General features: G+C 58.1%; 222 protein-coding genes, 15 tRNA genes and 2 riboswitches (2 of these 239 only partly in view). Of the genes, 143 read left to right on the top strand and 94 right to left on the bottom strand.

Annotation, left to right across the window (positions count from 1 at the left end):
- From lapB to GBK02_RS12415, 10 genes are all read left to right on the top strand, one after another.
- Positions 1–564 carry the end of a lipopolysaccharide assembly protein LapB gene (gene lapB, locus GBK02_RS12460; protein WP_203466969.1) on the top strand. It extends 609 nt beyond the left edge of the window, so only the last 564 of its 1,173 coding nucleotides appear in the window; its start codon lies off the left edge, out of view; it ends in the stop codon at positions 562–564.
- A gap of 9 nt (positions 565–573) precedes the next feature.
- Entirely contained in the window at positions 574–1,896 is a 1,323-nt protein-coding gene (locus tag GBK02_RS12455) for a UDP-glucose/GDP-mannose dehydrogenase family protein (RefSeq protein ID WP_203466968.1), read from the top strand.
- A gap of 5 nt (positions 1,897–1,901) precedes the next feature.
- Positions 1,902–2,828: a D-glycero-beta-D-manno-heptose-7-phosphate kinase gene (gene rfaE1, locus GBK02_RS12450; RefSeq protein WP_203466967.1), complete on the top strand. Its 927-nt coding sequence runs from the start codon at positions 1,902–1,904 to the stop codon at positions 2,826–2,828.
- Positions 2,829–2,837: 9 nt separating this feature from the next.
- Positions 2,838–3,836, top strand: a complete 999-nt coding sequence (gene rfaD, locus GBK02_RS12445; RefSeq protein WP_203466966.1) for an ADP-glyceromanno-heptose 6-epimerase — start codon at positions 2,838–2,840, stop codon at positions 3,834–3,836.
- On the top strand, positions 3,829–4,728 hold the full coding sequence (cysM, locus tag GBK02_RS12440) for a cysteine synthase CysM (RefSeq protein WP_203466965.1): 900 nt from the start codon (positions 3,829–3,831) through the stop codon (positions 4,726–4,728). The genes rfaD and cysM overlap by 8 nt, the downstream gene beginning before the upstream one ends.
- Positions 4,725–5,510 carry a 3'-5' exonuclease gene (locus GBK02_RS12435; protein ID WP_203466964.1) on the top strand — a complete coding sequence of 262 codons (786 nt, stop codon included), beginning with the start codon at positions 4,725–4,727 and terminating at the stop codon, positions 5,508–5,510. The genes cysM and GBK02_RS12435 overlap by 4 nt, the downstream gene beginning before the upstream one ends.
- A gap of 61 nt (positions 5,511–5,571) precedes the next feature.
- Positions 5,572–6,108 (top strand): inorganic diphosphatase, encoded by a 537-nt coding sequence (gene ppa / locus GBK02_RS12430; RefSeq protein WP_203466963.1) that lies wholly within the window; start codon positions 5,572–5,574, stop codon positions 6,106–6,108.
- A 15-nt stretch (positions 6,109–6,123) separates the two neighbouring features.
- Positions 6,124–7,740 carry an NAD+ synthase gene (locus tag GBK02_RS12425; protein WP_203466962.1) on the top strand — a complete coding sequence of 539 codons (1,617 nt, stop codon included), beginning with the start codon at positions 6,124–6,126 and terminating at the stop codon, positions 7,738–7,740.
- Positions 7,741–7,766: 26 nt separating this feature from the next.
- Complete coding sequence (locus GBK02_RS12420) at positions 7,767–8,105, top strand: P-II family nitrogen regulator (protein WP_203466961.1); 339 nt, start codon at positions 7,767–7,769, stop codon at positions 8,103–8,105.
- Between the two features lie 6 nt (positions 8,106–8,111).
- The gene (locus GBK02_RS12415) at positions 8,112–8,441 is read left to right on the top strand and encodes a hypothetical protein (RefSeq protein WP_203466960.1); all 330 of its coding nucleotides are present in this window, start codon (positions 8,112–8,114) and stop codon (positions 8,439–8,441) included.
- Between the two features lie 23 nt (positions 8,442–8,464).
- Here the strand turns inward: GBK02_RS12415 and GBK02_RS12410 are convergent, their stop codons facing one another.
- Complete coding sequence (locus GBK02_RS12410; RefSeq protein ID WP_203466959.1) at positions 8,465–9,022, bottom strand: Smr/MutS family protein; 558 nt, start codon at positions 9,020–9,022, stop codon at positions 8,465–8,467.
- Positions 9,023–9,037: 15 nt separating this feature from the next.
- Positions 9,038–9,994 (bottom strand): thioredoxin-disulfide reductase, encoded by a 957-nt coding sequence (gene trxB / locus GBK02_RS12405; protein WP_203466958.1) that lies wholly within the window; start codon positions 9,992–9,994, stop codon positions 9,038–9,040.
- Positions 9,995–10,374: 380 nt separating this feature from the next.
- On the opposite strand from trxB, the gene GBK02_RS12400 reads away from it, so the two are divergent.
- Together GBK02_RS12400 and lolA are read left to right on the top strand one after the other, a co-directional pair.
- Positions 10,375–12,687, top strand: coding sequence for a DNA translocase FtsK (locus tag GBK02_RS12400; protein WP_203466957.1), 2,313 nt, complete (start codon positions 10,375–10,377; stop codon positions 12,685–12,687).
- Positions 12,684–13,304, top strand: coding sequence for an outer membrane lipoprotein chaperone LolA (gene lolA, locus GBK02_RS12395; protein WP_203466956.1), 621 nt, complete (start codon positions 12,684–12,686; stop codon positions 13,302–13,304). Before GBK02_RS12400 ends, lolA begins: the two co-directional genes overlap by 4 nt.
- Positions 13,305–13,349: 45 nt before the next feature.
- On the opposite strand, the gene GBK02_RS12390 is transcribed toward lolA, so the two are convergent.
- Together GBK02_RS12390 and GBK02_RS12385 are read right to left on the bottom strand one after the other, a co-directional pair.
- Entirely contained in the window at positions 13,350–13,862 is a 513-nt protein-coding gene (locus GBK02_RS12390) for a GNAT family N-acetyltransferase (RefSeq protein ID WP_203466955.1), read from the bottom strand.
- A gap of 12 nt (positions 13,863–13,874) precedes the next feature.
- Positions 13,875–14,270 (bottom strand): VOC family protein, encoded by a 396-nt coding sequence (locus tag GBK02_RS12385; protein ID WP_203466954.1) that lies wholly within the window; start codon positions 14,268–14,270, stop codon positions 13,875–13,877.
- A gap of 138 nt (positions 14,271–14,408) precedes the next feature.
- Between GBK02_RS12385 and GBK02_RS12380 the strand changes: the two genes are divergently transcribed.
- Complete coding sequence (locus GBK02_RS12380; RefSeq protein WP_203466953.1) at positions 14,409–15,623, top strand: NAD(P)/FAD-dependent oxidoreductase; 1,215 nt, start codon at positions 14,409–14,411, stop codon at positions 15,621–15,623.
- Here GBK02_RS12380 and GBK02_RS12375 read toward each other — a convergent pair.
- The 3 genes from GBK02_RS12375 to GBK02_RS12365 form a co-directional block, all read right to left on the bottom strand.
- Complete coding sequence (locus tag GBK02_RS12375; RefSeq protein ID WP_203466952.1) at positions 15,578–15,937, bottom strand: hypothetical protein; 360 nt, start codon at positions 15,935–15,937, stop codon at positions 15,578–15,580. The genes GBK02_RS12380 and GBK02_RS12375 overlap by 46 nt on opposite strands.
- A 953-nt stretch (positions 15,938–16,890) precedes the next feature.
- Positions 16,891–17,463: a hypothetical protein gene (locus GBK02_RS12370; RefSeq protein ID WP_203466951.1), complete on the bottom strand. Its 573-nt coding sequence runs from the start codon at positions 17,461–17,463 to the stop codon at positions 16,891–16,893.
- Positions 17,464–17,584: 121 nt separating this feature from the next.
- Positions 17,585–17,893 carry a hypothetical protein gene (locus GBK02_RS12365; RefSeq protein WP_203466947.1) on the bottom strand — a complete coding sequence of 103 codons (309 nt, stop codon included), beginning with the start codon at positions 17,891–17,893 and terminating at the stop codon, positions 17,585–17,587.
- Between the two features lie 521 nt (positions 17,894–18,414).
- Between GBK02_RS12365 and GBK02_RS12360 the strand changes: the two genes are divergently transcribed.
- On the top strand, positions 18,415–18,612 hold the full coding sequence (locus GBK02_RS12360) for a hypothetical protein (protein WP_203466950.1): 198 nt from the start codon (positions 18,415–18,417) through the stop codon (positions 18,610–18,612).
- A 17-nt stretch (positions 18,613–18,629) separates the two neighbouring features.
- Here GBK02_RS12360 and GBK02_RS12355 read toward each other — a convergent pair whose 3' ends face one another.
- The 4 genes from GBK02_RS12355 to GBK02_RS12340 form a co-directional block, all read right to left on the bottom strand.
- Positions 18,630–19,001, bottom strand: coding sequence for a hypothetical protein (locus GBK02_RS12355; protein WP_203466949.1), 372 nt, complete (start codon positions 18,999–19,001; stop codon positions 18,630–18,632).
- Positions 19,002–19,079: 78 nt separating this feature from the next.
- Complete coding sequence (locus GBK02_RS12350; RefSeq protein WP_088887009.1) at positions 19,080–19,409, bottom strand: TfoX/Sxy family protein; 330 nt, start codon at positions 19,407–19,409, stop codon at positions 19,080–19,082.
- An 88-nt stretch (positions 19,410–19,497) separates the two neighbouring features.
- Positions 19,498–19,983, bottom strand: a complete 486-nt coding sequence (locus GBK02_RS12345) for a GNAT family N-acetyltransferase (RefSeq protein WP_203466948.1) — start codon at positions 19,981–19,983, stop codon at positions 19,498–19,500.
- A gap of 428 nt (positions 19,984–20,411) precedes the next feature.
- On the bottom strand, positions 20,412–20,720 hold the full coding sequence (locus tag GBK02_RS12340; protein ID WP_203466947.1) for a hypothetical protein: 309 nt from the start codon (positions 20,718–20,720) through the stop codon (positions 20,412–20,414).
- Between the two features lie 119 nt (positions 20,721–20,839).
- Here GBK02_RS12340 and GBK02_RS12335 point away from each other — a divergent pair, with 119 nt between their 5' ends.
- The gene (locus GBK02_RS12335) at positions 20,840–21,826 is read left to right on the top strand and encodes an integron integrase (protein ID WP_203466946.1); all 987 of its coding nucleotides are present in this window, start codon (positions 20,840–20,842) and stop codon (positions 21,824–21,826) included.
- 6 nt (positions 21,827–21,832) lie between these two features.
- A complete protein-coding gene (locus GBK02_RS12330) occupies positions 21,833–23,152 on the top strand; it encodes a replication-associated recombination protein A (protein WP_203466945.1) in 1,320 nt (439 codons plus the stop codon).
- Between the two features lie 35 nt (positions 23,153–23,187).
- On the opposite strand, the gene GBK02_RS12325 is transcribed toward GBK02_RS12330, so the two are convergent.
- Complete coding sequence (locus GBK02_RS12325) at positions 23,188–24,069, bottom strand: M14 family zinc carboxypeptidase (RefSeq protein WP_203466944.1); 882 nt, start codon at positions 24,067–24,069, stop codon at positions 23,188–23,190.
- A 183-nt stretch (positions 24,070–24,252) separates the two neighbouring features.
- Between GBK02_RS12325 and serS the strand changes: the two genes are divergently transcribed.
- Positions 24,253–25,539 (top strand): serine--tRNA ligase, encoded by a 1,287-nt coding sequence (serS, locus tag GBK02_RS12320; protein ID WP_203466943.1) that lies wholly within the window; start codon positions 24,253–24,255, stop codon positions 25,537–25,539.
- A gap of 45 nt (positions 25,540–25,584) precedes the next feature.
- On the opposite strand, the gene mltF is transcribed toward serS, so the two are convergent.
- Positions 25,585–26,982, bottom strand: coding sequence for a membrane-bound lytic murein transglycosylase MltF (mltF, locus tag GBK02_RS12315; protein WP_203466942.1), 1,398 nt, complete (start codon positions 26,980–26,982; stop codon positions 25,585–25,587).
- A 54-nt stretch (positions 26,983–27,036) separates the two neighbouring features.
- On the opposite strand from mltF, the gene GBK02_RS12310 reads away from it, so the two are divergent.
- The 5 genes from GBK02_RS12310 (at position 27,037) to GBK02_RS12290 (ending at position 33,165) form a co-directional block, all read left to right on the top strand.
- Positions 27,037–27,124, top strand: a tRNA-Ser gene (locus tag GBK02_RS12310).
- 122 nt (positions 27,125–27,246) lie between these two features.
- Complete coding sequence (locus GBK02_RS12305; RefSeq protein ID WP_203466941.1) at positions 27,247–28,785, top strand: hypothetical protein; 1,539 nt, start codon at positions 27,247–27,249, stop codon at positions 28,783–28,785.
- Between the two features lie 7 nt (positions 28,786–28,792).
- Entirely contained in the window at positions 28,793–29,770 is a 978-nt protein-coding gene (locus GBK02_RS12300) for an ABC transporter permease (protein ID WP_203466940.1), read from the top strand.
- Positions 29,770–31,185 (top strand): ABC transporter permease, encoded by a 1,416-nt coding sequence (locus GBK02_RS12295; RefSeq protein WP_203469390.1) that lies wholly within the window; start codon positions 29,770–29,772, stop codon positions 31,183–31,185. Before GBK02_RS12300 ends, GBK02_RS12295 begins: the two co-directional genes overlap by 1 nt.
- On the top strand, positions 31,186–33,165 hold the full coding sequence (locus GBK02_RS12290) for an ABC transporter ATP-binding protein (protein WP_203466939.1): 1,980 nt from the start codon (positions 31,186–31,188) through the stop codon (positions 33,163–33,165). It begins immediately after the preceding gene.
- Between the two features lies 1 nt (position 33,166).
- Here GBK02_RS12290 and GBK02_RS12285 read toward each other — a convergent pair whose 3' ends face one another.
- From GBK02_RS12285 to gltX, 8 genes are all read right to left on the bottom strand, one after another.
- Entirely contained in the window at positions 33,167–34,684 is a 1,518-nt protein-coding gene (locus tag GBK02_RS12285; RefSeq protein ID WP_203466938.1) for a transglycosylase SLT domain-containing protein, read from the bottom strand.
- A gap of 120 nt (positions 34,685–34,804) precedes the next feature.
- Positions 34,805–34,881: transfer RNA gene (locus GBK02_RS12280), tRNA-Asp, on the bottom strand.
- 30 nt (positions 34,882–34,911) lie between these two features.
- Positions 34,912–34,987: transfer RNA gene (locus GBK02_RS12275), tRNA-Glu, on the bottom strand.
- Positions 34,988–35,021: 34 nt separating this feature from the next.
- Positions 35,022–35,097, bottom strand: a tRNA-Ala gene (locus tag GBK02_RS12270).
- Between the two features lie 74 nt (positions 35,098–35,171).
- Positions 35,172–35,248, bottom strand: a tRNA-Asp gene (locus GBK02_RS12265).
- 30 nt (positions 35,249–35,278) lie between these two features.
- A tRNA-Glu gene (locus GBK02_RS12260) sits at positions 35,279–35,354 on the bottom strand.
- A gap of 26 nt (positions 35,355–35,380) precedes the next feature.
- A tRNA-Ala gene (locus GBK02_RS12255) sits at positions 35,381–35,456 on the bottom strand.
- A 63-nt stretch (positions 35,457–35,519) separates the two neighbouring features.
- Complete coding sequence (gene gltX / locus GBK02_RS12250; protein WP_203466937.1) at positions 35,520–36,914, bottom strand: glutamate--tRNA ligase; 1,395 nt, start codon at positions 36,912–36,914, stop codon at positions 35,520–35,522.
- 174 nt (positions 36,915–37,088) lie between these two features.
- On the opposite strand from gltX, the gene GBK02_RS12245 reads away from it, so the two are divergent.
- The 6 genes from GBK02_RS12245 (at position 37,089) to GBK02_RS12220 (ending at position 43,014) form a co-directional block, all read left to right on the top strand.
- Positions 37,089–37,163: transfer RNA gene (locus GBK02_RS12245), tRNA-Val, on the top strand.
- 161 nt (positions 37,164–37,324) lie between these two features.
- Positions 37,325–37,918: an RNA polymerase sigma factor gene (locus GBK02_RS12240; protein WP_203466936.1), complete on the top strand. Its 594-nt coding sequence runs from the start codon at positions 37,325–37,327 to the stop codon at positions 37,916–37,918.
- A gap of 13 nt (positions 37,919–37,931) precedes the next feature.
- Positions 37,932–38,315, top strand: coding sequence for a hypothetical protein (locus GBK02_RS12235; RefSeq protein ID WP_203466935.1), 384 nt, complete (start codon positions 37,932–37,934; stop codon positions 38,313–38,315).
- Positions 38,316–38,380: 65 nt separating this feature from the next.
- Positions 38,381–39,550 (top strand): metallophosphoesterase, encoded by a 1,170-nt coding sequence (locus tag GBK02_RS12230; RefSeq protein ID WP_203466934.1) that lies wholly within the window; start codon positions 38,381–38,383, stop codon positions 39,548–39,550.
- A 204-nt stretch (positions 39,551–39,754) separates the two neighbouring features.
- Positions 39,755–41,428 (top strand): cytochrome D1 domain-containing protein, encoded by a 1,674-nt coding sequence (locus GBK02_RS12225; protein WP_203466933.1) that lies wholly within the window; start codon positions 39,755–39,757, stop codon positions 41,426–41,428.
- 173 nt (positions 41,429–41,601) lie between these two features.
- Positions 41,602–43,014: a PLP-dependent aminotransferase family protein gene (locus GBK02_RS12220; RefSeq protein WP_203466932.1), complete on the top strand. Its 1,413-nt coding sequence runs from the start codon at positions 41,602–41,604 to the stop codon at positions 43,012–43,014.
- A 44-nt stretch (positions 43,015–43,058) separates the two neighbouring features.
- Here GBK02_RS12220 and GBK02_RS12215 read toward each other — a convergent pair whose 3' ends face one another.
- On the bottom strand, positions 43,059–43,364 hold the full coding sequence (locus GBK02_RS12215) for a hypothetical protein (protein ID WP_203466931.1): 306 nt from the start codon (positions 43,362–43,364) through the stop codon (positions 43,059–43,061).
- A gap of 2 nt (positions 43,365–43,366) precedes the next feature.
- The gene (locus tag GBK02_RS12210; protein WP_203466930.1) at positions 43,367–43,972 is read right to left on the bottom strand and encodes a cytochrome c oxidase subunit 3 family protein; all 606 of its coding nucleotides are present in this window, start codon (positions 43,970–43,972) and stop codon (positions 43,367–43,369) included.
- A 202-nt stretch (positions 43,973–44,174) separates the two neighbouring features.
- On the opposite strand from GBK02_RS12210, the gene GBK02_RS12205 reads away from it, so the two are divergent.
- The 20 genes from GBK02_RS12205 to GBK02_RS12110 all read left to right on the top strand — a co-directional run bounded on the left by GBK02_RS12205 (position 44,175) and on the right by GBK02_RS12110 (position 67,946).
- Entirely contained in the window at positions 44,175–44,690 is a 516-nt protein-coding gene (locus GBK02_RS12205) for a phasin family protein (protein ID WP_203466929.1), read from the top strand.
- 85 nt (positions 44,691–44,775) lie between these two features.
- Positions 44,776–45,000 carry a hypothetical protein gene (locus tag GBK02_RS12200; protein WP_203466928.1) on the top strand — a complete coding sequence of 75 codons (225 nt, stop codon included), beginning with the start codon at positions 44,776–44,778 and terminating at the stop codon, positions 44,998–45,000.
- A 115-nt stretch (positions 45,001–45,115) separates the two neighbouring features.
- Positions 45,116–45,307, top strand: coding sequence for a hypothetical protein (locus GBK02_RS12195; protein ID WP_203466927.1), 192 nt, complete (start codon positions 45,116–45,118; stop codon positions 45,305–45,307).
- A gap of 32 nt (positions 45,308–45,339) precedes the next feature.
- On the top strand, positions 45,340–45,738 hold the full coding sequence (locus GBK02_RS12190; protein WP_203466926.1) for a hypothetical protein: 399 nt from the start codon (positions 45,340–45,342) through the stop codon (positions 45,736–45,738).
- Positions 45,739–45,856: 118 nt separating this feature from the next.
- The gene (locus tag GBK02_RS12185) at positions 45,857–46,240 is read left to right on the top strand and encodes a dihydroneopterin aldolase (protein ID WP_203466925.1); all 384 of its coding nucleotides are present in this window, start codon (positions 45,857–45,859) and stop codon (positions 46,238–46,240) included.
- A 32-nt stretch (positions 46,241–46,272) separates the two neighbouring features.
- On the top strand, positions 46,273–46,791 hold the full coding sequence (locus tag GBK02_RS12180; protein WP_203466924.1) for a dihydrofolate reductase: 519 nt from the start codon (positions 46,273–46,275) through the stop codon (positions 46,789–46,791).
- A gap of 65 nt (positions 46,792–46,856) precedes the next feature.
- Positions 46,857–49,844 (top strand): EAL domain-containing protein, encoded by a 2,988-nt coding sequence (locus tag GBK02_RS17020; protein WP_203466923.1) that lies wholly within the window; start codon positions 46,857–46,859, stop codon positions 49,842–49,844.
- 76 nt (positions 49,845–49,920) lie between these two features.
- On the top strand, positions 49,921–50,607 hold the full coding sequence (locus GBK02_RS12170; protein ID WP_203466922.1) for a TetR/AcrR family transcriptional regulator: 687 nt from the start codon (positions 49,921–49,923) through the stop codon (positions 50,605–50,607).
- Positions 50,608–50,644: 37 nt separating this feature from the next.
- Positions 50,645–52,999 (top strand): acyl-CoA dehydrogenase, encoded by a 2,355-nt coding sequence (locus tag GBK02_RS12165; RefSeq protein ID WP_203466921.1) that lies wholly within the window; start codon positions 50,645–50,647, stop codon positions 52,997–52,999.
- Between the two features lie 2 nt (positions 53,000–53,001).
- A complete protein-coding gene (locus GBK02_RS12160) occupies positions 53,002–54,288 on the top strand; it encodes an acetyl-CoA C-acetyltransferase (protein ID WP_203466920.1) in 1,287 nt (428 codons plus the stop codon).
- A 2-nt stretch (positions 54,289–54,290) separates the two neighbouring features.
- Complete coding sequence (locus tag GBK02_RS12155; protein ID WP_203466919.1) at positions 54,291–55,235, top strand: DegV family protein; 945 nt, start codon at positions 54,291–54,293, stop codon at positions 55,233–55,235.
- Positions 55,236–55,247: 12 nt separating this feature from the next.
- On the top strand, positions 55,248–57,158 hold the full coding sequence (locus GBK02_RS12150) for a 3-hydroxyacyl-CoA dehydrogenase NAD-binding domain-containing protein (RefSeq protein ID WP_203469389.1): 1,911 nt from the start codon (positions 55,248–55,250) through the stop codon (positions 57,156–57,158).
- A 136-nt stretch (positions 57,159–57,294) separates the two neighbouring features.
- Positions 57,295–58,602: an OmpP1/FadL family transporter gene (locus GBK02_RS12145; RefSeq protein WP_203466918.1), complete on the top strand. Its 1,308-nt coding sequence runs from the start codon at positions 57,295–57,297 to the stop codon at positions 58,600–58,602.
- Positions 58,603–58,761: 159 nt separating this feature from the next.
- Positions 58,762–61,161 carry a 3-hydroxyacyl-CoA dehydrogenase/enoyl-CoA hydratase family protein gene (locus GBK02_RS12140; RefSeq protein ID WP_203466917.1) on the top strand — a complete coding sequence of 800 codons (2,400 nt, stop codon included), beginning with the start codon at positions 58,762–58,764 and terminating at the stop codon, positions 61,159–61,161.
- Between the two features lie 20 nt (positions 61,162–61,181).
- Positions 61,182–62,381 (top strand): acetyl-CoA C-acyltransferase, encoded by a 1,200-nt coding sequence (locus GBK02_RS12135; RefSeq protein ID WP_203466916.1) that lies wholly within the window; start codon positions 61,182–61,184, stop codon positions 62,379–62,381.
- A 29-nt stretch (positions 62,382–62,410) separates the two neighbouring features.
- A complete protein-coding gene (locus GBK02_RS12130) occupies positions 62,411–62,926 on the top strand; it encodes a DUF4442 domain-containing protein (protein ID WP_203466915.1) in 516 nt (171 codons plus the stop codon).
- On the top strand, positions 62,923–63,495 hold the full coding sequence (locus tag GBK02_RS12125; RefSeq protein WP_239003012.1) for a chalcone isomerase family protein: 573 nt from the start codon (positions 62,923–62,925) through the stop codon (positions 63,493–63,495). Before GBK02_RS12130 ends, GBK02_RS12125 begins: the two co-directional genes overlap by 4 nt.
- Before the next feature lie 24 nt (positions 63,496–63,519).
- Positions 63,520–65,181 (top strand): long-chain-fatty-acid--CoA ligase, encoded by a 1,662-nt coding sequence (locus GBK02_RS12120; protein WP_203466914.1) that lies wholly within the window; start codon positions 63,520–63,522, stop codon positions 65,179–65,181.
- Positions 65,181–66,128, top strand: a complete 948-nt coding sequence (locus GBK02_RS12115; RefSeq protein WP_203466913.1) for a nitronate monooxygenase family protein — start codon at positions 65,181–65,183, stop codon at positions 66,126–66,128. Before GBK02_RS12120 ends, GBK02_RS12115 begins: the two co-directional genes overlap by 1 nt.
- Positions 66,129–66,152: 24 nt before the next feature.
- Positions 66,153–67,946 carry an acyl-CoA dehydrogenase C-terminal domain-containing protein gene (locus GBK02_RS12110; protein ID WP_203466912.1) on the top strand — a complete coding sequence of 598 codons (1,794 nt, stop codon included), beginning with the start codon at positions 66,153–66,155 and terminating at the stop codon, positions 67,944–67,946.
- A gap of 132 nt (positions 67,947–68,078) precedes the next feature.
- Here the strand turns inward: GBK02_RS12110 and GBK02_RS12105 are convergent, their stop codons facing one another.
- From GBK02_RS12105 to nosZ, 17 genes are all read right to left on the bottom strand, one after another.
- Positions 68,079–69,440, bottom strand: coding sequence for a sigma-54 dependent transcriptional regulator (locus tag GBK02_RS12105; RefSeq protein WP_239003011.1), 1,362 nt, complete (start codon positions 69,438–69,440; stop codon positions 68,079–68,081).
- Positions 69,430–71,271, bottom strand: a complete 1,842-nt coding sequence (locus GBK02_RS12100; protein WP_239003010.1) for an ATP-binding protein — start codon at positions 71,269–71,271, stop codon at positions 69,430–69,432. Before GBK02_RS12100 ends, GBK02_RS12105 begins: the two co-directional genes overlap by 11 nt.
- A 31-nt stretch (positions 71,272–71,302) precedes the next feature.
- Positions 71,303–72,094, bottom strand: a complete 792-nt coding sequence (locus GBK02_RS12095) for an ABC transporter ATP-binding protein (protein WP_203466911.1) — start codon at positions 72,092–72,094, stop codon at positions 71,303–71,305.
- 2 nt (positions 72,095–72,096) lie between these two features.
- Positions 72,097–72,909 carry an ABC transporter permease gene (locus GBK02_RS12090; protein WP_203466910.1) on the bottom strand — a complete coding sequence of 271 codons (813 nt, stop codon included), beginning with the start codon at positions 72,907–72,909 and terminating at the stop codon, positions 72,097–72,099.
- A gap of 10 nt (positions 72,910–72,919) precedes the next feature.
- The gene (locus tag GBK02_RS12085; protein ID WP_203466909.1) at positions 72,920–73,891 is read right to left on the bottom strand and encodes an ABC transporter substrate-binding protein; all 972 of its coding nucleotides are present in this window, start codon (positions 73,889–73,891) and stop codon (positions 72,920–72,922) included.
- A gap of 254 nt (positions 73,892–74,145) precedes the next feature.
- Positions 74,146–74,700, bottom strand: coding sequence for a hypothetical protein (locus GBK02_RS12080; protein ID WP_203466908.1), 555 nt, complete (start codon positions 74,698–74,700; stop codon positions 74,146–74,148).
- 156 nt (positions 74,701–74,856) lie between these two features.
- On the bottom strand, positions 74,857–75,351 hold the full coding sequence (locus tag GBK02_RS12075) for a TlpA disulfide reductase family protein (protein ID WP_239003009.1): 495 nt from the start codon (positions 75,349–75,351) through the stop codon (positions 74,857–74,859).
- The gene (locus GBK02_RS12070; RefSeq protein ID WP_203466907.1) at positions 75,348–76,175 is read right to left on the bottom strand and encodes an ABC transporter permease; all 828 of its coding nucleotides are present in this window, start codon (positions 76,173–76,175) and stop codon (positions 75,348–75,350) included. Before GBK02_RS12070 ends, GBK02_RS12075 begins: the two co-directional genes overlap by 4 nt.
- Positions 76,175–76,651 carry a nitrous oxide reductase accessory protein NosL gene (locus GBK02_RS12065; RefSeq protein WP_239003007.1) on the bottom strand — a complete coding sequence of 159 codons (477 nt, stop codon included), beginning with the start codon at positions 76,649–76,651 and terminating at the stop codon, positions 76,175–76,177. Before GBK02_RS12065 ends, GBK02_RS12070 begins: the two co-directional genes overlap by 1 nt.
- A gap of 3 nt (positions 76,652–76,654) precedes the next feature.
- Positions 76,655–77,512, bottom strand: a complete 858-nt coding sequence (locus GBK02_RS12060; RefSeq protein ID WP_203466906.1) for an ABC transporter ATP-binding protein — start codon at positions 77,510–77,512, stop codon at positions 76,655–76,657.
- Between the two features lie 274 nt (positions 77,513–77,786).
- Entirely contained in the window at positions 77,787–78,752 is a 966-nt protein-coding gene (locus GBK02_RS12055) for a NapH/MauN family ferredoxin-type protein (RefSeq protein WP_203466905.1), read from the bottom strand.
- 1 nt (position 78,753) lies between these two features.
- Positions 78,754–79,605 carry a 4Fe-4S dicluster domain-containing protein gene (locus GBK02_RS12050; RefSeq protein WP_203466904.1) on the bottom strand — a complete coding sequence of 284 codons (852 nt, stop codon included), beginning with the start codon at positions 79,603–79,605 and terminating at the stop codon, positions 78,754–78,756.
- Positions 79,602–80,948 carry a nitrous oxide reductase family maturation protein NosD gene (nosD, locus tag GBK02_RS12045; protein WP_203466903.1) on the bottom strand — a complete coding sequence of 449 codons (1,347 nt, stop codon included), beginning with the start codon at positions 80,946–80,948 and terminating at the stop codon, positions 79,602–79,604. Before nosD ends, GBK02_RS12050 begins: the two co-directional genes overlap by 4 nt.
- Positions 80,949–80,955: 7 nt before the next feature.
- A complete protein-coding gene (locus GBK02_RS12040; protein ID WP_203466902.1) occupies positions 80,956–81,930 on the bottom strand; it encodes a hypothetical protein in 975 nt (324 codons plus the stop codon).
- A 98-nt stretch (positions 81,931–82,028) separates the two neighbouring features.
- Positions 82,029–82,796 carry a c-type cytochrome gene (locus tag GBK02_RS12035; protein ID WP_203466901.1) on the bottom strand — a complete coding sequence of 256 codons (768 nt, stop codon included), beginning with the start codon at positions 82,794–82,796 and terminating at the stop codon, positions 82,029–82,031.
- Between the two features lie 110 nt (positions 82,797–82,906).
- Positions 82,907–83,215 carry a cytochrome c gene (locus tag GBK02_RS12030; protein ID WP_203466900.1) on the bottom strand — a complete coding sequence of 103 codons (309 nt, stop codon included), beginning with the start codon at positions 83,213–83,215 and terminating at the stop codon, positions 82,907–82,909.
- Between the two features lie 80 nt (positions 83,216–83,295).
- Positions 83,296–85,587 (bottom strand): Sec-dependent nitrous-oxide reductase, encoded by a 2,292-nt coding sequence (nosZ, locus tag GBK02_RS12025; protein WP_203466899.1) that lies wholly within the window; start codon positions 85,585–85,587, stop codon positions 83,296–83,298.
- Positions 85,588–85,783: 196 nt separating this feature from the next.
- Here nosZ and GBK02_RS12020 point away from each other — a divergent pair, with 196 nt between their 5' ends.
- The 8 genes from GBK02_RS12020 to GBK02_RS11985 all read left to right on the top strand — a co-directional run bounded on the left by GBK02_RS12020 (position 85,784) and on the right by GBK02_RS11985 (position 93,352).
- On the top strand, positions 85,784–86,254 hold the full coding sequence (locus GBK02_RS12020) for a hypothetical protein (RefSeq protein WP_203466898.1): 471 nt from the start codon (positions 85,784–85,786) through the stop codon (positions 86,252–86,254).
- Positions 86,254–86,859 (top strand): SCO family protein, encoded by a 606-nt coding sequence (locus GBK02_RS12015; protein WP_203466897.1) that lies wholly within the window; start codon positions 86,254–86,256, stop codon positions 86,857–86,859. The genes GBK02_RS12020 and GBK02_RS12015 overlap by 1 nt, the downstream gene beginning before the upstream one ends.
- 14 nt (positions 86,860–86,873) lie before the next feature.
- The gene (locus GBK02_RS12010; RefSeq protein WP_203466896.1) at positions 86,874–87,344 is read left to right on the top strand and encodes a copper chaperone PCu(A)C; all 471 of its coding nucleotides are present in this window, start codon (positions 86,874–86,876) and stop codon (positions 87,342–87,344) included.
- A gap of 212 nt (positions 87,345–87,556) precedes the next feature.
- Positions 87,557–88,993 carry an outer membrane beta-barrel protein gene (locus GBK02_RS12005; protein WP_203466895.1) on the top strand — a complete coding sequence of 479 codons (1,437 nt, stop codon included), beginning with the start codon at positions 87,557–87,559 and terminating at the stop codon, positions 88,991–88,993.
- 24 nt (positions 88,994–89,017) lie between these two features.
- On the top strand, positions 89,018–89,593 hold the full coding sequence (locus GBK02_RS12000; RefSeq protein ID WP_239003005.1) for a polysaccharide biosynthesis/export family protein: 576 nt from the start codon (positions 89,018–89,020) through the stop codon (positions 89,591–89,593).
- Between the two features lie 66 nt (positions 89,594–89,659).
- Positions 89,660–91,921, top strand: a complete 2,262-nt coding sequence (locus GBK02_RS11995) for a polysaccharide biosynthesis tyrosine autokinase (protein ID WP_203466894.1) — start codon at positions 89,660–89,662, stop codon at positions 91,919–91,921.
- A gap of 55 nt (positions 91,922–91,976) precedes the next feature.
- On the top strand, positions 91,977–92,696 hold the full coding sequence (locus GBK02_RS11990) for a tyrosine-protein phosphatase (RefSeq protein ID WP_203466893.1): 720 nt from the start codon (positions 91,977–91,979) through the stop codon (positions 92,694–92,696).
- Positions 92,693–93,352 carry a hypothetical protein gene (locus tag GBK02_RS11985; protein WP_203466892.1) on the top strand — a complete coding sequence of 220 codons (660 nt, stop codon included), beginning with the start codon at positions 92,693–92,695 and terminating at the stop codon, positions 93,350–93,352. Before GBK02_RS11990 ends, GBK02_RS11985 begins: the two co-directional genes overlap by 4 nt.
- 41 nt (positions 93,353–93,393) lie before the next feature.
- Here the strand turns inward: GBK02_RS11985 and GBK02_RS11980 are convergent, their stop codons facing one another.
- Positions 93,394–94,080, bottom strand: a complete 687-nt coding sequence (locus GBK02_RS11980; RefSeq protein ID WP_203466891.1) for a transglutaminase-like cysteine peptidase — start codon at positions 94,078–94,080, stop codon at positions 93,394–93,396.
- Positions 94,081–94,235: 155 nt separating this feature from the next.
- Between GBK02_RS11980 and GBK02_RS11975 the strand changes: the two genes are divergently transcribed.
- The 16 genes from GBK02_RS11975 to rpoS all read left to right on the top strand — a co-directional run bounded on the left by GBK02_RS11975 (position 94,236) and on the right by rpoS (position 114,052).
- Positions 94,236–95,552 (top strand): transglycosylase SLT domain-containing protein, encoded by a 1,317-nt coding sequence (locus tag GBK02_RS11975; RefSeq protein ID WP_203466890.1) that lies wholly within the window; start codon positions 94,236–94,238, stop codon positions 95,550–95,552.
- A 73-nt stretch (positions 95,553–95,625) separates the two neighbouring features.
- Entirely contained in the window at positions 95,626–96,729 is a 1,104-nt protein-coding gene (locus GBK02_RS11970; RefSeq protein ID WP_203466889.1) for a sugar phosphate nucleotidyltransferase, read from the top strand.
- A 59-nt stretch (positions 96,730–96,788) separates the two neighbouring features.
- Positions 96,789–98,891, top strand: a complete 2,103-nt coding sequence (locus GBK02_RS11965; RefSeq protein ID WP_203466888.1) for an EAL domain-containing protein — start codon at positions 96,789–96,791, stop codon at positions 98,889–98,891.
- A gap of 51 nt (positions 98,892–98,942) precedes the next feature.
- Complete coding sequence (locus GBK02_RS11960; protein WP_203466887.1) at positions 98,943–99,602, top strand: VanZ family protein; 660 nt, start codon at positions 98,943–98,945, stop codon at positions 99,600–99,602.
- A 159-nt stretch (positions 99,603–99,761) separates the two neighbouring features.
- Positions 99,762–101,168: an undecaprenyl-phosphate glucose phosphotransferase gene (locus tag GBK02_RS11955; protein ID WP_203466886.1), complete on the top strand. Its 1,407-nt coding sequence runs from the start codon at positions 99,762–99,764 to the stop codon at positions 101,166–101,168.
- 123 nt (positions 101,169–101,291) lie between these two features.
- Positions 101,292–102,737 carry a mannose-1-phosphate guanylyltransferase/mannose-6-phosphate isomerase gene (locus GBK02_RS11950; protein WP_203466885.1) on the top strand — a complete coding sequence of 482 codons (1,446 nt, stop codon included), beginning with the start codon at positions 101,292–101,294 and terminating at the stop codon, positions 102,735–102,737.
- Positions 102,738–102,826: 89 nt separating this feature from the next.
- A complete protein-coding gene (gene galE / locus GBK02_RS11945) occupies positions 102,827–103,834 on the top strand; it encodes a UDP-glucose 4-epimerase GalE (RefSeq protein WP_203466884.1) in 1,008 nt (335 codons plus the stop codon).
- A gap of 185 nt (positions 103,835–104,019) precedes the next feature.
- A complete protein-coding gene (locus GBK02_RS11940; RefSeq protein ID WP_203466883.1) occupies positions 104,020–104,541 on the top strand; it encodes a hypothetical protein in 522 nt (173 codons plus the stop codon).
- Positions 104,542–104,604: 63 nt separating this feature from the next.
- Positions 104,605–106,119: an O-antigen ligase gene (locus GBK02_RS11935; RefSeq protein WP_203466882.1), complete on the top strand. Its 1,515-nt coding sequence runs from the start codon at positions 104,605–104,607 to the stop codon at positions 106,117–106,119.
- On the top strand, positions 106,119–108,074 hold the full coding sequence (locus GBK02_RS11930; RefSeq protein ID WP_203466881.1) for an EAL domain-containing protein: 1,956 nt from the start codon (positions 106,119–106,121) through the stop codon (positions 108,072–108,074). Before GBK02_RS11935 ends, GBK02_RS11930 begins: the two co-directional genes overlap by 1 nt.
- 233 nt (positions 108,075–108,307) lie before the next feature.
- Positions 108,308–110,251, top strand: a complete 1,944-nt coding sequence (locus GBK02_RS11925) for an ATP-binding protein (RefSeq protein ID WP_203466880.1) — start codon at positions 108,308–108,310, stop codon at positions 110,249–110,251.
- Between the two features lie 204 nt (positions 110,252–110,455).
- Entirely contained in the window at positions 110,456–110,773 is a 318-nt protein-coding gene (locus tag GBK02_RS11920) for an H-NS family nucleoid-associated regulatory protein (protein WP_203466879.1), read from the top strand.
- A 3-nt stretch (positions 110,774–110,776) separates the two neighbouring features.
- Positions 110,777–111,517 carry a 5'/3'-nucleotidase SurE gene (surE, locus tag GBK02_RS11915; protein WP_203466878.1) on the top strand — a complete coding sequence of 247 codons (741 nt, stop codon included), beginning with the start codon at positions 110,777–110,779 and terminating at the stop codon, positions 111,515–111,517.
- A gap of 26 nt (positions 111,518–111,543) precedes the next feature.
- On the top strand, positions 111,544–112,176 hold the full coding sequence (locus tag GBK02_RS11910; protein WP_203466877.1) for a protein-L-isoaspartate(D-aspartate) O-methyltransferase: 633 nt from the start codon (positions 111,544–111,546) through the stop codon (positions 112,174–112,176).
- Positions 112,173–113,123, top strand: a complete 951-nt coding sequence (locus tag GBK02_RS11905; RefSeq protein ID WP_203466876.1) for a peptidoglycan DD-metalloendopeptidase family protein — start codon at positions 112,173–112,175, stop codon at positions 113,121–113,123. Before GBK02_RS11910 ends, GBK02_RS11905 begins: the two co-directional genes overlap by 4 nt.
- The gene (rpoS, locus tag GBK02_RS11900) at positions 113,120–114,052 is read left to right on the top strand and encodes an RNA polymerase sigma factor RpoS (protein WP_203466875.1); all 933 of its coding nucleotides are present in this window, start codon (positions 113,120–113,122) and stop codon (positions 114,050–114,052) included. The genes GBK02_RS11905 and rpoS overlap by 4 nt, the downstream gene beginning before the upstream one ends.
- A gap of 48 nt (positions 114,053–114,100) precedes the next feature.
- Here the strand turns inward: rpoS and mltB are convergent, their stop codons facing one another.
- The 4 genes from mltB to GBK02_RS11880 are packed head-to-tail and all read right to left on the bottom strand — an operon-like array spanning position 114,101 to position 118,913.
- Entirely contained in the window at positions 114,101–115,087 is a 987-nt protein-coding gene (gene mltB, locus GBK02_RS11895; protein WP_239003004.1) for a lytic murein transglycosylase B, read from the bottom strand.
- A gap of 11 nt (positions 115,088–115,098) precedes the next feature.
- Entirely contained in the window at positions 115,099–117,036 is a 1,938-nt protein-coding gene (locus GBK02_RS11890) for a DUF3488 and transglutaminase-like domain-containing protein (protein ID WP_203466874.1), read from the bottom strand.
- Positions 117,033–117,986 (bottom strand): DUF58 domain-containing protein, encoded by a 954-nt coding sequence (locus GBK02_RS11885; protein ID WP_203466873.1) that lies wholly within the window; start codon positions 117,984–117,986, stop codon positions 117,033–117,035. The genes GBK02_RS11890 and GBK02_RS11885 overlap by 4 nt, the downstream gene beginning before the upstream one ends.
- A 6-nt stretch (positions 117,987–117,992) precedes the next feature.
- Positions 117,993–118,913, bottom strand: a complete 921-nt coding sequence (locus tag GBK02_RS11880; protein ID WP_203469381.1) for a MoxR family ATPase — start codon at positions 118,911–118,913, stop codon at positions 117,993–117,995.
- A 148-nt stretch (positions 118,914–119,061) separates the two neighbouring features.
- Here GBK02_RS11880 and GBK02_RS11875 point away from each other — a divergent pair, with 148 nt between their 5' ends.
- The 6 genes from GBK02_RS11875 to GBK02_RS11855 all read left to right on the top strand — a co-directional run bounded on the left by GBK02_RS11875 (position 119,062) and on the right by GBK02_RS11855 (position 123,659).
- Positions 119,062–119,988, top strand: coding sequence for a histone deacetylase family protein (locus GBK02_RS11875; protein ID WP_203466872.1), 927 nt, complete (start codon positions 119,062–119,064; stop codon positions 119,986–119,988).
- Between the two features lie 85 nt (positions 119,989–120,073).
- Entirely contained in the window at positions 120,074–121,294 is a 1,221-nt protein-coding gene (locus tag GBK02_RS11870) for an aspartate kinase (RefSeq protein WP_203466871.1), read from the top strand.
- A gap of 48 nt (positions 121,295–121,342) precedes the next feature.
- Positions 121,343–121,435: transfer RNA gene (locus GBK02_RS11865), tRNA-Ser, on the top strand.
- A 399-nt stretch (positions 121,436–121,834) separates the two neighbouring features.
- Positions 121,835–122,137, top strand: coding sequence for a DUF5710 domain-containing protein (locus tag GBK02_RS16875; protein WP_239003002.1), 303 nt, complete (start codon positions 121,835–121,837; stop codon positions 122,135–122,137).
- A gap of 23 nt (positions 122,138–122,160) precedes the next feature.
- The gene (locus GBK02_RS11860; RefSeq protein ID WP_203466870.1) at positions 122,161–122,997 is read left to right on the top strand and encodes a hypothetical protein; all 837 of its coding nucleotides are present in this window, start codon (positions 122,161–122,163) and stop codon (positions 122,995–122,997) included.
- The gene (locus GBK02_RS11855) at positions 122,994–123,659 is read left to right on the top strand and encodes an HD domain-containing protein (RefSeq protein WP_203466869.1); all 666 of its coding nucleotides are present in this window, start codon (positions 122,994–122,996) and stop codon (positions 123,657–123,659) included. Before GBK02_RS11860 ends, GBK02_RS11855 begins: the two co-directional genes overlap by 4 nt.
- Before the next feature lie 7 nt (positions 123,660–123,666).
- On the opposite strand, the gene GBK02_RS11850 is transcribed toward GBK02_RS11855, so the two are convergent.
- A complete protein-coding gene (locus tag GBK02_RS11850) occupies positions 123,667–124,431 on the bottom strand; it encodes a hypothetical protein (RefSeq protein WP_203466868.1) in 765 nt (254 codons plus the stop codon).
- A 145-nt stretch (positions 124,432–124,576) separates the two neighbouring features.
- Here GBK02_RS11850 and GBK02_RS11845 point away from each other — a divergent pair, with 145 nt between their 5' ends.
- Positions 124,577–125,095 (top strand): low molecular weight protein-tyrosine-phosphatase, encoded by a 519-nt coding sequence (locus GBK02_RS11845; protein WP_203466867.1) that lies wholly within the window; start codon positions 124,577–124,579, stop codon positions 125,093–125,095.
- Positions 125,096–125,123: 28 nt separating this feature from the next.
- On the opposite strand, the gene GBK02_RS11840 is transcribed toward GBK02_RS11845, so the two are convergent.
- On the bottom strand, positions 125,124–125,651 hold the full coding sequence (locus GBK02_RS11840) for a YkgJ family cysteine cluster protein (protein ID WP_203466866.1): 528 nt from the start codon (positions 125,649–125,651) through the stop codon (positions 125,124–125,126).
- 157 nt (positions 125,652–125,808) lie between these two features.
- Here GBK02_RS11840 and GBK02_RS11835 point away from each other — a divergent pair, with 157 nt between their 5' ends.
- A complete protein-coding gene (locus tag GBK02_RS11835; RefSeq protein WP_203466865.1) occupies positions 125,809–126,882 on the top strand; it encodes an alkene reductase in 1,074 nt (357 codons plus the stop codon).
- A gap of 64 nt (positions 126,883–126,946) precedes the next feature.
- Here GBK02_RS11835 and GBK02_RS11830 read toward each other — a convergent pair whose 3' ends face one another.
- Complete coding sequence (locus tag GBK02_RS11830; RefSeq protein ID WP_203466864.1) at positions 126,947–127,303, bottom strand: hypothetical protein; 357 nt, start codon at positions 127,301–127,303, stop codon at positions 126,947–126,949.
- A 325-nt stretch (positions 127,304–127,628) separates the two neighbouring features.
- On the opposite strand from GBK02_RS11830, the gene GBK02_RS11825 reads away from it, so the two are divergent.
- The 3 genes from GBK02_RS11825 (at position 127,629) to GBK02_RS11815 (ending at position 129,022) form a co-directional block, all read left to right on the top strand.
- Entirely contained in the window at positions 127,629–128,192 is a 564-nt protein-coding gene (locus GBK02_RS11825; RefSeq protein ID WP_203466863.1) for a hypothetical protein, read from the top strand.
- Between the two features lie 5 nt (positions 128,193–128,197).
- Positions 128,198–128,491, top strand: a complete 294-nt coding sequence (locus GBK02_RS11820; RefSeq protein ID WP_203466862.1) for a hypothetical protein — start codon at positions 128,198–128,200, stop codon at positions 128,489–128,491.
- A 333-nt stretch (positions 128,492–128,824) separates the two neighbouring features.
- Complete coding sequence (locus tag GBK02_RS11815; RefSeq protein WP_203466861.1) at positions 128,825–129,022, top strand: hypothetical protein; 198 nt, start codon at positions 128,825–128,827, stop codon at positions 129,020–129,022.
- A gap of 4 nt (positions 129,023–129,026) precedes the next feature.
- On the opposite strand, the gene GBK02_RS11810 is transcribed toward GBK02_RS11815, so the two are convergent.
- On the bottom strand, positions 129,027–129,272 hold the full coding sequence (locus tag GBK02_RS11810) for a hypothetical protein (RefSeq protein WP_203466860.1): 246 nt from the start codon (positions 129,270–129,272) through the stop codon (positions 129,027–129,029).
- A gap of 23 nt (positions 129,273–129,295) precedes the next feature.
- Positions 129,296–131,158, bottom strand: a complete 1,863-nt coding sequence (locus GBK02_RS11805) for a diguanylate cyclase (protein ID WP_203466859.1) — start codon at positions 131,156–131,158, stop codon at positions 129,296–129,298.
- A gap of 195 nt (positions 131,159–131,353) precedes the next feature.
- Here GBK02_RS11805 and def point away from each other — a divergent pair, with 195 nt between their 5' ends.
- From def to GBK02_RS11775, 6 genes are all read left to right on the top strand, one after another.
- Positions 131,354–131,884 (top strand): peptide deformylase, encoded by a 531-nt coding sequence (gene def / locus GBK02_RS11800; protein WP_203466858.1) that lies wholly within the window; start codon positions 131,354–131,356, stop codon positions 131,882–131,884.
- The gene (locus tag GBK02_RS11795) at positions 131,885–132,559 is read left to right on the top strand and encodes an alpha/beta hydrolase (protein WP_239003000.1); all 675 of its coding nucleotides are present in this window, start codon (positions 131,885–131,887) and stop codon (positions 132,557–132,559) included.
- The gene (locus tag GBK02_RS11790) at positions 132,556–133,173 is read left to right on the top strand and encodes a 3'-5' exonuclease (protein WP_203466857.1); all 618 of its coding nucleotides are present in this window, start codon (positions 132,556–132,558) and stop codon (positions 133,171–133,173) included. Before GBK02_RS11795 ends, GBK02_RS11790 begins: the two co-directional genes overlap by 4 nt.
- 23 nt (positions 133,174–133,196) lie before the next feature.
- Positions 133,197–133,850 (top strand): YceH family protein, encoded by a 654-nt coding sequence (locus GBK02_RS11785; RefSeq protein ID WP_239002999.1) that lies wholly within the window; start codon positions 133,197–133,199, stop codon positions 133,848–133,850.
- Between the two features lie 43 nt (positions 133,851–133,893).
- Positions 133,894–134,475 carry a DNA-3-methyladenine glycosylase I gene (locus GBK02_RS11780; protein WP_371810488.1) on the top strand — a complete coding sequence of 194 codons (582 nt, stop codon included), beginning with the start codon at positions 133,894–133,896 and terminating at the stop codon, positions 134,473–134,475.
- A gap of 65 nt (positions 134,476–134,540) precedes the next feature.
- Entirely contained in the window at positions 134,541–135,689 is a 1,149-nt protein-coding gene (locus GBK02_RS11775) for a DNA polymerase IV (protein ID WP_203466855.1), read from the top strand.
- Positions 135,690–135,722: 33 nt separating this feature from the next.
- Here the strand turns inward: GBK02_RS11775 and GBK02_RS11770 are convergent, their stop codons facing one another.
- Both GBK02_RS11770 and GBK02_RS11765 read right to left on the bottom strand, forming a co-directional pair.
- Positions 135,723–136,565 (bottom strand): HDOD domain-containing protein, encoded by an 843-nt coding sequence (locus tag GBK02_RS11770; RefSeq protein WP_203466854.1) that lies wholly within the window; start codon positions 136,563–136,565, stop codon positions 135,723–135,725.
- Entirely contained in the window at positions 136,562–136,888 is a 327-nt protein-coding gene (locus GBK02_RS11765; protein WP_203466853.1) for a hypothetical protein, read from the bottom strand. Before GBK02_RS11765 ends, GBK02_RS11770 begins: the two co-directional genes overlap by 4 nt.
- Positions 136,889–137,105: 217 nt before the next feature.
- Here GBK02_RS11765 and GBK02_RS11760 point away from each other — a divergent pair, with 217 nt between their 5' ends.
- A complete protein-coding gene (locus GBK02_RS11760) occupies positions 137,106–138,140 on the top strand; it encodes a DnaJ C-terminal domain-containing protein (protein ID WP_203466852.1) in 1,035 nt (344 codons plus the stop codon).
- A 3-nt stretch (positions 138,141–138,143) separates the two neighbouring features.
- Positions 138,144–138,545, top strand: coding sequence for an alternative ribosome rescue aminoacyl-tRNA hydrolase ArfB (gene arfB / locus GBK02_RS11755; protein ID WP_203466851.1), 402 nt, complete (start codon positions 138,144–138,146; stop codon positions 138,543–138,545).
- Between the two features lie 93 nt (positions 138,546–138,638).
- Here the strand turns inward: arfB and GBK02_RS11750 are convergent, their stop codons facing one another.
- The 4 genes from GBK02_RS11750 to GBK02_RS11735 all read right to left on the bottom strand — a co-directional run bounded on the left by GBK02_RS11750 (position 138,639) and on the right by GBK02_RS11735 (position 144,394).
- Complete coding sequence (locus GBK02_RS11750) at positions 138,639–141,404, bottom strand: FAD-binding and (Fe-S)-binding domain-containing protein (protein WP_203466850.1); 2,766 nt, start codon at positions 141,402–141,404, stop codon at positions 138,639–138,641.
- 91 nt (positions 141,405–141,495) lie between these two features.
- The gene (locus GBK02_RS11745) at positions 141,496–142,938 is read right to left on the bottom strand and encodes a LutB/LldF family L-lactate oxidation iron-sulfur protein (RefSeq protein WP_203466849.1); all 1,443 of its coding nucleotides are present in this window, start codon (positions 142,936–142,938) and stop codon (positions 141,496–141,498) included.
- Positions 142,938–143,603, bottom strand: coding sequence for an LUD domain-containing protein (locus tag GBK02_RS11740; RefSeq protein ID WP_203466848.1), 666 nt, complete (start codon positions 143,601–143,603; stop codon positions 142,938–142,940). Before GBK02_RS11740 ends, GBK02_RS11745 begins: the two co-directional genes overlap by 1 nt.
- Positions 143,603–144,394, bottom strand: a complete 792-nt coding sequence (locus GBK02_RS11735; protein ID WP_203466847.1) for a (Fe-S)-binding protein — start codon at positions 144,392–144,394, stop codon at positions 143,603–143,605. Before GBK02_RS11735 ends, GBK02_RS11740 begins: the two co-directional genes overlap by 1 nt.
- 164 nt (positions 144,395–144,558) lie before the next feature.
- Here GBK02_RS11735 and GBK02_RS11730 point away from each other — a divergent pair, with 164 nt between their 5' ends.
- The 5 genes from GBK02_RS11730 (at position 144,559) to fliD (ending at position 150,287) form a co-directional block, all read left to right on the top strand.
- The gene (locus tag GBK02_RS11730) at positions 144,559–145,338 is read left to right on the top strand and encodes an FCD domain-containing protein (RefSeq protein WP_203466846.1); all 780 of its coding nucleotides are present in this window, start codon (positions 144,559–144,561) and stop codon (positions 145,336–145,338) included.
- Between the two features lie 25 nt (positions 145,339–145,363).
- Entirely contained in the window at positions 145,364–147,739 is a 2,376-nt protein-coding gene (gene ppsA / locus GBK02_RS11725; RefSeq protein ID WP_203466845.1) for a phosphoenolpyruvate synthase, read from the top strand.
- Positions 147,740–147,815: 76 nt separating this feature from the next.
- Positions 147,816–148,385, top strand: coding sequence for a helix-turn-helix domain-containing protein (locus GBK02_RS11720; protein WP_203466844.1), 570 nt, complete (start codon positions 147,816–147,818; stop codon positions 148,383–148,385).
- Positions 148,375–149,097, top strand: a complete 723-nt coding sequence (locus tag GBK02_RS11715; RefSeq protein WP_203466843.1) for a nucleotidyl transferase AbiEii/AbiGii toxin family protein — start codon at positions 148,375–148,377, stop codon at positions 149,095–149,097. Before GBK02_RS11720 ends, GBK02_RS11715 begins: the two co-directional genes overlap by 11 nt.
- A 191-nt stretch (positions 149,098–149,288) precedes the next feature.
- The gene (gene fliD / locus GBK02_RS11710; protein ID WP_203466842.1) at positions 149,289–150,287 is read left to right on the top strand and encodes a flagellar filament capping protein FliD; all 999 of its coding nucleotides are present in this window, start codon (positions 149,289–149,291) and stop codon (positions 150,285–150,287) included.
- Between the two features lie 16 nt (positions 150,288–150,303).
- Here the strand turns inward: fliD and GBK02_RS11705 are convergent, their stop codons facing one another.
- Positions 150,304–150,696, bottom strand: coding sequence for a glutathione S-transferase N-terminal domain-containing protein (locus GBK02_RS11705; RefSeq protein ID WP_203466841.1), 393 nt, complete (start codon positions 150,694–150,696; stop codon positions 150,304–150,306).
- Between the two features lie 244 nt (positions 150,697–150,940).
- On the opposite strand from GBK02_RS11705, the gene GBK02_RS11700 reads away from it, so the two are divergent.
- The 5 genes from GBK02_RS11700 to nudC all read left to right on the top strand — a co-directional run bounded on the left by GBK02_RS11700 (position 150,941) and on the right by nudC (position 154,248).
- Positions 150,941–151,138: a hypothetical protein gene (locus GBK02_RS11700; RefSeq protein ID WP_203466840.1), complete on the top strand. Its 198-nt coding sequence runs from the start codon at positions 150,941–150,943 to the stop codon at positions 151,136–151,138.
- A complete protein-coding gene (locus tag GBK02_RS11695) occupies positions 151,135–151,695 on the top strand; it encodes an HPP family protein (RefSeq protein ID WP_203466839.1) in 561 nt (186 codons plus the stop codon). The genes GBK02_RS11700 and GBK02_RS11695 overlap by 4 nt, the downstream gene beginning before the upstream one ends.
- A gap of 76 nt (positions 151,696–151,771) precedes the next feature.
- Positions 151,772–152,143 carry a hypothetical protein gene (locus tag GBK02_RS11690; protein WP_203466838.1) on the top strand — a complete coding sequence of 124 codons (372 nt, stop codon included), beginning with the start codon at positions 151,772–151,774 and terminating at the stop codon, positions 152,141–152,143.
- 86 nt (positions 152,144–152,229) lie between these two features.
- On the top strand, positions 152,230–153,441 hold the full coding sequence (locus GBK02_RS11685; RefSeq protein ID WP_203466837.1) for an MFS transporter: 1,212 nt from the start codon (positions 152,230–152,232) through the stop codon (positions 153,439–153,441).
- Between the two features lie 42 nt (positions 153,442–153,483).
- Entirely contained in the window at positions 153,484–154,248 is a 765-nt protein-coding gene (nudC, locus tag GBK02_RS11680) for an NAD(+) diphosphatase (RefSeq protein WP_203466836.1), read from the top strand.
- Positions 154,249–154,308: 60 nt separating this feature from the next.
- Here nudC and GBK02_RS11675 read toward each other — a convergent pair whose 3' ends face one another.
- The 3 genes from GBK02_RS11675 to arsC form a co-directional block, all read right to left on the bottom strand.
- Positions 154,309–155,193 (bottom strand): DMT family transporter, encoded by an 885-nt coding sequence (locus GBK02_RS11675; protein ID WP_203466835.1) that lies wholly within the window; start codon positions 155,191–155,193, stop codon positions 154,309–154,311.
- Positions 155,194–155,395: 202 nt separating this feature from the next.
- Positions 155,396–155,533: a hypothetical protein gene (locus GBK02_RS11670; RefSeq protein WP_203466834.1), complete on the bottom strand. Its 138-nt coding sequence runs from the start codon at positions 155,531–155,533 to the stop codon at positions 155,396–155,398.
- Positions 155,530–155,898, bottom strand: coding sequence for an arsenate reductase (glutaredoxin) (gene arsC, locus GBK02_RS11665; RefSeq protein ID WP_203466833.1), 369 nt, complete (start codon positions 155,896–155,898; stop codon positions 155,530–155,532). Before arsC ends, GBK02_RS11670 begins: the two co-directional genes overlap by 4 nt.
- Before the next feature lie 203 nt (positions 155,899–156,101).
- On the opposite strand from arsC, the gene GBK02_RS11660 reads away from it, so the two are divergent.
- From GBK02_RS11660 to GBK02_RS11625, 8 genes are all read left to right on the top strand, one after another.
- Entirely contained in the window at positions 156,102–158,039 is a 1,938-nt protein-coding gene (locus tag GBK02_RS11660) for an ATP-dependent DNA helicase (RefSeq protein WP_239002997.1), read from the top strand.
- Positions 158,032–159,207: a hypothetical protein gene (locus GBK02_RS11655; protein ID WP_239002995.1), complete on the top strand. Its 1,176-nt coding sequence runs from the start codon at positions 158,032–158,034 to the stop codon at positions 159,205–159,207. The genes GBK02_RS11660 and GBK02_RS11655 overlap by 8 nt, the downstream gene beginning before the upstream one ends.
- A gap of 13 nt (positions 159,208–159,220) precedes the next feature.
- Complete coding sequence (gene mobB, locus GBK02_RS11650; RefSeq protein WP_203466832.1) at positions 159,221–159,727, top strand: molybdopterin-guanine dinucleotide biosynthesis protein B; 507 nt, start codon at positions 159,221–159,223, stop codon at positions 159,725–159,727.
- Complete coding sequence (gene glp, locus GBK02_RS11645) at positions 159,721–160,932, top strand: gephyrin-like molybdotransferase Glp (protein ID WP_203466831.1); 1,212 nt, start codon at positions 159,721–159,723, stop codon at positions 160,930–160,932. Before mobB ends, glp begins: the two co-directional genes overlap by 7 nt.
- Positions 160,929–161,177 carry a molybdopterin converting factor subunit 1 gene (gene moaD, locus GBK02_RS11640; protein ID WP_203466830.1) on the top strand — a complete coding sequence of 83 codons (249 nt, stop codon included), beginning with the start codon at positions 160,929–160,931 and terminating at the stop codon, positions 161,175–161,177. Before glp ends, moaD begins: the two co-directional genes overlap by 4 nt.
- Positions 161,178–161,191: 14 nt before the next feature.
- Positions 161,192–162,103 carry a ribosome biogenesis GTPase YlqF gene (gene ylqF, locus GBK02_RS11635; protein ID WP_203466829.1) on the top strand — a complete coding sequence of 304 codons (912 nt, stop codon included), beginning with the start codon at positions 161,192–161,194 and terminating at the stop codon, positions 162,101–162,103.
- A gap of 115 nt (positions 162,104–162,218) precedes the next feature.
- A tRNA-Asn gene (locus GBK02_RS11630) sits at positions 162,219–162,294 on the top strand.
- A 50-nt stretch (positions 162,295–162,344) separates the two neighbouring features.
- Positions 162,345–162,419: transfer RNA gene (locus GBK02_RS11625), tRNA-Thr, on the top strand.
- Between the two features lie 19 nt (positions 162,420–162,438).
- On the opposite strand, the gene GBK02_RS11620 is transcribed toward GBK02_RS11625, so the two are convergent.
- The 7 genes from GBK02_RS11620 to GBK02_RS11590 all read right to left on the bottom strand — a co-directional run bounded on the left by GBK02_RS11620 (position 162,439) and on the right by GBK02_RS11590 (position 170,241).
- Positions 162,439–164,532, bottom strand: a complete 2,094-nt coding sequence (locus tag GBK02_RS11620) for a TonB-dependent siderophore receptor (RefSeq protein ID WP_239002993.1) — start codon at positions 164,530–164,532, stop codon at positions 162,439–162,441.
- A 159-nt stretch (positions 164,533–164,691) separates the two neighbouring features.
- Positions 164,692–165,711, bottom strand: coding sequence for a class I SAM-dependent rRNA methyltransferase (locus GBK02_RS11615; RefSeq protein ID WP_203466827.1), 1,020 nt, complete (start codon positions 165,709–165,711; stop codon positions 164,692–164,694).
- A gap of 108 nt (positions 165,712–165,819) precedes the next feature.
- Positions 165,820–167,457 carry a methyl-accepting chemotaxis protein gene (locus GBK02_RS11610; protein ID WP_203466826.1) on the bottom strand — a complete coding sequence of 546 codons (1,638 nt, stop codon included), beginning with the start codon at positions 167,455–167,457 and terminating at the stop codon, positions 165,820–165,822.
- Between the two features lie 165 nt (positions 167,458–167,622).
- Positions 167,623–168,861 carry a uracil-xanthine permease family protein gene (locus GBK02_RS11605; RefSeq protein WP_203466825.1) on the bottom strand — a complete coding sequence of 413 codons (1,239 nt, stop codon included), beginning with the start codon at positions 168,859–168,861 and terminating at the stop codon, positions 167,623–167,625.
- Positions 168,862–168,864: 3 nt separating this feature from the next.
- Positions 168,865–169,491, bottom strand: a complete 627-nt coding sequence (gene upp / locus GBK02_RS11600) for a uracil phosphoribosyltransferase (protein ID WP_203466824.1) — start codon at positions 169,489–169,491, stop codon at positions 168,865–168,867.
- An 82-nt stretch (positions 169,492–169,573) separates the two neighbouring features.
- The gene (locus tag GBK02_RS11595; protein ID WP_203466823.1) at positions 169,574–169,804 is read right to left on the bottom strand and encodes a hypothetical protein; all 231 of its coding nucleotides are present in this window, start codon (positions 169,802–169,804) and stop codon (positions 169,574–169,576) included.
- Positions 169,798–170,241, bottom strand: coding sequence for a rhodanese-like domain-containing protein (locus tag GBK02_RS11590; RefSeq protein WP_203466822.1), 444 nt, complete (start codon positions 170,239–170,241; stop codon positions 169,798–169,800). The genes GBK02_RS11595 and GBK02_RS11590 overlap by 7 nt, the downstream gene beginning before the upstream one ends.
- A gap of 105 nt (positions 170,242–170,346) precedes the next feature.
- Between GBK02_RS11590 and GBK02_RS11585 the strand changes: the two genes are divergently transcribed.
- Entirely contained in the window at positions 170,347–170,898 is a 552-nt protein-coding gene (locus GBK02_RS11585) for a YaeQ family protein (protein WP_203466821.1), read from the top strand.
- A 37-nt stretch (positions 170,899–170,935) separates the two neighbouring features.
- Here the strand turns inward: GBK02_RS11585 and GBK02_RS11580 are convergent, their stop codons facing one another.
- The 4 genes from GBK02_RS11580 to GBK02_RS11565 form a co-directional block, all read right to left on the bottom strand.
- The gene (locus GBK02_RS11580; protein ID WP_203466820.1) at positions 170,936–171,892 is read right to left on the bottom strand and encodes a TerC family protein; all 957 of its coding nucleotides are present in this window, start codon (positions 171,890–171,892) and stop codon (positions 170,936–170,938) included.
- A gap of 241 nt (positions 171,893–172,133) precedes the next feature.
- A complete protein-coding gene (locus GBK02_RS11575; RefSeq protein WP_239002990.1) occupies positions 172,134–172,841 on the bottom strand; it encodes a zf-TFIIB domain-containing protein in 708 nt (235 codons plus the stop codon).
- Positions 172,838–174,715, bottom strand: coding sequence for a U32 family peptidase (locus GBK02_RS11570; protein ID WP_203466819.1), 1,878 nt, complete (start codon positions 174,713–174,715; stop codon positions 172,838–172,840). The genes GBK02_RS11575 and GBK02_RS11570 overlap by 4 nt, the downstream gene beginning before the upstream one ends.
- Positions 174,716–174,721: 6 nt before the next feature.
- The gene (locus tag GBK02_RS11565; protein WP_203466818.1) at positions 174,722–175,567 is read right to left on the bottom strand and encodes an SAM-dependent methyltransferase; all 846 of its coding nucleotides are present in this window, start codon (positions 175,565–175,567) and stop codon (positions 174,722–174,724) included.
- A gap of 111 nt (positions 175,568–175,678) precedes the next feature.
- Here GBK02_RS11565 and GBK02_RS11560 point away from each other — a divergent pair, with 111 nt between their 5' ends.
- The gene (locus GBK02_RS11560; RefSeq protein WP_203466817.1) at positions 175,679–175,957 is read left to right on the top strand and encodes a hypothetical protein; all 279 of its coding nucleotides are present in this window, start codon (positions 175,679–175,681) and stop codon (positions 175,955–175,957) included.
- Between the two features lie 112 nt (positions 175,958–176,069).
- Here the strand turns inward: GBK02_RS11560 and ettA are convergent, their stop codons facing one another.
- The 3 genes from ettA to GBK02_RS11545 all read right to left on the bottom strand — a co-directional run bounded on the left by ettA (position 176,070) and on the right by GBK02_RS11545 (position 178,074).
- Positions 176,070–177,737 (bottom strand): energy-dependent translational throttle protein EttA, encoded by a 1,668-nt coding sequence (gene ettA / locus GBK02_RS11555; protein WP_203466816.1) that lies wholly within the window; start codon positions 177,735–177,737, stop codon positions 176,070–176,072.
- Between the two features lie 122 nt (positions 177,738–177,859).
- Positions 177,860–177,936 (bottom strand) — tRNA-Arg (locus GBK02_RS11550).
- Positions 177,937–177,997: 61 nt separating this feature from the next.
- Positions 177,998–178,074 (bottom strand) — tRNA-Arg (locus GBK02_RS11545).
- A gap of 66 nt (positions 178,075–178,140) precedes the next feature.
- Between GBK02_RS11545 and GBK02_RS11540 the strand changes: the two genes are divergently transcribed.
- Positions 178,141–178,407: a biotin/lipoyl-containing protein gene (locus tag GBK02_RS11540; protein ID WP_203466815.1), complete on the top strand. Its 267-nt coding sequence runs from the start codon at positions 178,141–178,143 to the stop codon at positions 178,405–178,407.
- 2 nt (positions 178,408–178,409) lie between these two features.
- On the opposite strand, the gene GBK02_RS11535 is transcribed toward GBK02_RS11540, so the two are convergent.
- From GBK02_RS11535 to aspA, 8 genes are all read right to left on the bottom strand, one after another.
- Positions 178,410–179,381: a hypothetical protein gene (locus GBK02_RS11535; RefSeq protein ID WP_203466814.1), complete on the bottom strand. Its 972-nt coding sequence runs from the start codon at positions 179,379–179,381 to the stop codon at positions 178,410–178,412.
- Positions 179,382–179,523: 142 nt separating this feature from the next.
- Positions 179,524–180,603, bottom strand: a complete 1,080-nt coding sequence (modC, locus tag GBK02_RS11530; protein ID WP_203466813.1) for a molybdenum ABC transporter ATP-binding protein — start codon at positions 180,601–180,603, stop codon at positions 179,524–179,526.
- Positions 180,600–181,286 (bottom strand): molybdate ABC transporter permease subunit, encoded by a 687-nt coding sequence (gene modB, locus GBK02_RS11525; RefSeq protein ID WP_203466812.1) that lies wholly within the window; start codon positions 181,284–181,286, stop codon positions 180,600–180,602. Before modB ends, modC begins: the two co-directional genes overlap by 4 nt.
- A gap of 175 nt (positions 181,287–181,461) precedes the next feature.
- The gene (locus GBK02_RS11520) at positions 181,462–182,802 is read right to left on the bottom strand and encodes a sigma-54 dependent transcriptional regulator (RefSeq protein WP_203466811.1); all 1,341 of its coding nucleotides are present in this window, start codon (positions 182,800–182,802) and stop codon (positions 181,462–181,464) included.
- The gene (locus GBK02_RS11515) at positions 182,799–184,667 is read right to left on the bottom strand and encodes an ATP-binding protein (protein ID WP_203466810.1); all 1,869 of its coding nucleotides are present in this window, start codon (positions 184,665–184,667) and stop codon (positions 182,799–182,801) included. The genes GBK02_RS11520 and GBK02_RS11515 overlap by 4 nt, the downstream gene beginning before the upstream one ends.
- Positions 184,668–184,704: 37 nt before the next feature.
- A complete protein-coding gene (locus tag GBK02_RS11510) occupies positions 184,705–185,460 on the bottom strand; it encodes a TSUP family transporter (protein WP_203466809.1) in 756 nt (251 codons plus the stop codon).
- Positions 185,461–185,550: 90 nt separating this feature from the next.
- Complete coding sequence (locus tag GBK02_RS11505; RefSeq protein WP_203466808.1) at positions 185,551–186,855, bottom strand: dicarboxylate/amino acid:cation symporter; 1,305 nt, start codon at positions 186,853–186,855, stop codon at positions 185,551–185,553.
- Positions 186,856–186,896: 41 nt separating this feature from the next.
- Positions 186,897–188,321 (bottom strand): aspartate ammonia-lyase, encoded by a 1,425-nt coding sequence (gene aspA, locus GBK02_RS11500; protein ID WP_203466807.1) that lies wholly within the window; start codon positions 188,319–188,321, stop codon positions 186,897–186,899.
- A 221-nt stretch (positions 188,322–188,542) separates the two neighbouring features.
- On the opposite strand from aspA, the gene GBK02_RS11495 reads away from it, so the two are divergent.
- From GBK02_RS11495 to GBK02_RS11485, 3 genes are all read left to right on the top strand, one after another.
- Positions 188,543–188,725 (top strand): hypothetical protein, encoded by a 183-nt coding sequence (locus GBK02_RS11495; RefSeq protein WP_203466806.1) that lies wholly within the window; start codon positions 188,543–188,545, stop codon positions 188,723–188,725.
- 25 nt (positions 188,726–188,750) lie between these two features.
- Positions 188,751–189,128, top strand: coding sequence for a flagellar basal body-associated protein FliL (gene fliL, locus GBK02_RS11490; RefSeq protein ID WP_203466805.1), 378 nt, complete (start codon positions 188,751–188,753; stop codon positions 189,126–189,128).
- A 156-nt stretch (positions 189,129–189,284) separates the two neighbouring features.
- Positions 189,285–189,809, top strand: coding sequence for a phasin family protein (locus GBK02_RS11485; protein ID WP_203466804.1), 525 nt, complete (start codon positions 189,285–189,287; stop codon positions 189,807–189,809).
- Positions 189,810–189,889: 80 nt separating this feature from the next.
- On the opposite strand, the gene GBK02_RS11480 is transcribed toward GBK02_RS11485, so the two are convergent.
- Positions 189,890–190,099 carry a hypothetical protein gene (locus tag GBK02_RS11480; RefSeq protein ID WP_203466803.1) on the bottom strand — a complete coding sequence of 70 codons (210 nt, stop codon included), beginning with the start codon at positions 190,097–190,099 and terminating at the stop codon, positions 189,890–189,892.
- Between the two features lie 12 nt (positions 190,100–190,111).
- On the bottom strand, positions 190,112–192,493 hold the full coding sequence (parC, locus tag GBK02_RS11475) for a DNA topoisomerase IV subunit A (RefSeq protein ID WP_203466802.1): 2,382 nt from the start codon (positions 192,491–192,493) through the stop codon (positions 190,112–190,114).
- A gap of 246 nt (positions 192,494–192,739) precedes the next feature.
- On the opposite strand from parC, the gene GBK02_RS11470 reads away from it, so the two are divergent.
- The 3 genes from GBK02_RS11470 (at position 192,740) to ccoG (ending at position 196,007) form a co-directional block, all read left to right on the top strand.
- Positions 192,740–193,120: a DUF3597 domain-containing protein gene (locus tag GBK02_RS11470; RefSeq protein ID WP_203466801.1), complete on the top strand. Its 381-nt coding sequence runs from the start codon at positions 192,740–192,742 to the stop codon at positions 193,118–193,120.
- 60 nt (positions 193,121–193,180) lie between these two features.
- Positions 193,181–194,497 carry a leucine-rich repeat-containing protein kinase family protein gene (locus GBK02_RS11465; protein ID WP_239002987.1) on the top strand — a complete coding sequence of 439 codons (1,317 nt, stop codon included), beginning with the start codon at positions 193,181–193,183 and terminating at the stop codon, positions 194,495–194,497.
- A 118-nt stretch (positions 194,498–194,615) separates the two neighbouring features.
- Complete coding sequence (gene ccoG, locus GBK02_RS11460) at positions 194,616–196,007, top strand: cytochrome c oxidase accessory protein CcoG (protein ID WP_203466800.1); 1,392 nt, start codon at positions 194,616–194,618, stop codon at positions 196,005–196,007.
- On the opposite strand, the gene GBK02_RS11455 is transcribed toward ccoG, so the two are convergent.
- From GBK02_RS11455 to gcvT, 5 genes are all read right to left on the bottom strand, one after another.
- Positions 196,004–197,911: a radical SAM protein gene (locus GBK02_RS11455; RefSeq protein ID WP_203466799.1), complete on the bottom strand. Its 1,908-nt coding sequence runs from the start codon at positions 197,909–197,911 to the stop codon at positions 196,004–196,006. The genes ccoG and GBK02_RS11455 overlap by 4 nt on opposite strands.
- Before the next feature lie 69 nt (positions 197,912–197,980).
- Entirely contained in the window at positions 197,981–198,535 is a 555-nt protein-coding gene (locus GBK02_RS11450) for a DUF2946 family protein (protein ID WP_203466798.1), read from the bottom strand.
- On the bottom strand, positions 198,535–201,426 hold the full coding sequence (gene gcvP, locus GBK02_RS11445) for an aminomethyl-transferring glycine dehydrogenase (RefSeq protein WP_203466797.1): 2,892 nt from the start codon (positions 201,424–201,426) through the stop codon (positions 198,535–198,537). The genes GBK02_RS11450 and gcvP overlap by 1 nt, the downstream gene beginning before the upstream one ends.
- Before the next feature lie 13 nt (positions 201,427–201,439).
- Positions 201,440–201,826 (bottom strand): glycine cleavage system protein GcvH, encoded by a 387-nt coding sequence (gene gcvH / locus GBK02_RS11440; protein WP_203466796.1) that lies wholly within the window; start codon positions 201,824–201,826, stop codon positions 201,440–201,442.
- A 23-nt stretch (positions 201,827–201,849) separates the two neighbouring features.
- On the bottom strand, positions 201,850–202,941 hold the full coding sequence (gene gcvT / locus GBK02_RS11435) for a glycine cleavage system aminomethyltransferase GcvT (protein WP_203466795.1): 1,092 nt from the start codon (positions 202,939–202,941) through the stop codon (positions 201,850–201,852).
- 76 nt (positions 202,942–203,017) lie between these two features.
- A riboswitch (glycine riboswitch) is annotated at positions 203,018–203,097 on the bottom strand.
- 11 nt (positions 203,098–203,108) lie between these two features.
- Positions 203,109–203,198, bottom strand: a riboswitch (glycine riboswitch).
- Positions 203,199–203,285: 87 nt separating this feature from the next.
- On the opposite strand from gcvT, the gene GBK02_RS11430 reads away from it, so the two are divergent.
- From GBK02_RS11430 to pnp, 15 genes are all read left to right on the top strand, one after another.
- Positions 203,286–204,140 (top strand): 3',5'-nucleoside bisphosphate phosphatase, encoded by an 855-nt coding sequence (locus tag GBK02_RS11430; protein WP_203466794.1) that lies wholly within the window; start codon positions 203,286–203,288, stop codon positions 204,138–204,140.
- Positions 204,141–204,143: 3 nt separating this feature from the next.
- Positions 204,144–204,770: an L-threonylcarbamoyladenylate synthase gene (locus tag GBK02_RS11425; protein ID WP_203466793.1), complete on the top strand. Its 627-nt coding sequence runs from the start codon at positions 204,144–204,146 to the stop codon at positions 204,768–204,770.
- 10 nt (positions 204,771–204,780) lie between these two features.
- The gene (locus tag GBK02_RS11420; RefSeq protein ID WP_203466792.1) at positions 204,781–205,428 is read left to right on the top strand and encodes a site-2 protease family protein; all 648 of its coding nucleotides are present in this window, start codon (positions 204,781–204,783) and stop codon (positions 205,426–205,428) included.
- A gap of 9 nt (positions 205,429–205,437) precedes the next feature.
- Complete coding sequence (locus GBK02_RS11415) at positions 205,438–206,640, top strand: tryptophan--tRNA ligase (RefSeq protein ID WP_203466791.1); 1,203 nt, start codon at positions 205,438–205,440, stop codon at positions 206,638–206,640.
- On the top strand, positions 206,640–206,933 hold the full coding sequence (locus GBK02_RS11410; protein WP_203466790.1) for a lipid-A-disaccharide synthase N-terminal domain-containing protein: 294 nt from the start codon (positions 206,640–206,642) through the stop codon (positions 206,931–206,933). Before GBK02_RS11415 ends, GBK02_RS11410 begins: the two co-directional genes overlap by 1 nt.
- A gap of 2 nt (positions 206,934–206,935) precedes the next feature.
- Complete coding sequence (locus GBK02_RS11405) at positions 206,936–207,775, top strand: ScpA family protein (RefSeq protein WP_203469374.1); 840 nt, start codon at positions 206,936–206,938, stop codon at positions 207,773–207,775.
- Positions 207,776–207,803: 28 nt separating this feature from the next.
- A complete protein-coding gene (scpB, locus tag GBK02_RS11400; RefSeq protein WP_239003283.1) occupies positions 207,804–208,286 on the top strand; it encodes an SMC-Scp complex subunit ScpB in 483 nt (160 codons plus the stop codon).
- Entirely contained in the window at positions 208,276–209,313 is a 1,038-nt protein-coding gene (rluB, locus tag GBK02_RS11395) for a 23S rRNA pseudouridine(2605) synthase RluB (protein WP_203466788.1), read from the top strand. The genes scpB and rluB overlap by 11 nt, the downstream gene beginning before the upstream one ends.
- A 128-nt stretch (positions 209,314–209,441) precedes the next feature.
- Positions 209,442–209,882, top strand: a complete 441-nt coding sequence (gene rimP, locus GBK02_RS11390) for a ribosome maturation factor RimP (RefSeq protein ID WP_203466787.1) — start codon at positions 209,442–209,444, stop codon at positions 209,880–209,882.
- 21 nt (positions 209,883–209,903) lie between these two features.
- Positions 209,904–211,376 (top strand): transcription termination factor NusA, encoded by a 1,473-nt coding sequence (gene nusA, locus GBK02_RS11385; RefSeq protein WP_203466786.1) that lies wholly within the window; start codon positions 209,904–209,906, stop codon positions 211,374–211,376.
- A 16-nt stretch (positions 211,377–211,392) separates the two neighbouring features.
- Positions 211,393–214,152: a translation initiation factor IF-2 gene (gene infB, locus GBK02_RS11380; protein ID WP_203466785.1), complete on the top strand. Its 2,760-nt coding sequence runs from the start codon at positions 211,393–211,395 to the stop codon at positions 214,150–214,152.
- Positions 214,149–214,517, top strand: coding sequence for a 30S ribosome-binding factor RbfA (gene rbfA / locus GBK02_RS11375; protein WP_203466784.1), 369 nt, complete (start codon positions 214,149–214,151; stop codon positions 214,515–214,517). The genes infB and rbfA overlap by 4 nt, the downstream gene beginning before the upstream one ends.
- Before the next feature lie 6 nt (positions 214,518–214,523).
- Positions 214,524–215,432, top strand: coding sequence for a tRNA pseudouridine(55) synthase TruB (truB, locus tag GBK02_RS11370; protein WP_203466783.1), 909 nt, complete (start codon positions 214,524–214,526; stop codon positions 215,430–215,432).
- 93 nt (positions 215,433–215,525) lie between these two features.
- A complete protein-coding gene (rpsO, locus tag GBK02_RS11365) occupies positions 215,526–215,795 on the top strand; it encodes a 30S ribosomal protein S15 (protein ID WP_203466782.1) in 270 nt (89 codons plus the stop codon).
- Positions 215,796–215,930: 135 nt separating this feature from the next.
- Positions 215,931–218,066 (top strand): polyribonucleotide nucleotidyltransferase, encoded by a 2,136-nt coding sequence (gene pnp, locus GBK02_RS11360; RefSeq protein ID WP_203466781.1) that lies wholly within the window; start codon positions 215,931–215,933, stop codon positions 218,064–218,066.
- A gap of 113 nt (positions 218,067–218,179) precedes the next feature.
- Here the strand turns inward: pnp and dksA are convergent, their stop codons facing one another.
- Positions 218,180–218,605 (bottom strand): RNA polymerase-binding protein DksA, encoded by a 426-nt coding sequence (gene dksA / locus GBK02_RS11355; protein ID WP_203466780.1) that lies wholly within the window; start codon positions 218,603–218,605, stop codon positions 218,180–218,182.
- Between the two features lie 139 nt (positions 218,606–218,744).
- Between dksA and GBK02_RS11350 the strand changes: the two genes are divergently transcribed.
- The 5 genes from GBK02_RS11350 to GBK02_RS11330 all read left to right on the top strand — a co-directional run bounded on the left by GBK02_RS11350 (position 218,745) and on the right by GBK02_RS11330 (position 220,949).
- Positions 218,745–218,821 (top strand) — tRNA-Pro (locus tag GBK02_RS11350).
- 24 nt (positions 218,822–218,845) lie between these two features.
- Positions 218,846–218,922, top strand: a tRNA-Arg gene (locus GBK02_RS11345).
- 373 nt (positions 218,923–219,295) lie between these two features.
- Positions 219,296–219,583: a hypothetical protein gene (locus GBK02_RS11340; RefSeq protein WP_203466779.1), complete on the top strand. Its 288-nt coding sequence runs from the start codon at positions 219,296–219,298 to the stop codon at positions 219,581–219,583.
- A gap of 96 nt (positions 219,584–219,679) precedes the next feature.
- Positions 219,680–220,009, top strand: a complete 330-nt coding sequence (locus GBK02_RS11335; RefSeq protein ID WP_203466778.1) for a hypothetical protein — start codon at positions 219,680–219,682, stop codon at positions 220,007–220,009.
- A gap of 1 nt (position 220,010) precedes the next feature.
- Positions 220,011–220,949, top strand: coding sequence for a hypothetical protein (locus GBK02_RS11330; protein WP_203466777.1), 939 nt, complete (start codon positions 220,011–220,013; stop codon positions 220,947–220,949).
- A 113-nt stretch (positions 220,950–221,062) separates the two neighbouring features.
- On the opposite strand, the gene GBK02_RS11325 is transcribed toward GBK02_RS11330, so the two are convergent.
- The 4 genes from GBK02_RS11325 to GBK02_RS11310 form a co-directional block, all read right to left on the bottom strand.
- Positions 221,063–222,565: an IS66 family transposase gene (locus GBK02_RS11325; RefSeq protein WP_203469373.1), complete on the bottom strand. Its 1,503-nt coding sequence runs from the start codon at positions 222,563–222,565 to the stop codon at positions 221,063–221,065.
- A gap of 61 nt (positions 222,566–222,626) precedes the next feature.
- Entirely contained in the window at positions 222,627–222,986 is a 360-nt protein-coding gene (tnpB, locus tag GBK02_RS11320; RefSeq protein ID WP_203466776.1) for an IS66 family insertion sequence element accessory protein TnpB, read from the bottom strand.
- Positions 222,953–223,330, bottom strand: a complete 378-nt coding sequence (locus GBK02_RS11315; RefSeq protein WP_203466775.1) for a transposase — start codon at positions 223,328–223,330, stop codon at positions 222,953–222,955. Before GBK02_RS11315 ends, tnpB begins: the two co-directional genes overlap by 34 nt.
- A gap of 405 nt (positions 223,331–223,735) precedes the next feature.
- Positions 223,736–224,764 (bottom strand): IS110 family transposase, encoded by a 1,029-nt coding sequence (locus GBK02_RS11310; RefSeq protein ID WP_203466774.1) that lies wholly within the window; start codon positions 224,762–224,764, stop codon positions 223,736–223,738.
- Between the two features lie 161 nt (positions 224,765–224,925).
- On the opposite strand from GBK02_RS11310, the gene GBK02_RS11305 reads away from it, so the two are divergent.
- From GBK02_RS11305 to GBK02_RS11285, 5 genes are all read left to right on the top strand, one after another.
- Positions 224,926–225,198, top strand: a complete 273-nt coding sequence (locus tag GBK02_RS11305) for a CopG family ribbon-helix-helix protein (RefSeq protein ID WP_203466773.1) — start codon at positions 224,926–224,928, stop codon at positions 225,196–225,198.
- A complete protein-coding gene (locus GBK02_RS11300) occupies positions 225,198–225,461 on the top strand; it encodes a type II toxin-antitoxin system RelE/ParE family toxin (RefSeq protein WP_203466772.1) in 264 nt (87 codons plus the stop codon). Before GBK02_RS11305 ends, GBK02_RS11300 begins: the two co-directional genes overlap by 1 nt.
- A gap of 147 nt (positions 225,462–225,608) precedes the next feature.
- Positions 225,609–226,414 (top strand): IS5 family transposase gene (locus GBK02_RS11295; RefSeq protein ID WP_203466771.1). Its coding sequence is split into 2 segments (ribosomal slippage): positions 225,609–225,957 and positions 225,957–226,414, totalling 807 coding nucleotides; the frame shifts between segments, so codons are not numbered across the junction.
- Between the two features lie 419 nt (positions 226,415–226,833).
- Positions 226,834–227,301, top strand: a complete 468-nt coding sequence (locus tag GBK02_RS11290) for a hypothetical protein (RefSeq protein ID WP_203466770.1) — start codon at positions 226,834–226,836, stop codon at positions 227,299–227,301.
- On the top strand, positions 227,301–227,350 hold the 5' end (the start) of the coding sequence (locus tag GBK02_RS11285) for a type IV secretion system DNA-binding domain-containing protein (protein ID WP_203466769.1). Its footprint extends 1,693 nt past the window's final position; 50 of the gene's 1,743 nt are visible here — the first part of the coding sequence; it begins with the start codon at positions 227,301–227,303; its stop codon lies beyond the right edge, outside the window. The genes GBK02_RS11290 and GBK02_RS11285 overlap by 1 nt, the downstream gene beginning before the upstream one ends.

The following is a 227,350-nucleotide window of genomic DNA, read 5'->3' as shown; positions in this document are numbered from 1 at the left end:
ACGGCGATGCAGCAAAACCGTAAATGCGTTCGTGCCAGTCTGTTGCAGGGCGACCTGTTGTTGCAGGAAGGCAAGCCGGAAGAGGCGATCGATGCCTGGCAGCGTATCGAGCAGCAGGATCCAGCCTATCTCGCCCTTGTTTCGCAGCGTTTGCTCGATACTTACCGCAAGCTTGAGCGTCGCGAAGAGGGTATCGCCCTGCTCAGCGGTTATCTCGAACGCTATCCCTCGCTCGATTTGATGGAAGTTGTCTATCAGCTGATCCTGGAGGGCGAGGGTAGCGAGGCGGCTTATCGCATGGTGCGCGCCGAACTGCAGCGCAATCCAACACTGCTGGGCCTGGAGAAACTGATGGGGGCACGTTTGCCGCTCGTTTCACCAGAAGTACGCCCTGATGTCGAGTTGGCGCGGACCATCATTCAAGGCTATACCAAGCGCCTGTCGCGTTATCGGTGCGATAATTGCGGCTTTAAAGCCCGCCAGTTCTACTGGCGTTGCCCGGCCTGCGGTGGTTGGGAAACCTACCCGCCACGGCGCAGTGAAGAATTCGATCAAACATTGTAGGAAGCATTCATGAAAATTACCGTCGTCGGTACAGGCTATGTTGGCCTGGTCAGTGGTACCTGCCTGGCAGAAGTAGGCAATGATGTTCTTTGTCTCGATCTTGATCCGGAAAAGATCCGCATTCTCGAAGAGGGCGGTATCCCGATTTATGAACCGGGCTTGCAGGAAATGGTTCGCCGCAATGTAGCCGCGGGTCGCCTGCACTTCACGACCGATGTTGAGAAGGCTGTCCAGCATGGCACCATCCAGTTCATTGCCGTGGGCACGCCGCCTGATGAAGATGGTTCGGCCGATCTGAAATATGTGCTGGCTGCAGCGCGCAGCATCGGTCGCACGATGACCGATTACAAAGTGATCGTCGATAAGAGCACCGTGCCGGTCGGTACTGGCGAAAAGGTCAAGGCGGCAATTGCCGATGAATTGGCCAAGCGTGCGGTCAACATCCCCTACAGCGTCGTTTCCAATCCGGAATTCCTCAAGGAAGGCGCGGCCGTCGAAGACTTCATGCGGCCGGACCGCATTGTCGTCGGCGCCGAGGAAGAACAGGCCATTCATCTGATGCGCGCACTCTATGCGCCGTTCCAGCGTAACCATGAGCGCCTGATCATTACCGACGTGAAGAGCGCCGAGCTGATCAAATACGCCGCCAACGCCATGCTGGCCACGCGCATCAGCTTCATGAACGAACTGGCCAATCTGGCTGAAGTGCTCGGCGCCGACATTGAAATGGTCCGCCAGGGCATTGGTTCTGACCCGCGCATCGGCTACCACTTCCTGTATCCCGGTTGTGGCTACGGCGGCTCCTGCTTCCCGAAGGATGTCAAGGCGCTGATCAAGACCGCTGCCGACGATGCCAATATCGAACTCAAGGTGCTGACTGCCGTCGAAGAAGCCAACGATCTGCAGAAGCATGTGCTGAGCAAGAAAATCACGGCCCGTTTCGGTACCGATCTCAAGGGCAAGCATTTCGCCTTGTGGGGTCTGTCCTTCAAGCCCAATACCGACGATATGCGCGATGCGCCGAGCCGTGAGTTGATCGCCGACCTGTTTGCCGCCGGTGCGACGGTGACGGCTTACGATCCGGTCGCCATGCATGAAACGCAGCGTATTTTCGGTGACGAGGCTCGCCTGAAATATGCTGAAAATCCGATGGGCGCACTGGATAAAGCCGACGCGCTGGTCATCGTGACCGAATGGAAGGAATTCCGTAGCCCGGATTTCGACGCCATCAAGCAGAGCCTGAAGAATCCGGTGATTTTCGACGGCCGTAATCTTTACGATCCGAAGTTCGTCCGGGATTCCGGGATCGAGTACTTCGCCATCGGACGGTAAGCCGCATGCTGGATAAAGTTGCCCAGGTTCGCCTGCTCGTGGTCGGTGATGTGATGCTCGACCGTTACTGGTTTGGCGACGTCAGCCGCATTTCGCCGGAAGCGCCGGTGCCGGTGGTCAAGGTCGAGCGCATCGAAGAGCGCCTTGGCGGTGCCGCCAACGTGGCGCGCAATGCCGCCGCTGTCGGCGCCCGGACGGCCTTGCTGTCGGTTGTCGGCGACGATGATGCAGGTCGCACCTTGTCGCGTCTGCTGGCCGACGGTCAAATCGATGCCGGTTTGCATGTCGACCGCGAAATCGATACCACCGTCAAGTTGCGCGTCATCGGCCGTCAGCAGCAGTTGCTGCGAATCGATTTCGAAACCGCGCCATCGCACGAAATTCTCCAGGCCAAGCTGGCCGAGTTCGGAAAGCGCGTCGCCGAATCCGACGTCGTCATCCTGTCGGATTACGGCAAGGGCGGCCTGACGCACATTACGGAAATGATCCGGCTGGCGCGTGCCGCCGGCAAGCCGGTGCTGGTCGATCCGAAGGGCGATGATTACGCCAAGTACGCCGGTGCCACGGTGATTACGCCGAATCGCTCGGAACTGCGCGAAGTCGTCGGGCGCTGGGGTTCGGAAAAAGAACTGGTTGCCAAATCGCAGAAACTTCGCACCGATCTCGGCCTCGAAGCCTTGCTGGTGACGCGCAGCGAAGAGGGGATGACCCTGTTTGCGGCCGATGAAATTCACCACCAGCCGGCTCAGGCCCGTGAAGTGTTCGATGTTTCCGGTGCTGGCGATACTGTCATCGCCACGCTGGCTGTCATGCTCGCTGCTGGTGCCGGTTGGGCCGAAGCCATTCGTACGGCCAATGTGGCTGCCGGTATTGTGGTCGGCAAGCTGGGTACGGCTGTTGTGACTCGCGAAGAACTCGCTGCCGCTCTGTAAGGAATAAACATGTATATCGTCGTTACCGGCGCTGCCGGCTTTATCGGTTCCAATATCGTCAAGGCGCTCAATGAGCGCGGCGTGACCAAGATCATCGCGGTCGACAACCTGACCAAGGCCGACAAGTTCAAGAACCTGATCGATTGTGAAATTGCCGATTACCTCGACAAGCACGATTTCATCGAGCGCATCCAGGCCGGCCACTACGACGGCGAAATCGAAGCCATTTTCCACGAGGGTGCTTGCTCGGACACGATGGAAACCGACGGGCGCTACATGATGGAGAACAACTACCGTTACTCCCTCATTCTGCTCGACTGGTGCCAGGATCAGGACGTCCAGTTCCTCTACGCCTCAAGCGCAGCAACTTACGGCGGCAGCAATGTCTTCAAGGAAGAGCGCCAGTACGAAGGCCCGCTCAACGTTTATGGTTATTCCAAGTTCCTCTTCGACCAGGTCGTGCGCCAACGTCTGGCCAAGGAGCCTTCATCGCAGATCGTCGGTTTCCGTTATTTCAACGTTTACGGTCCGCGTGAAACGCACAAGGGACGCATGGCTTCGGTCGCCTTCCACAACTACAACCAGTTCAAGGCCGACGGCAAGGTGAAATTGTTCGAAGGTTCGCACGGCTATGAGAATGGTGGCCAGATGCGTGACTTCGTCTTTGTCGGCGATGTCGCCAAGGTCAATCTGTTCTTCCTCGATAACCCGGATAAATCGGGCATTTTCAATCTCGGCTCCGGTCGGGCGCAAAGCTTCAACGATGTTGCGGTTGCTGCGGTCAACGGCTGCCGCAAGGCCAAAAACGAAGAGGCGCTGACGCTTGACCAGCTGCGTACGCAAGGCCTGCTCGAATACACCGCTTTCCCGGAAGCATTGAAAGGCAAGTATCAGGCTTTTACCCAGGGCGATCTGACCCGTTTGCGCGCTGCCGGTTACGAAGCACCGATGGCGACGGTCGAAGAAGGCGTCGGCCAGTACATCGAATGGCTCCATAAAAATGTATAAGACGCTGCAGGATTTCGTCGGCAATACGCCGCTGGTTCGTCTGGTACGTATTCCCGGTGCCGAGAATGATCGGCGCGGCAATGTCATCCTGGCCAAGCTGGAAGGCAATAATCCGGCGGGTTCGGTCAAGGACCGGCCGGCGCTGTCGATGATCGTGCGTGCCGAAGCACGTGGCGACATCAAGCCGGGCGATACGCTGATCGAGGCAACCTCCGGCAACACCGGCATTGCGCTGGCCATGGCAGCGGCGATGAAGGGTTACAAGATGATCCTCGTCATGCCGGAAAACCAGAGCGTCGAACGTCGCCAGAGCATGCGCGCCTTCGGTGCCGATCTGGTCCTGACGCCGAAAGATGGCGGTATGGAGCTGGCGCGCGACGTGGCCGAGAAAATGCGCGATGAAGGCAAGGGCATCATCCTCGACCAGTTCGGCAATCCGGATAACCCGCTCGCCCACTTCGAAGGCACCGGCCCGGAAATCTGGCGCGATACGGCTGGCAAGGTGACGCACTTTGTTTCCAGCATGGGAACGACCGGCACGATCATGGGCACCTCGGCTTACCTGAAGGCGCAGAACAAGGCGATCCAGATTGTTGGCTGCCAGCCGGAAGAGGGCAGCCAGATTCCCGGTATCCGCAAATGGCCGGAAGCTTACCTGCCCAAGATTTACGATAAAACCAACGTCGACCGCATCGAATACGTTAGCCAGGCTGATGCCGAGGCGATGACGCGCCGTCTGGCCATGGAAGAGGGTATCTTTGCCGGGATTTCCTCCGGCGGTGCGCTGGCCGTAGCCTTGCGTCTGTCGCAAACGCTCGAAAACGCCGTCATCGTCAGCATCATTTGCGACCGGGGCGATCGTTACCTGTCGACGGGTGTTTTCCCGGCATGAAGCCGGTTCTCGTTTTTGACATCGAGACGATTCCCGATGTCGCCGGTTTTCGTCGGCTCAATGACCTGCCGGGCGAGCTTTCCGATGACGAGGTTGCCGAACTTGCCTACCAGCAGCGCCGAGCCAAGACCGGCAATGATTTCCTGCAGTTGCACCTGCAACGCATCGTTACCATTTCCTGCGCGCTGCGCACCAGTGAAGGGCTGAAAGTCTGGTCGCTGTCAGAGCCGGCGCATGGCGAAGGCGAGATCATCCAGCGTTTCTTCGACGGCATCGAGAAATTCACGCCCCAGATCGTTTCCTGGAACGGCAGCGGTTTCGACCTGCCGGTGCTGCACTACCGCGGCATGCTGCATGGCGTTTCAGCGCCGCGCTACTGGGACATGGGTGACGGCGATTACGCCGACAGCCGCGACTTCAAGTGGAACAACTACATCAGCCGCTACCACACGCGCCATCTTGACTTGATGGACCTGCTTGCCCTTTACAATGCCCGCGCCAACGCGCCGCTCGACGATCTGGCCAAGCTCTTCGGTTTTCCCGGCAAGCTCGGGATGGATGGTGGCAAGGTCTGGGAAGCCTGGCAAGGCGGCAAGGCTGCGGATATTCGCGATTACTGCGAAACCGATGTGATCAATACCTATCTGGTCTATAACCGTTTTCGCCGTTTGCGCGGTGAACTGACAGCGGAAGAGGAAATCGCCGAAGGCGAATTCGTCAAGGCGCACCTGGCCAAAATCGGCGCGCCCCACTGGCAGGAGTTTCTCGCCGCCTGGCGCTGATCCGGCGTAGCACGGCGTTATAATTGCAAGTTCTCAAAACCTAAACGCAGAGAGATAAAAGATGGCCCTTAATAACGTTTCTTCCGGCAAGTCCCTTCCCGATGATTTCAACGTGATTATCGAAATCACGGCCCATTCCGACCCCGTTAAGTACGAAGTCGACAAGGAATCCGGCGCGATCTTCGTTGACCGTTTTATGGGTACCGCCATGCACTATCCGTGCAACTACGGCTACATCAACAACACCATCGCCGGCGACGGTGATCCGGTTGACGTGCTGGTTGTCACCCCGTTCGGCCTGCCGCCGGGCGTTGTTGTCCGCTGCCGTCCGCTCGGCATGCTGGCCATGGAAGACGAAGGTGGCCAGGACGCCAAGCTGCTGGCCGTGCCGGTCGACAAGCTGACCCCGCTGTACAAGGATGCCAAGTCCTTCGAGGACATTCCGCAGATCCTGCGCGACCAGATTTCCCATTTCTTCGAGCACTACAAGGATCTCGAAAAAGGCAAGTGGGTCAAGGTCAAGGGCTGGGAAGGCATCGAAGCTGCCCGCAAGGAAGTCATGGACGGCGTTGCCCGTTACCAGGCTGAAGCCAAGTAATACTGACGGAAACTTATGCTGCGTATCGCCGTTGCCCAGTTCAACGCCACCGTCGGTGACCTGACGGGCAACGTCGAACGTATCGTAAAGTGCGCCACCGAGGCAAAGGCCCGGGGCGCCCAGGTGCTGCTCACGCCGGAACTGGCGTTGTGCGGCTACCCGCCGGAAGACCTGTTGCTGCGCCCGGATTTCTACCGGGCCTGCAATCAGGCACTGGATGACCTAGCTAGCCGTGTCGAGGGTATTGCCCTGGTCATCGGCCACCCGGAAGAGAGCGAAGGTCGCCGCTACAATGCGGCCACGGTCATTGAAAATGGCCTGAAAAAGGCGGTCTACCGCAAGGTTCGCCTGCCCAATTACGAAGTGTTCGACGAGAAGCGCTATTTCGATGCCGGCACCGATGCCTGCGTCGTCAGCATTGCCGGCGTACGTTGCGGCATCAACATCTGTGCCGACATCTGGGAATCCGGCGCGGCCGAAATGGCTCACGCTGCCGGTGCCGAACTGCTCCTCGTCCTCAATGCCTCACCATGCCATCTCGACAAACACAGCCAGCGCGCCCAGGTACTCGGCGATCGCGTTGCAGCGACCGGTATCCCGGCGATTTACTGCAACCTGGTCGGCGGTCAGGATGAGTTGGTTTTCGACGGCGCTTCCTTTGCGCTTGACGCAGCCGGCCAGTGCCGGATGCGTCTCGGCCAGTTTGTCGAAGCGCTGGGTATCGTCGATTACGCTGCCGGCAAGTTGCATTCCACCGATCAGGCGACAGAGTTGTCGCTCGAAGCCGAGGCTTATCAAGCCTTGGTGCTCGGCGTGCGCGACTACATCGGCAAGAGCGGTTTCAAGGGTGCGATCATCGGTCTTTCGGGCGGTATCGACTCAGCCCTGACCTTGTGTGTCGCGGTCGACGCGCTGGGGGCCGACAAGGTGCACGCGGTGATGATGCCGTCGCCCTACACGGCGCAGATGAGTCTTGACGATTCGCGCGAGATGATCCGCCAACTAGGTTGCAGCTATAACGAAATTGCCATCGAGCCGGCGATGCAGACTTACGCCGCGATGCTCGATCCTTTGTTCGCCGGCCTGCCGGCCGATACGACCGAAGAGAATATCCAGGCACGGATTCGCGGCAATATCCTGATGGCGCTTTCCAACAAGACCGGAAAACTGGTCCTGACGACCGGCAACAAGTCGGAAATGGCCGTTGGCTACTGCACGCTCTATGGCGACATGGCCGGTGGCTTCGCGGTCATCAAGGATGTTTACAAGACCCTGGTCTACCGCCTGTCGGTCTATCGCAACACCTTGTGCCAGGGCGAGCCGGTCATCCCGGAAAACATCATCGTCCGGCCGCCGTCGGCCGAGTTGAAGCCGGATCAGACCGATCAGGATTCGCTGCCGCCGTACGAAGTGCTCGATGCCATCGTTCGCGCCTACATGGAAGAAGATCGCAGCCCGCGCGAGATCATCGCGGCCGGCCTGCCTGAGGCCGATGTACGGCGCGTTGTTCGCCTGTTGCGCATCGCCGAATACAAGCGGCGCCAGTCGCCGGTCGGCATTCGAATAACGCCGCGCGGTTTCGGCAAGGATTGGCGGTATCCTATAACCAACCGCTACCAAGACGAATTTTAAGAAACTGAATCCTGAGGACACGAACCATGAAAAAAATTGAAGCCATCATCAAGCCGTTCAAGCTCGACGAAGTGCGCGAAGCGCTGTCCGAAGTCGGTATCACCGGCCTGACCGTGACCGAAGTCAAGGGGTTCGGCCGCCAGAAGGGCCATACCGAGCTGTATCGCGGTGCCGAGTATGTCGTCGATTTCCTGCCCAAGATCAAGATCGAAATCGTCGTTGCCACCGAAACGACCGAAGCCGCCATCGATGCAATCATCAAGGCTGCCCGCACCGGCAAGATCGGTGACGGCAAGATTTTCGTCACGCCGGTTGAGCAGATCGTCCGCATTCGCACCGGTGAAATGAACGAATCAGCGATTTAATCGCGGATGGCCAATCAGGACGAATACGATATTCTCGATCTCAGGGATCGTTTGCTCGATTTTCTGGGAACTGATTACAAGGCCTATCCCGTCCAGCTGGAAAAGCAGTTTCCACGGATTCTGTCGAATCTCGTCAAATTATGGGGAACGCCAGCATTCGACGCGTATCTTTCCGGCCTGATCGTTTCTGATCGGCCGGATCGCAAGGGTTTTCCTCCGGAAATTGCCGTCGAGCTTTTTCACCTGTCGTCTGTTTATGACAGTCACTCCGGCAAGAAAGCCGCCTCCGGAACCGGCTGGGCAACGCTGGATGAAGGTGATTTGTACAAGAAGTAGCCGGCATGCCTGCCGTGCTGCGGTCAACCCCTCAGGTTGGCCATTTTTCTTTGGGTCTTGAGCAGAACGATGACGGCACCTTCGCCGCCATCCTGCGGTTTGGCCTGACAGTAGGCCAGAACTTCGATTTTCTGCATCAGCCAGCCACGCACCAGGCGACGCAACACCGCATCGCGCCCGGGCGAGCCGTAGCCTTTGCCGTGGATGACGCGCACGCACCGGGTGCCGTGCCGGTTGCATTCAGCCAGAAAGACGCCCAAGGCTGAGCGGGCTTCGTCGCGATTCAATCCATGCAGGTCAATTTCAGCCTGCAAGACCCAGCGCCCGCGGCGCAAATCCTTCAAGACGCTGTGGGCAATGCCGTTGCGCAGGTAAATCGGTTCGTCTCCACCTTCGAGGCGGTCCTGCAAGCCAATCTGGCCATGCAGGCTTTCATGCAGTGCGGCTTGTTCGTCCGCCAGGTGTTGCAAGGGGCGGGGAGGCGGCAGGGGTGTGCGATGTTGCACGCGGTCCGTCCGGGGCAGTGGCCGGGCATCGGCAACTGCGGCCCGAAAGGCCGCGAGGTCGTCGGGGTCGATCAAGTCTCCCCCGAAAAATCAGTTCAGCTGGTCCAGGTAACGCTCGGCATCGAGTGCCGCCATGCAGCCGGTACCGGCCGAGGTGCAAGCCTGACGATAGACGTGGTCCTGAACATCGCCAGCGGCAAAAACGCCCTTGATGCTGGTCTGCGTCGCATTGCCCTTGCGGCCCATTTCGGTCACCAGGTAGCCACCTTCCATTTCAAGCTGGCCCTCGAAAATGTCGGTGTTCGGCTTGTGACCGATGGCGATGAAAACGCCATGCACATCGATATCCTGCGCTGCGCCATTCTGCACATTCTTGACGCGCAGGCCGGTCACGCCTGAGTCATCGCCCAGTACTTCATCAAGGGTGCTGTTCCACAGGATCGTGACCTTGCCGGCCTTTTCCTTTTCGAACAGCTTGTCCTGCATGATTTTTTCAGCTTTGAACTTTTCGCGGCGGTGAATAACCGTGACATGGCTGGCGATATTGGCCAGGTAAAGTGCTTCCTCGACGGCCGTATTGCCGCCGCCGACGACGGCAACCGGCTTGTTGCGATAGAAGAAGCCATCGCAGGTGGCGCAGGCCGAAACACCCTTGCCGGAGAATTTTTCTTCGGACGGCAGGCCAAGGTATTGAGCCGAGGCGCCGGTTGCGATGATCAGTGCGTCGCAGGTATAGGTGCCGCTGTCGCCGATCAGCGTGAACGGCTTTTCAGTCAGCTTGGCGGTGTGGATGTGGTCGAAGATCATTTCGGTTTCGAAGCGGCGGGCGTGGGCTTCGAAGCGGGCCATCAGTTCAGGGCCTTGCACACCATCGGCATCGGCCGGCCAGTTGTCGACCTCGGTCGTCGTCATCAGTTGGCCGCCTTGGGCCATGCCGGTGATCAGGACAGGTTTGAGATTGGCGCGGGCGGCGTAGACCGCAGCGGTATAACCGGCAGGGCCGGAACCGAGAATGATAAGGGGGCAGTGGCGGCTGGGCTGGGACATGATGATCCTCTTGGGTGATTGATCGGAAAATTATAGCCTCCTCAGAGGCCTTGAATTTCCCCGAGTTCCCGTTGAGTATGGGAAAGAGGTTTATAATCATCGCGTAACTCCATGAACGGAAACTGATTTGTGTCGATGATAAATTTCAGAATGAGTTGCGAGGTTGAGGGCAAAGCGTTCATGTTTTCCGGTGTGTCGATGCCGGAAGTTTCATTTTTCCCGGATTTGTCATGCCATTCCCGGCCAGGGAGAGCGGTGTGGCAATCCTTCAGACAGGTAGCGAAGCAGGATATGGTTGGAATGACAGGTGAACTTGGCGTCGGATACGACGGAATCGGGCGGTTTGGCGTGCCTTGTTCGACTTACGAGGAGGCTTGAGCATGGGTGTCCGCAGTTCTGACCGCAATCGCAATGCACCGAGCCCCTTGCCGGACAAGATCGGTGGCCTGCTACAAGAGTCCCGCTGGCTGGGCCTGGGCGCCATTGCCCTGTTTCTTGGCATGGCCCTGTGGGGATTCAGCAAGGAAGATCCGGGCTGGTCGCATACGGTCATGGCGAACACCATTCACAATCCGGCCGGTCGTGCAGGGGCGTGGATTTCGGACCTGATGCTCTACATTTTCGGATTTTCCGCCTGGTGGTGGATTGTCCTGCTCGGCATGTTTGTCTGGTGGGGCGTTCGCCACATCAACGCGCAGGATGGCGAGGAGCGCCATCCGCTGTACATCGCGCTGCTCGGCTTTGTCTTCCTGCTGCTGGCCAGTTCGTCACTGGAAGCCTTGCGCTTCTATTCGGCCCGACTGGAATTGCCGTTGAGCCCGGGCGGCATGCTCGGGCTTGAGATGAGCCGTGTGCTTGAGTCGCAAATGGGTTTTACCGGATCAACCCTGCTTTTGCTGGCTTGCCTTGCGGTCGGCTGGAGTGCTTTTTCCGGCATGTCGTGGTTATGGGCTTTTGAACGGCTGGGTGCCGGGCTGGAAACTTTCATCGGTTTCTTCTATGGCCGGGTCGATACCTGGCGCGATCGCCAGATCGGCAAGGAAGTCGCCCAGCAGCGCGAAGTGGTCGTCGAGGAAGAAAAGCGCCGCGTCGAGCTGCACGATCCGATCATCATCGAAACACCGGCCCCGGTCGAAGTCCCGGTCTCGAAAAAGGCGGAAGCCCGCCTTGAGCGCGAAAAACAGGTGGCACTCTTCCCCGAGGCGATCATTGGCGGCCAATTGCCACCGCTGCACTTGCTTGATCCGGCACCGCCGCCGACCGAAACGGTCAGCCCGGAAACGCTGGAATACACCTCACGCCTGATCGAGCGCAAGCTGGCCGATTTTGGCGTCCAGGTCAAAGTGCTGGCGGCGATGCCCGGCCCGGTCATCACCCGCTACGAAATCGAACCGGCGGTCGGCGTCAAGGGCGCGCAGATTGTTAATCTGGCGCGCGATCTGGCCCGTGCGTTGGCCATGGTGTCGATCCGCGTCGTTGAAACGGTGCCCGGCAAGTCGTGCATGGCGCTCGAACTGCCCAACCCCAAGCGGCAGACGGTCAAGTTGTCCGAGATCATCTCCAGTAAGCCGTACAACGACATGAGCAGTCCGCTGACCGTCTGCCTCGGCAAGGATATCGGCGGTTTGCCGGTGGTCGCCGATCTGGCCAAGACGCCCCACCTGCTGGTCGCCGGTACGACCGGTTCCGGCAAGTCGGTCGGCGTCAATGCGATGATTTTGTCCATGCTCTACAAGGCCGAGCCGGATCAGGTGCGCCTGATCATGGTCGACCCCAAGATGCTCGAACTGTCGATCTACGAGGGCATTCCGCACCTCTTGGCGCCGGTCGTCACCGACATGAAGCAGGCGGCCAACGCGCTGCACTGGTGCGTGACCGAAATGGAGAAGCGCTACAAGCTGATGTCGGCCATGGGCGTGCGCAACATCGCTGGCCTGAATACCAAGATCAAGGATGCCGAGAAGCGTGGCGAGCACATCCCGAACCCGCTGACGCTGACCCCGGAAACCCCGGAGCCACTGCAGACCATGCCGTTCATCGTCGTCATCATCGACGAACTGGCCGACCTGATGATGGTCGTCGGCAAGAAGGTCGAAGAGCAGATTGCCCGTCTCGCCCAGAAGGCACGCGCTTCCGGCATTCACCTCGTGCTGGCGACGCAGCGTCCGTCAGTCGATGTCATTACCGGCCTGATCAAGGCCAACATCCCGACCCGTTTGTCCTTCCAGGTTTCCAGCAAGATCGACTCACGCACCATCCTCGACCAGATGGGCGCTGAGGCGCTGCTTGGTCAGGGCGACATGTTGTATCTCGCACCCGGCACCGGTTATCCGACACGCGTGCATGGCGCCTTCGTTTCCGATGACGAAGTGCATCGCGTCGTCGAACACCTCAAGGCAACCGGTGCGCCGGAATACATCGAGGACATCCTCAACGGTTCCGGCGGTGATGACGAAGGTGGCGGCGAAGGTGGAGAAGGCAGTAACGATGCCGAGGCCGACCCGCTTTACGACCAGGCGGTCGATATCGTGCTCAAGAACAAACGTGCCTCGATTTCCCTCGTCCAGCGCCATCTGCGTATTGGTTACAACCGCTCGGCACGCCTGATCGAGGCGATGGAAAAAGCCGGGCTGGTCTCGTCGATGGATGGTCGTGGCGGCCGTGAAGTGCTGGCCCGCAAGGAAACCGAATGAAATTTGTCCAAAAAACGCTGTTGACCGCAGCAATTGCCATTTTCCCGCTGCTGGCCGAAGCTGGTGCGCTGGATCAGTTGCACCAGTTCCTGCAGAACACACGTACGCTGAAAGCTGAGTTTGCCCAGACGGTGATCGGCAAGAATGGCCGCAAGCCGCAGCAGTCGTCGGGTCTGGTCGCCATTTCCCGGCCCGGCAAGCTGCGCTGGGAAATCGTCAAACCCTACCCGCAACTGGTGGTCGGCGATGGCGACAAAATCTGGATTTACGATCCCGAATTGCAGCAAGTCACCGTGCGCAAGGCCGGCCAGGCGATTAGCGGTTCGCCGGCAGCATTGCTCTCCGGCAACAACGATCTGGAAAAGAATTTCACGCTGAAGGAAGCCGGCGAAGCCGAAGGCATGCTTTGGCTGGAAGCGACACCGAAAAACGGCGACAGCGGCTTTGACAAGGTTCGGCTGGGCTTTGCCAGCAGCGACCTGAAAGCCATGGAATTGCAGGACAGCTTCGGCCAGACGACGCTGATTCGCTTCAGCAAGGTCGAGCGCAATCCGGCTCTGTCCGCTGGCACCTTCAAATTCACCCCGCCCGCCGGGGTTGATGTCGTCGGCGAGTAATCCGGCGGTTGCCGCCACGCAGCATCGCGGTGGCCGGCAACCCGGTCATGCCGCGAGTGGCTGGCTCATGTAGCTGGCGGGCGGTGGATAGCTGCTCAGATTTTTGGCCTGTTTCGGGTCGTCGACCGCAGCAGGCCTGAAACCGTGCTTTGCCCAGAACGGCTGTGCGCCCTGGACCGAAACCAGCGCGGCGTGGCGAAGTTTCATTGACTGACCCGCCGCCAGTGCCTGCTTGATCAACTGCCCGGCCACGCCGCTTCCTCGCGCCTGCCGGGCAATCGCCAGATCGTGCAGGTACAGGCAATCACCTGTCTCTGATGGCGTAAACCCGGCACCAAGCGCCGTGATTTTGCCGTGCTGCGAGCGATAGCAGAACAGGTAGCCGGCCAGCCCTTTCCGGTCTTCGGCCACCCAGCAATAATCGGGTGAAACTTGCAGGCGCTGCGAAAAAACGCTTTCAGCCTCATTCATCGCCGGCGGATAGGCTTGCGCCTGTATCGCCATGACGGCTGGCAGATCGGCAGCGCGCATCTGGCGAATATCAGTATTGACCGACATCCGGCACCCGACTCAGGCCGGAGCTATGGGGGAACAGAGTTCGACCAGCGTGCCATCCGGGCAGCGCACGTAAGACACCGTTTGTCCCCACGGTTTTTCCTGGGGCGCCGACAGTTCAAGTGCACCCGCGGCAACGGCCCGACGATGGGCGGCGGCCACATCGTCGCTGACGAAGGCCAACTCCATGCCGAGCGGCTTTGCCGAGGTATCAGCCCGGACATGCCCACCGGGAAAGTTCATGTCGCCGAGCTCATGCGCGGCAAACGAAAGCGTCGTTTCGCCGCTCTGCAGTTCGCCGTAGCTGCCTGATTCGTGCAGAAAGCGGCGACTGAACCCGAAAGCCGTCTCGAAAAAAGCGAGTGAAGCGGCAACATCCGGGACATAAACAATGGTGTAGGCAAATTTCATGGCGGCAGCACGTTTGGCGACAGGGAGAAGCCCGGAGAATCGCAGCTTTCGCTACTGCCGGTCAAATCCGGCACCGGCCCGAATGTTAAAATCATCGCCTCTTTGGCCCTGTGCGCCTGTTTCTGATCGGATTTCCCCATGCATTTCGACGTCATCATCATCGGTTCCGGCGCGGCCGGCATGATGTGCGCGGCCCAGGCCGGGGCGCGGGGAAGGCGGGTCTTGCTGGTCGATCACGCGGCCAAAATCGGCGAGCGCATCCGCATTTCCGGCGGCGGACGTTGCAACTTTACCAACCGCACGGTCAGCGCCGACAACTACCTGTCGCAAAACCCACATTTCTGCCGCTCGGCGCTGGCTCGCTTCAGCCAGTACGACTTCATTGCGATGATCGAAAAGCGGCGAATCCCGTATCACGAACGCGAACACGGCCAGTTGTTCTGCGACGATTCGGCGGTCGAGATCATCGACATGCTGCGCGATGCCTGCGATGCCGTACAAGTGCGCTGGGTGCTTGACTGCGCGGTGCACGGCGTCGAGCACCACCCGGATGTCGAACACAAGCGTTACACCCTGCGCACGGCAAGCGGGACTTTCTCCTGCCAGTCGCTGGTCGTCGCCACGGGCGGACTGGCTATCCCGCAGATCGGCGCCAGTCCCTTTGGCTACAAGCTGGCCGAGCAATTCGGCATTCCGGTCGTTGCTCCCAAACCGGCGCTTGTCCCGTTGGCGCTCGGGCCGGAACTGCTGGCTCCGCTCAAACCGATGGCCGGCGCGACGCTCGATGCCACTGCCTGCTTCGAAGATGCCGCCTTCCGCGAGAACGTGCTGATCACCCATCGCGGCCTTTCCGGCCCAGCCATCCTGCAGGTGTCGAGCTACTGGCAAATGCAGGAGTACGGCGGGGGCAAGAAGCTGCCGGTCGAAATCAACCTGCTGCCCGGCCTCGATGCCGCTGCATGGCTGGCCGAGCACCGTCAGGGACGCATTCATCTGCCCAATCTGCTGGCCGAACACCTGCCGCGCCGCTTCGCGCAGGAATGGTGTCTGCTGCAGGGGGGAGAAAAATTCCAGACCCGGCCGATCAGTGAACTATCGAAGCGCGATCTCGATGCCGTCGCCAGAACCCTCAACGCCTGGCCGTTGATGCCGTCCGGCACGCTCGGTTTCGCCAAGGCTGAAGTGACCCTTGGCGGTGTGTCGACCGCAGCACTCTCGTCAAAAACCATGGAAGCCAAGGCCGCCCCCGGCCTCTACTTCATCGGCGAAGTGGTCGACGTTACCGGCTGGCTGGGTGGCTACAACTTTCAGTGGGCCTGGTCATCCGGCTGGGTCGCCGGGCAGTTCGCCTGATCTGATTCACCTGCAGGCCGGCTCAGGCTGGATAAGCCCCAGGCCAGCAACCACGTTATCAAAAGCCAGAAAGTCACGAGAAACATCCAGCCGAAACCAGTCGGCGCACACCATCCCCAACCGCAGGCCCCGTTATTCTGGAGTAAACCGGGTATCCCGATCTGGTGAAACAGGTAAATCGATAGATACGGAATCGCCAGCGCCAGACCGAGCGGTGAATCGAGATAGCCGGGCCAGATCAGCCCCGGTGAGGCCAGCAGTAGAAACAGCCCGATCAGTGATGCAAAAAACTTGAAGGTTCGTTGCTGGAACATGGTGAGTGGCTCAGGTGGGGTTGTGCGGATAAGGGGCGGCCCGCTTGCGGGACGTCCCAGTGGCCGAAGGCTGCGCCTTGACTGTGATGTTAGGCTGCCGAATCATATGCAAACCGGTCCGGACGCACAGCCAACCAAAAACCAGAGCGGAATACCAATAACGGCAAGCAGCACCAAACCACCAACGAACGTAGCCAGCCCGATGGTGATTTTTGGGCGCACCTTGTACCCGTAAACCGAATACACCATGATGAATGAGGCAAGGGCCACGAAGGCGGGGATGCTTTTTAGACGCAACGCAGTAGCCGCTGGAACTGTATTGATTAGGTATTCGGTGAGTAGCAATAGGGTGATGGCAATCCCGATTCCGATTAGCGACCATCTAAGGTGAAGCATTGTCGAGGCCTAACGTGGAAATAACCGGACTGCGCGGCTTCTCGCGCAGGTCCGGTTGATTGAAGGGTTGGGCGTCATTGCTATGACCTGCGGTACTGTAGGTAAATGAAATGGAGAGCGCAGATGGCTGGTGCAATATAAGCAGCTGAAAACAGTGGGCCATCTGCCCAACTAGAAACCTCAGAGAGCGCAAAACCCGCACCTACTACCCCAAGCCAAAATACGAAGCTAAACGCGAATTTCCGATTCGTTATGGTTGAAAGAGCCAAACGCCAGAACGCGAGGAGCGCAAGCAGGCAACCAACGAGCCATAGTGCTGACTTTGTAGCCGCAAGGGGAGACTGGCTGAACATCATAAGCGGCCCCAGCACCAGCCAAGGCAGAGCATATAGAGCCGCCGCAGTAATGGGGCCACCGCATAGAAGTGCCTCAAGCGTGAAGACGATAGAGATTCGCTTCATGACGCCCAACGTTGTAGGTAAGGGGCACTGCGCGGCGCTTTATCGCGCAGCGTCCAGCGACCGAAGGGAGCGGCCTTGACCGGATTGTTAGCCGTTTTAGAACTCACTGTCGTCAGCAATAGCTACCTTGTTATCTTTTAGGCATTGCTTTAGCTCTACGACTAATGCCTCGTAATCTGCCCGGTTTGTCACTAAAGCTAGCCGAGAGTCGATAGATAAACGCTGCTCCGGACTGAGATAGGGGGCACTGGCGCGAACCAAATAGTCGAAATGCCCTCGGGTTTTGGCGACATATGCATGCCTTCCTGCACCGACTACTATGAACGCTCCAAATAGAGCGAAAACTAGAGAGCCAATCAGATAGCGGCTTACTGTTGCTTGGTTGGTATTCGGCGCCGTATTAGCTCTTACTGAACGCATGGCGGTCATGACATAAAACATAACGCCAAGAATTAAGAGTGCAGTGGATTTAATCCAGGTGGATGGTAGGTTTGCTCGCCCAACTCTGCTGTAAATGTCGTTTACGACACTGTCAAAACCAAGTGATATGACTGTAAGTGCTGTCGAACCCAGGAATGAAAACCCTGGCTTGATTAGCTCCCATAAGCCAGAACCTAGCGCCCCTAGAACTAAGGTTCCAAGAATCCCGAGTAGTGTTTGTTTTTTCATGCCGGTAGAAGAGATGTAAAGAGGCTAACGTTGTAGGTAAGGGGCGCTGCGCGGCGCTTTTTCGCGCAGCGTCCAGCGACCGGAGGGAGCGGCCTTGACCGCAGTGTTAGGCATGGTTTTTTCAGTCGCCATATGTTTCACCTACAACGCCAGATGCACCATGCTCAGATTTGTCTAGCTCGACGAGTACCATTTTTTCGGAATCCTCTGGAAATGCACGGGTATCGTATTTGGCCCAGTTGTACTGACTACGAACGAAAGCCCAAATACCAACAACCCCAAGCAACGGAACGAGCCAGACGATTAAACACTGCGCAACCTTCTGGAATGACGAAAACATTGGGCATTTGATTACCAGCGCAGAAACACGAATGTTTGCGATGGCAATAACGCCAATTGCCGCAAGCGAGATGATGGAAAGAGGGCTCAACCTTGCTGCCTAACGTGGAGCTAACCCGACGCCCGTCAGGGCGGTCGGGTTGAGCGCAGGGTTAGAAGGATTTGCCGGGAAAGCGGCGGCGCAAGCGAACTGCTGGCAGCCGAGACCGCTGGTGGCAAACGGAAAGTACTGGGCAGTCGGAAATAACCCAAAACCCAGGGCTTTTGAATTTCGTTGAAATTTCCGGTTGACCGTAGCAGCGCCCAAAACGCTGAGCCGACAAGCCAAAACAAGCACGACGCCAAGAGCAAGCGACGGGACACCGAGCCGGATTGGCAAACCCTGTACGCTGCTAAAAAGAGGCGAGAGAAGCTTGATCACCATAAAAGACGGAGCGTTCTAACGTGAAGCTAACCGGCGCTGCGCGGCTTTATCGCGCAGCGTCCAGCGACCGCAGGGAGCGGGGTTGAGCGTAGTGTTAGGTTTGATGAGTGTCGGAGCCATTTTTATTGTTGATGGCCTTAACGATGTCGTTAATGCCGACACCAAACGCTACGAACGCAATGCCGTAGTTGGCAAAGCTGACCAATGGTTTGGATGACGAGAAAAACCACCCCCAAAGCATTGCGAAGCAGCCAAGCACAAGAAATTTGATTCCCGATCTGACCAAGCTCTTTGGCGGCATCATCATGACGAAACCTAACGTAGAGCTAACCGGCGCTGCGCGGCTTTATCGCGCAGCGTCCAGCGACCGAAGGGAGCGGGGTTGAGCGCCATGTTAGAGCGGTCACAGCCAAACGCCTGTAACAGCCATGCCGCCAAGAAGAAAGGCAAAAGCAAGCCAAAGCAGATTGATACTTTGAAGAAGATGAACTGCCCTTCTGCCATGAAAATGCCAGAAGGAATAGGCGATGAGTGCAACAGGCGCAACCAGAAGAAGACGGAATATCTCTCCAAATTCCGGGCGAGGAGAACCGATCATGCCAACCAAAATGGCGCCGACGCAGAGGACGGAAACGGCTGCACCATGCAGTGAAACGGCAATGCGTTGGGCGAGCGACTCAGTAGCCGGCGAAGCGCGGAAATAGACAAGACTTGTAACCAGCGGCACCGATGCGACCATCAGCCAGAACACCATTGCAGTCTTGAAAGTGAACATAGGACTAGATAGCTCTAACGTGAAAGTTCAGGGGCGCGGAGCCGGCTTGCCGGCGTAGCGTCCCTCTGGAACGGGATGTTAGGCATTTTTCTTTTTTGGCTTCAGTAGCGGAAGTTCATTGCCTGTAGCCTGAATTAATTGATTGAGCCAGTCTCGATCTTCCCAGAGGTCGGCGGTGATGAGCAGATGAGGTTTTGCACCAGGATATGGGGCACCTTCGATTACTTGTTCCACCATGCCTCGGCCTGCACTCGTTGGTTTGAGATACAACTGGTCATCGCAGACCAAAGCAACGGGTTTGCCAGCTAAGTAAAGGCAATACTCGCCAAACATTTTCTTCGTGCTCACATTGGCTAAACCTGCAAGCTGGTCTAGCAGAAAATCCATCGTGGCTTGAGATGTCGCCATATGCAATGCCTAACGTAGAGCTAACCGGCGCTGCGCGGCTTTATCGCGCAGCGTCCAGCGACCAAAGGGAGCGAGGTTGAGCGCCATGTTAGGTTGCGTTTCGCGGCAAACGCATATGAATAAGCGCAACTCGATTTGCTCTCTTGTCTTGCCGTTCCTCAATGCCATAAGGCTGAAACCCAAGCTTCGGATATAGCAGCAGGCCGGCAACGTTTTTATTGAAACACGACACAGTTACCTCGGTGGCCTGATGCTTCGAGAAAGCGATGCAAATCATACTTTCGATGAGATAGCGGGCCACACCGCGCCCACGGGCTGCCGGGGAAACGATGACGTTTCCAATGGAGCAACACCCACCAGCTTCCCAGCGGTAGAAGTTGGCGAAGGCGACAACTTCACCACCAAGTTCCACGACCGTTGAATCTGAACGCTGCGCGATTGCCTCCTGCAACTGCGATGCAGCCAGTGGGAATATTGCCTTTGGGAACAAGAAGAACAGCTCGTCTTCGCTTTGCGGAAAGCCGCAAATGAGTTGAATGTCTTCCTCGGCGACAGGGCGATGAGTCAGCGACATGCTTCAAGCAACCTAACGTTGGAGGTAAGGGGCGCTGCGCGGCGCTTTATCGCGCAGCGTCCAGCGACCGGAGGGAGCGGCCTTGACCGCAGTGTTAGAAGGGTTTGCCGGGAAAGCGGTGACGCAAGCGAACGGCTGGCAGCCGCGACCGCCGGTGGCAAACGGAAAATGCCGAGCAGTCGGGAAAGCCCCCAAACCGGAGGATTTTGAATTTGGCTGAAATTTCCGGTTGACCGTAGCAACGCCGAAAACGCTGAGCCGACAGGCCAAAACCGGCACGGAGCCAAGAGCAAGCGACGGGAAGCGAAGTGACATGAGAAACCGGAACCTTCTAACGTTGTAGGTAAGGGGCGCTGCGCGGCGCTTTTTCGCGCAGCGTCCAGCGACCGGAGGGAGCGGCCTTGACCGCAGTGTTAGGCATGGTTTTTTCAGTCGCCATATGTTTCACCTACAACGCCAGATGCACCATGCTCAGATTTGTCTAGCTCGACGAGTACCATTTTTTCGGAATCCTCTGGAAATGCACGGGTATCGTATTTGGCCCAGTTGTACTGACTACGAACGAAAGCCCAAATACCAACAACCCCAAGCAACGGAACGAGCCAGACGATTAAACACTGCGCAACCTTCTGGAATGACGAAAACATTGGGCATTTGATTACCAGCGCAGAAACACGAATGTTTGCGATGGCAATAACGCCAATTGCCGCAAGCGAGATGATGGAAAGAGGGCTCAACCTTGCTGCCTAACGTTCAGTAGGCACCTTGGCAGGTGCCTACTTCATGCCATGGTGGTGTATATGAAGAAATTTTTGATGCTAACATCATGATTTGTTTGGTTCGTTGAGTGAGTGTTATGACTGGAGAAAAGGTTTCTACACCACAGGCGCCCAAGTTGTTGGATTTGGTGCGTGAACGATTGCGCGTGAAGCATTACAGCATTCGAACCGAAACGCAATATGTTCAATGGATACGCCGTTTCATCCTTTTTCATCACAAACGGCATCCCCGTGAGATGGGCGTTAAGGAGGTCGAGGCCTTTCTGACGCATCTTGCTGTGGAGGGGCGGGTGGCAGCGTCGACGCAGAATCAGGCCTTGTCCGCCTTACTTTTTCTTTACCGTGAGGTGCTCGCGGTTAATCTGCCGTGGCTGGATGGTGTGGTGCGGGCCAAGCAGCCGCAGCGCCTGCCGGTGGTGCTGACGCGTCAGGAAGTCGGCCTGTTGCTTGATCGCATGAGTGGTCTGCCCGGATTGATGGTGCGCCTGCTTTACGGCACCGGCATGCGTTTGATGGAGTGTGTCCGTCTGCGGGTCAAGGATATTGATTTCGAACGGGCCGAGGTTGTGGTGCGCGATGGCAAGGGGGCGAAGGACAGGGTAACGATGCTGCCGCAATCGTTAATTCCGCCGCTACAGGATCATTTGCGTTGGCGCCGGCAGCTATATCTTGACGACTACGCGCGGGGGCGTGCGGCGGTTTATATGCCGGATGCGCTTGACAGAAAATATCCGCATGCGGCCAGTGAATGGTCATGGCAATACGTCTTCCCGGCTCTGGGTTATTCGCTTGATCCGCGCAGCGGCGAGGAGCGCCGCCATCATCTTGATGAGAAAGCGTTGCAGCGGGCGGTGAAGAAGGCGGTGCAGGCCAGCGGCCTGGTCAAATTGGCGACGCCGCACACCTTGCGCCATTCTTTCGCGACGCATCTGCTGCAGTCCGGTTACGATATCCGCACCGTGCAGGAATTGCTCGGGCATGCGGACGTGGCAACCACAATGATTTATACGCATGTGCTGAACAAGGGAGGGCGCGGCGTGACTTCACCGCTCGATACCATTTAAAGAACAATGTCTGAAGACCTTTTTTCCCCCGCCGTCGATCCAACGCTCAACCAGCCGCTCGCCGAGCAGCTTCGGCCGCAAACACCGGATGATGTGATCGGCCAGCAGCACTTGCTCGGGCCGGGCAAGCCCTTGCGTCTGGCGTTTGAGTCGGGTTTGCCGCATTCGATGATTCTCTGGGGGCCGCCGGGGGTGGGCAAGACGACGCTGGCGCGGATGATGGCAACGCAGTTCCAGTGCGAATTCATTGCGCTTTCGGCGGTTTTTTCCGGCATCAAGGAAGTGCGCGAGGCGGTTGCACAGGCTGAAATATGGCGCGGGCAGGGCAAGCGGACCATTCTGTTTGTCGATGAAATTCACCGCTTCAACAAGGCGCAGCAGGATGGCTTTTTGCCCTTTGTTGAATCCGGTTTGCTGACTTTTATTGGCGCAACGACGGAAAACCCCTCGTTTGAAGTCAATTCCGCTTTGCTGTCACGGGCTTCGGTCTATGTGCTGAAATCCTTGAGTGAAGCCGAGATGGGCTTGCTGTTCGACCGCGCTTGCACCAAGGCTCTGGCCGATCTGAGCTTCGATGGCGAAGCACGCGAACGCATGGTCGGGCTGGCCGATGGCGATGCCCGGCGTTTGCTCAACCTGCTTGAGCAAGTACGCACGGCGGCGCGTACCGCCGGCCTTGCTGCGGTCGACGGCCAATTTATCGAAGAAACCATGGCGCAAAACCTGCGCCGTTTCGATAAGGGCGGCGACGCTTTCTATGACCAGATTTCCGCCCTGCACAAGTCAGTGCGCGGTTCCAGCCCGGACGGTGCGCTGTACTGGCTGACCCGTATGCTCGATGGCGGGGCCGACCCGCGTTATCTTGCCCGGCGCATCGTGCGCATGGCCTGGGAAGATATCGGGCTGGCCGACCCGCGGGCGATGCAGATCGCCAACGATGCGGCGGCAACCTATGAGCGTCTCGGTTCGCCGGAGGGCGAACTGGCGCTGGGGCAGGCGGTGATTTACCTCGCCGTGGCGGCCAAGTCGAATGCTGGCTACAACGCCTACAACGCCGCGCGGGCCTTTGTCGGTAAGGATGGTTCGCGGCCGGTGCCGGTGCATTTGCGCAATGCGCCGACCAAGCTGATGAAGGAGCTCGGCTACGGCCACGCCTATCGCTACGCCCACGACGAACCGGAGGCTTACGCTGCCGGAGAAAGCTATCTGCCGGAAGGCATGCCGGAACCCGGCTGGTACGAACCGACGCCGCGTGGCCTGGAAGGCAAGATCGGCGAGAAGCTGGCGCATCTGCGCGATCTGGATCGCAAAGCCGGGAAAAAATAGCGCCGCCTGAAAACTGCGCCGCCCGGCGATTTGTTTCAGGAAAGCTGTTTGCTGGCCAGGTTGCGTCGTATCCAGGTCAGCATGTCTTCCCAGATTTCGCGCTGCTCGCGCAACGGCGGCATGCTGGTAGCGTTGGGCAGTTCGATGGTGATGACCGGCATGTTTTTATGCACGCCACCGTAATTGCCCAGCGAGCCGGGGTAAATGCCCAGGCGGTTGAGGTTGAGATTGCCGAAGCGGCGCGGCTGGCGCGCCGGGCCGTCGTAATCGAGAATGCCGAAGGGCGCGTGGATGCTGACGATCAGGTCGGGCTTGAAGCTCTCGATCTGGCTGTTCATCCAGCGGGTTTCCGGTTCGGAATTGGCTTCCTTGCCGGGGAAGCGGCGCGGGTCGCGCCGGGTTTTCTTGTCCCAGTACGCGTGCGCGTCCTTCACCCAGTCCGGGGTCGGGAAATTACGGTTGAGGTCCACGCCGTGTCCGTTGGTGCGCTGCGGCGGGCTGCTCAGCAGGCCGTCCGGGTTGGCGACGGGAATGACGCGCCAGTGATACTGGGCCGGTTCGCTTTCGTCCAGCCATTGCATCCAGCGGAAGGCAATCGAGGCCGAGGTCAGTTCATCGCCATGAATACCGCCGACCAGCAAAATGCGCAGCGGGCGGCCGGTTTTGCTGCCGGCCTGTGCCAGCTTGCGCGGTGCGGGCGGCACATCGCGAAACATTAGTGCGTGGCGGTTGGCGGAAACAACCGGTGCCGGGCTGAGTTGCAGTTTCTGGCACAGTGCCGGCGGGACGCTGCCCAGCCGCCCGCCGATAGCCGCACACCATTCCTTGGTTGTGCCGGCGGCCGGTGCCGCAAGGCTTTCGGTCAGGCTCAGCGCTGCGGCAAGGGTGAGGAGGGCGAGGCGTCGAATCTTTGGCATGGCAGCAAATTGAAGGCGTAGCCCGGCATGATATCGCCCAGCCTGCCTCCTTGTCCCTTTCCGTCTCGGTGGCAGGCTTCGGTGGCTGGCGGGCATCGCGTATAATCGCCGTTTTGCCGTCTTTGCCACGGTCGACCGCGCCTTTTGGCTGTTTTCGCCACGGGCCAGCATTCAGGACAAACCATGCTCGACATCCAACTTCTCCGTTCCAATCTCGATGCCGTTATCGCTGGCCTGGCCAAGCGTGGCAAGCCGATCGACTTCACCGAATTCCAGACGCTCGAAGCCGAGCGCAAGACGCTGCAGACCCGCACGCAGGATCTGCAGGCGCAGCGCAATTCGCTGTCCAAGCAGATCGGCATGCTCAAGGGCAAGGGTGAAGATGCTTCTGAAGTGATGGCCCAGGTCGGTGCGTTGGGTGACGAACTGAAGGCTTCCGAAGCGCGTCTTGGCGAGCTGCTCGAAAAATTCAACGCCATTCTGGCTGCGCTGCCGAATATTCCCGATGAGTCTGTGCCGGTCGGCAGCGATGAATCCGGCAATGTCGAGGTCAAGCGCTGGGGTACGCCGCGCGTGTTCGACTTTGAAGTCAAGGATCACACCGATGTCGGCGAAACGCTGGGTCAGCTTGATTTTGCAACGGCCGCCAAGATTTCCGGCGCACGCTTTTCGCTGCTCAAGGGCGGCCTGGCTCGTCTGCATCGTGCGCTTGCCCAGTTCATGCTCGACACGCATAGCGAGCAGCATGGCTATACCGAGCTGTACGCGCCGTACCTGGTCAATGCAGCCAGCCTGAACGGCACCGGCCAGTTGCCCAAGTTCGAGGAAGACCTGTTCAAGGTGCTGCGCGGCGACCAGGACCCGCTGTACCTGATTCCGACCGCCGAAGTGCCGGTGACCAACATCGTGCGCGACGAAATTCTTGCCGCCGAAGCGCTGCCGCTCAAGTTCGTCTGTCACACGCCGTGCTTCCGTTCCGAAGCCGGTTCGGGCGGTCGCGACGTGCGCGGCATGATTCGCCAGCATCAGTTCGACAAGGTCGAGTTGGTGCAAATCGTGCATCCGGAGCAGTCGACCGCGGCACACGAAGAACTAACCCGTCAGGCCGAAATCATTCTCGAAAAGCTCGAATTGCCATATCGCCGCATGGCGCTGTGTACCGGCGACATGGGTTTCTCCGCCGCCAAGACCTACGATCTGGAAGTCTGGCTGCCGGCCCAGAATACCTATCGCGAAATTTCGTCCTGCTCCAATTTCGGTGCCTTCCAGGCCCGTCGCATGCAGGCGCGTTTCCGCAACGAGAAGAACAAGCCCGAGCTGTGCCATACGCTGAATGGCTCCGGTCTGGCTGTCGGCCGTACGCTGGTGGCGATTCTCGAAAACAACCAGCAGGCCGATGGCAGCGTCACCATTCCGACGGTGCTGCACCCTTACATGGGCGGTCTGGAAGTGCTCAAGGCTTCTGCTTGAGTTTGAGAGGGGCGAAGGCCGGTTCGCCCCTGTTGTGATTGTCCCTTACTGACGTTTCAGCTTGAGGCCCGGTCCGCTTTCCTGCATGCCGATCAGTTTGTCCATGCGGGCGGTTGCCGACTGGTAAGGCGCTTCGTGGCGAACGAGAATGTCGTAATAGCTGCGAATGTTTTCGACCAGGATGACCGCCTCGCCACCCCGCGCCCGGCCTGATTTCAGCCGCTCGTAGTATTTCGGCTTGGCCAGCAGGGGGAGCACCCGCTTCATCTCATACCAGGCCAGAGGGTCGGCACCGATCTGCTTGGCAATGGTCCGGGCTGCATTGAAATGGCCGGGCCCGATGTTGTAGGCCGCCAGCGCCAGCCAGGTGCGGTCTGGCTCAAGGGCTTCCGGCGGTAAATTGTCTTTCAGGATGTTGATGTATTTGGCGCCGGCCGGAATGCTTTCCTTGGGATCAAGCCGGTTGCTGACATTCAACCGGTCGGCCGTTTCTTCGGTCAGCATCATGATGCCGCGTACGCCGGTCGGGCTGGTTGCGTTGCTGTCCCAGTGCGATTCCTGGTAGGCCACAGCAGCAATCAGCCGCCAGTCAAGGCCGGAAAGACTCTGCGCTCCCTGGAAAATCTTGCGTAGCTTGGGCAGGGTCGTTTCGATCTGGCCGAGAAATTTGACGATGTCGGCCTGGTCGAGGCGACGGGCATGACCGAAGTAGCGGTCTTCCAGTCGGGCCATGGTGCCATCGCGCTGGACGCGTTCGATGAACTCGCCGGTCCGGGCTTGAAGCTCGCTGTTCGGGGCTTCGCCGAGGAGCCAGACAATCGGTTGTTCGTCGCTCAGAGTCAGCGTGGCGCGCATCGAGGGAACGAACTGGTTGGCAATGTCTTCCATGTCGGAATCAATCACGGCCAGTTCGATCTGGCGATTGCCGACCGCTTCGAGCATGGTGATGATGTCGTCCGATTGCTCTTCGACAACTTTCAGGTCGCTGATCTCGCGGGCAAGTTTTTGCATTGTTGCGGCTTGTCGCGAGCCGGCCATGACATGAACGGTCTTGCCGGCCAGTTCAGCTTTCTCGGAAAGCGGTAGCGACGCCTCGTGCTGGACCAGCAGATCGTGTGTCGTGCCCAGCGGCGGCGTGCTTTTGATGCGCGGGTCAGTCGTCGGCGAGAGCCAGGCGGCAGCCAGGTGCGCTTTGCCGGCGGCGAGTTGCGGCGCGATCTGGCTGGGTGGCACCACAATGTATTTGACCCCAACGCCGAGTTCCAGGGCAAAAGCCTCGACCAGATCGTGCTCCAGGCCGCTGGCACTGCCTTCTTCGTCGCTGTTGTAGGTCAACGGACCAACGCTGGTCAGGACAACCAGGTCGTGCTGGGCCGGCGTCGGGAAGGGGAGAGGCGTTCTCAGCCAGTCCCCGCAGCCGGCGACAAAAATGATCAGGCTCAACAGGAGGTATCTTCTTGTAATCTGCATCGATTGTGTTATTATGCCGGCCGCTGCGGAGAGGTGGCAGAGTGGTCGAATGTACCTGATTCGAAATCAGGCGTACTGCAAGGTACCGTGGGTTCGAATCCCACCCTCTCCGCCACAGTGTGACAGATAAGCCCGTGATTAAACGGGCTTTTTTGTTTCTGCGGCCATTGTAACCCACTCCTGCACGCTGGTGCTATTCGAGGCTTTCGGAGTGCTGTGATCAGGCAGGATGCACGGATGCCAGCTTACGGATTGTTTCCCGCCGATCAATTTATCGTGACTGGCGATGCCGGCAATGAAGATTCCATCCTGCCGCAGGCAAAGTGGTTCTTTCGCGGCCAGACGCTGGCCTTGCCGAAAGCCGGCCTGCCTCTTCCCGGTTTTGAACGCTCCTTGTCGGTCTGGGACGATCTGGCCAGTTGGGTTCTGCGCACCTTGCCCGAGGCCGGGCCTGTCTATCCGCCGCTGGTCTGGCTGGGGGCCCCGGACGAAATCCGGGGGGCGAAACTCGACGCCGCTGGGCTTTCTTTTGTCTCACCGCAAGGCACGATGCCGCTGACCCTGACCGAGCGTCTGCCGCTCAACCAGTCCTGGTTCGATGCCTCCAGTGCGGCCTTTTTCCACGGTCGACCGATCAAAATGCGCGGAAATCACCGTTCGGGTGCTTTTGTCGCGCACAGTTTCTGGCCGGAAGACTTTTCACTGCCGGCCAGGCCTGAGGCGTGCTCGATGGCGGCTCGGCCCGTGGCCTTTCGTGACTGGGTTCGGGCCTTGCCGCAGGGTGGGGCGCGCAGCCCGTTTTCCGTCGCTTCGATCTGGCGTCGTCAAGCTAGTGTGGGTTTGCAGCCGGGGCAGCCGGTCATTGGATTCATGCTCAATGGGGCCCAGGGGGATGACGATGAAGCGCATGGCGGACATTTTGCGCTGATCACCGGGCGTGTCGGCTCCGATGGGCACATCGATGAATGGCTGGTCTACAACTTCTACACGCTGGATTCAGTGAGTGAAAAAGGGATCATTGCTGCCCCGGTCACGCTCGATGTCTATCTGGCGGATTTGAACAGCGGGCAGGCCTGGTATCGCCCTTCATGCATGCTGCTTGCCGGTTTGCGCGATGTTCGCCTGGTGCAGCACCTTGATGCGGCGCTCGGGCGTGTTTTCAATCAGTTCTACCGGCATCAGTTTGCCTATCAGCACGCCCGGGCGAACTGTGCCGGGACCAGTATCAGCGTTTTACGAACGCTGGGGTGGAATATTCCCCGGCGTGGTGCCGAAAGCTGGCTTAAAGCCTTCTTCGGCTTGCCGCTGGTTGCCTTCCGGGAAAGGTCGCTGACGCGTGGCAAGGCAGTTTTCGATTATTTGACGGAAGACCGGACGCGGCTGTATCCGGCGGCGGCCTTCGAGGAAATTGCGGCTGACTTGCTGCGCCTGGCGCAACGCCAGGAAGGGCTGCCAGAGGGGCGTGCGCCGAGTGCTTTTGAGCAGCGTCTGGCGGACGATCTCGATGAACTGCTGCTGGTGCGTATTCCTCAGTTGCCATCCAGCCGGGCCTGGGGCGACTGGCCGGTTCAGTCGAGCCGTGAATATACCGCCCGGGTACCGGCCGATCCGGCCCGACGCAAGATCATACCGGTGCCGCCCCGGCCCTTTCCTGCTGCGCTGCGCGATCCGCTGACACCGAAAGAGCCGCCGTTGCGTTCCGACTATGCGGTTCTGGCCTGGGGGCTGATATTCCTTGCCCTGATTTTGTTCATCTTGCGCCGGCTCTTGGCATAATCCGCCTGTGCTTGCCTACATCATCCGCCGCCTGCTTTACGCCATCCCGATTCTGATCGGGGTGAATCTGCTCACCTTCGCCCTGTTTTTCGTCGTCAATACGCCGGATGATATGGCGCGCATGCAGTTGGGCGTCAAGCGTGTGACGCCGGAAGCGATCCAGAAGTGGAAAGCCGAACGCGGCTACGACAAGCCGCTGCTGGTCAATTCTGCCGCCGCCGGCTTGTCGACCGTGACGGAGACCATTTTTTTCGAGAAATCAGCCCGTATGTTCGCCGGTGATTTCGGCCGGGCGGAAGACGGTCGCGACATTGCCCGCGAAATCGCCAGCCGGATGGGGCCGTCGCTGGCCATCGCGCTGCCGACATTCATTCTCGGCTTGCTGGTCAGCATTTCATTCGCGTTGTTGCTGGCCTTCTTCCGGGCCACGGCCTTCGATTTCTGGGGCGTTGTGCTGTGCGTGGCAATGATGTCGATTTCCGGCTTGTTCTACATCATCGGTGGTCAATACCTGATCAGCAAACTCTGGCGGCTGGTGCCGATTTCGGGTTTTGGCGAAGGGCTTGAAGCCTGGCGTTTCCTGATCCTGCCGGTATTGATCGGTGTCGTCTCAGGTATCGGTTCATCGGCCCGCTGGTATCGCACCATCTTTCTCGAAGAGGTCGGCAAGGATTATGTGCGCACCGCACGTGCCAAGGGTTTGCCTGAAACCGTGGTGTTTTTCCGCCATATTTTGCGCAATGCGCTGATTCCGATCCTGACCGGCGTCGTTGTCGTCATTCCGCTGCTTTTCATGGGCTCGCTGCTGACCGAATCCTTCTTCGGCATTCCCGGCCTGGGCAGTTACACCATTGACGCGATCAATGCGCAGGATTTTGCCGTCGTCCGCTCGATGGTGTTCATCGGCTCGGTGCTCTATATCGTCGGGCTGATCCTGACCGATATTTCATACACCGTGGTCGATCCGCGGATTCGCTTCGAATGATGGGCTTCCAGTTTGTCCTGCTGTGGTCCGATCTGCTGATCTGGCTGTTGGTTGCGGCAGCGCTGGGCGCGGGCTGGCTGATTGCCGGCAACCCGCCGATGCGCGCCGCCTGGCAACGCGTTGGAGCGAACCGTGCGGGCATGGCCTCGGCAACCGTGCTGATGGTTTTTATCGCCATCGGTCTGCTCGATTCGGTCCATTACCGTCTCAAGAATGAGAGCCGGGCCGGGCAGAAGGCAACATACGCGGTTGAAGTGCTGTCGGTGCTTGATGCGCTGGTCACGCCGCTGCGCTCACGCAATGAAAAAACCTACTCGGCCCCTTTCGCGACCCGGCTTTATGCCAAGGAAAACATCGATTTGCCGGGCCAGGAGACGGTGCGCGATTATCCCCGTCTCAAATACGGTGGCCAGCACCTGGGCGAGCGTGAGGATGATCTGCTGGCCGACGTCGGGATCACAGGTTTCCGTGCGGCGATCCTGGCGCTGCTTGGCTGGCTGGGCGTATTTGCGGTGGTCGGCTTTTTTCAGCGTCGCCGCGAGATGTTTGCCGGTGATGTTGCGGTCGACCGCGGCAAAGTGCTCAAAATCACTGACGATGCCGGTTTCGCCTGGTCGGCCGTGCTCGCCACGCTGGCCCTGATTCTGTTGGCGACGGTTCCGCTGTTCTGGCTTTCCAGCCAGTATCACGTGTTCGGAACCGACAAGGTCGGGCAGGATGTGCTCTACCAGATCCTGAAAAGTGTCCGTACCGGCCTGGTCATCGGGCTGCTGACAACGTTGGTGACCTTGCCGATGGCCGTCCTGCTCGGCATTGTGGCTGGTTATTTCCGGGGTTGGGTCGATGATCTGATCCAGTACATCTATACCGTGCTCAACTCGATCCCCGGCGTGCTGCTGATCGCGGCGGCCGTGCTGATGATGCAGGTGGTGATTGATACCCATCCGCAATGGTTTTCGACCGCGGCCGAGCGTGCCGACCTGCGCTTGCTGGCCTTGTGCTTCATTCTCGGCATGACCAGCTGGACCGGCTTGTGCCGCCTGCTGCGCGGTGAAACCCTGAAATTGCGCGAACTGGAATATATCCAGGCGGCGCAGGCTTTTGGCGTCTCCAACTGGCGGATTATCGTGCGCCACATCCTGCCCAATCTGATGCACATCATCATCATTGCGCTGGTCATGGATTTTTCCGGGCTGGTGCTGGCCGAGGCGGTACTGTCCTATGTGGGCATCGGCGTCGATCCGAGCATGACCAGCTTCGGCACGATGATCAACAATGCGCGCCTGGAGCTGGGGCGTGAGCCGGTGGTCTGGTGGTCGCTGGCCGCTGCGTTTTGCACGATGTTCATGCTCGTGCTGGCCGCCAATTTATTCGCCGATGCGGTGCGCGATGCTTTTGACCCGAGGGCTCGATAAATGTTGAAGGTCGATCAGCTTCGCCTGGGGTTTACGGCCGGTCGCCGGATGCTGCTTGCGGTCGACGGTATTTCTCTGACCATTTCGCGCGGCGAGACGTTTGCCTTGCTCGGTGAGTCGGGCTGTGGCAAGTCAGCCACGGCACAAGCCATCATGCGCCTGCTGCCGCCGGCCGGACGCATGCTGGGTGGCAGCGTTTCGCTGCATGACGAAGCATTGCTCGCCTTGCCTGAAGCGGAGATGCGAACCGTGCGCGGCGCACGCATGGCGATGATTTTCCAGGAACCGGCGACCAGCCTGAACCCGGTGATGACGGTTGGTGCGCAAATTGGCGAGGTGCTGTCGCGTCACCTTGGTTTGCGTGGCCCGGCAGCGCACGAACGGATGCTGGCATTGCTCCGCCAGGTGGGTATTGCGGACCCTGAGCGGCGCCTGGATGAATATCCGTTCCAGCTTTCCGGCGGCATGAAGCAGCGGGTGATGATCGCCATTGCACTGGCCGGCGAGCCGGATCTGTTGATCGCCGACGAACCGACAACCGCACTTGATGTCACCGTGCAGGCGCAGATTCTCGATCTGCTGGCCCGCTTGCAGGTCGAGCGCGGCATGGGCATCTTGTTGATCACGCATGATCTCGGGGTGGTTGCCCGGATGGCGCATCGCATCGGTGTGATGTACGCCGGCGAGTTGGTCGAAGTGGCCAGTCGCGAGGCGTTTTTCAGCAGCCCGCAGCATCCTTACACGCAGGCCTTGTTTGCCGCATTGCCGGATATTGCCCGGCGTGGTTCGCGGCTGAAAACGATTCCCGGACAAGTGCCTGCGCTCGACGCGATGCCGGGCGGTTGTCGTTTTGCCGAGCGGTGTACGCATTGCATGCCGCTTTGTCGCGAAGACTCGCCGATCTGGCGCAGCGTTGCGCTAACACATCAATTACGTTGCCACTGGTCGGGCGATGTGCTGTCGTCTGAAACGAATTTGTCCGGTCCGCCGGATGATCCTGCCGGAAACACTGAAACCCCGTTTCTTGCGGTCGACGCACTGAAAGTCCATTTTCCGATCCGCCGCGGTCTGCTGCAGCGCACCGTCGGGCATGTTCGTGCGGTCGACGGTGTTTCACTGGCCATTTCTGCCGGGCGTACCCTGGCGCTGGTCGGTGAGTCCGGTTGCGGCAAGACCACGGTCGGCAAAGCGCTGCTGCAATTGATCAGGCCGACGGCGGGCAGCGTTCGTCTCGGCGGCAGCGAACTGGTCGGCATGCCGAGCGGACCGTTGCGCAGCGCTCGCCGCCAGATGCAGATGGTGTTTCAGGATCCCTTTGCTTCGCTCAATCCGCGTTTGCGTGTTGGAGAGATCATTGCCGAAGGGATGGCAGCCCTTGGCCTGGCCGGAGAGGCAATCGAGCAGGCGAGGGCGGTTGCCGCCTTGCTCCGCCAGGTTGGCTTGCCTGACGATGCAGCCGGGCGCTACCCGCACGAATTCTCAGGTGGCCAGCGTCAGCGCATTGCCATAGCCCGGGCGCTGGCCGTTCAGCCGGCGCTGCTTATTTGCGATGAGCCTACGTCGGCGCTGGATGTGTCCGTTCAGGCACAAATCCTCAATCTGCTGAAAACATTGCAGGCCGAGCTGGGTGTGGCTTTCCTTTTTATCACGCACAATTTTGCCGTCGTCGAATACCTGGCCCACGATGTGGCCGTGATGTACCTTGGCCGGATTGTCGAGCGGGGGCGGGCCGAGGAGGTGTTGCGGGCGCCGCGTCATCCCTATACGCAGGCCTTGCTTTCGGCGGTCCCGGCGCCGCGGCTGGATGCGCAGTCGGCAATCATCCGCCTGCCGGGAGAAACGCCGTCGCCGGCCAATCCGCCCTCCGGTTGCCACTTCCATCCACGTTGCCAGCAGGCGACCGATCTGTGTCGCCAGCAGTACCCTGAAAGTCGCGTGATTTCAGCGACTCACACGGTCAACTGCCATTTTGCGGCTTAAATCAACCGCGCTTTTTTGCCGCGACGGCGGGTTTGCCGGTTTTGGCGGGCGTTGCAGCGGGTTTGCTGCTGGCCTTGGGCTTGGCGCTGCTTGATCCGGTTTTTCCGGCGGCTGTTTTTCCGGTTGCTTTGCCATGTTCGGGCTTGCCGTGTTTGGCTGCTGTCTTGCTGCTTGCGTGTTTGTGATCAGCCTTGCCGGTCGGCTTTGCCGCCTCTTTTTTCGTCGATTTTTCTGCCGCTCGGCTGGGGGCGGGTTCCGGCTCGATGATCTGCGGCAGGGAGGCATGATTTCCGAGCAGGGAAAGGTCGCTGGCTCCCTGGCCGGAAGGTACCAGGATGGTCGAGCCGCTGCCCAGGCGAACCTTGCCGCTCAGGCCGTTGATCCGCAGCAGCTCGGCCAGCGGAATGCCGAAGCGGGGGGCTAATTTGTTGAGTTTTTCGCCAGACTTCAGCGTGTAGGCTTGCCACTCGGTGAGCGGCGTGTTGGTCCGTTCCAGATTGCTTTGGAAGGTGGCCAGCTTGTCTTCCGGGATGACCAGTGGCGTCGATGCCTTGATGACCGGGCGATTGTGCGAGGGGTTCAGTGCCACAAAGGCATCCATCGGCATATTGGCCAGGCGTGCTGCCGTTTTGACATCCATCGCACGCGCCGTTTCAACGGTGGTGAAATAAGGTCGGTTGCTGATGCTTGGAATGTTCAGCTGGGCCATCAGGCGAGGATTGTTGAAGATGTTCTTCAGAGCCTGGAGTTTGGGAACGTAATGCCGTGTTTCGTTCGGCATGGTCAGGCTGGCGTAGTCCGTCGGCAGGTCGCGCGCAATGTTCTTTTCAACCGCACGTTTGACGGCGCCTTCTCCCCAGTTGTACGAGGCCAGCGCGAGGTGCCAGTCGCCATGCATTTCATAAATGCTCTGCAGGTAGTCGAGCGCGGCGCTGGTCGAGGCGACGATGTCGCGGCGCTGGTCCTGCCACCAGTTCTGTTCCAGATTGAATCGCTTGCCGGTAGCCGGAATGAACTGCCACAGGCCGGCTGCATGGGCGCGTGAATAAGCCATCGGATTGAACGAGCTTTCTACCATCGGCAGCAGTGCCAGTTCGGTCGGCATGCCGCGCGCCTCCAGTTCCTCGACGATGTGATGCATGATCGGCCGGCTACGCTCAACCATGCGGCGCAGCGCGTCAGGGCGGTTCTGGTAATACTGCTGGTAATGCAGGGTCAGGTCGTCGTTCAGATCGGCCATGGCGAAGCCATTGCGGATCCGTATCCACAAATCGTTGGGTTGGCTGGTCAGGTCGATGTTTTGCGGGAATGGGTAGGCAGCAGGCAGTTCGTGAACGGTTAGAGCGGCTTCCGGCGTGGGGGCTTCCGGTTCGCTGTTCAAGCCGGGCATGATCAGCGATATCAGGGGGAGTCTGAAGGCGGATTCAGCCTGGGCTGGCTGTGCTGAAACAAGTATCGCCAAGCCAAGCGAGGCGCCGGTCAAGCGGCGGAGAAGCGACAGAAAAGTACGGTCCTGCATAGACTGAGGCTCCTGGCACAACGGGGCAACCAAACCGGTGATTATACCGGGCTAAGGCTGAACACCCCTGATCGTGAGCGGGAAATAAAAAAACCAGCCGTAGCTGGTTTATTTATTTGTTGGCGGAGTGGACGGGACTCGAACCCGCGACCCCCGGCGTGACAGGCCGGTATTCTAACCAACTGAACTACCACTCCACACTACTAAACTGCACACTGCCAAATTCTTGGCGTCCCCACGGGGATTCGAACCCCGGTTACCGCCGTGAAAGGGCGGTGTCCTAGGCCTCTAGACGATGGGGACCCGGACTAACTACAACAACTGCTCGTTCAGCATCTGGTGGAGGTACGCGGGATCGAACCGCGGACCTCTTGCATGCCATGCAAGCGCTCTCCCAGCTGAGCTATACCCCCATTTGGAGAGATAACCGAACGACTTCGGGTTTTCACCCAAGACTCTGAAAACTAATTCAGAACCTCTAAAACGTTGGCGGAGTGGACGGGACTCGAACCCGCGACCCCCGGCGTGACAGGCCGGTATTCTAACCAACTGAACTACCACTCCACACTACTAAACTGCACACTGCCAAATTCTTGGCGTCCCCACGGGGATTCGAACCCCGGTTACCGCCGTGAAAGGGCGGTGTCCTAGGCCTCTAGACGATGGGGACCCGGACTAGCTTTCTTTCGCGCTTTTTGGTGGAGGTACGCGGGATCGAACCGCGGACCTCTTGCATGCCATGCAAGCGCTCTCCCAGCTGAGCTATACCCCCGCCGCGAAAGAAGGCCGCATTATAGGGAGCGTTTTACGCCTTGTAAAGGGCTTTTTGCGTTTTTTAGAGATTGCCCCCAAGAAGGCTGATAACTTTATCGCGCCCGATCAGCACAATGACTGCATCAACCGAAGGCGTTTGAGCCTGACCCGTTAGCAAAACGCGCAAGGGCATCGCCAGCTTTGGCATTTTCAGGCCATGTTTGGCGACAGTTTCCTTGATCAGCGCATTGATCGCCGGAGCCTCCCAGGCAACGTTGGCAATGCCGGCTGCGAAATCGACCAGTGCTGGGCGAGCCTCGTCGCTCAGGTGTTGTGCGAGCAGCTCAGGGTTCGGCGTGACTGTCGTGTAGAAGACTTCGACCGCATCGGCCAGCACATTCAGCGTATTGCTGCGGTCGACATACAAAGCAACGGCATTTTCAAGGCTGGGGCCGGCGTCGGTATTGATACCGCGCGCTGCCAGGCGAGGTTTGACCTTGGCGGCCAGTTCGGCAGCCGGCAGCTGCTTCATGTAATGCTGGTTCAGCCACAGCAGTTTTTCGGTATTGAACTGGGCGGCCGAGGCGGTGATGTGGTCAAGATCGAACCATTCGACGAACTGCTGGCGCGAGAAGACCTCATCGTCGCCGTGCGACCAGCCGAGGCGGGCCAGGTAATTGATGACTGCTTCGGTCAGGAAACCGTCTTCGTCGTACTGCATGACCGAGACGGCGCCATGACGCTTCGACAGCTTGGCGCCGTCGTCACCGAGGATCATCGAGAGATGGGCGTATTGCGGCACTTCGGCACCCAGCGCGGCGAGGATGTTGATCTGGCGCGGCGTGTTGTTGACGTGGTCGTCGCCGCGGATGACGTGGGTGATGCCCATGTCCCAGTCGTCGACGCAGACGCAGAAGTTATAGGTCGGCGTGCCATCGGCACGGGCAATGATCAGGTCGTCGAGCTCGCCGTTGGCGATCTCGATGCGGCCCTTGACCTGGTCGTCCCAGGCGACGACGCCGTCCTTCGGATTCTTGAAGCGGATCACCGGCGGGATGTTGGCCGGCGGCGTCGGCAGGATTTTGCCGGCTTCCGGACGCCAGCGGCCGTCGTAGCGCGGCTTTTCCTTCTTCGCTTCCTGCTCGGCACGCAGCGCGTCGAGTTCTTCGCGCGTCGTGTAGCAATAATAAGCGGTGCCGTTGGCCAACATTTGCTGGATGGCTTCCTTGTAACGCTCCATGCGCTGCATCTGGTAGAACGGACCTTCGTCATGTTCCAGGCCCAGCCAGTTCATGCCGTCGATGATTGCTTGTACGGCTTCCGGCGTCGAGCGTGCAACGTCGGTGTCCTCGATGCGCAATACGAAAGTGCCGCCGTGGCGACGGGCAAAGGCCCAGGAGAAGAGGGCGGTACGGGCGCCGCCGATGTGCAGGTAACCGGTGGGGCTGGGGGCAAAACGGGTGCGGACAGGCTTCATGAGGGGCGTGATCTATACGGATGCAAAGACCGTTATTCTAGCCGAGCGTGGTTTGACGCGCTGACTGACTTATGTTTAAATGCGCGGCTCTTGAATTGCTGTATCAGCTTGTTTGATCATGTTTGCCATGAATCAACAAGCAGAAGAGTTTCAGGTACCCGCTTTTAACGCTTTGCGAGCGTAGCTCAGGGGTAGAGCATCGCCTTCACACGGCGGGGGTCGGGGGTTCGAAACCCTCCGCTCGCACCAGTTAAAACCAACTTCAAACCCGCATGGCTCAGGCTCTGCGGGTTTTTTGTTGTTCTCGATTCGGCGAGACCTGATGCTTGTCTGATCTGCGGCATGCGTCGTAATGCCAATTATTTTTCAGTTTCCCGCAATATTTGTATTTCTCGTTCGTCTACCCAGGCATGGACACATTGCTTTCCCTGCCACCGCTTTACGAAAAGAACCGCCTGATGGCTGAGCAAAACCGCCGCCTGACTGAAACCGTTGCCCGCGAAAGCGGGCGGCTGGGCAGTTTTATTCGTCAGCGGGTGCCTGATCCGGGTGAGGCTGAGGACATCCTGCAGGATGTCTTTTTCGAACTGGTTGAGGCCTGGCGTTTGCCTGAGCCGATCGAGCAAGTCGGTGCATGGCTGTTCCGGGTGGCGCGCAATCGCATCGTCGACCGCTTTCGCAAGCGGCGCGAGGAGCCTTTGCCGATTGCCTGGGCTGAGGATGACGATGCTGCTGATTGGCTGGATAAGGCCTTGCCGGCCGATGACGGCGGCCCGGAAGCGGCATATTTGCGCGGTTTGTGGCTGGATGCGATTGCGGCTGCACTCGACGAATTGCCTGTCGGGCCGCGCGATGTGTTCATTGCCCACGAACTCGATGGGCGGAGCTTCAAGGAAATGGCAGCAGAAAGCGGTACTTCCATGAACACCCTGCTGGGCTGGAAGCGACAGGCCGTTCTGCACTTGCGCGAACGCCTCCGCCCCCTTTACGACGAACAACCCTGAACGAGGAATCACCATGATGCAATGCTCTACTGAAAAATCCGACTGTGTTTCGCGCTGTCTCAAGATCGGCCTGATGGCCGTCGCCGGGATCGCTGCCGTTACCTGGATTGTCATGCAACTGTGGAACTGCCTGTTGCCCGATATTTTTCTTGGCGTCTCGCCGATCGGCTACTGGCAAGCGCTTGGCGTGCTGGTGTTGAGCCGGATTTTGTTTGGCGGTCTGCGCGGTGGCTGCCATGGCCATTGGCGTGAACGTCGGGAACGCTGGGAAAAGATGACGCCAGAAGAGCGTCAGCAACTGAAGAGTCGCTTCGGTGGCCGCTGGAGTAGCTGCTGCGCGACAGGCAAGCCCGATGTTTCCGGCAATGTTGCGGACAAGCCGGCAGACCCCACCTGATCGCATGTGCCGCCTGGCTTGGGCCGGGCGGTTTCCCCCGAAGTATGCACACGCAGCGAAACGCCATGCCCCATAGCCAAGCACTACCTCGTTCGGAAAAGCCTGACTCCGTACTGACCGTCCGGTTGAAACGGACGCTCTGGCGTCTTTTACCGCTGGTCGCGGGTCTGCATGCCTATATCGGCTGGCGATTGCTGCCACCGCTTGAACTGAGCCGCCCAGGCTTGATATTGGCGATTGCCGGACTGGTGATTTCGACCTGCCTCGTTCCTCTTGGTTTACTGGCCCGTTTCATCGTCGACCGTCAGGCCTTGGCTGATCGGCTCAGTGGCTTGGGTGGTCTGGCAATGGGACTTTTTTCCTCGGTGCTGGTGTTGACCGTGCTGCGCGATATCGCAGCTTTATGGGTTGATGTGCCGGTGGCTCCGAGTGCGCTTGGCGTGCTTGTACTGGCCGGCCTGTTTTCCTTGCTCGGCTACATCAATGCGCGTCGCGTCGCCCGTGTGGTACGGGTTGATATCCCGTTGGCCGGGCTTCCCGAGGCGCTGGTCGGGGTGACCATTGTGCAGCTCAGCGATATTCATGTCGGTCCGACAATCAAGCAAAATTATGTTCAGGCGATCGTCGACCGCGTCAATCAGCTCGATGCCGACCTGGTCGCAATTACGGGTGACGTGGTTGATGGCAGTGTCGAGGAACTGCATGCCGATACCGCACCGCTTGGCGATCTGCGCAGTCGCTACGGTACTTATGTGGTGAGCGGCAACCATGAGTATTACGCGGGGGCCACGGCGTGGATGCGTGAGTTTGAACGTATTGGACTGCACAACCTGGATAACCGTCACCTTGTTATCGAACGTGATGGCGCACGCTTCATTCTGGCTGGGGTCAGCGATTATTCCGCGGCTGCTTTTGATGCCAGCCAGGCCAGCGATCCGGTGGCTGCGCTTGCCGGTAGTCCTCCCGGCTTGCTGCGTGTCTTGCTCGCCCATCAGCCCCGTTCGGCTCGTGCAGCCGCTGCAGCCGGTTTCGACTTGCAACTTTCCGGCCATACGCATGGTGGCCAGTTCTGGCCCTGGAATCATTTCGTGCCCTTGCAGCAGCCTTTTACGGCGGGCTTGCATCGACTGGGTCGCTTGGCGGTCTATACCAGTCGGGGAACCGGCTACTGGGGGCCACCAAAGCGTTTTGGTGCGCCTTCGGAGATTGCCGTGTTGCGCTTGATTCCCGGGTGAGATGCTGCGGGGCAAAGGAGGGCAGATGCTTTTCTTTGCTTGCGACACGGCGGATGGCAGCAAACTGCTTCTATCGGAAATCGGTTGATCTGTGTTGATTGAGCTGTTGCGCTGCATGGTCCAATTGCCGCAACAAAAAAACGTCCGAAGCAGGCGCCGAATTGATTCCCAACAGTCCTGTTTTTCATCACAGAGGGACTGAAAATGCATAAATTACTTTCATCAACCTGGGGGCTGTTAAGTCTCCCACTCATGGTTTCATCGGCTTTTGCCGCCGATGTTTCCGGATTGTCCGACGAGGCAAAGGCAGCCAGCGCCAAAATCTACTTTGAGCGTTGCGCGGGTTGCCACGGTATGTTGCGCAAAGGCGCTACCGGTAAAAATCTTGAACCCAGCTGGGCCAAGAAAGAGGCCGATGGGCGCCAGATCGAAGGCGGGACGATCAAGCTGGGTCAATCTCGTCTTGAGAAGATCATTGGCTATGGCACCGAAGGCGGCATGCCGAATTTTGACGACATCCTGAGCAAGGATGAAATCAGGAATATGGCCGCTTACATCCAGACCGCACCCGATTCTCCGCCGGAGTGGGGACTGAAGGATATGCGCGCCTCATGGAAGTTGCATGTGCCGGTTGACCAGCGTCCGACCCGCAAGATGAACAAGGTCAATCTGAACAACATTTTCTCGGTGACCTTGCGTGATGCCGGGGAAGTGGCTTTGATCGACGGGGATACCAAGAAGATCTGGGGCATCGTCAAGACAGGTTATGCCGTGCATATTTCGCGGATGTCGCTGTCCGGTCGTTACATCCACGTCGTCGGCCGTGATGGCCGTCTGGACATGATTGACCTGTGGTACGAAAAACCGACTGTGGTCGCCACCATCAAGGCCGGCCTGGAGTCGCGCTCGGTTGAAACGTCAAAAGCCAAGGGGTACGAGGACAAGTACGCCATCGTCGGATCTTATTGGCCGCCGCAGTACACCATTCTTGATGGCCTGACGCTGGAGCCCTTGAAGAATATTTCGACCCGGGGCGTCACTGTCGATGGTGATTATCATCAGGAGCCTCGTGTTGCTTCCATCGTTGCTTCAACGACCAAGCCCGAATTCCTGGTCAGCGTGAAGGAAACCGGCATGGTCAAGATGGTCGATTATTCCGATCTGACCAACCTCAAGGAGGTGACGATCAATACCGCCAAATTCCTGCACGATGGTGGTTACGATTCGACGCAGCGATATTTCATGGTAGCGGCCAATGCTTCGAACAAGATTGCCGTGGTCGACGTCAAGGAAGGCAAGTTTACTGCGTTGGTCGACACCGCAAAAATTCCTCATCCGGGGCGTGGCGCCAATATCGTGCACCCAAAATTTGGTCCGGTCTGGGCGACTTCTCACCTTGGGGCTGATGTCATCACGTTGATCGGCACCGACCCCGAGAAGAATCCGCAGCATGCCTGGAAGGTCGTGCAGGAGTTGAAAAACCACGGGGCCAATTCGTTGTTTGTCAAAACGCATCCGAAGTCGGACAACCTGTGGGCTGACTCACCGCTCAATCCTGATTCAAAGCTGGCCGGATCGGTCACTGTCTACAAGATTTCTGAACTGGGTCAGCCTGATCCAAAGCCGGAAATCATCGATGTGGCCGCTGCTGCGAATCTCGGTAAAACCAAGGGCATCCAGCGGGTTGTTCAGGGCGAGTACAACCAGAATGGCGATGAAATCTGGTATTCGGTCTGGACCGGCAACAAGGTTGAACCCTCGGCCATCGTTGTGATCGATGACAAAACACGCAAGGTCAAGGCGGTCATCAAGGATAAACGACTGGTGACGCCAACTGGCAAGTTCAACGTCTATAACACGCAACACGACGTTTATTGATCATTTGCTGTCTTCGACCGGAAGGTGTGCCTATCTCCTGGCAGTCCCCCGCCTTCCGGTCTCTTTTTTCCCTCAGCAGAGGGAAAGATATGTGGGCGTGTGTCACTATGCTCGCCTGATTCACCGCATATCCTGCAGAGAGCCGCTGCACCTTGTTTTCCTTGAGTGAGCCGATGGGTCTTTATCAAAGCCTCGCATTTGAAACAGAAAAATTGATCAGCGATGGCGTATTGATGGCCGGTGATCGCCTGCCTTCGGTTCGCCAGGTCTGTAAATCGCGCAATGTCAGCCCTGTCACAGTCACGCAGGCTTATTATTTGCTGGAAAGTCGTGGCCTGATTGAGGCGCGACCGAAGTCCGGTTATTTCGTGCGCGCCCGTCTTGGGCAGCGCCTGCACGAACCCGAAATGAGTCATCCCGTAAGCAACTCGACTGAGTTGCAGGTGAGCGATTTCATTTTCCAGATACTGAACAGCGTCAAGAACCCTTCCGTGGTTCCGCTTGGCTCCAGTTTTCCGAGTCCCTATTTGTTTCCGCTGGATAAATTAGGTCGCTTCCTGGGCCAGGCTGCACGCAAATTTGATCCGATTTCCACGGTGACCGACTTGCCGCCCGGAAATGAGGAATTACGTCGCCAGATCGTGCTGCGTTATTTGTCGCGCGGTGCTGTTGTACCGACGGATGAAATTGTCATCACGTCCGGTGCTATGGAAGGGCTGAATCTCTGCCTGCAGGCAGCGACGTCGCCGGGCGACCTGATTGCCATCGAGTCACCTACTTTTTATGCCGGCTTGCAGGCCAGCGAGCGCCTGGGCCTGAAAGTGATCGAAATTCCCTCGCACCCGCGTGAAGGCATCAGTTTGGAGGCTTTGGAGGATGCCTTGCGTCGCTATCCGATCAAGGCCTGTTTGTTGATGCTTAATTTCGCAAATCCAACCGGCAGTCTGGTTTCCGATGCGCGAAAGAAATACCTGATCGATCTGCTCGGCCGGTACGATGTGCCGCTCATCGAGGATGATGTTTACGGTGAGTTGTACTTTGGCTCACAAGCTCCTTTATGCAGCAAATCGGAAGCCAGGACCGACCATGTCATGCATGTTTCGTCTTTTTCAAAATGCCTGGCACCCGGTTACCGGATCGGCTGGGTGGCTGCCGGGCGTTATACGGAAAAAATCGTTCGCTTGAAGCTGTCGACCACATTGGCCACGACGATTCCTGTGCAGATTGCCATGGCCGATTTCCTGAAAAATGGTGGCTATGATCACCATTTACGTCGCTTGCGGCAGCAGTTGGCAGTTCAGGAGTCGGTTTTGATCGATGCCGTTGAGCGTTATTTTCCACCTGAAAGCAAACTGGCTCGGCCTGTTGGTGGCTATTTCATGTGGATCGGCTTGCCTGATCAAGTCGATGCATTGAAATTGCACAAGATGGCTCTGGATCAAGGGATCAGCATCGCGCCCGGCCCGATTTTTTCTGCCAAGCGCGAGTTTGCCAACTGCATTCGCCTCAATTACGGCTACCCCGACTCCGTGCAGCAGCAGGCTGCAATTGCTACATTGGGGCGACTGATTTCAGCTCAACTCTGAGCTTTGCCGGGGAAGGGCGGGCAACTCTTGCCTGATTTCAAGCGTCAAAGTGTTGCCCAGCTTGCAAACTGGCGCCCCCAAAATATCGTCAGCAGAAGTGCGATAGGGGTGAAGGCGATGAATGCGCCCATGACTCGCCGGATGAACGGGTGAGCCAGTTCGGTTTCAATGAAGTGATGTGCAATTAACCAGCCTTTCACGCCAATGATGGCAGCGACCAGAAGTTGCAGCCAGGCGGCACCATGCAGCCATTGCCCGAGAAAAGGACTGAGCAATGTCAGTCCAACCAGGGTGGACCAGGCATAAAACAGGGGCGTGATGGACGAAGAAGGGGTTTGCTTGGTAGTCATTTTCAGGCGAGTACGTAGAAGAATGGAAAGATGACAAGCCAGATGATGTCGGTGGCGTGCCAATAACAGGCGAGTGCCTCAAGACCCGCGTAATCGTCTGTTGAGTATCCTCCCGCCAAATGACGGGCGAGCACCCACAAGATGCCAAGAATGCCCCAGGTGGCGTGAACCAGATGATTGAACGTCAGGTAGTAGTAGACCGTAAAGAAAATGCCGGATTCGCCATTGATGCCATGGGCGAGATTCCATTGGATTTCGAAGTATTTTGCGATTGGATAGCCGAGCGCCATGACGAGCCCAGCGACTAACCAGTAAAGAGACCGGCGTTGATGACCGGCCCGCATGCTGGCTACCGAGCAGGCGATGAAGAAACTGCTGGTTACCATCAATAGCGTGATGACTGTCCCGGAAAGCCGCGAGAGCTTTTCGGCACCTTGTTCGAACGATTCAGGAAAGTGAGCGCGTGCGACGAAATAGACGACAAACAACACGACGAATTCGACGAATTCACAGGTAATGCCAACCCAGATTCCCTTGTTGCCGGGAATGCGTTCTTTGTATTCTGCTCCGGAAGGAGCGTCACTTGCTGCCATTGCCATGGTTGTCATATTGCTTTGCCTCAGTTGATTCGCTGATTTTCGTTCCTGGGCAAAACAAGGAACAGATACAGAGAGGATTGTTTGCAATAGGCACAGCTTTTATCGCGCTTCACCTGGTATTTCCAGATTAATTGCTGCGGTGCACAATTTGTTCGGAATGTGGTTTATACTTACACCCGAACTAAACCAATCCTCTTTCTGGAGACTATTCATGTCGATCAATACCGAGCAATTCGCTGCTGCCAACAAGGCTACCGTTGATTCCCTGCTGTCTGTTGCCAATACCGCCCTGGCTTCTGCCGAGCGTATTGCTGCCCTGAATCTGAACGCCGCTCGCGCTACGCTGGAAGATGCTGCATCCGGCGTGAAGTCGGTTCTCAGCGCCAAGGATCCGAAAGAAGCCCTGGCAGTCCAGTCTTCGCTGGCTCAACCGGCTGTTGAAAAGGCTGTTGCCTATTCGCGTTCGGTTTATGAAATTACGCAACAAACCCAGCAGGAACTGGCCAAGATGGTTGAAGCTCAGTTCGGTGACTTCCAGAAGTCCGTAGCTGGCATGGTTGAGCTGGCTTCCAAGTCTGCTCCGGCTGGTTCGGAAAGCGCCGTTGCTGCCATCCAGAACGCCATTGCTGCTGCCAACTCTGCTTTTGGCAACATGAATTCGATGGCCAAGCAGTTTGCCGATGCTGCCCAGGCAAACATCGCTGCCGTGACCAAGAAATCCAAGTAAGAAATTCTCGGGTTCCCCGAATAGCAGGGCCCCGCGAAACTTGCGGGGCTTTTTTCATGGTGCAAGCAATAAAAAGATTAAATAGATGAATCATCCGACAGAAACCGGATCAGTTTTGCCTGAAGAAGATCTTGATGCACAGGTCGACCGCATGCTTGAGGCTGCAATGGGTGGATTGACTCCGCATCAACTGCTGGTGCAGGCATCGCTGGCTGAAAGTGCCAGTGTTGAAGAAAAGGCTGCCGCGATTGCAAAAAATCGGGAGCGGGCGCTCAAGCTTCTGGCCGTGCTTGAGAAGACGCAGGGCTAACTGATGCGGTGTTTGTATTCGTACATGCCTGATTGCTTCCGACCCGAGAAATTCTGCTGGAAGATCTGAACGGATGGTGTAAAGTCAGATTAGAAGTGTTTGCTCAGGAGGATTTATGGACATCAAATCGGTAACTTCCAATATCAGTGCTTATACGGGTGCCGCCAGTCAGTCTCAGCAGGTACAACAGGCTGAGCGTCGTGAGCCACGGCAAGAGGAGCAGGTCGAGCGCAAGGAAGAAGCACCCAAAGCGGTCACCAATGCCGAAGGGCAGAAAACGGGTAGTGTCATCAACGTCACTGCCTGATTCGGAGGGGGCTAACTCAAGCCTTTAAGGACATGTCAGTTACGGCTACTTCCGGTATGCAGTCGCTTGGCAGTGTTGTCTGGGCCCAGCTTCAGCAACAGCAGGCCCAGCGCAATGCAGACCAGGCCGAGCAGAAAGCCCGCTCGCTGCAGGAGAAGGCCCGTGATGCCCAGTCTGTGGCCGATCTGGCGGAAGACAAGGCGCGCAACATCAAGGTCGAGTCCGACCAGGCCCAAGGGCAGGCCAGCGATGCACGGCAGGGGTTGGCATCGCTGAAGTCCCTTGGCGAAGTACAGGGTGATTTGAGTGCATTGCGCAACCAGCTTGCTTCTACGCCGACGGATACCGCCGAAGCCGGGGGGCAAAGTCCGGCCCCTGTCGTCAATTCATCGGGCCAGACGACTGGAACATTGCTCAATGTGACGGCATAGACAGATTCTCCCTGCATTTGAAATGGCGCCTGGTGCGCCATTTTGTTTTTACCGAAAACGATGCCTCTGGTATCTTCGGCCAGCTCTCGATGATCGGGCGAATTAAAGGAGTTTGTACGTGTTAGCCAATCACTGGTGTGCATCTGTCGATGCCACAATTCAATTGCGGACGGGCTGCAATCCGCTTGAAAAGCACGGCCCGCAGGCGGTTGTCGTTCACGCCGATGCCTGGGCTCCGATTGATGCCGTTGCGAATCCGCACGATATCCGGCAGGTTGTCGATTATGAGGTCATTTTTCTGGCCATTCGCCGGCTTGAAGAAAATGCGCATTGCGAATGCCTTGAATCGAGCATCCTTGAGGTGATGGATGCGATTTTCTCGATTGCGATTGTTACGTCGGCCTTCATTTCAATACACAAACCGCATGTTTACAACGGTCAGGGGACGCCGGCCATTTCTCTCTCAATGACACGGGAGCAATGGGCGAAGATGCGGTCATGATTTCTGCCATTGCCGCCGTGGCCAGCAACGGCATGCTGGGTCTGGATGGATGGTTGCCCTGGGATATTCCGGAGGAGCTCGCTTTTTTCGAGCGGACGGTAGCCGGGGCCGCGCTGGTTATTGGTCGTTTGACCTATGAATCGATGGATGTTGTCCCGGAGGACTCGTTCATCGTGACACGACAAACCAATCTCCGTTTGCGGCCTGGTTGTACGCGTGTCAATTCCGTCGAGGAAGGTTTGTTGACCGCGGCAGCCACAGGGAAGCCGGTTTTCGTGATTGGTGGTGCCTCGGTTTACGCTGCGGCCTGGCCTTACTGCCAGCGTTTCTATCTGACGCGTATCGACCGCCCGTTTGATGGCGATACGCTTTTCCCGGCGAGTATTCCTCTTGAAGATTGGGCACTTGTCAGCAATCTTGCTCAAACTTATCGGGAAAGAAAGAGCAATACCGATGTTCTTTGTCGTTTTCTCCAGTATGAGCAGCAAAAGCCTCGCATTCCGGTGATTCAAGATTGCAATTCGGCAGAGGCTAAATCAGAATCTGCTTAACAAAACTATAAAGATATCGGGCGATGCGAGACGTGCCGCAAAAAAAATCCCGGCCTGGACATCAGTTGTGGCTTGCACTTGCCGCACTTGCACTGAGCGGCTTCGTTCTGTTGGGTTATGTTCTCTGGTCGGCATACCATGAGATCTGGAGTGAGGCCCGGGGCATGGCGCAGGGGCATGCGGAATTACTTGAGTCGCGCTTTGACGCAACCTTGCGTCGGGTCGATGCCAATCTCGACTCCCTCGTTGCCAAAATCCCACGAGAGGCGCTTGATATCAAGGCTGCACCACGTTTCAGGCAAATTCTTGAAGCGGACATGGCGCGTCACAAGCAATCGTTTGACGAACTGGCCGGTTTTCGTGTGCTCGATGCGGATGGCAATGTTCTATATATCACCGGGGGCGGAGAGTACACAAACCTGAAGGACCGTTCTTATTTTCGTACTCTGCGGAATACCCCGGGAGCCGGTATCGTTTTTTCCGAGGTGCTCAAGTCACGGATCACTGGGCGGGATGTCCTGATTGCTGCCCGACCGATCACTGCGCCGGACGGTCGTTTTCTGGGGGTAGTCAGCGCAGCGGTCGAACTAGACTTCTTTGGCCGTTTATTCCGCTCGGTACATCTTGGCGTATCAGGCGCTTTGGCGATACGTCGGCTTGAAGACCATAGCCTGATTGTTCGCCAGCCACCGGCGCCAGCTGAAATCAACCGCTCGCTGGGGGAGAAGCACCCGGTTTATCTGGCCTTGGTCAATGGCGAGCGCCAGGGGGTGCTTGAATTCAACTCGCAGGCTGATGGCGTGAAGCGTATCTACGCTTATCGTGCGCTCGATAAATATCCGTTTTATGTACTCGCCGGGCTGGCTGAAAGCGATGTCATGGCTGCATGGCAGCAGCGTGCTTATCTGGTGGGTGGGCTCGGAGGCATTTTGTTCGGCTGCCTGGGGCTTGTTCTTGTCTGGCTGTTTCGCGCCCAGGCGCGCGAGGTGCTGGCAGCCGAGGCCTTGCGGCAAAACCGCGATCAGCTCAGTGCGGCGCAACGAATCGCCCGGGTTGGCAGTTGGGAAGTCGAATTGCCCACGGGTCTGGTGACCTGCTCCGACGAACTTTTCCAGATTTATGAAATTCAACCGCCGACAACGGGGGCGAGGTATGAGGCTTTCCTGGCCCAAGTTCATCCTGAAGAGCGGAGCGTGGTCGATAAGGCGCTGAATGATGCGATTGCTCGTCGTGAGCCGCTGGAGCTGAAATACCGTCTGCTGATGCCGGATGGGCGGATCAAATACATTTTGGGACACAGTGAGGCAATCTATGACGCCGATGGCAAGCCATTGCGTGTCATGGGAACCTCGCAGGACATTACCAGCCAGCACCAGATGGAAGCACAGATGCAGCTACTGGCAACGGCTTTTCAGTTCAGCGGCGAGGCAATCCTGATCACCGACCGGGATAATCGGATTGTCACGGTCAACCCCGCGTTTACGCGGTTAACCGGATATTTGCCCGAGGATGCGATGGGCCGGAATCCCAGTTTTCTCTCAGCCGGTCGGACAACGAGTGCGCAGTATCGGGAAATGTGGGATACGGTGCTGGCAACCGGCTTCTGGCAGGGCGATATCTGGGATAGGCGCAAGGATGGCGGTATTTATCCCAAATGGATGTCTCTTTCGCTGATTCGTGACGATGCAGGCGAGGTGCGTTACCACGTTGCTCACTTTACTGATGTATCGAGCGAGCGGGCGGCAGAAGCCAAGCTGCACCACATTGCCCATCATGACGTACTGACCGGCTTGCTCAACCGTTTCAGCCTCAAGGGCCGGCTCGATCAGGCGCTGGCCGCTGCTCGCCGGGAGGGCGGAAGAGTGGCTTTGCTGTTCATCGACCTCGATCGCTTCAAGCTGATCAACGATACTCTGGGGCATCACGTTGGCGATTTGTTGCTGATTGAAGTCGCGGCCCGCTTGAGTCGTGGCGTCCGGGACAGCGATGTCGTGGCTCGGCTGGGAGGGGACGAATTCGTCATCATGCTTTCCGGTATCGAACATACGACCTCCGTGGCCGGTGTGGCCGAGAAACTGGTGCGTAGCGTCGGTGATCCTTATTTGATCGAGGGCCATGATCTCTACACGACGCCGAGTGTCGGCATCGCCATCTTTCCGACGGATGGTGACGATGGCGAAGTGTTGATGAAGAATGCCGATGCGGCGATGTATCACGCCAAAACTGCGGGGCGTAACAACTTCCAGTTTTTTGATGCAAAGATGAACGATGCGGCGGTCGAAAGGCTGAAAACCGAACACAGCTTGCGACTGGCGCTGACGCGCAACGAATTCTGCTTGCACTTCCAGCCATTGATCGATGTGCGCAGCGGCCGCGTTGCCGGTGTCGAAGCGCTTGTCCGCTGGCAGCATCCGGAACACGGTCTGACTGCGCCCGGAAAATTCATCGGCATTGCCGAGGAAACCGGTTTGATCCAGCCATTGGGCGAATGGGTGTTCTGGGAAGCCTGTCGCCAACTGGCTGCGTTCACGCAGGCCGGTATCCGCAATGTCAAAATGGGGGTCAATATTTCCGCCATCCAGATGCGCAACGGCAATCTGCCCATTCTGGCCAAGGGGGCCATCGAAGCGCTGGAAATCAATCCGGCCGACCTGGTCTTTGAGATTACCGAATCCGTTGCCATGCAACATCCGGCAGAAACGGTTCGTATCCTGGATTTGCTGCACGACATGGGTATTTCCCTGGCGATCGACGATTTCGGGACGGGCTATTCCTCGCTCAGCTATTTGCGCATGTTCCCGATTGACCATATCAAGCTGGATCGCTCCTTTGTCGAGGAGATCGGGCAGGATGGTGACGGGGCGGCAATCTGCAATGCCACGATCGGGCTGACGCACAGCCTCGGCTTGAAGCTGGTGGCCGAGGGCGTTGAAACGCAAGCCCAGTTTGATTACCTGCGCAGCCAGGATTGCGATCTGGTACAGGGCTTCCTGTTCAGCCGGCCGGTTCCGGCCGAGGATGTAATCGCGTTCATCAAGCAACGAAATAGCTGATTGTTAAAAAATAACTTGCGTTAGCCATGGGGGTCACCTATGATTCAAACGAACGTATGAATCATAGGTGACCCCCATGGCTGAAGCCCGAACTGTCGATACCCGCGAACGCATCCTCGATGCGGCAGAGCATCTTTTCATGGCACATGGCTACGAAGGAACGTCGATGCGCCAGATTACCGGCGGTGCCGGCGTTAACCTTGCTGCGGTCAACTATCATTTTGGCTCCAAAGAGTCGTTGATGCAGGAAGTTTTTCATCGGCGACTGGACTGGTTGAACGAAGAGCGCATGCGCGTTCTGAATGCACTCGAAAAAGAAGCGGCCGGCAAACCGCTCAAGCCCTCGCAAATTGTCGATGGGTTTTTTGGCACCCTGTTGCGCATGGCCGATGACGAAGAGCGGGGCGGTATTACCTTCCTGCGCCTGCTGGGCCGCACGCTGACCGATCCGTCCGAGTTCATTCGCACTTTTCTGGCCCATGAATATGCCGAAGTGGTTGATCGCTACAAGGAAGCCCTGTTCATCGCCTTGCCGGATGTGCCCAAGGCCGAGATTGTCTGGCGCTTTCACTTCATGCTCGGTGCGACTTCGTACGCCATTGCCGGGACCGATGCGCTGCGCCTGGTGACCGACTGGCAGATCGAGGATGAAGACTCGACCGATCGCCTTGACCGTCTTGTTCCGCGCCTGATGTCCTTCCTGCTTGGTGGCTTGCGCGCTGCCTTGCCTCAATTCTCTGATGCTGCGGTCGACAGCAAATAATCGACCAAAACCAAAAAGACCTTAAAGGAGACAGCACATGTTCAACAACCTCATCCCTCTGCTGGGTTTAGTCGCCCTGGCGGCTTTGGCCGGGCTGATCATCGTTCGGCCATTGCGCCGGGCGCTGATCAGCCGGCCCCTTTTTTCCACCTATCGCAAGGTGCTGCCGCAGATGTCGGATACCGAGCGCGACGCGCTGGAAGCCGGTACGGTCTGGTGGGAAGGGGAGTTGTTCCGTGGCAAGCCGGACTGGAAAAAACTGCATGCCTATCCGCAGCCCAAGCTGACGGCCGAAGAACAGTCCTTCATGGACAACGAAGTTGAAGAAGCCTGCCGTCTGGTTGATGACTGGAAGGTGACGCACGAACTCTACGACCTGTCGAACGAGACCTGGCGCTATATCAAGGACAAGGGTTTCCTTGGCATGATCATCCCGAAGAAATACGGCGGCCTCGAATTCTCGGCCTATGCCCATTCGCAGGTTGTCACCAAGCTGTCGACCCGCTCTTCGGCGTTGTCGGTTTCGGTCATGGTGCCGAACTCGCTCGGCCCGGCCGAACTGTTGCTGCACTACGGTACCGAAGAACAAAAGAATCACTATCTGCCGCGTCTGGCCAGGGGCATCGAGGTGCCGGCCTTTGCGCTGACCAGCCCGTGGGCCGGTTCCGATGCCGCTTCGATTCCCGATGCCGGTGTCGTCTGCAAGGGCATGTATCAGGGCAAGGAAGTGCTCGGCATGCGGGTCAACTGGGACAAGCGTTACATCACGCTGGCACCGGTTTGTACGGTCTTCGGTCTGGCTTTCCATCTTTATGATCCGGACGGCCTGCTCGGCGACAAGAAGCACATCGGCATCACCTGTGCGCTGGTGCCCTACGATCATCCGGGCGTCGATACCGGGCGTCGTCACTTCCCGCTCAACGCCATGTTCATGAATGGTCCGACGCGCGGCAAGGAAGTCTTCATGCCGCTCGAATTCATCATCGGCGGGCCGAAGATGGCCGGGCAGGGCTGGCGCATGCTGATGGAGTGCCTGGCTGCCGGGCGTTCGATTTCGCTGCCGTCCTCCAATACTGGCATGGCGCAAATGACGGCGCGTGCCGTCGGTGCCTATGCCCGCGTCCGCAGCCAGTTCAAGATGGCGGTCGGCAAGTTCGAAGGCGTCGAGGAAGGTTTGACGCGGATCGGTGCCTACACCTACATGATGGATGCCGTGCGCAAGATGACGGCTGGTGCGGTCGACCTCGGCGAAAAGCCGTCGGTCGTTTCGGCCATTGCCAAGTACCACGTTACCGAGCGCGCTCGTCAGGTGGTCAACGACGGTATGGATATCGTCGGCGGCAAGGGCATCTGTCTTGGCCCGTCGAATTTCCTCGGCCGCGCCTACCAGCAGGTGCCGATCGGCATCACCGTCGAAGGCGCCAACATCCTGACCCGTTCGCTGATCATCTTCGGACAGGGGGCGATTCGCTGCCATCCGTATTTGCTGGCTGAAATGCAGGCCGCCCAGAATCCTGATCTGAAAAAGGGTCTGGTCGATTTCGACAAGGCACTGTGGTCGCACGTCGGTTTCACTATTCGCAATGGCCTGCGGACTTTGTGGCTGGGCATGACCGGTTCGCACTTTGTCTCGGTCAACGTCGATACAGCCCCTGAAATGAAGCGTTACTACCAGCAGATGACCCGTTTCTCGACGGCCTTTGCCTTCATGTCGGACATCTCCTTGCTGGTGCTCGGCGGTAGCGTCAAGCGTCGTGAAAAACTGTCGGCCCGTCTCGGCGACATCCTGTCGCAGATGTACCTGATTTCCTGCACGCTCAAGCGTTACGAGGAAGAAGGTCGCAAGGCCGAAGATGCGCCGCTCGCCCATTGGGCGATCTGGGATGCGATGTACAAAGCGCAACAGGCATTCGATGGCGTCATCGCCAATTTCCCGATCCGCTTCATTGCTGCCTTCCTGCATCGTTCGATTTTCCCGTGGGGCCACCCGTACGTTGTGCCATCCGACGATGTCGGTCACCAGGTTGCCAAGGCCCTGATTTCGCCGTCTGCCACCCGTGACCGCCTGACCGCCGAATGTTTCGTGCCGATGGTAGAAAGCGAGCCGGTTGGCGCCATCGAACTGGCCCTGAACGCGACGCTCGAAGCCGAGGCGATTGAAGCCAAGATCCGTACTGCTGAAAAAGACGGCAAGTTCGCCAATAATCCGCTGGCCAATGTGCGCGATATCGCCATCGTTGCCTTTGAATATGGCGTGATCAACGCTGCCGAATTTGAGGTGATGAGGCGTCGCAACCACCTGCGCGACATCGTGGTGCATGTCGATGATTTCCCCTTCGATTACAACGTCGCGACCGCCAACAAACCGGCTCAAGACCGGATGGCAGCCTGATCATGGGCAAGACGATTTACGTGGTCGACGGCGCACGGACGCCGTTTTTGAAGGCGCAGAAAGGGCCGGGGGCGTTTGCCGCCTCCGACCTGGCGACCCAGGCCGGACGTGCCTTGTTGCTGCGTCAGCCTTTCCTGCCGAGCGATCTCGACGAAGTCATTCTCGGCTGTGCCGCACCGTCGCCAGATGAAACCAATATCGGCCGGATGGTTGCGCTGCGTCTCGGTTGCGGTAAAAAAATGCCGGGCTGGACGGTGATGCGCAACTGCGCTTCCGGCATGCAGGCCATTGATTCGGCCATTGCCAACATTCAGTGCGGCCGGGCCGAGCTGGTGCTGGCCGGCGGCGTCGATGCGCTGTCCCGCGCGCCGCTGTTGTACTCCGATACGATGGTCCGCTGGTTTGCCGGCATGATGGGCATGCGCACGATGGGCCAGAAAATCGGCCATTTCATGAAGCTCAAGCCGGGGGCGCTGCTTTCACCGGTGATCGGCCTGATGAAGGGCCTGACCGATCCGGTGGTCGGCCTGCTGATGGGCCAGACGGCTGAAAACGTCGCCTGGCGCTTTGGCATCAATCGTCAGCAGATGGATGAATTTGCCTTGCGTAGCCACCAGCGCGCGCTGGCCAGCCGGCAAGCCGGCCATCTTGGCGAAATCGTGCCGGTGGTCGACGGTGCCGGCAAGGTTTATGCCGAGGATGACGGCGTGCGGGCCGATGCCAGCATGGCCGGTCTGGCCAAGCTGAAACCTTTCTTCGACAAGAAGTACGGCAACATCACCGCAGCCAACAGCTCGCAGATTACCGATGGTGCCGCCTGGCTGATCCTGGCTTCGGAAGAGGCGGTCAAGAAGTGGAACCTGAAACCGCTCGGGCGCATCGTTGATAGCCAGTGGTCCGGTCTTGAGCCAGAACAAATGGGCCTCGGCCCGGTGCATGCCTCGACGCCGCTGCTGCAGCGTCATGGCTTGAGCCTGAACGATATCGATGCCTGGGAACTGAACGAAGCCTTCGCGGCGCAAGTGCTTGGCTGTCAGGCGGCGTGGGCCTCCGATGATTACTGCCGTGAGCAACTGGATTTGCCGGCGGCGCTGGGCAAGGTGGATGACGCCAAGCTTAATGTCGATGGCGGTGCCGTTTCGATCGGTCATCCGGTCGGTGCCTCCGGTGCGCGTATCGTCCTGCATTTGCTGCATGTCCTGCGTCGCCAGAAGGCGAAGCGCGGCATTGCAACCATCTGCATCGGTGGCGGCCTGGGCGGCGCCATGCTGGTCGAAGCGGACGCCTGATCGTGCGCATCGGCATCGTTGTCGATTCGGCCTGCGATTTGCCGAAGGACTTCCTGACCGAGAACGGCATCATCGTGATGCCGATCACGCTGCGTTTTGGCGAACTGACCATTGAGGACAGGCGCGATCCGCTCGAAACCCAGACTTTCTACGCCAGCCACCTGGACCGGAAAAGCGAGGATTTCGCCGAGTCGATTCCCTACTCGGTCGAGCAGATCGAAAAGCTCTTTCTCGAACGGCTGGTGCTCGATTTCGATTACGTTTTCTGCCTGACCATCACCAGCACGCGCAGCCCGATTTTCGATCACGCGATGCAGGCTTCACGCGCCATCTTGACCAAGTACAAGGAAATTCGCCGCCAGGCCGGGGTGCCGGAACGTTTCGGGCTGGCCGTCATTTCGACGCGCAACCTGTTCACCGGGCAGGCTGTGCCGGTAGCCGAGGCTGTCCGGCTGATCCGCCAGGGCGGTACGCCGAGTGAAATCGGCGCGCGCCTGAAGCACTGCGTTGAACACACGCACACCTATCTGGTCCCGGCCGATCTGTTCCACATTTACAAGCGTGCCTCGAAGAAGGGCGATACCAGCCTGAGTTGGGGTAGTTACACGCTGGGCTCCTGGCTGGACGTCAAACCGGTGCTGCACTGCCATCGCGATCTGACTTCCACGGTCGACAAGGTCCGCGGCTTCGAAACCGGTGTTGGTCAGCTTTTTGCCAAGGCCGCACAGCGCATCGAGGCGGGCCTGGATGCGCCGTGGATTTGTATCAGTTATGGCGGTTCGCCCGCTGCTGTCAGCCGTCTGCCGGGTTATGCCGCACTGGCCGCCCGTGCGGCTGAAAACGGGGTCGAGATCCTGGTTTCGCCGATGAGCAAGACGGCGGCGGTCAATGTCGGTCCGGGCGCCTTGTCGCTGGCCTTTGCTGCCTCCGGGCACACCACGCATTAAAGAAAGCACATGATGAATCTGAATCTTCAACACTGGCGTGTCGAGCTTGATGCCGAGGGCGTCGCCAGCGCCATTCTCGACAAGGCCGGTGAAACGGCCAACTCCCTGTCGGTCGCCGTGATGGGCGAACTCGGCAAGATACTCGATGCCTTCGAAAAGCAGCCGCCCAAGGCGCTGATCTTCCGCTCCGGCAAAGAGGCAGGCTTCATCGCCGGGGCCGACATCCAGGAATTCACGCAGCTCGATACTGCCGAAAAGGGCAGGGCGCTGGTCGAGCGCGGCTGGACCTTGTTCAATCGTCTTGCTGCGGTCAACTACCCGACACTAGCCATTATTCGTGGCCATTGTCTGGGTGGCGGTCTGGAACTGGCACTGGCTTGCCGTTATCTGCTGGCGGTTGATGAGCCGGCGACCAAAATGGGCCTGCCCGAAGTCATGCTCGGTATTTTCCCCGGTTGGGGTGGCATGCTGCGTTTGCCACAACGGGTTGGCCCGACGGCGGCGATGGACATGATGCTGACCGGCAAGACGATTGATGCCAAGCGGGCCAAGCGCATGGGGCTGGCCGACGAGTGCGTGCCGCCGCGCGTCATGGATGCCGCCGCCCGCCAACTGGTGTTGTCCGGCCAGCCACGCCGTGCCTTGCCGGTCATGCAGCGCTTGCTCAATGGTCCGCTCAAGGGCGTCGTGGCCAGCGGAGCGCGCAAACAGGTGGCGAAGAAAGCTCGTCCCGAACACTATCCGGCGCCTTATGCCATCATCGACATCTGGGCCAAGCACAATGGCAATGCACTGGCCTCGCCGGCCATCATCGACCGCATCATCAGTTCGCCGACGGCGCGCAATCTGGTTCGGGTTTTCTTCCTGCAGGAACGGCTGAAGGGATTTGGCAAGGCGTCCGATTTCAAGGCGCAGCGCGTCCATGTCATCGGTGCTGGTGTGATGGGCGGCGATATCGCTGCCTGGTGCGCCCTGCGCGGAATGACCGTGACCTTGCAGGATCAGAGCCTGGAGCGAATGGGGCCGGCATTGCAGCGGGCCAGCAAGCTGTTCGCGCGTCGTCTGCGTGACCCGCTCAAGGCGCGTGCCGCCTTCGACCGCCTGATTCCCGATGTCAACGGTGACGGTGTGGCGCATGCCGATGTGGTGATCGAGGCCATTTTCGAAAATGTGGCCGCCAAGCATGCCTTGTTCAAGGTGATCGAGCCGCGCATGAAGCCCGGCGCCATTCTGGCCAGCAATACGTCCAGTCTCAAGCTGGAAGACTTGCGCATCGCACTGAAGCGGCCGGAACGGCTGGTCGGCATCCATTTCTTCAATCCTGTCGCGATGATGCCGCTGGTTGAGGTCGTTGTTGCGCAAGGGGCCGATGATTCTGTTGTCCAGGCAGCCTGCGCCTTCGTTCGCCAGATCGACAAGCTGCCCTTGCCGGTGCGCAGCGAACCCGGTTTCCTGGTCAATGCGGTGCTGGCGCCCTACATGCTGGCAGCGATGCGCGCGGTCGACGAAGGAATTTCGCCCGAAACGGTTGATGAAGCCATGTTGGCTTTTGGTATGCCGATGGGCCCGATTGAGTTGATTGACACGGTTGGGCTGGACATCGCCATGGCCGCCGGCCAGCAATTGGCGGGTGGGGCCGAGGCGCCACGTTGCTTGTTGGCGCGTGTTCAGCAGGGGCAACTTGGCAAGAAATCGGGGCAGGGTTTCTATCGTTGGGCGGAAGGCAAGGCACAGAAGGCGGCGCCCGGAGGCGTGCCACCCGGTCTGGCGGCCCGCCTGGCCAAGCCGCTGATTGACCGAACCGAGCAATTGGTTGCCGATGGCGTGGTTGCCGATGCCGAACTGGCGGATGCCGGGGTGATTTTTGGCACAGGCTTTGCACCATTTACCGGTGGTCCGCTCAATTTCCGTCAAGCCAGGTAAAAATTTGTTGTTTTTACCCAACATACGTTTGAAATAGATGCAGATAAAACAGCATTTCAAACGCTTGTTTGAGATTTAATCACCACAGTAGTTCCGGGATGCATTCCCAAACATAAACAAAACAGGAGACAAATCAATGCACAACAAATTCGCCCCACGCCTGATTCCAGCGCTCATGGCTCTCGCTTTTGCCGGTTCTGCAAGTGCAGCCGGTTTCCAGTTGCTTGGCGAGCAAGGCGCCAGTGGTATCGGTAATGCCGGCGCCGGTTCGGCTGCCGTTGCTGAAAATGCCAGCACTGTTTTCTACAACCCGGCAGGCATGACGCAATTGCAGGATCGTGAAATTTCGGTCGGTGGCACTTTCGTCAAGACCAATTTCAATTTTAGCGATGGCGGCTCCAGCGTCGGTGTGTTGAATGGTACGGGTGACGGCGGTAATGGTGGCGGCCTTGGTTTTGTGCCGAACATGTACGGCTCCTGGGCGCTGACCAAGGACATTTATCTCGGCCTCGGTATCGGTGCACCGTTCGGTCTTCGCACCGAGTACGACAATCCGTGGATTGGCGCGGCTCAGTCGGTGAGCTTCGATATCAAGACACTCAATATCAATCCTTCGATCGCCTGGCGTGCCAACGACCGCGTTTCTCTGGGTTTCGGTCTCAACTGGCAAAAAATTGAAGCCGAGTACATCCGCGCAGCAGCAGTCAGCTCTGCTGGTGCTGCCGGCTCGACCGTCAAGCTCAACCTGAGCGACGATGCCTGGGGCTGGAATGCCGGTGCTTTGTTTACCCTGGCGCCTTCGACCAAGCTGGGTGTTTCCTATCGCTCGGCGATCAAATACGAAACCAAGGGCGATGTCTCGATTTCGAGCAACGGTACTGCTGCTGCCACCGCCACCACGAATGGCTTGATTGCTGCCGGTCGCGCCAGCGATACCAAGGCATCGATCAAGTTGCCGGATACATTCATTCTCAGCTTGACCCACAAGGCCAGCGACCAGTGGGAACTGCTGGGTGATGTTTCCTGGACGGGCTGGAGCTCGATTCCCAAGGTCGACATCATTCGCACCTCGGGGCTGCTGAACGGTCAGACCGCCCAGACGCTGGATACCAATTTCCGCGATACCTGGCGCTTTGCCGTTGGTGCCAACTACAAGGTCAACGATGCCTGGAAGCTGAAGATGGGTATTGCCTACGACCAGACCCCGGTCAAGAGCGCCGAGCATCGTCTTGTTTCCATGCCGGATAACAACCGCACCTGGTTCAGCGCCGGTGTTCAGTGGAAGCCAAGCAAGACGACGGCCGTTGATGTCGGTGGTGCCTACCTCTACGTCAAGGATGCTGAAATCAACAATAACCAGAGCACGGATGGTCGTGGGCTGGTCAAGGGGACGTATGCCGACAGCGCCATTCTGCTGGGTGCTCAGTTCTCCATGGCTTTCTAAAACAGTTTCTTTTGCACTCTCTTCACACCCCGGCTGGTCCGGGGTTTTTTTTTGGAAAAAACCTGAAAAACCAGTTGACCGCAGAAGTCTGTTATCTATAATTCAAACGTTCGTTTTATTTAAACGAAGTCGTATAAAAGACACCTAAAGGAGAATCGCTTGAACAAGCTGATCGTAAAGAAAGCCGCCGTGCTGGGCGCGGGCGTGATGGGGGCGCAGATTGCTGCGCACCTGGCCAACGCCAATGTGCCCGTCGTGCTGTTTGACCTGCCGGCGAAAGAAGGAGACAAGAACGGTATCGTCAAGAAGGCCCTCGATGGCCTCAAGAAGCTGGACCCGGCGCCGCTGGCGAGCAAGGGCAAGCTCAAGTTCATCGACGCTGCCAATTACGACGAACATCTGCCGCTGCTCGCCGAGTGCGATCTGGTGATCGAAGCCATTGCCGAACGCATGGACTGGAAGAACGATCTCTATGCCAAGATTGCGCCGCACCTCGGCGCCAACACGATCATCGCTTCGAATACCTCCGGCCTGTCGATGAATGTGCTGGCCCAGGGGCTGCCGGAGTCGGTTCGTCCGCGCTTCTGCGGCATCCACTTCTTCAACCCGCCGCGCTACATGCACCTGGTTGAAATCATCGGCACTGAAAGCACCGATGGCAGCACGCTGGATGCGCTGGAAACCTGGCTGACCTCGCGTCTCGGCAAGAGCGTGATCCGTGCACTCGATACACCGAACTTTGTCGCCAACCGCATCGGCGTCTTCTCGATTCTCGCCGTCATGCACCACACCCAGGCTTTCGGCCTCGGTTTCGACGAAGTCGACGCACTGACCGGCCCGAAGATCGGCCGCCCGAAGAGCGCCACCTACCGCACCGCCGACGTGGTCGGCCTGGATACGCTGGCCCACGTCGTCAAGACCATGCAGGACACGCTGCCGAACGATCCGTGGCACGCCTATTTCACCTCCCCGGCGTGGTTGACCGCGCTGATCGGGCAGGGGGCGCTTGGCCAGAAAACCCGTTGCGGCATTTTCCGCAAGCAGGGCAAGGAAATCCAGGTGCTCGACCTGGCCGCCCAGGATTACCGCAAGTCGGCCGGCGAAATCGCTGAGGAAGTCGGTGCCATCCTGAAAATCCGCAACCCGGCCGAGAAGTTTGCTGCCTTGCGTGCTTCGGCGCATCCGCAAGCCCAGTTCCTGTGGGCGATTTTCCGCGACATCTTCCACTACGCCGCCGTGCAGCTGGAAAACGTCGCCGACAATGCGCGTGACCTCGATCTCGCCATGCGCTGGGGCTTCGGCTGGTCGCAAGGCCCGTTCGAAACCTGGCAGGCGGCGGGTTGGGCTGATATTGCCCAGGCCGTTGCCGCCGATGTCGCTGCCGGCAAAGCCATGAGCAATGTTGCACTGCCGGCTTGGGCGCTGGAAAGCGGCCGGACCGGCGTGCATGCGCCGGAAGGTTCCTACTCGGCCCGCAAGAATGCTTATGTGCCGCGCTCGTCGCTGCCGGTTTATCAGCGCCAGTATTTCCCTGAACGCGTTCTTGGCGAAAATGCTGCAACGCCGGAAAAGTCGGGCGAGACGCTGTATGAAAACGACGGCGTGCGTTTGTGGTGTCTGCCTGCGGTCGACCGCAAAATTGGCATCATTTCGATCAAGTCGAAGATGCACACCATCGGCAATGAAGTTCTTGATGGCGTGATTACTGCCGTGCGTCAGGCTGAGCAGACGCTGGATGGCGTGGTTGTCTGGCACGAAGCGCCGTTTGCTGTCGGGGCCAATCTGCAGCAAGTTGGCGAAGCTTGTGCCGCCGGCCAGTTCGACCTGCTTGAGCAGACCGTCGAGAAATTCCAGCGTGCTTCGCAGACGCTGAAGTATGCGCAAGTGCCGACCGTCGCTGCGGTTCAGGGCCTGGCGCTGGGCGGTGGCTGCGAGTTCGTCATGCATGCCGCCAAGCGCGTCATGGCGCTGGAAAGCTATGTCGGCCTGGTCGAAGCCGGTGTCGGCCTGATTCCGGCCGGTGGCGGTTGCAAGGAATTCGCTGCCCGCGCTGCGGACTGGGCTGCCCAGTCGGGAACGCCGGGTGAAGTCTTCAACTTCCTGCAGCCGGTGTTCATGACCATCGCCATGGCCAAGGTCGCCAAGAGTGCGGTTGAAGTGGTTGATTTCGGCTTTGCCAAACCTTCCGACACCATCCTGTTCAACGCCAACGAACTGCTTTGCGTTGCCATCAAGGAAGCGCGTGCCATGGCCGATGCCGGTTATGCACCGCCGCCGATGGCCCGTGCCGTTCCGGTTGCCGGCAAAAACGGTATCGCCACCTTCGAGATGATGCTGGTCAACATGAAGGAAGGCGGCATGATTTCCGCCCACGACTACAAGGTTGCCCGTTCGGCTGCCGTTGCCCTGTGCGGCGGCGAAGTCGAAACCGGTAGCCTGGTCGATGAGGAATGGCTGCTGACTGTCGAACGTCGTCTTTTCGTCGATCTTCTGAAAACCCCGGAAACCCAGGCACGCATCAAGCACATGCTGGAAACCGGCAAGCCGCTGCGCAACTAATCGGGCCAAGGAAAAATATCATGAGCAAACAGATTCAAGACGCCTACATCGTTGCTGCGACCCGTCTGCCGGTCGCCAAGCGTAACGGCATGTTCAAAAATGTACGGCCGGACGACATGCTGGCCGAAGTGATTCGCGCCGTGGTTGCCCAGGTGCCGGGTGTCGATCCGGCGCTGATCGGCGACGTGATCGTCGGTTGCGCCATGCCGGAAGCCGAGCAGGGCATGAACGTCGCCCGTATCGGCCTGCTGCTGGCCGGTCTGCCGATTACCGTGCCGGGTATCACGATCAACCGCTTCTGCTCCTCCGGGGTGCAGGCGGTGGCCGATGCCGCTAACCAGATTCGCCTCGGCCTGGCCGATGTGATGATTGCCGCCGGTACCGAGTCGATGTCGGTGATGCCGCAGATCATGGGCAACAAGATGTCAATGAACCCGGCCATCTTCAGCAAGGAAGAAAACCTGGGAATCGCCTACGGCATGGGGTTGACCGCGGAAAAGGTCGCCCAGCAGTGGAAAATCAGCCGCGACGAGCAGGATGCCTTCGCCCTGGCGTCGAACCAGAAAGCCTGTGCCGCGATTGCTGCCGGCCACTTCAAGGCTGAAACGACGCCTTACACGATTCGCGAAAGCCTGCCCGACCTCAAGTCCGGCAACATCAAGCTGCGCGAACGCATCGTCGATACCGACGAAGGCCCGCGTGCCGATGCTTCGTTGGAGCGTCTCGGCAAGCTGAAACCGGTCTTCCATGCACGCGGTTCGGTGACGGCGGGTAATTCTTCTCAGATGTCGGATGGTGCCGGTGCCGTGATGCTGGTTTCCGAGAAAATCCTGCGCGAACACAACCTGACGCCGCTGGCCCGCTTTGCCGGTTACGCCGTTGGTGGCGTGGCGCCGGAAATCATGGGGATCGGTCCGATCGCTGCGATTCCAAAGGTGCTGGCCCAGGTCGGCATCAAGCAGGATGACCTCGACTGGATCGAACTCAACGAAGCCTTTGCGGCACAGTCGATTGCCGTGATGCGCGAACTGGGGATCAATCCGGACAAGGTGAACCCGCTCGGCGGCGCCATCGCCCTCGGCCATCCGCTCGGTGCAACCGGTGCCATCCGTATCGCCACGGCAACGCATGGTCTGCGTCGCACCGGCGGCAAGTACGGCATGGTGACCATGTGTATCGGTACCGGCATGGGTGCGGCCGGCATTATCGAACGTCTCTGACGGTCGACCGTGCAAAAACAGGAAAAACGATGAAACCCGCCTGGCTGGCTAAACTTTCGCCATCCTGGCGGGCGCGCATGGTGCGCCTCGGCTTCAATTTCCATCCGGCATTTCGTGGCACCGGCGGGCGGGTTGTACATGTGGCGAAGGATCTTCGCCATATCCGGATCAGCCTGTCGCTCAACTGGAAAACCCGCAACATTGTTGGTTCGCTCTACGGTGGTTCGCTCTTTGCAATTACCGATGGGGCGCATCCGATGATGCTGATGGCGGCGCTGGGCGATGGTTACATCGTCTGGGACAAGGCCGCCAGCATTTCCTATAAGAAGCCGGGTTACACCACCTTGTATGCCGATTTTTCGATGCCGGCCGAGGAGATTGCCGAGATTCATCGCCTGCTCAAGCAGCATCCCGAACTTGACCGGACTTACCGCGTCGAACTCAAGGATGAGCACGGCACGGTGCATACCGTGGTTGAACGAACTGTCTATATTGCCGACAAAAATTATTACCGGCAGAAAAACACCGAAGGAGACAAATCATGATTTCGCATTCTGTGCGGATCGCAACCCTTGCTGCCGCCTTGCTCGCCATTCCTGGCCTGCATGCGGCCGAAGTGGCTGGTGTGACGATCGACGAAAAAATCAAGGTCGGTAGCAGCGAGTTGGTGCTGAATGGCGCCGGCTTGCGCAGCAAGGTGTTCATCAAGGTTTATGTCGGGGCCTTGTATGTCACCCAGAAGTCGGGTTCGCCGGCCGGTTTGCTCGATGCGCCGGGGGCTCGCCGAATGAGCCTGCGCCTGTTGCGCGATATCGATGCGGATACGCTCTACGGTGCATTGCGCGACGGTCTGAAGGACAATAACAGCGAGACCGATTTGGTGGCGCTCAAAAGTGCCATCGATCAGTTTGCCGAAATCATGAAGAAAATCGGCAATGCGCGTAGTGGCGATACGGTCGCCATCGATTTCACGGCTGAGGGCGTGGCGGTCAGCTTCAATGGCGAAGCGCGCGGCAAGGTGGCCAATGCACCGTTTGCCCGTGCCTTGCTCAAGGTCTGGCTGGGCGATCATCCGGTCGATGCCTCGCTGAAGAAAGCATTGCTCGGTAGCTGAACAAAACAATAAGGAGGAGACAAAATGGACAGGATCTGGCTTAAGAGCTATCCCCCCGGTGTGCCGGCCGATATCAGTATCGACCACATTCCTTCGCTCGTTGCGCTGTTCGAGGATGCCTGCAGCAAGTACGCAAAGCAGGTGGCCTACGTCAGCATGGGCAAGGAAATGACCTATGCCGAACTGGATGAGGAAACCCGTGCCTTTGCCGGCTGGCTGCAATCCCGTGGCCTGAAGAAGGGTGACCGGGTTGCATTGATGATGCCCAACCTGCTGCAATATCCGGTGGCCTTGTTTGGCACCCTGCGGGCCGGCGGCGTCGTGGTCAATTGCAATCCGTTGTATACGCCGCGTGAGCTGGCGCACCAGTTGAAGGATTCAGGGGCTGAAACGATCGTTATCGTCGAGAATTTTGCCCATACGCTGGAACAGGTGATTGGCCAGACGGCGATCAAGCACGTCGTGGTTACGCCGATGGGCGAAATGCTGGGGGCGCTCAAGGGCTTGCTGGTCAATATGGTGGTGCGCCATGTCAAGAAGATGGTGCCGGCCTGGAATCTGCCCGGTGCGGTCGGCTTCAATGCGGCACTTTCCGTTGGGCGCAAGCATGGTGCCAAAGGGGTGACATTGCGTCACGACGATATCGCTTTCCTGCAGTACACCGGGGGAACGACCGGTGTTTCAAAGGGGGCGATGCTGACCCATGCGAATATCAGCGCCAACGTGATGCAGGCTTACAGCTGGATCAAGCCGGTGGTGCATGAGGGGCAGGAATTCATCATTACTGCCTTGCCGCTGTACCACATCTTTGCATTGACGGCGAATTGCCTGACCTTCCTGATGATCGGTGCGCGCAATCTGCTGATTGCCAATCCGCGCGATATTCCCGGGTTCATCAAGGAGTGGCGCAAGTATCCGATCACCGTCGTGACCGGCGTCAACACTTTGTTCAATGCGCTGCTCAATCACCCGGATTTCGCCAGTCTCGATTTCTCGACGATGAATGTGACGTTGGGCGGCGGGATGGCGGTGCAAGGGCCGGTGGCCGACCGCTGGCTGAAAATTACCGGGACGCCGCTGCTCCAGGCTTACGGTTTGACCGAGACTTCACCGGCCGCAACGATCAATCCGCTCGACATGCACGAATTCAACGGCTCGATCGGCCTGCCGATTTCGTCGACCGAAGTGTCGATTCGCGACGATGTCGGCAGTGAGGTGCCGGTGACTCAAGTCGGAGAAATCTGCATTCGCGGTCCGCAAGTCATGGCCGGCTACTGGCAGCGCCCCGAGGAAACTGCCAATGTGATGACGCAGGATGGTTTCCTGCGCACCGGCGATGTCGGCTATGTCGATAAGAATGGCTTCATTTTCCTGGTCGACCGCAAGAAGGACATGATTCTGGTGTCCGGTTTCAACGTCTATCCGAATGAAGTCGAAGAGGCCATCGCGATGATGCCCGGCATCCTGGATGTCGCCGCCATCGGGGTGCAGGACGAACATTCCGGTGAAGCGGTCAAGGTTTTCATCGTGCGCAAGGACCCGGCGATCAATGAGCGCATGGTCATCGAGCACTGCCGGACGCAACTGACCGGCTACAAAATACCCAAACATGTCGAATTCCGCGACGACCTGCCACGCACCAACGTCGGCAAGATCCTGCGTCGCGCACTGAAAGAGGGGGCGTAATGGCCATTCCAGCATCACTCAACAAGAACCTTCGTCTGCCGGTCATCTGTGCGCCGATGTTCATCATTTCCAACCCTGATCTGGTCATCGCGCAATGCAAGAGCGGCATCATCGGCTCCTTTCCGGCGCTCAACGCCCGGCCGAAGGAATTGCTCGATGACTGGCTGATCCGTATCAAGGCCGAGTTGGCCGAAGATCCGAATGCCGCACCGTTTGCCGTCAATCAGATCATCCATCCCTCCAACGAGCGGCTGGAACACGACATGGCGTTGTGCGTGAAGCATGAAGTGCCGTTGATCATCACCAGCTTGTCGGCCCCGACCGCCATCGTGCCGCATGTGCATTCATATGGCGGCAAGGTTTTCCATGACGTGATCAGCGTACGCCATGCCGAAAAGGCACTGGAAGCCGGGGTCGACGGCCTGATCCTGGTCTGCGCCGGCGCCGGTGGCCATGCCGGCACGCTCAGCCCGTTTGCGCTGGTCGGTGAAATCCGCAAGTTCTACGACGGCCCGATTGCCTTGTCCGGTTCGATCACCAATGGCAACGCCATTCTCTCGGCCCAAGCCATGGGCGCCGACTTTGCCTACATCGGCACGCGTTTCATCGCGACCAAGGAGGCTAACGCGGTCGACGCCTACAAACAGGCAATTATCGACTCAGCCGCCAAGGATGTGGTCTACACGCCGTATTTCACTGGCGTGCATGGCAATTACCTGAGCAAGAGCATCGTTGCTTCGGGCCTTGATCCAGCCAATTTGCCGGAAAAGGACAAGACCTCGATGAGCTTCGGCAGCAGTCGCGATGCCAAGGCCTGGAAGGATATCTGGGGTGCCGGGCAGGGCGTCGGCACGATTGACGACGTGATGCCGACGGCTGAACTGGTTAATCGTTTGCAACAGGAATATCGCAGTGCCAAGGCGGCACTGAGCAGCAATCCGTTCTGAAAATACCTAAAAGGAGACAGCAAGATGAGTGATTACCGCGCACCTGTAAAAGACATGCGTTTTGTCATGGATGAACTGGCTGGTTTCAGGGAGCTGAGCCAGATCGCCGGTTTTGAGGAAGCGACGCCGGATCTGGCCGATGCCATTCTCGACGAAGCCGCCAAGTTTGCCGGCGAAGTGCTGGCCCCGCTCAACCGTACCGGCGACAAGGAAGGCTGCAAGCTGACGCCGAATGGCGTGACCACGCCGAATGGCTGGAAAGAGGCTTATACCCAGTACCGTGAAGCCGGCTGGAACGGCATTACCTCGCCGGTAGAGTTCGGCGGGCAGGGCTTGCCGGATACGCTGGGCATCGTCGCCAAGGAAATGCTTTGTTCGGCCAACATGGCTTTCAGCCTCGGCCCCTTGCTTACCACCGGCGCCGTCGAAGCACTGCTGACCTGCGCCAGCGACGAACTCAAGGCGACCTATCTGGAAAAGATGATTTCCGGCGAGTGGACCGGGACAATGAATCTGACCGAGCCGCAAGCCGGCTCCGATCTGGCCCTGATCCGTTCGCGCGCCGAACCGCAGGCCGATGGCAGCTACAAGGTTTTCGGCCAGAAAATCTTCATCACCTACGGTGACCACGACATGACCGATAACATCGTTCATCTCGTACTCGCCCGTCTGCCGGATGCGCCGGCCGGGGTGAAGGGGATTTCGATGTTCCTCGTGCCGAAATTCATGGTCAATGCCGACGGTTCGCTCGGCGCGCGCAACGACGCTTACTGCGTTTCGCTCGAACACAAGCTTGGTATCCACGCCAGCCCGACCTGTGTCATGGCCTACGGCGACAACGGCGGTGCGGTCGGCTACCTGCTCGGCGAAGCCAATCGCGGCCTTGAATACATGTTCATCATGATGAACGAAGCCCGCCTCGGCGTTGGTTTGCAGGGCATCGCCATCGGCGAGCGCGCCTACCAGCAGGCGCTGGCTTTCTCCCGCGAGCGCAAGCAGGGCCGCGATGCGGTGACCGGCGAAGCACTGGTTACGATCGACAAGCATCCGGATATCCGTCGTATGCTGATGTTGATGAAGTCGCGCGTCGAAGCCTGCCGCGCCATGGCTTACTACACCTCCGGCCTGCTCGATCGCGCCCACGCTGCGACCGATGCGGACGAGAAAAAGCGCAATCTCTTCCTCGCCGAATTCATGATCCCCATCGTCAAGGGCGGCGGGACTGAAATGGGCATCGAAGTCACCTCGCTCGGTATCCAGATTTACGGCGGCATGGGCTTCATCGAGGAAACCGGCGCTGCCCAGCACTGGCGCGATTCGCGCATCACCACGATCTATGAAGGCACAACCGGCATTCAGGCGAACGATCTGCTGTTCCGCAAGCTGATGCGCGATCAGGGCGCTACCGCCAAGGTCATTTTTGGCGAAGTGCACGCCACGGCCAAGGCACTCGCCGCTTCCGGCAAGCCGGAACTGCAAGCCATCGCCCAGCGTCTCGGTGTCGCACTCAAGGCCTGGACCGATGCCACCGAATGGCTGGCAGCCAATGCCAAAACGGGCCTTTCCGGCGTGTTGACCGCAGCAGTCCCTTATCTGCACCTGGCCGTGACCGTTTGCGGCGGCTGGTTCATGGGTAAGGCCGCACTGGCTGCGACTGCCTATCTGGAAAAAGGCGAGGGCGATCAGGCTTTCTACCGCGCCAAGGTCGCAACGGCCCGCTTCTACGCCGACCAGATGCTGCCGCTCGCCACATCCTACGGCGAAACCGTCAAAGCCGGCGATGCTGCACTGGCCGGGATGGGCGACGAGATTTTCTGAATACGCTCTCGGCCAGGGATGACGAATTCATCCTGTACAAATGACAAAGGCGCCGAGAGGCGCCTTTGTTTTACAAAGATTAGCGGTAATGGATAGTCGCAGCCAAGAATCGTTCTATTTTCGCCTGATGTTTCATTTTCCGATGAGGTTGCGGAATTGCTCGGCAGCAATACCGTGGCGGGCCAGTTTGTCGTACAGGGTTTTCTTGGGCAGTTGAAGCAGTTCGGCCGCTTGGGAAACGTTGCCTGATACCTGCCTGAGTGCATTTTCGATGCCCCGTTTCTCAGCCTGATCAACCTGTTCGACCAGCGACAGATTGTCCGCCAATGGGATCACCAACGGGGTCAAAGCATCGGGCAGGCCGAGTGCCCAGCGATCGGCAATATTTTTCAATTCACGCACATTGCCGGGCCAGTCGTGGGCATTCCAGCGCAGCAGGTCGGCCGGGGTCCAACTGGCCAGCGGGCGTTGATAGCGCTTGGCCGCTTCCTGAAGAAAGCTGGCCATCAGCAATGGAATGTCATCACGTCGTTGGCGCAGGGGCGGAAGGTCGATATTGACGACATTGAGGCGATAGTAGAGATCGGCCCGGAATTGCCCGCGGTCGGCGGCAGTCTTCAAGTCAGTCTTGCTGGCGGCAACCAGTCGGCAATCGACCGGAATGGCTTGGTTGCTGCCCAGCCGTTCAATCGACCGCTCTTGCAGGACACGCAACAGCTTGACTTGAAGATTGAGTGGCATCGATTCGATTTCATCGAGAAACAGGGTGCCGCCGTTGGCGTGCTCGACGCGCCCGATACGGCGTTTGCCGGCGCCGGTGAAGGCTCCGGCTTCGTGGCCGAACAACTCGCTTTCGAAGACCGTTTCCGGCAATGCGCCGCAGTTGACCGCGACAAACGGCCCGCGTCGGTGGCTGGCTTCGTGAATTGCGCGGGCAATGACTTCCTTGCCGCTGCCGGTTTCTCCGTTGACCAGAATATCGACCCCGGTGGGGGCGAGGGTTGCGACCAGTTGCCTGATTTGTTGCATGGCGGCTGACTGGCCGATGATTCCGGCGGTACCGAGCTGGCCGAGTTGTGATTTCAGCTGACGGTTTTCAAGAACCAGGGCGCGCTTTTCAAGTGCACTGCGTACGGCGGCAACCAGGCGTTCGGATTGAAATGGCTTTTCGATGAAATCGTGAGCCCCTTCACGCATCGCTTCGACCGCCATGGCAACATCGCCATGACCGGTGATCAACAGGACCGGCAGTTCGCGGTCGTGCTGGTGCAAATCGCGCAGCAAGGCCAGCCCGTCGCGGCCGGGCAGGCGAACATCGGTGACGACCAGCGCCGGTGTGGCAGTGGCCAGCGCGGCAAGCATCGCTTCGGCATCGGCAAAGCCGCGCACCGGGATGTCGGCCAGCGACAGTGCCTGCTCGCAGCCTTTGCGGACGGCAGTATCGTCTTCGACGAAAAAAACCGGGGGCATCTCGTTGGGGAGTTCAAGCTTCATGTGCCGTGTGCTGATTTGGGTGGATGGGAGGCGGTGCGTTCAGGGTCAAGGTGAAGATGGCGCCCCCCTCGGGGGCGTTATGAGCGCCGAGTGTGCCACCATAGCTTTCGGCAATGGTCAGTGAAATGGATAGCCCGAGCCCGAGCCCGTCGCTGGCTGTCTTGGTGGTGTAGAAAGGTTCGAACAGGTGCGCTTGAACCTCATCGGAAATTCCCTGGCCGTGATCGCGAACCTCGATCGTGATTCGACCACCTTGCACGGTGGTACTGATTTCAAGATGTGCGGCGGGCTGGTCGGACATGGCATCGAGCCCGTTGCGCATCAGGTTGACCAGTATTTGTTCCAGACGGCCGGGCTCGGCCAGTGCCTGCAAGTCCTCTGCGATGGGCGGAATGCTGATGGTGGCCATCAATTCGCGACGCCGGGGTTCGATGATCATCAAGGCGTGTTCGATCGCCGTTTTTACCGTGACTGCTTGCGGGACGGATGATTCCTTGCGTGAAAATGTCTTCAGCTGGCGCACGATGCGTCCGGTGCGCTCGATCAGGTCGCTGATCATCGCCAGGTTTTCGGCCACTTCTGCGTGTCGACCGCGCTCAAGCAAGGCGCTGGCATTATCGGCGAAGGTTTGCAGTGCGGCGAGCGGCTGATTCAGTTCGTGCGTGATACCGGCCGACATTTGGCCGAGTACTGCCAGTTTGCCAGCCTGGACGGCGCTGTTCCGGGTTTCGCGCAAAATGGCTTCGGTTCGTTCCAGCGCAGCGATTTTTCCAGTCAGATCGACTGTCCGTTCGGCGATACGTTGTTCAAGCTGGCCATGAATCCGGCGCAGTTCATCCCGTCGGCGTTGGCGGTGGCGAACATGGGCGGCAAGCCCGAGCAGAAAAGCACAGGCAAAGCCGGTTGCCAGCGCACTGCCCAAGGCGATCGAATGTGCTTCCCCCGGGTCGCCCAGTTGGACGAGTTGCCAGCCGAGCGAACCGACAGGCCGGGTCGTCAGCAGGACGTCGCGCGGTGCCTCTCCCGGCAATGCGAGGCGGACCGGTTCGATCCGGTCGAGGGCGAGCGGTAGCGTACTGAGCGGTGTAATGGCCTGGCGACCATATTGACGGGTATCGCCCAGCCGGGCTGCCGCCGTGTCACTGAGCGGGGCCAGCGTGTGGTAGCGGAGGAGACGGTCGGGGGAAAGAAAGATCACGCCGTCGGCATCAACCAGGAACAGCGTTTCCCCGGCGCCGGCCAGTGCTTGCTCAATGGCCTCCAGGCCAACTTTCAGAGCAATGACGCCCAGGGCTTGTTGACCGTCACGTACCGGGGCGGCCAGAAAATAACCGGGCTCGCCGGTGGTGACGCCGACGCCGTAAAAGCGACCCAGGCCATTGTTGATGGCGTCGACGAAATAAGGCCGAAAGCCGTAATTGTGACCGACAAAGCTGCGTCCCTGGCGCCAGTTGCTGGCGGCCAGCGTCTTGCCGTGAGCATCGATCAGGAAGGCAGCGGATACGGCTGCGCCTTGTTGTGCCGCTTCGAGATACGCATTGGCTGCGGTGATCCGTTGTTCGCTGTCCGGTTGATGCAGCAGGGCCGAGAGCGATGGGTCGAGCGCAAGCAGGCCGGGAAGTGACTCGTTGCGGCTCAAGGTGGCTTCAAGCGACAGGGCGAGTGCGTCGAGACGTTGCCGGGCCAGTTGGCGTTCGCTGTTGAGATAGATGTCACCAAATATCCGGTAGGCCAGCCAGCCAAGCAGCAGGCAGAACGAAATTGCCGCACCCAGCGTGAGCAGGGTGCGGCTGGAGAGTTTGCCGGTGATTGGATGGCGAGGGCTATTCACCCCGCCATCCTACCGATTTTGTGCATTTTTCTCAGTCGACCGCAGCAAGTTTCATTTCGTCGGCCGCATGACGCTGCTGTTCCTCCATGACCAGACGCCCCAGTTCTCGCTTCAGTTCGTTGAATTGAGCCGAGGCCGGGTCACGCGGGCGCGGCATGTCGACATACTGGTCGCGCTTGACCGTGCCGGGACGGTAGGTCATGACCACGATGCGGTCGGCCAGGTAGATTGATTCCTCGATCGAGTGGGTGACGAAGAGGATGGTCTTGCCCAGCTTTTCCCAGATGCGCAGCAACTCGTCCTGCAGGTTGCGCCGGGTCAGCGCATCGAGCGCGCCGAACGGTTCGTCCATCAGCATGATCGGCGAGTCGAGGGCGAGCACGCGGGCAATCGCGACGCGCTGGCGCATGCCGCCCGACAAATCCTTCGGGAAGCGGTCGCGGAAATCGTTGAGGTGCAGCAGGTCGAGCAGCTGGTTTACGGTCAGGTCGATCTCGGCTTTTTCCTTCTTCTGTACCTCAAGACCGAAGGCGATATTCTGCGCTACGGTCATCCACGGGAACAGCGCGTATTCCTGGAAGACCATGCCGCGATCCGGGCCGGGGGCAACGATGGTTTTACGGTTGATGATGATTTCACCGGCAGAAGGCGGCTGAAAGCCTGCGACAGCATTGAGCAGTGTCGACTTGCCACAGCCCGAAGGACCGAGCAGGCAGACGAATTCGCCGGGCTGTATGGTCAGGTTGATGTCTTTCAGTGCAATCACATCCTTGCCCGGCGTCTTGAAGACTTTCTGGACGTTGTTGATCAGAATCTGGCTCATGCTTAGTGCTCCAGGCCGCGGTGCCAGCGCAGCAAATGGTTGTTCAGGCGGCTGACCGCGTTGTCGATGAAGAGGCCGAGCAGGCCGATGGTGATCATGCCGGCGATGATCTTGTCCGACCACATGAATTCGCGCGCTTCGAGAATGCGGAAGCCGAGGCCGTCATTGACCGCGATCATTTCGGAAACGATCACCACGATGAAGGCAGTACCGATACCGATCCGCACGCCGGCGAGGATGTAGGGTGTCGCGGCGGGCAGGATGACGCGCGTGAACATCGTCCATTGATTGACGCCGAGATTGCGCGCCGCACGCAGGTAGATGCCGTCTACCTGGCGCACGCCGGCGATGGTGTTCATCAGTACCGGGAAGAAGGCGCCGATGGCGATCAGGAAGAAGGACGGCGGATTGCCCAGTCCGAACCAGAGGATCGCCAGCGGAATGTAGGCGATCGGTGGAATCGGTCGGAGGATTTGCATCAACGGATTGAACAAATCGTAGATGCGCGGACTGGCACCCATCAGCAGACCAAGCGGCAAGGCCAGCGCTGCACCGATCAGGAAGCCGGCAACGACGCGGAACAGGCTTGAGTAGGCATCATGCAGCATTTCGCCGGAGACCAGCCAGGCGAGGTAGCTCTGACCGGCTTCCTGCGGTTGCAACGGCAGCAGGTAGGCCCACCATTTGGCGGCAACCGCGGTCGGCGACGGCAGCAGGACTTCTGAGAACAGGCCGAAGCGCGAGCCGGCCTCCCAGAGAATCAGCAAAATGATCGGTACGAGTGCGCCGTGCAGGAAATTCTTGAGGTTTTTCATGGTCGACAGCTCACTTCACCTTGAGTTCGGTCTTGGCTTTCTGCAGCAGGTCGAGCTTGACCCACTCGGCCGCCTTGGGCGGCTTCTGCATACGGCCGACACCGTATTTCTGCATGAAGTCGGTGGTGATGTCGATGTGTTCGAGGCTGACGTCATAGGTGTAGTCGGCGTTATCCATTGCGTCCTTGAAGTCCTGCGAACTGATCTGGCCTTTGAACATCGATTCGCGCACGTATTTTTCAGCCAAGGCGCTGTCTTTGTTGAACAGCGCAGTGGTTTCGACGAAGCACTTCATCAGGCGCTGCGCGACATCCTTTTTCTCGTTGTACATCTTCTCGGTCATCACCAGCAGGCGGACCGGTTCGCCCATCTTGGTGGTGTAGGGCTTCATGATCTCGACGCCGAATTTCTTGTTGATCGCCTGCGAGGACTGCGGTTCGGACTGGTTCATCGCGTCGATCTGCTTGGCGGCGAGCGCCTGGTTCAGGTCGGCGAAAGCCAGGAAGACGATCTGCACGTCCTTGCCCGGCTTGTCGGACCAGCTCAAGCCGGCTTTTTCCAGCTCCGCGTAGAGCAGCAATTCATGCGCGCCGCCACGCGTGACGCCGACCTTCTTGCCCTTCATGTCGGCCAGCGACTTGATGCCGGAATCGACGCCGGCAACGATACGCGCACCGCCCTTGGCGAAGCCGGCAACGGTAACGATCGGCACACCATTGGCGCGACCGGAGATGGCACCGTCGGAGGCCAGCGCAGCAATATCGATTTCACCGGCAACGATGGCTGGCATGATGTCCGGGCCTTTCGGGAACATGCGTTCCTCGACCTTCAGGTTGTACTTGCCGCAGGCTTCCTTCATGTAGGAAACGGCGCCGTAGTGAGCGAATTTCAGGTTGCCGAGTCGGACGATGTCGGGCGTTTGGGCCTGAGCGGCGCCTATTCCGAAGGCGGTGAGCAGGGCAAGACGAATCGATGTGTGCATGGAAATCTCCTCTGGTTTTTTACGTAGGCCGCAAGGCGGATTGCTTGTCTACGTTTGCAGGAGATGTGCCAGCTTTTTTCTGGATTTTAACTTGTTGATTTCAAATTGAAATTGTCTTTTTGGGTGATTCGGCAAGGCGGGATTGTTGCGGATTTCCGGAATTTCGGCCCGACTGTGTGCGATTTTTCGCACAAATTTTTTCTGGTCCGGGAATGGCAACAGCCCCGACCAGCGAGGCCATTGCATGCCTGGATTTAGAAGTTGATGCCAACCTTGGCCATCAAGGCCCAGTTTTCAAATTCAACGTTATTGCGTTCATTGGTGTTCAGGTAGCGCAGGTCGATGCCCGAGTAGTAAGCACCCTTGCGGAAATTGGCCCCGGCCGCAACGCCGTAGCCAAAGAGATTCAGCTCGTTGTGACCGTTGTCTGCCTTGACCAGTGCCAGTGCCGGCCCGACACCGACCGAGAAACCGCCGCCCAGCGGTACGGTGTAGCGCGGAGAGAGTTCGAACGAGGTTGCCTTGGCGTTCGATTCATTGACGTGGTTGATCTGGATGTGGGTGCGAATGCGATTGTCCGGGGTCTGGATCAGGCCGCAATTCATGCTGAAATCCAGGCCATAGACCAGCTGGCTGTTATCGTCGGCCGCCTTGGCATGCATCACACCGGCGCTCAGGGCCAATGTTGGTTCGAACTTGAAGCCGCTATCCAGCCCCGGGAAAAAACGCAGCCCTTCGGCGTGACTGGCGGTGGCGGCAAATGCCAGGCTGCCGAGCAGCAGGGCGGAAGCGAAACGCTGGATTCTCATGGTCTCTCCTGAAATCTTGTCATTGATCGCCCTACACCAAGTGGGTGGCGGGGGTTTCAGGAGTCTAGCGAGGGTGTTTCAGGCTGTCTGTGACCCTGGTCACTGAGTGCGGTGCGGAGTCCGGTCGACAAGCCGCTCTTCGGGGCCCAGGCGCACTTATTTCTTGAGCAGCAATTCGCCTGCGGTATCGAGGTCTGCCTTCTTGATCAAGCCCATTTTTTTCTGGACGACCTGACCGTTACGGTCGATGAACAGGGTGTAGGGCAGGCCGCCCTTGCTGTTGCCGAGTGCCTGCATCAGCGGAATGCCCTTTTCCTTGGCGACGAACAGCGGGTAATCCATCTCGTAGGCTTTGGCAAATTCCTTCGCCGGTTCAGCCTTGTCTTCAATGCCGATACCGAGAATCTCGATCTTGCCCTTGTGGGTATTGCGGAACTTGATCAGTTCGGGAATCTCGGCCCGGCATGGACCGCACCAGCGGGCCCAGAAATTGACCACCAGCGGCTTGCCCCTGTAGCGCTCCAGCGCGACAGGCTTGTCATCCAGATTGTTCAGTGTGGCGTCGAACAACGGCGCGGAAGAGGGCATTTCCTCTGCCGCGGTCAACGTCGAAAAAAGGGCAAAAACCAGGGGGGCAAGGAATTTTTTCACGGCAGGTCGCCACGGCGGAAGATGAAGTAGCCGGCAGTCGCGCTGATCAGACCGAGCAATGCCGGATAAACCAGGGCGAAGATTTGATAACCGAGTACGCCAAAGTTATCGAGAATGACGTAGGCCGAGGGGCCAAGCACGATCAGTTGCGGGTCGAACAGTGCCAGGGCTGCCGTGCGGAAGACCTGGAGCGGATTGATCAGGGCGAGGCCCACGGCGACTTCCGGTGCAACCTTGCCCTGGATCATCACGCCAAGCAGGATCAGGTCGAGGAAGAGCAGCAGCGCCAGCCAGACCATGAAGGCAGCACCCTGAGCCATGTCGGTCGTCCGTGCGACGGCCGAGATGAGCATGCCGATGCCTAGGAAACAGGCCGCCATGACGGCGAGCAGGCCGGTGTAATAGCCGAACATGCTCCAGGGAACTTCGATGCCGGTGATGGTGGCCCAGATCACGGCGGCCAGCATGGCCAGGAAAACCGGTGTGAAAACGACGATGTAGCGACCGACGATCTTGCCCCAGAACCAGGCCGAGAGCGATACGGGCAGCGAGAGCAGGTATTCGAAGACGCCGGCTTCACGGTCGCCGGCCACCGAACGGACGGTGGTGATCAGCACGAAGATCGGCAGGATGGCCATGGTCAGCTGGATGTAGGTGACGAGCAGGCGTGACAGGCCGATGAAGCCGAGGACGCGCGATTCGGTCAGGCCGAAGAGGAAGAGCAGGGCGACGATGCCGCCGAAGACCAGCGTGTAGATCTGGAACCAGCGGGCGCGCATGGATTCCACGATGTCGAGTTTTGCAGTCAGCCAGAGTTGTTTCATTACTTGCCTCGGCGCAGCAGTTGCTGTCGCATTTCTTCAAAGCCCAGGCTGTTGGCCTGGGGCTGCGGATAAGCCGCAAAGTTATAACCCATCGGCGAGGTTTTGCCGCCGACGTAATGAGCCTGACGTGGATCAATCCAGAGCAGCTGGTCCGGTTTGCTCGATGCATCGGCCACCCACAGCCGAACTGCCGCATCGTCACCCCAGGCTTGTTCCTTCAGCCAGAAAATGACGCAACCGATATCGTCAAACTTGAATACCTGGTCTTTCGGCCCGCCGCGTACTTCGGCTGCAAAGCGCCGGTCGGAAATCGCCATCCGGCAACGGGTGCAAGTATCGCGGTCCCACTTGATTTCAGCCATGCCATCCGGCCAGCCGGATTTGCCGCAGCCAGCCAGCAAGGCGGCCAGCGGCGTGAGCAGCAAGCCACTGCCGGCCAGTCCGGTCAGGAAGCGGCGGCGAGGGTGGGAACACACGGCTCAGGATTCCGGCTCGGCCAGCGAAAGATCGCTGACCAGCGCGGTGTACCGCGAAATCATACCCAAAAAGCGCAGGCGATCCGGGCCGGCAATTTGTCCTTCCCAAACCAGGTTTTCATCCCGGCTGGTGAATTTCCAGCCGTCGAGCGCCTTGGCAAAAGCCGGTTCGAAACGCTTGATGACAATGCGGCAGGCCAGCACGCCGGAGAGCGAGACATCGTCGGCTACCTTGTCGTCGAGCACGACCTTGCCGGTATCCATTTCGATGACGCGATTGACCAGTGCCGAGACTTCGTCGAGACGATGGCTGGAAATGATCATCGTGGCATTGTCCAGCCGTTCGGCCAGCAGATCGAAGAATATCTTGCGCGCCTCGGGGTCGAGGTTGGCGGCAGGCTCATCCATGATCAGCACCTTGGCGTCGCGCCCGAGTGCGATGGCGATCAGCAGTTTTTGCTTCATGCCGCCGGAGAGGCGGACAAACTGGCGCGTCAGGATGGCGTCGATATCCAGGCCCAGGCGCTTGGCAATGGCATGAATACGTTGCGGATCGGTGCCGCACAGCGATGCGGAAAAATCAATCAACTGACCGACCGGCATTTTCAACGGCGGTGGCAGTTGTGGCACGAAACCGATATTGCCAAGCACGGCCGTCCGGTTGCTGCGCGGGTCCAGACCATCGATGCTGATGCTGCCTTCGTGTGTGTATTCACCCAGCAGGCAGCGAATCAACGTGGTTTTGCCGGCACCGTTCGAACCGATCAGCGCAATGCGCTCACCGATGGCGATATTCAGATTGATTCCATCGAGCACTTGGGCGCGACGGAATGTTTTTGCGACGTTGTTGAACTGGATCATGGGGCCTGATTATAAAAGTCGAATCGGGTCAGACCTAGAACCTGCATCAAAAAAAATAGCCCGTCAGCGGCTTGAGTATTCCTGCCTTTTCATCAGATGTGCTGAGCGGTTTGCCGGGATTGCTGTACTCAGCATCGACAGCCTCGAAATACATTTCGAAGGAGATGGAAGTGGTCTTGAAATTTGCAGGAAAATTTCCGTGCAGGCATTTCCCCGTTGCTGAAGGGGGCTAAATGAAAAGCCCCGGCCAGAACTGTCCGGCCAGGGCAGAAAATTACAGCAACTTCGACAATCCCTTGACTTCGAAGCGCAGGGCGCCGGTCGGGCAGACGTCGACGCACAGGCCGCAGCGTGTGCAATCGGGGCCCAGGCCCATGGTTTCCTCGCTGGCCCGTCCCTTGACCGTCACTTCGAGTACGTGCGGCACCAGGCAGACCTTGCGGCAATCGCCTTCGTGGAAACAATGTTCGACGTGGTAGGTGATCTGCAGCGGGGAAATGCTGCCGACCGCACCGTAGGTCAGGCCAATCGGGCAGATGTAGCGGCACCAGGCGCGACGCGAGTAGAACACTTCAAACAGCAGCAGCAGGCCAACCCAGCCCAAGGCCAAGCCCGGTCCGTAAATCAGCGCCCGGGACAGGATGCCGGTCGGCGAGAGTGTCTCGAAAACGGTGTAGCCGGTCACGATGGCGAGCAGCGCAAAAAGTGCCCAGAAGACGGTGCGCGTTCCACGATGAAACTCGTGGTCGGTGACGATCTTGCGGTCTACCAGCATCAGGTGCAGTTTTTCGGTCAGCTCTGAAACCAGGTGGTAAGGGCAGACCCAGGAACAGAAAGTACGGCCGCCGAGCAGTACCCAGAGCAAAAAGACCGTAAATGTGCCGATGAACAAATTCACGATGATGTGTTTGTGCGCCAGCATGACCTGCAGGGCAGAGTTCAGGTCGATCAGGTGAAAACCGGCAAAGCGCGAAGCAGTCAGTGAACCTTCGAGCAATTGGATATCCAGCCAGAACGACAGCACGAACAGCAGGTTGGTGGCGATCAGCACCGCCCAGCGGCGATTGCGCCATTTGTGGCTGACATCGTGGTGCGCCCGGGCGTGGAGTTTTTCCTTGATGTAGCGGTCCTTGTCCTCGTATTTGAGGAACATGATTTTCTGGACACGCTCGGAAACTTTTTCCGGCTTTTTCGGGGCAGCTCCCAGCATGCCCATGAAGAGATCGGTAAAGCGGCTCATCTCAGGCCTCCTTCCAGGTGGCCTGGGCATCGATCACGATGGCGGCAGGTTCGGCCGGGCAGATCATTTCGCAGACGCCGCAGCCGACACAGGGTTCGAGGACAACCGGTGTCATGCGCTCGACGCCATCGGCGCCTTTGACCGGTTTGAGCGCGATGGCGTCCTTGACCGGACATTCGCGTACGCAGAGATCGCACAGCGGTACATCGTAAGGATGGTCGCGGACCGGAATCGGTTTCCAGCGGTCGACATCCATGTAGCGCATTTTTCCCTTGAACGATCCGCTGCGCGCTTCGCCCTTGAAACCCTTGCCCTGAACGGCAAGGCAGGATTCAGGACGGGCCAGGCGGGCAACGCCGATCCGTTCCTTGAGATTGAGCGTCGGCTCGGCATCCTTTTCCTTGGCTTTCAGGATGGGTGCGGCGGCGAGCAGGGCGCCTTCGCGAATGTTCAGGAAGCCGGGTTTTTTGTAGGTCAGCGAACCGGTTGGACAAGCCAGGATGCATTGAACAGCATCGCAGGAAAAGTCGCAGGCTTGCTCACGGGCATCGATATGCGGTACGCCGACCCCAAAACCGTCTTTCAGATCGCCCAGTTTGATGGCTTGTACCGGGCAGACCTGCACACATTGCCCGCATTTGATGCAGGAGGAGAGGAAGTCCGATTCATTGAGTGCGCCAGGCGGACGCAGACGAGGAGTCTTGGCACTGGTGACCGGTATGTAGCCCAGCAGTGACAGACCAATGACTGCCCCAGTCAACCCGGCCGAATGCAGGAATTTGCGCCGGGCTTTCTGTGCTTTTTCAATCGACATGGCCGGTTTTTTGGCCGGTGCAGGTTTGTTTTCGCTCATGATTTTGCCGATCTTGCAGGTTTGACGAAGCGTGGTGCATCGTCCTTGAGTTGCAGTTCAGGCGAGGAGAACGGTGCCAGACGCTCAAGAAAATCGAGCAGTTCGAGTACCGGTGACGTCTTGAAGAATTGTGCAGCGGGTGTTTCGATCCAGATCTGGTCGGCGTAGGAGTACAGCTCGTGGGGTGTGTCACCCACGCCGTCACCGTTGCGGTCGAAGCCTTGGTAGTCGGCAAAGTAGTTGCCGCGCCACTGGTTCTTGTCGGCCACGCCGCGCCCCATCTGGACGACGTCGGTCAGATTGCCTTCGAAGATGTTGTCGGTCAGGATGTTGCCCCCCAGTTCACTGGTGAAGCGGATAGCCACACCGTTGAAGGCAAACCGGTTGTTCTTGAAACGAATGGTGGTGTCCGGTTCGAAAGGCGACAGGTCCGAACCCACACCGACCGCACAGTAGATCACCTCATTGTTTTCCACGTCGGAGTCGCTCGACTCCTTGAAACCAAAGGCCATGCCTGTGGCACCAGTTGCGTGGGAAATGGTGTTGCCACGCAGATGGATGCGCTCGGTGTACATCAGGTAGATGCCGACCGCATTGTCGTAGAACGAATTACCTTCGACGACGCTATCCTTGGCAAACATGAAGTGGATCGAATAACGACTGCGTTTACCAATGTTGTTGCGGTAGGTGTTGTTGTTCGAGTACCAGGCCACCATGTCGCGTGAATCGATCACCTGATTACCTTCGATCAGGTTGTGGTTGCTGTACCACAAGCGAAGGCCGTCACCGCGCACGCCAAGCTCGAAGGGCTTGGATGAAATCCTGTTGTTACGCAAGACGTTATGATTGGCTTGCTTGAGATCGATGCCAAACAGGCAGTCACGGATTTCTACCCCTTCCACAACATGGTGATCGCCACGCACATTCAGGCAGCTGTCGTCGCTATCGTGCGAGTCGCCCGATCCCTGCAGCTTGACGCCACGCAAGGTGGCTCCCTTGGTATCAATGACAAAAACCGTACCTTTGCCGCCAGCATCGATGATGACTTGATCGCCGCCGTCAATGGTCAGGGGCTTGTCGACCAGAACGGGGCCGGCATAAATGCCGGGAGGCGGCTTGAGTACCGAACCGGCTTCTGCGTTGTCGACCAATGTCTGAAACCAGGGGATATCGGTCCGATTGGGCGCCGAAGGGCGCAGTGCTTTTTCTGATGAGGAACCCCAGCTGGCGGTCAGGTTGGGCTTGCCCATGCCTTCCAGGGATTGAGAGGCGGCCAGGCCCGCAGCACCCACGCCGGCAAGAACGCCAAGCGTGAGCAGCGGGCCGCGAATGAAGTGCAGCATGCCGGTACTACTCGGCAGTGCCTTCGCGCAATTGCTTGCGACGGATGAGCAGGGCCAGCATCAGGCTGATGAAGATAATGACCAGCAGACCGTAACCCCAGTAAGGATAGGAGAAGGTCGAGAACTGAGCGACTTTGCCTTCACCGAAAACGGTTGGCATGAACGGCTTGACGGTGAAAGCGCCCCACGGATGCATGTTGTGTCCGAAGAACCACAACCAGCCCGCATAGGTAATCACGAAGAACATCGGTAGCAGTGCCGGAACCAGTGCCAGAAGAAGCTGGAAAGGACGGATCAGTTTTACGCCGATAATGACCACAACCATCACGGCAATCAGCCCGAAAATGACCAGCTTGGAAATGTTGCGGACGTTGCTGCCCCACGTGTTGATCAGGTCCATATCCTTGAAGAAAGTACCTGCTTCCTGCATGTAGGCCTGAACGTGGGTTTCCAGATGGCCCATGACGAACTGGTCAATCAGCATCCATGCAGCGACAGCAATGAAGCCTGCGGTCAACACAGCCAGACGGGGTTTTTTCTTGGGCAATGCAAAAGCCAGCATCATGACGGCAAAGAAACCGAAGAAGAACTTGGCCAGCGGCTTTTCCACCGGCGCGCCGGTGGCGATCGGGAACATGCCGACATAGTGGTTGATTGTGTTCATTTCATGAACACAATCAAGACCTTCCGCATTTTTGTTCAGGTCTTTCTTGGCATCGGTAATCGGGTTGTAGCGTTCATCTTCGTGCGAGAGATCCTTCTGGATAATCTCGTTGGCCATGCGCGTACCTTTGCCCGCAGCCTTGCAGCCGTTGTAGACGCCATCAAAATGGAAGTGAATACGGATGCCATCGGGGAAGGCATCGGTCGGATAATTTGGGGCTGTCAGTGAAACCCACCAGATGGGGGCGAAGTAGGCGGCGATCAGCGCGACTAGCGCGATCAGGGTTAAACCACCAACGATTTTATTCTGCTTTTCCATAACGCTTCTCTCTGTTCTCAGTGTGTGGTGATTGCAGCATTCTTTGATGCCTGGGCAAAAGAGGCAGCCTGCTCGGCAGGCTGCCCCCTGTCAAACAATTACTTCTTTTTGGCTGCGCCAGCCTTCGGCTTGCACATGTTACCCGGCATAACCAGGCTTGACTGGTATGCGGAAATCGAGATCAGTTGATCATTGCTGTACTTCTTGATGATCTTGACCATGTCCGGATTCGCGTTGCGGCGATGGCCGTCACGAATTTCCGTCATCTGACGCAGCAGGTACTTGTAGTGCTGACCAGCGATAACAGGGTAGAACTTGTCTTTGACGCCTTCACCGTTCTTGCCGTGGCATTCCAGGCATTCCTTCTCGTACAGTGCCTTGCCTTCGGCCAGACGCTTTTCTGTATCCGTCGGAGCCTTCCAGTCCTTGCCGGCATCGCCGGGCTTGGAGTCGTAGTGGCCGTGATCGGCCGGGATGCACAGGCTTTCGATGTAGGCAGCAACGTCAGCCAGTTCCTGGGCATCGGTCAAAGTGGCGGCAAACGGGTACATCGTCGGATTGTCACGCAGACCGGCACGGATGTCAGCCATCTGCTTGATCAGAACCGTGGTGTGCTGGCCAGCCAACTGCGGGAAAGTGCCGTCCGGACGGCCTGCACCAGACGGGAGGTGGCAGGCGCCGCAGGTTTCATAACCTTCTTCGCCGCGCTTTTTGTCACCTTTCTTGGTCAGTGCTTCAACTTTTTCGCCAGCCTGGGCATTCCACTTGTAGTCCTTGCTTTCGATGCCTTCCTGTTTGGGGGCGGGCGGGGAGGCCATGGCAACACCTGCCGAGAGCAGGCCAATCAAAAGGAGTGATGCTTTCATGTTTGTGTCCTTTTAAGGCAATTGTATTTAACGCTGAATGCATTGTCCCACTAGGAATATCAGCATTCTTTGATATCGGTCAGAAGCCGGGCAGGCCCGGCTTCAACAGATCATTTCAGCTTGGAAAGATGCTCGGCAATTGCCTTGATCTCTTCGTCATTCACCAGGTGCATGACGCCCTTCATGGCTGCGGTTTGGCCGTTGTTACGGGCGCCGCTCTTGATGTCCTTCATCTGTGCTTCGATGTAAGCGGCATTCTGGCCGGCAACCTTCGGGTAGCTCGGCATCAGCGGCTTGTCACCCTTCGGGCCGTGGCAGGCGTTGCAGGTTTTGTCCTTGTACAGGGCGGCGCCATCCAGGGCTGCGATGGCAGGAGATGCGACGACCGCGGCAGCGATCAGAGTCATTACAAATTTCATGGTTTTTCCCTCTCGAAAGTAAAACGGGGAGCAGATTGACTCCGCTCCCCGAAAATTGCCTTAAGTCAGATCAAGATTGCTTACTTGACCTTCTTGGCACCGTTCTGCTCAAGGTAGGTCTTGGCGCGCAGACCGATGTCGGCTGCCTTGACCTGGTATTGCCAAACTTGCTCAGCCCACAGATTGGCTTGTTCCCAATCCTTCTTGGCGGCAGCAGCTTCGTGCTTGGCCTTGGCTTCCTTGATCTTGCTCAGCTGGTCGGTAGCATCATCGACCATGTTGACCACGTCCGGGAAGTCCTTGAAGTTGACGCTGGTGATGTAGCCAACCACGGAGTCGATAACAGCCTGGGTGTCAGCAACCTTCTTGACCGTTGTCTTGTAGTCGGCTTCGGTATAGCTGCCCTTGGCGATCTCGGTCTTCGTCGGCTTCCAGCCCTTCGGCTTGACCAGCAGGTAACCTTGCATTTCAAGGTGCAGGGCAGAGCAGAATTCCGTGCAGTAGTACGGATAGACGCCTTCCTTGTCAGCCTTGAACTTGACGGTTACCGTCTTGCCTGGCTCAACTGAGGCATGAACGTTCATGGTCGACACGGTGAAACCGTGGGTTTCGTCCTGGGCACGTTCAAGGTTGGTCAGGTGGATGGTAACTTCGTCGCCAACGTCAGCTTCGATGGTTTCCGGGGTGATATGGGAACGGATCAGCGTGCCATAGACAGTGATCTTGTTGCCCTTCTTCTCGGTACGTTCTTCACCTGCACGGACAGCGCCCGGGTGCGGCTTGTCGGTACGGGAGTCGGTGCCGACCTTGTAGCGGACGCCTGGTTTCAGCTTGGTTGCATCAATGGCGACTGCGTAGTGCGGTTCACCCAGTGGCAGCGGCATGTCGTACAACAGTTGCATCTTGTCGTTCGAAATGTCGATCAGCTGATGGTTTTGCGGATGCAGCGGGCCAACCGGCACGAAACGGTCGATGGCCAGCTTGTTCAGCGCAACCAGGTAACGACCCTTCGGATCAGCAGAGTCGCCTTCCATGGTCATCAGGTGGCCGATGTTGTAATGGACGGAAATTTTGTCCAGTACCTTGCCTTCGCAGTGGTTCCATTTGACGACTTGCGAGTCAACATAGAGCGAGGTATAGGCAATACACGGCTTGGAGTCATACTGGGTGTGCAAGGGGCCGAGGCCGAGTTGGACCTGAGCGTGCAGGGCGTCCTTCATGCCAATGACGGGAATGCCGTACGGATCCTTGGATTCGAACTTGCCGGCCTTGATGGCGGCCTGAATCTTCTCGAAGGAATAGACGGAAACGTGGGTATCCAGCTTGCCTGCGACGGTCAGGAACTTGCCGTCCGGAGTGACGTCCACACCGTGCGGGGATTTCGGTTCCGGAACCAGGAAGAGGATGCCTTCCTTGATCGAGACATCCATCGGCAGTACGTTGTGACCGTTGATCTTCTTGGCTTTGCCGGCGGCAACCAGTTCAGCAGCCTTCTTCCAGTTGATCACGTGCAGATAGTCGGTGTCCTTGGCGGAACAACCGGCTTCATACGGCGGACGGCCTTTTTCAATGCCGCCAACGTAACGCTCGGAACAGAAAGAGTTGGTGAAGGACCAGCCATCAGACGGGCCTTTGCCGGCATCGGACAAATCCTGGGAGTACGGCGGCAGTTCGAGGGAGAAGGACTGCTTCGGGTCGAGGCGGCCTTCCTTACGGTCGAACTTCCAGTAGGTCACGCCACCACGATACTTTTCGTTGAACTCTTCAAGCGGGTAGAACTTCTTGTTTTCGAGCGGCGTTGCATACTGGGCTGCTTCGATAACGTATTCGGTATTCGGGGTGACGAAAGCACCACCGTGTTCCGACTTGTAGATCGGGTTGACCACGATCTGCTTGGTTTCGAAGTCACGCAGGTCGATCACGGCGAGGCGCGGATTGGCCTTGTCGTTGATGAACAGGAACTGACCGTCGTACTTGCCCTGGGTTTCAGAAATGGCCGGGTGGTGCGTATCGCCCCAGTTGATTTCCTTGCCGTCGATGTTGCCCTGACGCAGCACAGCCTTGGAATTTTCGTCAAAACCGTAGCCTTGCCATGGTTCCGGAGTGAAAACACCAATGTACTTCAGGATGCGCATGGACGGAATGCCATACACAATGATCTGGCCAGACTGGCCGCCAGATGCAAAAACCACGAATTCATCGCGCTTGCCGGTCGGGACATAGGTCTTGGACGCAGCCAGCAGATCCTGCTGGCTCAGACCGCGACGCTTCATCACGTCCTGCAGCGACTCGGCGGCCCAGGATGAGGCGGCGCCGAAACCGATCCCCGCTGCAAGAAGCAGCACGGAGGATTTGACTGCAAATTTATTCATTTGAAAATCTCCCATTGATACAAGAAGTTGTACTTCTGTTCCCCGATTGCTGCATGCGGCAAATCGTCGCTGCGGCAATTTGTCGCACACTGTATTCCTCGTGGAGTGTGAAAAAATTGATGTTTGTTAATTCCATTGGCACTTCTTCAGGGAAAATGCGGGAAACCCCTGTTTGGCGTGCTCAAGAGCTCATCGCGTGAATAAAAAAATACTGATAGATACGATCGGCATCTTGCTGATTGCGCTGGTTGTAGTGGTCGGCTACAAACTCTCACCCATACTTTTACCCAAGGCGGATGTGACTGTTCGGCCTGATCCTGCATGCAACCTCCAGCGCGAATCGTGTGCCGTTGAACTACCGTCAGGTGGGCGTGTTGAATTGTCCAGCAGTGTTTTGCCGATTCCAATGGTCAGACCATTTGAAATCCGGGTTGCAACAAGTGGCTTTACACCGGGCAAGGTGGAAGTCGATTTTGCGGGTATCGACATGAATATGGGACTGAACCGCCCTGAACTTGCGGTGCGCGCCCCGGGGCAATACGCGGCCGAAGTCAGTTTGCCGGTTTGCATTACCGGCTTGATGGACTGGCAGGTGACTGTACTTGTTGAAACCGGGGCTGAGCGGATTGCCATTCCATATCGTTTTTCTGCCGGAGCCCATGAGTAATGTCAGAACGTATTCTTCTGGGGATTGCCGGTCTCCTTGCTGCGCTGGTGCTTGGACTCGCCTTGTTTTGGCATCCTGAATTGCCTGACCGTCAATTGCCAAAAGCTGCGACAGTGGCGGGGGGGGATTTCACGCTGGAGTCTGCCTCCGGTCCTGTGTCGCTCCAGGATTTTCGTGGCAAGCTGGTTCTGCTCTATTTTGGATATACCTATTGTCCGGATATCTGTCCGACATCCTTGAGTGCCACTTCAGAAGGATTAAGGCAACTGGCTCCGGACGAGTTGGCGCGAGTCGCCATGCTTTTTGTGTCAGTCGACCCGGAGCGCGACACGCCGGGGCGCCTCAAGGAGTATGCGGAATTTTTCCATCCACAAATCATCGGCGCAACGGGGACATCACAAAATCTCGCAGAAATTGCCAAGCGTTATGGTGTTTTTTATGCTCGCCAGAAAGTTGAAACTGCAGGCGGGGGTTATGTTGTCGATCATACTTCTGATACTTATGTGGTCGGAACAGATGGTGCCCTGCTTGGCAAGATTGCTCATGCCACGCCGCCCGACCAGGTGGTTGTGGCAATTCGTAAGTATTTGAACCAGAAACCCTAAAGGAGAAGTTGCTCATGAAACACCTGTCCCTGCTGGCCGTCGGCCTGATGTTTTCTGCCGGTGTGTTTGCCGGTGCTGCCGATACTGTATCGGTTCAGGATGCCTATGTTCGTCTGGCGCCGCCCAATGCGCCGGCAACCGGTGCCTTCATGGTGATCAAGAATAATGGCGAAAAGGACGTCAAGGTCCTGAAGGCGGATAACTCGGCTTCCAAGGTTACCGAATTGCATACTCATCTCAACGAGGCTGGCGTGATGAAAATGCGTCCGGTGTCAGCGATCGAAATCAAGTCGAAATCCGAAGCTGTGCTCAAGCCGGGGAGTTTGCACATCATGTTGATTGATCTCAAGGCGCCGATGAAAGAGGGGGATGTGGTCCCGATTACCCTGAGTTTTGATGATGGGAGCAGTAAGGTGATCGATGCCAAGGTTGTTAGACCAACCGTGGCGCCTGCGCCGATGGATCACATGAGTCACAAGCACTAAAACAGTCTTGGGGTTTTGTTGACCGCAGCAATCCCCTGTTTTCATGAGGGGATTTTTTTGTGCGAGAGCCCCTCGTGTCAGTTTCTTTGCTTGTGTTTGATTTTTGCTGCAAGTGCACAATAAGTGGTGGTCGATTTACAACTTTATACAAAACGCATGCCGTCGGTGTTAGAATTCAAGGAGTTTGTCTACGCTCCGCCGTGGACTGTTGAATGCCTATTCTGTTCGGGAGAGTTATTTTGTCTAATCGTGAAACGCGATCCGCCATTACGCTAATTCTGGCGCTGGGGCTGTTGTCCAGCTCTGCATATGCCGCCGATGAAGGTGCTCAGGCAGCAGATGCTGCAAAGGCAAAGCCAACGGCAGAGGCTGGCGAAGGAACAACAACCTGGAGCAGCGGCGCTGCCGGCGGTCTTTTCTTTGGCGGAGCAGATACAGGTAGCAGCATTGGTCAGCAGTCGGTGACGACAGGGTATGAGCTGGGTGGTTCCGGTGTGGCGGGTGGTCGTACCCCCGCGCAGGAAAACGCAATCATGACCTCGCCCGCCAAGGGGCGTCCGATTCGTTTCGATAATGGCATTTTCATTTATCCTGCGGCAATGATTGGTTTTGGTCGTAACAACAATGTACTAGGGACCAACACCAATCAAAAATCTTCCGATTTCGTCGTTCTTCGTCCTGAGCTTGTAACTGAACTCAAGACTCATGGCGATCGCTACACGCTGAGCTATTTGGGTAACTACGCGCATTACACCAGTTCAGCTTCGGATGATTTCAATCATCACGAATTCTGGGCTGCCGGCGACAATTATTTCACCAGCCGAGTGCGTCTTGGCTGGGGTGTAGGCTATCTGGACAAGACCGACCCGCGCGGTTCGACTGACCGTGCCAGTTCGCAGGAACCCGATCGCTGGCATGCTCCAGTGGTTCGTGCCTTGGGGATTTATGGTGCACAAGGTGCCATCGGTCGCATCGAAGGCGAAACCTCCTTCATGCGCAAGCGTTATGACAATAATCGCAATACCACGGCCCAGTCCGACGTTGACTTGACCACGGTGTCCGGTCGCTTCTTCTACCGTTTCATGCCCCGGACCTCTTTGGTGTTCGAGGCTCGCAACACGTGGGCTAACTACGTTTCCCCGCTTTCTACTTCGGATAATACCGATACTCGCCTGTATGCAGGCTTGACTTGGGAGGCCACCGCGAAAACTACGGGTACGATTAAGGTTGGTCAGGCGCACAAGAATTTTGATGACGGTTCGCGCAAGGACGCCACGATGGGCAGCTGGGAAGGTGGCTTGCGTTGGTCGCCACTGACTTATTCGCAGTTTGATCTGCAAAGCTCACGCGCCCCGGCCGATTCGACCGGTATCGGCAACTACGTGATCAATAGTGGTACGACGTTGGTGTGGAATCACAAGTGGGCCAGCTACATTTCTTCCCGTGCCAATCTTGGATTGTTGAAAAGCCAGTACTCCGGCAATGCGCGTGAAGACAGTACGCACAACTATGGTCTGGGCTTCTTCCACGAAGTGGGTTACCGCGCACGGGTTGGTCTGGACTGGAATCGCACGGACCGGAATTCCAATCAGGATACCTATGACTTCAAGCGTGACGTCATGATGGCAACCCTTGAAGTCGTTCTCTAAGTTTTGTCTAAGCGAGGTTTTGTTGTGGGTTTTCTTCGGTTGTTGATGGTTTGGGTGTTGTCTGTATCTTTGGCTTACGCCCAGTCTGATGTTCCATCGCTTTCCGGTAATGATCGTGCAGCTCCTGCGACGGGGCTGTCCACTTATCGCCTGGCGGCAGGGGACGTAATTACCATTCGTGTCCTCGGCGAAGATGACCTCAGCAAGGAAAAGATCCGGCTCACTGATGCCGGGTCTGTTTCCTATCCTGCACTGGGTGAAGTCAAAGTTCTGGGGTTGACAACCGGTGACCTGGAGCGAATTGTGACCAGTGGCCTGAAGGGGCGCTATCTGGTGAATCCGAAGGTTTCTGTCCAGATTGAAGAGTATCGTCCGTTTTACATCAACGGCATGGTTGATAAGCCTGGTGGCTATCCGTATCAACCAGGTCTGACTGTTCGCAAGGCAGCATCACTGGCTGGGGGGTTCAAGGAACGTGCTTCGGTCAACAAGATTTCAATCATTCGGGATGGTGATGCATCCCAGCGCTCGCAAAAGGCAGAGTTGAACACCTTTGTGATGCCCGGTGACATTGTCACTGTCGATGAAAGCTTTTTCTAAGCTTTTTTCTTTTCCCCGTTATTTAAATGCAGGCGTGCCTTCGGGCACGCAATCAGGCTGAACTGAATGTCGACTGAACTCACTCAAGACCACAATAAGCACAAGCAGATTTTTCTGCATGATCCTGCCGATAACGCCGATAAGCTTGATATCGTTGAATACTGGCGCAGTATCACCAAGCGAAAAGTGGCGATTGTCGCTTTTGGTTTGGCCGTAGCCTTGTTGGCAGCAGTTGTGGTCTTCGTGATGACTCCTGTGTATCGGGCAACGGTCACGCTTTTGATCGAAGCCAATAAATCGAAGGTTCTGTCGATTGAGGACGTTTACTCCGGCATATCCCAGAACCGTGAGTATTTTCAGACCCAGGTCGAAATCATCAAATCGCGTGAAGTCGCTGTTAAAGCAATTATCAAGACCAAGCTTTGGGAGCGTGAGGAGTTTGATCCTCGTGAGAAATCAAAGTCTTGGGTAGGTTCGATATTGGCCAGTACGGGATTTACCGACGACCTGGAAAAGAAGGAGTGGACTGAGCTTGCCTTGGCGGAGGCGATTTACACTGGCTTTTCCAAGCGATTGACGATTGAGCCAATTCGTTTGAGCCAACTTGCCAAAATCAGCTTTGAGTCCAAAGATGCAGAGTTGTCTGCTTTGGTGGCGAATGCCGTTGCCGATGTGTACATCGAGAATGACCTTGATGCCCGCTACAAGGTAACGAAGCAGGCGAGTAGTTGGCTGCAGGAGCGGTTGTCATCTCTCAAGACAAAACTTGATGAATCTGAACGTGCGCTGCAAACTTTCCGTGAAAAAGAAGGCATTGTCGACGTCAAGAATGCTGCGCAAAGTGGTGCCGGCAAACAGATTGAAGAAGTTACCCAGCGCCTCGTCGAAACACGGATGAAGCGTGCCGAGGCTGAAAATGCTTACAACCAGATCAAAAATGCACCTAAAGGTGCAGATCTGAGTTCATTGCCTGCCGTGATCAAAAACACCATTGTGGGTGAGGCAAAAAAGCAGGAAGGCGAAGCAGAGCGCCGTCTTTCTGAAATTGCTCAGCGTTACGGTACGGAGCATCCAAAGTATTTGCAGGGTGAAGGCGAGTTAAAGGCCGCTCGCGACAATGTCAAGCGGCAGGTCGACATGGTCGTGTCGAGTGTGACCCGCGAATACGAGGCGGCTCGCGGTACTGAGCGTGCGCTTGAGGGCATTATGGCCTCGGCGCGTGGTTCGGTTCAAACAATCAACCGCAAGGAATTCGAATTGGGCGTGCTTGACCGCGAAGTCGAGTCAAATCGCCAGATGTATGACATGTTCATGAAGCGTGCCAAGGAAACCAACGTGGCGGGGGATTTGCAATCGGCAGTTGCTCGTGTCGTTGATCCTGCTGTTGTGCCGAACAAACCCGTCAAACCACAAAAAGTTCAGATCATTCTGATCGCTTTTGTCCTTGGTCTGTTTATTGGCGTCCTGTCTTCCTTGTTGCTGGATCGTCTCGATAACACCTTGAAGACGACTGAAGATATTGAAACCAAGCTCAAGCACCCGTTGCTGACGACGTTACCGTTGCTCGACAAATCCGAGGTTGAGCGGACGTCGACCGCACGTCTTTTCCTGGATCAGCCAAAATCGCTTTATTCCGAGGCGATCCGCACGGCGCGGACCGGGGTACTGCTCTCCGCCATCGATCTTGACAAGCGTATTTTGCTTGTTACTTCGAGTCTGCCGGGTGAGGGCAAGACAACATTCTCGATTAATCTGGCAATGGCCCACGCCCATACCAAAAAGACCCTGCTGATCGATTCGGACATGCGTCGTCCTGCTGTTTCCAAGGGGCTGGATCTGGGTAAGGGCTCCAAAGGCTTGTCGAATCTGGTGTCAGGAACGGCAACCTTGGAAGAATGCTTGCAGACTGTTGAAGGTTCCAACCTGATGATCCTGCCATCCGGGACCATTCCGCCAAATCCGCTTGAACTGCTGCTTTCCCAGAAGTTCAAGGACACCTTGGCACAACTCTCGGAAACCTTTGACATCATCATCATCGACTCCCCGCCGGTTGAACTGGTTAGCGACGCGTTGGTGATCAGCGCCCTGACTACCGGTGTCATTTATGTGGTCAAGGCACTTGATACGCCGTATCAGCTTGCTCGCAAGGGGTTGCAGCGCCTGCGTCGCGCCGATGGTCAGATACTGGGTGTCGTACTGAATAAACTGGATTTCGCCCACGCAGAGAAGTATTACGGTGAATATTCTGGCTACGGTAAATATGGCTACGGCACCAAAGGCTATCAAGGTGGGTATGGCACAGTCTATGGCGATGATGCAAACACCTGATTGTTGCAGCAGGTGGTGACATAGCACAGCTGAACTGAAGGAGCAGGAGAAAAGCATGATCGATCTACACTCTCATTTGCTCTACAGCGTCGATGACGGTGCTGCCACGCTGGAAGAGTCGCTTGCTCTGGCCAGAGTGGCTGTCGACGACGGTATCCGGGTTGCTGTCATGACGCCACACATCCACCCCGGCCGCTACAGCAATGTACGTTCCGGGCTTGAGAGCCGGGTTGATGCATTCCAGTCTGAGCTGAAAGAACACGGCATCCCGCTTGAAATTCGCCTCGGTGGTGAGGTTCGTCTGAGTGTCGAGTCGCTGGAATTGATCCTGGATGGCGAGATCCCTTTTCTGGGAACCGTCGACGGCTATCGCATCATGCTTCTTGAATTCCCGCACCAAATTATTCCCGTCGGGAGCCAGCAGTTTGTCGACAAACTGCTGCAACTCAAGATTCGTCCATTGATTGCCCATCCTGAGCGGAACAAGGCAGTCATGGCACAACCTGAAAAAATTCATCCTTTTGTGGATAGTGGATGCTGGTTGCAGATCACGGCTGGTTCTATTGCCGGGCGTTTTGGCGAAACTTCACGCAAAACAGCAGTAACGCTGATTCAGAATGAATGGGCTCACGTTATTGCCAGTGATGCACATAATATCGATCATCGTCCTCCCATTCTGGGCGAGGGCAGAGATGCCGTTGCGGAATTGGTCGGTGAAAAAATAGCCTGGCAAATGGTCAGGGATCGTCCTGCACGGATTTTGGGTCTGGAATGAACGACGCACCGAATGAGGCTTCGCTCGGTATCGGCGCTCAGGCGCTGATTGGGCTGCTGCTCGTTGCTAGCAGTGCCTCGCTGTATTTTGGTCTGCGTGCTGCGTTGGCTGATGCTGTATCGATGCAGTCTCGCTGGCAGATTACACAATGGCAAAGTGGCAAATCACCTTTGCCCAACGTGATCGAATGGGGAGCTGCGCGCAATGATCTGGTTGCAGCGTTGCACTGGACGCCGAATGATCCGCAGCTGCATGAGTATCTTGGCTATCTTTACGGTTTGCGTGCAACAAGTTCCCGGGCCATTCCAGAGCTTGAGCAAGCCATGCTGGCCGATTCGGTGAGTTATTTCAGGCAGGCTGTTGTTAATCGACCGATGTCACCTTATGCATGGGTTAACTTGTCCCTGGCCCTGCATTTGCAAGGGGGGCAAGACGAGGCCTTATGGCAGGCATGGGAACGTGCCTGGCAATATGGCAACAGAGAGGCTGGCGTACAACGCACGTTGGCTGAAATAGGTTTTGCTCGTTGGAAAGAAGCGGGCACCGCGCGCCAGGCTAAATTGATCGACATGATTGATAACGCTCGACCACACTCCAAGGGTGATTTGCTGGCAATTGCCAAGCGCTTTGACAAATCTGCGCTGCTCAAGCCCTGACCGCCAAGGCAAGGCAGCGCATAGCCCTTGGTCTTTTTCCTTTAAAGCCGCTGTTCCTTGGCTAGTTTCTCGAGCAATTCACGCCACAGGCGCACCTGGGATGCACCGCCTTTGCGGGTCGCTCCTGAGGGGAGCCAGATGTCGTCATCGTTGAAGCTGTAAACAGGTTCAAGGTCAGGGCGCTGTGAGGCTGGTTTTACCTCTTTGACCAGATTGTCGAGAATTAGCGGGTCGGCATCCGGGCGAGGGTAGTAAGCCAGGACCATGTGGGATTCGCCAACACTAGTTGCCTTGACATAACTGATGCGCAGGCGCTCGATGGGTATGCCGAGCTCCTTCAGCGACAAATATTTGGCAATTGAATAATCTTCGCAATCTCCCCCGAAAGAGCTAAGCATTTCAACCGGTGTGGCCCAGTAGTCTTCTTTTCCCCAGTGCGCACTATCGTTGATATAAGGCACCTGGTTCATGAATTCATTGGTTTTGCGGAGAGTCAGTGTTTCGGCTCTGGGGTCACCCTGGCGCGCGCCTGTTGCTTCGGCTGATTTCATGTCGGTCAAGAGGCGTTTCCAGATGAGCAGCCGTTTCGGCGCATCCGGTGAAAACTGGCGAGCGACATAGTTGAGCAGGTTATCCGAAAAATCGACGAGCCCAGCCACCACCGGCAAAGTGGCAGCAACAAGGGCAAGCGCAGCAAGAAATCGAAAATTTCGCTTTGAAAAAAGCATCCGGAAAAACAGCTAACGTCGCAAGCTCCCCATTCTACAGGCACATGCAGAATGGCGGGCAGACATCCGTCAGGTTCGAAATCGGCTACCGACGTCTGCGCGAGACTTGGAATATGACTAATGTCTTATTTCAAATCTGCCGGACTGAGGGGAGAATGCCCCGCTTTGCCGAAACCAATTTCGGCATCTGTTTCAATCAGGATACCGGTTTGAACCTTCGCCATTCCCTTGCTCTGGCTCTGCTCATACTCACGCTCGGCGGCTGTGCGTCGGTATTTGACGCCCCTTATGAGGAAATCCAGCCCGAAGTCGTTCAGTTGGAGCCTGAGGCCATTGAAGTCGAACCTGGCCCACTACACGAAATACTCGCGCACGCGCCTCCGCCCGCTGTCCATTACCATGATTTGTGGGATCGCATCAGGCATGGATTCAAGGTTGATGATCTGGAGAAAGACCCTCAGGTTATCCGTGTCGCACGCAAATTTGCCGCCGACAAATTTCTCGACCACACCTCACCGCGAGCTGCCAACCTGTTGTTTTACGTGGTCGATGAGGTTGAGCGCCGAAAGTTGCCGATGGAGCTCGTGCTGGTTCCTTTCGTTGAGTCAGGTTACACACTGGAGGCCCAGTCGCATGCCGAGGCGCATGGGGCGTGGCAGTTCATCGAAAAAACAGCGCGCACCTACGAATTGAACATCGACCGCTTCCAGGATGAAAGACGTTCGCTGATCACCTCGACTCGTGCCGCACTGGATTATCTCAGCATGCTGCATGGCATGTTTGATAGCTGGCCATTGGCCATGGCTGCCTACAACTGTGGTGAAAAACGCATTCAGGCGGAGGTCGACCGTGCCAAGGCTCGCGGCATCAAAAAGCCGAATTTCAACGATCTTGCCGCAAAGTTGCCGGAGGAAACCCGTAACTATGTGCCTCGTATTTTTGCCTTGAAAAAGGTCATTGCCGATCCGGCTTTCTACAAGATAACCCTGCCACCGATTGAAAATGCGACCCGCCACACCGTGGTTGAGATGCATCGTGACATTGATGTCAGCCTTGTGGCACGTCTTGCGGGGCTTCCGCTAGCCAAGTTCATCGCGCTCAATCCATCACTGAATGCGCCGATCATCGTGGGTCGCAGTCATACCCAGTTGCTGCTGCCGCACGATGCTGCGCTGCAACTGGTGATCAACATGGGGAGTCACCCCGGCCCCTGGGTTTCGTGGCGTGCCGTTCGTGTCACGCGGCCGACCACCCAAGGTGAGCTGGCGCGTCGCAATAACGTACCGGTGAGGCTGATCGCGCAGGCCAATCCATTGCCGGAGGGCCACTATTACGCGGTTGGTTCAACCCTGCTTTTGCCTTTGCGGAGCCATGAAATTGCCGCTGATATCGAGTTGCAGCTTGCTCAGCGATCGGTTTTGACAACGAAAGCGCCGGGTTTGCAGGCAAACGACGCCAAGGTTACCAAATGATCTTCCATTCTCATTTTTGGCACAGCGAAGCAATCCTGCGCATTCAATAAATCAAATATATCAGGGAGATGTAATGGCAAAAGGAATGATTCTCGCGGCCGGTCAGGGGACTCGTGTTCGACCTTTGACCAAGGATTTGCCCAAGCCGATGATTCCCATTCTCGGCAAGCCGGTGATGGAATACCTGATCGAACATCTGGCCCGGCACGGTATTACCGACATCATGATCAATGTTGCCTACAACCATCGCAAGATCGAGGAGTATTTCGGCGATGGTCATCGTTGGGGCGTCAATATCGGTTATGCCTACGAAGGTATTTATGAGCATGGCGATATCCTGCCCAAACCGCTTGGTTCTGCGGGGGGGATGCGCCGGATTCAGGATTTCAGCGGGTTTTTTGACGAAACGACGCTGGTTATTTGTGGGGATGCCATTATCGATCTCGATATTGGCGCGGCCTTGGCCGAGCATAAGAAGGAAGGCGCGATTGCCAGCGTGGTGACGCTTGATGTTCCAAGCGATCAGGTCCAGAACTACGGCATCGTTGTGGCCGATGATGATGGTCGCATCCGTTCTTTCCAGGAGAAGCCAAAACCTGAAGAGGCACGGTCGACCCTTGCCAGCACCGGGATTTACATCTTCGAACCGGAAGCCATCGACCTCATTCCGGCCGGTGGTGAATTCGACATCGGCAGCCAGCTGTTTCCCATGCTGGTTGAACGCGATCTGCCGTTCTACGCCCAGAACCGCTTTTTCAACTGGATCGATATTGGTCGCGTGACCGACTACTGGTCTGTCCTGCAAAAAGTGTTGAGTGGCGAAGTCGCCGAAATGCGCATGCCGGGCCGCCAGATCGAGCCGGGCGTCTGGGTTGGGCTGAATACCAGCATCAGCTGGGGTAGCGTCAAAATTGTCGGGCCGGTGTACATCGGCTCCAGCGTCCGTATCGAGCCTGGTTGCTCGATCATCGGGCCGAGCTGGATCGGCCACGGCAGCCATCTGCGTGCTGGATCAAAAGTGGTGCGCAGCGTGTTGTTCGAATACACGCGTATTGGTGAAAACATGAATTTCACGGAGATGATTGTTTCACCTCGCTACTGCGTCGACCGCAGCGGTCATGCGACCTATGTCGGGGATGACAGGTTTCCGCTGCGCTGGGGAGATTCGCGCGGCTGAGTCAGCCGGTCCGCTGGAAAACGCTTGTCGGTGCGATCTCTTTTACGCAAGGAATTCCCTTGAGCTACCTTGTTTCTCCATTATTTGCCAAGGCCCGCATCCTGGTCATCGAAAGTGACCCGGCCATGCGGGCTCACATCGAGAGCATTATCCTGCCTCACGTTGGTGAAGTCTTTCTGGCCAAAAATGGCGAGGAGGGCTTGCGCCAGTGGTGTTTGCGCGAACCGGATGTGACGCTGACCGAGATTTCGGTGCCGAGTATCGATGGTTTGGCAATGAGCGAGCAGATCAAGGATCAGGACCCTGATGCGGCTATCGTCGTCATTTCCTCATCGGCAGAAACCGAACATCTGCGTCGAGCCATCGACATCGGTGTAGATGGCTATGTTTTCAAACCGGTCGATCCTGTGCTGCTGCTTGATGTCATTGCCCGTTGCTTGCGTGATCGCAAGCGGGTCATGGAGCTCAAGCTGGCTCGCATGGTCTTTGAAGTCGCCAACGAAGGCATCATCGTGACCAATGAGGACCGCACGATTCTTGCGGTCAACCCGGCTTTTTCCGAAATAACCGGTTATCGGCCAGACGAGGTGATTGGCGAACGAACCAGCATGCTCTCCTCCGGCGTGCATGGTCCCGAGTTTTATCGGGCGATGTGGGATACCTTGCGTACCCACAGTCGTTGGTCCGGTGAAATAGTCAATCGCCGCAAGGATGGCGTGACATTTTCCGAATGGCTCTCGATTGCTGCGGTCGACGGTGAATTCCAGGGCTCTCGCCGTTACGTCGGCCTGATTTCCGATATCTCGGAACGCAAGAAGGAAGAGGAACACATCCGGCGTATGGCGCATTTCGATGCCTTGACCGGCTTGCCCAACCGCCTGCTGTTCAACGATCGTCTGCAACGTGCAGTTGCCCGTGCCCAACGCCATCGCCAAAAACTGGCGGTACTTTACGTCGACCTCGACCGTTTCAAGGAAATCAACGATACCTATGGGCATGCGGTTGGTGACGAGGTACTTAAAACCATGGCTGATCGCATGCTCAGCCTGTTGCGCCACAGCGACACGGTCAGCCGACGTGGTGGGGACGAGTTTGTGGTCATTCTCGAACTCAATGAGCATCCGGAAGGATTGGCGAGCGTTTGCGAAAAATTGATCAGCGAACTCAAGCAGCCGTTCCTGTGTGGCAAAACCCAGCTTGAACTGGGGGCCAGCATCGGGGTTGGTCGCTTCCCGACTGATGCTACCGACCCTGAAACCCTGCTTGCTGCTGCCGATAGCGCCCTGTACAGCGCCAAGGCTGCCGGACGAGGCTGCTTCAGATATATCGAGCAGGATGCCCAGAACTCGGCGCGCAACCGTCTCGATATGGAGCGAGAGCTGCGTGACGGTCTGAAAAACTGGCGCTATTCGTTACGCTATTTGCCGGAAATTTCCCTGCTTGATGGACGCCTGGAAAATGTCGAGGCATTGCTGCGATTCCACCATCCTGAATTTGGTTTGCTTGATGCCGGGCGTTTCCTTGAGGTGGCTGAGGATATTGGAATCATGCCGGAGCTTGGCCAGTTGGCGCTGGCTGAAGCCGTACGTGAATTGACCAGCCTTAACGATATCCATGCCAACCTGGGTTTGGTCATCGATCTTTCAGCACGGCAGCTTTCTGCGCCGGATGCCGTTCCCAAGCTGCTCGACACACTCGTTCGCGCTGGTATGCAAACACGGTATATCACCTTTGAATGCCCTGAAACGGCATTGACCGGCAATGAAGTTGCCCAGCAAACCTTGTTTCGACTGGCTTACTCGGGCTGTAAATTCACGCTTGATGATTTTGGAGCCGGTTTTTGCTCTTTCGGCCTGATCTGTCAATTACCGATGAGCTCAATCAAGATCGACCGCACCTTTATCAAGGAGATCGATCGTGCTCCGCAAATTCGTGAATTAGTCGCGGCATTGATTGCTTTCAGTAAGCGTCTCGGCTTGCGCTCAGTTGCCGAAGGGGTTGAAACACCGTCACAACTCGAGTTTCTTCGTCAGTCGGGCTGTGAAGCTGTGCAAGGTTACATTTTTGGAAAACCGATGACTTGCAACGAGCTGCGGGATTTCATCGTCCAGGAAAAATGGCGGGGAACACTGAACGATCGTGCGCAGCAACTCTCGACTTAGCATTAACTGCTGGATAATGGACAGTTATTCGCGGTCGACCATGGTTTCTTGATGAAATTGCCTTTCCGTTTTGTTCCTCTGCTGGCCTCCGCTGTCGTGGTGGCTGGTTTGTACTGGGGTCTTAATCAAGCGGAGTCACGCGCAATTTATGCCAGTTGGGACAAAGTGTTGCATGCTTCGGTCTTCTTTGTGATCTGGTGGTTGACGCGCTGGACCTTGAAGGGATCGTGGGTGTGGATCACCCTGATTGCGATTGTCGGCGGCGGAGTGGAGGAAATTCATCAGTTTTTCCAGGAGGGGCACGTGCCGAGCCTGGAGGATTGGTATGCCGATATTGTCGGTGTTACGCTGGCCACGCTGATTTATCTGCTCGGACGCTTGCTCTGGGTGTTGCGTGAAAGTGTGGCCCTGCGCGAAGGCGAGATTGTCCCCGAGCGCCGCGAGGTATCAGCCTGGGGGCGCCATGCGCTGGATTATCGTTGGACTTTCAAGCTGTGGCGTTGGGAGTTTTATGTTGTCTTGCTTGGCGGACGTGAGCGGCGCGAATTGGCTCCTCTCGAGCAAGCGGTAGCACGATGGAGCGTCTGGGCATTGATTTTCGGGTTTTTATTGGTGTCGACCGCGACAGTCCTGGTTGTCCTGTTGCTGATTCAGGCGGCACTGGGGTGGCAAATTCCGGCGGTACTTGAATGGATTGGGCAAGTCAGGTAACTGCTTGCAGTAAAAAAAGCGGTATTTGGCCGAGTTTTGATGACAAGCAATTTTGATATGCCTTTTGTCTTATAGGGCAAATTTCTTCATCGTGGCATTATTCGCGCGCAGCACATTGTCACGAAATGATTGAATTACGGCGGTCAGTTTATGGGTTTCATGTCTTCAGGGCTTGTTCGGCCACATAGTTCAAAAATTGCATTTTTCCACCGCATCCTGGATGCGGTGATGATCCTGGTGGCTTTGGCCATCTCGCTGGAGCTGACTCACGGCCTTGAGCTGGATGGTCCTTATGTCCAGGCCGGTATTTTGGCTGTCCTGCTGTTCGTCATGATTGGCGGTGCCCAGCAGATTTACGGTTCGTGGCGGCTTGAGCCCTTGCACAACGCTGTTTCGAAGACGTTGATGGTCTGGATCTGGACAGCGATTGCGCTGGTTGTGCTGGGTTTTCTTGGCAAGACCTCATCTGACTTCTCTCGTGCGGCAACCTTGGTCTGGTTTGTCCTCGCGCCGCTGATGCTGGCTGCTTCACGCATTGCCTTGCGTCTTGTTCTCAACGCCTTTCGCTCTTCCGGAAGAAATACCCGTACGCTGGCTATTGCCGGCAAAACCAAAATGGGGATGCAGGTTGAAGAGAAAGTGCGCAATTCACCGTGGTTGGGTATGCGCTGTGTCGGCTATTTCGACGACCGTCTGGCTGCGCGGGATTGCAAACATGCCGCCAATGATGTCGATGGCGTCGGGCGCTTTGATGAACTGGTCGAGATGGCACGCAACGGTGAGGTGGACTACATCTACATTACCTTGCCGATGAAGGCAGAAAATCGAATTGTCGAACTGGTCAATGCGCTCAGCGACACGACGGCTTCCGTATACATGGTGCCTAATTTCTTTATCTTCGATCTGCTGCACGGAAAGCTTTCGAGTATGGACGGCATCCCGGTGCTGAGTCTTCATGAAAGCCCGTTTTATGGGGTGGATGGCTGGGTCAAGCGGGCCGAAGATATTGTTGTTGCCAGCCTGATCCTGCTACTGATTGCTCTCCCCATGGCGTTGATCGCACTGGGTGTCAAATTGACCTCGCCCGGCCCGGTGCTTTTCAAGCAGCGCCGCTATGGGCTGAATGGTGCTGTCGTGGAAGTCTGGAAGTTTCGCAGCATGACGGTTTGCGAGGATGGCGATAAAGTCATCCAGGCCCAAAAGGGGGATATGCGGATTACTCCCTTCGGCGCTTTTTTACGGCGTACTTCGCTTGACGAATTGCCGCAGTTTTTCAATGTATTGCAAGGTTCGATGTCCGTCGTTGGCCCGCGGCCGCATGCGGTTTCCCATAACGAGCAGTATCGTCGCCTGATTCGTGGCTACATGTTGCGCCACAAGGTCAAGCCGGGAATTACCGGTTGGGCTCAGATCAGTGGCTGGCGCGGCGAGACGGAGACCGTCGACAAAATGGCCATGCGGGTCAAGTTTGATTTGCAATACGTTCAGAACTGGTCGCTGTGGTTTGACCTAAAGATCATTTTTCTCACGGTGTTCAAGGGATTCGTGAACAAAAATGCGTACTAGGTTTCCGGTGTGGTTTCCACTAGCCGCCTGAGTGATGCACGGCATGGCCGGCTTTATTTGCTAAAGTAATTCCTTGAATATTTTCCCCCGCCTCGTCGGGGAGCCATCGATGGATCCCATTTCATGATCATCCAGCCCGTTATCCTTTGTGGCGGCTCAGGCACCCGCCTCTGGCCACTTTCTCGCGAACAGTACCCCAAGCAGTTGCTTTGTCTGAATGGCAATCACACCATGCTCCAGGCGACAGCGTTGCGCCTCGACGGGGTTGCGCTGGCAGAAGGCGATGTGCTGGCCGCTCCTTTATTGGTCGGTAATGAGGAATATCGCTTTCTGATCGCCGAGCAACTGCGTCAGGTGGGTGTGGCGCATCCAACCCTGGTCCTCGAACCTTGCGGGCGCAATACGGCACCGGCTTTGACCTTGGCTGCGCTAGCTGCTCAAGGAGAGGGAAGCGATCCGGTGCTGGTCATCATGCCGGCGGATCATGTGATCCAGGATGAAACTGCTTTTCGCAAAGCGGTGATGCAGGGGGCAGCCCTGGCGGAGCAGGGCAAGCTGGTTACTTTCGGTATCAAGCCGACCGCCCCGGAAACAGGTTATGGTTATATCAAGCAGGGCGCGGCACTGGCCGATGGTGCGTGCCTGGTCGATCAGTTTGTCGAAAAGCCGGATGCTGCGACCGCTGAAAGCTATCTGGCCAGTGGGCGTTTCCTGTGGAATGGCGGGATTTTCGTCATCAAAGCATCGGTCTGGCTGGCCAAGATGGCGCAGTGTCGTGCCGACATTACGGCTGCTTGCCTCAAGGCCTATGAGGGCCGGCAGCAGGATCACGATTTTCTCCGTCCTGCGAAAGAAGCATTCGCCGATTGTCCATCCGACTCGATCGACTATGCCGTGATGGAACGTCTTGCCCGCGAAGGGGCTAACACCGGTGAAGTTGCTGTCGTTCCGCTCGATGCGCGCTGGTCTGATGTGGGAGCCTGGAGCGCGCTGTGGGAAATCGGTGACAAGGATGCCGGCGGCAATGTGCTGATGGGCGATGTCCTGTCTGTTGACTCCCAAGATACGCTGGTTGTTGCCGAAGACCGCCTGGTTGCCTGCATCGGTCTGAAAAACATTGTCGTGGTTGAAACCGCCGATGCCATCTTGGTGGCGGATCGTTCCGAGATTCAGAAGGTCAAGGAAGTGGTCGGGCAACTCAAGGCTCAAAAGCGCTCGGAATCGCTTTCGCATCGCAAGGTTTTCCGGCCTTGGGGGTGGTATGACAGCATCGATTTCGGCGAACGATTCCAGGTCAAGCGTATCGTCGTCAATCCCGGCGCCTGCCTTTCGCTGCAAATGCATCATCATCGTGCAGAGCACTGGATTGTCGTTTCCGGAACTGCCAAGGTGACCCGCGGCGAAGAAACGCTGCTGGTGTCCGAAAATCAATCAACCTACATCCCGCTGGGTACCAAGCATCGCCTTGAAAACCCGGGCAAATTACCGCTGGAAATGATCGAAGTGCAATCCGGCAGTTACTTGGGGGAGGACGACATCGTCCGGTTTGAAGATATTTACGGACGCTGACGAAAAAGCGGGTGGCGATGCGTGTTTGCCATAAATTGGGGTTTTTCCCGGTCGACCGCAAGATTTGCCTTGGATTTTTGGAGTTCTGAATGATTTTGGTCACCGGTGGGACGGGTTATATCGGTTCGCATACCGTTGTCGAGCTGCTTGAGGCCGGCGCAGATTTGCTGATTATTGATAATCTCAGCAACAGCAAACTGGCTGTTCTTGACCGTATCGAAAGCATTACTGGCCGCCGCCCGGTTTTCGTGCAGGCAGATATTCGCAATCGTGCAGCAATGCGCGAATTGTTTGCCAGCTACGCCATCAGCGAAGTGATCCACTTCGCCGGTCTGAAAGCGGTTGGTGAGTCGGTTGCCCAGCCCTTGCGCTATTACGACAACAACGTGCAGGGCAGTCTGGTGCTTTTCCAGACCATGGCCGAAGCCGGTGTCAAAAAGCTGGTTTTCAGTTCGTCTGCGACTGTTTATGGCGATCCGCATACCGTGCCGATCATTGAAGATTTCCCGCTCCAGGCAACCAACCCCTACGGGCGTTCGAAGCTGATGATCGAAGAAATTTTGCGCGATCTGGCCATTGCCGATCCTTCGTGGCGTATTGCCTTGTTGCGCTATTTCAATCCGGTGGGGGCGCACAGCAGCGGGTTGATCGGTGAAGATCCGAACGGTATTCCGAATAATCTGATGCCGTTCATTGCTCAGGTTGCGGTTGGCAAACGCCCGGAATTATCTGTCTTTGGTAATGATTATCCGACGGTCGACGGTACCGGGGTGCGCGATTACATCCACGTGGTTGATCTTGCTTTGGGTCATCTGGCAGCACTGCGTGCACTCAATGAGAAGCCCGGGGTGCTGACGGTCAACCTGGGGACGGGGCAAGGGTACAGTGTTTTGCAAATGATTGCCGCTTTCGAAAAGGCCAGTGGCAAACAGGTAGCACATCGCATTGTCGAGCGTCGTCCGGGGGATGTGGCTTCTTGTTACGCCAATCCGAGTCTTGCGCTGGAGCGTCTCAAGTGGCAGGCAGAGCGGGGTATTGAAGCGATGTGTACTGATACCTGGCGCTGGCAGTCGATGAATCCTGTCGGCTACGAGTGAGTGCTTGTTGATTGTTGAAATACCAGTGAGTACGCAGTTCTTGTTGCAAGCCTGATCAATAAAATCAAATAGAATAATCTGTCTAAGTCAGTGTTATTTATCGTTTTTTGAAAGTTTTTACCTTTGATTTGTTGACGTGTGCATGTGCCGATGTTAACCTTCGCGCATACTTTTTAGGAGGTGCTATGAAGAAATTCAAGCTAGGTTTGATCGCAGGTGTGATGGCAGTGAGTTTCTCCGCCATGGCAGCCTTCACCAGTGGCATGACTGCCACGCAAATTGCTTCTGAAGTTGCAAGCCTCAAGGCTGCAGGTCAGACGCCGGCCCAGATCGCCAATGCAGCCAAGGCTGCGAATGTATCGACCACGCTGACTACCAGCGCCATGATCGAGCAGGGGATCAGTGCTTCTGACGCAGTGACCGCCGTTGTGGCAGCTGCCAATGGCAACGAAGCTGTTGCCGAAGCTGCCGTCCGTGCTGCCGTTAATTCCGGCGCAACGCTGGCGACCGCACAGGGTGCAGCAATTGCCGGTGGTGCTGATCCGACACAGATTACCGCAGCAACTGCAGCTGGTAACAATGGTCAGGGTCAAGGCCAGGGCAATGCCGGAAATAACTCTTCCGGCAATGGCAACAGCGGCTTTGGTACGAGTGGTGGTGCATCCACCATCTCCGGTGGTGGCGGTGGCGGCGGTAGCCGCTCCTGATCGAGCCTCTACCCGATAATGGCAGCTTAAGGCTGCCATTTTTTTTACCTCGATATTTTCTCCATGCGCACAGTTTTGTCTGCCAGACCTGCTTTTTCTTCAGAGATCGATGATCGCTGGTTATTTCGTGGCTTGATCCTTCTTCTTTTCTGGGCACCGCTGCCTTTGGGAAGCAATCGGACCTGGGCCGTCGGTATTCTGGTTTGCTGGTCGCAATTGCTCCTTCTCGGGGCGATGTTTGTCTGGCGGCATGCTGCGGTCGACGCCTTTGAGCGGCTGAAATTATTCAAATGGCCGCTTGCCTTGTTTGGTTTGTTTGGCTTGCTGGTCTGGGCGCAACTGTTGCCATTGCCGGCCAGTTTTCTTGCATTGCTTTCACCTGAGACGGTGGCTGTGCAGCAGGGGGGGGCTTCCTTCCGCGTTAGTCTTGATCCGAACCAGACGCAGATTTATGCAGCCCTCACTTTCGCCTATTTTTCCTGTTTTATCGTTGCATTGCTGACGGTTCGTGACAAGGAACGCCTGGACCAACTCGCCTTGTTGATTGTCGGTGCCGGCCTGTTGCAGGCGATCATTGGCGTGCTGCTGTTTTCGGTTGGGGCGACTTACCGGATATTTTTCTTCGATATTGCCCATAACCGGGTTTTTGGTACTTTCGGCTATCACAACCACTTTGCCGGCTATATGGAAATTTGCCTGTCGGTCGGGATCGGTTTGATGCTGGCCCGCCTTAGTGCTGAAAAAAGCGAGCAGATAGGCAACTGGAAGCACAAGCTGGTCAAGGTATTTGACTTTATCCTCAGTCCCAAGATGCGCTTGCGCATGATGCTGATCATTCTGGTCATTGCCTTGGTTCTGACGCGCTCACGCATGGGGAATGCCGGATTTTTTGCAGCCATGCTGATTGTCGGTCTGATTGCCATTGTGCTGTCGCGCAAGATGGCGCCGACAACGATAGGTCTGATCGCCAGCTTGATCATTATCGATGTGGTGATTGTGGGTACTTGGGTTGGCCTGGAAAAAGTGGTCGAGCGGGTACGTGATACCGGTATGGTTCAGGAAATTGGCGCTCGCGAGGAGTCGGTCGAGTTGCGAACAGAGGTGGCACGCTACAGTGTCGATCTTGTCCGCGATTTCCCTGTGCTGGGGACAGGTGCCGGGAGTTTTTACAATACCTATCTGCGTTACCGGACACCGCGTGAGTTGTATTGGGATCATGCGCATAACGACTATGTCGAGATTGCTGCCGATACGGGAGTGGTCGGCCTGGGGATTCTGGCCGGTTTTGTGGTGTTGACCGCAGGAAAAGCCATCCTGATCCTGATGCGTCGCCGTTCAAGCTTGCCGCGTGGCGTGGCCTTTGGTTCGCTGATGGCGATTGTTGCAATTGCCATTCACAGTACGGTTGATTTCAATTTACAGTTGCCGGCCAATGCGTTGACGCTGGTTATCGTCATGGCCATGGTGTGGATGGCCGGTGCCTTGCCGCAAGGTGGCGGGCGTTCGTCCGGGGGGCGTAGCCGTTCAGGCTCAAAATCGGCTTTGCCGCGGCGCAACAAAATGCAGGGAGTGGCTTGATGACGTTGAGGCGGCAGTTGTTCATCGCGATTTCACTGGTTTTTCTGGTGATATTTCTGGGGCTGATGGCCGTGGGCATCAACGGCACGCGCGATTACCTGGAGCAGCAACTTGGTTCACATGCCCAGGATGCTGCGTCATCGCTTTCCTTGCCGCTTGCGCAGTCATTGGGCAAAAATGATGCGGGCTTGGCTAATGTGCAGGTCACCTCGATGTTCGACCGGGGGTATTTCCAGCGCATCGCTGTTATCGGAATTGATGGATCTGTCGTGGTCGACCGTGACTTGCAGACCAAAATCGATGGTGTGCCACTGTGGTTTTCCAGCCTGATCCAGTTGCATGCGCCGCCCGGCGAAGCTTTCATTTCTGCGGGCTGGCGACAATTGGGCAAGGTTGTCGTTGTCTCGCAGCCAACCCATGCATACCAGTATTTGTGGAAATACACGCTGGAAGCCGGTGGCTGGATGGGACTCGGCTACCTTATTGCAATGATTCTGACGCGCTTTTTGTTGCGTCTGATTTTGCGCCCCTTGTCTGATATCGAGCGAACTGCACTGGCCATTCAGGAGCGGCGTTTTGTCCAGATACCCATTGTGCCGAAGGCTCTGGAGTTGGGACGCGTTGTGCGAGCCATGAATCGCATGTCGCAGCGTATTTCGGATTTTCTCGATGCGGAGTCGAAGCGGGCGGATGGTTTTCGCAAGGAGGCGTATCAGGATGAAATCACCGGCCTGGATAATCGGCGTAGCTTTGATTTGCGTTTTACCCAGTTGCTTGAAGGCGATGTCCAGTTTTCAGAAGGCTCGGTGATCGGCCTCGAAATCAACAATCTCAAGGCATTCAATACAGAAACCAGCTACCAGCGTGGCAATGCTTTCCTGGTGACACTGACTCACATCGTTCGCCAGATTCTTGGTGAGCACGCAATGATTCTTGGACGGATTGGCGGCACTTCCTTCGGTTTCGTGGTGGTTGGGCTGGACGGTACAGCCATGGCTGGAGTCGGGCGTAAATTGCAGGAGTCGCTCCAGCTCGAAATTGAATCGGTGTCGGGGGATGTGGACATCTCCTTCAGCCTGGGGGTGGTGAACTTCCACAAGAGCGACAAGCGGTCGCAGGTAATGGCGCGACTTGATCTGGCGATCGAGTCGGCTCGCCAGTCCGGGCGTAATGCCTTGCAGTTCGTCATGGAAGAAGAGGGCGATGAAGGCGCCTTGGGCTCGCTGGGTTGGCGCGAGTTGATTCAGAATGCGATGGCCGAGAATCGCTGGACCTTGCTAGGGCAGCCGGTTGTCTCGCTGGCGACGCGTGATGTGATTCACCGTGAAATCATGACCCGGCTGGTCGGGACGGATGGCCGCCTGGTACCCGCAGCCCGTTTCCTGCCCATGGCTTTGCGCCATCATCTGATGGCTGATATTGATCGGGCATTGCTTGAGTTGGTTTTTGGCATTCTTGAGGCCGGTGCTCAAACCGAAGGGCATCTGGCAGTCAATATGTCCAATCAGAGCTTGCAGAGTGCCGAGTTCGTGAAGTGGCTGTCTGGCCGCCTAGTCAGATTGGGGGGATTGGCGGCACGTCTGTCGTTTGAATTGACCGAGTACGGTTGTTCAATCGATATCGAGGCTGCTCGACGGTTTGCATCGATGGTTCGAGATCATGGTGCGCGTTTTGGTATCGATCACTTCGGCTTGGCCCCCAAATCACTGCAGACCCTGCGTGAAGTGCCGCCGGACTACATCAAGCTCGATACGGGCCTAGTTGCCGAAGCGCCGGTCAATGCCGGTGCGCACTCGCTGCTTCAGTCTGTTATTGCGCTTGCGCATCAACTGGATGTTGATGTGATTGCTCAGGGTGTCGAGAGTGCAGAGCAGGTTGAGATGTTGATCAAGGATCAGGTTGGTGGCGGGCAGGGCTATCACTTCGGAGCGCCGTCCCCCGATATTGGCAGCTAAACCGCCTATGGTTGTGCGGGTTGCGGTGGTGTTGATTTTGTCCTGATGTAAAACAGCGCTTGCGAAGGTCGCATCAAGGTGAGTTTCTGGTGATTCGCCTTGATGCGACCTTGGTGTTGAGAAAACTCAATAGTCATTCTTCCGGGTGTTATATTGTTCGCTGTTGATACGCTTGCGCTTGGATGAATGGCCTTTTGATGGCCTATGGATATCTGACTCTTCGGTTATCGGTTTTGGCAGCACTCCTCTGGACTGGAGTGCTGGCCTTTTCGCTTGTTTGGAACTTGAACAGTACCCAAGCCCAGATGATGGCCATGGCGTATTCCGAAGCGCGGGCCAACCTGAATAAAGACATTATTTTTCGCCGTTGGGCAACAATGCACGGTGGTGTTTATGTCCCCGTGACAGCAACGCAAAAATCAGTTCCCTGGCTGTCTCACGTTCTCGGGCGGGATGTCACCACGACAGACGGTCTGAAGCTGACACTCCTGAATCCGGCCTCAATGCTGCGGCAGATCATGGATGCCTATGCCGAAGAGTATGGGATTCGTGGCCGGATTACCGGCCTGAAATACCTGAATCCAGGTAATGCACCGGATGATTGGGAGCGTCGGCAACTCGAAGCTTTTTCCCGGGGAGACAAAACAGAGGTTTGGGAGATTGCCGAGATCAATGGTCAGCCGAATTTACGGTATTTGCGTGCCATGTACATGGAAACCGGCTGTGATAAATGCCACGGTATTCTTGGCTACAAGACGGGTGACATGCGAGGAGCGACAGGGCTGAATTTACCGCTGGCGCCTTATCTGACTCAGATAGAAGAATCCCGGATGCAGTTGGGAGTCAGTCACGCCATTATCTGGTTGATCGGTCTGGCCGGCATTGTGGCGGGGGGCAGGCTCTCGGCTCGCTGGGATCGGGAGCGTGAGACAGCGCAGCAGGAATTGGCTCAGCATCGGGATCATCTGGAGTCCCAGGTCAAGGAGCGCACCTTGGCGCTGTCCATCGCCAAGGAGGCGGCAGAGGCAGCCAGCCGCGCCAAGGGGACTTTTCTTGCCAATATGAGCCATGAGTTGCGTACGCCGATGAATGGCATCATGGGGATGGTTGATCTGGCTTTGAAGCGCACAACGGATAGCACCGTGCGAGAACAGCTGAACAAGGCCAGAAAATCGTCACAGATATTGTTGGCAGTGATCAACGACATTCTTGATCTTTCAAAAATTGAAGCGGAGCGCTTGCAGTTCGAAAAAGTCCGCTTCCAGTTGGGAGAGGTTTTGGAAAATGTGACCAGTCTGGTCTCTGAGCGCATCTCCGAAAAAGGATTGACGCTTCGTGTCGACTCGCCGCCGGAATTGTCCTGTCAGGCCTTGGAAGGAGATCCTTTGCGTCTTGGGCAGGTTTTGCTCAATCTGGTTGCCAATGCAGTCAAATTTACCTCGCAAGGGACAGTCAGCATTCGTGTGCGCCCAATCGAAGAAAGTCTGACGACAGTTTTGCTTCGTTTTGAGGTTTTGGATACGGGTATTGGTATTTCATCTGAAGATCAATCTCGTTTGTTTACTGCTTTTGAGCAGGCTGACAGTTCAATGACCAGAAAATACGGCGGTTCAGGCCTGGGACTGGCGATCAGCAAGCAGTTGTCCCGTCTGATGGGGGGCGACATCGGTGTTGAAAGTACCTTAGGGCAAGGGAGTGCATTCTGGTTCTCTGCGCGATTTGACAAGCTTGAGGGGAGGGTTGAGCCACCTCATCTTTATACGGATCTTGATAGTGTCGAAGCGCAGATCAGATTCGATTTTTCCGGCGCACGCGTTTTGTTGGTTGAGGACGAGCCGATCAATCAGGAAATTTCGCGTTGTCTTCTCGAGGATGTAGGGCTGGTTGTCGATCTTGCCGATAATGGTTTGGCAGCAGTTAATCTGGCCAAGGAAAATTATTACTCATTGATCTTGATGGATGTGCAAATGCCTGAAATGAATGGTATTGAGGCAACCCGCAGGATTCGTGGTGACTCTTTGAACATGAATACTCCTGTTCTCGCAATGACGGCGAATGTTTTTGATGAGGATCGAAGAGCCTGTTTTGCCAATGGAATGGATGACCACATCGGAAAACCTGTTAATCCTGAAGTATTTTTTAATACATTATTGAAATGGCTTAAATTTTCAAATTAACTGTCGATACCCCAGAGGGGCGGTAGATCCGGTGACGGTGTGGCTGTGTTAGAATGCATCAAAGAATTTTATTCGGCCGTCTTGTTTCGATGTTTGGAAATGGTCAGGTTAAATAGCCGGCGTTTGCCGGTTTTTGATTTTATTGGTTGATAAATAAGCAGATATTCACTAAATTGTTCCTGCTTATTTTATTTGGAGATGATTATGGATCTTTCAGCACTTTCCGTTATTGAATTGCGTGATTTGCAGCAACAGATTCCGGCTGAATTGAAGCGCCGAGAAGTACAGGATAAAGCCAATATCCTCAATGAAGTTCGCGCTTTTGCCAAAGCTCGTGGTTATGCCATTGAGGATTTGATCGGCAAGGAAGTCAAGGTCAAAGCAGCCAGCACATCCAAGGTCAAAGTCAAATATCGTCACCCGGAAAATCCTGAACTGGAATGGACCGGTCGTGGCCGCAAGCCAAAATGGGTTGAAGCTTGGGTCGCCAATGGGGCGAGCCTGGATAGCCTCCTGGTTTGATCGATGCGCATTCTGCTCAGTAACGACGACGGTTATTTTGCGCCGGGGCTTGCCGCTCTGGCGCAAGCGCTTTCCGGGCTTGGTGAAATTGTGGTGGTCGCTCCCGAGCAGAATCGCAGTGGGGCCAGTAATTCGCTGACGCTGGACAGGCCTCTGTTCTTGAAAACAGCGGCCAACGGTTTTCATTTTGTGAATGGAACGCCGACCGATTGTGTCCATCTTGCCGTGACAGGCATGCTGGATTATTTGCCCGATATTATCGTTTCAGGTATCAATCATGGTGCCAACATGGGGGACGATACGATTTATTCGGGTACGGTAGCTGCTGCTACTGAGGGATTTTTGCTCGGAATACCTTCTCTGGCAATTTCCCTGAATAATTTTGAAGGCAAGCATTTTGATACGGCTGGCCAGGTGGCGCGAGATCTTGTTGAGCGATTTATTCGCAATCCGATCAAGCAGCCGGTATTGCTGAATGTGAATGTGCCCGATATTCCGCATGCCGACTTGAAAGGGGTTGAAGTGACCCGTCTTGGTCGCCGCCACAAAGCCGAGCCAGTTGTCAAAATGCAGTCACCGCGTAATGAAACGGTTTACTGGATTGGCGCGGCAGGCGCGGCAGCAGATGCCGGGCCTGGCACCGATTTCAACGCGGTCGAGCGGGGTTGTGTGTCAATCACGCCTTTGCAAATTGATTTGACGCACCCGGCTCAGTTGCCGGCAGTACGTCAGTGGATGGAGTGAGCTTGGCCGTGCTTCACGGAATTGGTATGACTTCGCAGCGGACGCGGGCGCGAATGATCGAGCGTTTGCGCGAAAAAGGCATTCGCCACGAGGCTGTGCTGGGCGCCATGGCGGCTGTGCCGCGTCATGTGTTTGTTGAAGAGGCTCTGGCGTCCCGTGCCTATGAAGATACGGCCTTGCCGCTTGGCATGGGGCAGACCATTTCTCAGCCTTACGTTGTCGCCCGCATGATCGAGTTGCTGCTCAATGCGCGCCCGACACTGGGAAAGACGCTTGAAGTCGGTGCTGGTTGCGGTTATCAGGCGGCCGTACTGGCGCAGTTAACCAATGAGGTTTATGCCGTTGAGCGCCTGGGGCCATTGCTTGAAAAAGCCAAGGCCAACATGCGGACCCTGCAGCAGTTCAATGTCCGCTTGAAACATGCCGATGGCCAGTTGGGTCTGCCTGAAGCCGGGCCCTTTGACAGTATCATCGTGGCAGCGGCTGGTTCTCATGTGCCGCAGGCATTGCTGGAGCAGTTGGCGCTTGGTGGCCGGCTGGTCTTGCCAATTGGTACGACAGAGCAGTATCTTTGCTTCATTGAACGTACGCCTCAGGGATTTGTCGAAACGCGCCTCGACGCAGTTCGCTTTGTCCCGCTTCTCGCAGGAACGCAATGATTCGATTTACCGTTCTGATTCTTCCCTTGTTGCTGGCTGGTTGTTTTTCACAACCGCCGGCGCCAACTGTCGACCGCAGCACTTCAAACGCATCGCGTTCAGCTCCTGTTTCACCTGTTCAACAGCCTTCCGGACCCGGCTACTACACCGTCAAGCGTGGTGAAACGCTCTACCGTATCGCCCTGGAGCACGGTCAGGACTACAAGGATGTTGCTGCCTGGAATAATCTGGCCAATCCCTCGTCGATCAAGGAGGGACAGGTATTACGGGTTGTTCCTCCGGGGGCTGTGGAGAATACGGGAGCGGTGGTCAGCAAGCCAGTGAGTTCCAGTCCTGTTGTCGAAACCCGCTCCCTCGACCAGCCGCCATCCGCTCAGCAGCCTGTAGCGACGTCAAACAGTAATTTGAAGCGAGAGCCGCGTGTAGGCAAGGAGCCTTATTCCGATGAGGCTTATGCCCGCTTGAATAAAACGGGTGACCTTCCTGCCAAGCCGGCTGAAACCAGGCCGGAACCTGCACCGACCCCGGCGGTTGTCCCAGCATCTGCCCCGGCGACACCTGCGGTGGCTGCCGGTCCGGATGATGTGCCATGGTTGTGGCCCTCTGCCGGCAAAGTCGTCGCGCCTTTCAGCGAGTCCGGGAACAAGGGGCTAGATTTTGGTGGCAAGGCAGGCGATACCGTTCTGGCTGCCGGTGAAGGCAAGGTGGTGTATGCCGGCGCCGGGTTGCGAGGTTATGGTGAGTTGGTCATCATCAAGCACAACGCCACCTTCCTTTCCGCTTATGCTCATAATCGCAAGATTCTGGTCAAAGAAGGCCAGACGGTGAGCCGCGGGCAGAAAATTGCCGAAATGGGCAGTACGGATGCCGATTCGGTCAAGCTGCACTTTGAAATTCGCAAGCAGGGCAAGCCGGTTGATCCGGCTCAGTATTTGCCGAAAAAATGACCCATACCGACCGGGAGCAAGAGGACGAAAGCTTTGAGGGGCAACCCGACGAAGCTGTCCTGCTCCCCGAGCCGGAAGTCATTGCCCCCGAACTCGATCTGCTTGAGGATGTAACCCAGCTTTACCTGAACGAGATCGGTGCCAAACCGCTGCTCACGCCGGCCGAGGAGCTTGCAACCGCCCGCTGCATGCGGGCCGGAGACTTTGCCTCGCGGCAGAAAATGATCGAGCATAATCTTCGCTTGGTGGTCAATATTGCCAAGCACTATCTGAACCGTGGCATTCCGCTTCTTGATCTGATCGAAGAGGGAAATCTCGGATTGATTCACGCGCTTGAGAAATTCGACCCCGAGCGTGGTTTTCGTTTCTCGACCTATGCGACGTGGTGGATTCGCCAGAGCATTGAGCGCGGCATCATGAACCAGGCGAGAACAATTCGCTTGCCGGTGCATGTCGTCAAGGAAATCAATCTTGTTCTGCGTGCCATGCGGCATCTCGAATCTGCCGATCGACGCGAGTCGACCGTGGAACGGGTTGCTGTGCTGATCGACAAGCCGGTTGAGGACGTGCGCCGGATTCTCGCGTTGAACGAGCACATTGCTTCGCTCGACATGCCGCTCGATATCGATCCCGAACATACCATGGTCGAGATTATTGCCGACGATGGTGGCAGCGATCCGGCCTCCCTGCTGCAGAGTAGCGAAGTCGATACATTGATCGCGGGGTGGCTTGATCAACTGACCGAGCGTCAGCGTCAGGTGATCGAACGGCGCTATGGGCTGAACAATGCCGATGTCGCGACGCTGGATATTATTGCCAACGATCTTGGCCTGACGCGCGAGCGGGTGCGGCAGATTCAGATGGAAGCGCTCGACCGCCTGCGCAAGATCGTCAAACGCGGCAATCTTTCAAGCGACTCCCTGTTTTAGAAACCTTGCCGAAGGGCGGGATGAGCCTGCAATCCCACCTGCGGTGATTCAGCGCATCCGCTGGCGAATTTCTTCTGCCAACTGAAAAACCGACATGGCGTAAAAGCTGGAGCGGTTGTAGCGGGTGATGACGTAGAAATTTTCGTAGCCCAGCCAGTATTCGGTTTCGCGGCCCGGTGAAACAAGGTCGATCAGTGCGACATTGTCTTCATTCCCCGCTCTGCTACTGATGCCTTGTGCGGCAAGCTCGCCGACCTTGAGTGTGGGGCGGATGCCGGCTTCGATCAGTTCGCGGGCAGGTTCGCCTTGCACGCGTGCGGCGATGGCAATCGGCTGGCCGGCTTGCCAGCCGTGCTGTTCCAGGAAGCGCCCGACGCTGCCGACGGCATCATCGAAGCTGCCCGACAGGTCGACGCGCTGATCGCCATCGAAGTCGACGGCGTAGCGGCGCTGGCTGCCCGGCATGAATTGTGGAATGCCGATGGCGCCGGCAAAAGAGCCCTTGATGCTGAGCGGGTCCATATTGTTTTCACGGGCCAGCAGCAGGAACTGTTCTAGTTCGGTGCGGAAGAAATCGGCGCGACGCGGGTAATCGAAGGCCAGGGTGGCGAGTGCTTCAAGGACGCGGAAGCCGCCAGTGTTGCGGCCATATTCGGTTTCGACGCCAATGATCGCAACAATGATTTCTTCCGGCACGCCGTACATTGCCCGGGCGCGGGCTAGAACGGTGCGGTTGTCCTGCCAGAAGCGTACGCCGCCATCGATGCGCCGGTCGTTCAGGAAGCGTGGACGGTAACGTTCCCATGATCGCTGTTGAGGGGATGCAGGGGGTTTGATCAGTTGCAGTACTTTGGCGTTCGAGCTGGTTTGGGCAAACTTGTCGAGCAATTCATCTGCATTGAAACCGTGGCGTTGTTCCATTTCTCGCGCAAATTCGATGGTTGCCGGGTTGTCGGCAAAACTTTGCGGTTTGGCAGCGGCGTGGCTCAAACCAGTCAGGCAGGCGAGCAGCAGAGCACCAAGAGTCAGCTTCAAATCGATCTCCGTCAGGGCAATTGCGCGATGGCTTCGCGCAGAAGGTTCAGATTGTTCGAGGTACGGCCGTAGCGCACATCCAGATAAGCATTTACAACGCGCCCGAAAGGTTCGGCCAACATTGGGTGCTCGGTCTGTACACGGTGCAGCAAGGCATTGGGCGTTTCCCAGGGGGCGCAGTTTACTTGTCTTCGTGCCAGATGTCGCAAGGCTTTATGCCAGAGACGGGTGGCTGGGTCTGGTTGGGTTTTTTGATGGAGCGTCCAGGCCGTGATGGCGCCGAGCAGTATGGTGCAGCAAAGGGCGAGCAGGATGACCAGGTCCTGCCAGCCCGCTTCTTGCCAGCCAAGACGGGCGAGTAGCTGGCGTTGGCGCTGCATGTCGTAGCTCAGTATTTGCTGGTTCCAGGCATTGTTGATCGCTTCCCAGCGATGACGCAGGTTTTTGAGCCAGGCGGTGCGTAGTTGGCTCAAGGCTGGCAGGTTGGCGCTGCCTGACTGATCGATGCGACCGTTTTCGATGCGGGCAGGCGAAACGGCGGCCGTTGGATCTATCCTTATCCAGCCACGGCCTTCGAGCCATATTTCACTCCAGGCGTGAGCGTCGGATTGGCGCACGGTCAGGTAGCCGTCCACCGGATTGACTTCGCCGCCCTGGTAGCCGCCGACCACGCGCGCCGGGATGCCGGCGGCGCGCATCAGTACGACGAAGGCTGCAGCGTAATGTTCGCAAAAACCACGACGGCTCGAGAACAGGAAGTCATCGACCCCTTCCGGGCCGAGCAGTGGTGGTTGCAAGGTGTAGACAAAGTTTTGCTCGGCAAAGAGTGTCAGTGCCTTATTGACGACTTCTTCAGGCGCCTTGGCTGTGGCCCGCCATTCGCTGGCCAGTTTGAGCGTCTGCGGGTTTCGCCCGGCAGGTAGTTGCAGGTTGCGTCGGAGGATGTTGGGGTTCTCGGCAACGTTGAAACGGTAGTCCAGTGTCGAGGCAAAGCGAAATTGGCGACGTTCATTGATGATCTGCCGGTGTGTCGCGGTCAACGTGCCATTCAAGCCTGTTTCCGGTGGCAGGCCGGTGGGGGCATCGAGCGCCAGCAGCCAGCGTTGGTTATGGGCTTCAAGCGTGATTTCGTAGCTGAGCGGGGTGGCGATGACTTCGATGCGCTCTGAGCCTGGGCGGTTCGGCTGTGGTCGCCAGGTGGTTCCGTCAAAATACTCCATGACCGGGCCGCGCCAATAAAGTAGTTTTCCAGGCGGCGTTTCAGCGTCGAAGCGGACCCGGAAAGCGATGTCGTTATTGAGTGCCAGGTGAGCAATGCTGCCGGGCGTCATTTGTTCCGACAGGCCGGTCTTGCCGCTATGTGCGTCTTGCGGCAAGCCCCAGAGCGGCCCGTTGATCCGCGGGAAAAGCAGGTATAGCGCGAGCATGAAGGGCAGAGCCTGGACGAGCAGGCTGGCCGCGTAGCGCAAGATGCTGCGTGGCGTGGCATCCGGGCCGCTGTTCAGGCGAATCAGCGCCGACGTGACGAGCCATAGCGCAATCAATAACCACAGTCCGGTTGGAATGCTTTGCGAGTAGAAATAATGCGTCAGCAGCAGAAAATAGCCGAGGGTGACGACGACCATGCCATCGCGCCGGGTTTTCAACTCCAGCATTTTCATGGCCATGAAAATTACCAGCAGGGCGACACCGGCATCGCGGCCGAACAGGGTTTGATATTCGAGATAGACCGCGCAGCAACTGAGGCAGACGATGATGGCTAGCAGCCCGCTGTTCGGTAGGCGCTCGTTGCGCTGCCACAGCCAGGCAGCCCAGAGCAGCATCAGGCCGATCAGGCTGCTCAGCCACAAGGCTTGATGTTCGAGATGCGGCAAGATGGTCGCCAGGGCGGCGGCCATTAACCAGGGGCGCGCGGTCTGGTCGAGAGGGCGGTGGGCCGGTCGGCTCATAAGGCGAATAGTGCGAGTAATTGCAGACAGGCAAGGCGCTGGTTTTTTGTGTCTGCCGGGGCAATTTTATGCCCGGGCAGGCGTAGACCGTAGCGTTGTCCGCTTGCGTCGGCCTGCAAGACCCAGCCGCATAAAATGCCGAGCCGTGTTTCGTCGGGCAATGCCGGATCGGTCAGGGCCCAGTCGAGTTGCAACTCAAGTGCCGATCCGCCGGCAAATTGTTTGACCAGCAGATCGTTGCTATCGGGAATCCGGGCGCTGGCTTTCCAGGCCACATGATGCAGCGAGTCCGTTGGCTGTCGCAGGCGAAATCCGGAAAAATCCTCTTGTCCTGCAGCGCCGCGCTGCGTTCCTTGGTGATTGGTCGCTGACGGGGCAGGCAGAGGGGTCATGACCGGGGTGGGGAAAACCAGGCAGCGCATGGCCGGTTGCAGATAGCTCCACGCATGAAACAGGCCGATAGGGTATTCGCTGGACAGGCGGATTCTGGATAGTTCGCACCAACCGCGGCGGATGGTGCGCTGGGGAATGGCGATTTTCAGCATTTTTCCGGCGTCGACCGTGACAGTCACCGGGTGTTCTGCGTCTGCCTCGAAAGTCAGGGCGCGTCTTGCAGTGGCTCGTTCGTTATCGAGCCGTAGTTCGAAATAGGCTATTTCTCCGGCAAAAACGGCATCACATCGGCCGGGGGTGATTACTAGATCGTACAGGTTGCGAAAGGTGTGGATCATGCCGACCAGGCCGAGGCCGGCGAGCAGAAAGACAAGTGCGTGACCAAGTGCGAGGCTGTAATTGATGGCACCAATCAGCATCACAACGAGTGCGCTCACAAATAGCAGCCCGCCGCGTGAGGGGATGATGAAAATACGCCGCTGACCAAGGCGCAGCGGTGCAGTGCCATCGCTTTGCCAGCGGAAAAGCGCCTGTTTCAGTTGAGCGAGCAGCTTCACGCGGGGTCAGGGAATCGCAACCGAATGGATCAGGGAGGCAATGTCTTCCGGTCGGGCGTGGTGGCTGCCCTGGTTGGTGCGCAGGCGGTGGCTGGCAACTGCCGGCAGGATCGTCTGGATGTCATCCGGAATAACCATGTCGCGCCCTTCGAGCCAGGCCCAGGCACGGGCCGCCGCAAGCAGGGCAAGGCCGGCGCGAGGCGACAGGCCGTGCTGGAAAATAGGACTGTGACGGCTGGCTTCGAGCAGCAGTTGGACATAGTCGATCAATGGTCCGGCGGTGTGTACCTGCCGGATTTCAGTCTGAAAGGTGAGGAGGTCTGTGCCCTGGATCATTGCTTCAAGACGTTTCGCCTGTTCGTGCTGGCCGCCACCGGCAAGCAGCGCACGCTCGGCCATACGGTTTGGGTAGCCCAGTTCGATACGCATCATGAATCGGTCCAGCTGGGATTCCGGGAGTGGGAAGGTGCCGATCTGATGTGCCGGGTTTTGCGTGGCGATGACGAAAAAAGGTGAGGGCAGGTCGCGCGTTTGACCTTCCGTGGTGACCTGGCCTTCTGCCATGGCCTCAAGCAGAGCGCTTTGCGTTTTTGGCGTGGCCCGGTTGATTTCATCGGCCAGCACCAGTTGCGCAAAAATCGGGCCGGGCAGAAAGCGGAATTCGCTTTTGTCGCGGTCGAATAGTGAAATGCCGGTAATGTCGGCCGGTAGCAGATCGCTGGTGAACTGGATACGGGAAAATTGCAGGCCGAGCAGTTGAGCCAGCGTATGAGCCAGTGTCGTCTTGCCCATGCCGGGCAGATCCTCGATCAATAGGTGGCCGCCGGCAAGCAGGCAGGTGAGTGCCTGGCGAATTTCCATTTCCTTGCCCAGAATTGTTTTTCCGGCTTCGTCGAGTAGCTCGGCAAGCGGATGGTGGCGGCTCATTCGGCTGGCGAGTGTGGTTCCTGACATGGCGGCTTTCTTTAATTACAGTTCAAACGAATTCTAATGCTTGAAGCCTCGTCCAGATTGGGACGATAATGGCATTTCGACGTGCGCCATCAATGAGCGCCGGTTCGCAGAGAGAGAACAAGTGACGACCACTGCCTTCATCACCCATCGCGACTGTCAGTTGCACGATATGGGTTCGCATCATCCGGAATGTCCTCAACGTCTCACTGCCATCAGCGATCACCTGATCGCTCAGGGCCTTGATGCGTATTTTGTTTATTACGATGCACCGCTGGCTACGTTTGAACAATTGCTGCGCGTGCATCCGGCTTCGCACCTGGAACGAATCAAGCGCGCCTCTCCTGAAATCGGCGTGGTCCACCTTGATCCGGATACCGCGATGAATCCGCATACCTGGCAAGCCGCATTGCGTGCAGCAGGGGCTGGATGTCAGGCGGTCGACCTCGTGATGAGCGGCGAAATCGAGAATGCTTTCTGCGCCGTCCGCCCGCCCGGCCATCATTGTGAAAAAGCAACGCCGATGGGCTTCTGCTTCTTCAATAATATCGGCGTTGCAGCACGCCATGCCATCAAGGTGCATGGGCTGGAGCGCGTTGCGATCATCGATTTCGACGTGCACCACGGCAACGGCACCGAAGATTGTTTTGCCGGTGACGAACAGGTGCTGATGTGCAGCATCTTCCAGCATCCGTTTTACCCGTATAGCGGGGCTGACAAGCCGGCAGCCAACATGTGCAACGTTCCTCTTGCCGCGGGTTGCGGTGGTGAGGAGTTCCGCGATGCAGTAAGCCAGGTCTGGATGCCGCGCTTGCGTGAGTTCAAGCCCCAGATGATTTTCATCTCGGCGGGCTTCGATGGTCATTACGAAGATGACATGGGTGGTCTCAAGCTGCTTGAGCGTGATTTCGCCTGGTGTACCGACGAACTCAAGAAGCTGGCCGCAGAGGTTTGCAACAAGCGTATCGTTTCAATGCTTGAAGGTGGGTACGTAATGAGTTCGCTGGCACGCAGCGTCGGTGCCCATCTGCGTTCCCTGGCTGATCTCTAGGCGCTGATTTCTTTCGGAAAAAGAGCAGGGTGGGGTAAAATCCCGCCCTCTTTTTCATGTTTCCAACGTTTAACCGGATGAATCCATGGCGTTGATTGTTCAAAAATACGGCGGTACGTCCGTCGCCAATCCCGAACGCATCAAAAATGTTGCGCAGCGGGTTGCCAAATTCCAGGCGCAGGGCCACCAGGTTGTGGTTGTCCTTTCAGCCATGAGCGGCGAAACCAATCGTCTGATCGCTCTTTGCAAGGAAGTTCAGGCCAATCCCGATCCGCGCGAGATGGATCAGGTCTGTGCGACCGGCGAGCAAGTTACCATTGGCCTTCTGGCCATGGCGCTCAAGAATATCGGTGTCGATGCCCGTAGCTACACTGGTGGCCAGGTGAAGGTTCTGACTGACAGCACCTTCACCAAGGCACGCATCCTGTCGATCGACGAAGCCAATATGCGGCGCGATCTGGATGCCGGCAAGGTGGTCATCGTCGCCGGTTTCCAGGGTGTCGACGAGCACGGCAATATCACCACGCTTGGTCGTGGCGGTTCCGATACTTCCGGCGTCGCGCTGGCTGCAGCCCTGAAGGCTGACGAGTGCCAGATCTACACCGACGTTGATGGCGTCTATACGACCGATCCGCGCGTTGTGGCAGAAGCCAAGAAGCTCGATACCATCACCTTTGAAGAAATGCTGGAAATGGCCAGCCTGGGCTCCAAGGTGCTGCAGATTCGCTCGGTCGAATTCGCCGGCAAGTACAAGGTCAAACTGCGCGTTCTTTCCAGCTTCCAGGACGAAGGGGAAGGTACGCTGATCACTGTTGAGGAAGACAAGAACATGGAACAACCGATCATTTCCGGTATCGCTTTCAACCGCGACGAAGCCAAGCTGACCATGCTCGGCGTTCCGGATACCCCGGGCATTGCCTACCAGATTCTCGGTGCCATCGCCGATGCCAATATCGATGTCGACATGATCATCCAGAATGTTGGTCATGACGGCACGACCGATTTCTCCTTCACGGTGAATCGCGGTGATTTCGCCAAGGCACAGGGCATCCTCGAAGCCACCAAGGCCAAGTTGGGCGCCCGTGAGGTGACCGGTGACAACAAAATCTGCAAGGTCTCGGCCGTGGGCGTCGGTATGCGTTCGCACCCGGGTGTTGCCTCCAAGATGTTCAAGGCGCTGGCCGATGAAGGTATCAATATCCAGATGATCTCGACCTCCGAGATCAAGATTTCCGTTGTTCTCGACGAGAAATATCTGGAATTGGCGGTTCGCGTTCTGCACCGCGCTTTCGGTCTTGATCAGTAAGGTTTGACCAAAGGGCGCGGAGCATATATCATCCGCGCTCTTCTGAACGGAGACGTGGCCGAGAGGTCGAAGGCACTCCCCTGCTAAGGGAGCATGCGGGCAAAACCTGCATCGAGGGTTCGAATCCCTCCGTCTCCGCCAGAACCTGCAAGATAGCTAGAAGCCCCGTTATACGGGGCTTTTTGCTTTTGGGCGTTTGCCGGGCAATTCGGGGCGATGTTGCTGAACCAGTGCATGCAGGGTGAGCCGATGGCTTCAATCGAAAAGCTCGTGATTCACTTGCGTGTGGGGTTATCGATAAAATCATTGTCTGAAAAGGTGAAAGCCCCGCCAGGGGGGGGCGGGGCTTTCGACGACCAACAGGGAGGGAGAGGTTGGTCGTCAGGCTGTTGGGGGGTCAGCACATGACTGACAAGATAAGCGGTGCGCTGCGCCAACTCAAGTAACGGTTTGCAACAGCGTGTATTGGTTTTGTTTGCCCCAAGGTTCCGAACATGTCGGTTCTTCTTGTTACCCCTTCAATTGAAATTTGGTAAGGCCATGAGACTGAATCTGAAAGTGCCTTTTGCAGAAAAGGATCAAGCCAAGAAGTTGGGCGCCCGGTGGGATGCTGCCCGAAAAATCTGGTTTGTCGATGGCAAGGCGGATATGTCTGCGTTTGCAAAGTGGTCCCCGACGGCGGCGGAGAGTGATGATGGCGCGCCTTCGGCTCGTCCTGCGGCGGCCAGGTCTGCTCCCGGGAAAGTTGTCACCGGCAGCGATTACGTGGTTCGCCCTCGTGTTTGCGAGTGTTTGCCATGGGAGGTTTGTGATCAATGTGCGTCAATGGCAATCTCTTGCTAGTTTGTCCGCTGGATCGATGAGTCATGAATAAACTGATTACTGAACTTCAACGCCTGTATTTTTTGCCTGATCTGCAATCGAAAGAGTTCTCCGGAGTGGAAGATGATCGCTTGCCGGATGGCGATTCGACCGCTCCCCGGCATCAGCTTGTTACCGATCTTCGACTGCTTGGGGATGACGGCCTGGTTCGGGCGATGGTGCTGGATTTTCGTCGAGCAAGTGACTGGCCTGCGGTTGCTGCCTTGTTTCAGGCATTGCAGGATGATCTTGAGTTGCCTGCGCCGGCCATTTCTGTGTCGGGTGAGGCCGGATTCAAAATGTGGTTTTCCCTGGTGGATTCACTGCCGCTTGCCGAGGCGCTTCATTTTCTCACCGCGTTGCGTAGCAAGTACCTGGCAGCCATTCCTGAGCATCAACTGAGCTTTCTGCCCTCGACTGAGGTAGAGATCAGTACGGTTCCGGGCTTGCATCCGGTAACAGGGAGGTGGTCTGCTTTCATCGATCCGACGATGGGCAGCATGTTCATCGATGAATCGGGCCTGGAAATGGCGCCCAATATGGATCGGCAGGCAGAGATGCTGGCTGGCTTCAAAAGCATCGCCAGCGATGACTTTCAGCGAGCCGTAGCGAGGCTTTCGATTTCTCCGCTCGATGCCGCCATGGGGAATCATCCTGAACAGGATTTTCCTCCGAGCGCTGACCCGGCAGTGCTGCGGTCGACTACCAATCTGGGCAATAAATACAAGGACCCGATCAGTTTTCTCGTGGCGGTGATGAATCAGCCATCATTGGCGATATCTGCGCGCATCGAGGCGGCCAAGGCGCTTCTGCCGTATTTCCCTCAAGGGCAAGCTGAATGATTTTTGCATCGGAGCTGGTCGAACGTGTCGCCGGGCAGATCAAGCTTCGCTTTCTGGGCGAGAATTCCGGTCATGATTGGTATCACATTGAACGGGTCTGTAAGCTGGCTCGCAAAATAGCGATTCATGAAGGTGCAGATCAGGAAGTCGTACAGTTGGGTGCTCTGGTGCACGATATTGCCGACTGGAAATTTCATGGCGGCGATGAGTCTGTCGGGCCGCGCGAGGCCGAGCGCCTGCTGCTTGAGGAAGGCGCGCCACAAGGCATCATTGATCCTGTCGTCGATATTGTGGCGACTATTTCCTACAAGGGCGCGGGGGTTCAAACCGCGATGCAGACCCTGGAAGGGTGTTGTGTCCAGGATGCGGACCGGCTCGATGCCATTGGTGCGATTGGTATTGCCCGCTGCTTTGCTTATGGCGGGCATGCCGGACGACTGCTGTACGACCCGGCTACGCCGCCTGAGCTACACGCCACGGCAGCCGCGTACAAAGCGGCAAGGGGAACCAGCTTGAATCATTTTTATGAAAAACTGTTCCTGCTCAAGGAGCGCATGAATACCGCAGGCGGACGCTTGCTGGCCGAACGTCGCCATCAATTCATGGAAGAGTTCGTCGCGCGTTTTCTTGACGAATGGGACGGTGAGTCGGCCAAGGACTGAATTCCCGTCAATGCGTTGTCGTTGACCGGCGTGCTTGTTGCCAGGCCAGCGCCGCCTGGCTGGAGTGGCGCAAAATGGTTTGGTACTGCTCGCGCGGCATGGCTTGTTGCAGTGCTTCGAACAGTTTTTGTGTATTTTGGCGAGCCAGATCGCTGGGAGCTTCGGTTTCGCTGAGCAGCTTGATCTGGATATGAGCCAAGGCGTCGGCAACCAGGCGCCAGCCGTATTCCGGCATCTGCTGGTTGACGCCGAGCAGCATGCCGCCAAGCGGTTTCAGGATGCTTTCTGCGTCTTCATCCGTTTCACAGGCAGTCATGGCGTGCCAGAGCGCCAGGTGAATGCTGCGTCGGAGTTCGACCTTGAAGTCGATGACATTGCTTTCGATTTGTTCGATCACCGAGAAAAAAAGCTGGAATGACTCATCCGATTGGCTGTTCAGGCGGCCACGCAGGCTGGAAATGAGTGCGCTCAATGCCGGAATGGCTGTCAGGCCGAAAGCCTGGGTGTAGGCAAGGCCCCAATGATCCAGTCCGGTGACCAGCATGGCCAGGCGCAAGAGTTGTTCTTCGCTGCTGGCGCCTGTCTGGCACCACTCGATACAACGCGTTTCGGCTTGTGCCAGTACCTTGCCGAGTAAGACCGGGTCCGGCGTGAAAGCATTGCGAAAAACTTCGGCAAAAATATCCTGGGCCAGTTGTGCTGCTTCGCACTGGGTTGCTGCATTGGCCAGTGTTGAAAGTTGATCAACAATCGGAGAGGAAGTCGTGCTCATCGAAATTTGCCTGAGATTGGGGGAGCGCGCATTTTAACGAACCTGATGGTGCGATGGCAGACTGGATGATTAGCTCTTTTGCATGCAGCGATGCCTGTTTTCAAGGGTTAAAATAAATCACCGCCGATTGACTCCCCGTTGCAACATGAAAAAACCTTACCGGATTCTCTGTGTCTGCATGAATAACGTCTGCCGTTCGCCCATGGCCGAGGTGGTGCTGCGCAAATGCCTGATTCAAGCGGGGCTGGGGGGGCGGGTTGAAGTGGCCTCGGCGGCAACGCACGGTTTCCGGGTTGGCGATGTCTGCGATTCAAAAACAAATTTGGCGGCTCAGGCCAGGGGCTACAACGTTACCCTGATGCGTGCCCAGAAAATCGGTTGGCAGGATTTCGAGTACTTCGACCTGATTCTGGCCATGGATCAGAACAATCTTTCCAATTTGCGCCGTATGACGACTGAAGAACAGCAGCGCCGGATTCGGCTTTTCCTCGACTTTTCAGAAATATTCCACGGCCAGGATGTGCCGGATCCTTATTTGACGCTGGGTGCCAGTTTTGATGATGTGCTGGACCGTATCGAGGATGGCGCACGAGGGGTGGTTACATTTCTTGAGCGACAGTTTTCCGCTGCCGAAGCGACCGGAGTTGTCGCGGTCGACGCTTGAAATAGCCTGAAATGGCAGGCTTCGCCGGTCAGTCAGTGGCGATCGCTGCCACCGCGAACGGGCTTTCAGCAAACCATGCTGTCAGCGGGCGGCTTTTGCCTTGGCGGCTCAACTGGCGATCAATCACATCGTGATTGCCCCAGACGACATCTGCCAACTGGCCTTCCGCAACGCGTGTTTCGATTTCATGGCAATAAAGCCCCAGTTCGCGCTGAACATAAAATCCATAAGTCCGGCAAGCAACCGGACGTTGGGCATAGACCGGGCAGGCTCCGCTTGCCTGGTCAAGCATCGGACAAACGACCGGGCGCGTGGTTTGATTGGCCAGTCTTCCGATCCTGTCCCTGATTTCATTCAGGTGCGATGGCGTCAGCATGGCTAGCCCATGAGACAGCAGCTTCCATTCCTGCTCGGTCAATTCAGGAATTTCAGCCAGTCGCTTGCAGCAGGTGGCGCACCCTTTGCCGCACAGCCAATCCGGTTGCTGTTGGCGGATGTTTTGGACGCATTGCTCAATATCCTGATGGAGCCGGGTGAGTTCGCTGGTGTTTTGCATGGGGAGGGGACTCGCCTTTTTCATGAGAAAGCAGGCCAAGCCAATCGGGTGGTTCGTGTGCCGTGATTTTACTGCACTGATCAAGACGAAATTGGCTATTGAATAAGGTCGACCGCGACGCAATATAAGAAAAGTTATCCGCTCACAAGGACTGTTCATGGATTCGCTGTTCAAACCGTTGCGTGCAGGTGCCCTGCATTTGCCCAACCGTATTCTGATGGCTCCGCTGACGCGTTGCCGGGCCGAAGAAGGCCATATTCCCGGTGCCTTGATGGCAGAGCATTATGCTCAGCGTGCCAGTGCAGGCCTGATTGTCGCTGAGGCGACGATGGCCATGGAGGGCTGCTCGGCATTCTGGAAGGAGCCGGGGATCTATTCCGATGCGCAGGTCGAAGGCTGGAAAAAAACAACCGATGCCGTGCATGCGGCAGGCGGTCGTATCGTCCTACAGATCTGGCATGGTGGCCGGGCTTGTCATCCTGCATTCAACGACGGTCGCCAGCCGGTTGCACCGAGTCCGTTGGCGATCACCAACGATGAGGTTCATACCCCGCAAGGCAAGCAGCCGCACGTTATTCCGCGTCCTTTGCTGGACAGCGAATTGCCCGCAATTGTCAGCGGTTTTGCCCAGGCAGCAGCCAATGCTCGGGCGGCTGGTTTCGATGGCGTCGAGGTGCATGCAGCCAATGGCTATCTGCTCGACGAGTTCTTGCGTGATGGCAGCAACCAGCGGCAGGGGCCTTACGGTGGTTCTATCGAAAATCGTGCCCGTTTACTGCTTGAAACGCTGGATGCCGTTTGCAACGTGTGGGGTAGCGACCGTGTCGGCTTGCGCATTTCCCCGCTCAATAGCTATAACAGCATGATTGACAGCGATCCGGTTGCCTTGACCCGCTGGCTTGGCTCGCGACTCAATGACTACGAGCTGGCTTACCTGCACATGATGCGTGCCGATTTCTTCAGCCAGCAGCAAGGTGATGTGATGACCCCGGTGCGCGAAACCTATAAGGGTGTCCTGATCGGTAACATGGGCTACGACGCAGCCGAAGCTGCAGCCGCCATCGATGCCGGTTTGCTGGATGCCGTGGCCTTTGGCAGCGGTTTCCTGGCCAACCCTGACCTGCCGCAGCGGATTCGTCTTGGTGCTCCGTTGAATGTACCGAACCCGGCGACCTTTTACTCGCCTGGTGCCGTCGGCTATACCGATTACCCGACGCTTGGCTCAGCCTGACTGCTGGCTGGGGAGGATTGAAAAAGGGGGCCAAGGCCCCCTTTTTTGCCGATTCTCTGTCGACTTAGTCGACTCTGACCAGAACGTAGGGATTGTGAAACTTCGATCCTTTGATTTCCGACACGGCAAACGAACTGCCCGGCGTCGGCATCTTGATCCGTCCGACGACTTCAGGGGCGCTGCCCTGGGTCATCGTTTCTTTCATTTCGACAATCACCGGCTCCGGGGCGATCAGGCGAAACTCAAGCGTTGCTCCGGGAATGCCTTCCGGGATGAATTTGACCGTGGCATTCGGTCCGACCAGCGAGACCGAGTGCTGCAGGTTGCCAGCCAGGTAAATGTCGAATTTGACGGCATCGGCCGCTGATGAGTAAGCAGGAATGGCCAGTAATGCAGCGATGAGCAAGGATGAAGGTTTCACGATGTCGTTCCGGTTGTATTCGGGGGCGGGCAAGAGGTTGAGCTGTCGGCTTGCGTGTTCGTGCTGAAGAACGATCCGAAGAAGGCTCGACCAAAAACAGAAATGATAACGCCTCGGCCATTTTTTTCGGTGACTGATTGTAATTTTTGGCCACAGTTTGGCGGATTCATGCGCTTAAACAGGATGATTTTGGAGGTAGTTCAGAAGTATTAATAAGTGGAAAAATCACCAAATTGAGCAATTTGATTGTTGATATGCATGCCTCGTGCATGCATGATGGCTGATTGATATTTGCCATCAGTCGGCCCTTGGCCGGCTCTTACCCATGCACCTGGAATCACCTGTCAAGTGTCCGGAAAATCCGGATATCGACGCCTTGTCGCCTTTTCTCAGAAATGATTATTGCGATCATTGCGCCCAGTTCGATGAAGACGCTTTCCGGGCCAACTGGCATCAAATTTATTTTGTCGTATTCAGCTTCATTCGTCGCTTTAACCGGCGCGACCATGGTTTGAATCATCGCGACCCGGTCATGGCGATGCTGGTTTCGGAAATCTGGCTGTACAACATTGGCCGCTTGCTTGAGCGCAATCCCGGTTGCAGGATCACGCCGGAACTTACCGATGATGCAAGGCGTCGCGAATTGTTGCCCAAATGCAATGCCTACTCATTGGCTCAATACCTTGGCCTGCCGCCACAGACTGTGCGTCGCAAGGTTCAGGCCCTGGTTGATCTGGGGTGGGTGGTTCGCTCGGAAAAAGGGGAACTGAGCGTCACGGTGGCCTACGAGGCCGAAGTGATGCCGGAATGCAGTGTCGAAACGATGCGCGATTTCATCAGCAGTGCGCGCATGGCCTTGGCAATGCTTGGATTTAACAGCCAGCGGTGACAGCCATGACAAAAATATCCCAGGCACCTTTCTGCGCAACGGTGCGCTACCTCGAAAAAATCCTGGCAGATATTGGTTCATCGGATCGCGGTATGTCCGGTATTGTCGGCAACGCACTGGCCATGATTCAGAACATGAATCAGCACAATATTTCACAGGTCGATCTGGCCTGCTTGCAGGAACTGCTCAAAACGATCGATCAGGATTGTTCCGGGGAACTGAATACCTGCCTTTCCGGGGCCGAACCGGACTGCCTGATTTGTGCCGCACTACGTGAGTGCATGGTGGGTGCGCTTTGACCGGTTTGACAGTTGGTATTCGGTACGCTGTTTTTCCGGAGGGTGTTTTCTTCTGATCCTGAGCTTGCCGGTTGTTGACAGACACAATGTGTCTGTCTAAAGTAAATCCATCGCGCCGATTTGAGTTTCAGCTTGCGGGCGCGTAATAAATTCAGCTAAAGCGTGCGAAAGCCCGTTCTTGCTGAACGGGCTTTTGTTTTTCCGGTACCGCAAGGTACATCGCCGAGTTAAGGACAACTTGCAGGGCGACTGATAAATGCTGCTAAAGCGTCGCTTGCTACCCAGCCTCCGGGTGCCGGCTTCGCCGGCTTGAACGGGGGCAGGAGCAACATCATGGTGATTACCGATTTTGAGCTGGACTCGTTTTCCAGAGAAGCAACCGGCCGTTTTCAGATTGCACTGCCTCCGGTCAGGCGACTCGTTGTGCCGGTGATCGATCAATCCATCATCCAGCGTCAGGTCGAGCAGGCAAGATGTCGTGCTGATGCTTATGCCAATGCTTGCCGGATCGAGCGGTGGCGTGATCGATGATTGATCAGCCGGCGCGGATCAATGCGGCGCGAATGCGTTCGATGGTTTCTTCGACGGCGGCCTTGCGTGACACTTCCAGGCCCAGTGCCCGGGCAATGGCGTTGACGCGTGCCGGGTTCAGGGGGATGCCGCCGCGGTCGACAGCTGAAATGAGCGCTTTTGCCTGAGCCAGTTCTGAGGGCTGGCTGGATGTGCCGATGAAGCGGCGTCTGAGCCAACGCCAGAGACTTTTGCCGGGATGTGCTTGCATGATTTTGGCTCGGTAGTTCTGGCTCAGTAGTCCTGGGTGTCCGACCACATCGCCGGTGCAAAGCGAATCACCCGGTTGCGTCCTTGTTCCTTGGCCTGGTAAAGCGCCACGTCGGCGAATTTGACGGCTTGCCAGAAAGTATCGCTGTCGGTCGGGAAATCCGAAATACCGATCGAAATCGTCTTTTGAAGCACGATGCCGGCAACCTGGACTTTGAGGTTTTCGACAGCAGCCCGAATGTTCTCGGCAACCTGTCCGGCCGCATCGCCCTGGCTGTCGATCAGGATGATCAGGAATTCTTCTCCGCCGTAGCGGATGACCAGATCGGAGGAGCGCACGGATTGCTTGAGGACGGTTGATAGTGCTTTGAGCACAGCATCGCCGGCATCATGGCCGTAGGTGTCGTTGACCATCTTGAAGTAATCGAGATCGAGCATCAGGATGGCTGCGTGTGCGCGTTTGCGCTGGACGCTGGCGACCAGTGTCTCGACATACTCTTCGAGGAAGCGGCGGTTGTTCAGGCCGGTCATCGGGTCGCGCAAAGTTGAGTCGCGCAGGCTTTCCATCAGGCGTTTCGTTTCCAGGACCGGAGCGGTTTCCCGCAGATAAACGTTGATGAACGGGATCTGCGACTTTAGTTTTTCCTGTTGTGCCGGCGAGGCAATCAACTGCACAACGCTGCCGACCGAGCCGGACTGGATGACCGGGAAGCAGACATGATGCCGTTCGCCGACTTCGGCCGGGGGGCGGAACGAGGTGCAGATATCGGGCGTGGTGATGCCATCGACGACATGGCCGGTACGCCGGACGCGGCAGGCTTCGGGACGAACCAGTATTTGCGGGTCGCACCAGCGGCAGGTGTCGGCCACTTCACCATCGACCATGATGCCCTTCATCTGTTTCTTGTTGCTGCTGATCTCGTAAAGCGAAAATTCCTGCAGGCCGAACTCGCTTTTCAAGGTGTTTGAAAGACGCTGGTAAATCTCGGCCTTGACCTCGTCTTCCTCGATGGCCTGCTTGAAATGTGCCGCACGGGTCAGACCTTCGATCATGTCGATGGTTGCTGTCAGCAGATTCTCGCCCGGTGCCGGTGTGCGCTCGGTGAGTCGGGCAACATTGCTGCCGATCCGGTTCAGTCCATCGTCGAGGAAGGTCAGCAGGCGGTTCATGTCGGTTGCGATCTGGCCGATTTCATCGTCAGTTTGCTTCTCGACGTGTGCCTTGAAGTCGCCGCGCAAAGCATGCTGCACCGCATCTTCAACCGCGTTGGCAGTATCGGAAATCGGGCGCAGCAAGCGGCGGAGCAGCAGCACCATCAGGATGACAAAAGCCATCACGGCACCAGCAATGCCGGCAACCGTGATCAGTGCCTTTTCCTTCAGGGCATCGATCGACATGCTCATGCTGACCGCGCCGAGCACGGCACCTTCGCTGACCTTGTGGCATTGCAGGCAATTCGGGTTGCCGCTGGACGTGGCAATGTAGGGAATCGTGCCGCGAAAGATGGTTTCATCGCCCTGGGTAATCAGTTCGAAACGCGGCTTGCCTTCTGCCAGGACGGTGCGTTCTATTTCGTCGGCGGCCGATTCCACGGTCAACCCCTTGCCGAACTGTTTTTCCACTTCCGGCGAGCGAACCACGCGGGCCGACTTGAGGCCCTGGACTTCGACCAGTCGTTGGAGAAAGCGCTCGCGCTTGTCGATCACGCCATTGATCATCGACTCCGTCAGATGAACGCGGACGATTTCGCCCGCCGTTCTGATGTGCTCGGTAGCCGAAGCAATCGAAAAGCTGCGGAAGGCGTACAGGCTGATCGCAACCAGAACGGCAAGCAGGCCGGCGGCGATGCCGATGAAGAAGAGGGTAACCTTGGCGTTGAGATTCACGGTGAAATATTTCAGAAACACTGTGGCTGAGAGCTGCGCATTATGTTCGATGCGCTCGCTAAGGCCAAGTGATTAGGCATAAAGTAAGTAATATTCGACAATTCATTGTCAACGGGCCGGTTCTGGCCGTTCTCCGTGCACACGGAGCCACGCTCCGGCTACACTCGCAGATCGTCAATTCACAGGAATCAAGGCATGGCCGTTCGAACAATATTGCGCATGGGCGATCCGCGCTTGCTGGTCCCGGCGCAACCCGTGACCGATTTTGCGACCCCGGCGCTGGCCGAATTGATCGATGACATGTTCGATACCATGGCCGCCGCCGGTGGCGTTGGCCTGGCAGCGCCGCAGATCGGTGTCGGATTGCAGGTCGTGATTTTCGGCTTCGAGCAAAGCGAACGTTATCCCGACGCTGATGCCGTGCCGCAGACCATCCTGATCAATCCGGTCATTACGCCCCTGTCGACCGCGCAAGAAGCGGGCTGGGAAGGATGTTTGTCGGTGCCGGGGCTGCGTGGCGAGGTGCCGCGTTTTCCGGCCATCCGCTACCAGGGTTTCGATCCTTCCGGCCAGCCGATCGACCGCAGTGTCGAAGGCTTCCATGCGCGTGTTGTGCAGCATGAGTGCGACCATCTGATCGGCATGCTGTATCCGATGCGGATGCGCGATTTCAGCCGTTTTGGCTTTACCGATGTGCTTTTCCCCGAAATGGGCAAGGAGAGTTGATTGGACACGCTGCTGCCTGCAATCGAAATCGAGTCGGGTAAGAACCCGCAATACGCCGTAATCTGGCTGCACGGCCTGGGGGCGGACGGTTCGGATTTCGTCCCGGTGGTCCCTGAACTGGGGCTGGAAGATGCTCCCGGTGTGCGCTTCATTTTTCCGCATGCGCCGGAAATTCCGGTGACCTGCAACGGCGGCTACATCATGCCGGCCTGGTACGACATCATTTCGCTCGACAAGCATAGCCGGCGGGTTGATGAGGGCGGCATCCTGCATTCGCGCGCCGCCATTCGTCAGTTGATCGAGCGCGAGATCGAACGCGGCATTCCGTCGGAGCGCATTTTCCTGGCTGGCTTTTCGCAGGGCGGGGCGATTGCCTACACCACGGCGCTGACTCATCCGGCAAAACTGGCCGGGGTCATCGCGCTGTCGACCTATATTCCTTCGGCCGGCTTGCTGGCCGAGGCTAGCGCGGTCAACCGCGATATTCCGGTGTTTTCGGCGCATGGCAGCGATGATGATGTCGTTTCCATCGAACTCGGTCTGGCGGCGCGCGATCTGCTGGTCGAGCGCGGTTACCAGGTTGAATGGCAGGTTTATCCGATGCCGCATTCGGTTTGCATTGAAGAGGTGCAAGCTATCGGTGTCTGGCTGAAAAGCCGGATGGTGAGCGCGTGAGCGACGTCGCATTCAGCCGGGCATCGCTCAGTGAAGCGGAGTTGCCACCTTATCCCGGTATCGGGCTTGAGGCGATCACGCTGGTCGTCGACGCATCAGCTGCGCAGGCGGCATTGGCCGATTTGCTCGCCGCCAGGGTGATTGGTTTCGACACGGAATCCAAGCCGACTTTCCTGAAAGGCGAAGCGTCGACCGGGCCGCATCTGGTGCAACTGGCAACCGACCGGCACACCTGGTTGTTTCCCATTGTGCGCGGACGTAGCGTGGCTGAACTGAAGGCGGTGCTTGAGTCGCCGGATTTGCTCAAGGTCGGCTTCGGGCTGGGGAATGATCACAGCGCCTTGAAATCGCGGCTTGATATCGAGGTGCGCAATGTGCTCGACCTGGGCGAAATCCTGCGGGGGCCGGCACATCGCGGTACGGTCGGTGCCAAGGTGGCTGTCGCGCATTTTTTCGGCCAGAAATTGCAGAAATCGAAAAAAATTGGCACCAGTAACTGGTCTGCCGCTCGCCTTAACGAACGGCAGGTGCTTTACGCCGCCAACGACGCCCACGTCGCGCTGCAGGTTTATTACGCCTGGCAGGCCAGCCGTCGCGCTGCGCTGCCTGCCTGATTGATTGCTTCACTGGAAAGAGAATGATGTCCCTGTTGCCGACACTGTCGCCGATTGAAAGCCGAATCCTCGGAACGCTGGTTGAAAAGCAGCGCACTGTGCCCGATACCTATCCGCTCTCGCTGAATGCGCTGGTCGCCGGTTGCAACCAGAAAACCAGTCGCAGTCCGGTGATGGAAGTCAGCGAAGCCGAAGCGCTTGCCGCGGTCGACCGCCTGAAAGAGCATCAATTGGTGCACGAAGTCAGCGGCAGTCGTGTCGTTCGCTTCGCCCACAATCTGGAAAAGCAGCTCGGCATCCCGACCCAGGCGTCGGCCTTGCTCACAGTCCTGCTGTTGCGCGGCCCGCAAACGGCCGGCGAGCTTCGTCTCAATTGCGAGCGGCTGCACAAATTTGCCGATATTTCATCGGTCGAAGCATTTCTCGATGAATTGGCCTGTCGACCGGAAGGCGAGATGCTGGTCATCGAATTGCCGCGTTTGCCCGGCGCCCGTGAAAATCGCTGGATGCATCTGCTCGGTGGCGAACTGCTCATCGACGCACCGGCCCATGCCGTCCCGGTTGGGGCATCCGGCGCCGCGATTGAAGCGCTGACCGAGCGTGTCGCAACGCTGGAGGCCGAGCTGGCCGCATTGCGCAGCCGGTTCGAGGCCTTTGTTGCAGAAATCGGTGGCTGAAACAGCATGACTGAACCAATGACCGGTCCGGAGAATGAATGATATGGAGCGCTGCCCCTGGTCCGAGGGTTTTGATCTTTACCGCGAATACCATGACCGGGAATGGGGCGTGCCGCTGCGCGACGACCGCGCCCTGTTTGAACTGTTGATCCTGGAGGGGGCGCAGGCCGGGCTGTCATGGGCTACGGTGTTGAAAAAGCGGGTGCACTATCGACAGGTTTTCGATGGCTTCGAGCCTGCCCTGATCGCCCGTTACGACGATGCCAAAGTAGCGGCTTTACTGGCCGACCCCGGCATTATCCGCAATCGGGCCAAGGTCGCGGCGATGATACAGAACGCCCGTTCCTACCTCGCGCTGCAGGCCGAAGGGCAGTCGTTCAGTGACTTTCTCTGGAAATTCGTCGGCGGCGAGACGATTCACAATCACTGGGCGACGATGGCCGAGGTGCCGGCCAAGACGGCGCAGTCCGATGCAATGAGCAAGGCCCTGCTGCGCGCCGGCTTCAAGTTTGTCGGTTCGACCATCTGCTATGCCTTCATGCAGGCTTCAGGGATGGTCAATGATCATCTGCTGGCTTGCCCGCGCCATGCCGAGGTGCAGAAGTACCAGCCAATTCGGGCTTGATCGAAAACGGGCTGTTTAGCGGTGTCGACCGTGGTACTTCGTGCACAGCTTGATATACTGTATGGATGAACAGTCAGTTGCGTATTGCTCATCTCGACATGGATGCCTTTTTTGCCTCCGTCGAGTTGCTGCGTTATCCCGAATTGCGTGGTCAGGCCGTGGTCGTCGGTGGGCGCAATGTCGCCCAGCCGGCGCTGCAGGCTGACGGCAAGCGGCATTTTGCCCGTTTGCGCGATTACGTCGGGCGTGGCGTGATTACGACATCGACCTACGAAGCGCGGGCGCTGGGCGTTTTTTCCGGCATGGGGCTGATGAAATCGGCCCAGTTGGCGCCCGATGCCATTCTCTTGCCGGCCAACTTCGATGCTTACCGGCACTACTCCAGAAGCTTCAAAGCGGCGGTGGCGAGCATCGTGCCGCACATCGAGGATCGGGGCATCGATGAAATCTATATTGATTTCGGCGAGGGTGTGGAGGATGTCCGGTCGCTTGCCTTGCAGATCAAATCTGCCGTTTTCGAGGCCACCGGCCTGAGTTGTTCGATCGGTGTCTCGCCCAACAAGCTATTGTCGAAAATAGGTTCCGATCTCGACAAGCCGAATGGCCTGACTCTCCTCGAAATGGCCGATGTGCCGGCGCGCATCTGGCCTTTACCAGTGCGCAAGATTGGCGGTATCGGCCCGAAGGCCGGTGAAAAACTGGGCCGCCTCGGGATCAGGACCATCGGCGAACTGGCTGCCGCTGCTCCTGAGTTTCTGGTCGGGCAATTCGGGCGCAGTACCGGCGAGTGGTTGCATCGTGTGGCGCATGGCATCGACGCGCGGGGCGTGGTGACCGAATCCGAGCCCAAGTCGATCAGCCGTGAAACGACATTCGAGCGCGATTTGCATGCCCGGCATGACCGGGCCGAACTGTCCGAAATATTTACCAGCCTGTGCGTACGGGTGGCCGACGATCTGGCGCGCAAGGGCTATCTCAGTCGAACCATCGGCATCAAGCTGCGTTATGCCGATTTCCATGCCGTAACGCGCGATGTCACCTTGCCTCTGTGCATCGGTGAGGCGGCTGAGATCAGGAAGGCGGCCGGGGAATGCCTGAAGCGTGTTCCGCTGCTCCAGAAAATTCGTCTGCTTGGTGTGCGGGCTGGTGGCCTGGTGGCGCGGAAGGAAACGCCGGCCGATCACGTTGCGATCCAGGCCGAGTTGCCGTTCTGAACGGGCCGGCCAAATTGCCGGCTGCGGTCGTGCCTAGCGAAATACCCGGCAGGCGTGTTCGGTACGTGCTTCAATCTTGCCGAACAGGCTGTTCATGTCTTGCGTCCAGTCCAGGCCAATCGCATTGCAGGCCGGCTCGGACAGACCGGCGACCTGATTGTCTTCACGCCCGGTCAGGTCCAGTGCATTGGACAGCACTTCGGCGACATGGATCAGGTCGACCAGTTTTTCTGCCAGGGCCGGGCTGGGGTCGTGGTGATAGCGAATTGCTGCAATGACGCGTTCGGGCAGCCCCCAGAGGGTGGCAAGTTCGCCGCCGATCTCGCAGTGATCCATCCCGAAATACTGCCGCTCAACCTCGATAATGCCTCGTTCGCTGACGTTGACCGCGGTACGCACCATCTGGAATTCCAGCGGGTAGAAGCGGGCCATCCAGAGCTGGCCGATGTCGTGCAGCAAGCCGCTGACCATCGCATAGTCGGCCGAGATGTGCTTGAAGCGACCAAGTTCCTGTGCCGTGATGGCTACGGCCACGCTGTGTTCCCAGAAGTAGGCCGACATCCGGCTTTTGCGGGCAAATTCGGCGAGGCTGACGGCGAGGACGATTTCCTTGATGCGTGACAGGCCGATCAGCGAAACGGCCATGTTCACGTCACGCAACTGGGCCTGGTGCCGCCCGGCCAGCGCGGCGGAGTTGGCGACGGAAAGCACGCGGGCGGTGATCACCGGGTCGCATTCGACAAACTGGACGAGTGCGCCGAGCGTTGCATTATCGTCATCCAGTGTTTCCAGGATGTCATTGACGACCCGTGGGAAGGCCGGCAGATTGATCGCGCGGTCGGCAATTTCGGTGGCGGTCAGCAGCAGGGGCATCATCCTCTCCTGAATGCGAGGACTGTTTCGTAGAGACGCGACATGACCGGGTTTTTCAGATCGGCCGAACGAAAGATGTAGCGCAGACGGGTTTCGCTGGCCGCCCATTCGGCATCGCGTTCTTCCAGCGTGCGTTCATCCGGAATCTGGATGCAGACGAATTCTGCATGGCGGACGTTCATCTGGCGGATATTCGATTCGGTCAGGGCATGTCCGACTGGCAGGCTGAAGGTGTTGATCCCGTGTTGGCTCAGCACCAGTGGTGCACCGAGGACCATGCCCTCGATGGCATCGGCAATTGGCAGGTAGCGCAGGCGGGTTTCCATGGCATCTCGGCGTTGGGTATTGTCGGGCATGGTAGCGGTGAAATTCATCCAAGGCAACAATTAACAAAAATGACAAATGTTGTTTCGTGCCTAAGGGTTGAATGCGGATTAGCACGCGGCAAGAGGCTGATCGTTGTTACCATTGCCGTTTGAGTTTATTCGCAGCCGTGCGTTCCTGCCTTGTGGCGTTGTGCATTGAAGTTGCTCGTCAGGCATCATGAATCGCGATCCTTATTCCGTCCTGGGTGTTTCCCGTGAGGCCAGTCCGCACGAGGTCAAGCGCGCCTATCGCCGATTGGCCATGCGCTGGCATCCGGACCGCAATACCGATCCTGAAGCAACCGAACGCTTCAAGCAGATTCGCGCTGCCTACGACCAGCTTGCTGCGGTCGACATGCCGAAACCCGACGAAACGGTGGATCAACCTGCGCCGGCCGAAGCGCCTGCTGAAGCGTCCACCGGGCCGGAAGCCGAGTCGGAAGCAGGGCGCGCCGCCGATATCCGCCTGAATTTCGAATTGTCGCTGGAGGATGCCGCTGGCGGTTGTCGCAAGACGCTGCATTACCGGCGCGGCAAAGCCTGCCCAACCTGCGAGGGAAGCGGCGAGCACGGTATTTCGCGTACCCGCTTTTGCGAGTGCTGCCACGGAAGTGGCCGGGTGCGTGATGCCCGGCGGACATTGGTGTCGTGCGATGCTTGTAGCGGGCGTGGCTTTTTCAGCGAACGCATTTGTCCGGATTGCAGCGGGAGCGGCCGCGAAACAGCCGATTTCAGCCTTGAATTTACCGTGCCGCCCGGCATGCTGCCCGGTGATGAACTCCGCCTGGCCGGGCAGGGCGAACCGGCGAGCGGCGACTTGCGGGCCGGCGATCTGTATCTCACGCTGGTCATTGCCAGCCACGTACTATTTACGATGCAGGGCCGCGATTTGTCCTACCGGATGCCGGTCAGTGCGCTGGACATCATTGCCGGTGGCGAGATCGAGTTGCCGTCCTTGTCCGGGCTGATTGCGTACACGCTGGAGCCGGGGCCGGCCGATGTTCGTCAAATCCGCCTGGCCGGAAAAGGTTATCCGGGGCGTGGCAAGCTCAAAGCGGGTGATTTACACGTTGAGTTGCGCCCGGTTTTTCCCGAAAAACTCGATGCCCACCAGCGTAAATTGCTGCTCCAGGCCAATGCAGCCTTGATGGCTTCGGCCTGCGATACCCTGCAGGAAGTGGCCCGCTGGCGGCAGGCGCAAGGACTGGGCTAGCCGATGCCGGCCATTCAACTGAACGAAGGCGAAGTCGAGTTCTTCGCCATCCGGGCGCAAGGGGCCGGCGGACAAAACGTCAACAAGGTGTCGAATGCGGTGCACCTGCGTTTTGATATCGGCGCATCCAGCCTGCCCGAGGGTTTCAAGGAAAAACTGCGGGCCTTGCGCGACCAGCGAATCAGTAGCGACGGCATCATCGTCATCAAGGCGCAAAGCCACCGCAGCCTGGAGCGCAACCGCGAGGATGCTTTGCTGCGCTTGCGCGAACTGATTGCGGCGGCGGCTTTCGTGCCGACTCTCCGGCGACCGACCAAACCCAGCCGTTCAGCCCAGCGCAAGCGCGTTGATAGCAAGGTCAAGCGCGGCCAGATCAAGCAGCAGCGCGGCCGCATCACCGACTGATCGTCTCGTTTTGGCAGCTTGGGCAGCGCAATCCGGGGGCTGGTGCTCAGGCTCGCCGGATTGCGGTTTCAGCTTGTATCCCGGTCCGGGATTTCAGCAGGTTTCCTGCGGTCGACTGCATTTTTCGAGCAAATACGCGATCGACTGGTAAGTGCGCCCGGTTTCCGCCGTCAGGCCGATTTCGCAGGTGCGGTTGGTCGAGACGCCACAGGCGCAGTTAGCCGGCAATTCGTCGTGGATCTTGCGCAGTGCATGGTGGTTGAGTTCCGGCACGACGAAGCCACGATCGCCGGCAAAGCCGCAGCAGGTGACGCCGGCAGGTTCGATGACTTGTTCGGCACAGGCGGCGAGCAGTTTCTTGAGCTTGGCGTCCGAGCCGTTCTTGCGCACGCTGCAATTGATGTGCAGCGCAATCGGGCCGGCCTCCGGCGTCAGGCGCAGGCGCGGTAGCAGGGCGTCGTGGGCGAATTCGTGGAAGTCGTAGACCTTGAGGCGCTCGGCAACGTGTTTCTGCATCCGGATGGTGCATGAGCTGGCATCCATGATGATTGGATAGCGGCCGTTTTCCGAGGCTTTGAGCAGTGCGGCTTCGAGCTGGCGCGACATGCCGTCGGCTTCTTCGGCCATGCCCTTGCTGGCCAGCATCTGGCCGCAGCACAACTGGTCGAAGCCGTCGGGCAGGATGGGTGCATAACCGGCGCGGACCAGTAGTTCGACGACGACGTCGCCGAGTTGTTTTTCAGCCGCGCTCGATGGCCCGAAAATGCGTCCGCCGCAAGTCGGGAAATAGACCACCGGATCGCCTTGCGTCTGGCGGACGACCGGGGCCTTGCCGGCCAGCGGCATGTCTTTCTTCCAGGCGCCGCCGGAAATGCGGCTGAGGAAGTTGTCGCCGAGCACGCCGGAGACGGCATGCCCGACTTTCAGGCCGAGCCGCGAGGCATTGGCCAGCGTGCCGAAATGTTCGCCGGTCCAGGCGTTGACCGCGCGGGCCGTGTCGCCCAGCTTGCGACCGCGCAGGCGGCGGGTCAGGTCGCCGGTGTCGATGCCGACCGGGCAGGCGGTCGAGCACATGCCGCAACCGGCGCAGGTGTCGAGGCCCATGTAGGCGTAATCTTCGCCGACCTGGCCGGCCGGTTCGCCATTGGCCGCGCGGCGCGACAGTTCGCGCACGCTGGTGATGCGCTGGCGCGGTGAGAGGGTCAGCCGGTGCGATGGGCAGAGCGGTTCGCAGAAGCCGCATTCGATGCAGCGGTCGACAATGTCTTCGGCAGCCGGCATCGGCTTGAGGTTTTCAAGGTGGGCGTGCGGGTTGTCGTTGAGGATGACACCCGGATTGAGCAGGTTTTCCGGATCGAACAGGCGCTTGATCTTGCGCATCAGATCGGCGGCTTCCTTGCCCCATTCCATTTCGACAAACGGCGCCATGTTGCGGCCGGTGCCGTGCTCGGCCTTGAGCGAGCCGTCGTATTTGTCGACCACCAGCTTGGCCAGTTCGTCCATGAAACGGGCGTAGCGGTCGACTTCGCTGGCATCGCCGAAATCCTGGGTGATGACGAAGTGCAGGTTGCCTTCCAGCGCGTGGCCGAAAATGATCGCCTCGTGGTAGCCGTGGTGGCGGAGCAGGGCTTGCAGGTCGAGCGTGGCGTCGGCCAGGTTTTCAATATGGAAGGCGACGTCCTCGATCAGCACTGTGGTGCCGGTGCGGCGCATGGCGCCGACGGCCGGGAAGGTACCCTTGCGGACTTTCCAGTACATCTCGCAGGTGGCCGGATCGGTCGAGAAAACCATCGGTTCAACCGTGGCAACGCCGGCCATCGCGGCATGCACGGCCGAAATCCGTTCCTGGATGCCGTCGACCGTGGCAGCGCGTACTTCGATCAGCAGCGCGGCAGCTTCTTCGCCGAGTTCGCGCATGATGGCCGGCAGGCCGGGCTTGTTTTCGACCGAATGCAGCGCCGGGCGATCAAGCAGTTCGACGGCCGAAACCGGCTGCGGCTTGAGGCGGATGACCGCTTCGCAGGCGGTGCGGATGTCCGGGAAGAAAACCAGTGCGCTGGCCTTGTACGGGTCTTCGACGACGGTGTTGTAGGTGATCCGTGAAATGAAGCCGAGCGTGCCTTCCGAGCCGATCATCAGGTGCGACAGGATGTCGATCGGGTCTTCGTAATCGACCAATGCATTGAGGCTGTAGCCGGTCGTGTTCTTGATCTTGAACTTGTGGCGGATGCGTTCGGCCAGCTTGGCGTTGTCGCGCGTATCGCGGCCCAGGCGCTCAAGCTCGCCGAGCAGTACAGCGTGGCTCTTGGAAAAGGCATCGATGCTGAGATGGTCTTCGGTGTCGAGCAGCGTGCCGTCGGCCAGCATGACGCGCATGCCGGCCAGCGTGCGATAGCTGTTCTGCGCTGTGCCACAGCACATGCCGGAGGCGTTGTTGGCCGCGATGCCGCCGATCTTGGCCGCGCCGATCGAAGCCGGGTCAGGGCCGATTTTCTTGCCGTGCGGTGCCAGCCGACGATTGACCTCGCCGCCGACAATGCCGGGACCGACCTTGACCTTGCTGGCATCGGCATTCAACTCGTAGGTCGCAAAGCCTTCACCGATCAGCGCCAGCACGCCGTCGGTGATCGCCTGACCGGACAGGCTGGTGCCGGCGGCACGGAAGGTGACCGGGCGCTGATTCTGGCGTGCTGCGGTCAACACGCTGCGCAGCTCGTTTTCCGATTCGATGACGGCAATCACTTCCGGCGTCAGGCGATAGAAGCTGGCGTCGGTGCCGTAAGCCAGGCGACGCAGTTCGTCGGTGATAATCTGGTTTTCCGGCAGCGACTGTTTCAGGGAATCGGTCAGTTTGGTCATGGTCTTGTCTCTATTTTTCTACGAGTGGCAATACAGCATCATTGCGAATAAAGCGAAGCAATCCAGTGTTTTCAAGATCGGCAAGTCGTCGTTATGCCCGTTCCTTCAGCATGTCCCGCAGGCGTTTCGGGGCAGGCTTGAGAGGTACCCGAACCGATGTCCACGGCCCCTGATTCGACGGCATCAGCCAACGGAAGCGGCTACCCAGCCAGGTGGCCAGGCGATACAGCGCCGGCGTGCGATAGACAAATGACCAGCCGCGCCAGATGGCCGAAACCGTAGCGTTGTAACCGGCGCCTTGGCCGCGCATCGTCGGGTTTTCATGCGGTGCGGAGAAGGACTCTTCGCGCAAACGCATCAGCAGTTCGGGAATCGGGATCTTTACCGGACAAACTTCCCCGCAAGCGCCGCACAACGACGAGGCTGTCGCCATCGTTGCCGTCGCTTCCAACCCCAGCATGTGTGGCGAGATGATCTTGCCGATCGGGCCGGGATAGGTCGTGCCGTAGGCGTGGCCGCCAATCCGGGTGTACACCGGGCAATGGTTCATGCAGGCGCCGCAGCGGATGCACTGCAGCGTCTTGCGCAGTTGTTCGTCGGCGTAGGCTTGCGTCCGGCCGTTGTCGAGCAGCACCAGGTGGACTTCCTGCGGACCATCTTTCTCACCGGCCTTGCGTGGGCCGGAGATCATGTTGAAGTAGGTCGAGATGTTCTGGCCGGTCGCCGAGCGGGTGAGCAGCGAGTAGAGCGGTGGAATGTGCTCGAGCTTTTCGACAATTTTCTCGATGCCGGTGATAGCGATGTGCACAGCCGGCGCGGTGGTGCACATCCGGCCATTGCCTTCGTTTTCGACCAGGCACAGCGTGCCGGTTTCGGCCACGGCGAAATTGACGCCGGACAGGCCGACATCGGCTTCGAGGAATTTCTCGCGCAGCACATTGCGGCCGATCTGGATCAGCGCATCGACGTTGTCGGTGTAGTCGACGCCCGGTACGTTTTCGTGGAACAGCTTGGCGATCTGTTCCTTGGTCTTGTGGATCGCCGGCATGATGATATGCGACGGTTTTTCATGCGCCAGTTGGACGATGTATTCGCCCATGTCGGATTCCAGCGCATCGATGCCGGCCGCTTCGGCCGCGTGGTTGAGCTCGATTTCCTCGCTGACCATCGACTTGCCCTTGACCATCAGCTTGGCTGAATGCTTTTGGCACAGGCCGAGGATGATCTGGTTGGCTTCTTCGGGCGTTTCGGCCCAATGCACCTGGATGCCGTTGCGGGTCAGATTGCTTTCGAGCTGAACGAGCAGTTCGGGCAGTTTGCCGAGGTTGTACTGGCGAATCTGTTCGCCCAGCGTGCGCAGCGTTTCCAGTTCGACCGGATCGGGGAACTGGGCGGCGCGCTTGCTCATCAGAAAATCCATCGCGCCGCGGAAGCTCTGACGCAGGAAGGGATTGTCGACAACTTCCTTGGAGCGGGCGCGGAAACCGGCCGACGGCATGAAGTGCAGGGCGTGGGGGGTCTGCGGGGCGTTCATCAGACGTTCTCCTCGATCATCAGGACAACCAGTTCTTTCGGGCCGTGCGCGCCGTAAGCCAGCGTCTGCTGGATGTCGGCGGTTTTCGACGGGCCGGAAATGAGCAGGGAATTGGTCGGCAGGCCGTTTTTCCAGCCTTCCTGCTGCATGGTTTCGTACAGGGTGTTGTAAATATTGGCCGCATCGAGCAGCACGATATGCACCGGCGGCACCAGCGACATCAGGCGTGGCTCGTCGGCGTCGGGCCAGAGGATCAGCGTGCCGGTTTCGGCAATGGCACCACGGGCTGCGGTAAAGCTGGCCGGGATGTCATGGAACATCGTTTCCTTCCAGTTTTCGATCGGCTCGGCGTAGCTCGGGCAATCGATGCCGAGTGCAGAAAGCTCGTTTTGGGCACGTTGACCGTGGGATGTGCCCGGGGCGACGAGCAGCTTGCCGATTTGCTTGGCGCTCAACACTTCCCAAAGTTTTTGCAGCCAGCCGCCGCGTGATACCGAATAAACCTCGGCGTGGGCCAGTTCGATGAAGTGGCGGAAACGGGCGGCTTTTTCGGCTGGGGTTTCTTCCGAACGGTGCTCGGCAAACCAGGCGGCAACGTCCGGTTCCGGCTTGTTCATCACCGGTGCAGCGTTCAGGCGGGCGAGGATGCGGTCACGGGCGCTCATTATTTGTTCCCCTTTTCAGTCCGGCGCAGCAGGAAAGTGGCGATGTGTTCGCCCGGCAGGCTGGGCGTCGTGCGGCCTTCCTGCTTGTCCTTCCAGGCAGCGTGGCCGAGGATGTTCATCAGGCAGCCGCAGTCGGCGCTGACGACGCGCTCGGCGCCGCTCGCCTTGAGCGCCTTGACCTTGTCTTCCACCATCGCGCCGGAAATTTCCGGCTGCTTGATCGAGAAGGTGCCGCCAAAGCCGCAGCACTCGGATTCGTGATCCTGCTGGGCAATCTTGACGCCCTTGAGGGCGCCGAGCAGTTGCCGGCCGGTCAGATGCACGCCCATTTCGCGGCGGGCTGAACAGGAGGTGTGGAGCACGACCGTTTCGTCGGCGCCGTGGTCTTCCGGCTGGAAGCCGAGGACATTGACCAGGAAATCGGTCAGTTCGTAAATGCGACAGGAGAGGGCATCGGCTTGCACTTTGCGTACCGGGTCGGCGGCAAACAATGTCGGGTAGTGGTGTTTCATCATCCCGGCGCAGGAGCCGGAAGGGACGACGACCGGCCAGTTGTTTGGAAACAGCGTCAATTGAAGCGCCGCAACCTTGCGCGCCTCATCGGGAAAACCACTGGTGTAGGCCGGTTGACCGCAGCATGTCTGTTCTTCGGGGAAATGAACGCGGATACCTTCGCGCTCCAGTAGACGAATCGCATCGAGGCCGGCGCCGGGGTAAAACTGGTCAACAACACAGGTGGCGAAGAAATAGACATCGGTGGGCCGAGGCGTGGTTTTTCCTTGTTCGCTCATTTTGTCTCCGTTGGTAAATTGGTCAAACCAATGTTTCGTGTGACGGAAATGTACGATACAACCGATACTTAGTCAAATATATAAGGGTTTTTCCGGTGCTTGCGCTTTACCGTTTGGCTGATTAGAATGGCGTGGTCTTACCAATCGAGTGATTGCTTTTGCCCATGCCGCAAAACAAGGTGCAAGTCCCGCGTATTTCCGATGCCGTTGCCGCTTCGCTGGAGCGCCGCGTCCTGGAAGGCTCGCTCAAGCCGGGCGACCGCTTGCCGCCGGAGCGCGAACTGGCGCTCGAATTTGGCGTGTCGCGCCCTTCGTTGCGCGAAGCCATCCAGAAGCTGGCTTCCAAGGGCATGCTGCAGAGCCGTCAAGGCGGCGGCACTTATGTGACCGACCGCCTCGAATCGACTTTTTCCGATCCATGGCGCGACATGATCGGTTCGCATCCGAATTTGCACGAAGATCTGCTTGAATTCCGCCGCATGCTGGAAGGTCAGGCCGCCGAGTGGGCGGCCGAGCGCGCCACCGAGGCCGACCTGCAACGCATCGACCAGTCTTTCGAGACGCTCAAGGATACGTTCGATGCCGATGATCTGGAGCGCCGCTCCAGTGCCGATATTGCCTTCCATCAGGCCATTGGCGAGGCGTCGCACAATGCGCTGATCGGCCATCTCTCTTCGGCCCTGCTGCGTTTGATGCACGACAACATCCGCCTCAATCTTGGCGAACTGCAGGGCATTCCTGCGGCCGGTTCCTTGCTCAAGTCGCAGCATGCGGCCATTCATGATGCCATCCGTGATCGCAAGCCGCAGGCGGCACGTTCTGCCGCCGAGACGCATATCGATTTCGTTCGCGAAACACTGGCCCAGTCGCTGCGTTCCGCCGCCCGGCGCGAAACTGCGGCGCGTCGCCTGAATACCGATTTCTTACCTTCCACCACTTCTTGATTTGACCCCCCTGAAAGGAATCCGCATGGAGCCCCTGGTTATTCCCTTTGAAAAGCTGCGCATGACCGACGTTGAACAAGTCGGCGGCAAGAATTCTTCGCTCGGCGAAATGATCAGCCAGCTGGCTGATTCCGGCGTCCGTGTCCCGGGTGGCTTTGCCACGACGGCGCAGGCTTACCGCGATTTCCTGGCGCAGAGCGGCCTGGATGAAAAGATCAATGCGGCACTCGATGCGCTGGATGTCGAAGACGTCAATGCACTCGCCGTGTGTGGTGCGCAGATTCGCCAGTGGATCATGGAAACGCCGTTCCCGACCGCGTTGACCATCGCAATTACCGAGCAGTATCAGCGTCTGGTCGCCGATTCGACCGCCGACATGTCCTTCGCCGTGCGCTCTTCCGCCACCGCTGAAGACTTGCCGGACGCTTCCTTTGCCGGTCAGCAGGAAACCTTCCTGAACATCGTCGGCCTGGAAAACATCCTGCACGCGATCAAGGAAGTCTTTGCTTCCCTGTACAACGACCGCGCCATTTCCTACCGCGTTCACAAGGGCTTCATCCACGCTGACGTCGCCCTGTCGGCCGGTATCCAGCGCATGGTCCGCTCCGACAAGGGGGCTGCCGGTGTGTTGTTCACGCTCGACACCGAATCCGGTTTCCGTGATGCCGTTTTCGTCACCGCCAGCTACGGTCTGGGCGAAACGGTGGTGCAGGGCGCCGTCAATCCGGACGAGTTCTACGTGCACAAGCCGATGCTGGCTGCCGGCAAGAAGGCCGTCGTGCGTCGCAACCTCGGTTCCAAGATGATCAAAATGACCTTCTCGGCCGAGAAGGTTGCCGGCAAGTCGGTCGTGACCGAGGATGTCGAGGAATCCCTGCGTCACCAGTTCTCGATCAATGACGAAGAAGTCATGGAACTGGCCCGCTACGCGATGATTATCGAAAAGCACTACGGTCGTCCGATGGACATCGAGTGGGGCAAGGATGGCGTCGACGGCAAGCTCTACATTCTCCAGGCCCGTCCGGAAACCGTGCAGTCGCAGGCGCACGCCGGCAAGATCGAGAAGTTCAAGCTCAAGTCCTTCTCCAAGGTGCTCGCCTCCGGCCGCGCCATTGGCCAGAAGATCGGTATCGGCCCGGTCCGCATCGTCAAGGACCCGAAGGAAATGGACCAGGTCAAGCCGGGTGACGTGCTCGTCGCCGACATGACCGACCCGAACTGGGAACCGGTGATGAAGCGTGCTTCCGCGATTGTCACCAACCGTGGCGGCCGTACCTGCCACGCGGCGATCATCGCCCGCGAACTGGGGATTCCGGCGATCGTCGGCTGTGGCGACGCGACCGAAACGCTGACCGAAGGCGAGATCGTTACCGCCTCCTGTACCGAAGGCGATACCGGCCACGTTTACCGCGGCAAGCTCGATTTTGAAGTTACCTCGCGCGACATCACCGCCATGCCGGATGTCCCGGTCAAGGTCATGATGAACGTCGGCAACCCGGAACTGGCCTTCGAATTCGCCCAGCTGCCGAATGCCGGCGTCGGTCTGGCCCGCGTTGAATTCATCATCAACAACGTGATCGGCATCCACCCGAAGGCCATTCTCGATGTTGAGCGTCTGCCGGCTTCCAAGCGCGACGAAATCAAGCGCCGTGCCCGTGGTTACGCCACGCCGAAGGATTTCTTCGTCGAAAAGCTGGTTGAAGGCGTTTCGACCATCGCCGCCGCTTTCTGGCCGAATCCGGTCATCGTTCGTCTCTCCGACTTCAAGTCCAACGAGTACCGCAAGCTGCTCGGCGGCGAACTCTACGAGCCGGAAGAAGAAAACCCGATGCTCGGCTTCCGTGGCGCTTCGCGTTACGTTGCCCAGTCCTTCCGCGACTGTTTCGAAATGGAATGCCGCGCCATGAAGCGCGTCCGTGAAGAAATGGGCCTGACCAACGTGCAACTGATGGTGCCGTTTGTCCGTACCGTCGGCGAAGGCCAGGCTGTGGTTGATCTGCTGGCCGAACACGGCCTGAAGCAGGGCGAACACGACCTGAAGCTGATCATGATGTGCGAAATCCCGTCCAACGCCCTGTTGGCCGACGACTTCCTCAAGATCTTCGACGGTTTCTCGATCGGCTCGAACGACCTGACCCAGCTGACGCTCGGCCTCGACCGCGACTCCGGTCTGGTCGCCAACCTGTTCGACGAACGCGACCCGGCCGTCAAGATGCTGCTCGCCATGGCGATCGCTTCCGCCAACAAGGCCGGCAAGTACATCGGCATCTGCGGCCAGGGCCCGTCCGATCACCCGGATCTGGCCGAATGGCTGATGGATCAGGGCATCAGCAGCATCTCGCTGAACCCGGATACCGTGGTTGACACCTGGACCCGTCTGGCTGGCCACAAAAAGGCCTGATCGACACGGTCGACCGTAGCAAAGCAGTCAAAATGAAGAAGGCCGGGAGCGATCCCGGCCTTTTTGCTTTGATGAGTTGCCTGAAGTATCTTTTTTTATTCAAAAAGTGTTTCTCAATATTGACGAATATGCATTTTTGTATATTATGAGAAACACAATGTCCGCTAAATCACCCCCTAATCCTTCCGTTGTTATTGACCAACTCGCTGCGCTTGGCGTTCTCATTCGAGCGGAGCGCAAGCGCTTGCGGGTCAGTGCGACAGCGCTGGCCGAGGCGGCGGGGATGTCCCGTGTGACTATTCATCGGATTGAACAGGGCGAGCCATCAGTCACGATGGGGGCGTATCTCAATGTGCTTGCTGCGCTCGGCATGAATTTTTCGGCATCCGGCATATCCGATGATTCGCATGAAAGGCCGTTGACCGATACCTCGGGTTGGTTGCCGGTACGCATTTATCTGGCTGACTATCCACAGTTGAAACAGCTTGCTTGGCAGGTGCAGGGCACGGATCAGTTGAAGCCACGCGAAGCGCTGGGAATTTATGAGCGTAACTGGCGGCATATTGACGAGGCTGCGTTATTGCCACGCGAGCGAAATTTGATTGATGCTTTGCGTCTGGCTTTTGGCGATGCCGATGCAGCCTGACAAGATCCTTTTCGAGCGTCTGCATCACCGCCGGATTGCGCGGGTTCTGACGGCGCTTGATGCAGCTTTGCTGCGTGATGCGAATTGCCTATTTGCTGGTGGTACGGCCATTGCACTGTGCTTTGGCGAATATCGAGAGTCGGTCGATATGGATTTCCTTGTCTCGGACATGCCCAGTTATCGCCGATTGCGTCAATTGCTGACCGGGGAAGCCGGTTTCAACGGTTTGTTGCGACCGGATGGAGAGCGTTTTCTTGTGGCACGCGAGATTCGCGCCGATCAGTACGGCATTCGCACAGCCTTGCTGGTTGATGAACAGCCGATCAAGTTTGAAATTGTGCTCGAAGCGCGAATCCAGTTGGAAGCTGCTGCGCTGGCTGACCAAGTCTGCGGTGTTTCGACGCTGACATCGCTGGATATGGCAACCAGCAAATTGCTGGCCAATTCGGATCGCTGGCGTGATGACGGTGTATTCAGCCGCGACGTGATTGATCTGGCCATGTTGAATCCTTCACTGTCGTTGTTGCGCAAGGCCGTACAGAAAGCTCAGGGGGCCTACGGTGAGGCCATTATCCGCGATCTCGAACGTGCTATCGACTTGTTGCAAAATCGCACCGACTGGCTGGAGCGCTGCATGCAGGCGATGGCGATGACGCTGCCCAAGGCCGTGGTCTGGAAAAAAATCCGGGCATTGCGACGCGTACTTGCCTGAGCCCAGATTACCCCCTACGCCGTCATTGCGAGCGCAGCAAAGCAATCTTTTGTGCCGCAAGCTTTCCAGCTAATCGGCCCGGCGTTGCTCCACCGCCTTCCATTGTTTCGCAGCAAGCAGGTGCAATTGTTGCTAGTAATTGCACCAGATGCAGCCGAGGGCCTTGGGCCTTTTAATCAGCAGGAGGCGATATGTCGGTTAATGGAATCAACAGCAAAGGTTTCGATTTCTCCAAGCTTCTGGAAAGCAAGTCCAAGACGCCGGCGGCAGGTTCGGCCGGGGTGACCGATTTTTCGTCGGCCCTGAAATTGCAGATCGCCAACGTTCAATCGCAAACGGTCGGTTCGCTGGTTTCGTCGGCACTGGGTTCTGGCAAGGTGTCGGGAGCGGCGAGTTTTGCCGATATTTTAGGGGGCGGCAAAACAGACGGCACCTCGCCGCTGGATGCCATGCTGGGCGGTGTGGCTGGCGTGAGCGGCACGAATGGGGTTTCGGCGGCGGGGCGCAATATGGCGCTGTTCGACCCGGAATCGGGCTACCAGATGATGACGGCGATTAACCAGTATGCCGCCAACTTCAAGGCCGAAGTTTCGGAAATGAGCGACCTGAAATCCTGGGTGTCGACGTTGCAGCAGGCGGCGATCAAGCTCGGCGGTACCGATGTGGCGGCCGGCAATGAAGCCGTGCGCAGCCAGGTGCAGGCTTTTGCCGATGCTTACAATGGCTGGATGCAGCGTTTTGACGGTGCGCTGCAGACTGGCGGTGTGCTGGCCGGCACGCAGGCGGCGACAGTGTCTCAGTGGGAACTGGAGCAGAGCATTGCCAGTCCCTTCAACGGCGCCAAAAGCGGCTTGCGCGGCATGGCTGACCTGGGGCTCAAGATCGATCCGGTGAGCAAGCTGGCAACCGTCGATAACGCCCGACTGGATGCCGCTTTGGCCAACAACAAAACGGCTGCGACCGAGACGCTGCATGAGTTCACCGCCAATTTCGCCAAATCAGCTGAACTGTTGAATTCAGCCGGCAACCTGATCGGCAACCGGCTGGACAATCTGTCGCGCGCCATTGGCTACATTGACAGCAACTTACAGTCCTTGCAGGCCGAGTTTGGCCTGGGTGATCCGGCAAAACCGAGCGGGCAACTGGCCAAGGCTTTGGCTAACGACAACGCGACTCACGGTATCGGATAAAACAGCGGCGCCAAGGTCAGGCGCTGGCGAAGCGGCTGCGCAGATAGTTGATTATTTCGCCGGATTCGTACAACCACTGCACTTTGCCGGCCGGGTCGGTGATTTTGAGGCAGGGTACTTTGGCCATGCCACCGCCATTGATCAGGTCGTCGCGGTTCGTTCCGGGATGTTGTGCGTCAAGCTTTTGCACATTGAGGGCCAGGCGCCGCATTTCCTGGCGTACCTTGATGCAGAACGGACAGGTCTTGTACTGATAGAGGACGAGGCTGGTGCATTGCTGATCGACCTCAGCTTGAAGCGCAGCAGGTCGCTGCATGGCCTTCGGGCGGGTGACAAATTCACCAAGCAGCATGAAGGGGCCGATGACGATACGAAGCGTTTTGAAGAAGGCTCTGATGACTGTTTTCATGAATGACGACTTGATTCCGTTAAAAAGTGGGCTTAAGGCAGTCTATATGCTGTGAAGTTCCACGTGGCCCAATTTGCTGTAACTGACCGTAATCGGCACGGCAAGGCGGCCCAAAGCAGATAAGGCCGCCTGCTAGAACCAAATAAGGCCACGCCTAGTCTTGATGGCGGATAGGTTGTGCGGGACTGTTCGCCTAGCATGACAACGATTATTGATCGGGGTTTTTACCCCGTGGAAGGATGGCATGGATGGCGATCAGATACCGGTTGGACCGGAGCTTGAACTGACGGATGAGGACATCCTCGATGCCTTGGCCGCAGTGCCGGGCTATATCGATATTTCGACCGAGGATTTTCGTACGGTTTACCACCTGGCCTGGCGCCACGCCCTGTTGCGTTTACAGACCGGGCAGCGCACTGCTCAAGAGGGTGGCGAATCTTGAAGCTGGAAACGCGGTGGAGCGAGTATTTCCGCAAAATGCGTGGAACAACGCGCGGTAGTCCGCCGCGCGTCAGCAATGAGGAAATTGTGCTTTCCTGGCTGGGTTCGTTCGTCGGTATTGCAACGCTGGGCCTGATTGGCCAGCGTTTTTTTGCCGAGGGAGATCTGGTCTTGCTGATTGGTTCGTTCGGCGCTTCCGCAGTGCTGGTTTTTGGGGCTGTCCGCAGTCCGCTGGCGCAGCCAAGAAATTTGCTGGGTGGTCACATGCTGTCGGCGCTGGTCGGTGTCGTGTGTTGGAAATGCCTGTTCTTCATGCCCTGGCTTGCCGGTGCGCTGGCTGTTTCGACAGCGATTGCGCTGATGCACGCTACACGGACGCTGCATCCTCCCGGCGGGGCAACGGCCTTGATTGCCGTGATCGGCTCAGCCGAAATCCATCGCCTGGGTTTCTGGTATGCCCTGGTGCCGGGTTTGATCGGACCTTTGATCATGCTGGTGGTCGCCTTGCTGTTCAATAATTTACCGGTTTCCCGGCGCTATCCGGAAATCTGGTTTTAGCCTGGATATTTGCTCGCAGCCTTTCTGATCTCGGGTAGCTCTGCGAAAATGATGTTTTTCCCCGCCAGGTGTTCGCATGATTCAAGGCCAGTTCCGTTATTCCATTCTCCAGGTACCCGTGGAGATCAGCCCGCTCAAGTTTCGTGGTTATGTGCGCAAGGAAATCGAGGCGGTTCAGGCGACGGCCAAGGACGAAGAAGACATCATCCTGGTGCGCCTGTTTGTCCTCGAAAAAATCCTGTTCGGCTTGGGAATGAAGAAAATGGACAGCATCCTGAACAGCCTGGTTGGCAAGTGCCCGAACATTCAGCGCATCGAACTGGAGCCGCTGCTGCGGCCGCTGACAGCCGAGGAAATGCAGGAGGCGGCGGACGATGCGCAATCCACCTTGCAGGCTCTGAGCCAGCAGGTCATGGCATCCGGCGGGCAGTTGCGCCCGGCCAGTTGAACCCATTTGCCGAGGCGGGTGAGATAGCTGACTGATTTCCGGCCAAGCCGCGTATCCTTGTTGCCCGCGTCAGCTCCACCTTATTCATGTCTACTGCGCTTTCTCCCCGTTCCGAACGTTTCTTCCTGCTGACCCTGGCTGGCATCCAGTTCAGTCATGTGCTCGATTTCATGATCATGATGCCGCTTGGGCCGATCCTGATGGCGGCTTTCGGCATCGGTACGCATGAGTTTGGTTTGCTGGTTGCGTCCTACAGTTTCAGTGCCGCCGTCTCGGGCATTCTCGCCGCCACCTTCGTCGATCTCTTCGAGCGCAAGCGCCTGTTGCTGATCAGTTTCGCCCTGTTTGCGCTGGCCACGCTGGCCTGCGGCCTGGCGCCGGGCTATTCGAGCCTGATGCTGGCGCGCGGCCTGGCGGGCGTGTTCGGCGGCATCATGGGCGCATTGATCCACACCATGATCGGTGACGCGATCCCGTTTTCCCGGCGGGCGAGGGCGAGCGGCATTGTTTCCAGCGCCTTTTCGATCTCGACGATTGCCGGCGTACCTTTGTCCTTGTGGCTGGCCAATCATCTCGGCTGGCGTGCGCCCTTCGTGCTGATTGCTGCGTTCAGCGTATTTTTCCTGATCGTCGGCCTGCGTTTCCTGCCGGAACTGCGCCATCACCTGAGCGAGGAAAAGCGCGCCCATCTGCTCTCGGCCACCTTCAGCGTGCTGGGCGATGCCAACCATCTGCGCGCCTTGCTCTTTTCTGCGCTGATCATTTTTTCCGGCTTTACGGTGATCCCCTACATTACCGTCTATGCGGTGAATAACGTCGGCATCGATCAGCATGATGTGCCTATCGTCTATCTGTTCGGCGGTTTCGCCACCTTCATCAGTGCCCGCCTGATCGGCCATTGGGCCGACAAATACGGCAAGGTCGAGGTTTATCGTCGGGTCGCGCTGCTCGCCACGCTGCCGCTGCTGGTCCTGACGCACGCCGGTGTCTGGCCGTTGTGGGCCTGGCTGATCTGCTCGACCAGCTTTTTCGTGCTGACCTCGGGACGCATGATTCCGGCCATGGCGATCATCGCCTCATCGGCCCAGCCCAAGCTGCGCGGCACCTTCATGTCGCTTAACGGCACGGTGCAATCCCTGGCTATGGGCCTGGCGACGACGCTGGCCGGTTTTCTCATCTCGCTGGATGGCAGCGGCAAGATCGTCGGTTATCCACTGGTTGGCTACGTCGCCGTCGCGGCCAATTTGCTGGCCATCTGGTTTGTCTCGCGTATCGTCATGCATGGGCGTCACGAGTAAGGCCGGGCGAGCGTTGTCGGCCCACCATCTTTGGGAGAGTTCATGAATCAACCGGCTTACTGGATTTTGCGCTGCGAGCACCGCCTGCTGATGGTTTCGGGCCAGGGCGAGGACGCGATATTTCCATCGGCAACGGCCGCTGATTTTGGTCATCTGTCCAATGCGCTGGAAGTGGGCCAGTTGCACGGTTTGCCCTGTTTCGCGGTCGACGTTGCTCAACACCCGGAAATCGAGGGCAGCACGGCGACGCATTTGCGAGCCGTTTTTCAGCTGGCTGGACCGGAAATTTTCGCGCTGGCCGGGCGGGCGACACAGTTGCTCGATTGGCAGAACAATCACCGGTTCTGTGGCAAATGTGGCACACCGACCGAACTCAAGGCTGGCGAACATGCCATGCAATGCCCGGCCTGTGGCCTGCTGGCTTATCCCCGTCTGTCGCCGGCCATCATGGTGTTGGTGCGCGATGGTGAAAAACTGCTGCTGGCCCGCAGCCCGCATTTCAAACCCGGCGTGTTCAGCGCACTGGCCGGCTTTGTCGAGCCCGGTGAAACGCTGGAAGAATGCGCCCGGCGCGAAGTGCGCGAGGAAGTCGGCATCGAAATCGCCAACCTGCGCTATTTCGATAGCCAGCCGTGGCCGTTTCCCAATTCGCTGATGATCGCCTTCTTTGCCGATTACGCCGGCGGCGAACTGGTGCCCGATCCGGCTGAAATCGAAGCGGCTGCATGGTTTACTGCAGATGCACTGCCTATCCTGCCGGACCGAATCAGCATTTCGCGGCGCTTGATCGATGCCGCGCTGGGATAAGCCTGTTTCAGGCTGATTGCTGCGGTCGACCGCGACAATCAGCCTGAATTCAGCGAGTCCTCAGCGCCTGAGAAAGGCCGAGGCGAGCATCGGCCATTGGTGCAGGCCGAGGCCGAGCGTGATCAGGCCGGCGCCCAGCCAGACGCGAGCTTCGATCATCTCGCCGTTCAGCACATTGCCGAGAATCAGGGCGATAACTGGGGTGATTAGCGTAATCAGCGATACCTTGCCGGCATCCATGTGCTTGATCACGTAGTAGTACAGTGCAAAGCCGAGTACCGAGCCAAAAATCCCGAGATAAATGATTGCCGCGCCGGCGCGGGGTGCAATGTCGGTCGGTATCTGGCCATCAACCAGCCACCAGGCCAGGATGAACAGCGGCAATGCGACAAGCAGCGTGCCGGCCGTCGTGGCCAGCGGTGGGCTGTGATCGCCGATCCGCTTGACGCCAACCAGGCTGGCTGAATAGAGGAAGACGGCAAGCAACAGGGCGGCAATGCCGAGTACGGCCTGGTGTCCCGAGACTTCATGGCCGGTGGCAAAAATAAGCGCCAGACCGAGGATGCCGAGAGCCATGCCGATGAGCTTGGCCGGGCGCAGTGCACGTTCGCCCAGCCAGAACACGGCGAGTACGCTGGTCGCCAGCGGCGTCAGTCCGAACAGCACGGACACCAGCCCGGAATGAATGTATTGGGCGCCCCAGTAGGTGCTCAGCATGGCGCCGAACATGCCGAGCCCGCCGACCAGGTAGCTCTGGCGTGCCTTGCGGTGGAGTGGAAAACCAATGCGCCAGACAACGATCAGGACAAGGGCAAGGGTGGCGCCGATCAGCATGCGGGCCATGACGGCAAAGGCAAAGCCGGTACCGAGCGCACTCCATTGAATGGCGAGCGGGGTGGTAGACCAGATGGCAACAATTGTGAAATAAGCTATCGGAATGGGCATGGACGTTCTTTCGTCAATCAATCGGAGGAGGTGGGTTGCCTGGCGTGCCGGTCGTGGCTTTTGGCCAGCAAAAGGCTGGATTGCGACGAATCATTCGGTCGATTGGATGTAGGGCGTGCATGGTGTTCTCCTTGAAAAAAGCAATAAAAAAAGCCGCGGACCTGAGGGTTTCGCGGCTTTCGGATGGGTAATGCTGAAACTGCTACATGACAACTCCGGTGGCCTCGAAACCATGGCGCGCAAACCAGCGGCGCAGTAGCGCGCAGCGGGCGGTCAGCAGGGCGGATTTCGGGAAGGAGTGCATCGCTTCAGTGTAGTGGCCGGGCTTGGAAGGCGTCAAGCTGGATTGTTCGGGGGCTGGATGAACGCCAGAATTTTCTCCGGTGGGCGGGCAATGACGGCTTTGCCGGCCTGCACAAAAATCGGTCGTTCGATCAGGTTCGGATTTTTCGCCAGCGTGGCAATCAACGCTGCTTGCGTATGCGCCGGATTGTCGAGATCCAGTGCGCTGTACTCGGTTTCCCCCTTGCGCATCAGAGCGCGGGCATCGCTCAGGCCCAGTTGGGCGAGCAAGGCAGTCAACTGCTCGATGCCTGGCGCTTGTTCAAGATAAGTGATCAGTTGCGGCTCGATCCCGTGCGCCTGGAGCAGGGCGAGTGCCTGGCGGCATTTCGAGCAGCGCGGGTTGAAATAAAGTTGGGGCATGGGGAGCATTACCAGTCAGGTATCAATGACAAGACAGCGATTGTCGCCCGGAAATCAACAGGCGGTGAAGTTGTATTTTCAGCCTCGAACTGCATTTTTGCCTGTGGTTTTTCTGTTTTCCGGCATCAGTCAGGGCCGGAATATCTCCCTGTTTCTGTTAAGATTCGCCCCGTTTTTTCAGGTTTATTCCGGTTCATTCCCCTTTGTCGTCCCTCCAGGAAATATTCGCCCCAGACGGGCTGCTGGCCCGTGCCATCGGCGGCTATCGCGTGCGCGATCAGCAAGTCGAGATGGCCGAGCGCATCGCGGCTGCGATCAATAGCTGTTCGGTGTTCATCGCCGAGGCGGGGACCGGCACGGGCAAGACATTTGCCTATCTCGTTCCGGCGCTCAAATCGGGCGGCAAGGTGATTGTCTCGACCGGGACCAAGACGCTGCAGGATCAGTTGTTCAACAAGGACCTGCCGATGGTCCGCGACATCCTCAAGGCGCCGGTCAAGATTGCCCTGCTCAAGGGGCGGGCCAATTATGTTTGCCATTACCACCTTGAACACGCCCAGGCCGACGGTCGTTTCCTGACCCGCGAAGATGCGGCCGATGCGCGGCGCATCTCGATTTTTGCCAAGGTCACGCAGAGCGGCGACAAGGCCGAATGTCTGGAAGTTTCGGAAAGCTCGCCGGTCTGGGCGCACATGACCTCGACGCGCGAAAACTGTCTCGGCCAGGATTGCCCGAACTACAAGGAGTGTTTCGTCATGCAGGCGCGCCGCGAGGCGATGGCGGCTGATCTGGTGGTGGTCAATCATCACCTGTTCTTTGCCGATGTGATGCTGCGCGACGAAGGCATGGCCGAACTGCTGCCGGCCTGCAATACGGTGATTTTCGACGAAGCCCACCAGTTGCCGGAAGTCGCCACGCTATTCTTCGGCGATACCGTGTCGACCGCGCAAATCCTCGATCTGGCGCGCGATGCGCGATCCGAGGCAATGACCCATGCACGTGACTTCCTGGCCTTGCCGGAAGCCAGCAAAAAAATGGAAAAAGCGGCCAAGGATTTGCGTCTGGCGGTCGGCCTCGATGCCGGACGCTTTTCCTACGGTCAACTGCTCGAAAAGCCCGAATTTGCCCCGGCCCTCAAGCTGCTTGAAGAGGAAGTCAGCAACTTCGCCGCCTTGCTCGAAACCCAGGCCGAGCGCGCAGAGGGCTTGGAGAAGTGCTGGCAGCGGGCGCTTGAGCTGACTCAGGCGATCGGCCACTGGCAAAAGGAAGTCGATGACGGTTACGTGCGCTGGGCAGAAGCTTTTACGCATGCGCTGCAACTGAACTCGACGCCGCTCAGTGTCGCCAATATTTTCCGCAAGCAGATGGGCGGCCATCCGCGGGCCTGGATCTTTACCTCGGCAACGCTTGCCGTGCAGGGCAAGTTTCATCATTACTGCGCCGAGTTGGGGCTGGGCGATCCGGAGTCGGCCTGCTGGCAGAGTCCCTTCGATTACGAAAAGCAGGCCATGCTCTATGCGCCGCTCGGCATGCCGGAGCCGAATTCCTTCGGTTACACCGATGCCGTGGTCGACGCGGCGTTTCCGGCCGTGGTTGCGGCCGGTGGCGGCGCCTTCTTCCTGTGCACCAGCTTGCGCGCCATGCGTCGGACGCACGAATTGCTCAAGGCCCGGCTTGAGGACGAAGGCATCGACATGCCTTTGCTGATCCAGGGTGAGGGCAGCAAGAACGATCTGCTACAACGCTTCCGCCATCTCGGCAACGCCATCCTGGTTGGCAGCCAGAGTTTCTGGGAAGGCGTCGATGTGCGCGGGGAAGCCTTGTCGCTCGTTGTGATCGACAAAATTCCCTTTGCGCCGCCCGATGATCCGGTGCTTTCGGCGCGCATCGAGCAGATGAAGCAGCAGGGCCGCAATGCCTTCATCGAATACCAGTTGCCGCGCGCCGTGATCAACGTCAAGCAGGGCGCTGGCCGATTGATTCGCGACGAAAGCGATACCGGCGTGCTGATGATCTGCGATCCCCGACTTCTGTCAAAGCCTTACGGGCGGCGTGTATGGCAAAGTCTGCCACCGATGAAGCGGACCAAGGAGTTGAAGGACGTGCTTGATTTTTTTGCCCGGCGTAACGGCAATGTTTGATCGACCAGCCCTGAATGCCGAGTTGCTGGCGGCCGGCAACCTGGACGGCAATGCGCTCCAGCTATCGCACCCCAGCTTGTTTTCAGCGGCCGAGCTGACCGTTTCGTCCGGGCAGGCCGAGGCCATGGCCGGCCTGATTGCCGCCATCGAATCGGTCGTTGCCATGCCGGCTTATCGCCAGCGTGTGCTTGGCTGGGCGCCGCTTGGTGCCCGGAAGGATGTGGCGGCGCGCGGTGTTTTTTACGGCTACGACTTTCATCTCGCGGTCGACGGCCCGAAACTGATCGAAATCAACACCAATGCCGGCGGTGCACTGCTCAATGTCTGCCTGCTGGCAGCCCATGGCCGGCATGATGACGCGCAGTGCCTGCGTCAGGCATTCGTGGCCATGTTCAGGGAAGAGTGGCGGCTGATGCGCGGCGAGCTGCCGCTCAAGCGCATTGCCATCATCGATGAAAATCCGGCCGGGCAATATCTGGCACCGGAGTTCGAGCTTTTCCGCCAGTTGTTCGAAGCGCACGGCATTGCTGCCGTCGTCGCTGATCCGGCTGAGCTGCAACGCGATGGCGATCGTTTGCTGCATCGCGGTGCGGTGGTCGATCTGGTGTACAACCGGCTGACCGATTTTTCGCTCGATGCTGCGGTCAACGCCGATTTGAAGGCTGTTTTCGAGGCTGATGGCGTCGTTGTGACGCCGTATCCGCAGGCCCATGCACTGTATGCCGACAAGCGCAACCTGATGCTGCTTTCCGACCCGGCTGCGTTGTCCGACATGGGGGTTCCCGAGGCGACGCAGCGCCTCCTGCTGGCCGGCATTCCGCGCACTGTGGCGGTTGATCCGGGTGAGGGCGAGGCTTTCTGGGCCGGTCGTAAAAACTGGTTCTTCAAGCCGGCGGCCGGTTTTGGCAGTCGTGCGACGTATCGCGGCGACAAATTGACCAAGCGTGTTTTCGAAGAAATCCTGCAGGGCGGTTACATCGCCCAGGAAATCGTTCCACCTTCCGAGTTGACCGTGGCAGTGGCCGATGCAGCGCAAGTCATGAAGCTTGACCTGCGTTGTTACGCCTACGCCGGCCAGGTTCAACTGATGGCTGCCCGGCTTTACCAGGGGCAAACAACCAATTTCCGTACGCCGGGTGGTGGCTTTGCCCCGGTGTTCGCCGTATGAAACAGAGGCATCAATGAAGGTTTTTGGGATCGCCGGCTATTCCGGTTCCGGCAAGACAACCCTGCTCGAAAAACTGATTCCTGTCCTGACGGCACGCGGGTTGAAAGTGTCCGTCATCAAGCACGCCCACCATGGTTTCGATATCGACCGTCCGGGCAAGGATTCCTACCGTCACCGTGAAGCCGGCGCGGCGGAAGTGCTGCTCTCCTGCCACGATCGCTGGGCCTTGATGCACGAACGGCGCGATGAAGGTGAAGTGACGCTCAATGAATTGCTGGCCCGGTTGGCACCTTGCGATCTGGTGCTGATCGAAGGCTTCAAGCAGGAACCGGTGCCCAAGCTCGAAGTCTACCGGCCTGAAAATGGCAAGCCGCCCTTGTTCAGCGAACGCAGCGACATTGTGGCGATTGCGACCGATGCCGAACTGGCGACGCACTTGCCGATCTTGCCGCTCAATGATGTCGGTGCGATCGCCGATTTTGTGATGACTACTCTCGAATTGCAGGAACGCCCATGCTGAGTTTTGAACAAGCCCTGGAAAAATTGCTGGCCGCTGCCCAGCCTGTCGAAGAAATCCGCTCGCTGCCGCTGACGGCTGCTGCTGGGCGCATTTTGGCCCTCGCACAACGGTCGACCGTGGCAGTCCCGCCGCTCGATAACTCGGCGATGGATGGCTATGCCGTGCGTCTGGCCGATATTTCCGCCAAAGGCATCTGCCTGCCGGTCAGTCAGCGCATTCCTGCAGGCACTGTCGGCACGGCACTGCAACCGGGCACCGCAGCCCGTATCTTCACCGGCGCCCCCGTGCCGGCGGGCACCGATGCGGTGGTCATGCAGGAGCTTTGCGAGCACGGCGAGGGCGGGGTGGTCATCAACCATCTGCCGCGTTCGGGTGAAAACATTCGACGGGCCGGTGAGGACATTTCGGTTGGCGCCGAAATCCTGCCGGTCGGCATCAAATTGCAGCCGCAGCACATTGCCCTGGCTGCTTCCGCCGGTCTGCCCGAGTTGCCGGTGTATCGTCGGGTTCGCGTCGGTGTTTTCTTTACCGGCGATGAACTGGTGCAACCCGGCGAACCATTGCCGCCGGGGGCGATCTACAACTCGAATCGTTATGCGCTGGTCACGCTGCTTGAAGGCATGGGCTGCGAAGTGCGCGATCTGGGTACGGTGCCGGACAAACTCGACGCCACCCGCGAAGCATTGCGCAAGGCGGCGACCGACAACGATCTGATCATTACCAGCGGCGGTGTTTCTGTCGGTGAAGAGGACCATGTCAAGCCGGCGGTCGAGGCAGAAGGTCGGCTCGATATGTGGAAAATTGCCATCAAGCCGGGCAAGCCGTTGGCCTTTGGCGAAGTACGTCGTCCAGATGCGGCCGGAAAAGCCTGGTTCATCGGTTTGCCGGGCAATCCGGTTTCAGCGATGGTGACCTTCATGGTGATGGTCCGCCCCTTCATTCTTCGCTTGCAGGGTGCGGGGCTGCTGATGCCGCGCAGCTTTGCGCAACGCGCCGATTTCGAATGGCTGCGTCCGGATGCGCGCAAGGAATTCCTGCGCGCCCGGATCAATGCCGACGGCGGCATCGAACTCTACGTCAACCAAGGCTCAGGGGTGGTAACCTCGCTGTGCTGGGGCGATGGCCTGGTGATCAATCCGCCGGGGAAAACCATTGCCCGGGGCGATCTGGTCGAGTTCGTGCCTTTTGCGGAGTTGCTGTCATGAGCGTCACGATCCTCTATTTTGCCGGCCTCAAGGAAGCCCTCGGGCGCGGCAGCGAAACAATCGAACTCCCGGCCGGGGTCCACACGGTCGGTGCCTTGCGCGACTGGCTGGTGGCGCAGGGCAGGGAATCATTGGCGGTAGCGAAAAATCTTCGCTGCGCTATCAATCAGGATATGGCCGGGCTTGATGCGGCGGTGAAGAGTGGCGATGAAATCGCCTTTTTCCCGCCGGTCACGGGCGGCTGAAAGGAAAGCAAGTAATGTCGATTCAATGGTTCCCGGGGCACATGACCTCGGCCCGCAAGAAGGCCGGTGAAACGCTGGCCATGGCCGACGTCGTGGTTGAAGTGCTCGATGCACGCCTGCCGCAGGCCAGCAGCAATCCGATGATCCACGAACTGCGCGCTTTCCGGCAGCGTCCCTGTCTCAAGTTGCTGAACAAGGCCGATCTGGCCGATCCGGTAGCGACCAAGGCCTGGATGGAATATTTCGAGCAACAGCCCGGCGTCAAGGCCGTCGCTATTTCCTGCAAGAAAGCCAGCGACGTTGCCCGGGTGCCGGGGCTGGCCCAGAAGCTGGCGCCGCATCGCTGTGATGCGGTCAAGCCGCTGCGCCTGATGATCATGGGGATTCCCAACGTTGGTAAATCGACGCTGATGAATGCGCTGGTCAAAAAGCGGGTAGCCGCCGTCGGCGATCAGCCGGCCGTGACCAAGAGCCAGCAGCGGATCGACATCAGCTCGCGCCTGACCATCTACGATACGCCAGGCATGCTGTGGCCGAAGATCGCCCATCCGATCGATGGCCTGATGCTCGCCGCCAGCCATGCGGTCGGTGTCAATGCCTACATCGATGAAGAAGTTGCGACCTTCCTCGCCGGCTTCCTGCTTGAACAGTACCCGGCCATGCTGACGGCACGCTACGGGTTTTCCACCGAGAACATGGATGCTGTTTCGGTCATCGAGGCCGTTGCCAAAAAGCGTGGCTGCCTGCTCAAGGGGCGGGGCGGCGAATACGATTTCGAAAAAGCGGCAGCTATCTTGCTGATCGACTATCGCAGCGGCGCACTGGGACGGATCAGTCTGGAAACACCGGATTTGCGGGCCGAACGACAGACCCAGCTGGCGGCACTGGCCGCTGCAGCGGCTGCGGCCGATGCTGAAAAAGCCTGAAAAATCAGTGGGGCGAAAATTTATTTGTCTCTCGAAACGCAGAGTACTAGGCGTTTTCGAAACTCTTGTATATAATTCGCGCCCTGTTGGTGATCGTTATTGATCACAGCGTAGTTCCTCGATAGCTCAGTCGGTAGAGCGCCGGACTGTTAATCCGTAGGTCCCTGGTTCGAGCCCAGGTCGGGGAGCCAAAAGCCACTGTTTCAGGTCACAACCTTCTGATTCGGCTGTCTTGAGTTGTGCCCATGTGGCTCAGTGGTAGAGCACTCCCTTGGTAAGGGAGAGGTCGGCAGTTCGATCCTGCCCATGGGCACCACCCGTTTTTTCCCGAACCCTCAGTAGTCAAGACGCAAGCTGATCCAGTTGCGCCGTTCGACGATGCGGTCGTCCGCTTTTCCTTCCGCCCTGAATTCCCCGTGAGCTCCGTTAAGCGACTGAGCAGTGTAGGCAAGTTCGCCCTGCAGTTTGCCAACCTGAAGCGGATGACTCAAGCGAGCATCGATTCGCGTGTAGCCATCGGATTCGCTGTGCTGCGTCCATTTCATTTTTCCCTGCTTGTAGGCAGCTGTTGAAAACTGCATGTTGTAAGGCAGTTTCTGCATCAGCAGCAACGAAGATCCCAGGCGTGGCGCCGAATGGTTGGTTAGTGCCGACCAGCGCACCAGATTGCCATTGATCGATATGCTTGAGTCGTTGACCAGGCTATCGAGAAACTCCGATTTGATCCTGGTCAGGGCCTGGCCAAGCATCACGCGGGTGGTTTCAAAGGGTTGCCAGCGCCATTGATATTCGATGCCTTCGGTTTGCACGCGCTGCACCGGGGTGGTGAAGTCGGCCGTGATCGAGCCGCAACTTGCCATTTCGCAGAGATCGGCTTGCCTTACTGTTCGCTCGACGCTGAGCAGGCGGTTCGGGATTTTTTCGATAAAAGCACGGATATCGAGACTCATGCGAGAGGTACGCCAGTCGCCGAGATAGCCGATCTCCAGGCTTTCGAGCTTTTCGGATGGCATGTCCGGATTGCCATAAAACTTGCGGTCATAGAGCATCGTGCTGGCGGGGACGATTGTTCCGTCACGCTGGGCGAAGGCATTCAGCCGACGATCTCCCTTGTAGTCCACCAGGCTGCCGGTGCGTGTGGCTCTGGCGTAACCGAGGCGGATGGTATTTTCCGGGTTGAGATGGACGCTACCGCTGAGACGGGGAGAAAAACTGCTTCCGGCCAGTGAGTCATGATCGATCGAGCCGCCAAGATTGCCTGTAAACCATTGAGCGGGTTTCCATTCAAGGTTGGCGAAAGTACGGGTAATGCTCCGGCCAAGGCGTGGGTTACCGTAGAAATTGGCCTCTGACTGAACTTCGTCGCGTCGGTAACCGCCTCCCCAGGCAAGGCGAGTATGTTCTGTCGGATGAAAGCTGTGTTGCAGCTCGATTTCCTGGCGTATCGAGCTACCGTAAAAGCTGCCATCCCAATACAGGTAGTCAGTCGGTGCGGGTGTGTCGCCTGTGGCAGCCAGAAAGCGATCGCTTGCCGCGTCTCGTGACCAGGCGTAGCGCAGATTCAAATCGGCATCGGCAGACAGAATGTGTTTCCAGGCAAGTTGCAGGAAAGTGCTGGATTGCTTGAAATCATGCAAAGGTTCGCCCTGGCTGCCAATTTTGCCTTGGGGCATGGTGGCTGAGATGCTGCCCAGGTTGAATTGAAGCACATCGCTTGTCGAGAGCTGAAAATCGGCTCGCAAATCAAACAGGCGGGATTGAAAATCGTCGTGCCAACTGCTTCTGTCACGTAACCCGCTATCGTCTTTTTGTTGATAGGTAAAACGGAAGTCGCCGTTTTCGCCAATTTTTCCGCCGTTGCGCAGCGTGTAGTCGCGTACGCCCTGGTTGCCGATATTGCTTGATACGGAAAAACCGTGTGCCAATGCCGGGTCGACCGTGATGATGTTGATGACTCCGAGAAAGGCATTGTTGCCATAGGCGACAGAGTTTGTGCCGCGTACGATCTCGATGCGTTCGATGTCTTCGATGGCGATGGGTAGGACGTTCCAATTGACGCCGCTGCGGAATAGCGGCGAATACTGCGATCGATCATCGATCAGCACCTGGACGCGAGGCGAGAAATCCTCGTCGGTCAGGCCGTGATAGCTCACCCGGGTTGGTTCTGTGTTGTTGGGAAAGGTTTGAAAGCCGGGGACCAGCCTGAGCAGGTCATTCAGGTCGCGAGCCCCGGATGCCTTGATGATTTCCCGGTCGAGAATGGTCATCGAGCTTGGGGCGTCTTGCAGGCGTTGTGTCAGGCGGCTGGCCAAAGCGACAATTGGCAGTTCGGAGAAGAAAATATCCTCATCCGAATCGGCGCTACTCGCCTGCATTGGAAGTTGCAGCAAGGCGACAAGAAGCACGCTTCGAACATGTAAATCTGACAAGGGCGTTCTGCGTTTGGGCATGCGTCCGGGAAGGCTGGCGGTTAAAGTCGGCGAATCCTCTGTGCGGCATGGACGATGCGTAGAGCATCGAACCTTTGTCAGATTTTAGGGTGAAAATGTCAAAACAACTACATTTTTTACTGATGTGTTTTATTCTTTTCACACTCGCAATAAGGCGATTTTCAGTGGCGGCTGACCATCGTGGCTCGGAAAGTCAGACTCTGGCTGGATCCATTCGATTTCCCGTACCGTTCGACCTGCTTTCTTGGCGCAACGCAGTAACTGGTCGCCCCATATTTCACGCGACAATTGGGCTGCATTGTTGCAGCAGATCAAGGTTCCGCCCTCGTGGGTGCACGCCAGCGCCAGCTTCATCAAGGCCGCGTAGTCATTGACGATGTCGACCACGCCAAAAGCGCTTTTGGCGTAGCGTGGCGGATCGAGAAAAACGAGATCAAAGCGCTTGGCTTCCAGTTTTGGAAAAGCCGGCATGCGTTTGCCGCGCACCATGCTGGCCTGGCCGATGCCGGCGAATTGGCGCATGGCAGCAAAGGCATCGCTCTGGACGAAGCGCATGCGTATCGGCAAATCGTTCAGCCGGGCGTTTTCCTTGCCGACGTTGAGATTTGATTCGGCAAAATCGACGTTGACCACGTGCGTTGCACCCGCCTTGGCTGCCGCAACGCCGATTCCGCAGGTATAGGCAAACAGGTTGAGAACGCTCTTGCCGGCGGCTTCCTGAAGAATGCGCCGACGACCGGCGCGCATGTCGAGGAAAAGCCAGGGGTCCTGCCCGCTGTGGCGGCCTTGGACCAGGTAATTCAAACCCAGCTCACTGAATTGCCGCTGCTTTTCGGCCTCTGCCTGCTCCTGGCCTTGCAGCGGGTTGGCAATGCGCGAATTGCTCTGGCTGCGGTCGTTGTAAACTGTGATCAGGCCGGGCAGGGCGCTCGCGTAATAATTTTCGATGGCGATCCGCTCATCGGCTTCGAGCGGTGCGTGAAAGGTCTGGATCAAAAGCAGCTCACCGTAGCGGTCGACCGTGAGACCGGGGTGATTTTCGGTGCTGCCGTTGAAAAGCCGGTAGGCGTTGGTTTTTTCGCCGTGCAGTGATTCGATGAGAGTCTGGCGGGCCGAGAAGGCTTTTTCTATGGCGCTGACAAGTGGCAGGGAGGACATGGCGGTTTCCGGTGAGGGTTACAGCAATCACTGCGGTCGACCGCAGCCAGAAAGCCGAAAACCGCCAATTTTACCGGACTCCGCCGAGGCGAAGCCGGTTTGAACCGATCAGGTGCGGAAACGTCCGACGATCTGTTCGAGATTCACGGCAACCGCTTCAAGACTGCTGGCCGACTGGCTCATGCCGGACATGCTGTGGCTGGTTTGCTCAACCATGTTGGCAATTTCCTCGACGCGTTGGGCAATCGATGTCGAGGTCGCACTCTGTTCGCGCGTCGAGCCTGCGACTTCACGGATCCGGTCAAGTGTCTGGTGTGCTCCGCTTTCGATGCTGGTCAGCGAGTCAGCAGCCGAAGCGGCCAGTTCTGCGCCCCGCTCGACTTCTGGCAGGGCGGCATCCATGGTGCGGACAGCACCTTCGGTTTCATGCTGAATTCCGGCAATCATTTGCTCGATTTCAGTTGTTGCGCTTGATGTCCGCTCAGCCAGTTTGCGCACTTCATCGGCCACCACCGCAAAACCACGGCCTTGTTCGCCGGCCCGGGCCGCCTCGATCGCGGCGTTGAGTGCCAGCAGATTGGTTTGTCCGGCAATATCCTTGATGACCGAGGCGATGCTTGAAATCTGGTTGGCGCGGTCGTGCAGTACCTTGATGTTTTCAGAGGCACCCGAGACGGTCCGGGCAATTTGCTGGATTGCCTGGGTGGCCTGGTTGACCCGTTCGGTTCCCTGGTTGGCCAGTTGGACTGCCGTGTGGGAAAGCTGCTCGGTATCGGTCGCGTTATCGGAAATATGGTTCGAACTGACCGTCAATTGCTCGATGGCTGCTGCCATTGAAGACGTTGCATCGGCCTGTTGGTGCGCAGCCATGGCCACTTCGCGTGAGGCCTGGCTGATTTGTTCGGAGTTGGTTACTACATTGCGTGCATCGCGCCTGACCTGATCAAGAATCTCGCGCAGGGAAGCGGTCATGGTGCCAAGCATGAACAGCAAGCTGCCTCGAGGGGCATTGCCGACCGAGGTAGTCAGGTCGCCGTCGGCAATTTTTTTCATGACTTCGGCTGCCTTGGCCGGCTCGCCACCGATCTGGCCGAGGACGCTGCGTGAAACGACAAGGCTGAGCAGGCCAATGACCAGAATCGGGATCAACGCTATCGATAGCTCTGAAATCAGACGGTCGCGGAATAACTGTTCTTCCGAATCAAGATAGATGCCGGTGCCGATAACCCAGTTCCATGGGCTGAATTTCATGACGAAGAGCAGTTTCGGGAACTGTGTTGTCCCGCCAGGTCGCATGAAAGTGGTCTCGACAAACCCTTCATTGCTCGATTGAACGGAGTTCATGATTTCACGAAGCGTCAGGCGCCCTTGGGCATCCTTCAATTTTTCCATCATGTTCTGACCTTCGAATTCACGTTTGACGTGAGCGACGCCAACCCCTTCGAGGGTCCATGCATAATAGTATTCAGTCTTGCCATCGGCGCCGCCGTAGCGTGCTTCACGGATGGCCGAAGCGGCCAGTTTTTGTGCTTCTTCCCGGGTCATTTTTCCGGCCACTTCCTGAGCGTGGAAAAAACTGACGATGTTGTGGATGCCCTGAACGCCGGTTCGAACCTGTTCGCGATGTCCTTCCTGTAGCGCCTGGCGAGCGCTGTTTGCGCCCAGCACGGCGATCAGCCCCATGCCGATCACGGCAGCAATGACGATCAGGATGAGACGGCTGCGTAGCGAGAGATTGCTCAGCATTTTTTTCCCCTATTTTTGAGCGGTTTTTGTTTTTTGGTACGCATCTGTGCAAAACCAGATAATGCTAATAAATAGCATACACCCGGATGAGGGCGGTGTGGCACAAGAGGAATATCTTGTCCGATGCGGACAGCGGGTGGGCTGGACAGCCCACCCGGAGGAGGCTTAGCGAGCTTCCGGCGACGACTGGCTGGCAGGCAGAATCAGATTCAATGCCACCGCAAGGACGCCGCACAGGCTGATGCCTTGCAGCGAGAAACTGCCGATACTCAGGCCGAGACCGCCAATGCCGGTGACCAGCGTGACGGAAACGATGCACAAATTGCGCGGGCTGGAGAGATCGACGCGTGCATCCATGATGGTCTTCAGGCCGATGCCGGCAATCGAGCCGAAGAGCAGCATCATGATGCCGCCCATGACCGGCATCGGGATGGTCTGGAGCAGGGCCCCAAATTTGCCGACAAAGGCCATCATGATTGCGAAGCAGGCAGCCCAGGTCATGACCACCGGATTAAAGTTCCCGGTCAGCATGACGGCCCCTGTCACTTCGCCGTAGGTGGTAACCGGCGGGCCGCCGAACAGGCCGACGATATTGACGGCCAGTCCGTCGCCGAGCAGCGTGCGATGCAGGCCGGGCGATTCGGTGAAATCCTTGCCGGTCACCGAACCGATCGCCAGGACGCCGCCGACGTGCTCGACGATCGGGGCGATGGCGACCGGAATCATGAACAGAATGGCCGCCAGATTGAACTCCGGTGAGCCGAATTGCGGCATGGCGATCCATGCGGCTTGTTCGACCTTGCTGAAATCGACAATTCCGGCAAAAAGCGAGACGGTGTAGCCGACGGCAACGCCGATCAGGATCGGCACCAGCTTGAGCAAGCCACGGGCGCGGATGGCGGTCAGCATCGTTGCGGCCAGCGAAATGGCCGCAATCGACAGTGCCGTGCCATAGGGGACGACCTGCTGGTCGCCGGCCTTGCCGGTTGCCATATTGACCGCTACCTGGGCCAAGCCGAGGCCGATCACCATGACGACCGGGCCGATCACGACCGGTGGCAGCAGGCGATGAATGAAATTGACGCCGCGCCATTTGACCAGCCCGGCTGCAACGTAATAGAAAAAACTGGCCGAGGCGAGCGCGCCGAGCGTGGCCGGCATGCCCCAGGTTTGCACCGAGTAGGCAACCGGGGCGATGAAAGCGAAACTTGAGCCGAGATAGATCGGCACCTGGCGTTTGGTGCAGATCTGGAAAATCAGCGTGCCAACGCCGGCACCAAGCAGGGCCAGGCTGGGGTTGAGACCGGTCAGTAGCGGGACGAGGACGGTTGCGCCGAAAGCGACGAACAGGATTTGTGCGCCGGAAAGAGCTGTCCGCCAGGTGGGTTCGTGGGTGGTGCTCATGGCTTACTTGGTTCCAAAAATCTTGTCGCCGGCATCGCCGAGACCGGGAATGATGTAGCCATGTTCGTTCAAATGGCTGTCGACCGCAGCAGTGTAGATTTCCACTTCGGGATGAGCTGCCTGCAGCGCGGCAATGCCTTCCGGCGCGGCGACCAGTACCAGGGCGCGGACGTGCTTGCAGCCGTTGCGCTTGAGCATGTCGATGGTGGCGATCAGCGAACCGCCGGTCGCCAGCATCGGGTCGATGATCAAGGCCATGCGCTCGTCGAGCTGGCCGACGAAGCGCTCGAAGTACGGCTCGGGCATCAGCGTTTCTTCGTTGCGGGCGATGCCGACGACGCTGACTTTGGCGCTCGGAATCAGGTCGAGTACGCCGTCCAGCATGCCGAGACCGGCGCGCAGGATAGGTACGACGGTTACTTTCTTGCCCTTGATCTGGTCGATTTCAACCGGGCCGGCCCAGCCGTCGATCGTGCAGCGTTCGAGTTCAAAATCCCGGCAAGCTTCGTAAGTCAGCAGGCGGGCCAGCTCAGCCGTCAGTTCGCGGAATTTCTTGGTACTCATGTCGGCCGCACGCATCAGGCCGACTTTATGTTTGACGAGGGGATGGCGGACTTCAATCACCGGCATGGTGTTCTCCAAAAGCACTATTTTTCTAAGGCTTGCAGGTTAACGGATTCACGCTGACGGCGCACCGTCCAGTGTCAAAAAATCACGGATTTTCGGGTATTTCCGGGCTGTTTTGAAGTTTTAGCCAGCGTTGCCAGTGACCACACGCCGAACGCGCCCGGCGTTCATCGCCATCCCAGCCTCCGCCGTGGCACAGGCCGGTTACCGTTTCCGATTCGATCAGTACGCTGGCGTTGGTCGCGCCGGGTTGGCGCGGCCCCTGCCAGCGTTCGCAACTGGCGCAACGTTTGCGGTCGACGGCTTGAATCAACAAGATTTGGCAGCGCGGCAGGCAGCAATGCTCTGGGTGGCCGGGGTCAGCGGGCCGTTTTCCTTGCTCCAGCCCTTGATGCCGTTTTTGACGTTGTACACTTGGGTGTAACCGGCTTGCTGCGAAAGAAACTGGCTGACCGGCTTGGTCCGGTTGCCCGAGCGGCAGATGACGATCACCGGCTCATTGGGTTTGGCGACCGGCTTGATTTTCTCCAGCCAGGCTGCCGGATCGGAGCGGCCGCGTTCGTCGAAGAAGGTGATCAGCCGGCTGCCGCTGATGATGCCGGTTTCTTCCCATTCCGGCAGCGTGCGGATGTCAATGACCGGAACGCCGCGCTTGACCAGTTTGTCGAGCTCCGCATTGTCGATGTCGATCACTTCGGCCTGGGCAAATGTAGTGGCAAAGGCCAGAAAGGAGGCAAGAATCAGTCGTGGCATGGATTTTATTCCAGTATTTAATGAACCGATTATAGATGGCCTGCAGCCCGGCGCACGGAATGCGCTCTCCGGCATGGGATAATCGCTGCTTTTTTCGGGGCAGTCATGGCGCTCAAATCGACCATCTTCAAGGCAGAACTTCAGCTTGCCGATCTTGATCGCTCTCATTTTGGTGATTATTCGCTGACTATTGCCCGGCATCCTTCGGAAACCGATCAGCGGATGATGATCCGCCTGCTGGCCTTCGCCATGTTTGCCTCTGAAACGCTGGCATTTGGCCGGGGGTTGTCGAGCAGTGAAGATGAGGCGGATCTGGCCGATACCGACCTGACCGGGTTCATCGAACGCTGGATCGACGTCGGGCTGCCTGATGAACGCAATATCCGCCGCGCCTGCAGTCGTTCCGGGGAAACGGTCGTGCTGGCTTATGGCGCGCGGACGCTGGATCTCTGGTGGCAGGCTTCGGCCAGCAAGCTGGCCGGGCAGAAGAATCTGCGGGTCTATGCTCTGGCGCCCGACGAGTCCCAGGCCCTGGCCGGGCTAGCGGCACGCAACATGCGCCTGCAATGCACCATTCAGGACGGGGTGATCTGGCTGGGTAATGACAGCAGCCAGGTCGAACTCAAGCCGCGTTTGCTCTTCGGACCCGATCAGTAACGCAGCCAAAGAAGCGAGCCATGGCGGCTCGCTTTTTTTACGCCTGATTTTCGCGTGCCTCCTTGCGCAGCGAGGCCCAGACCGATGCGCCAATAATCACGGCGATGACGGCCAGGGAGAAACCGACCGGAATCTTGTAGAGATCGATCAGCAGCATCTTGATGCCGATGAACATCAGCACGATGGCCAGGCCGTATTTGAGCAGCGAGAAGCGGTCGGCCACGCCGGCCAGTAAAAAGTACATTGCCCGCAGGCCGAGAATGGCGAAGATGTTCGAGGTCAGCACGATGAACGGATCGGTGGTGATGGCGAAAATGGCCGGAATCGAGTCGACCGCGAAAATCAGGTCCGATATTTCCACCAGGACGAGGGCCAGAAAAAGCGGCGTGGCGTAGCGCAGGCCGTTTTTGACCACAAAGAAGTGTTGACCGTGAAATTCGGTCGTGATGTTCATGTGCCGGCGTATCCAGCGAATCAGGCGATTGTTTTCCAAATCAGGTTTTTCGTCGGCAAACCAGTACATCTTGACGCCGGTGACCAGCAAAAAAGCGCCGAAAACATACAGAATCCAGTGGAACTGGGTAATCAGCCAGGCCCCTGCAAAGATCATCACACTGCGCATGACGATGGCGCCGAGCACGCCATAAAGCAGCACCCGTTTTTGCAGTTCAGCCGGAATGGCAAAGAAGCTGAAGAGCATCATCCAGATGAAAACGTTATCGCCGGCCAGGGCTTTTTCGATCAGGTAACCGGTGATGAATTCGAGTGCCTTGGTATTGGCGATTTCGCGTCCGACGCTGCCGTCGAGATGCCACCAGAGTCCGCCGGCAAAGGCCAGGCTGAGACTGATCCAGATCAGCGACCAGACGCTTGCCTCCTTGAAACTGACGCGGTGTTCCTTGCCGCCGCCGACCACCAGCAGGTCAATGGCCAGCATGATTGCGACGATGGCTGAAAATCCGGCCCACAAGCCAAGATTGCCTACGGTTTCCATGATCCTTCCTTTCGTGCATTCCAGAAAAGCAAACGGCCCGAGCCGGGTTGGGCGAGGGGCCGTGGAATGCCAAAAGGTGCCTCGCCATTGCGGCAAAGGTCTTGCTCACAGCGCTGATTTGCTGCCCGGTTGCCGGAAGGTTTGGGCCTTCGTGATGACGACAAGTCGGTTAGGAGCTACTCCCCCTTGGGTGAATCGACTGTAATCAAACTGGATCTGGCTGTCAAACGGGGGCGCTGGCTCAGTGGAAAATTTTCCAGGCGAGTTCTACACCGGAAATGATCAGGTCGCCGATTTCCAGTTGATCCAGAGTGCTAGCGTTTTCACGTTGCCGGCGCGAGCGTTCTCTTTCGGTGCCCAGAATGGCATCGGCCAGCAAGGCGGGGTCGCGTGTCGTGCGCTTGATCTCGGCCTGCTGGTAAGTGGCCAGCGCCTGCTCGACAGCCTCCGGGTCGAGAATGGCGATCGGTGAGCGGCAATGCGTGCAGGCATAGTCGTGCCTGATATCGACGGGTGCGCCGCAACCGGTGCACCGGACGCTGCCGATTCTTGCCTTGAGTTGATCGATCTCTGTCACGGTCAACTGCCTGACAAAGCCCTTTTCGATCATGAACTGGGCAAAACTTGTAAAACGTCCGTGCTTTTGCAGGCAGCGGTGATAGTTGAAACGTCCGCTGCGGACGATGTCCAGACTGTGTATCAAACGGTCATCGCAGCGCGGGCAGTTGAGGCTGTCGCGCAGCGGCAGGCGTTGATCATCGCGGTGCTGATGGATCAGCCGGAAAAGCTCGATGATCGCGCCCGGTGTCAGTTGTGCGCTCTCGAAATCGTCGAACCAGATACCCTGGCAGGAGAAGCACAGGTCGAGTTCGATTTCGCCATGTAACTGACGTGCGAAACCTTGCTGCACCATCGGTTGCCGGCAGGAAGGGCAGCTTGTCGAACTCACGCTGGACGAATGCTGCCGAGGTTGAGTTTGACGCCTTTTTTCATTTTGCCGATGACGTGCATTTCGCAGGCCTTGCAGTCGAACTTGAGAATCAGTTTTTCATTGCCGTTGACCAGGGTCATCGGGTCCGACTTCAGGTGCTTCACTTCCTTGGGGCAGAGGTTGAAGCTGTAGCGCAGGCAATGGCGGGTGATCATCAACGAAACCATGCCTTTTTCCTGATTCGCTTCATAAGCCTCGGCGATCAGTTTGACGCCGTGCTTTTCGTAGAACTGGCGGGCCTTGGCGTTGAAGACGTTGCCGAGATAAGTCAGTTCTTCCTGCGGGTAGGGCGTTGGCTGCGCGGCTGGCGTGGCGCGTGGCGGCCGGGCGTGGGCGGCCAGGCGTGCTGTTTCGAGCTTTTCGGTCGCTTCGCGGCGCAGCGCATTGATGGCACTGGTCGGCAGGAAAAAGGCTTGTGACAGCTTCAGTTCGACGGGCTGCGCGGCGAACATCGTGTTGCCGAACTTGCCGAGTTGTTCGCTCAGGCCGCTCAGTGCCCGCTCGGCGTTCTTGGCCATTTCCTTGCTGTCGGGCAGGTCGACCGTGACGCTGATCTGGTCTTCGTCGGTCAGGGTCAGCGCAAAGCCGTCGGCGGTTTCGCTGAACACCGGCTGGATCGAAATACGGCGTTCGGCCGATTCCTTCTCCAGCGAGCGTTCGAACTCCTGGTCGCGGTTGCGGAACAGCGTTGCCCCTTCGGTCAGCTCGGCCGGGATTTCGACCGGGAAAAGCGTCTTGCCGTCAGCCCGGTTGATGCGCATGCCGACGACTTCGCCGTGGCCGTCATAAAAACAGACGCCGTCGCCATTGTTGAAGTCGATTGCGCTGTTGACCGTGAAATAGCCATCGCCGATTTCGGCGACCTCGCCAATCGGTTCGCCAACAAAACTCGGCGAGTCGAACGCGCCGATATCGTCCTGGCGGTCATTGGCAAAGTAATCGGTATAGCCCCGGTTGTAGGTTTTGTCCGGCTGCGGCTCGAAGGTGTAGGTGCTGCGGCCGGAAGAGGCGCGGCTAAATTCAGGGTTGCTGGCGATGACTTCATCGAGCAGCGTGCGGTAATGCGCGGTGATGTTCTTGACGTAGCTGAGGTCCTTCAGGCGGCCCTCGATCTTGAACGAACTGACGCCGGCCTTGGCCAGAGCGAGGATGTTTTCGCTCTGGTTGTTGTCCTTCATCGACAGCAGGTGCTGGTTCTCGGTGATCGTCTTGCCCTTGTCGTCGATCAGTGTGTAGGGCAGGCGGCAGGCTTGCGAACACTCGCCGCGATTGGCGCTGCGACCGGTGTGGGCATGGCTGATGAAGCACTGGCCGCTGTACGCGACACAGAGTGCACCGTGGACAAAATACTCCAACGCAACAGAGCTTTGCGACGATATCTTGATAATTTCGTTTAAGCTTAACTCGCGGGCCAGAACGACCTGCGAGAAGCCTGCATCTTCAAGGAATTTGACCTTGTCTGGGTTGCGATTGTCGGTCTGCGTGCTGGCATGCAACTGGATCGGCGGCATGTCGATTTCAAGCAGGCCCATGTCCTGGATGATCAGCGCATCGGCGCCGGCATCGTAAAGTTGCCAGGCAAGTTGCCGGCTGTCTTCCAGTTCGTCGTCGCGCAGGATGGTGTTGAGTGCGACGAAAACCTTGGCGTGATAGCGGTGGGCAAAGGCGGCCAGGCGGGCGATGTCTTCGACGCTGTTGCCGGCCCCGTAGCGAGCCCCGAAGGAGGGGCCACCGATATATACGGCATCGGCGCCGTGCTTGATGGCTTCGATGCCGAAATCGGCATTCTTGGCCGGGGCGAGGAGTTCGAGCGGGTGATGGATTCTGGTCATCTGGGCTTAGTACGCAAAACGCGGGGCAAGTTCTTCTATGTTGAATTCACGCAGGATGGCCTCGGCCCGTTCGTGCGCATTCTTTCGCGGTCGACCGCCATTGGCTGTCGATTTCGAAGCGATGATCAATTCGTTTTTCATTGAATGCTCCCAGCCGACCAGTTCGGTGACGGTGACCTGATAGCCGTGCGATTCAAGCAGCAGGCAACGCAACACATTGGTCAGGTGGCTGCCCAGTTCGCGGGTGTGGATCGGGTGGCGCCACAATTCGGACAGCGATGTCGCAGCGAGAGATTCGTTTTTCCGGGCGCGCATGGTTGCAGCGACCTCGGCCTGGCAGCAAGGCACCAGCACGATATGCCGGGCCTGCTTGGTCAGTGCGAAGCGGATGGCGTCGTCGGTCGCCGTATTGCAGGCGTGCAGTGCGGTGACGACATCGATCTGCTCGGGTAGCTGGTTCGAATGGGTCGATTCTTCGACCGTGATGTCGAGAAAGCTCATTCCCTCGAAGCCGAGCCGGGCAGCCAGTTCGCGCGATTTGTCGACCAGTTCCTTGCGCGTTTCGATGCCATAAATGTGGCCGCGTTTTTCTTCCGCCTGACGATCCTTGAAGAACAGATCGTAAAGAATGAACCCGAGGTAGGATTTGCCGGCGCCATGGTCGGCCAGGCTTCGGGCATCGGCCAGCAGTGGCTCGATGAACTGGTAAAGGTGATAGACCTGCTTCAATTTGCGGCGGGTGTCCTGGTTGAGCTTGCCGTCACGCGTCAGGATGTGCAGTTCCTTGAGCAGTTCAATCGACTGGCCGGGACGAATTTCAGGAATTTCGGCAGGGGTGTTTTGCTTTTTCATGGGGCGTGATTATCGCATTCAAATGTCTGTCACTTTCGTGTCAACCGAATCGAAACTGTGTCGTTATTAGGCTCATGGTGATCCAACACCGCACTTCATACGGAGAGACAAATGGGCAGTTTGAGCAACGAATCCTTCGAACAATTCCTGGATTCCCTGAAGAAAGCCGGCATTACGATTTCCAACGAAGCCGAACTGCGCGAGCGGCTGGCAGAAGCTCAACGCTGGCGTTTCGCCTTCCAGACACTGGCTGCCAACGGCAAGATCATCGGCATCAGTTTCGAGGATCACTCCGAAGGTCGCAACGATGCTGAAATCAGCCGTGCGTTCAACGAATTCCAGTTCTCGGAAAAGTCCAAAGCTGTTTTTTCGGCTAATCTGAAACACTAAAAGGTTTTGAGCCCCGGTACTGCGGGGCACAAAAAGAAAGACGGGCACCGAAATGGTGCCCGTTTTGTTTTTGCACGCGATGCCCGCTTTGGCGAGCATCGTGGCAATGGCGTTATTTGCGGGTGATCGGCTTGTAGCGGATACGCTTCGGCTTGGCACCTTCTTCGCCGAGGCGTTTCTTCTTGTCCTCTTCGTATTCCTGGAAGTTGCCTTCGAAGAAGTTCCACTGCGAATCGCCTTCGGCGGCCAGGATGTGCGTACAGATACGATCGAGGAACCAGCGATCGTGCGAGATGACCATCGCGCAGCCGGGGAATTCGAGCAGCGCATCTTCCAGGGCGCGCAGGGTTTCGACGTCGAGGTCGTTCGACGGTTCGTCGAGCAGCAGGACGTTGCCGCCGGTCATCAACGTTTTGGCGAGATGCAGGCGACCACGTTCGCCGCCGGACAGATTGCCGACCTGCTTGCCCTGGTCGGCGCCCTTGAAGTTGAAGCGGCCGATGTAGGCGCGCGACGGCATTTCGAACTTGCCGATCTGCAGGATGTCGCTGCCCTGGGCCAGTTCTTCGAACACGGTCTTGGTGCCGTCGAGGCAGTCGCGCGACTGGTCGACGTAGGCGATTTTGACCGTCGGGCCGATGTCGACCGTGCCGGAGTCCGGCTGCTGCTGGCCGGTGATCATCTTGAACAGCGTCGATTTACCGGCGCCGTTCGGACCGATGATGCCGACGATGGCGCCGGCCGGGATGGTGAAGCTGACGTTGTCCATCAGCAGCTTGTCGCCAAAGGTCTTGGTGACGCCGTTGAACTCGATGACCTTGCCGCCCAGGCGCTCGCCGACCGGAATGAAGATTTCCTGGGTTTCGTTGCGCTTCTGGTATTCCTGGCTCGACATTTCCTCGAAACGGGCGAGACGCGACTTGGACTTGGCCTGGCGTGCCTTCGGATTCGAGCGCACCCATTCCAGTTCCTGCTTCATCGCCTTCATGTGGGCGTCGATCTGCTTGTTTTCGGTCTCCAGACGGGCTTCCTTCTGCTCCAGCCAGCTGGAGTAATTGCCCTTGTACGGGATGCCGTGGCCGCGGTCGAGTTCGAGAATCCACTCGGCAGCGTTGTCGAGGAAGTAACGGTCGTGGGTGACGGCGACGACGGTGCCCGGGAAACGGACGAGGAACTGTTCCAGCCATTCGACGGATTCGGCATCCAAGTGATTGGTCGGTTCGTCGAGCAGCAGCATGTCGGGCTTGGCGAGCAGCAGCTTGCACAGCGCGACGCGGCGCTTTTCACCGCCGGACAGGTTGCCGATCACGGCTTCCCAGGCTGGCAGGCGCAGCGCATCGGCGGCCAGTTCCATTTGGGCTTCGGTATCGGCGCCGGCAGTCGAGATAATTGCTTCAAGGCGGGCCTGTTCTTCGGCCAGTTTGTCGAAATCGGCGTCTTCTTCAGCGTAGGCGGCATAAACGGCTTCCAGCTTGGCTTGCGCCTGAATGACTTCGCCGAGTGCCGATTCAACTTCTTCCTTGACGGTCTTGGCTGGGTCGAGTTGCGGCTCCTGCGGCAGATAGCCGATCGAGACGCCGGCCAGGTGCTGGACTTCGCCGTCGTATTCCTTGTCGACGTTGGCCATGATCTTCAGCACGGTCGACTTGCCGGAACCGTTCAAACCGAGCAGGCCGATCTTGGCGCCCGGGAAGAAGGAGAGGGAAATATCCTTGATGATCTGCCGCTTGGGCGGGACGATCTTGCTGACGCGCAGCATCGACATTACGTATTGAGCCATGGACCTTGCCTGTCGCTGGAAATGAATAGCCGCAAAGTCTACGAGGCTTCGCGGCAAATGAATAGTGTTTCGACCAAAACAAAAAGGCCAATCCGGAGATTGGCCTGAATGTCTGGTTTTACTGGCGCGCCCGGAGCGATTCGAACGCCCGACCCTCTGGTTCGTAGCCAGATACTCTATCCAACTGAGCTACGGGCGCGCTGTAAAAACTCAACTTCATTTACTCACCGATTTTTGAAACCGGCTTACTGCTTTTCTGTTGGCGCGCCCGGAGCGATTCGAACGCCCGACCCTCTGGTTCGTAGCCAGATACTCTATCCAACTGAGCTACGGGCGCGCTGTCAGAGGGGCGCATTATACGTACAAAATCGCGGAATGCAAGGCCTATCCACTAAAATATCGAATGCGCCAATTTTCTGTTCGAATGCCGAAGTATCCCGAGTGCTGGCAAAGTTGCGGTTCATGTGCCAGCGGCCCCGTGTTCATTCTTGAAATTCTTGTCGAGATCGGGGACGAAATATCGTTTGGCGACAATATCCTGACACTGGAGACCGGCAAGGTGGCGCTTGATATTCCCGTGCTGCACGCTGGCAAGGTGGTAGCTATCCACGTTATCGCTGGCGATACGGTGGATGAAGGGGCGCTGCTGCTGACGCTTGAAGCAGAGTAAGGTCAGGCAGGCAAGGGCGCAGGAATGAAGGGTAGGCGACCCGAGTTGAGGTAAACCTCGCAACGCTCGATATAGTCACGGGTGCTTTTGGGCATCGGAGTGCGGGCTCGGGCGAGATAGAAAATCAGGTCACGCCCCTGGCGAATGAGTAGCAGGCCATCGGAGATGCGATGGCCAAACAGGTCGGGCTGACGTTTTTCAATGGCTTGCGGCAGTGGCGTGAAATTGCCCAGGCGTTCGGCGGCCGTGACCAGTTGTGACCAGACCTCAAAAATATCATGGTCGGTACGCAGGTTTTCTGCCTTGATCTTGGCGGCATTGGCAAAGTCGCGAACCGGGTTTTTGATGGCTGAAAACGGCTCGATGACCGAAAAGTTGTTAATCATGGCATTGGCGATTTTGTCGATATCGCGCATGGTTTGCCCGATTTTGATGTAGCGGCTTTCGTAAAAATCTTCGAGTGGAATCGAAAAAGCCCGGAAAGGCTCACCCCACAATTCGTCAATCCCTTCTTCACCGCTGCGATGAAGGACGAAACGGCCGAGTGCCATGGCATCGAGCAGACACTGTCCGCATTCACGCATCAGCGCATCGTCGCTGCTGATTTCGATTCCGTCGGCCTGCAGTTCGACCAGGCGCCGGAAAATGTCGGTTGCCCGGTTGAAGTAGGCTCCGGCAAGCATGGCTGCCTTGACCCGCTTGCGCGCCGGGTCGGTTTCGGATTCGTGGGCCGCCTTGGCTTCGGCCAGTCGGGTGCCGGGAATGTTGAGGCCGTGTTCGGTGTGGTTGAACAAGCGTCGCGTCAGGCCCTCGATCAGTCGTTTTTTTGCTTCCAGCGTATCTGCCGGGACCGGGTAGGTCTTGATCCAGTAGCCGTCATAGAGAACCCGTTCTTCTCCGTCGATCAGGCGGCGAGCTCCCTCTGCTGGATTGTTCGTGGGGCAGTCTGTACTGAGTTGATCAACCGAGGTCATGGCTTTGTGGCTTTGCTTGGACGCTTCATGTCGCTAAAACGCACTGGCGAATCTGCGTCCGGGGAAGCTGGGGTGTATCGAGGGGGTGGATTCTGCACGACATTTCGGGCGTTGTCGCGCTGCAGCATTCGACAAAGTACTTTCAGGCGAGCAGTGCAACCGACTTGATTTGTGCGTATACCGCCAGACCGGGGCGAATCGACAGGTTTTCAGCCGAGCGCTGCGTGATCCGGGCAAGCAGCGGCGTGCCTGCAACGTCCAGCTTGATTAGCACATGACCCGGTGTGGTGGTCGGGGCCAGTTCAACGACAGTGGCGCTGACGCTATTCAGAATGCTGCTCTGCTCCTGGGGGACCAGGGCCAGACTGACGTCGCGGGCATGAATGCGGCAGCGTATTGGCGTGCCGGGCGCTTTGCCGTGGCGGGATACGAAAATGGCACCGCCCGGGAAGGTCAGCCGTGTCAGGTCATGAGCCTCATGTGCGGCAATCGTTGCCTGAATCACGACACCGGCGTCGTCGGCAAATACACCGGGCAGATCAATGCGCGACAGTACGTCGTTCAGCGGTCCATCGGCAATGACGCGACCAGCATCGAGCAAGACCAGATGATCAGCCAGGCGGGCAACTTCGTCGGGGGCATGGCTGACATAAATGATCGGGATGGCCAGTTCGGCGTGCAGTCGTTCGAGATAAGGCAGGATTTCAAGTTTTCGCTTGAGATCGAGCGCGGCGAGAGGCTCGTCCATCAATAGCAGCGTGGGTGCAGCGAGCAGGGCGCGGGCAATGGCGACACGCTGACGTTCACCGCCCGAGAGTTGTTCCGGCGAACGTTCGAGGAGCGGGGTGATGCCGAGCAATTCGGCAATTTCAGGCAAGGCGAAGCGGTTTGCTGCGGTCGACGCCCTTTTTTGCCCATATTCCATATTGCCGCGCACGGAAAGGTGCGGAAACAGGCTGGCTTCCTGAAAAACGACACCCAGCGCGCGCTGATGCGTCGGGACGAAATGGCCACGGGATTCATCCTGCCAGACCTGTTCGCCTATCGAGAAATAGGCATGGCGAGCACGTTCAAGGCCGGCCATGGCTCGCAGGCAGGTGGTTTTCCCCGAGCCGGAATGGCCGAACAGTACGCTAATGCCGCTTCCTGGCAGCGTCAGGTCGACATCCAGTTGGAAATCCTTACGGTCGACGCGAAATTTGGCCCGGATTTGATGGCTCATAATATTTTTTGCCGATTCGGGCTGTAGGCGTACAAACCCAGCAAGACGATGAAGCTGAACAGCAGCATGCCGGCAGAGAGCCAGTGTGCCTGAGTGTATTCAAGAGCTTCGACATGGTCGTAGATCTGTACCGAAACGACGCGCGTTTTATCCGGGATGTTGCCGCCAATCATCAGCACGATGCCGAACTCACCCACCGTGTGGGCGAAGCCAAGAATCGCCCCGCTCAGGAAACCGGGTTTGGCCAGTGGAACGACGACCGACCAGAACGCATCCCAAGGGCTGGCACGCAAGGTGGCGGCGACTTCCAGCGGACGTTCTCCGATCGCTTCGAAAGCATTGCGGATCGGCTGCACAACGAAAGGCAACGAGTAGAACACCGAGGCGATGACCAGTCCGGGGAAAGTGAAGGGCAGCAAGCCGATACCCAGTGCCTGGGTCATATGGCCGACCGGACCGTTCGGCCCCATGGCCAGCAAAAGGTAAAACCCGATAACCGTGGGCGGCAGGACCAATGGCAGGGCAACGACTGCACTGGCGATGCCTTTCAAGGCGGAGCGGGTGCGCGCCAGCCACCAGGCGATCGGTGTGCCGATCAGCAGCAGCAACAGCGTGACCGTTGTGGCCAGCTTGAGAGTCAGCCAGAGCGCGGCGATGTCGGCAGAGGGGACGATGCTTTCCATGGGCAGCCGGTCAGTGCAATTGATATCTGAAAGAAGGATGGCCTGTTTGTGAACCAGGAAAGCCGTGGATGATTCGACTGTCTTGTGCGGGTTTTCCGGTCAACGGACGGATGTTGGCACAAAAACGATGGGCCGTAACAGCCGCAAGCGACTTTCAGGCTGCCCGCTGGCCTGATTATTCGCTACCGTCCTCACCCAAACCGTATTTCTTGATCTTGTCGTGCAGGGTGGTCTTGGCGACAACTAGCGCTTCCGCCGTCCGGGCCAGGCTGCCGTGGCGGCGCAGGGCATCGGCGATCAGGGCGCGTTCGAAAGCCTCGACTGTTCCTGAAAGTGGGGTGGGGCCGTCACTTTGCGGCTGGCCGAAAGGAGGCGATCCGCTTTCGATGCCCAGTACGCAGCGGTCGGCCACGTTGCGCAATTCACGGACATTGCCCGGCCAGTGGTAGCCGACCAGCTGGCGTACCCGGCCGGCCGAAGTTTCCGGAACCGGGCGCTGGTGGCGGGCCGAGGCTTGCAGCAGAAAATGCTCGAACAGCAGCGGAATGTCTTCGCGCCGCTCGCGCAAGGGCGGCAGGCTCAGCGTAGCGACGCTGAGGCGGTAATACAGATCGTTGCGAAAGCCGCCGCGCGCCGAAAGATCCAGCAGATCTTCCTTGGTTGCGGCGATGACGCGGCAGTTGATCGGAATGGTCGTATTCGATCCCAGGCGCTCCAGCGTTCTTTCCTGCAGCACGCGCAACAGCTTGATCTGCATGGCCAGCGGCATGCTCTCGATTTCGTCGAGAAAGAGCGTTCCGCCGCTGGCGTATTCGATCTTGCCGATCCGACGTTTGGCCGCCCCGGTGTAGGCGCCGGCCTCATGGCCGAATATTTCGCTATCGAACAAGGTTTCCGGCAGGCCGCCGCAATTGATCGCCACGAAATTTCCATCACGGCGCGGGCTGGCATCGTGCAGGCAGCGGGCAATCAGCTCCTTGCCGGTCCCGGTTTCGCCGTGAATCAATACATCGGCAGCACTATCGGCGAGGCCGAGCAGCATCTGGCGAACCTTCTGCATGCCGGCTGCCCGGCCGATCAGCTTGCTTTCGAGTTGATTGCGTTGGTCGAGCTGGCGACGCAGGTTGCGAACCTCCAGCACCAGACGGCGTTTTTCCAGGGCGCGGCGGACAACTTCGACCAGATATTCCGGGGCAAAGGGTTTCTGGATGAAATCGTAGGCGCCATCCTTCATCGCCTGTACCGCCATCGAAATATCACCGTGGCCGGTGATCAGGACAACGGGAAGTTCCGGGTCAATGAGCAGCGTTTCCCGCAGGAAAGTCATGCCGTCCATTTTGGGCAGCCGGATATCGCTGACCACAATGCCGGGAAAATCATGGCCGAGGCGGCGTCTGGCCTGCTCGGCACTGCCGACGCACTCGGTTGCGATGCCTTCGAGTTGGAGGGCTTGTTCGCAGCCAAGGGCAACGTCCGGGTCATCCTCGATAATCAGTACTTTGAGTGTTTCGGTCATGGTTTTCGGGGTTCCGCGGTCAACGGGATTTCCAGGGTGAAAATGGCGCCGCCGGCCGGGTGGTTGGCACCGCTCAGCGTACCGCCAAAGTCGCGCACGATGCCGGCCGAAATGGTCAGGCCGAGGCCCAGGCCCACGCCGGCCTCCTTGGTGGTAAAGAAGGGTTCGAACAAATGGGCGAGGGCTTCTTCGGCCAGCCCGGGGCCGTGGTCGCGAACGGTCAGGCGAGCTTGCTGGCCGATGGTTTCACAGCTGATTTCGAGGCATGGTGCGCTTTGTCCATCCATGGCATCAAGGGCATTGCCGATCAGGTTGACCAGCACTTGTTCCAGCCGATTGGCGTCGCAGAGCGAGAACGGCTCGGGCAACGGGCAGTGACGAACGATATTGATGCCGCGTTCGCTCAGGCGCTGTTCGAGCAGGGCGAGTGCGTTGTCCAGCGCACTGCACAGCGCCACCGCTTGCAACTGGCCGCTTGATTTTCGGGCAAAGGCGCGCAGTTGTCCGGTGATCAAGCCCATGCGGTCGACCAGTTGGGCGATTCGTTCGAGGTTGGCGCGCGTCGTTGTCAGGTCGCCCCGGTCGAGAAAGCGTACGCCGTTGCCGGAAAGCGTGCGCAGTGCAGCCAGTGGTTGATTCAGTTCGTGGGCGATACCGGTCGATAGTTGTCCGATAACGGCGAGCTTGCCGGCCTGGACCAGTTCATCCTGGGCTGCACGCAATGTCCGTTCGGCCCTGATCCGTTCGGCAATTTCATCCTGCAGCAAGTGATTGGCGGCCGAGAGATCGGCGGTGCGTTCATCGACTTTGCGTTCCAGTTCATCATGTGCTTGTTGCAGCGCCTCTCTGGCGGCCAGGCGGTCCTTCAGGTGGCGCCGGCGTTCATCGAGCATCAGGCCGAGCATGAACAGGAAGGCGGCGCCGACGCCGGCCAGTGCCGCACGGCTTTGGGCAATGTCGTCGACCTGTTCAAGGTGCGAGAGGACGGTCAGTGTCCATGGCGTGCCGGGCAGCGGGCGCGACTGCGCCAAAAAACGGCCGGCAACGGGGTAGACCGTGACCATCTCCGGACCTTCCTTGGCAATTCGGACCAGGCGTGCGCCGTGGTCGAGTTCCTGTATTTCCTTGAGGCCGAGCGGTTTCAGGGCGCGCCGGTTGTATTGCTGGGTCTGGTCGAAGGCGCTGCGGGTGTTTTCATCGAGCGGCCGCAGCGTGGTGAATTTCCAGTCGGCGACCGAGCCCAGAATGACTACGCCGTTTTCGTCGGTCACCATGACCGGTGCCTCGACGGTGCTCCATGATTTTTCGAGTTGCTCAAGGCTGACCTTGATGACGGCTACACCTAACGTCCGGCTTTCGTCCGCCAGGGTCGACGCCAGGTAATAGCCGGGTTCGCCGCGGGTTGTTCCGATGCCGAAAAAGCGGCCGTTGCCGCTGTCGATCGCTTCCCGGAAATAGGGGCGGAAGGAGAGATCTTCGCCAATAAAACTGTCGGCCCGGCGCCAGTTGCTTGAAGCCACGACATGGCCGCTGGCATCGATGACATAGATCGACAGCGTGCCGGCACGGTCATTCAGTTGTTCAAGGTAGGCATTGACTTGCGGTGCCAGCTTGTTGTCGACCGGTTTCCTGAGCAGGTCCAGGACATCGCGCTCAAGCCCGAGTGTGCCGGGGAGAAAAGCATATTTGCCGATCTCGCGTTCCAGGCTGGCGGTGTAGAGGTCGAGTCGGTGCAATCCGGTGGCTTGCAGGTCGGCAATGCCCAGTTGCTGGGCGATGCGGTGCGCAGCGAAACTGCTCAGGCCCATCAGCACGAGAAGCAGGATGAAAATCGGCAGGTGGCGCAGTGAGCGGCGGCTGGACATGGTCGGCAAGCGGTGGAGTCGCGTATGGTAGCAGGGCTTACAGCAGGTCGATCAGTTGCTTGGCGATCAGGATGCAGACAACGCCGAGAAAGGCTTTGCGGATGAATCCGGCACCATGTTTCAGCGCCAGTTGGGTGCCGACTTGGGCGCCTGCCAGATTGCAGACGGCCATGGTCAGGCCGACGGCCCACAGGATAGGGCCGTGACTGGCAAAAAAGCCGATGGCTGAAATGTTGGTTGCGACATTGATCACCTTGGCACTGGCCGAAGCGCGTACAAAATTCATGCCAAACAGGCGAACGAAGCCGAAAATCAGGAAGCTGCCGGTGCCGGGGCCAAAAAATCCGTCATAGATGCCGATGACGAGTCCAAATAGTGCTCCCAGCCAGGCGTCGCGCGGGCTGGCCTCGCGCTCTTCGGTCTGGCCGAGGTCCTTGCGCATGAAGGTATAAATCGCAACGGTCAGCATCATGATGACGACCAGCGGGCGCATCGCTTCGCGTGAAATCCAGGCGACCAGTGCGGCACCGATCCAGGCGCCGAGCAAGGCGGTTGCCGTCGCCGGCAGGACAATCCGCCAGGGAATGCTAACGGCCCGCGCATAGCGCCAGAGCGAGGCGCTGGTGCCGGCAATGCTGGAAACCTTGTTGGTCCCGAAAAGCGTTGGAATGGCCGTTTGAGGAAATGAGGAGAGCAATACGGGAATCTGGATAAGGCCGCCGCCCCCGACGACGGCATCGACCATGCCGGCGAAGAAAGCTGCAGGAGCGAGAATGAACCAGTCGATTGTCATGATTTGCCAAAAAAAGGACCCGGTGCAAAGCGCACCGGGTCATTAAAATGGTTCGACTCGAGGGAAGCCGAACCGAGGAGAGGGTACATGTCAGGCAGCAGCGGGAACGAGATCTTCCCCTTCAACCGGCAGGGCTTCGTCGGCATCGGCCAAGGTTTCATCAACCGGGACGATGGCGTTTTCCCACTTGGCGACGACGGCCGTGGCGATGGCATTGCCCAGCACGTTGGTCACGGTGCGCCCCATGTCGAGGAAGTGGTCAATGCCAAGAACCAGCAGCAGGCCGGCTTCCGGCAGGCCGAACATCGGCAGAACGGCGGCAACGACGACCAGCGATGCGCGCGGCACGCCGGCAATCCCCTTGCTCGACACCATCAGCACCAGCAGCATGGTGATCTGGGCGGTCAGGGTCAGCGGGATGTTGTAGGCCTGGGCGACAAACAGCGCGGCAAAGGTGGTGTAGATCATCGAGCCGTCGAGGTTGAAGGAGTAACCCAGCGGCAGGACAAAGCTGGTTACACGGTTCTTGATACCGAATTTTTCCAGTTGCTCCATCAGCTTCGGATAAACCGATTCGCTGCTGGCGGTTGAAAAACCAACCAGCATCGGACCGCGGACCAGTTTGAGCAGGCGGAAAACATCCTTGCCGAGGACAAAGTAGCCAGCCGTGATCAGGACGATCCAGAGTGCGGCCAGGGCAGCGTAGAAGCTGACCAGCAGTTTGCCGAAAACCATCAGCATGCCGAGGCCTTGCAGGGTAATTGCGCCGGCAACGGCACCGAAAACGCCGACCGGGGCAAAACGCATGACGTAGTCGGTGACCTTGAGCATGACATGGACGATTTCTTCCATCGTGCATACCAGGCTACGGGCCGTCTGGTTATGCAGATGGCCCAGTGCCAGACCAAAAAAGACAGCAAAAACGAGAATCTGCAGGATTTCATTGGCAGCCATCGCTTCGAAGATGTTCTTCGGGAAAACGTGGGTGATGAAATCCTTCAGGTTCAGGGCGCTGGTTTTCAGGCTCAGGGCGCTGCCTGTATCCGGCAATGCCACGCTCAGCCCTTCACCCGGACGCAGGATATTGGCAAAGACGAGGCCGAGCAGCAGCGAGCAGAATGATGCGCCGACGAACCAGCCGAGTGCCTTGGCACCAATCCGGCCGACGGTCTTGGAGTCGCCCATGCCGGCCAGGCCGGCAACCAGCGTCGCAAAGACGAGCGGGGCGATGATCATCTTGATCAGGCGCAGGAAAATGTCGGTCAGAATGCCGAAGTAAGACGCGATTTCCTTGGCCTGGGCCGGGCTGGATGCCAGCGTGTTGCAGGCATAGCCGACGATGACGCCGAGCACCAGGGCGATACCGATCAGGGTAGTCAGCCGGTTCATTTTCATGATGTTTTTCCTTGTTTTGAAAATTGGACGAATTCAGCCGTTCAAGCGGCGTGGGTCGGAATCATTTGCGGCCGGGTCAGCACTTCCGGGCGCAGCACTTCTGCGAGTTGTTCGGGGCTCATCAACTTGCGTTCGAGGACGATTTCAGCGACGCCGCGACCGCTCAGGTGCGCTTCGGCCGCAATCTCCGTGGCATTGGCATAACCGATGTAGGGATTGAGTGCGGTGACGATACCGATCGAGCGTTCGACGCTGGCGCGCAGGGTTTCGCGGTTGGCCGTGATGCCGTCGACGCAATGGTCGGCCAGCGCCTTGCAGCCCTTGCGCAGATGCAGCACGCTCTTGAACAGGCTGTGGGCGATGATCGGTTCGAAGGCATTGAGCTGGAGTTGTCCGGCTTCGGCAGCGAAGGTGACGGTGGTGTCGTTGCCGATCACTTCGAAGGCGATCTGGTTGACCACTTCCGGAATGACTGGATTGACTTTGCCCGGCATGATCGACGAGCCAGCCTGACGCGGCGGCAGGTTGATTTCGCCGAAACCGGCACGTGGACCGGAGGAGAGCAGGCGCAAATCGTTGCAAACCTTGGAAAGCTTGACGGCAACGCGCTTGAGCACGCCGGAAAGCTGCACGAAGCTGCCGCAATCCTGCGTCGCTTCGATCAGATTGGGGGCGGTCACGACCGGCACGCCGCTGATTTCGATCAGGCGACGGCAGACCAGCGGGGCGTAGTCGGGGTGGGCGTTGATGCCGGTACCGATCGCGGTGGCGCCGAGGTTGATTTCACGGATCAGCAAGGCGGCTTCCTTGAGGCGCTCTTCATCTTCGCCGAGCATCACGGCGTAGGTCGAGAATTCCTGGCCGAGCGTCATCGGTACGGCATCCTGCAACTGGGTGCGGCCCATCTTGAGGACGTCGGCAAACTCGACTGCCTTGCGTTCGAAGGCATTGCGCAGGTAGGCCATGGCGTCGACCAGGCGGAAAATGCCAACGTAGGTGGCCAGCTTCAATGCGGTCGGATAAACGTCATTGGTCGATTGACTCATGTTGACGTGTTCGTTCGGGTGCAGGTGTTTGAATTCGCCCTTGGCATGGCCGAGGATTTCCAGTGCGCGGTTGGCGATCACCTCGTTGGCATTCATGTTGGTCGAGGTGCCGGCGCCGCCCTGGATGACATCAACCACGAAATGGTCATGCCACTTCCCGTCGATCACCTCCTTGCAGGCGGCAACAATCGCGTCGCAGCGTTTTGCGTCGAGCAGGCCGAGCTGTTGATTGGCCTGGGCGGCTGCTTTCTTGATTTGCGCCAGGGCGCGGATCAGGTCGGGATAGACGGCAATTGAAATGCCGGTAATGTCGAAGTTTTCGAGGGCGCGCAGCGTATGGACACCGTAATACGCTTCGGCAGGAATTTCTCGGTCACCGAGCAGATCGTGCTCGATACGGTGGGATGTCAGCTTGTTCATTTTGTCTCCTGTTCATCGTTGTTGGCCGAGCAATTCTTGGCATTCGGCTATTTCCTTAACGCATGGTGCGTGCCAGCTTTTTGAAATGATCAGGTAACTGATTTTTATGGGGTTTATTCGGTGGTCTTTGACTCCGATTTCGGTTTTCCGATGTTTTGGCTGCGACAGCTGTTCGGTTTTCCGAACGACTGCGGTGATGGTCAATTAAACCCGGGATAGCCTTGCTTTTACTTACCTCAGGCTTGGTGTTGCGTTTCATTTTGGGTAAAAACGCAAGGGAACAGTCGGCGTTTATGCAATTTGCTGCCCATCGTCCGACGGTTTTGTTTTATCCTCACGGGCGTTGTTTTCACCTCGAATCGGCCTTCGCGCTGATTGCCCATCCTTATCAAGGCAAGGTTTGATATGAATTTCGGCTTCAAAGGATTTATGACTTTTCTGGCGCGAGTGCTTTCCGTGGCCTGCCTGCTTGTTTCCCTGCCTGTGCTGGCAAGTGATGGCGGAGGCAGCGCCGCGCCCGAGCCGCAGGTTTTCACGGTCAACGTCGGTGATGGCAAGTATTTGCAGTTTGGTGTCGTTTTCGAAACCGCCACGCCAGAAGCGGGTCATGAACTGGCGTTGTACAAGCCGAAGATCAGGCATGCCATCATCCTCATGCTCTCCGGGGTCGATGTCGAGGAACTGCGCAGCCTGAAGGGCAAGAAAGCGCTGGCCGGCGAGATCATCGAAACGGCCAATCACGTCATTCACGAAACGGAAAAGACCGGTGTCAAGGAAGCGCTTTTCACCAGCTTCATCATCCAGTAGTTATTGATTTCAGGCAGTTCCCAAGCGGTTTGTTGCCATTTTGTTGCGGTGCACAAAATTGCTTGACAAGGTAATTCCATCCGTTAGAATGAAATCATGCTGCGGTGCACCATTGAATGCCGCAAGGATTACCCCAACCCTACGGAGAAAATTACCATGATGTTCAAACCTGAAGATTTCGCCAAATCCGGTTTCAACTTTGCCCTGTTCTTTGCCAACACCGCCTTTGAAGGTGCTGAGCGTCTGGCCCTGTTGAACCTGGCTGCAGCCCGTTCGATTTTCGAAGCCTCGCTGTCCAACGTCACCGCCATCCTGGGTGCCAAGGATGTCAGCGCCTTCGTCAATCTGCAAAAGGGTCTGTCTGCTCCTTCCCTCGAAAAGGGTGTGGAATATTCACGCAACGTGATCGCCATCGCCAACGAAACCAAGGAAAAGCTGGCCAAGGAAGTTGAAACCCACGTTGCAACCGCCAACGCCCAGGTTTCCGGTCTGGTTGAAAAGGCCCTGGCTTCTGCCCCGGCTGGTTCCGAAGTGGCTGTTGCTGCTGTCAAGACCGCCATCAAGACCGCCAACGAAGCTTATGAAGGTCTGAACAAGGCTGCCAAGCAAGCTGCTGACGTTGCTGAAGCCAGCGTTGCTGCTGCGACTGCCGCAACCATCAAGGCTGCCAAGGCTGCTTGATCGTTGTTCCGGTCCCCGACGGACCGGTTCGCTAACCGGTCGCCGGAAAGCCCTTGCTTTGCAAGGGCTTTTTTTATGGCTCAAGCCATGCTGGACAGGGCATCCATCAGTTCATCATTTCCGCCCGAATCAGCAACAAGGCCGTGCTGGGCATCGACTTCGACTGAATAACCGACGTTGCGCAAAAGCTCGGCCCAATATTCGGCATCTTCGCGCTTGTTGTGCCAGGGGCCGGCTTCGACGATCCAGCGGTCGCGATGGTCAAAACGTTTGGTCAGAACACGGAACACGCTGCCTCCTGCTTATTTCCGGCCAGCCCGGACCAGCTTGCCCTTGCCGCCGCGATTGCCACGGCATATTTCCAGGCGTTCGCCCTTGAGCTTGCCGGCGGCTCCGTCAACCACCGGAATGATGTCATCCAGTGCAGTTTTTCCGGGGATGGCGTCAATCAGTTTAAGGCCACGCCCCTTGGCGAGCAGGCGGATTTCATCAATGCCAAAGACCAGTGCGCGCCCGTCCTTGGTGATGCAGGCCACTTCGCCATCGGCCGGTGCCGCCATGAAGATGGCCGGTGCTTCGTTGTCGCCCAGCGTCAGGAAGGCCTTGCCGGCCTTGCCGCGCGACAGGAAGTCGGTGCCCTGGCAGCGGAAGCCGTAGCCGCCGTCGGCTGCGACGAGATAGGTCTTGTCGCCGGAAACGGCGAGCGCCAGGCAGGGCTTGCCGCCATCCTGGAAGTCGGTCAGCGACGTGGCCGGCACGCCATCACCCTTGCCGCCGGGAATGTCCGAGGCGGCAATCGAGTAGGCCCGGCCCTTGGTATCGAGCAAAATCAGATGGTCGACCGTGCGACACGGCAGGCAGGCCATCAGGCTGTCGCCGGAACGGAAGGTCAGTTGCGTCGGGTCGATGTTATGACCCTGGCGCGAACGCAGCCAGCCGTGTTTGGAGACGATCAGCGTCGTCGGTTCATCGACGATGGAGACCGTTTTGGCATCCGACATCGTGACCTTGGCATCGGCCTCGATCAGCGTGCGGCGATCGTCGCCGTATTTCTTGGCATCGGCTTCGATCTCGGCGGCGACGCAGGCACGCAGCGCATCGTCGGAATCGAGCAGATGGTTGAGGCCCTTGGCTTCTTCACGCAGCTTGGCCAGTTCTTCACCGATCTTGATGCCTTCAAGCCGGGCCAGCTGGCGCAGGCGGATTTCGAGAATATCTTCGGCCTGGATCTCGGACAGCTTGAAGTGCGCCATCAGATCGGCTTTCGGGTCGTCCGATTCGCGGATGACCTTGATCACCTTGTCGATGTCGAGTAGCACGGCCAGGCGGCCTTCAAGGATATGGATGCGCTTCTCGGCGGCCGTCAGGCGATGGCGCGTGCGCCTTGCCACGGTCGACAGGCGGAAACGGCACCATTCCTCGATCATGCTGTAAAGCGACGCCTGGCGCGGCGTGCCGCTGACGCCGAGTACGGTCAGGTTGATCGAGGCATTGGTTTCCAGGCTGGTGTGAGCGAGCAGCATGCGTACCAGATCGTCCTGGCCCTGGCGCGAACTGGCCGGTTCGATGACTAGACGGACGGCGTGTTCCTTGCCGGATTCATCGCGTACGCCGCTTTCCGAAATGGCTGAGAGGAAGGCCGCCTTGAGGTTCAGCTGTTCAGGCGTAAAGACCTTTTTGCCAGCCTTTTCCTTGGCCACCGGGTTGGAGCAGGCTTCGATTTCCGACATCACCGTGGCGGTCGAGACGCCCGGCGGCAGTTCGGTGATGACCAGCTTCCACTGGCCGCGGGCCAGGTTTTCGATCTTCCACTTGGCGCGCACACGCAGGCTGCCGCGGCCGCTCTTGTAGGTGGCGGCGATTTCCTCGGGGCTGGAAATGATCTGCGCGCCCCCCGGGTAATCCGGGCCGGGAATCAGGGCCAGGACTTCGTCTTCGCTGAAATTCGGGTTCTTGATGATGTTGACCGCGGCATTCGCCACTTCGCGCAGATTGTGCGCCGGGATTTCTGTCGCCATGCCGACCGCGATGCCGGAGGCGCCATTGAGCAGGCAAAACGGCAGGCGGGCCGGGAGCAGCGCCGGTTCGTCGTTGGCGCCGTCGTAGTTGGGCTTCCAGTCGACCGTGCCTTCGTCGAGTTCGGCGAGCAGCAATTCGGCGATCGGCGTCAGGCGGGCTTCGGTGTAGCGCATGGCGGCGGCGTTGTCGCCGTCGCGCGAGCCGAAATTACCCTGGCCATCGACGATCGGGTAACGCAGGCTCCAGTCCTGCGCCATGCGGACCATCGCGTCATAGACCGAGGAATCGCCGTGCGGGTGATATTTACCGATCACATCGCCGACGACGCGCGCCGACTTCACATGGCGCGGGCTCTTGTACAGGCCCATCCGGTGCATGGCGTAGAGAATGCGGCGCTGTACCGGTTTCTGGCCGTCGGCGGCCGAGGGCAGGGCGCGGCCGGTAACGACGCTCATCGCGTATTCGAGGTAGCGGCGGGCGGCGTAATCGGCTGGCGAGGGAATGTCCGGTGCGGCTGCTGTTGCCGATGGCGGCAGATCGGGGGGCAAATCCGGCGGCAATGCCGCTGGCGGCTGCGCACCGATGACGGGGCCTGTAACGGTGCTCTGCGGTTGATCCGCAAGCGGTTTGGCGCTGGCATCGAAAAGGTTGAGCTGGTCGGTCATGGTGTTCGGCGATTCCGGTCCGCAGGCTCGCCTGCTGAGGTCAATGGGGCAAGGTGCAAATGTTACGTGTTTTCTGACCCGAACGCTGCCCTGAGTTCGACTTGTCGTGCTTGCCGGTCGCTAAAAACAGGAATGCTTACATTCCATGCATATAACTTAACCAATTGTTTGGCCGATTCTGGCTAGCATGTACTTGTGTTCCGGATTTCCGGCGCATCCTCTTGAATCAGGCTTAAAGGAATCAAAATGGGAATTTTCAGCAGCATCATGTCCAAGCTGGGTTTTGGCAGCGATTCAAAGGCGGTTACCGGTGAAACTGCCGCGCCGGCTCCCGAGTCGGCTGCTGTCGCTGTGCCGCAGGCAATCAGCGCGGTCGACGTTGTTGCCAAGCTCGAATTGCTGGCGGCGGCGCATGCCGAAAAACTGAACTGGAAGGTGTCGATTGTCGACCTGCTCAAGTTGCTTGGTCTGGACAGCAGTCTCGCCGCCCGCAAGGAACTGGCCGGGGAGCTTGCTTGTCCGGCAGATAAAATGGGCGATTCGGCACAAATGAATATGTGGCTGCACAAGACCGTGTTGCAGAAACTGGCTGCAAACGGCGGTAATATCCCGGCCGAACTGCTTTAAAAGCACGGCTGGTATTTGCCCACCAAGCCCGCGTCAGCGGGCTTTTTTGTCTCCCTGATCTTGCACACACTCGAACAATTACGTAGCGGCGCACTGCATGGCTGTCGGCATCTCAAGCTGGCTTGCGGCTTGCGCGAGTTTCCGCCTGAAATTTTCAGTCTGGCTGACACGCTGGAGATACTCGATTTATCGGGTAATGCCCTGTCTGCCTTGCCCGACGATCTGCCGCGCCTCGCCAGGCTGCGCATCATTTTTTGCTCCGATAACCAGTTTGCCGAGCTACCCGAGGTACTTGGCCGTTGCCCAAGGCTGGAAATGATCGGTTTCAAGGCCAACCAGATCAACGTTGTCTCCGGCCAGGCACTGCCGCCAGCCTTGCGTTGGTTGATCCTGACGGACAATCGCATTGCGGAACTTCCGCCGGAGATCGGCGATTGCGTCTTTCTCCAGAAGTTGATGCTGGCCGGCAATGCATTGCGTGCCTTGCCGTCGCGCATGGCGGCTTGTCGGCGGCTTGAGTTGCTGCGTCTGTCGGCCAATCAGTTGCCGGGCCTGCCGGCCTGGTTGCTCGCCTTGCCTCGCTTGTCCTGGCTGGCTTATGCCGGAAATCCGTTTTGTGCTGGTTTTGCGCCGCTCGATGCAGCGCTGATTTGTGCTATTCCGTGGTCCGCCTTGCGGCCGTCGATCAAGTTGGGCGAGGGGGCTTCGGGGGTGATTCATCAGGCTGAGTGGCTTGAAGGGGGCCAGCGGCTGGCTGTCGCCGTCAAGCGTTTCAAGGGCGCGATGACCAGCGACGGTTTGCCGCATCACGAAATGCAGGCCTGTATCCACGCCGGAGAACATGCCCATCTGATTCCGCTGCTCGGTCGGGTAGACGACCATCCGGAGCAGGTCGAAGCATTGGTCATGGCCCTGGTCGATCCCGCGTTCGTCACCCTGGCCGGTCCGCCCAGCCTCGAAAGCTGTACGCGCGATATCTATTCTGCCGAGCTGCAGTTTTCGCTCGTGGCAGCCATCCGGCTGGCGCATGGCATTGCGTCGGCCGCCCGGCATTTGCATGCGCAGGGAATCATGCATGGCGATCTGTATGCACACAATATTCTGCATGCCGGCGATGGGCGGGCATTGCTCGGAGATTTTGGCGCCGCCTCCTTCTTCTCCCGGACCGACCCCGCTTTGGCGCGTGCGCTGCAAGGCATCGAGGTCCGGGCATTCGGTTGTTTGCTGGAGGAATTGCTCGAACGCAGCATTGTCGCGGTCGACCCGTCAAATCACCATGAATTGCTGAGTGAGTTGCAACAGCGGTGCGTCCAGGAAAATGTCATGGACCGACCGGCTTTCAGCGAAATCGAACGCAGCTTGCGGCAATGCATGTGATCCCTGGCCGTCGGGGATACTGGCAATCTGTGCATATTGAAAATCGTATTGTCTGAATCTGTTCCTGTCTGGCTTTGGCTGATTAACTGGCGGCCATCATCCGATCAGGAGCAAATGCATGAGCAAGCCAGTCAGCAAGGTCCGGGAAGCCAAGCTGGAGTTGTACCGCAAAAGCGGGAAAATCCACGCCAAGGCAGTTGGCGGAAAATTCAATAACTTGCGCTGGGCTGTTGTCTGGCTGACCCAGATCATTTTCTATGGTGCCTGCTGGCTTGGCTGGGAAAGTCAGGGCGTGACGCGCCAGGCGGTCCTGTTCGACATTGCGCACGAAAAATTCTACCTGTTCGGACTGGTTCTCTGGCCGCAGGATGCCTTGTTGCTGGCGTTTGTCCTGATTATTGCAGCGACGGCACTTTTCCTGGTGACGGCACTGGCGGGCCGCTTGTTTTGTGGCTTTGCCTGTCCCCAAACGGTCTACACCTCGATCTTTGTCTGGGTCGAAGCCAAGCTGGAAGGGGATCATCTGGCGCGCCTGAAGCTCGATCAGAGCCCGATGAGCTGGCGAAAAGCAGCGATCAAGCTTGGCAAGCACGGTGTCTGGTTTTTGATTGCAGCCTGGACGGGGATTACCTTTGTTGGTTATTTCACGCCGATCCGCGAATTGCTCGCCTCGATTGTCGATTTTGGCACCGGGCCATGGGAAACCTTCTGGCTTGGCTTTTATGCCGTATTCACCTATATCCAGGCCGGCCTGGCCAGGGAGTCGGTCTGCCAGCACATGTGTCCCTATTCACGCTTCCAGGGGGTGATGTTTGATCCGGAAACGGCCAATGTCGCCTACGATGGCCAGCGTGGCGAGCCCCGCAATCTCCGGCGCCATGCTGCTGGGGCAGGCGATTGCATCGACTGCGGCGTTTGCGTTCAGGTCTGCCCGACGGGTATCGATATTCGTGATGGCCTGCAATACCAATGCATCAACTGCGGCTTGTGCATCGATGCCTGCGATCAGGTCATGGACAAGATTGGTACGCCGCGCGGCCTGATCCGTTTTGCTTCCGAGCGTGAGCTGGCCGGGCAGCCCAAGCCCAGTGGGAAGCGCTTTCAGCGCCGGGTTGCCGTCTATGCCGGCTTGCTGCTGCTGTGTACCGGCATGACGCTCTGGACTGTCAGCCAGCGTTCGCTGCTGATGGTCGATGTGCTGCGCGATCGCGGTGCGCTGTTGCGTGAAACGTCGGATGGGGCGATCGAGAATTCATACACCCTGAAACTGATGAACCTTGATGAAATGACCCAGGAGTTCCAGATCGAGGTCAGCGGCGTGCCGGGGTTGCAAATTGTCGGCTCCTCCCGCTTTTCTGCCGATCCGGGCAGTATCCGGGCGGTTCCCCTGACGCTTCTGGCTCAGGGCGGGCAGCCGTTGTCGGGTATCCAGCCTATCCAGTTCAAGATCTTTGCGCTCAACAATCCGGCCGCCCAGGCGCAGGAGAAAAGCAGCTTTGTTTTGCCTTAACGCTGGGCGGACAGCGCGCGTGAAACGAAATGCCGAGGCACGCGCGTTTTCGGCGTGTTGCCGGTGAACCAGGCGCGCACATCCTCATCCAGGCCGATGCCGTGCATGTAGTTGTAGAGCGCCTTGTTCAGCGCCTTGCCGAGCGCGTTGTGGTCGACGCCGGTCGGGTCGATGAATTCGACATCGTTGGTTGCGAAGGTGATGGGCGGCAGGGCTTTGAGCTTGATGCCGTATTCGGCCGGGTTGAGGCCGACCGGGGAATGCACGGTGCAGGCAAAGCGGTGGAAAAAGCCGGACTGGATGCAGCCTTCCATGAACAGCTGGCGAACGTATTCCAGCGCGTCGACGGTGTCCTGCACCGTTTGCGTCGGGAAGCCGTACATCAGGTAGGCATGGACCAGGATGCCGGATTCGCTGAAGGCGCGGGTGACGCGCGCCACCTGATCGACCGAGACACCTTTCTTCATCAGTTGCAGCAGGCGGTCCGAGGCGACTTCCAGACCGCCGGAAACGGCGATGCAGCCGCTGTCGGCCAGCTGGTTGCAGAGTTCCGGCGTGAAGGATTTTTCGAAGCGGATGTTGCCCCACCAGGAAATTGCCCGGTTACGTTTTTGCAGTTCGTCGGCCAGTGATTTGAGGGCTTTCGGTGGTGCGGCTTCGTCGACGAAATGGAAGCCGGTTTGCCCGGTTTCGGCAATGATTTCCTCGATGCGATCGACCAGCAGCGCAGCCGGTGCGCCATCGTAGCGGCCGATGTAGTCGAGGCTGACATCGCAGAAACTGCATTTTTTCCAGTAGCAGCCGTGGGCGACGGTCAGCTTGTTCCAGCGCCCGTCCGACCACAGCCGGTGCATCGGATTGAGCATGTCGAGTAACGACAGGTAGCGGTCGAGCGGCAATCCATCCCAGGTCGGCGTGCCGACTTCGGCGAAGGGAACATCCGGCTCGCTGTTGTTGAAGTAGCGCACCTTGCCGTCGACCCGCGCATAGGTGCGCACGAGATTGAGCCTCGGGCGCTGGCCGGCGAGATGGTCGAGCAGCGCGAGCAGCGGGCGTTCGCCGTCGTCGAGCGTGATGTAGTCGATGTGGTCGAAGACACGCGGCTCCTTGAGCTCGCGCAATTCGGTATTGACCCAGCCGCCGCCGAGCACGGTGACGATTTCCGGGTGTTGTGCCTTGATCGCCTGCGCCATCCGGAAGGCGGCGTAGACCGAGCCGGGAAAGGGGACGGAAAGCAGGACCATGGTCGGTTTGCTGCGGTCGACGGCGGCCAGGGTCAATTTTTCCAGCGTCTGGTCGACCAAGGTGGGCGCTGCGGCCAGGGCGCGGGCCAGCGGCTCGAAGGTCGGTTGGCTGCGGGCCAGCGATTCGGCGTAGCGGACAAATTCGAAGCGCGGATCGACGGCATCGCGCAGCACGTCGGCGACATCGTCGAGATAGAGCGTTGCCAGGTGGCGCGCCCGGTCCTGCACGCCAAGTGAGCCGAAAGCCCAGGCCAGCGGGTCGCCGCCATCGTCGTCGATGTAATTGTCGAGCGAGGCGAAGCGCGGCCCTTCGGGCAGGAAATTGCGGCCGCAGATGCGGTGGCCGATCGACGGGTCACGGCCTTGCAGGAAGGCAATGGCCGGGGTGATCGTTGCACTGTAGCGGTCGAATTGTTCGTCGAAATAAGCGACTATCGGCGAACGCTTGCGTGCCGGGATGGCCCGGACATGCTCGCGGATGGCGGCCATGCCGGACGGCGAAAACAGTTCGAGAACAAGGCCCAGCGCAATGTCTTCCTGTATGGCATCGACCCCGCGCGAGCGCAGAAAACCCGTCAGGTAGGCGGTGGACGGGTAGGGCGTGTTGAGCTGGGTCATCGGTGGGATGACGGACAGGATGCGGGGCGTAGTGATGGACATGGCAGGGCGAATCATAACGGGAGGGCGCCGGATTGCGGCCGGAAAAAACCGGGCAGTGGCTTCGGGCGCTCAGGCCGGATGGGGCTGGGGATTGAATTTGAAGCGTTTGGGCAGGTCGACCGCGGCGATCTTGCCGAGCGTCAGTCCGTGCCAGTCAATCCGGGTGGAGCGGCCCTGCATCAGGCCGAAGAAAGCATTTTCTTCTGCCGGTTGGCCGTTGATGTCGCAGCACTGGCCGATAAAGGTGGCCAGGTCACGGTCGTCGAGCAAGCCGATACCGAGTTCGGTGTCGAACAGAATGTTGCCATCGGCATCCAGGTAAATGGCTTTGATGGCGCCGGTCGCCTGACCGGTCTGGCTGACCAGTTCGCGTTCAGGCGTGGCGTTGAAACGAAAAACCCACGGGGTGCAGGCGAGACTGACAAAGACCCGCTGCGGCCCGTTTTGGACAAACCAGCAGCCTGATTCATCACAACCATACTGCTGGTTGATGAAGTTGATCAGGCCGCTGTGAGTGACACGCTCTCCCTGCAAGCGCCAGTCGCCCCGCCGGTCGAGCGACAACCAGTCGTAACAGGCGGGGACATTCGGCCACTTGGCAATGCCGGAGAGATCGACCGTCATCAGTCGGCGTACGCTTCCATCGGCGGGCAGGCACAGTTCAGGTTGCGGTCGCCAAACACATCGTCGATGCGATTGACGCTCGGCCAGAACTTGTTGGCGGCGACCCACGGCAGTGGGAAGACGGCCTGCTGACGGCTGTACGGATGCGTCCAGTCGGCGTCGATTACATCGGCCTGCGAATGCGGTGCATTCTTCAGCGGATTGTTGTCGGCCGACCAGGTGCCGTTCTCGATCTGGCGGATTTCCTCGCGGATGCTGATCAGGGCGGCGATGAAGCGATCCAGTTCAGCCTTCGATTCGGACTCCGTCGGCTCGACCATGATCGTGCCGGCGACCGGGAAGGACACCGTCGGCGCATGGAAACCGTAGTCCATCAGGCGCTTGGCAATGTCGATTTCAGCGATGCCGGTGGCGGCCTTGATCGGGCGGATGTCGAGAATGCACTCATGCGCCACGCGGCCGTTCTTGCCGACGTAAAGCACAGGGTAGTGCGCATCGAGCTTGCGGGCGACGTAGTTGGCGTTGAGGATGGCCACTTGCGTCGCCTTCTTGACGCCTTCGCCGCCGAGCATGGCGAGGTACATCCAGGAGATGGTCAGGATCGAGGCCGAACCGAACGGGGCGGCGGAAACCGCACCCTGGCCGGCATTGACGCGATCGGCTTCACCCGTTGCGGCAACGGCGTGGTCGGCCATGAACGGCGCCAGATGCGCCTTCAGGCCGATCGGGCCCATGCCCGGTCCGCCGCCGCCGTGCGGGATGGCGAAGGTCTTGTGCAGGTTCATGTGGCTGACGTCGGCGCCGATGAAACCGGGCGAGGTCAGGCCGACCTGAGCGTTGAGGTTGGCGCCATCCATATACACTTGGCCGCCGTGGCTATGCACGATGGCGCAGATGTCGCGTACGGCTTCCTCGAACACGCCATGCGTGGACGGGTAGGTGATCATCAGGCAGGCCAGGTTGGCGGCATGCTGCTCGGCCTTGGCTTTCAGGTCGGTAACATCGACATTGCCGTTGTCGTCACAGTCGACGACGACAACCTGCATATTGCACATCTGGGCCGTTGCCGGGTTGGTGCCGTGAGCCGATTTCGGGATCAGGCAGACATTGCGATGGTTGTCGCCGCGGCTGGCGTGGTAGCGGGAAATTGCCACCAGACCGGCGTATTCGCCCTGCGCACCGGAGTTCGGCTGCATGCAGATGGCGTCGAAGCCGGTGACGGTCTTCAGCCATTCGGTCAGGCTGGCGATCATTTCGAGGTAGCCGACAGCCTGGTCGCGCGGGGCGAACGGGTGCATGCCGCCGAATTCAGGCCAGGTAACCGGAATCATCTCGCTGGTCGCGTTCAGCTTCATGGTGCAGGAGCCGAGCGAGATCATCGAATGGTCGAGCGCCAGATCCTTGTTTTGCAGCGACTTGAGGTAGCGCAGCATTTCGTGTTCAGTGTGGTGCGTATTGAACACGGGGTGGCTGAGGATGGCGTCGCTGCGGAACAGCGCGTCGGGCAGTGCGGAATCGGCGGCTGCGACCTGGGCATCGATCACTTCCATGTCGAGCGTGACCTGGGCGATCAGCTTGAACAGGGCGGCGACATCGTTGCGCGTTGTTGTTTCGTCGAACGAAATGCCGAGCACGCCGGCCGAGACGCGGCGCAGGTTGTAACCGGCGGCCAGCGCATCGTTATAAACCGAGTCGGCACGGGTGCCGAGGTCGAAATGAACGGTGTCGAAGAATTGCTTGGTCAGCAGGTTGATTCCGGCGCGCTTCAGGCCCTCGGCCAGAATGGCGGTCAGGCGATGGATGCGACCGGCGATGGTGCGCAGGCCTTGCGGGCCATGATAGACGGCGTACATGCCGGCCATGTTGGCGAGCAGTACCTGCGAGGTGCAGATGTTGGAGTTGGCCTTCTCGCGGCGGATGTGCTGTTCGCGCGTCTGCAGCGTCATGCGGTAGGCGGTGTTGCCGCGCGCATCCTTGGAAACGCCGATGATGCGGCCCGGCATCGAGCGGACGAAGGCTTCGCGGGTGGCGAAGAAAGCGGCGTGCGGGCCGCCGAAACCCATCGGAATGCCGAAACGCTGGCTCGAACCGAGGGCGATGTCGGCGCCCATCGCGCCGGGCGACTTGAGCAGGACCAGCGCCATCAGGTCGCTGGCCACGGCGACAGTGGCACCCTTGGCCTTGAGGCTGGCAATGGTGTCGCTCAGGTCGTGCACGTCGCCGGTGCTGTTCGGGTACTGGAGCAGGGCGCCGAAGAATTCTTCGTCCTTGACGCTGTCGACCGCGGCAATGACCAGTTCGAAGCCGAAATAGCCAGCGCGCGTATTGACCACGTCGATAGTTTGCGGGAAGCAGTTGGCATCGACCAGGAAGCGGTTCGACTTGGACTTGGAAACGCGGCGCGCCATGGTCATGGCTTCGGCGGCGGCAGTCGCTTCGTCGAGCAGCGAGGCGTTGGCGATTTCCAGGCCGGTCAGGTCGACGACCATCTGCTGGAAATTCATCAGTGCTTCGAGACGACCCTGGGCGATTTCGGCCTGGTAGGGCGTGTAGGCGGTGTACCAGCCTGGGTTTTCCATCACGTTGCGCAGGATGACCTTGGGCGTCAGCGTGTCGTAATAGCCCATGCCGATGCAGGACTTGTTGATCACGTTCTTGCTGGCAATTGCCTTCAGGTCGGCCAGGGCTTCATGCTCGCGGCGCGGTGCGGGCAGCGGCAGGTCGGCCGGCAGGCGGATGGCGGCCGGGACGGTCTGGTCGATCAGCTGTTCGAGACTGTCGGCACCGATGGCGGCGAGCATGGCGGCCATTTCGGTCGAGCATGGGCCGATGTGACGGCCGATGAACTCGTCGTGCTGTTCCAGCGCGGAGAGCGGTTGATTGAGCGGCATGGGCTGTCCTTGCTTAGGCGGCGTCAGCCAGGCCTTGGTAGGCGGCAGCGTCGAGCATCTTGTCGAGATCGGCAACGTTGTCCGGCGTCATCTTGAACAGCCAGGCGCTGTAGGCGTCCTGATTGACCGATTCCGGTGCGTCGGCCGCGGCTTGGTTCACTTCGGTGACGGTGCCGGCGATCGGGGCGTAGACGTCAGCCGCGGCCTTGACCGATTCAACGACGGCAATTTCCTTTTCGGCATCGAAATGGGCGCCGACTTCCGGCAGTTCGACGAAAACGAGGTCGCCGAGGGCTTCCTGAGCGTGGTCGGTGATGCCGACCGTGACGCTGCCGTCAGCGTTGAGCAGCATCCATTCGTGGGAGGCGGCGTACTTGAGGTTGGCGGGGACGTTGGACATGGTTTTCTCCTGAATGGGGGTAATTAAATGACTGCTTTGCCGTTACGGGCGAATACGGGTTTGGTGACTTTGGCCTTGAGTAGCTTGCCGCGGATGTCGACTTCGACTTCATCGCCGATGGCGACGCCAAGCGGCAGGCGGGCAAGGGCGATGGATTGCTGCAGTGTTGGTGAGAAACTACCTGAGGTAATTTCGCCATTGCCTTGTTTTGTAACGACTGTTTGATGGCCGCGCAATACGCCCTTGTCGAGCAGGATCAGGCCGAGGAACTGCTTTTGCTGGCCTGCCGCGGTCAACGCAGCTTTACCGACGAAATCGCGTTCGTCCTTCATGGCGACGGTCCAGCTCAGGCCGGCGTCGAGCGGCGAAACGCTTTCGTCCATGTCCTGGCCGTACAGATTCATCCCGGCTTCGAGGCGCAGCGTGTCGCGAGCGCCGAGGCCGCAAGGGGCAACACCGGCGGCGTTGAGCTTGTTCCACAGTGCTTCGGCTTCGCCGGCCGGCAGCATGATTTCGTAGCCGTCTTCACCGGTATAGCCGGTGCTGGCGATGAAATACTGGTCGACTTCAGCGGCAAAGAACGCCTTCAGGCCTTCGGTTACCGTCTTGGTCTGCGGCAGTACTTCCCAGACCTTGGCGCGGGCATTCGGACCTTGTACGGCAATGATGCCGAGCGGGTTATTGCCGTCGCGGCGCTGGGTGATGGTCACGTCCAGCTTCCATTCGGCGACCTTGGCCTGCATCCAGTCCAGATCCTTGAGTGCCGTGCCGGCATTGACCACGATGCGGAAACGCGTTTCGTTGATGAAGTAGATGATCAGGTCGTCAATCACGCCGCCGGCGTCATTGAGCATCGCGGCGTACAGTGCCTTGCCGGAAACCTGCAGCTTGGCCACGTCATTGGCGACCAGGCGGGAGAGGAACGGACGGCAATCGGCACCGACGACATCGACCGGGCACATGTGCGAAACATCGAACATGCCACAGTTGGAGCGTACGGCATTGTGTTCTTCGATCTGCGAACCGTAGTTGACCGGCATGTCCCAGCCGCCGAAATCAACCATCCGGGCATTCATTGCGCGATGCGCTGCATTTAAAACCGTTTTCTTCAGCATATCAATCCTTTACGAACATTTGTTAATGTCGAATCTAGAAACGGAAAAGGGGTGAAACGAAAGAACGAATCTTGCGTTTCACCCCTCTGTCCTCGATACCTGAGAGATTTGCCCCATCGGTGGGCGCTGTTAACGCCGCTCTCCAGAGTTTCGAAATGGCGAGCCATCTCGGTTCCATGGTCCTTTTGCCTGAGCGTTTTCGGGTGAAATTGCGCCTTCGGCGGCAGACTTAATCTGCGCTCTCCCATGGAACGGGAGGCACTATAGCGGGATGCATGGGGCGAGGCAACCTGCTGCACTGCACAAGGGTCTTGGCACCTTCGTGTTAAACTCGGCGATTACAAATGCAAACCAAGCCCGTGATTCCGACCAATTTCGATTTTCATAGCCATTCGGCCGTTTCCGATGGTTTTTTGCCGCCGCGTGAGGTGGCAAGACGGGCTGCGGCCAATGGCGTCGATCTCTGGGCTTTGACCGACCACGATACCTTGGGTGGTTTGGCCGAGGCGGCCGCTACGGCGGCCGAGGTCGGCATGGGTTTCGTCAATGGCGTCGAAATCTCGATCGAATGGCGCAACACGCCGATCCATATCGTCGGCCTGGGTTTCGATGCGCAGCATCCGGGGCTGAGCGGTGGGCTGGAAGCCTTGCGCCTTGGTCGCGTCGAGCGGGCGCAGCGGATGTCCGATGCGCTGGCGGCGATTGCCATTCCCGGCGTGCTGGAAGGTGCGATGCGCTATGCCGGCAATCCCGATCTGATCTCCCGCGCTCACTTTGCGCGCTACATGGTCGAAATCGGCATTGCCCGCGATGTGCCGGGCGTATTCCAGCATTATTTGACGCCGGGCAAGCCGGGCTATGTCGATCATCGCTGGGCTTCGCTCGAAGAGGCGATTGGCTGGATCAATGCGGCAGGTGGTGTGGCCGTGGTGGCGCATCCCGGTCGCTACAAGATGTCAGGCGGCGATATGCGCCGTTTTCTCGACGATTTCAAGGATCTGGGTGGGCAGGGGGTCGAAGTGACCTGCGGCAGCCATTCGCCCGATCACATCATGCATTTTGCCCGGCTGGTCCGGCATTACGCCTTCCACGCCTCGCGCGGCTCGGATTTTCACGGGCCGACTGAAAGCTATGTCGATCTCGGCAAGCTGCCGCAGTTGCCGGAAGATCTCAAACCCATCTGGCGTCTGGTTCGTTAATTTATGGCTCGTGTTGTCAATATTCATCCTGATTCACCGCAGCAGCGCTTGCTCGTGCAGGCGGCTGAATTCATTCGCAATGGCGCGCTGGTCGCGCTGCCGACCGACTCCTGCTACGCGTTGGGGTGTCATCTCGGTGACAAGGAGGCGATGGATCGCATTCGCCTGATTCGTCAGATGGACGATAGGCATCACCTGACGCTGATGGTGCGCGACTTGTCTGAAATCGCCCATTTCGCCCGCGTCGACAACGCCCAGTACCGCCTGCTGAAAGCCGCGACACCGGGCAGCTACACCTTCATTCTCGAAGGCACCAAGGAATTGCCGCGCCGCGTGCTGCACCCGAAGCGCAAGACCATCGGCCTGCGTGTACCTAATCATCCCGTGGCGCTGGCGCTGCTTGAAGAACTGAACGAGCCGCTGCTGACCACTACGCTGCAATTGCCGGGCGATGAGTTTCCGCTGACCGAAGGCTGGGAAATCCAGGATCGCCTCGAAGATCAGCTTGAATTGATTCTCGATGCCGGCCACTGCGGCACCGAGCCGACGACGATCATCGACCTGACCGGCACGGCGCCCGAGCTGATTCGTGCCGGACGCGGTCCGCTGGCACTTTTCGGGCTGGATTGAGAGGTAGACCGTGGAAAGCCTGATCCAGACCATCGCCATCTCGGCCTTGCCGGTGATTTTTGCCATCACCCTGCATGAGGCGGCACACGGCTATGCGGCGCGCCATTTTGGCGACCCGACGGCTTATCTGGCGGGTCGGATCACGCTGAATCCGTTGCGCCATATCGATCCGGTCGGCACCATCCTGATTCCGGCGATGATCCTGCTTTTTTCCGGCGGCTCGTTCCTGTTCGGCTACGCCAAGCCGGTGCCGGTCGACTTTGGCCGCCTGCGCCATCCCAAGCGCGACATGCTCTGGGTGGCGGCGGCCGGGCCGGCAGTCAACTTGCTGATGGCGTTGGGCTGGGCTGCGCTGCTCAAGCTGGCGGTCAGCGCACCGGAAAACCTGTATTCGCTGCCGCTGGCTGAAATGAGCCGGGTTGGCGTGCTGATCAATTGTGCGCTGATGGTGCTCAATTTGTTGCCGCTGCCGCCGCTCGATGGCGGGCGGATTGCGGTCAGTCTGTTGCCCTATTCGCTGGCCTGGAAATTTGCCCAGCTTGAGCGCTGGGGTTTCCCTATTTTGCTGGTCCTGTTGTTCACCGGTATCCTCGATGCCATCATGAATCCGCTGCTCGGTCTCGCGACGCGGATAATCCGAGCCATTTTCAGTTTCTAAATAAAGACTATGTACGCAGAACGTGTTCTTTCCGGCATGCGCCCGACCGGCGCCCTTCACCTCGGCCACTACCACGGTGTTCTCAAGAACTGGGTCAAGCTCCAGCACGAGCATCCCTGCCTGTTCTTCGTCGCCGACTGGCACGCCCTGACGACGCATTACGATAATCCGCAGGGTATCGAGCAGGCCAGTTGGGACATGATCATCGACTGGCTGGCTGCCGGGGTTGATCCCAACCAGGCAACGCTGTTCATCCAGTCCCGCGTTCCGGAACATGCCGAACTGCATCTGCTGATGTCGATGATGACGCCGCTCGGCTGGCTTGAACGCGTGCCGACCTACAAGGACCAGCAGGAGAAACTGGCCGGCAAGGATCTGACGACCTACGGCTTCCTCGGCTATCCGCTGCTGATGAGCGCCGACATCCTGATCTACCGGGCCGACAAGGTGCCGGTCGGCGAAGACCAGATTCCGCACGTCGAATTCACCCGTGAGCTGGCCCGTCGCTTCAATCACATGTACGGCCGCGAACCCGGTTTCGAGGACAAGGCACGCGAAGCAGTCAAGAAACTGGGCGGCAAGAAGGCGCGTTTGTATGAAGAGTTGCGTACGCGCTTCCAGCAAAATGGCGACAAGGAAGCCATCGAGCAGGCCAAGGCCATGCTCAATGAAATTCAGCATCTTTCTGCGGTCGACCGCGAAAGACTGTTCGGTTTCCTTGAAGGCACCGGCAAGATGATCCTGGTCGAACCGGGCTATCTGCTGACCGAAGAGTCGAAGATGCCGGGCCTGGATGGCCAGAAGATGTCGAAATCGTATGGCAACACGATCACCATGCGCGAATCCGAGGAATCGGTGACCAAGAAAGTGCGCAGCATGCCGACCGATACCAATCGCGTGCGCCGTACCGATCCGGGCGAGCCGACCAAGTGTCCGGTCTGGCAATTGCACCAGGTTTATTCGAACGATGCCTGCAAGGAATGGGTCCAGCAAGGTTGCCGCACGGCCGGTATCGGCTGTATCGAATGCAAGCAGCCAGTGATCGACGGCATTCTGCGCGAACAGGTGCCGATGCGTGAGCGGGCGCAGATGTATCTCGACGATCCGACATTGGTCAAGAACATCATTGCCGACGGCTGCGACAAAGCACGCGACCTGGCGCGCGAAACGATGCGCGATGTGCGCGAAGCGATGGGACTTGAGTACCACTGATGCTCGATAACATCGATATCGAGGCGCTGATCTGGATCGCCATCGGCTTTGGCGGCCAGGCGCTGTTCATGATGCGCTTCGTCATCCAGTGGTGGAGTAGTGAAAAGGCCAAGATGGTCGTCATACCGGTTTCGTTCTGGTATTTCAGCCTGGCTGGCGGCATCGTGCTGACCATCTACGCCATTCATCGCAAGGATCCGGTGTTCATTTTTGGTCAGGCGCTGAGCCTGATCATCTACGTGCGCAATCTGCATCTGCACTACAAAGGCAAGGGCCGCTCGGCCGCCTCGTGAGCATGAATACTGCGGTCGACGTGCCTGTTTCGGATCTTTTTGTTCCGGTTGCCCGCATTTATGGCGAGGCGATGCAGCACCTGCCGCAGGATCTCTACATCCCGCCGGATGCGCTCGAGATCATGCTCGACGCCTTCGAAGGCCCGCTCGACCTGTTGCTTTATCTGATCCGCAAGGCCAACGTCGATATTCTCGACATCCCGATGGCGCCGCTGACCCGGCAGTATCTCAGCTACATCGACAGCATGCAGGCGAGCAATCTCGAACTGGCGGCCGAATATCTGGTGATGGCGGCGATGCTGATCGAGATCAAGTCGCGCATGTTGCTGCCGCGCCCGAAGCTGGGTGATGGGGATGAGGCGGAAGATCCGCGGGCCGAGCTGGTTCGTCGCCTGATGGAATACGAGCAGATGAAAATTGCTGGCCAGAAGCTCAACGAACTGCCGCAAGCGGATCGTGAGTTCTTCTGGGTTGAAACGCTGGTTGAAAAATCGCTTTATGTGCGCTTGCCGGAAGTCTCGGTCGACGATCTCAAAGAGGCGTGGATGTCGGTGGTTCGTCAGGCAAAATTGACGAAAAACCATAAAATCAGCCGCGAAGAGTTGTCGGTGCGCGAACATATGGGCATCATTCTTCGCGTTTTGCAGGAGCGCGGCGGTTTTGTCCAGTTTGAAACGCTGTTTGATCCTGAAATGGGCGCCCCGAGTCTGGTCGTTCACTTTCTCGCCATGCTTGAACTGGCGCGCGAAAAGCTGGTCGAGATTACACAGACCGAATCCTTTCAACCCATTTACGTGAGAGTGCAGCAAGGTGGAACCGAGCCTAGTCAAGAAAGTGCTTGAAGCGGCCTTGCTCGCCGCCCGCGAGCCGATGACGCCGCTCGAGTTGCGCAAAATGTTCGACGATTCCTTGTCGACCGAGATGATCCGAAAATTGCTCGATCAGTTGCGGGCTGAGTGGGAAGATCGGCCGGTCGAACTGATCCAGCTGGCTTCCGGTTGGCGTTTTCGGACGCGGGCCGAGTATTTGCCGTATCTTGATCGCCTCAACCCTGAAAAGCCGCCACGCTATTCACGGGCGGTGCTTGAAACCCTGTCGATCATTGCCTATCGTCAGCCTGTAACCCGTGGCGATATTGAAAACATTCGCGGCGTTGCGGTCAGTAGCAACGTCATTAAAACCCTGGAAGAGCGAGGCTGGATCGACGTCGTCGGCCATCGCGAAACCCCCGGTCGGCCGGCACTGTTTGCCACGACCAAACAATTTCTCGATGATCTGGGCTTGCGTAGCGTCAGCGAACTGCCGCCGCTCGAACAAATCAGCCAGACACTGGAGCTGAACCATGAAATCTAAACGTACTCCGCTTCGTCCATCGCCCCAGAAGGGTGAGGGCGGTTTTGAAAAACGCAGCGAACGCGGTGTAGACCGCAAAAGCGATGCGCCGCGTGGCCGTGGGCCGCGTCCAGCGCCGGTCGAGGCGGGTGAAGCCGGCGAGGGTGCTCCGGTTGCAGCACCGGCTGCCGCGCCGCGTCGTCGTTCCGGGCCGCCGGCCATCGGTCGGGCCAATCGCGGCAATGTTGCACGCAGCGGCAAGCTGATCGCCGAAGCCAAGCCGGAGCGTCTGCAGAAGGTGCTGGCCCAGGGCGGTGTGGGTTCGCGTCGCGAAATGGAAGAGTGGATTGCCGCCGGCCGGATCAGCGTCAATGGCGTGACGGCTGTGCTTGGTCAAACCGTGATTCCGACCGACAAGGTCAAGATTGGCGGGCGTCTGGTCAATCTGCGCTTCACCAGCGCCCGGGTGCCGCGTATCGTGATGTATCACAAGCCGGAAGGTGAAATCGTTTCGCGCGACGATCCGGATGGTCGTCCTTCGGTCTTTTCGGCCTTGCCGCGGATTCGTGGCGGGCGCTGGATTGCGGTCGGTCGTCTCGACTTCAACACCTCTGGCCTGCTGCTGTTTACAACCTCTGGTGAGCTGGCCAACAAGCTGATGCATCCGAGCTCCCAGCTGGTTCGCGAATACGCCGTGCGTGTGCTTGGCGAACTGACCGACGAGGCGCAGAAGCAATTGCTTGCCGGGATCGAGCTTGAAGATGGTCCGGCCAGCTTTGCCTCACTGGAAGATGGTGGTGGGGAAGGGGCGAACCACTGGTATCGCGTGACTATTTACGAAGGCCGCAACCGCGAGGTGCGACGCATGTTCGAGGCGGTCAATTGCACGGTAAGCCGCCTGATTCGTGTTCGCTACGGGCCGTTCCAGTTGCCGCCGCAGCTCAAGCGCGGTCGTGTCCGTGAATTGACCGATGCCGAGGCCAAGCTTTTTGTTCGCGAACTGGACAAGGCCATTGCGCCGCCACTTCAGGATCCGGAGAGCGCATAAAGTCGGGGGATTCATTTACGGGAAGGGATAAACTCGTTATAATTCACGGGTTTGTTCCTCCCGCCATTTTTGGCGGGGCATCTTTTTTTTAATGAGGTGGGCGTTTCGCCCATTTTTTATTTGTGGCTATGGATTTAAATACGCTGCTTGAAACGACCGTTGTCGGTCTGGGTTATGAACTCGTCGATGTCGAGATGTCGCCGCGCGGCCGGACTATTCGTGTCTTTATCGATGCGCCGGGCAAGGCGACGGGGGTCGATGTCGAGGATTGCGCCAAGGTTTCCAACCAGTTGTCGCGTGTTTTCGAAGTTGAAAACTACGATTACGACCGTCTGGAAATTTCTTCGCCGGGCCTGGATCGGGTTGTCAAGAAGGCTGCTGACTTTGAGCGTTTTGCCGGTCAGGATATCCAGATCAAGCTGCGCATTCCGCATGCCGGTCGCCGCAATTTCCAGGGCGAACTGCTTGGTTGCAAGGATGGCAAGGTCGGTCTGCGCCTCGAAAAAGATGATGTGGAACTCGAATTCAATAATATCGAAAAGGCACGCATCGTGCCCCGATTCGACTGAAGGACTAGGAGGTTTTAGCCCATGAGCCGTGAACTGTTGCTGCTGGTTGATGCACTGGCCCGCGAAAAGAACGTCAATAAGGATATCGTCTTTGGTGCCCTTGAGCTGGCGCTCGCTTCTGCGACCAAAAAGCGTATCCATGATGAAGCCGATGTGCGCGTTGCTATCGACCGTAATACGGGTAACTTCGAGTCCTTCCGTCGCTGGCAGGTCGTGCCGGATAACGAATACGTCAACGAATACCTCGAAACACCGCTGTCTGAAGCCCAGAAGGAAGATCCGGAAATCGAAGCCGGTGATTCTCTCGAAGAAGCCCTTGAGCCGATCGATTTCGGCCGTATCGGCGCCCAGGCAGCCAAGCAGGTCATCTTGCAAAAGATCCGTGACGCCGAGCGCGAACAGATCCTGACCGACTTCCTGGATCGTAAGGAACATGTTGTTTCCGGCACCATCAAGCGCATGGAACGTGGCAACGCAATTGTCGAAGCCGGCAAGATCGAAGCCTTGCTGCCGCGTGACCAGATGATTCCGAAGGAAAATCTGCGGGTCGGCGATCGCGTTCGTGCCTACCTGCTGCGCATCGACCGCAACGCCCGCGGTCCGCAAATCATTCTGTCGCGTACTGCGCCGGAATTCATCATCCGCCTGTTCGACATGGAAGTGCCGGAAATCTCTGACGGTCTGATGGAACTCAAGGCTTGTGCCCGTGATCCTGGTCTGCGTGCCAAGATCGCCGTCAAGTCGAACGATCCGCGTGTCGATCCAATCGGTACCTGCGTTGGTTTGCGCGGTTCGCGCGTTACTGCCGTGCGTAACGAAATCGGCGGCGAAAACATCGACATCGTCCTGTGGTCGGCTGATCCGGCCCAGTTCGTCATCGGCGCACTGTCGCCGGCTGAAGTCTCTTCCATCGTTGTCGATGAGGAAAAGCACGTCATGGACGTGGTGGTGGACGAAGATAACCTCGCCATCGCCATCGGTCGCAGCGGTCAGAACGTTCGTCTGGCCTCCGAGCTGACGGGTTGGACGATCAACCTGATGACTCAGGATGAAGCCGGCAAGAAGTCCGAAGCCGAACATGCCGTGACCCGCATCATGTTCATGGAAAAGCTGGATATCGACGAAGAACTGGCTGACCTGCTGATCGACGAAGGTTTCTCGACCCTTGAGGAAGTGGCTTACGTGCCGCTCGCCGAAATGCTCGAAATCGACGGTCTGGACGAAGATATCGTCAACGAACTGCGCAACCGTGCACGCAATACCCTGCTGACCGAAGCCATCGTCACCGAAGAACAACTCGAGAATGTGGCCGACGATCTGATCGGTCTTGAAGGCATGAGCAAGGAACTGGCCGCCAAGTTGGCTGGCAATGGCGTCAAGACCCGTGATGATCTCGCGGAACTGGCGGTAGATGAACTCACGGAAATGACCGGCATCGACGAAGAGCGTGCCAAGGAAATTATTCTGAAGGCACGTGCTCACTGGTTTGAGTGAGCGGGAGGTAGCAAGTATGTCCGCAACAACTGTTTCTCAATTTGCCGTTGAACTGAAAATGCCGGTCGCGGCCCTGCTCGAGCAATTGGGCAAGGCCGGGGTTGGCAAGCAAGGCGCCGATGATTCGCTGACGGATCAGGACAAAAATCGTCTGCTCGACTACCTGCGCCGTGCGCACGGTGATGAGTCCAAGACCAAGATCACCCTGATGCGCAAGCAGACGTCCGAAATCAAGGCAACCGATTCGCATGGTCGGGCCCGTACTGTCCAGGTTGAAGTTCGTAAAAAGCGTGTTCTGGTCAAGCGTGAGCTGGGTGAGCATGCTGGTGACGCCATTGGCGAACTGGCAGACGAGTCCCATGAATTGCCAGTCGACGCTATCGTCGAAGTACCGGTTGTTGAAGCTGAACCGATTCCAGAGCCGGTTGTCGAGCCTGAGCCGATGCCGGAACCCGAGCCGGAGCCTGTGCCCGAGCCGGTTGTCGAGCCCGAACCGATTCCAGAGCCGGTTGCTGAAGTGGCGCCGGTTGAGGCTGTTGTTGAGACGCCTGCGGTGGTTGTTCCACCGACCCGCGCCCAGGTTATTGGTGAAGCCGAGCTGAAGGCGCGTGAAGAGCAGGATCGTCGCTATCGTCAATTGCGTGAAATTCAAGAGCGTGAGCTGAAGCAGAAGCAGGAGCGCGAAGCTGAACTGGTGCGTGCCCGTCAGCAGGCCGAAGCGGCGGCTGCCGCTGCCAAGGCAGCCGAGCTTGCCAAGCAGCAAGCTGCCGCCCTGGCCAAGGCGCAAGCGCCCGCTGCCGAAAAAGGTACCTTGCACAAGAAGCCGGATGCTCCGGGCAAGGATGCCAAGAAGGCTGGCGGTCGTGCCGATGATGGCAAGAAGAAGCCGGGCATCAAGACGCGTTCGTCCGATACCGGAAGTTCCTGGAAAGATGGTCGTCATGGCCACAAGAAGCATGGCAGCAAGGCCGATGACGGTCAGGGTAGCTTCCAGGCGCCGACCGAGCCGGTCGTGCGTGAAGTGCACATTCCGGAAACCATTTCTGTTTCTGATCTGGCTCACAAGATGGCCATCAAGGCGACCGAAATTATTCGCGCCATGATGAAAATGGGTTCGATGGTTACCATCAACCAGGTGCTGGACCAGGAAACGGCCATGATCGTGGTCGAGGAAATGGGCCACGTTGCGCTGGCTGCCAAGCTGGATGATCCGGATGCCTTCCTCGAAGACACCCAAGGCGTCGAGCACAAGGATGTGCCCGTATTGCCGCGTGCGCCGGTTGTTACTGTCATGGGTCACGTCGACCACGGCAAGACCTCGCTGCTCGACTACATTCGTCGCGCCAAGGTTGCGGCTGGCGAAGCCGGTGGCATTACCCAGCACATTGGTGCCTACCACGTTGAAACCGAGCGTGGCATGGTGACCTTCCTCGATACCCCGGGTCACGAAGCCTTTACGGCGATGCGTGCTCGCGGTGCCAAGGCGACCGATATCGTTATTCTGGTGGTTGCTGCCGACGACGGCGTCATGCCGCAGACGAAGGAAGCCATCCACCACGCCAAGGCAGCCGGTGTGCCGCTGGTCGTGGCGATCAACAAGATGGACAAGCCGGATGCCAATCCGGATCGCGTCAAGCAGGAACTGGTTGCCGAAGGCGTCATTCCTGAAGAGTACGGCGGCGATTCGCCGTTCGTGCCGGTTTCCGCCAAGAAGGGCATGGGCATCGACGAGTTGCTTGAGCAGGTTCTGCTTCAGGCAGAAGTGCTTGAACTGACCGCCCAGAAGGATGCGCCGGCCAAGGGCCTGATCATTGAAGCCCGTCTCGACAAAGGTCGCGGTGCTGTGGCCACCATGCTGGTTCAGTCCGGTACCTTGAAGCGCGGCGATGTCGTGTTGGCCGGTCAGGTTTTCGGTCGCGTTCGTGCCATGCTCGACGAAAACGGCAAGCCGATCAACGAGGCTGGTCCGTCCATCCCGGTTGAAATCCTTGGTCTGTCGGACGTTCCGGCGGCTGGCGAAGAGGCGATTGTCCTGGTCGACGAAAAGAAGGCTCGCGAAATCGCGCTCTTCCGTCAAGGCAAGTTCCGCGACGTCAAGCTGGCCAAGGCTCAGGCTGCCAAGCTCGAGAATATGTTCGAGCAGATGAAGGAAGGCGAAATCAAGACGCTGCCCCTCATCGTCAAGGCCGATGTGCAAGGTTCCCAGGAAGCCCTGGTGCAAACCCTGGCCAAGCTGTCGAACGAAGAAGTTCGTGTGCAGATCATTCACGGTGCCGTTGGTGCGATCAGCGAATCCGACGTCAATCTGGCGCAGGCTTCCGGCGCGGTCATTATCGGCTTCAATACCCGTGCCGATGCCAATTCGCGCAAGCTGGCCGAAACCTTCGGTGTCGATATCCGTTACTACAACGTGATCTATGACGCGGTCGACGAAGTGAAATCGGCTCTTTCCGGCATGTTGTCGCCGGAGAAGCGCGAGCAGGTTACCGGTATGGTCGAAATTCGCCAGGTCTTCATGGTTTCCAAGGTGGGTGCCATTGCCGGCTGTTACGTCCTGGAAGGTTTCGTCAAGCGCGGTTCCCGTGTTCGCCTGTTGCGCAACAACGTGGTTCAGTGGGACGGTGAGCTTGACTCGCTCAAGCGCTTCAAGGATGACGTCAAGGAAGTTCGCAGCAACTTCGAGTGTGGTTTGTCGCTCAAGAATAACAACGATATTCAAGAGGGCGATCAGCTCGAAGTGTACGAAATCCAGGAAGTGGCGCGTACGCTCAAATGAAGCGCGGGTTTCAACGTAGCGACCGGGTCGCGGAGCAAGTTCGCCGCGACCTCGCCGATCTGATTCGTACCGAGCTGAAGGATCCGCGTGTCGGCATGATCAGCCTGACCGAGGTCCAGCTGACGCCGGATTACGCCCACGCCAAGATTTTCTTCACGACGCTCAATGCCGAGCATCTTGAAGAAATCGAGCGTGGTCTGAAGCGGGCGTCGGGTTTCCTGCGTCGCGAACTGGGGCGCCGGATTCATATCCATACGCTGCCGGAGTTGCACTTCATTTACGATAACTCGCTCGAACGCGGGGCCAGCATGTCGGAACTGATCGACCGTGCTTCGGCCCTGAGCGATCAAACGCCGGACGACTGAGTTTTCATGCAAGTCAAGAAGACCTGGAAACAGGTCGACGGTGTGCTGTTGCTCGACAAACCGATCGGCCTGACCTCCAACGACGCGCTGCAAAAGGCGCGTCGTTTGTTTTCGGCTGCCAAAGGCGGCCATACCGGAACGCTCGATCCATTGGCAACCGGCCTTTTGCCGCTTTGCTTCGGTGAGGCGACCAAATTTTCGGCTGATTTGCTCGATGCCGACAAAACCTACGAAGCTATTCTGCAATTGGGTGTGACGACAGATTCCGGCGATGCTGACGGGGTGGTTTTGACCACTGCTGCGGTCAACGTCTCCGAGACCGATGTTTTGGCCGTCTTGCCCCGGTTTATTGGCGACATCCAGCAGATTCCCCCGATGCATTCGGCCCTCAAGCGTAATGGTCGGCCGCTTTATGAGTTGGCTCGCAAGGGTATCGAGGTTGAGCGCGAACCGCGTGCGGTGACGATTCACGGCATCGATATGCTGGGGCTGGAGGGTGATACCCTGAGCTTGCGTGTCAGTTGCAGCAAGGGGACCTACATCCGTGTATTGGCCACCGATATCGGTGGCTTGCTCGGCTGCGGGGCGCACTTGAAAGGCTTGCGGCGGACGAAGGTCGGTGATCTCGATCTACAAAACTCCGTGACCCTGGCCGAGCTTGAAGCGCTCGATGACGCCGGACGGGCAGGGCGCCTGCAGCCGGTCGATGCGCTGGTCAGCAGCCTGCCGGTGATTGCGGTCGAAGGTGAGGCCGAGCAACGCTTCCGGCACGGCAATCCGGTCGATTTGCCGGCCGGTTTGAGCGGCAAGATCCGCGTTTATGCGGCCGGATGTCTGATTGGCGTGGGTGAGCCGGGGTCCGATGGGCGGCTTTGGCCAAAACGTTTGGTACAACTCGCTGTAAAAGAGTTATAATTCAAGGCTTCCTGTCGCCAACAGGAAGTTTTTTTAACTGGCGCTGGCTCTATCAAACCGGGGCGGCGTCGTAACCATGAAAGAGAGTTTGAAATGGCATTCACTACTGAAGTCAAGGCTGCAATCGTTGCAGAATTCCAGCGCGCTCCGGGCGACACCGGTTCTTCCGAAGTTCAGATCGCTCTGCTGACCGCACGCATCAACGACCTGACGCCGCACTTCAAGGAACATTCCAAGGATCACCACTCCCGTCGTGGTCTGCTGCGCCTGGTTAGCCAGCGTCGCAAGCTGCTCGACTACCTCAAGGGCAAGGATGTTGATTCCTACCGTACCCTGATTACCCGTCTCGGTCTGCGCAAGTAAGCCAGAACGAAGCCACGAAAGAGCGGCCCGGATTTTTCCCGGCCGCTTTTTTCTTTTTTTGCAGTGCTGTTTGTTGTTGTCTATTGTAAGTTGTTGATAAATCGTTGTTTATTGTGTTGAGAGTGAAAGGAAACTATGTTTAATGTCGTGAAAAAAACGTTCGCTTATGGTGCCCATCAAGTCACCATCGAAACCGGCGAAGTTGCCCGCCAGGCTGGCGGTGCTGTTCTCGTTTCCATGGAAGAAACCGTGGTTCTGGTTACCGTTGTGGCTGCCAAAAGTGCCAAGCCGGGCCAGGATTTCTTCCCGCTGACCGTTGATTACCAGGAAAAAACCTACGCTGCCGGCCGTATCCCCGGTGGTTTCTTCAAGCGCGAAGGCCGTCCTTCCGAAAAGGAAACGCTGACCTGCCGCCTGATCGACCGTCCTATCCGTCCGCTGTTCCCGGAAGGCTTCTACAACGAAGTCCAGGTCATCGCCACCGTGATGTCCCTGAACCCGGAAATTGACTCCGACATCCCGGCCCTGATCGGCGCTTCTGCCGCCCTGGCCATCTCCGGCGTGCCGTTCAACGGCCCGATCGGCGCTGCCCGCGTCGGTTACATCGACGGCCAGTACGTCCTGTGCCCGACCCTGAGCCAGCTCAAGTCCAGCCAGCTCGACCTCGTCGTTGCCGGTACCGAAGCTGCCGTGCTGATGGTTGAATCCGAAGCCGATCAGCTGTCCGAAGAAGTCATGCTCGGCGCTGTCGTTTTCGGCCATACCGAAATGCAGAAGGCGATCAATGCCATCAACGAACTGGTTGAAGAAGCCGGCAAGCCGGAATGGGAATGGCAAGCTGCACCGAAGGACGAAGCGCTGGTTGCCAGCCTGACCGCCCTGGTCGGTGCCAAGCTCGAAGAAGCCTACAACATCACCGTCAAGCAGACGCGTAGCCAGGCCGTCAAGGTCATTCGCGCTGAAGCTGTTGCTGCCCTGTGTACCGGTGCCGAAGGCGCCCCGGACGAAAACACCGTTGGCAACCTGTTCCACGAAATCGAAGCTTCCATCGTTCGCGGCCGCATCCTCTCCGGTGCCCCGCGGATCGACGGTCGCGATACGCGCACCGTGCGTCCGATCACCATGCGTTCCGGCGTTCTGCCGCGCACCCACGGCTCGGCACTGTTCACGCGTGGCGAAACCCAGGCGCTGGCTGTGGCCACGCTCGGCACCAACCGCGATGAACAGATCATCGACGCCTTGGCCGGTGAATACCGTGACCGCTTCATGCTGCACTACAACATGCCCCCGTACGCCACCGGCGAATGCGGTCGTGTCGGTACGCCGAAGCGTCGTGAAATCGGTCACGGCCGTCTGGCCAAGCGCGCGCTGCTCGCCGTGCTGCCGAAGCCGGAAGATTTTTCCTACTCGATGCGTCTGGTTTCGGAAATCACCGAATCCAACGGTTCGTCCTCGATGGCTTCCGTTTGTGGCGGCTGTCTGGCGCTGTTGGATGCCGGCGTGCCGCTCAAGGCGCATGTGGCTGGTATCGCCATGGGCCTGATCAAGGATGGCAACCGTTTCGCCGTGCTGACCGATATCCTGGGCGACGAAGATCACCTCGGCGACATGGACTTCAAGGTGGCTGGCTCGACGACCGGTATTACCGCGCTGCAGATGGACATCAAGATCCAGGGCATCACCAAGGAAATCATGCAGGTTGCACTGGCCCAGGCCAAGGATGCCCGTATCCACATCCTGAACCTGATGCAGGAATCGGCTGCCGGTCCGCGTGAAGAGATGTCTGCTTACGCACCGCGTCTGTACACCTTCAAGATCAACCCGGAAAAGATCCGTGACGTCATCGGTAAGGGCGGTGCTGTTATCCGTGCCCTGACCGAAGAAACCGGTACGACGATCGACATCCAGGACGACGGCACGATCACCATCGCTGCGACCAGCGGCGAAGCTGCTGCTGCCGCCCGTTCGCGTATCGATGCGATCACCGCAGAAGTCGAGATCGGCAAGATCTACGAAGGTACCGTACTGAAGATTCTTGATTTCGGTGCCATCGTTTCCGTGTTGCCGGGCAAGGATGGTCTGCTGCATATCTCGCAGATCGCCCAGGAGCGTGTCAACAAGGTCGAAGACTACGTCAAGGAAGGCCAGATCGTTCGCGTCAAGGTTCTCGAAACCGACGACCGCGGTCGCGTCAAGCTGTCGATGAAGGCCGTTGCTGCAGAAGAGGGTGGCGCTGCCGCTCCTGCTGCTGCCCCGGAAGCTGCTCAGTAATAGCGTAGTCAGCGGGCCTGCTTCGGCAGGCTTCTGAAAAACAAAGGGCGCCGTAAGGCGCCCTTTGTTTTTGCGGTTCGGTGTAGGTCGACCGCAGGAATCAGCCGGGCGAATTACTTCGCCATCTGGCGTTCCTTCATTTCTTCCAGTGTCTTGCAATCAATGCACAGCGTGGCTGTCGGGCGGGCCTCCAGGCGCTTGATGCCAACTTCGACGCCGCATTTGTCGCAGAAGCCGTAATCGCCGCTTTCGATGCGTCCAAGCGTTTCATCGATTTTCTTGATCAGCTTGCGCTCGCGGTCACGGTTGCGCAATTCGATGGCGATATCGGTTTCCTGGCTGGCACGGTCGTTCGGGTCGGCAAAGACAGTTGCTTCGTCCTGCATGGTGTGTACCGTGCGGTCGATATCTTCACCCAATTCCTTTTTGAGTGTTTCAAGAATTTTGCGGAAATGCGCGAGTTGCTTCGCGCTCATGTACTCCTCGCCCTCTTTGGGTTCGTACGGGGGGAAATGTTTGTGGAGCAGCTCTTCTGCCATTTTGCTTGTGTGTCCCAGTTACGAAAAAGGCGATTAAATATCAGATTGGCGTAGTTTTCGCAAGAAAAGTTTGTTTCAAAAACATAGGCTCCTGATCTGGTGCGGATTTCGGGGTGGTGCTATAATGGAGTTCTTGTGTCGGGGCGTAGCGCAGTCTGGTAGCGCATCTGCTTTGGGAGCAGAGGGTCGTGAGTTCGAATCCCACCGCCCCGACCATCCATTTCTGGTTTTCCCCCTCTAGTGCCCGTAGCTCAACTGGATAGAGCAGCTGCCTTCTAAGCAGCAGGTCGGGGGTTCGAGTCCCTCCGGGCACGCCAAAAAACACAATTAAAATCAAGTGTTTCGCCGATAGTGGTTACTAGCCACTATTGCGCTAAAGGGCGTCATCTTGTCGGTGAGTGTCCCCGTTTTGTCCCCGTTTGTCCCGGTTTGTCCTTGAATATCTGCACCCGTTTTGGCCTGGCTTTGGCCGAGCCGGTCGTGCACTTGCTTAAATAGGGGTTGCCTAGGATTCTTTGGGATGTTAAATTGGTCTCAGCTGGTCAATTTTATGCATGCTGGTATTTACTGGTGAGCGGCTAGCAATTACAAAATTCCCTGCGCTGCCTTAGCGAATGGGATGGGATACCGGCAATTTTGCTGGCCACCGTGGGTTTTGGCCACGGCTCAGCTCCTCCTCTCGGAGCTGGCATGTCTTTTTATTCCGTTTTTCCCGGCCGCGTGGCCGTTTCGCCGGCTGAGGCCGGCAAGGCCGTTTTTGGCTGGTCAGCCAAAACGACAGCGAACCGCATTTTGGCTGGCACTTTCCCTCTGCCCGTGGTCGAGCTTGGCGGCAAGAGGGTTTGCCGGCTCGTCGATCTTGAGCTTGTTTTTTCAGGGTCAGCCCCATCCAATCCATCCAATGCGGCATCGCCAGTTGAGCAGCAGGTGGAAAAACGAGGCCGGGGTCGGCCTCGCAAGATCGCGGCGGGGGGCTGACGCATGGCTAGGAACGGCTACCCGGTGGACTGCGAGGCGGTCCTCAGCCAGTACGGGCCCCTTGTCCATACTCTTGCCCAGGCTTCTGGGCTTAGCATGGACGATATTCGCCAGGAAGTAGCAGTCGCCTGGCTTGCTGGGCAAGATCCAAGCGCTGCCGTGCCGGCAGCTGTCGGCGTTCGGCGCCTTGGTCGTGGCTGGGTTTCGCAGGATCTTCACGTTACCGCCCGTCGGGCGGAAAACGACGACGCATTTGTTGCACCAACTGGCGAGATGCCCCGGCCAAAAGCACGTCGCGGCTCAGTGGCTGCCGGTGTGGCTGCCGACCTTGGGGTGGGGCTGCGCGCTGCCCAGAAACGCCTAAAGAGGCAGCGCGACGCCGCCAAGCGCGGCCAGGGCGACCTCTTCATGGCGGGGGGGGAGTGATATGGAAAAAATACTTTTCCCCCCTGATCTTTTGAATCGGCCTGGTATTTGGGCGTTGCCAGCCGAGCACAAACTGATGGTTGTGGTTCTTGCGAACCATCACTCCCTGACCCCCTGCCTACTTTTTGCACCCACCCCCTATTCGTGCCGGGGTTTGCCTTTGCCGGTCGATGTGATTTGGGGAATTCTGACCGACCTCGACCAGCGTGGCCTGGCAGTTGTCAGCCAGAACACCTGTGAGGCATACCTGTGTGGGTCGTTTTCTTGGCATCGCAGCCCGGCCGAGGAAGAGGTGACACCATGGGCTCGTCAGGTGCGCACCGCCCTTGCTGGCGTGCGTGATTCCAGGGTTGCTGAGGCAATCCGGGCGGATTTGGAAAGGTATTTGGGTGGACCACGCGTGCCGTCGGTTCTGCTCTACTCAAATCTTCTGACCGCGCTGCCTCCGCGGGGACCTGGCCAGCAGTGGTCAGCGACGGAAATGCTCGCTGCCTTTGTCTTGGCAGCCAACCCGGACCAGACCGCGTCGGGCGTTTTCAGGCCAGGTGGTTGGCTAGACGGGCTTGCCGACCTTGCGTCCGTGCCGGCCACAACTTTCGCAGAGGTCCTGGCCAGCTTGCAGGGGAGGGGGGCCGCTGCTTCTGATGCTGCCACTGGAGAAATTTTTATTGCGTCGAGGCTCCGTTGCGCCAAAGCAAGAGATGCCAAAAAAATATTTGAGGAGGCTGAGCAGATCATCAGTCCATTGATTTTTCGAATATTTTCTCAAGAGTGCAAACTGAGAAAAATAAAAATACCAGAAAATCAAAGGGTTGTCTCCCAGGAGAGGGGAGGTGAGGTGAGTATAAGGAGAGGGGAGGTTGTGAGTGACCAAGCCGCAGCGGAGATATATCAGCTGCGCCATGGGCCATGGAAAGGCATTTCGCTCGCGTCAAACTGACATACCCCACCCCCCCCGCCGCAGGCGGGGGGCTGATCTGATATTTCAGGTATCCGGATTGATTTTCATGTGATTGAAGGTAAGCACCCGGCAAACCCAGGTTGATTTCTGATTCAGGCCGAGATTTCAGGCTGCCAGCGATGCGGCAGCAGTTCGCCGATTCTGCTGTTGGGCTGAGTCGGCAAGCGAGAGAGGATGTCCTTGAGATAGAGGAAGGGATCATGGCCGTTCAGCTTGGCCGACTGGATCAGGCTCATGATGGCGGCCGCCCGTTTGCCGGCACGCAGGCTGCCGGCAAATAGCCAGTTCTTCCGGCCCGTGGCGATGGGCCGGATTCGGTTCTCGATCCAGTTGTTGTCGATCGGTACCTGGCCATTGCCGAGGTAATGGGCGAGCGCCGTCCAGCGTTTGAGGCTGTAATCGATCGCTTTAGCCGTCGATGACCCGTTGGGCACCTGCAATCGGTGCCGGCTCAGCCAGTCATGGAATTCATCCAGAATCGGCTTGGCCTGCTCCTGGCGTATTCGTCGTCGTTCGTCCGGGCTCAGGTCGGCGACTTCCCGCTCGACCTGGTAGAGCTTCTGAATGGTGGCCAGCGCCAGCCCCGCAATCTGGCTCTGGTTGTTGGCATGCAGGTCGAAGAATTTCCGGCGCGCATGCGCCATGCAACCCGCTTCGGTCACGCCGTCAGCGATCAGGGCCTTGTACCCCGAGTAGTCGTCGCAAACCAGCGTACCGCGCCAGTTGCCGAGGAATTCTCGGGCATGTTTACCCGCCCGGCTGTCGGCAAAGTCATGGACCACCGCCTTGACCGGCTCGAAAGCGCCGATGCTGTAGGACCACAGATAAGCCCGATGGGTCTTGCCGGCCCCGGGATCGAGCATCGCCACCGGCGTTTCGTCGGCATGCAGCACCGGGTAGGTGAGCATCTCGGCTTTCAGGGCATCGACCAGCGGTTGCAGGGCAACCCCCATCTGGCCGACCCATTCAGCCAGCGTCGATTGCGGAATCGGCAAGCCGGCCCGGCCGAAGATGCCTTCCTGACGATACAGCGGCAGGTGATCGAGATACTTGGCGATCAGCACATGCGCAAGCAGACCGGTGGTCGGGATACCCTTGTCGATCACATGGGCCGGCACCGGTGCCTGCACCAGGGTTTCGCATTCGGTACAGGCCCACTTGCCACGGATGTGGCGCTCAACCGTAAAGGTTCCCGGCATGTAATCCAGTTTCTCGGCAACATCTTCGCCGATGCGCTTCATCTGGCAGCCGCAGGCGCGGGTGGTCGACTCCGGGTCGTGGTGAATCTCGGTGCGCGGCAACTCCGGCGGCAAAGGTTTGCGCTTCGCTTGTCCCTTGGGCTTCGTTTCCGAAAGCTGTGCCAGCTCTTCGGTCATGGCCGCCATGTCGGCTGCGAGGGTTTCTTCGAACAGTTGTCCCTGCTCAACCGGCAAGCGTTCCGCCTTGACGCCGAAGTAATGGCGTTTGTAGTACGCCACTTCATGCGTCAGCTTGTCGATCTTCACTTGGCGCCAGTTGAGTTCCCGGTCTTGCTCAACGAGCAGGCGGCGCAATTCATCGGCGCTGAGTTGATCGATATTGGCGGGAAGCGACATCCGGGGATGATGCCAGCCAGCGCCCCCGCCGGTCATCGTGGACTTCCCTACTGGTGGACCGTCACAGAATCCGGATCACGCCACCATCGGCCAGCCGTTCCCAGGGTAGGCCCAGAATCAGGGCATCGAATTGCCCCCGGGTGAGCGCCACGCTGCCATCGCTTGGCCGGAGTTGAAACCGCCCTTGATTCAGACGACGGTTCGCTAGCCAAACGCCGTAACCGTCATGCACCAGCACCTTCAACCGGCTACCGCGTTGGTTGGCAAAGAGGTAGGCATGGTGTGGCTTTGCTTCACCGAAGATCTGGACGACCTGAGCCAGGATAGTTTCCGTTCCCGCCCGCATGTCCAGCGGCCGGGTCGAAAGCCACAAGGCATCGACCCGGATCATCGCAGCCAGTCGCGCAACCAGGTGGCGCAATCGCCTGATGCTTGAACCGGCCAATCCACCTTGATCGCGGTGTTGCCGCGCCGGACTTCGATCCGGATATCCCCCAATGCCGGCATCGCAGGGGCAATCGGCAACTGTACGAAGGCAGGCGCGATCGCCGGCGCTGTTTCGAGCACGACGGGCATTGGTTGGCGCCGCGTCGGTGGTTCAATACCGCGCTCACGCATCCACCGCCGGACCTGGTTCGCATTGACGCCGTTGGCCATTGCAATGCCGGCGACAGAGGCGCCCGGCTCGCAACACGCAGCAATCACCGCCTGCTTGAACTCCTCTGGATGATGTCGCCTGCGCCGGCCTGGCTTCTGGATTTCCATCGAAAGTGTCCACCATCGTTTTTAAGGGGACACGATCTTCGCGGTCTAACGCGTCAATTTACATAGATGGTCGCCCCCGGTTTGCCAAGCCCTCAATCGATGATGGTAAGTAAGGTGGAGATTGCAGCCATAGATCCGGACTTTGATCGAGGCCACAGCCTCCGTCCCTGATGGAATACGCTGGTTGGAGCCTTAACAGATGGTCGCGCTGTGAGGCGCCTTGTAAAGTTCAGGCTTGTCCAACCCCGGTCTGACCTATCTCGCCATCACGTCATGATTGCCTGTGCAATCGGTGGTTCTCCTTGAAGTGTGCTGCTGTCTTGCTCAGTGGCAGGGTTATCCACGGGGCCGTGGGCCGAAGGTCCCTTTAGACCGTAGGCCTGCGGCACGGGGGATAACCCGTGTTTATGCCGTCAATCCGTAATCCGCTTTGTAGTCCCGATCCTGGGCCAGGAGCGCCCAGACAATCCGGGCATTCTTGTTCGCCAGGGCCACAGCAGCCACATTCTTGTTGCGTCGCCCCATCACTCCTGCCAGCCAGCTCCCGGCGTGGGCTGCCTTGCGTTCGGCTACCCGAATGACGGCGCGCGCTCCGTGGATCAAGAGTGTCCGCATATAGGTATCGCCCCGTTTGCTGATCCCCAGCAGGGTCTGCTTGCCGCCGCTGGAGTTCTGCCGTGGCACCAACCCGAGCCAGGCTGCCAGTTGTCGGCCATTTTCGAAGTTCCGGGCATTGCCGATGGATGCCACCAGCGCACTGGCTGTAATCGGACCAATCCCTGGTATCTGCGCGAGCTTTCGACTGGCGGCATTCTCGCTATGCCAGACCTGGATTTGACCTTCCAGCTCCTGGGCCTGCCGATCCAGTTCCTTGAGGTGGTCTCCCAGACGGGCAATTAGCTGACGAAAGACGCCGGGCAAGCCATTCTCGCCGTCTTCGAGGATCTCCGGCAGACGCTTGCCGATGTGCGCAATGCCCTGGGGAATGATGATGCCGTACTCGGCCAGCAGGCCGCGAATCTGATTTGCCTGGGCTGTCCTCGCTTTGACGAAGCCTTGGCGAGCCCGATGCAGCGCGAGTACAGCCTGCTGCTCGGCCTGCTTGATCGGCACAAAACGCATGTTTGGCCGGCTCACCGCTTCACAGATCGCCTCCGCATCCGCTGCATCATTTTTGTTCGTCTTGACGTAGGGCTTCACAAATTGCGGCGCCATCAATTTGACGGTATGCCCCATCGCTTGCAGCTTGTTCGCCCAAAAATGTGCGCTGCCGCAGGCTTCCATGCCGATCAGGCACGGCGCCAGGTTGGCGAAGAACGCTGCCATCTGCTCCCGCTTCAGTTGTTTCTTCAGGACGGCTTTGCCCCGTTCATCCACGCCATGAACCTGGAATACGTTTTTTGCCAGATCGATGCCAATCGTCGTAAGCTTCATTTCGGTCGCCTCTCTTGCTGGGTGGGAATTTCCATTCGCCACACTTTGGCACTTCTGATGCCGTTTCAAGTAGGGGCGACCATCCCATTAGATGGGTTGGCCGGGCGCTTACGATTGAAGTCTAATCTTTGTTATTAAAAACTAATCAGTTTGGATGCTGTATGACTCAAGCTATATCAACCAAGGTTCTCACTGCCCATGTCCCGCTTCCTCTGGCCGATAAAGTCGACCAGATGGCTGAGCGCTTGGAGCGCTCCCGCGGCTGGATCATGAAACAGGCACTGTCGGCCTGGCTGTCTCAGGAAGAAGAGCGAGAGCGACTGACCCGAGAGGCCCTTGCCGACGTGGAGGCTGGCCATGTTATCGATCATCAGTCCGTACAGGCATGGGCCGATAGTCTGGGAACAGATGAACCGCTGCCGGTGCCGCGCTGATGGAACTAAAGTGGTCCAGCAAGGCGCTTTCCGACTTGGTACGCTTGTACGAATTTCTGGGCCCGGCGAATAAGCAGGCCGCCGTGCGGACGGTGCAGGCGTTGACCAAGGGCCCGACCATCCTGCTCACCAATCCTCGGATTGGTGAGCAACTCTTCGAGTTCGAGCCGCGTGAGGTCAGGCGATTGCTCATTGGGCACTACGAGATGCGCTATGAGATTCAGGAATCGACCGTCTACATGCTGCGCCTGTGGCACACCTGAGAAGACCGATAGCCTCCGACTTGGACTTCGGCTTTGCCCGCTTTATGGCGGGCAAACCAGTAAGAACCGCTAACAAAAAGAAGCCTTTCCCTCTGTTCACAGCGGCTGAATTTGGTTAACCTCTGCGCTTTTTTTTGGGCAGAGGAAATGGATAAATCGATTCTCGATGACGAGTTGTGGGCGCTGATCGCCCCGCTCTTGCCGCCGCCCAAGCCGCGCCGAGCCAAGTATCCAGGACGCTTGCCACTGGATGATCGTGCGGTTCTGGCGGGGATTTTGTTTGTGCTCCAGAGCGGCATTCCCTGGGAAATGCTGCCCAAGGAACTGGGTTGTGGTTCTGGCATGAGTTGCTGGCGACGGCTTCGGGCCTGGCAGGAAGCCGGGGTCTGGGACCGTTTGCACGCTTTGCTGCTGGCACAACTGCGCCTTGCCGACCGGATTGACTGGTCGCGCTGCATTGTCGATTCCGCTTCCATTCGTGCCGTGGGCGCCGGTCAAAAACAGGACCGAATCCCACCGACCGCGCTCGTCCAGGCTCCAAGCACCATCTCATCACCGAAGCCCAGGGCATCCCGCTCGCGGTCATCCTGACCGGGGCCAATCGCAACGACGTAACCCAGTTGCTGCCGTTGGTGGCGGCCATTCCTCCCATCCGTGGTTTGCCGGGACGACCGTTAAGCAAACCCAGAATCATTCAGGCCGACCGTGGGTACGACCACGACAAGTATCGTCGCCCGCTTCATGCGCAAGGAATCCGTACCCTGATTGCACGGCGCAATACGCTGCACGGGAGCGGCCTGGGCAAAACCCGCTGGGTCGTTGAACGAACGATCAGTTGGCTGCACAACTTCCGGCGACTGCGCGTTCGATTCGAGCGCCTAGCCATCATCCACGAAGCCTTTATCAAGATCGCCTGCTGCATCATTTGCTGGCGGCAGCTCAAGCGACCTTGATCATTTTGTTAGCGGTTCTAAGCCATTGACTAACTGACCTTCGTCAGCCACCAGCTGCGCGCTGATCTCCCGTTGGTTGATCCTGAGAAGCGTAAGGCAGTTGGCCTTGCAAGCTCAACCTGGGGGCGAGCCCCCAGACCCCCAGCAAAAGGCACAATGCCTGCCGCAAGCGTCAGGCATCACACACCACGCAGCCCTATGGGCTGCACATCCGCCGCCCTTCGGGCGGTAACGCCTTGCTGCGCAAGGCTTGGCCGTGCCGCATCTGGTGCGGCACCGTTTGCCGCACAAGTGCGGCAACCCTCCCAGCCAAGGCCGGAAAACCGTGCTTCGCACCTGAAAACCCGCGCAGCACGGTTCGCGCTACGTACATAGGTCGGTAAGGCGTCGAGTTTCGATGCCCAACCAGGAGAAAAACCATGAGCAAAACCAACCGTTTGAGCGTCCCTATTTCGACAAGTTTAGAGCGTCAACTGCGGCAATTTAGCGCCGAAAATGGGCGCTCTCTAGCAGCAAATTTTGCCGAAATGGCGCAACGCGGGGCCGAGAAAATCACGATCGAGCAGCAGCTTTTGGCGATCAAAAATAACCTGCAATCCGGGACCGGGGGAGCAGAGGAACTGAGGAAGATCAGTGCTCAGTTGGGCCTCATAGAAAAACATCTGAGCGTTGAAAAACCCTCTGCTGGAGCGCTCCCCGAAGGCGTTTTTATTCCTGAAAAACCCGCCCGGCTGCTGTTCGGCGAAGCCCTGTTTTCAGCTGCGTTAAGTGCACAAATCATCACCGCCGAAATGCCGGGCACCCCCCAAAAACCGGCTGGGGTGCACATCCGAATCGCACGTGAAAAAGCCAACGCCCAGTTGGCCGAACTGCTCGGAGGTGAGTAATGGGAAGCATCAAAAAAATCCTGTTGTTGGTGGTGGCAGTCCTGTCTTT

This window comes from Dechloromonas sp. TW-R-39-2 (genome assembly GCF_016864195.1).
Lineage (GTDB): Bacteria > Pseudomonadota > Gammaproteobacteria > Burkholderiales > Rhodocyclaceae > Azonexus.
This window is presented reverse-complemented; position numbering and strand designations above follow the sequence as displayed.

Bases quoted from the DNA above. Each gene is read 5' to 3' on its own strand.
- GBK02_RS12455 (WP_203466968.1), top strand. From the start codon at position 574: ATGAAAATTACCGTCGTCGGTACAGGCTATGTTGGCCTGGTCAGTGGT.
- rfaE1 (WP_203466967.1), top strand. From the start codon at position 1,902: ATGCTGGATAAAGTTGCCCAGGTTCGCCTGCTCGTGGTCGGTGATGTG.
- rfaD (WP_203466966.1), top strand. From the start codon at position 2,838: ATGTATATCGTCGTTACCGGCGCTGCCGGCTTTATCGGTTCCAATATC.
- cysM (WP_203466965.1), top strand. From the start codon at position 3,829: ATGTATAAGACGCTGCAGGATTTCGTCGGCAATACGCCGCTGGTTCGT.
- GBK02_RS12435 (WP_203466964.1), top strand. From the start codon at position 4,725: ATGAAGCCGGTTCTCGTTTTTGACATCGAGACGATTCCCGATGTCGCC.
- ppa (WP_203466963.1), top strand. From the start codon at position 5,572: ATGGCCCTTAATAACGTTTCTTCCGGCAAGTCCCTTCCCGATGATTTC.
- GBK02_RS12425 (WP_203466962.1), top strand. From the start codon at position 6,124: ATGCTGCGTATCGCCGTTGCCCAGTTCAACGCCACCGTCGGTGACCTG.
- GBK02_RS12420 (WP_203466961.1), top strand. From the start codon at position 7,767: ATGAAAAAAATTGAAGCCATCATCAAGCCGTTCAAGCTCGACGAAGTG.
- GBK02_RS12415 (WP_203466960.1), top strand. From the start codon at position 8,112: ATGGCCAATCAGGACGAATACGATATTCTCGATCTCAGGGATCGTTTG.
- trxB (WP_203466958.1), bottom strand. From the start codon at position 9,994: ATGTCCCAGCCCAGCCGCCACTGCCCCCTTATCATTCTCGGTTCCGGC.
- GBK02_RS12400 (WP_203466957.1), top strand. From the start codon at position 10,375: ATGGGTGTCCGCAGTTCTGACCGCAATCGCAATGCACCGAGCCCCTTG.
- lolA (WP_203466956.1), top strand. From the start codon at position 12,684: ATGAAATTTGTCCAAAAAACGCTGTTGACCGCAGCAATTGCCATTTTC.
- GBK02_RS12390 (WP_203466955.1), bottom strand. From the start codon at position 13,862: ATGTCGGTCAATACTGATATTCGCCAGATGCGCGCTGCCGATCTGCCA.
- GBK02_RS12385 (WP_203466954.1), bottom strand. From the start codon at position 14,270: ATGAAATTTGCCTACACCATTGTTTATGTCCCGGATGTTGCCGCTTCA.
- GBK02_RS12380 (WP_203466953.1), top strand. From the start codon at position 14,409: ATGCATTTCGACGTCATCATCATCGGTTCCGGCGCGGCCGGCATGATG.
- GBK02_RS12375 (WP_203466952.1), bottom strand. From the start codon at position 15,937: ATGTTCCAGCAACGAACCTTCAAGTTTTTTGCATCACTGATCGGGCTG.
- GBK02_RS12370 (WP_203466951.1), bottom strand. From the start codon at position 17,463: ATGAAAAAACAAACACTACTCGGGATTCTTGGAACCTTAGTTCTAGGG.
- GBK02_RS12355 (WP_203466949.1), bottom strand. From the start codon at position 19,001: ATGTTCACTTTCAAGACTGCAATGGTGTTCTGGCTGATGGTCGCATCG.
- GBK02_RS12350 (WP_088887009.1), bottom strand. From the start codon at position 19,409: ATGGCGACATCTCAAGCCACGATGGATTTTCTGCTAGACCAGCTTGCA.
- GBK02_RS12345 (WP_203466948.1), bottom strand. From the start codon at position 19,983: ATGTCGCTGACTCATCGCCCTGTCGCCGAGGAAGACATTCAACTCATT.
- GBK02_RS12335 (WP_203466946.1), top strand. From the start codon at position 20,840: ATGACTGGAGAAAAGGTTTCTACACCACAGGCGCCCAAGTTGTTGGAT.
- GBK02_RS12330 (WP_203466945.1), top strand. From the start codon at position 21,833: ATGTCTGAAGACCTTTTTTCCCCCGCCGTCGATCCAACGCTCAACCAG.
- GBK02_RS12325 (WP_203466944.1), bottom strand. From the start codon at position 24,069: ATGCCAAAGATTCGACGCCTCGCCCTCCTCACCCTTGCCGCAGCGCTG.
- serS (WP_203466943.1), top strand. From the start codon at position 24,253: ATGCTCGACATCCAACTTCTCCGTTCCAATCTCGATGCCGTTATCGCT.
- GBK02_RS12305 (WP_203466941.1), top strand. From the start codon at position 27,247: ATGCCAGCTTACGGATTGTTTCCCGCCGATCAATTTATCGTGACTGGC.
- GBK02_RS12295 (WP_203469390.1), top strand. From the start codon at position 29,770: ATGGGCTTCCAGTTTGTCCTGCTGTGGTCCGATCTGCTGATCTGGCTG.
- GBK02_RS12290 (WP_203466939.1), top strand. From the start codon at position 31,186: ATGTTGAAGGTCGATCAGCTTCGCCTGGGGTTTACGGCCGGTCGCCGG.
- GBK02_RS12285 (WP_203466938.1), bottom strand. From the start codon at position 34,684: ATGCAGGACCGTACTTTTCTGTCGCTTCTCCGCCGCTTGACCGGCGCC.
- gltX (WP_203466937.1), bottom strand. From the start codon at position 36,914: ATGAAGCCTGTCCGCACCCGTTTTGCCCCCAGCCCCACCGGTTACCTG.
- GBK02_RS12240 (WP_203466936.1), top strand. From the start codon at position 37,325: ATGGACACATTGCTTTCCCTGCCACCGCTTTACGAAAAGAACCGCCTG.
- GBK02_RS12235 (WP_203466935.1), top strand. From the start codon at position 37,932: ATGATGCAATGCTCTACTGAAAAATCCGACTGTGTTTCGCGCTGTCTC.
- GBK02_RS12230 (WP_203466934.1), top strand. From the start codon at position 38,381: ATGCCCCATAGCCAAGCACTACCTCGTTCGGAAAAGCCTGACTCCGTA.
- GBK02_RS12225 (WP_203466933.1), top strand. From the start codon at position 39,755: ATGCATAAATTACTTTCATCAACCTGGGGGCTGTTAAGTCTCCCACTC.
- GBK02_RS12220 (WP_203466932.1), top strand. From the start codon at position 41,602: ATGGGTCTTTATCAAAGCCTCGCATTTGAAACAGAAAAATTGATCAGC.
- GBK02_RS12215 (WP_203466931.1), bottom strand. From the start codon at position 43,364: ATGACTACCAAGCAAACCCCTTCTTCGTCCATCACGCCCCTGTTTTAT.
- GBK02_RS12210 (WP_203466930.1), bottom strand. From the start codon at position 43,972: ATGACAACCATGGCAATGGCAGCAAGTGACGCTCCTTCCGGAGCAGAA.
- GBK02_RS12205 (WP_203466929.1), top strand. From the start codon at position 44,175: ATGTCGATCAATACCGAGCAATTCGCTGCTGCCAACAAGGCTACCGTT.
- GBK02_RS12200 (WP_203466928.1), top strand. From the start codon at position 44,776: ATGAATCATCCGACAGAAACCGGATCAGTTTTGCCTGAAGAAGATCTT.
- GBK02_RS12195 (WP_203466927.1), top strand. From the start codon at position 45,116: ATGGACATCAAATCGGTAACTTCCAATATCAGTGCTTATACGGGTGCC.
- GBK02_RS12190 (WP_203466926.1), top strand. From the start codon at position 45,340: ATGTCAGTTACGGCTACTTCCGGTATGCAGTCGCTTGGCAGTGTTGTC.
- GBK02_RS12180 (WP_203466924.1), top strand. From the start codon at position 46,273: ATGCTGGGTCTGGATGGATGGTTGCCCTGGGATATTCCGGAGGAGCTC.
- GBK02_RS12170 (WP_203466922.1), top strand. From the start codon at position 49,921: ATGGCTGAAGCCCGAACTGTCGATACCCGCGAACGCATCCTCGATGCG.
- GBK02_RS12165 (WP_203466921.1), top strand. From the start codon at position 50,645: ATGTTCAACAACCTCATCCCTCTGCTGGGTTTAGTCGCCCTGGCGGCT.
- GBK02_RS12160 (WP_203466920.1), top strand. From the start codon at position 53,002: ATGGGCAAGACGATTTACGTGGTCGACGGCGCACGGACGCCGTTTTTG.
- GBK02_RS12150 (WP_203469389.1), top strand. From the start codon at position 55,248: ATGAATCTGAATCTTCAACACTGGCGTGTCGAGCTTGATGCCGAGGGC.
- GBK02_RS12145 (WP_203466918.1), top strand. From the start codon at position 57,295: ATGCACAACAAATTCGCCCCACGCCTGATTCCAGCGCTCATGGCTCTC.
- GBK02_RS12135 (WP_203466916.1), top strand. From the start codon at position 61,182: ATGAGCAAACAGATTCAAGACGCCTACATCGTTGCTGCGACCCGTCTG.
- GBK02_RS12130 (WP_203466915.1), top strand. From the start codon at position 62,411: ATGAAACCCGCCTGGCTGGCTAAACTTTCGCCATCCTGGCGGGCGCGC.
- GBK02_RS12125 (WP_239003012.1), top strand. From the start codon at position 62,923: ATGATTTCGCATTCTGTGCGGATCGCAACCCTTGCTGCCGCCTTGCTC.
- GBK02_RS12120 (WP_203466914.1), top strand. From the start codon at position 63,520: ATGGACAGGATCTGGCTTAAGAGCTATCCCCCCGGTGTGCCGGCCGAT.
- GBK02_RS12115 (WP_203466913.1), top strand. From the start codon at position 65,181: ATGGCCATTCCAGCATCACTCAACAAGAACCTTCGTCTGCCGGTCATC.
- GBK02_RS12110 (WP_203466912.1), top strand. From the start codon at position 66,153: ATGAGTGATTACCGCGCACCTGTAAAAGACATGCGTTTTGTCATGGAT.
- GBK02_RS12105 (WP_239003011.1), bottom strand. From the start codon at position 69,440: ATGAAGCTTGAACTCCCCAACGAGATGCCCCCGGTTTTTTTCGTCGAA.
- GBK02_RS12095 (WP_203466911.1), bottom strand. From the start codon at position 72,094: ATGAGCCAGATTCTGATCAACAACGTCCAGAAAGTCTTCAAGACGCCG.
- GBK02_RS12090 (WP_203466910.1), bottom strand. From the start codon at position 72,909: ATGAAAAACCTCAAGAATTTCCTGCACGGCGCACTCGTACCGATCATT.
- GBK02_RS12085 (WP_203466909.1), bottom strand. From the start codon at position 73,891: ATGCACACATCGATTCGTCTTGCCCTGCTCACCGCCTTCGGAATAGGC.
- GBK02_RS12080 (WP_203466908.1), bottom strand. From the start codon at position 74,700: ATGAGAATCCAGCGTTTCGCTTCCGCCCTGCTGCTCGGCAGCCTGGCA.
- GBK02_RS12070 (WP_203466907.1), bottom strand. From the start codon at position 76,175: ATGAAACAACTCTGGCTGACTGCAAAACTCGACATCGTGGAATCCATG.
- GBK02_RS12060 (WP_203466906.1), bottom strand. From the start codon at position 77,512: ATGATCCAGTTCAACAACGTCGCAAAAACATTCCGTCGCGCCCAAGTG.
- GBK02_RS12055 (WP_203466905.1), bottom strand. From the start codon at position 78,752: ATGAGCCGCTTTACCGATCTCTTCATGGGCATGCTGGGAGCTGCCCCG.
- GBK02_RS12050 (WP_203466904.1), bottom strand. From the start codon at position 79,605: ATGAGCGAAAACAAACCTGCACCGGCCAAAAAACCGGCCATGTCGATT.
- nosD (WP_203466903.1), bottom strand. From the start codon at position 80,948: ATGCTGCACTTCATTCGCGGCCCGCTGCTCACGCTTGGCGTTCTTGCC.
- GBK02_RS12040 (WP_203466902.1), bottom strand. From the start codon at position 81,930: ATGGAAAAGCAGAATAAAATCGTTGGTGGTTTAACCCTGATCGCGCTA.
- GBK02_RS12035 (WP_203466901.1), bottom strand. From the start codon at position 82,796: ATGAAAGCATCACTCCTTTTGATTGGCCTGCTCTCGGCAGGTGTTGCC.
- GBK02_RS12030 (WP_203466900.1), bottom strand. From the start codon at position 83,215: ATGAAATTTGTAATGACTCTGATCGCTGCCGCGGTCGTCGCATCTCCT.
- nosZ (WP_203466899.1), bottom strand. From the start codon at position 85,587: ATGAATAAATTTGCAGTCAAATCCTCCGTGCTGCTTCTTGCAGCGGGG.
- GBK02_RS12015 (WP_203466897.1), top strand. From the start codon at position 86,254: ATGTCAGAACGTATTCTTCTGGGGATTGCCGGTCTCCTTGCTGCGCTG.
- GBK02_RS12010 (WP_203466896.1), top strand. From the start codon at position 86,874: ATGAAACACCTGTCCCTGCTGGCCGTCGGCCTGATGTTTTCTGCCGGT.
- GBK02_RS12005 (WP_203466895.1), top strand. From the start codon at position 87,557: ATGCCTATTCTGTTCGGGAGAGTTATTTTGTCTAATCGTGAAACGCGA.
- GBK02_RS11995 (WP_203466894.1), top strand. From the start codon at position 89,660: ATGTCGACTGAACTCACTCAAGACCACAATAAGCACAAGCAGATTTTT.
- GBK02_RS11990 (WP_203466893.1), top strand. From the start codon at position 91,977: ATGATCGATCTACACTCTCATTTGCTCTACAGCGTCGATGACGGTGCT.
- GBK02_RS11985 (WP_203466892.1), top strand. From the start codon at position 92,693: ATGAACGACGCACCGAATGAGGCTTCGCTCGGTATCGGCGCTCAGGCG.
- GBK02_RS11980 (WP_203466891.1), bottom strand. From the start codon at position 94,080: ATGCTTTTTTCAAAGCGAAATTTTCGATTTCTTGCTGCGCTTGCCCTT.
- GBK02_RS11975 (WP_203466890.1), top strand. From the start codon at position 94,236: ATGCCCCGCTTTGCCGAAACCAATTTCGGCATCTGTTTCAATCAGGAT.
- GBK02_RS11970 (WP_203466889.1), top strand. From the start codon at position 95,626: ATGGCAAAAGGAATGATTCTCGCGGCCGGTCAGGGGACTCGTGTTCGA.
- GBK02_RS11960 (WP_203466887.1), top strand. From the start codon at position 98,943: ATGAAATTGCCTTTCCGTTTTGTTCCTCTGCTGGCCTCCGCTGTCGTG.
- GBK02_RS11955 (WP_203466886.1), top strand. From the start codon at position 99,762: ATGTCTTCAGGGCTTGTTCGGCCACATAGTTCAAAAATTGCATTTTTC.
- GBK02_RS11950 (WP_203466885.1), top strand. From the start codon at position 101,292: ATGATCATCCAGCCCGTTATCCTTTGTGGCGGCTCAGGCACCCGCCTC.
- galE (WP_203466884.1), top strand. From the start codon at position 102,827: ATGATTTTGGTCACCGGTGGGACGGGTTATATCGGTTCGCATACCGTT.
- GBK02_RS11940 (WP_203466883.1), top strand. From the start codon at position 104,020: ATGAAGAAATTCAAGCTAGGTTTGATCGCAGGTGTGATGGCAGTGAGT.
- GBK02_RS11935 (WP_203466882.1), top strand. From the start codon at position 104,605: ATGCGCACAGTTTTGTCTGCCAGACCTGCTTTTTCTTCAGAGATCGAT.
- GBK02_RS11930 (WP_203466881.1), top strand. From the start codon at position 106,119: ATGACGTTGAGGCGGCAGTTGTTCATCGCGATTTCACTGGTTTTTCTG.
- GBK02_RS11920 (WP_203466879.1), top strand. From the start codon at position 110,456: ATGGATCTTTCAGCACTTTCCGTTATTGAATTGCGTGATTTGCAGCAA.
- surE (WP_203466878.1), top strand. From the start codon at position 110,777: ATGCGCATTCTGCTCAGTAACGACGACGGTTATTTTGCGCCGGGGCTT.
- GBK02_RS11910 (WP_203466877.1), top strand. From the start codon at position 111,544: ATGACTTCGCAGCGGACGCGGGCGCGAATGATCGAGCGTTTGCGCGAA.
- GBK02_RS11905 (WP_203466876.1), top strand. From the start codon at position 112,173: ATGATTCGATTTACCGTTCTGATTCTTCCCTTGTTGCTGGCTGGTTGT.
- rpoS (WP_203466875.1), top strand. From the start codon at position 113,120: ATGACCCATACCGACCGGGAGCAAGAGGACGAAAGCTTTGAGGGGCAA.
- GBK02_RS11890 (WP_203466874.1), bottom strand. From the start codon at position 117,036: ATGAGCCGACCGGCCCACCGCCCTCTCGACCAGACCGCGCGCCCCTGG.
- GBK02_RS11880 (WP_203469381.1), bottom strand. From the start codon at position 118,913: ATGAGCCGCCACCATCCGCTTGCCGAGCTACTCGACGAAGCCGGAAAA.
- GBK02_RS11870 (WP_203466871.1), top strand. From the start codon at position 120,074: ATGGCGTTGATTGTTCAAAAATACGGCGGTACGTCCGTCGCCAATCCC.
- GBK02_RS16875 (WP_239003002.1), top strand. From the start codon at position 121,835: ATGAGACTGAATCTGAAAGTGCCTTTTGCAGAAAAGGATCAAGCCAAG.
- GBK02_RS11860 (WP_203466870.1), top strand. From the start codon at position 122,161: ATGAATAAACTGATTACTGAACTTCAACGCCTGTATTTTTTGCCTGAT.
- GBK02_RS11855 (WP_203466869.1), top strand. From the start codon at position 122,994: ATGATTTTTGCATCGGAGCTGGTCGAACGTGTCGCCGGGCAGATCAAG.
- GBK02_RS11850 (WP_203466868.1), bottom strand. From the start codon at position 124,431: ATGAGCACGACTTCCTCTCCGATTGTTGATCAACTTTCAACACTGGCC.
- GBK02_RS11845 (WP_203466867.1), top strand. From the start codon at position 124,577: ATGAAAAAACCTTACCGGATTCTCTGTGTCTGCATGAATAACGTCTGC.
- GBK02_RS11840 (WP_203466866.1), bottom strand. From the start codon at position 125,651: ATGCAAAACACCAGCGAACTCACCCGGCTCCATCAGGATATTGAGCAA.
- GBK02_RS11835 (WP_203466865.1), top strand. From the start codon at position 125,809: ATGGATTCGCTGTTCAAACCGTTGCGTGCAGGTGCCCTGCATTTGCCC.
- GBK02_RS11825 (WP_203466863.1), top strand. From the start codon at position 127,629: ATGCACCTGGAATCACCTGTCAAGTGTCCGGAAAATCCGGATATCGAC.
- GBK02_RS11820 (WP_203466862.1), top strand. From the start codon at position 128,198: ATGACAAAAATATCCCAGGCACCTTTCTGCGCAACGGTGCGCTACCTC.
- GBK02_RS11815 (WP_203466861.1), top strand. From the start codon at position 128,825: ATGGTGATTACCGATTTTGAGCTGGACTCGTTTTCCAGAGAAGCAACC.
- GBK02_RS11810 (WP_203466860.1), bottom strand. From the start codon at position 129,272: ATGCAAGCACATCCCGGCAAAAGTCTCTGGCGTTGGCTCAGACGCCGC.
- def (WP_203466858.1), top strand. From the start codon at position 131,354: ATGGCCGTTCGAACAATATTGCGCATGGGCGATCCGCGCTTGCTGGTC.
- GBK02_RS11785 (WP_239002999.1), top strand. From the start codon at position 133,197: ATGATGTCCCTGTTGCCGACACTGTCGCCGATTGAAAGCCGAATCCTC.
- GBK02_RS11780 (WP_371810488.1), top strand. From the start codon at position 133,894: ATGGAGCGCTGCCCCTGGTCCGAGGGTTTTGATCTTTACCGCGAATAC.
- GBK02_RS11775 (WP_203466855.1), top strand. From the start codon at position 134,541: ATGAACAGTCAGTTGCGTATTGCTCATCTCGACATGGATGCCTTTTTT.
- GBK02_RS11770 (WP_203466854.1), bottom strand. From the start codon at position 136,565: ATGATGCCCCTGCTGCTGACCGCCACCGAAATTGCCGACCGCGCGATC.
- GBK02_RS11765 (WP_203466853.1), bottom strand. From the start codon at position 136,888: ATGGAAACCCGCCTGCGCTACCTGCCAATTGCCGATGCCATCGAGGGC.
- GBK02_RS11760 (WP_203466852.1), top strand. From the start codon at position 137,106: ATGAATCGCGATCCTTATTCCGTCCTGGGTGTTTCCCGTGAGGCCAGT.
- arfB (WP_203466851.1), top strand. From the start codon at position 138,144: ATGCCGGCCATTCAACTGAACGAAGGCGAAGTCGAGTTCTTCGCCATC.
- GBK02_RS11750 (WP_203466850.1), bottom strand. From the start codon at position 141,404: ATGACCAAACTGACCGATTCCCTGAAACAGTCGCTGCCGGAAAACCAG.
- GBK02_RS11745 (WP_203466849.1), bottom strand. From the start codon at position 142,938: ATGAACGCCCCGCAGACCCCCCACGCCCTGCACTTCATGCCGTCGGCC.
- GBK02_RS11740 (WP_203466848.1), bottom strand. From the start codon at position 143,603: ATGAGCGCCCGTGACCGCATCCTCGCCCGCCTGAACGCTGCACCGGTG.
- GBK02_RS11735 (WP_203466847.1), bottom strand. From the start codon at position 144,394: ATGAGCGAACAAGGAAAAACCACGCCTCGGCCCACCGATGTCTATTTC.
- GBK02_RS11730 (WP_203466846.1), top strand. From the start codon at position 144,559: ATGCCGCAAAACAAGGTGCAAGTCCCGCGTATTTCCGATGCCGTTGCC.
- ppsA (WP_203466845.1), top strand. From the start codon at position 145,364: ATGGAGCCCCTGGTTATTCCCTTTGAAAAGCTGCGCATGACCGACGTT.
- GBK02_RS11715 (WP_203466843.1), top strand. From the start codon at position 148,375: ATGCAGCCTGACAAGATCCTTTTCGAGCGTCTGCATCACCGCCGGATT.
- fliD (WP_203466842.1), top strand. From the start codon at position 149,289: ATGTCGGTTAATGGAATCAACAGCAAAGGTTTCGATTTCTCCAAGCTT.
- GBK02_RS11705 (WP_203466841.1), bottom strand. From the start codon at position 150,696: ATGAAAACAGTCATCAGAGCCTTCTTCAAAACGCTTCGTATCGTCATC.
- GBK02_RS11700 (WP_203466840.1), top strand. From the start codon at position 150,941: ATGGATGGCGATCAGATACCGGTTGGACCGGAGCTTGAACTGACGGAT.
- GBK02_RS11690 (WP_203466838.1), top strand. From the start codon at position 151,772: ATGATTCAAGGCCAGTTCCGTTATTCCATTCTCCAGGTACCCGTGGAG.
- GBK02_RS11685 (WP_203466837.1), top strand. From the start codon at position 152,230: ATGTCTACTGCGCTTTCTCCCCGTTCCGAACGTTTCTTCCTGCTGACC.
- nudC (WP_203466836.1), top strand. From the start codon at position 153,484: ATGAATCAACCGGCTTACTGGATTTTGCGCTGCGAGCACCGCCTGCTG.
- GBK02_RS11675 (WP_203466835.1), bottom strand. From the start codon at position 155,193: ATGCCCATTCCGATAGCTTATTTCACAATTGTTGCCATCTGGTCTACC.
- arsC (WP_203466833.1), bottom strand. From the start codon at position 155,898: ATGCCCCAACTTTATTTCAACCCGCGCTGCTCGAAATGCCGCCAGGCA.
- GBK02_RS11655 (WP_239002995.1), top strand. From the start codon at position 158,032: ATGTTTGATCGACCAGCCCTGAATGCCGAGTTGCTGGCGGCCGGCAAC.
- mobB (WP_203466832.1), top strand. From the start codon at position 159,221: ATGAAGGTTTTTGGGATCGCCGGCTATTCCGGTTCCGGCAAGACAACC.
- glp (WP_203466831.1), top strand. From the start codon at position 159,721: ATGCTGAGTTTTGAACAAGCCCTGGAAAAATTGCTGGCCGCTGCCCAG.
- moaD (WP_203466830.1), top strand. From the start codon at position 160,929: ATGAGCGTCACGATCCTCTATTTTGCCGGCCTCAAGGAAGCCCTCGGG.
- ylqF (WP_203466829.1), top strand. From the start codon at position 161,192: ATGTCGATTCAATGGTTCCCGGGGCACATGACCTCGGCCCGCAAGAAG.
- GBK02_RS11615 (WP_203466827.1), bottom strand. From the start codon at position 165,711: ATGTCCTCCCTGCCACTTGTCAGCGCCATAGAAAAAGCCTTCTCGGCC.
- GBK02_RS11610 (WP_203466826.1), bottom strand. From the start codon at position 167,457: ATGCTGAGCAATCTCTCGCTACGCAGCCGTCTCATCCTGATCGTCATT.
- GBK02_RS11605 (WP_203466825.1), bottom strand. From the start codon at position 168,861: ATGAGCACCACCCACGAACCCACCTGGCGGACAGCTCTTTCCGGCGCA.
- upp (WP_203466824.1), bottom strand. From the start codon at position 169,491: ATGCCGGTGATTGAAGTCCGCCATCCCCTCGTCAAACATAAAGTCGGC.
- GBK02_RS11590 (WP_203466822.1), bottom strand. From the start codon at position 170,241: ATGCCACGACTGATTCTTGCCTCCTTTCTGGCCTTTGCCACTACATTT.
- GBK02_RS11585 (WP_203466821.1), top strand. From the start codon at position 170,347: ATGGCGCTCAAATCGACCATCTTCAAGGCAGAACTTCAGCTTGCCGAT.
- GBK02_RS11580 (WP_203466820.1), bottom strand. From the start codon at position 171,892: ATGGAAACCGTAGGCAATCTTGGCTTGTGGGCCGGATTTTCAGCCATC.
- GBK02_RS11570 (WP_203466819.1), bottom strand. From the start codon at position 174,715: ATGACCAGAATCCATCACCCGCTCGAACTCCTCGCCCCGGCCAAGAAT.
- GBK02_RS11565 (WP_203466818.1), bottom strand. From the start codon at position 175,567: ATGAAAAAGCAAAACACCCCTGCCGAAATTCCTGAAATTCGTCCCGGC.
- GBK02_RS11560 (WP_203466817.1), top strand. From the start codon at position 175,679: ATGGGCAGTTTGAGCAACGAATCCTTCGAACAATTCCTGGATTCCCTG.
- ettA (WP_203466816.1), bottom strand. From the start codon at position 177,737: ATGGCTCAATACGTAATGTCGATGCTGCGCGTCAGCAAGATCGTCCCG.
- GBK02_RS11540 (WP_203466815.1), top strand. From the start codon at position 178,141: ATGCGCCAATTTTCTGTTCGAATGCCGAAGTATCCCGAGTGCTGGCAA.
- GBK02_RS11535 (WP_203466814.1), bottom strand. From the start codon at position 179,381: ATGACCTCGGTTGATCAACTCAGTACAGACTGCCCCACGAACAATCCA.
- modC (WP_203466813.1), bottom strand. From the start codon at position 180,603: ATGAGCCATCAAATCCGGGCCAAATTTCGCGTCGACCGTAAGGATTTC.
- modB (WP_203466812.1), bottom strand. From the start codon at position 181,286: ATGGAAAGCATCGTCCCCTCTGCCGACATCGCCGCGCTCTGGCTGACT.
- GBK02_RS11520 (WP_203466811.1), bottom strand. From the start codon at position 182,802: ATGACCGAAACACTCAAAGTACTGATTATCGAGGATGACCCGGACGTT.
- GBK02_RS11515 (WP_203466810.1), bottom strand. From the start codon at position 184,667: ATGTCCAGCCGCCGCTCACTGCGCCACCTGCCGATTTTCATCCTGCTT.
- GBK02_RS11510 (WP_203466809.1), bottom strand. From the start codon at position 185,460: ATGACAATCGACTGGTTCATTCTCGCTCCTGCAGCTTTCTTCGCCGGC.
- GBK02_RS11505 (WP_203466808.1), bottom strand. From the start codon at position 186,855: ATGAAAATGAACCGGCTGACTACCCTGATCGGTATCGCCCTGGTGCTC.
- aspA (WP_203466807.1), bottom strand. From the start codon at position 188,321: ATGAACAAGCTGACATCCCACCGTATCGAGCACGATCTGCTCGGTGAC.
- fliL (WP_203466805.1), top strand. From the start codon at position 188,751: ATGACTTTTCTGGCGCGAGTGCTTTCCGTGGCCTGCCTGCTTGTTTCC.
- GBK02_RS11485 (WP_203466804.1), top strand. From the start codon at position 189,285: ATGATGTTCAAACCTGAAGATTTCGCCAAATCCGGTTTCAACTTTGCC.
- parC (WP_203466802.1), bottom strand. From the start codon at position 192,493: ATGACCGACCAGCTCAACCTTTTCGATGCCAGCGCCAAACCGCTTGCG.
- GBK02_RS11470 (WP_203466801.1), top strand. From the start codon at position 192,740: ATGGGAATTTTCAGCAGCATCATGTCCAAGCTGGGTTTTGGCAGCGAT.
- ccoG (WP_203466800.1), top strand. From the start codon at position 194,616: ATGAGCAAGCCAGTCAGCAAGGTCCGGGAAGCCAAGCTGGAGTTGTAC.
- GBK02_RS11455 (WP_203466799.1), bottom strand. From the start codon at position 197,911: ATGTCCATCACTACGCCCCGCATCCTGTCCGTCATCCCACCGATGACC.
- GBK02_RS11450 (WP_203466798.1), bottom strand. From the start codon at position 198,535: ATGACGGTCGATCTCTCCGGCATTGCCAAGTGGCCGAATGTCCCCGCC.
- gcvP (WP_203466797.1), bottom strand. From the start codon at position 201,426: ATGCCGCTCAATCAACCGCTCTCCGCGCTGGAACAGCACGACGAGTTC.
- gcvH (WP_203466796.1), bottom strand. From the start codon at position 201,826: ATGTCCAACGTCCCCGCCAACCTCAAGTACGCCGCCTCCCACGAATGG.
- gcvT (WP_203466795.1), bottom strand. From the start codon at position 202,941: ATGCTGAAGAAAACGGTTTTAAATGCAGCGCATCGCGCAATGAATGCC.
- GBK02_RS11430 (WP_203466794.1), top strand. From the start codon at position 203,286: ATGCAAACCAAGCCCGTGATTCCGACCAATTTCGATTTTCATAGCCAT.
- GBK02_RS11425 (WP_203466793.1), top strand. From the start codon at position 204,144: ATGGCTCGTGTTGTCAATATTCATCCTGATTCACCGCAGCAGCGCTTG.
- GBK02_RS11415 (WP_203466791.1), top strand. From the start codon at position 205,438: ATGTACGCAGAACGTGTTCTTTCCGGCATGCGCCCGACCGGCGCCCTT.
- GBK02_RS11410 (WP_203466790.1), top strand. From the start codon at position 206,640: ATGCTCGATAACATCGATATCGAGGCGCTGATCTGGATCGCCATCGGC.
- GBK02_RS11405 (WP_203469374.1), top strand. From the start codon at position 206,936: ATGAATACTGCGGTCGACGTGCCTGTTTCGGATCTTTTTGTTCCGGTT.
- scpB (WP_239003283.1), top strand. From the start codon at position 207,804: ATGACGCCGCTCGAGTTGCGCAAAATGTTCGACGATTCCTTGTCGACC.
- rluB (WP_203466788.1), top strand. From the start codon at position 208,276: ATGAAATCTAAACGTACTCCGCTTCGTCCATCGCCCCAGAAGGGTGAG.
- rimP (WP_203466787.1), top strand. From the start codon at position 209,442: ATGGATTTAAATACGCTGCTTGAAACGACCGTTGTCGGTCTGGGTTAT.
- nusA (WP_203466786.1), top strand. From the start codon at position 209,904: ATGAGCCGTGAACTGTTGCTGCTGGTTGATGCACTGGCCCGCGAAAAG.
- infB (WP_203466785.1), top strand. From the start codon at position 211,393: ATGTCCGCAACAACTGTTTCTCAATTTGCCGTTGAACTGAAAATGCCG.
- rbfA (WP_203466784.1), top strand. From the start codon at position 214,149: ATGAAGCGCGGGTTTCAACGTAGCGACCGGGTCGCGGAGCAAGTTCGC.
- truB (WP_203466783.1), top strand. From the start codon at position 214,524: ATGCAAGTCAAGAAGACCTGGAAACAGGTCGACGGTGTGCTGTTGCTC.
- rpsO (WP_203466782.1), top strand. From the start codon at position 215,526: ATGGCATTCACTACTGAAGTCAAGGCTGCAATCGTTGCAGAATTCCAG.
- pnp (WP_203466781.1), top strand. From the start codon at position 215,931: ATGTTTAATGTCGTGAAAAAAACGTTCGCTTATGGTGCCCATCAAGTC.
- dksA (WP_203466780.1), bottom strand. From the start codon at position 218,605: ATGGCAGAAGAGCTGCTCCACAAACATTTCCCCCCGTACGAACCCAAA.
- GBK02_RS11340 (WP_203466779.1), top strand. From the start codon at position 219,296: ATGTCTTTTTATTCCGTTTTTCCCGGCCGCGTGGCCGTTTCGCCGGCT.
- GBK02_RS11335 (WP_203466778.1), top strand. From the start codon at position 219,680: ATGGACGATATTCGCCAGGAAGTAGCAGTCGCCTGGCTTGCTGGGCAA.
- GBK02_RS11330 (WP_203466777.1), top strand. From the start codon at position 220,011: ATGGAAAAAATACTTTTCCCCCCTGATCTTTTGAATCGGCCTGGTATT.
- GBK02_RS11325 (WP_203469373.1), bottom strand. From the start codon at position 222,565: ATGTCGCTTCCCGCCAATATCGATCAACTCAGCGCCGATGAATTGCGC.
- GBK02_RS11315 (WP_203466775.1), bottom strand. From the start codon at position 223,330: ATGGAAATCCAGAAGCCAGGCCGGCGCAGGCGACATCATCCAGAGGAG.
- GBK02_RS11310 (WP_203466774.1), bottom strand. From the start codon at position 224,764: ATGAAGCTTACGACGATTGGCATCGATCTGGCAAAAAACGTATTCCAG.
- GBK02_RS11305 (WP_203466773.1), top strand. From the start codon at position 224,926: ATGACTCAAGCTATATCAACCAAGGTTCTCACTGCCCATGTCCCGCTT.
- GBK02_RS11300 (WP_203466772.1), top strand. From the start codon at position 225,198: ATGGAACTAAAGTGGTCCAGCAAGGCGCTTTCCGACTTGGTACGCTTG.
- GBK02_RS11290 (WP_203466770.1), top strand. From the start codon at position 226,834: ATGAGCAAAACCAACCGTTTGAGCGTCCCTATTTCGACAAGTTTAGAG.